247 protein-coding genes and 1 riboswitch (2 of these 248 cut by a window edge) are annotated in these 221,303 nt (G+C 64.9%); of the genes, 120 read left to right on the top strand and 127 right to left on the bottom strand.

Going from position 1 to position 221,303, the window contains the following annotated elements:
- Positions 1-135 carry the 3' portion of an SMI1/KNR4 family protein gene (locus ACFC0O_RS14670; RefSeq protein WP_375957801.1) on the top strand. Its footprint begins 1,473 nt before the window's first position, so 135 of the gene's 1,608 nt are visible here — the last part of the coding sequence; its start codon lies off the left edge, out of view; it ends in the stop codon at positions 133-135.
- 311 nt (positions 136-446) lie between these two features.
- On the opposite strand, the gene ACFC0O_RS14665 is transcribed toward ACFC0O_RS14670, so the two are convergent.
- The 3 genes from ACFC0O_RS14665 to ACFC0O_RS14655 form a co-directional block, all read right to left on the bottom strand.
- Positions 447-773, bottom strand: a complete 327-nt coding sequence (locus ACFC0O_RS14665) for a hypothetical protein (protein ID WP_375957798.1) — start codon at positions 771-773, stop codon at positions 447-449.
- Positions 774-979: 206 nt separating this feature from the next.
- Entirely contained in the window at positions 980-1,432 is a 453-nt protein-coding gene (locus tag ACFC0O_RS14660) for a DUF4279 domain-containing protein (RefSeq protein ID WP_375957795.1), read from the bottom strand.
- Between the two features lie 199 nt (positions 1,433-1,631).
- Positions 1,632-2,786, bottom strand: coding sequence for a DUF6924 domain-containing protein (locus ACFC0O_RS14655; protein ID WP_375957793.1), 1,155 nt, complete (start codon positions 2,784-2,786; stop codon positions 1,632-1,634).
- Between the two features lie 21 nt (positions 2,787-2,807).
- Here ACFC0O_RS14655 and ACFC0O_RS14650 point away from each other — a divergent pair, with 21 nt between their 5' ends.
- Genes ACFC0O_RS14650 through ACFC0O_RS14640 form a run of 3 tightly spaced genes read left to right on the top strand, consistent with a single transcriptional unit; the run spans position 2,808 to position 4,792 of the window.
- Positions 2,808-3,218: a hypothetical protein gene (locus ACFC0O_RS14650; protein WP_375957790.1), complete on the top strand. Its 411-nt coding sequence runs from the start codon at positions 2,808-2,810 to the stop codon at positions 3,216-3,218.
- 15 nt (positions 3,219-3,233) lie between these two features.
- Complete coding sequence (locus tag ACFC0O_RS14645; protein ID WP_375957786.1) at positions 3,234-3,602, top strand: YciI family protein; 369 nt, start codon at positions 3,234-3,236, stop codon at positions 3,600-3,602.
- Positions 3,599-4,792, top strand: a complete 1,194-nt coding sequence (locus ACFC0O_RS14640) for an RNA polymerase sigma factor (protein ID WP_375957783.1) — start codon at positions 3,599-3,601, stop codon at positions 4,790-4,792. Before ACFC0O_RS14645 ends, ACFC0O_RS14640 begins: the two co-directional genes overlap by 4 nt.
- Positions 4,793-5,031: 239 nt before the next feature.
- Here ACFC0O_RS14640 and ACFC0O_RS14635 read toward each other — a convergent pair whose 3' ends face one another.
- Positions 5,032-5,472 (bottom strand): MarR family winged helix-turn-helix transcriptional regulator, encoded by a 441-nt coding sequence (locus tag ACFC0O_RS14635; RefSeq protein WP_375957780.1) that lies wholly within the window; start codon positions 5,470-5,472, stop codon positions 5,032-5,034.
- A 157-nt stretch (positions 5,473-5,629) separates the two neighbouring features.
- Here ACFC0O_RS14635 and ACFC0O_RS14630 point away from each other — a divergent pair, with 157 nt between their 5' ends.
- Positions 5,630-6,112 carry a DUF6069 family protein gene (locus tag ACFC0O_RS14630; protein ID WP_375957777.1) on the top strand — a complete coding sequence of 161 codons (483 nt, stop codon included), beginning with the start codon at positions 5,630-5,632 and terminating at the stop codon, positions 6,110-6,112.
- Positions 6,113-6,120: 8 nt separating this feature from the next.
- Here ACFC0O_RS14630 and ACFC0O_RS14625 read toward each other — a convergent pair whose 3' ends face one another.
- Positions 6,121-7,011, bottom strand: coding sequence for an RNA polymerase sigma-70 factor (locus ACFC0O_RS14625; protein WP_375957775.1), 891 nt, complete (start codon positions 7,009-7,011; stop codon positions 6,121-6,123).
- 173 nt (positions 7,012-7,184) lie between these two features.
- Between ACFC0O_RS14625 and ACFC0O_RS14620 the strand changes: the two genes are divergently transcribed.
- The gene (locus ACFC0O_RS14620) at positions 7,185-7,676 is read left to right on the top strand and encodes a carboxymuconolactone decarboxylase family protein (protein ID WP_375957772.1); all 492 of its coding nucleotides are present in this window, start codon (positions 7,185-7,187) and stop codon (positions 7,674-7,676) included.
- Positions 7,677-7,711: 35 nt separating this feature from the next.
- Here the strand turns inward: ACFC0O_RS14620 and ACFC0O_RS14615 are convergent, their stop codons facing one another.
- Positions 7,712-7,948, bottom strand: a complete 237-nt coding sequence (locus ACFC0O_RS14615) for a hypothetical protein (RefSeq protein WP_375957769.1) — start codon at positions 7,946-7,948, stop codon at positions 7,712-7,714.
- Positions 7,949-8,216: 268 nt separating this feature from the next.
- On the opposite strand from ACFC0O_RS14615, the gene ACFC0O_RS14610 reads away from it, so the two are divergent.
- Complete coding sequence (locus ACFC0O_RS14610) at positions 8,217-10,556, top strand: arylsulfatase (RefSeq protein WP_375957766.1); 2,340 nt, start codon at positions 8,217-8,219, stop codon at positions 10,554-10,556.
- A 61-nt stretch (positions 10,557-10,617) separates the two neighbouring features.
- Here ACFC0O_RS14610 and ACFC0O_RS14605 read toward each other — a convergent pair whose 3' ends face one another.
- The gene (locus tag ACFC0O_RS14605) at positions 10,618-11,550 is read right to left on the bottom strand and encodes a GlxA family transcriptional regulator (RefSeq protein WP_375957763.1); all 933 of its coding nucleotides are present in this window, start codon (positions 11,548-11,550) and stop codon (positions 10,618-10,620) included.
- Positions 11,551-11,621: 71 nt separating this feature from the next.
- Here ACFC0O_RS14605 and ACFC0O_RS14600 point away from each other — a divergent pair, with 71 nt between their 5' ends.
- On the top strand, positions 11,622-11,957 hold the full coding sequence (locus tag ACFC0O_RS14600; protein ID WP_375957760.1) for a cupin domain-containing protein: 336 nt from the start codon (positions 11,622-11,624) through the stop codon (positions 11,955-11,957).
- 134 nt (positions 11,958-12,091) lie between these two features.
- On the opposite strand, the gene ACFC0O_RS14595 is transcribed toward ACFC0O_RS14600, so the two are convergent.
- From ACFC0O_RS14595 to ACFC0O_RS14575, 5 genes are read right to left on the bottom strand one after another with little or no spacing between them, the layout of a single operon-like run.
- Positions 12,092-12,976, bottom strand: a complete 885-nt coding sequence (locus ACFC0O_RS14595; RefSeq protein ID WP_375957757.1) for an LLM class flavin-dependent oxidoreductase — start codon at positions 12,974-12,976, stop codon at positions 12,092-12,094.
- A gap of 24 nt (positions 12,977-13,000) precedes the next feature.
- Positions 13,001-13,429: a hypothetical protein gene (locus ACFC0O_RS14590; protein ID WP_375957754.1), complete on the bottom strand. Its 429-nt coding sequence runs from the start codon at positions 13,427-13,429 to the stop codon at positions 13,001-13,003.
- 46 nt (positions 13,430-13,475) lie between these two features.
- Positions 13,476-13,949 (bottom strand): SRPBCC domain-containing protein, encoded by a 474-nt coding sequence (locus tag ACFC0O_RS14585; protein WP_375957751.1) that lies wholly within the window; start codon positions 13,947-13,949, stop codon positions 13,476-13,478.
- Entirely contained in the window at positions 13,934-14,515 is a 582-nt protein-coding gene (locus tag ACFC0O_RS14580; RefSeq protein WP_375957748.1) for an SRPBCC family protein, read from the bottom strand. The genes ACFC0O_RS14585 and ACFC0O_RS14580 overlap by 16 nt, the downstream gene beginning before the upstream one ends.
- Positions 14,516-14,569: 54 nt before the next feature.
- Positions 14,570-14,890 carry a hypothetical protein gene (locus ACFC0O_RS14575; protein ID WP_375957745.1) on the bottom strand — a complete coding sequence of 107 codons (321 nt, stop codon included), beginning with the start codon at positions 14,888-14,890 and terminating at the stop codon, positions 14,570-14,572.
- Positions 14,891-15,160: 270 nt separating this feature from the next.
- Between ACFC0O_RS14575 and ACFC0O_RS14570 the strand changes: the two genes are divergently transcribed.
- The 13 genes from ACFC0O_RS14570 (at position 15,161) to ACFC0O_RS14510 (ending at position 27,690) form a co-directional block, all read left to right on the top strand.
- Entirely contained in the window at positions 15,161-15,385 is a 225-nt protein-coding gene (locus tag ACFC0O_RS14570) for a hypothetical protein (protein WP_364648245.1), read from the top strand.
- Positions 15,386-15,574 carry a hypothetical protein gene (locus ACFC0O_RS14565; protein WP_375957742.1) on the top strand — a complete coding sequence of 63 codons (189 nt, stop codon included), beginning with the start codon at positions 15,386-15,388 and terminating at the stop codon, positions 15,572-15,574.
- A 273-nt stretch (positions 15,575-15,847) separates the two neighbouring features.
- Positions 15,848-16,666 carry an MlaE family ABC transporter permease gene (locus ACFC0O_RS14560; RefSeq protein ID WP_375960720.1) on the top strand — a complete coding sequence of 273 codons (819 nt, stop codon included), beginning with the start codon at positions 15,848-15,850 and terminating at the stop codon, positions 16,664-16,666.
- Between the two features lies 1 nt (position 16,667).
- Positions 16,668-17,531, top strand: a complete 864-nt coding sequence (locus ACFC0O_RS14555; RefSeq protein WP_375957739.1) for an ABC transporter permease — start codon at positions 16,668-16,670, stop codon at positions 17,529-17,531.
- 10 nt (positions 17,532-17,541) lie between these two features.
- Positions 17,542-18,939, top strand: coding sequence for an MCE family protein (locus ACFC0O_RS14550; protein ID WP_364648236.1), 1,398 nt, complete (start codon positions 17,542-17,544; stop codon positions 18,937-18,939).
- Positions 18,936-19,958, top strand: coding sequence for an MCE family protein (locus ACFC0O_RS14545; protein ID WP_375957736.1), 1,023 nt, complete (start codon positions 18,936-18,938; stop codon positions 19,956-19,958). Before ACFC0O_RS14550 ends, ACFC0O_RS14545 begins: the two co-directional genes overlap by 4 nt.
- Positions 19,955-20,974, top strand: a complete 1,020-nt coding sequence (locus ACFC0O_RS14540) for an MCE family protein (RefSeq protein ID WP_375957733.1) — start codon at positions 19,955-19,957, stop codon at positions 20,972-20,974. The genes ACFC0O_RS14545 and ACFC0O_RS14540 overlap by 4 nt, the downstream gene beginning before the upstream one ends.
- Positions 20,974-22,080: an MCE family protein gene (locus ACFC0O_RS14535; protein ID WP_375957730.1), complete on the top strand. Its 1,107-nt coding sequence runs from the start codon at positions 20,974-20,976 to the stop codon at positions 22,078-22,080. Before ACFC0O_RS14540 ends, ACFC0O_RS14535 begins: the two co-directional genes overlap by 1 nt.
- Positions 22,077-23,207 (top strand): MCE family protein, encoded by a 1,131-nt coding sequence (locus tag ACFC0O_RS14530; protein WP_375957727.1) that lies wholly within the window; start codon positions 22,077-22,079, stop codon positions 23,205-23,207. The genes ACFC0O_RS14535 and ACFC0O_RS14530 overlap by 4 nt, the downstream gene beginning before the upstream one ends.
- On the top strand, positions 23,204-24,382 hold the full coding sequence (locus ACFC0O_RS14525; RefSeq protein ID WP_375957724.1) for an MCE family protein: 1,179 nt from the start codon (positions 23,204-23,206) through the stop codon (positions 24,380-24,382). The genes ACFC0O_RS14530 and ACFC0O_RS14525 overlap by 4 nt, the downstream gene beginning before the upstream one ends.
- A 10-nt stretch (positions 24,383-24,392) precedes the next feature.
- Positions 24,393-25,085 carry a hypothetical protein gene (locus tag ACFC0O_RS14520; protein WP_375957721.1) on the top strand — a complete coding sequence of 231 codons (693 nt, stop codon included), beginning with the start codon at positions 24,393-24,395 and terminating at the stop codon, positions 25,083-25,085.
- Between the two features lie 14 nt (positions 25,086-25,099).
- A complete protein-coding gene (locus tag ACFC0O_RS14515) occupies positions 25,100-26,323 on the top strand; it encodes a TetR/AcrR family transcriptional regulator (RefSeq protein ID WP_375957718.1) in 1,224 nt (407 codons plus the stop codon).
- A 131-nt stretch (positions 26,324-26,454) separates the two neighbouring features.
- A complete protein-coding gene (locus ACFC0O_RS14510) occupies positions 26,455-27,690 on the top strand; it encodes a TetR/AcrR family transcriptional regulator (protein ID WP_375957716.1) in 1,236 nt (411 codons plus the stop codon).
- A 36-nt stretch (positions 27,691-27,726) separates the two neighbouring features.
- On the opposite strand, the gene ACFC0O_RS14505 is transcribed toward ACFC0O_RS14510, so the two are convergent.
- Positions 27,727-28,689 (bottom strand): LysR family transcriptional regulator, encoded by a 963-nt coding sequence (locus ACFC0O_RS14505; protein ID WP_375957713.1) that lies wholly within the window; start codon positions 28,687-28,689, stop codon positions 27,727-27,729.
- A gap of 206 nt (positions 28,690-28,895) precedes the next feature.
- Between ACFC0O_RS14505 and ACFC0O_RS14500 the strand changes: the two genes are divergently transcribed.
- From ACFC0O_RS14500 to ACFC0O_RS14490, 3 genes are read left to right on the top strand one after another with little or no spacing between them, the layout of a single operon-like run.
- Positions 28,896-29,579 carry a succinate dehydrogenase cytochrome b subunit gene (locus tag ACFC0O_RS14500; RefSeq protein ID WP_364648649.1) on the top strand — a complete coding sequence of 228 codons (684 nt, stop codon included), beginning with the start codon at positions 28,896-28,898 and terminating at the stop codon, positions 29,577-29,579.
- Between the two features lie 2 nt (positions 29,580-29,581).
- Complete coding sequence (locus ACFC0O_RS14495) at positions 29,582-31,516, top strand: fumarate reductase/succinate dehydrogenase flavoprotein subunit (RefSeq protein ID WP_375957711.1); 1,935 nt, start codon at positions 29,582-29,584, stop codon at positions 31,514-31,516.
- Between the two features lie 14 nt (positions 31,517-31,530).
- On the top strand, positions 31,531-32,274 hold the full coding sequence (locus tag ACFC0O_RS14490) for a succinate dehydrogenase/fumarate reductase iron-sulfur subunit (RefSeq protein WP_375957708.1): 744 nt from the start codon (positions 31,531-31,533) through the stop codon (positions 32,272-32,274).
- A gap of 30 nt (positions 32,275-32,304) precedes the next feature.
- Here the strand turns inward: ACFC0O_RS14490 and ACFC0O_RS14485 are convergent, their stop codons facing one another.
- Together ACFC0O_RS14485 and ACFC0O_RS14480 are read right to left on the bottom strand one after the other, a co-directional pair.
- Complete coding sequence (locus ACFC0O_RS14485) at positions 32,305-33,228, bottom strand: formylglycine-generating enzyme family protein (RefSeq protein ID WP_375957706.1); 924 nt, start codon at positions 33,226-33,228, stop codon at positions 32,305-32,307.
- A 157-nt stretch (positions 33,229-33,385) separates the two neighbouring features.
- Positions 33,386-34,474, bottom strand: a complete 1,089-nt coding sequence (locus ACFC0O_RS14480; RefSeq protein ID WP_375957703.1) for a hypothetical protein — start codon at positions 34,472-34,474, stop codon at positions 33,386-33,388.
- A gap of 108 nt (positions 34,475-34,582) precedes the next feature.
- Here ACFC0O_RS14480 and ACFC0O_RS14475 point away from each other — a divergent pair, with 108 nt between their 5' ends.
- Both ACFC0O_RS14475 and ACFC0O_RS14470 read left to right on the top strand, forming a co-directional pair.
- Positions 34,583-35,200 (top strand): TetR/AcrR family transcriptional regulator, encoded by a 618-nt coding sequence (locus ACFC0O_RS14475; RefSeq protein ID WP_375957700.1) that lies wholly within the window; start codon positions 34,583-34,585, stop codon positions 35,198-35,200.
- Positions 35,201-35,286: 86 nt separating this feature from the next.
- The gene (locus ACFC0O_RS14470) at positions 35,287-35,598 is read left to right on the top strand and encodes a hypothetical protein (RefSeq protein WP_364648190.1); all 312 of its coding nucleotides are present in this window, start codon (positions 35,287-35,289) and stop codon (positions 35,596-35,598) included.
- 41 nt (positions 35,599-35,639) lie between these two features.
- On the opposite strand, the gene ACFC0O_RS14465 is transcribed toward ACFC0O_RS14470, so the two are convergent.
- A complete protein-coding gene (locus tag ACFC0O_RS14465) occupies positions 35,640-36,593 on the bottom strand; it encodes an endonuclease/exonuclease/phosphatase family protein (RefSeq protein WP_375957698.1) in 954 nt (317 codons plus the stop codon).
- Positions 36,594-36,705: 112 nt separating this feature from the next.
- Between ACFC0O_RS14465 and ACFC0O_RS14460 the strand changes: the two genes are divergently transcribed.
- On the top strand, positions 36,706-37,188 hold the full coding sequence (locus ACFC0O_RS14460) for a hypothetical protein (protein WP_375957695.1): 483 nt from the start codon (positions 36,706-36,708) through the stop codon (positions 37,186-37,188).
- Between the two features lie 74 nt (positions 37,189-37,262).
- Entirely contained in the window at positions 37,263-39,548 is a 2,286-nt protein-coding gene (locus ACFC0O_RS14455) for an MMPL family transporter (RefSeq protein ID WP_375957692.1), read from the top strand.
- Here ACFC0O_RS14455 and ACFC0O_RS14450 read toward each other — a convergent pair.
- On the bottom strand, positions 39,485-40,018 hold the full coding sequence (locus tag ACFC0O_RS14450; protein WP_375957690.1) for a sporulation protein: 534 nt from the start codon (positions 40,016-40,018) through the stop codon (positions 39,485-39,487). The two genes, ACFC0O_RS14455 and ACFC0O_RS14450, sit on opposite strands and share 64 nt — an antisense overlap.
- Before the next feature lie 268 nt (positions 40,019-40,286).
- Between ACFC0O_RS14450 and ACFC0O_RS14445 the strand changes: the two genes are divergently transcribed.
- From ACFC0O_RS14445 to zomB, 3 genes are all read left to right on the top strand, one after another.
- A complete protein-coding gene (locus ACFC0O_RS14445; protein WP_375957687.1) occupies positions 40,287-41,432 on the top strand; it encodes a low temperature requirement protein A in 1,146 nt (381 codons plus the stop codon).
- Positions 41,433-41,549: 117 nt separating this feature from the next.
- Complete coding sequence (locus ACFC0O_RS14440; protein ID WP_375957684.1) at positions 41,550-41,774, top strand: hypothetical protein; 225 nt, start codon at positions 41,550-41,552, stop codon at positions 41,772-41,774.
- A gap of 139 nt (positions 41,775-41,913) precedes the next feature.
- Positions 41,914-43,812: a flagellar motor control protein ZomB gene (gene zomB / locus ACFC0O_RS14435; protein WP_375957681.1), complete on the top strand. Its 1,899-nt coding sequence runs from the start codon at positions 41,914-41,916 to the stop codon at positions 43,810-43,812.
- Between the two features lie 19 nt (positions 43,813-43,831).
- Here the strand turns inward: zomB and ACFC0O_RS14430 are convergent, their stop codons facing one another.
- On the bottom strand, positions 43,832-44,611 hold the full coding sequence (locus tag ACFC0O_RS14430) for a class I SAM-dependent methyltransferase (protein WP_375957678.1): 780 nt from the start codon (positions 44,609-44,611) through the stop codon (positions 43,832-43,834).
- A gap of 636 nt (positions 44,612-45,247) precedes the next feature.
- Here ACFC0O_RS14430 and ACFC0O_RS14425 point away from each other — a divergent pair.
- Positions 45,248-46,009 carry a hypothetical protein gene (locus ACFC0O_RS14425; protein ID WP_375957675.1) on the top strand — a complete coding sequence of 254 codons (762 nt, stop codon included), beginning with the start codon at positions 45,248-45,250 and terminating at the stop codon, positions 46,007-46,009.
- A 591-nt stretch (positions 46,010-46,600) separates the two neighbouring features.
- Here the strand turns inward: ACFC0O_RS14425 and ACFC0O_RS14420 are convergent.
- Positions 46,601-46,840, bottom strand: a complete 240-nt coding sequence (locus ACFC0O_RS14420) for a hypothetical protein (protein WP_375957672.1) — start codon at positions 46,838-46,840, stop codon at positions 46,601-46,603.
- 199 nt (positions 46,841-47,039) lie between these two features.
- Positions 47,040-47,786, bottom strand: coding sequence for a class I SAM-dependent methyltransferase (locus ACFC0O_RS14415; protein WP_375957670.1), 747 nt, complete (start codon positions 47,784-47,786; stop codon positions 47,040-47,042).
- Positions 47,787-47,866: 80 nt separating this feature from the next.
- Between ACFC0O_RS14415 and ACFC0O_RS14410 the strand changes: the two genes are divergently transcribed.
- Both ACFC0O_RS14410 and ACFC0O_RS14405 read left to right on the top strand, forming a co-directional pair.
- A complete protein-coding gene (locus tag ACFC0O_RS14410; RefSeq protein WP_375957667.1) occupies positions 47,867-48,322 on the top strand; it encodes a hypothetical protein in 456 nt (151 codons plus the stop codon).
- Entirely contained in the window at positions 48,310-48,609 is a 300-nt protein-coding gene (locus ACFC0O_RS14405) for a transcriptional regulator (RefSeq protein ID WP_375957664.1), read from the top strand. The genes ACFC0O_RS14410 and ACFC0O_RS14405 overlap by 13 nt, the downstream gene beginning before the upstream one ends.
- A gap of 4 nt (positions 48,610-48,613) precedes the next feature.
- Here the strand turns inward: ACFC0O_RS14405 and ACFC0O_RS14400 are convergent, their stop codons facing one another.
- Both ACFC0O_RS14400 and ACFC0O_RS14395 read right to left on the bottom strand, forming a co-directional pair.
- Positions 48,614-49,249, bottom strand: a complete 636-nt coding sequence (locus tag ACFC0O_RS14400; RefSeq protein ID WP_375957661.1) for a TetR/AcrR family transcriptional regulator — start codon at positions 49,247-49,249, stop codon at positions 48,614-48,616.
- Between the two features lie 83 nt (positions 49,250-49,332).
- The gene (locus tag ACFC0O_RS14395) at positions 49,333-50,490 is read right to left on the bottom strand and encodes a cytochrome P450 (protein WP_375957658.1); all 1,158 of its coding nucleotides are present in this window, start codon (positions 50,488-50,490) and stop codon (positions 49,333-49,335) included.
- 168 nt (positions 50,491-50,658) lie between these two features.
- Here ACFC0O_RS14395 and ACFC0O_RS14390 point away from each other — a divergent pair, with 168 nt between their 5' ends.
- A complete protein-coding gene (locus tag ACFC0O_RS14390; protein ID WP_375957656.1) occupies positions 50,659-51,441 on the top strand; it encodes a hypothetical protein in 783 nt (260 codons plus the stop codon).
- Between the two features lie 64 nt (positions 51,442-51,505).
- Positions 51,506-52,300 carry an ATP-grasp domain-containing protein gene (locus ACFC0O_RS14385; protein WP_375957653.1) on the top strand — a complete coding sequence of 265 codons (795 nt, stop codon included), beginning with the start codon at positions 51,506-51,508 and terminating at the stop codon, positions 52,298-52,300.
- A gap of 4 nt (positions 52,301-52,304) precedes the next feature.
- Here ACFC0O_RS14385 and ACFC0O_RS14380 read toward each other — a convergent pair whose 3' ends face one another.
- Positions 52,305-52,478, bottom strand: a complete 174-nt coding sequence (locus ACFC0O_RS14380; protein ID WP_375957650.1) for a hypothetical protein — start codon at positions 52,476-52,478, stop codon at positions 52,305-52,307.
- An 18-nt stretch (positions 52,479-52,496) separates the two neighbouring features.
- Here ACFC0O_RS14380 and ACFC0O_RS14375 point away from each other — a divergent pair, with 18 nt between their 5' ends.
- Together ACFC0O_RS14375 and ACFC0O_RS14370 are read left to right on the top strand one after the other, a co-directional pair.
- Positions 52,497-53,153, top strand: a complete 657-nt coding sequence (locus ACFC0O_RS14375) for a hypothetical protein (RefSeq protein ID WP_375957647.1) — start codon at positions 52,497-52,499, stop codon at positions 53,151-53,153.
- A 52-nt stretch (positions 53,154-53,205) separates the two neighbouring features.
- Positions 53,206-54,120 carry a D-alanyl-D-alanine carboxypeptidase family protein gene (locus ACFC0O_RS14370; RefSeq protein ID WP_375957645.1) on the top strand — a complete coding sequence of 305 codons (915 nt, stop codon included), beginning with the start codon at positions 53,206-53,208 and terminating at the stop codon, positions 54,118-54,120.
- Here the strand turns inward: ACFC0O_RS14370 and ACFC0O_RS14365 are convergent.
- From ACFC0O_RS14365 to ACFC0O_RS14340, 6 genes are all read right to left on the bottom strand, one after another.
- Positions 54,117-54,248, bottom strand: a complete 132-nt coding sequence (locus tag ACFC0O_RS14365) for a hypothetical protein (protein WP_375957642.1) — start codon at positions 54,246-54,248, stop codon at positions 54,117-54,119. The two genes, ACFC0O_RS14370 and ACFC0O_RS14365, sit on opposite strands and share 4 nt — an antisense overlap.
- A complete protein-coding gene (locus ACFC0O_RS14360) occupies positions 54,245-55,054 on the bottom strand; it encodes a TIGR03619 family F420-dependent LLM class oxidoreductase (protein ID WP_375957639.1) in 810 nt (269 codons plus the stop codon). Before ACFC0O_RS14360 ends, ACFC0O_RS14365 begins: the two co-directional genes overlap by 4 nt.
- Before the next feature lie 111 nt (positions 55,055-55,165).
- Complete coding sequence (locus ACFC0O_RS14355) at positions 55,166-55,705, bottom strand: TerD family protein (protein WP_375957636.1); 540 nt, start codon at positions 55,703-55,705, stop codon at positions 55,166-55,168.
- A gap of 69 nt (positions 55,706-55,774) precedes the next feature.
- Positions 55,775-56,989 carry an MFS transporter gene (locus ACFC0O_RS14350; RefSeq protein WP_375957634.1) on the bottom strand — a complete coding sequence of 405 codons (1,215 nt, stop codon included), beginning with the start codon at positions 56,987-56,989 and terminating at the stop codon, positions 55,775-55,777.
- 75 nt (positions 56,990-57,064) lie between these two features.
- The gene (locus ACFC0O_RS14345; protein WP_364651179.1) at positions 57,065-57,544 is read right to left on the bottom strand and encodes an Rrf2 family transcriptional regulator; all 480 of its coding nucleotides are present in this window, start codon (positions 57,542-57,544) and stop codon (positions 57,065-57,067) included.
- A gap of 148 nt (positions 57,545-57,692) precedes the next feature.
- Positions 57,693-58,046, bottom strand: coding sequence for a gamma-glutamylcyclotransferase family protein (locus ACFC0O_RS14340; RefSeq protein WP_375960718.1), 354 nt, complete (start codon positions 58,044-58,046; stop codon positions 57,693-57,695).
- A 366-nt stretch (positions 58,047-58,412) separates the two neighbouring features.
- On the opposite strand from ACFC0O_RS14340, the gene ACFC0O_RS14335 reads away from it, so the two are divergent.
- On the top strand, positions 58,413-59,600 hold the full coding sequence (locus ACFC0O_RS14335; RefSeq protein WP_375960716.1) for a nitric oxide synthase oxygenase: 1,188 nt from the start codon (positions 58,413-58,415) through the stop codon (positions 59,598-59,600).
- A gap of 24 nt (positions 59,601-59,624) precedes the next feature.
- Here the strand turns inward: ACFC0O_RS14335 and ACFC0O_RS14330 are convergent, their stop codons facing one another.
- Positions 59,625-60,257: a TetR/AcrR family transcriptional regulator gene (locus ACFC0O_RS14330; protein WP_375957631.1), complete on the bottom strand. Its 633-nt coding sequence runs from the start codon at positions 60,255-60,257 to the stop codon at positions 59,625-59,627.
- Between the two features lie 111 nt (positions 60,258-60,368).
- Here ACFC0O_RS14330 and ACFC0O_RS14325 point away from each other — a divergent pair, with 111 nt between their 5' ends.
- The gene (locus tag ACFC0O_RS14325) at positions 60,369-60,833 is read left to right on the top strand and encodes a nuclear transport factor 2 family protein (RefSeq protein ID WP_375957628.1); all 465 of its coding nucleotides are present in this window, start codon (positions 60,369-60,371) and stop codon (positions 60,831-60,833) included.
- Positions 60,834-60,912: 79 nt separating this feature from the next.
- Here ACFC0O_RS14325 and ACFC0O_RS14320 read toward each other — a convergent pair whose 3' ends face one another.
- Positions 60,913-61,377, bottom strand: a complete 465-nt coding sequence (locus ACFC0O_RS14320) for a DUF4189 domain-containing protein (protein WP_375960714.1) — start codon at positions 61,375-61,377, stop codon at positions 60,913-60,915.
- 184 nt (positions 61,378-61,561) lie between these two features.
- Between ACFC0O_RS14320 and ACFC0O_RS14315 the strand changes: the two genes are divergently transcribed.
- Entirely contained in the window at positions 61,562-62,587 is a 1,026-nt protein-coding gene (locus ACFC0O_RS14315; RefSeq protein ID WP_375957625.1) for a fused (3R)-hydroxyacyl-ACP dehydratase subunits HadA/HadB, read from the top strand.
- A gap of 28 nt (positions 62,588-62,615) precedes the next feature.
- Here the strand turns inward: ACFC0O_RS14315 and ACFC0O_RS14310 are convergent, their stop codons facing one another.
- The 5 genes from ACFC0O_RS14310 to ACFC0O_RS14290 form a co-directional block, all read right to left on the bottom strand.
- Positions 62,616-63,107 carry a hypothetical protein gene (locus tag ACFC0O_RS14310; protein WP_375957623.1) on the bottom strand — a complete coding sequence of 164 codons (492 nt, stop codon included), beginning with the start codon at positions 63,105-63,107 and terminating at the stop codon, positions 62,616-62,618.
- A 37-nt stretch (positions 63,108-63,144) separates the two neighbouring features.
- A complete protein-coding gene (locus ACFC0O_RS14305; RefSeq protein ID WP_375957621.1) occupies positions 63,145-63,330 on the bottom strand; it encodes a hypothetical protein in 186 nt (61 codons plus the stop codon).
- An 812-nt stretch (positions 63,331-64,142) separates the two neighbouring features.
- On the bottom strand, positions 64,143-64,706 hold the full coding sequence (locus ACFC0O_RS14300; RefSeq protein WP_375957618.1) for a GNAT family N-acetyltransferase: 564 nt from the start codon (positions 64,704-64,706) through the stop codon (positions 64,143-64,145).
- Between the two features lie 33 nt (positions 64,707-64,739).
- Positions 64,740-66,323 carry an L-lactate permease gene (locus ACFC0O_RS14295; RefSeq protein ID WP_375957616.1) on the bottom strand — a complete coding sequence of 528 codons (1,584 nt, stop codon included), beginning with the start codon at positions 66,321-66,323 and terminating at the stop codon, positions 64,740-64,742.
- A gap of 121 nt (positions 66,324-66,444) precedes the next feature.
- Entirely contained in the window at positions 66,445-67,257 is an 813-nt protein-coding gene (locus ACFC0O_RS14290; protein WP_375957613.1) for an AraC family ligand binding domain-containing protein, read from the bottom strand.
- A gap of 132 nt (positions 67,258-67,389) precedes the next feature.
- Here ACFC0O_RS14290 and ACFC0O_RS14285 point away from each other — a divergent pair, with 132 nt between their 5' ends.
- The gene (locus ACFC0O_RS14285; RefSeq protein ID WP_375957610.1) at positions 67,390-68,256 is read left to right on the top strand and encodes an alpha/beta hydrolase; all 867 of its coding nucleotides are present in this window, start codon (positions 67,390-67,392) and stop codon (positions 68,254-68,256) included.
- A gap of 69 nt (positions 68,257-68,325) precedes the next feature.
- On the opposite strand, the gene ACFC0O_RS14280 is transcribed toward ACFC0O_RS14285, so the two are convergent.
- On the bottom strand, positions 68,326-69,354 hold the full coding sequence (locus ACFC0O_RS14280; RefSeq protein WP_375957607.1) for a helix-turn-helix domain-containing protein: 1,029 nt from the start codon (positions 69,352-69,354) through the stop codon (positions 68,326-68,328).
- Between the two features lie 169 nt (positions 69,355-69,523).
- Here ACFC0O_RS14280 and ACFC0O_RS14275 point away from each other — a divergent pair, with 169 nt between their 5' ends.
- Together ACFC0O_RS14275 and ald are read left to right on the top strand one after the other, a co-directional pair.
- Entirely contained in the window at positions 69,524-70,573 is a 1,050-nt protein-coding gene (locus ACFC0O_RS14275) for a helix-turn-helix domain-containing protein (protein WP_375957604.1), read from the top strand.
- Positions 70,574-70,691: 118 nt separating this feature from the next.
- Complete coding sequence (ald, locus tag ACFC0O_RS14270; RefSeq protein ID WP_375957601.1) at positions 70,692-71,798, top strand: alanine dehydrogenase; 1,107 nt, start codon at positions 70,692-70,694, stop codon at positions 71,796-71,798.
- Between the two features lie 4 nt (positions 71,799-71,802).
- Here ald and ACFC0O_RS14265 read toward each other — a convergent pair whose 3' ends face one another.
- A complete protein-coding gene (locus ACFC0O_RS14265; protein ID WP_364651262.1) occupies positions 71,803-72,291 on the bottom strand; it encodes an Lrp/AsnC family transcriptional regulator in 489 nt (162 codons plus the stop codon).
- A gap of 83 nt (positions 72,292-72,374) precedes the next feature.
- Positions 72,375-73,208: an alpha/beta fold hydrolase gene (locus ACFC0O_RS14260; protein WP_375957598.1), complete on the bottom strand. Its 834-nt coding sequence runs from the start codon at positions 73,206-73,208 to the stop codon at positions 72,375-72,377.
- Between the two features lie 105 nt (positions 73,209-73,313).
- On the opposite strand from ACFC0O_RS14260, the gene ACFC0O_RS14255 reads away from it, so the two are divergent.
- On the top strand, positions 73,314-73,967 hold the full coding sequence (locus ACFC0O_RS14255; RefSeq protein WP_375957595.1) for a TetR/AcrR family transcriptional regulator: 654 nt from the start codon (positions 73,314-73,316) through the stop codon (positions 73,965-73,967).
- Positions 73,968-74,126: 159 nt separating this feature from the next.
- Positions 74,127-75,686, top strand: coding sequence for a flavin-containing monooxygenase (locus tag ACFC0O_RS14250; protein WP_375957592.1), 1,560 nt, complete (start codon positions 74,127-74,129; stop codon positions 75,684-75,686).
- A gap of 16 nt (positions 75,687-75,702) precedes the next feature.
- On the opposite strand, the gene ACFC0O_RS14245 is transcribed toward ACFC0O_RS14250, so the two are convergent.
- The 4 genes from ACFC0O_RS14245 to ACFC0O_RS14230 all read right to left on the bottom strand — a co-directional run bounded on the left by ACFC0O_RS14245 (position 75,703) and on the right by ACFC0O_RS14230 (position 77,673).
- The gene (locus tag ACFC0O_RS14245; protein WP_375957589.1) at positions 75,703-76,065 is read right to left on the bottom strand and encodes a VOC family protein; all 363 of its coding nucleotides are present in this window, start codon (positions 76,063-76,065) and stop codon (positions 75,703-75,705) included.
- A 98-nt stretch (positions 76,066-76,163) separates the two neighbouring features.
- The gene (locus tag ACFC0O_RS14240; protein ID WP_375957586.1) at positions 76,164-76,733 is read right to left on the bottom strand and encodes a hemerythrin domain-containing protein; all 570 of its coding nucleotides are present in this window, start codon (positions 76,731-76,733) and stop codon (positions 76,164-76,166) included.
- 60 nt (positions 76,734-76,793) lie between these two features.
- A complete protein-coding gene (locus ACFC0O_RS14235) occupies positions 76,794-76,931 on the bottom strand; it encodes a hypothetical protein (protein ID WP_375957583.1) in 138 nt (45 codons plus the stop codon).
- An 82-nt stretch (positions 76,932-77,013) separates the two neighbouring features.
- The gene (locus tag ACFC0O_RS14230; protein ID WP_375957581.1) at positions 77,014-77,673 is read right to left on the bottom strand and encodes a GNAT family N-acetyltransferase; all 660 of its coding nucleotides are present in this window, start codon (positions 77,671-77,673) and stop codon (positions 77,014-77,016) included.
- 116 nt (positions 77,674-77,789) lie between these two features.
- On the opposite strand from ACFC0O_RS14230, the gene ACFC0O_RS14225 reads away from it, so the two are divergent.
- A complete protein-coding gene (locus ACFC0O_RS14225) occupies positions 77,790-78,602 on the top strand; it encodes a MerR family transcriptional regulator (protein ID WP_375957578.1) in 813 nt (270 codons plus the stop codon).
- Between the two features lie 53 nt (positions 78,603-78,655).
- Here the strand turns inward: ACFC0O_RS14225 and ACFC0O_RS14220 are convergent, their stop codons facing one another.
- Positions 78,656-79,147: a hypothetical protein gene (locus tag ACFC0O_RS14220; RefSeq protein ID WP_375957575.1), complete on the bottom strand. Its 492-nt coding sequence runs from the start codon at positions 79,145-79,147 to the stop codon at positions 78,656-78,658.
- 136 nt (positions 79,148-79,283) lie between these two features.
- Positions 79,284-79,604 (bottom strand): DUF6191 domain-containing protein, encoded by a 321-nt coding sequence (locus ACFC0O_RS14215; protein ID WP_375957572.1) that lies wholly within the window; start codon positions 79,602-79,604, stop codon positions 79,284-79,286.
- Between the two features lie 823 nt (positions 79,605-80,427).
- Here ACFC0O_RS14215 and ACFC0O_RS14210 point away from each other — a divergent pair.
- Positions 80,428-81,036, top strand: coding sequence for a hypothetical protein (locus ACFC0O_RS14210; RefSeq protein WP_375957569.1), 609 nt, complete (start codon positions 80,428-80,430; stop codon positions 81,034-81,036).
- Here the strand turns inward: ACFC0O_RS14210 and ACFC0O_RS14205 are convergent.
- Positions 81,008-81,394 carry a hypothetical protein gene (locus tag ACFC0O_RS14205; protein WP_375957566.1) on the bottom strand — a complete coding sequence of 129 codons (387 nt, stop codon included), beginning with the start codon at positions 81,392-81,394 and terminating at the stop codon, positions 81,008-81,010. The genes ACFC0O_RS14210 and ACFC0O_RS14205 overlap by 29 nt on opposite strands.
- 200 nt (positions 81,395-81,594) lie before the next feature.
- Between ACFC0O_RS14205 and ACFC0O_RS14200 the strand changes: the two genes are divergently transcribed.
- A complete protein-coding gene (locus tag ACFC0O_RS14200) occupies positions 81,595-82,509 on the top strand; it encodes a BTAD domain-containing putative transcriptional regulator (protein ID WP_375957563.1) in 915 nt (304 codons plus the stop codon).
- A gap of 3 nt (positions 82,510-82,512) precedes the next feature.
- Positions 82,513-83,976: an MFS transporter gene (locus ACFC0O_RS14195; RefSeq protein WP_375957561.1), complete on the top strand. Its 1,464-nt coding sequence runs from the start codon at positions 82,513-82,515 to the stop codon at positions 83,974-83,976.
- A 98-nt stretch (positions 83,977-84,074) separates the two neighbouring features.
- Here the strand turns inward: ACFC0O_RS14195 and ACFC0O_RS14190 are convergent, their stop codons facing one another.
- From ACFC0O_RS14190 to ACFC0O_RS14175, 4 genes are all read right to left on the bottom strand, one after another.
- Positions 84,075-85,124 carry an AraC family transcriptional regulator ligand-binding domain-containing protein gene (locus tag ACFC0O_RS14190; protein ID WP_375957559.1) on the bottom strand — a complete coding sequence of 350 codons (1,050 nt, stop codon included), beginning with the start codon at positions 85,122-85,124 and terminating at the stop codon, positions 84,075-84,077.
- Between the two features lie 3 nt (positions 85,125-85,127).
- The gene (locus ACFC0O_RS14185; RefSeq protein WP_375957556.1) at positions 85,128-85,457 is read right to left on the bottom strand and encodes a hypothetical protein; all 330 of its coding nucleotides are present in this window, start codon (positions 85,455-85,457) and stop codon (positions 85,128-85,130) included.
- Positions 85,458-85,605: 148 nt separating this feature from the next.
- On the bottom strand, positions 85,606-87,048 hold the full coding sequence (locus tag ACFC0O_RS14180; protein ID WP_375957553.1) for an alpha/beta hydrolase family protein: 1,443 nt from the start codon (positions 87,046-87,048) through the stop codon (positions 85,606-85,608).
- Between the two features lie 22 nt (positions 87,049-87,070).
- The gene (locus ACFC0O_RS14175) at positions 87,071-87,628 is read right to left on the bottom strand and encodes an ArsR/SmtB family transcription factor (RefSeq protein ID WP_375957551.1); all 558 of its coding nucleotides are present in this window, start codon (positions 87,626-87,628) and stop codon (positions 87,071-87,073) included.
- A 287-nt stretch (positions 87,629-87,915) separates the two neighbouring features.
- Between ACFC0O_RS14175 and ACFC0O_RS14170 the strand changes: the two genes are divergently transcribed.
- Positions 87,916-89,118: a lipase family protein gene (locus ACFC0O_RS14170; protein ID WP_375957548.1), complete on the top strand. Its 1,203-nt coding sequence runs from the start codon at positions 87,916-87,918 to the stop codon at positions 89,116-89,118.
- Positions 89,119-89,145: 27 nt separating this feature from the next.
- Positions 89,146-90,123, top strand: coding sequence for an alpha/beta hydrolase (locus ACFC0O_RS14165; RefSeq protein ID WP_375957545.1), 978 nt, complete (start codon positions 89,146-89,148; stop codon positions 90,121-90,123).
- 72 nt (positions 90,124-90,195) lie between these two features.
- Here the strand turns inward: ACFC0O_RS14165 and ACFC0O_RS14160 are convergent, their stop codons facing one another.
- The 5 genes from ACFC0O_RS14160 to ACFC0O_RS14140 form a co-directional block, all read right to left on the bottom strand.
- Positions 90,196-90,867: a GPP34 family phosphoprotein gene (locus ACFC0O_RS14160; protein WP_375957542.1), complete on the bottom strand. Its 672-nt coding sequence runs from the start codon at positions 90,865-90,867 to the stop codon at positions 90,196-90,198.
- 186 nt (positions 90,868-91,053) lie between these two features.
- Positions 91,054-91,776, bottom strand: a complete 723-nt coding sequence (locus ACFC0O_RS14155; RefSeq protein WP_375960712.1) for a hypothetical protein — start codon at positions 91,774-91,776, stop codon at positions 91,054-91,056.
- Positions 91,777-91,926: 150 nt separating this feature from the next.
- Positions 91,927-92,211: a hypothetical protein gene (locus ACFC0O_RS14150; protein ID WP_375957539.1), complete on the bottom strand. Its 285-nt coding sequence runs from the start codon at positions 92,209-92,211 to the stop codon at positions 91,927-91,929.
- A 407-nt stretch (positions 92,212-92,618) separates the two neighbouring features.
- A complete protein-coding gene (locus ACFC0O_RS14145; protein WP_375957537.1) occupies positions 92,619-93,587 on the bottom strand; it encodes an alpha/beta hydrolase in 969 nt (322 codons plus the stop codon).
- 37 nt (positions 93,588-93,624) lie between these two features.
- Positions 93,625-93,942, bottom strand: coding sequence for a putative quinol monooxygenase (locus ACFC0O_RS14140; protein ID WP_375957534.1), 318 nt, complete (start codon positions 93,940-93,942; stop codon positions 93,625-93,627).
- Positions 93,943-94,115: 173 nt separating this feature from the next.
- On the opposite strand from ACFC0O_RS14140, the gene ACFC0O_RS14135 reads away from it, so the two are divergent.
- On the top strand, positions 94,116-95,006 hold the full coding sequence (locus tag ACFC0O_RS14135) for an AraC family transcriptional regulator N-terminal domain-containing protein (protein ID WP_375957532.1): 891 nt from the start codon (positions 94,116-94,118) through the stop codon (positions 95,004-95,006).
- Here ACFC0O_RS14135 and ACFC0O_RS14130 read toward each other — a convergent pair.
- From ACFC0O_RS14130 to ACFC0O_RS14120, 3 genes are all read right to left on the bottom strand, one after another.
- Positions 94,943-95,650 (bottom strand): class I SAM-dependent methyltransferase, encoded by a 708-nt coding sequence (locus ACFC0O_RS14130; RefSeq protein ID WP_375957530.1) that lies wholly within the window; start codon positions 95,648-95,650, stop codon positions 94,943-94,945. The genes ACFC0O_RS14135 and ACFC0O_RS14130 overlap by 64 nt on opposite strands.
- Before the next feature lie 152 nt (positions 95,651-95,802).
- A complete protein-coding gene (locus ACFC0O_RS14125) occupies positions 95,803-98,580 on the bottom strand; it encodes an AAA family ATPase (RefSeq protein WP_375957527.1) in 2,778 nt (925 codons plus the stop codon).
- Positions 98,577-99,803 carry a low temperature requirement protein A gene (locus ACFC0O_RS14120; RefSeq protein ID WP_375957524.1) on the bottom strand — a complete coding sequence of 409 codons (1,227 nt, stop codon included), beginning with the start codon at positions 99,801-99,803 and terminating at the stop codon, positions 98,577-98,579. The genes ACFC0O_RS14125 and ACFC0O_RS14120 overlap by 4 nt, the downstream gene beginning before the upstream one ends.
- Positions 99,804-99,990: 187 nt before the next feature.
- Between ACFC0O_RS14120 and ACFC0O_RS14115 the strand changes: the two genes are divergently transcribed.
- From ACFC0O_RS14115 to ACFC0O_RS14095, 5 genes are read left to right on the top strand one after another with little or no spacing between them, the layout of a single operon-like run.
- Entirely contained in the window at positions 99,991-100,533 is a 543-nt protein-coding gene (locus ACFC0O_RS14115) for a 2Fe-2S iron-sulfur cluster-binding protein (protein ID WP_375957521.1), read from the top strand.
- Positions 100,530-101,522 (top strand): FAD binding domain-containing protein, encoded by a 993-nt coding sequence (locus tag ACFC0O_RS14110; protein WP_375957518.1) that lies wholly within the window; start codon positions 100,530-100,532, stop codon positions 101,520-101,522. Before ACFC0O_RS14115 ends, ACFC0O_RS14110 begins: the two co-directional genes overlap by 4 nt.
- A 23-nt stretch (positions 101,523-101,545) precedes the next feature.
- Positions 101,546-103,660, top strand: a complete 2,115-nt coding sequence (locus ACFC0O_RS14105; RefSeq protein ID WP_375957515.1) for a xanthine dehydrogenase family protein molybdopterin-binding subunit — start codon at positions 101,546-101,548, stop codon at positions 103,658-103,660.
- Positions 103,657-104,664, top strand: a complete 1,008-nt coding sequence (locus ACFC0O_RS14100) for an XdhC family protein (protein WP_375957512.1) — start codon at positions 103,657-103,659, stop codon at positions 104,662-104,664. The genes ACFC0O_RS14105 and ACFC0O_RS14100 overlap by 4 nt, the downstream gene beginning before the upstream one ends.
- A gap of 10 nt (positions 104,665-104,674) precedes the next feature.
- Complete coding sequence (locus ACFC0O_RS14095) at positions 104,675-105,556, top strand: AraC family transcriptional regulator N-terminal domain-containing protein (protein ID WP_375957509.1); 882 nt, start codon at positions 104,675-104,677, stop codon at positions 105,554-105,556.
- A gap of 19 nt (positions 105,557-105,575) precedes the next feature.
- Here the strand turns inward: ACFC0O_RS14095 and ACFC0O_RS14090 are convergent, their stop codons facing one another.
- A complete protein-coding gene (locus tag ACFC0O_RS14090) occupies positions 105,576-106,544 on the bottom strand; it encodes a LysR family transcriptional regulator (protein ID WP_375957506.1) in 969 nt (322 codons plus the stop codon).
- Between the two features lie 126 nt (positions 106,545-106,670).
- Here ACFC0O_RS14090 and ACFC0O_RS14085 point away from each other — a divergent pair, with 126 nt between their 5' ends.
- Positions 106,671-107,936 carry an MFS transporter gene (locus ACFC0O_RS14085; RefSeq protein WP_375957503.1) on the top strand — a complete coding sequence of 422 codons (1,266 nt, stop codon included), beginning with the start codon at positions 106,671-106,673 and terminating at the stop codon, positions 107,934-107,936.
- Positions 107,937-108,008: 72 nt separating this feature from the next.
- Positions 108,009-109,271, top strand: coding sequence for an SGNH/GDSL hydrolase family protein (locus ACFC0O_RS14080; RefSeq protein ID WP_375957500.1), 1,263 nt, complete (start codon positions 108,009-108,011; stop codon positions 109,269-109,271).
- Between the two features lie 444 nt (positions 109,272-109,715).
- On the opposite strand, the gene ACFC0O_RS14075 is transcribed toward ACFC0O_RS14080, so the two are convergent.
- Positions 109,716-112,172: a (Fe-S)-binding protein gene (locus ACFC0O_RS14075; protein WP_375957497.1), complete on the bottom strand. Its 2,457-nt coding sequence runs from the start codon at positions 112,170-112,172 to the stop codon at positions 109,716-109,718.
- Between the two features lie 85 nt (positions 112,173-112,257).
- On the opposite strand from ACFC0O_RS14075, the gene ACFC0O_RS14070 reads away from it, so the two are divergent.
- The gene (locus tag ACFC0O_RS14070; RefSeq protein WP_375957495.1) at positions 112,258-113,064 is read left to right on the top strand and encodes an isochorismatase family protein; all 807 of its coding nucleotides are present in this window, start codon (positions 112,258-112,260) and stop codon (positions 113,062-113,064) included.
- A gap of 365 nt (positions 113,065-113,429) precedes the next feature.
- On the top strand, positions 113,430-113,582 hold the full coding sequence (locus ACFC0O_RS14065; protein WP_375957492.1) for a hypothetical protein: 153 nt from the start codon (positions 113,430-113,432) through the stop codon (positions 113,580-113,582).
- Positions 113,583-113,694: 112 nt separating this feature from the next.
- On the opposite strand, the gene ACFC0O_RS14060 is transcribed toward ACFC0O_RS14065, so the two are convergent.
- On the bottom strand, positions 113,695-114,516 hold the full coding sequence (locus ACFC0O_RS14060) for an amidohydrolase family protein (RefSeq protein ID WP_375957490.1): 822 nt from the start codon (positions 114,514-114,516) through the stop codon (positions 113,695-113,697).
- A 39-nt stretch (positions 114,517-114,555) separates the two neighbouring features.
- Between ACFC0O_RS14060 and ACFC0O_RS14055 the strand changes: the two genes are divergently transcribed.
- The gene (locus ACFC0O_RS14055; RefSeq protein ID WP_375957487.1) at positions 114,556-115,008 is read left to right on the top strand and encodes a MarR family winged helix-turn-helix transcriptional regulator; all 453 of its coding nucleotides are present in this window, start codon (positions 114,556-114,558) and stop codon (positions 115,006-115,008) included.
- Between the two features lie 9 nt (positions 115,009-115,017).
- Here the strand turns inward: ACFC0O_RS14055 and ACFC0O_RS14050 are convergent, their stop codons facing one another.
- Genes ACFC0O_RS14050 through ACFC0O_RS14040 form a run of 3 tightly spaced genes read right to left on the bottom strand, consistent with a single transcriptional unit; the run spans position 115,018 to position 117,563 of the window.
- Complete coding sequence (locus ACFC0O_RS14050) at positions 115,018-115,788, bottom strand: hypothetical protein (RefSeq protein WP_375957484.1); 771 nt, start codon at positions 115,786-115,788, stop codon at positions 115,018-115,020.
- A 31-nt stretch (positions 115,789-115,819) separates the two neighbouring features.
- Positions 115,820-116,650 carry an SAM-dependent methyltransferase gene (locus tag ACFC0O_RS14045; protein ID WP_364650956.1) on the bottom strand — a complete coding sequence of 277 codons (831 nt, stop codon included), beginning with the start codon at positions 116,648-116,650 and terminating at the stop codon, positions 115,820-115,822.
- 16 nt (positions 116,651-116,666) lie between these two features.
- Positions 116,667-117,563: a helix-turn-helix domain-containing protein gene (locus tag ACFC0O_RS14040; protein ID WP_375957481.1), complete on the bottom strand. Its 897-nt coding sequence runs from the start codon at positions 117,561-117,563 to the stop codon at positions 116,667-116,669.
- 147 nt (positions 117,564-117,710) lie between these two features.
- Here ACFC0O_RS14040 and ACFC0O_RS14035 point away from each other — a divergent pair, with 147 nt between their 5' ends.
- Entirely contained in the window at positions 117,711-117,926 is a 216-nt protein-coding gene (locus ACFC0O_RS14035; protein WP_375957479.1) for a hypothetical protein, read from the top strand.
- Positions 117,927-117,977: 51 nt separating this feature from the next.
- Here the strand turns inward: ACFC0O_RS14035 and ACFC0O_RS14030 are convergent, their stop codons facing one another.
- The gene (locus ACFC0O_RS14030; RefSeq protein ID WP_375957476.1) at positions 117,978-118,934 is read right to left on the bottom strand and encodes an oxygenase MpaB family protein; all 957 of its coding nucleotides are present in this window, start codon (positions 118,932-118,934) and stop codon (positions 117,978-117,980) included.
- 316 nt (positions 118,935-119,250) lie between these two features.
- Here ACFC0O_RS14030 and ACFC0O_RS14025 point away from each other — a divergent pair, with 316 nt between their 5' ends.
- Positions 119,251-120,984 carry a DUF885 domain-containing protein gene (locus tag ACFC0O_RS14025; protein ID WP_375957473.1) on the top strand — a complete coding sequence of 578 codons (1,734 nt, stop codon included), beginning with the start codon at positions 119,251-119,253 and terminating at the stop codon, positions 120,982-120,984.
- A gap of 51 nt (positions 120,985-121,035) precedes the next feature.
- Here the strand turns inward: ACFC0O_RS14025 and ACFC0O_RS14020 are convergent, their stop codons facing one another.
- The 3 genes from ACFC0O_RS14020 to ACFC0O_RS14010 all read right to left on the bottom strand — a co-directional run bounded on the left by ACFC0O_RS14020 (position 121,036) and on the right by ACFC0O_RS14010 (position 123,983).
- Entirely contained in the window at positions 121,036-121,557 is a 522-nt protein-coding gene (locus tag ACFC0O_RS14020; RefSeq protein WP_375957470.1) for a hypothetical protein, read from the bottom strand.
- Between the two features lie 17 nt (positions 121,558-121,574).
- Positions 121,575-122,399, bottom strand: coding sequence for a hypothetical protein (locus ACFC0O_RS14015; protein WP_375957467.1), 825 nt, complete (start codon positions 122,397-122,399; stop codon positions 121,575-121,577).
- A gap of 162 nt (positions 122,400-122,561) precedes the next feature.
- Entirely contained in the window at positions 122,562-123,983 is a 1,422-nt protein-coding gene (locus tag ACFC0O_RS14010) for a hypothetical protein (RefSeq protein ID WP_375957464.1), read from the bottom strand.
- 168 nt (positions 123,984-124,151) lie between these two features.
- On the opposite strand from ACFC0O_RS14010, the gene ACFC0O_RS14005 reads away from it, so the two are divergent.
- From ACFC0O_RS14005 to ACFC0O_RS13995, 3 genes are all read left to right on the top strand, one after another.
- Positions 124,152-125,042 carry a Scr1 family TA system antitoxin-like transcriptional regulator gene (locus tag ACFC0O_RS14005; RefSeq protein ID WP_375957461.1) on the top strand — a complete coding sequence of 297 codons (891 nt, stop codon included), beginning with the start codon at positions 124,152-124,154 and terminating at the stop codon, positions 125,040-125,042.
- Between the two features lie 24 nt (positions 125,043-125,066).
- Positions 125,067-125,891, top strand: coding sequence for an SAM-dependent methyltransferase (locus ACFC0O_RS14000; RefSeq protein WP_375957458.1), 825 nt, complete (start codon positions 125,067-125,069; stop codon positions 125,889-125,891).
- 64 nt (positions 125,892-125,955) lie between these two features.
- A complete protein-coding gene (locus ACFC0O_RS13995) occupies positions 125,956-126,348 on the top strand; it encodes a hypothetical protein (protein WP_375957455.1) in 393 nt (130 codons plus the stop codon).
- Positions 126,349-126,381: 33 nt separating this feature from the next.
- Here ACFC0O_RS13995 and ACFC0O_RS13990 read toward each other — a convergent pair whose 3' ends face one another.
- The 4 genes from ACFC0O_RS13990 to ACFC0O_RS13975 all read right to left on the bottom strand — a co-directional run bounded on the left by ACFC0O_RS13990 (position 126,382) and on the right by ACFC0O_RS13975 (position 130,056).
- Positions 126,382-126,669: a hypothetical protein gene (locus ACFC0O_RS13990; protein WP_375957452.1), complete on the bottom strand. Its 288-nt coding sequence runs from the start codon at positions 126,667-126,669 to the stop codon at positions 126,382-126,384.
- Positions 126,670-126,680: 11 nt separating this feature from the next.
- Entirely contained in the window at positions 126,681-127,784 is a 1,104-nt protein-coding gene (locus ACFC0O_RS13985; RefSeq protein ID WP_375957450.1) for a hypothetical protein, read from the bottom strand.
- A gap of 92 nt (positions 127,785-127,876) precedes the next feature.
- The gene (locus ACFC0O_RS13980) at positions 127,877-129,253 is read right to left on the bottom strand and encodes a hypothetical protein (protein ID WP_375957447.1); all 1,377 of its coding nucleotides are present in this window, start codon (positions 129,251-129,253) and stop codon (positions 127,877-127,879) included.
- A gap of 545 nt (positions 129,254-129,798) precedes the next feature.
- Positions 129,799-130,056, bottom strand: coding sequence for a hypothetical protein (locus ACFC0O_RS13975; RefSeq protein ID WP_375957444.1), 258 nt, complete (start codon positions 130,054-130,056; stop codon positions 129,799-129,801).
- Between the two features lie 139 nt (positions 130,057-130,195).
- Here ACFC0O_RS13975 and ACFC0O_RS13970 point away from each other — a divergent pair, with 139 nt between their 5' ends.
- Together ACFC0O_RS13970 and ACFC0O_RS13965 are read left to right on the top strand one after the other, a co-directional pair.
- Positions 130,196-132,007 carry an FHA domain-containing protein gene (locus ACFC0O_RS13970; RefSeq protein ID WP_375957441.1) on the top strand — a complete coding sequence of 604 codons (1,812 nt, stop codon included), beginning with the start codon at positions 130,196-130,198 and terminating at the stop codon, positions 132,005-132,007.
- On the top strand, positions 131,988-132,278 hold the full coding sequence (locus ACFC0O_RS13965; RefSeq protein WP_375957438.1) for a hypothetical protein: 291 nt from the start codon (positions 131,988-131,990) through the stop codon (positions 132,276-132,278). Before ACFC0O_RS13970 ends, ACFC0O_RS13965 begins: the two co-directional genes overlap by 20 nt.
- A gap of 180 nt (positions 132,279-132,458) precedes the next feature.
- On the opposite strand, the gene ACFC0O_RS13960 is transcribed toward ACFC0O_RS13965, so the two are convergent.
- Both ACFC0O_RS13960 and ACFC0O_RS13955 read right to left on the bottom strand, forming a co-directional pair.
- The gene (locus ACFC0O_RS13960; RefSeq protein ID WP_375957435.1) at positions 132,459-132,935 is read right to left on the bottom strand and encodes an ADP-ribosyltransferase; all 477 of its coding nucleotides are present in this window, start codon (positions 132,933-132,935) and stop codon (positions 132,459-132,461) included.
- A 28-nt stretch (positions 132,936-132,963) separates the two neighbouring features.
- Positions 132,964-134,055, bottom strand: a complete 1,092-nt coding sequence (locus ACFC0O_RS13955) for a hypothetical protein (protein ID WP_375960793.1) — start codon at positions 134,053-134,055, stop codon at positions 132,964-132,966.
- Here ACFC0O_RS13955 and ACFC0O_RS13950 point away from each other — a divergent pair.
- The 7 genes from ACFC0O_RS13950 to ACFC0O_RS13920 all read left to right on the top strand — a co-directional run bounded on the left by ACFC0O_RS13950 (position 133,946) and on the right by ACFC0O_RS13920 (position 140,101).
- Positions 133,946-134,290 (top strand): LysR family transcriptional regulator, encoded by a 345-nt coding sequence (locus tag ACFC0O_RS13950; RefSeq protein ID WP_375957432.1) that lies wholly within the window; start codon positions 133,946-133,948, stop codon positions 134,288-134,290. The genes ACFC0O_RS13955 and ACFC0O_RS13950 overlap by 110 nt on opposite strands.
- Complete coding sequence (locus ACFC0O_RS13945; protein ID WP_375957429.1) at positions 134,287-134,565, top strand: hypothetical protein; 279 nt, start codon at positions 134,287-134,289, stop codon at positions 134,563-134,565. The genes ACFC0O_RS13950 and ACFC0O_RS13945 overlap by 4 nt, the downstream gene beginning before the upstream one ends.
- Positions 134,566-134,701: 136 nt before the next feature.
- Positions 134,702-135,718 (top strand): AraC family transcriptional regulator ligand-binding domain-containing protein, encoded by a 1,017-nt coding sequence (locus ACFC0O_RS13940; protein WP_375957427.1) that lies wholly within the window; start codon positions 134,702-134,704, stop codon positions 135,716-135,718.
- 41 nt (positions 135,719-135,759) lie between these two features.
- The gene (locus ACFC0O_RS13935; protein ID WP_375957424.1) at positions 135,760-136,848 is read left to right on the top strand and encodes a helix-turn-helix domain-containing protein; all 1,089 of its coding nucleotides are present in this window, start codon (positions 135,760-135,762) and stop codon (positions 136,846-136,848) included.
- Between the two features lie 231 nt (positions 136,849-137,079).
- Complete coding sequence (locus ACFC0O_RS13930; protein WP_375957421.1) at positions 137,080-139,050, top strand: gamma-glutamyltransferase family protein; 1,971 nt, start codon at positions 137,080-137,082, stop codon at positions 139,048-139,050.
- A 47-nt stretch (positions 139,051-139,097) separates the two neighbouring features.
- A complete protein-coding gene (locus ACFC0O_RS13925) occupies positions 139,098-139,454 on the top strand; it encodes a hypothetical protein (protein WP_375957419.1) in 357 nt (118 codons plus the stop codon).
- 212 nt (positions 139,455-139,666) lie between these two features.
- A complete protein-coding gene (locus tag ACFC0O_RS13920; RefSeq protein WP_375957416.1) occupies positions 139,667-140,101 on the top strand; it encodes a hypothetical protein in 435 nt (144 codons plus the stop codon).
- Between the two features lie 54 nt (positions 140,102-140,155).
- On the opposite strand, the gene ACFC0O_RS13915 is transcribed toward ACFC0O_RS13920, so the two are convergent.
- Positions 140,156-140,704 (bottom strand): hypothetical protein, encoded by a 549-nt coding sequence (locus tag ACFC0O_RS13915; RefSeq protein WP_375957413.1) that lies wholly within the window; start codon positions 140,702-140,704, stop codon positions 140,156-140,158.
- A gap of 137 nt (positions 140,705-140,841) precedes the next feature.
- Positions 140,842-141,579, bottom strand: a complete 738-nt coding sequence (locus ACFC0O_RS13910; RefSeq protein ID WP_375957410.1) for a MerR family transcriptional regulator — start codon at positions 141,577-141,579, stop codon at positions 140,842-140,844.
- A gap of 201 nt (positions 141,580-141,780) precedes the next feature.
- Between ACFC0O_RS13910 and ACFC0O_RS13905 the strand changes: the two genes are divergently transcribed.
- Positions 141,781-142,134 (top strand): DUF1707 domain-containing protein, encoded by a 354-nt coding sequence (locus tag ACFC0O_RS13905; RefSeq protein WP_375957407.1) that lies wholly within the window; start codon positions 141,781-141,783, stop codon positions 142,132-142,134.
- A gap of 5 nt (positions 142,135-142,139) precedes the next feature.
- Here the strand turns inward: ACFC0O_RS13905 and ACFC0O_RS13900 are convergent, their stop codons facing one another.
- Both ACFC0O_RS13900 and ACFC0O_RS13895 read right to left on the bottom strand, forming a co-directional pair.
- A complete protein-coding gene (locus ACFC0O_RS13900; protein ID WP_375957405.1) occupies positions 142,140-144,527 on the bottom strand; it encodes a tetratricopeptide repeat protein in 2,388 nt (795 codons plus the stop codon).
- A 126-nt stretch (positions 144,528-144,653) separates the two neighbouring features.
- The gene (locus tag ACFC0O_RS13895; protein WP_364650872.1) at positions 144,654-146,183 is read right to left on the bottom strand and encodes an amino acid permease; all 1,530 of its coding nucleotides are present in this window, start codon (positions 146,181-146,183) and stop codon (positions 144,654-144,656) included.
- Positions 146,184-146,385: 202 nt separating this feature from the next.
- Between ACFC0O_RS13895 and ACFC0O_RS13890 the strand changes: the two genes are divergently transcribed.
- A complete protein-coding gene (locus ACFC0O_RS13890; protein ID WP_375957401.1) occupies positions 146,386-147,429 on the top strand; it encodes an SPFH domain-containing protein in 1,044 nt (347 codons plus the stop codon).
- A gap of 152 nt (positions 147,430-147,581) precedes the next feature.
- On the top strand, positions 147,582-148,259 hold the full coding sequence (locus ACFC0O_RS13885; protein WP_364650866.1) for an HNH endonuclease family protein: 678 nt from the start codon (positions 147,582-147,584) through the stop codon (positions 148,257-148,259).
- Between the two features lie 17 nt (positions 148,260-148,276).
- Here the strand turns inward: ACFC0O_RS13885 and thrS are convergent, their stop codons facing one another.
- The 6 genes from thrS to ACFC0O_RS13855 form a co-directional block, all read right to left on the bottom strand.
- Positions 148,277-149,494: a threonine--tRNA ligase gene (gene thrS, locus ACFC0O_RS13880; RefSeq protein WP_375957398.1), complete on the bottom strand. Its 1,218-nt coding sequence runs from the start codon at positions 149,492-149,494 to the stop codon at positions 148,277-148,279.
- A 176-nt stretch (positions 149,495-149,670) separates the two neighbouring features.
- Positions 149,671-150,339, bottom strand: a complete 669-nt coding sequence (locus ACFC0O_RS13875) for a hypothetical protein (RefSeq protein WP_375957395.1) — start codon at positions 150,337-150,339, stop codon at positions 149,671-149,673.
- A 433-nt stretch (positions 150,340-150,772) separates the two neighbouring features.
- The gene (locus ACFC0O_RS13870) at positions 150,773-151,060 is read right to left on the bottom strand and encodes a hypothetical protein (RefSeq protein ID WP_375957392.1); all 288 of its coding nucleotides are present in this window, start codon (positions 151,058-151,060) and stop codon (positions 150,773-150,775) included.
- Between the two features lie 53 nt (positions 151,061-151,113).
- A complete protein-coding gene (locus ACFC0O_RS13865) occupies positions 151,114-151,488 on the bottom strand; it encodes a hypothetical protein (RefSeq protein ID WP_375957390.1) in 375 nt (124 codons plus the stop codon).
- Between the two features lie 209 nt (positions 151,489-151,697).
- The gene (locus tag ACFC0O_RS13860) at positions 151,698-152,117 is read right to left on the bottom strand and encodes a Dabb family protein (protein WP_375957387.1); all 420 of its coding nucleotides are present in this window, start codon (positions 152,115-152,117) and stop codon (positions 151,698-151,700) included.
- Positions 152,118-152,248: 131 nt separating this feature from the next.
- Positions 152,249-152,971: an SDR family oxidoreductase gene (locus ACFC0O_RS13855; protein WP_375957384.1), complete on the bottom strand. Its 723-nt coding sequence runs from the start codon at positions 152,969-152,971 to the stop codon at positions 152,249-152,251.
- A gap of 102 nt (positions 152,972-153,073) precedes the next feature.
- Here ACFC0O_RS13855 and ACFC0O_RS13850 point away from each other — a divergent pair, with 102 nt between their 5' ends.
- Both ACFC0O_RS13850 and ACFC0O_RS13845 read left to right on the top strand, forming a co-directional pair.
- Positions 153,074-153,904 (top strand): helix-turn-helix transcriptional regulator, encoded by an 831-nt coding sequence (locus ACFC0O_RS13850; protein WP_375957381.1) that lies wholly within the window; start codon positions 153,074-153,076, stop codon positions 153,902-153,904.
- 107 nt (positions 153,905-154,011) lie between these two features.
- On the top strand, positions 154,012-154,623 hold the full coding sequence (locus ACFC0O_RS13845) for a hypothetical protein (protein ID WP_375957378.1): 612 nt from the start codon (positions 154,012-154,014) through the stop codon (positions 154,621-154,623).
- Between the two features lie 57 nt (positions 154,624-154,680).
- Here ACFC0O_RS13845 and ACFC0O_RS13840 read toward each other — a convergent pair whose 3' ends face one another.
- Positions 154,681-154,998 (bottom strand): DUF222 domain-containing protein, encoded by a 318-nt coding sequence (locus ACFC0O_RS13840; RefSeq protein WP_375957376.1) that lies wholly within the window; start codon positions 154,996-154,998, stop codon positions 154,681-154,683.
- Positions 154,999-155,260: 262 nt separating this feature from the next.
- Between ACFC0O_RS13840 and ACFC0O_RS13835 the strand changes: the two genes are divergently transcribed.
- A complete protein-coding gene (locus ACFC0O_RS13835; protein ID WP_375957373.1) occupies positions 155,261-156,028 on the top strand; it encodes a GNAT family N-acetyltransferase in 768 nt (255 codons plus the stop codon).
- A 66-nt stretch (positions 156,029-156,094) separates the two neighbouring features.
- Positions 156,095-156,958 carry a GNAT family N-acetyltransferase gene (locus ACFC0O_RS13830; RefSeq protein WP_375957371.1) on the top strand — a complete coding sequence of 288 codons (864 nt, stop codon included), beginning with the start codon at positions 156,095-156,097 and terminating at the stop codon, positions 156,956-156,958.
- On the opposite strand, the gene ACFC0O_RS13825 is transcribed toward ACFC0O_RS13830, so the two are convergent.
- On the bottom strand, positions 156,951-157,796 hold the full coding sequence (locus tag ACFC0O_RS13825; RefSeq protein WP_375957368.1) for a class I SAM-dependent methyltransferase: 846 nt from the start codon (positions 157,794-157,796) through the stop codon (positions 156,951-156,953). The two genes, ACFC0O_RS13830 and ACFC0O_RS13825, sit on opposite strands and share 8 nt — an antisense overlap.
- A gap of 188 nt (positions 157,797-157,984) precedes the next feature.
- On the opposite strand from ACFC0O_RS13825, the gene ACFC0O_RS13820 reads away from it, so the two are divergent.
- Positions 157,985-158,707 (top strand): 3-keto-5-aminohexanoate cleavage protein, encoded by a 723-nt coding sequence (locus tag ACFC0O_RS13820; RefSeq protein ID WP_375957366.1) that lies wholly within the window; start codon positions 157,985-157,987, stop codon positions 158,705-158,707.
- Positions 158,708-158,773: 66 nt separating this feature from the next.
- On the opposite strand, the gene ACFC0O_RS13815 is transcribed toward ACFC0O_RS13820, so the two are convergent.
- Complete coding sequence (locus ACFC0O_RS13815) at positions 158,774-159,529, bottom strand: SDR family oxidoreductase (protein ID WP_375957364.1); 756 nt, start codon at positions 159,527-159,529, stop codon at positions 158,774-158,776.
- A gap of 94 nt (positions 159,530-159,623) precedes the next feature.
- The gene (locus ACFC0O_RS13810) at positions 159,624-160,409 is read right to left on the bottom strand and encodes an SDR family NAD(P)-dependent oxidoreductase (protein WP_375957361.1); all 786 of its coding nucleotides are present in this window, start codon (positions 160,407-160,409) and stop codon (positions 159,624-159,626) included.
- A gap of 104 nt (positions 160,410-160,513) precedes the next feature.
- Between ACFC0O_RS13810 and ACFC0O_RS13805 the strand changes: the two genes are divergently transcribed.
- Complete coding sequence (locus tag ACFC0O_RS13805) at positions 160,514-161,008, top strand: MarR family winged helix-turn-helix transcriptional regulator (protein ID WP_375957358.1); 495 nt, start codon at positions 160,514-160,516, stop codon at positions 161,006-161,008.
- A 38-nt stretch (positions 161,009-161,046) separates the two neighbouring features.
- Here ACFC0O_RS13805 and ACFC0O_RS13800 read toward each other — a convergent pair whose 3' ends face one another.
- The 5 genes from ACFC0O_RS13800 to ACFC0O_RS13780 all read right to left on the bottom strand — a co-directional run bounded on the left by ACFC0O_RS13800 (position 161,047) and on the right by ACFC0O_RS13780 (position 164,055).
- A complete protein-coding gene (locus tag ACFC0O_RS13800; protein WP_375957355.1) occupies positions 161,047-161,502 on the bottom strand; it encodes a nuclear transport factor 2 family protein in 456 nt (151 codons plus the stop codon).
- A gap of 35 nt (positions 161,503-161,537) precedes the next feature.
- Positions 161,538-162,086, bottom strand: coding sequence for a hypothetical protein (locus tag ACFC0O_RS13795; protein ID WP_375957352.1), 549 nt, complete (start codon positions 162,084-162,086; stop codon positions 161,538-161,540).
- A 77-nt stretch (positions 162,087-162,163) separates the two neighbouring features.
- Positions 162,164-162,997: a hypothetical protein gene (locus ACFC0O_RS13790; protein ID WP_375957350.1), complete on the bottom strand. Its 834-nt coding sequence runs from the start codon at positions 162,995-162,997 to the stop codon at positions 162,164-162,166.
- Between the two features lie 276 nt (positions 162,998-163,273).
- A complete protein-coding gene (locus tag ACFC0O_RS13785) occupies positions 163,274-163,537 on the bottom strand; it encodes a hypothetical protein (RefSeq protein WP_375957347.1) in 264 nt (87 codons plus the stop codon).
- A gap of 101 nt (positions 163,538-163,638) precedes the next feature.
- Positions 163,639-164,055, bottom strand: a complete 417-nt coding sequence (locus ACFC0O_RS13780; protein WP_375957344.1) for a winged helix-turn-helix transcriptional regulator — start codon at positions 164,053-164,055, stop codon at positions 163,639-163,641.
- Positions 164,056-164,152: 97 nt separating this feature from the next.
- On the opposite strand from ACFC0O_RS13780, the gene ACFC0O_RS13775 reads away from it, so the two are divergent.
- The 7 genes from ACFC0O_RS13775 to ACFC0O_RS13745 all read left to right on the top strand — a co-directional run bounded on the left by ACFC0O_RS13775 (position 164,153) and on the right by ACFC0O_RS13745 (position 168,123).
- The gene (locus ACFC0O_RS13775; RefSeq protein WP_375957341.1) at positions 164,153-165,019 is read left to right on the top strand and encodes an alpha/beta fold hydrolase; all 867 of its coding nucleotides are present in this window, start codon (positions 164,153-164,155) and stop codon (positions 165,017-165,019) included.
- Positions 165,020-165,082: 63 nt separating this feature from the next.
- Positions 165,083-165,505: a MarR family winged helix-turn-helix transcriptional regulator gene (locus tag ACFC0O_RS13770; protein WP_375957338.1), complete on the top strand. Its 423-nt coding sequence runs from the start codon at positions 165,083-165,085 to the stop codon at positions 165,503-165,505.
- A 72-nt stretch (positions 165,506-165,577) separates the two neighbouring features.
- Entirely contained in the window at positions 165,578-166,111 is a 534-nt protein-coding gene (locus ACFC0O_RS13765; protein WP_375957335.1) for a DUF6790 family protein, read from the top strand.
- 16 nt (positions 166,112-166,127) lie between these two features.
- Positions 166,128-166,778, top strand: a complete 651-nt coding sequence (locus ACFC0O_RS13760; protein WP_375957333.1) for a TMEM175 family protein — start codon at positions 166,128-166,130, stop codon at positions 166,776-166,778.
- Positions 166,779-166,834: 56 nt separating this feature from the next.
- Positions 166,835-166,987: a hypothetical protein gene (locus tag ACFC0O_RS13755; protein ID WP_375957331.1), complete on the top strand. Its 153-nt coding sequence runs from the start codon at positions 166,835-166,837 to the stop codon at positions 166,985-166,987.
- A 19-nt stretch (positions 166,988-167,006) separates the two neighbouring features.
- Positions 167,007-167,162 carry a hypothetical protein gene (locus ACFC0O_RS13750; RefSeq protein ID WP_375957328.1) on the top strand — a complete coding sequence of 52 codons (156 nt, stop codon included), beginning with the start codon at positions 167,007-167,009 and terminating at the stop codon, positions 167,160-167,162.
- An 82-nt stretch (positions 167,163-167,244) separates the two neighbouring features.
- Entirely contained in the window at positions 167,245-168,123 is an 879-nt protein-coding gene (locus ACFC0O_RS13745) for a hypothetical protein (RefSeq protein ID WP_375957325.1), read from the top strand.
- A 31-nt stretch (positions 168,124-168,154) separates the two neighbouring features.
- Here ACFC0O_RS13745 and ACFC0O_RS13740 read toward each other — a convergent pair whose 3' ends face one another.
- The 3 genes from ACFC0O_RS13740 to ACFC0O_RS13730 form a co-directional block, all read right to left on the bottom strand.
- Positions 168,155-168,286: a hypothetical protein gene (locus ACFC0O_RS13740; protein WP_375957322.1), complete on the bottom strand. Its 132-nt coding sequence runs from the start codon at positions 168,284-168,286 to the stop codon at positions 168,155-168,157.
- Positions 168,287-169,383: 1,097 nt separating this feature from the next.
- Positions 169,384-169,839: a hypothetical protein gene (locus ACFC0O_RS13735; protein ID WP_375957319.1), complete on the bottom strand. Its 456-nt coding sequence runs from the start codon at positions 169,837-169,839 to the stop codon at positions 169,384-169,386.
- Positions 169,839-170,186, bottom strand: a complete 348-nt coding sequence (locus ACFC0O_RS13730) for a GntR family transcriptional regulator (protein ID WP_375957316.1) — start codon at positions 170,184-170,186, stop codon at positions 169,839-169,841. Before ACFC0O_RS13730 ends, ACFC0O_RS13735 begins: the two co-directional genes overlap by 1 nt.
- Positions 170,187-170,313: 127 nt before the next feature.
- On the opposite strand from ACFC0O_RS13730, the gene ACFC0O_RS13725 reads away from it, so the two are divergent.
- Entirely contained in the window at positions 170,314-170,826 is a 513-nt protein-coding gene (locus ACFC0O_RS13725) for a hypothetical protein (RefSeq protein WP_375957313.1), read from the top strand.
- On the opposite strand, the gene ACFC0O_RS13720 is transcribed toward ACFC0O_RS13725, so the two are convergent.
- Positions 170,823-171,422: a ferredoxin gene (locus ACFC0O_RS13720; RefSeq protein ID WP_375957310.1), complete on the bottom strand. Its 600-nt coding sequence runs from the start codon at positions 171,420-171,422 to the stop codon at positions 170,823-170,825. The genes ACFC0O_RS13725 and ACFC0O_RS13720 overlap by 4 nt on opposite strands.
- A 78-nt stretch (positions 171,423-171,500) precedes the next feature.
- Here ACFC0O_RS13720 and ACFC0O_RS13715 point away from each other — a divergent pair, with 78 nt between their 5' ends.
- The 3 genes from ACFC0O_RS13715 (at position 171,501) to ACFC0O_RS13705 (ending at position 173,262) form a co-directional block, all read left to right on the top strand.
- A complete protein-coding gene (locus tag ACFC0O_RS13715) occupies positions 171,501-172,052 on the top strand; it encodes a hypothetical protein (RefSeq protein ID WP_375957308.1) in 552 nt (183 codons plus the stop codon).
- A 437-nt stretch (positions 172,053-172,489) separates the two neighbouring features.
- A complete protein-coding gene (locus ACFC0O_RS13710) occupies positions 172,490-172,864 on the top strand; it encodes a cupin domain-containing protein (RefSeq protein ID WP_375957305.1) in 375 nt (124 codons plus the stop codon).
- A gap of 23 nt (positions 172,865-172,887) precedes the next feature.
- Positions 172,888-173,262 (top strand): hypothetical protein, encoded by a 375-nt coding sequence (locus ACFC0O_RS13705; RefSeq protein ID WP_375957303.1) that lies wholly within the window; start codon positions 172,888-172,890, stop codon positions 173,260-173,262.
- 193 nt (positions 173,263-173,455) lie between these two features.
- Here the strand turns inward: ACFC0O_RS13705 and ACFC0O_RS13700 are convergent, their stop codons facing one another.
- A complete protein-coding gene (locus tag ACFC0O_RS13700; protein ID WP_375957300.1) occupies positions 173,456-174,424 on the bottom strand; it encodes a hypothetical protein in 969 nt (322 codons plus the stop codon).
- A gap of 27 nt (positions 174,425-174,451) precedes the next feature.
- Positions 174,452-174,531, bottom strand: a riboswitch (ZMP/ZTP riboswitch).
- Positions 174,532-174,942: 411 nt separating this feature from the next.
- Here ACFC0O_RS13700 and ACFC0O_RS13695 point away from each other — a divergent pair.
- Positions 174,943-175,341 carry a hypothetical protein gene (locus tag ACFC0O_RS13695; RefSeq protein WP_375957297.1) on the top strand — a complete coding sequence of 133 codons (399 nt, stop codon included), beginning with the start codon at positions 174,943-174,945 and terminating at the stop codon, positions 175,339-175,341.
- A 372-nt stretch (positions 175,342-175,713) separates the two neighbouring features.
- On the opposite strand, the gene ACFC0O_RS13690 is transcribed toward ACFC0O_RS13695, so the two are convergent.
- Positions 175,714-175,845: a hypothetical protein gene (locus ACFC0O_RS13690; protein ID WP_375957294.1), complete on the bottom strand. Its 132-nt coding sequence runs from the start codon at positions 175,843-175,845 to the stop codon at positions 175,714-175,716.
- A gap of 228 nt (positions 175,846-176,073) precedes the next feature.
- Positions 176,074-176,262, bottom strand: a complete 189-nt coding sequence (locus ACFC0O_RS13685; protein ID WP_375957292.1) for a hypothetical protein — start codon at positions 176,260-176,262, stop codon at positions 176,074-176,076.
- 286 nt (positions 176,263-176,548) lie between these two features.
- On the opposite strand from ACFC0O_RS13685, the gene ACFC0O_RS13680 reads away from it, so the two are divergent.
- Positions 176,549-176,716 (top strand): hypothetical protein, encoded by a 168-nt coding sequence (locus tag ACFC0O_RS13680; RefSeq protein ID WP_375957290.1) that lies wholly within the window; start codon positions 176,549-176,551, stop codon positions 176,714-176,716.
- 301 nt (positions 176,717-177,017) lie between these two features.
- Here the strand turns inward: ACFC0O_RS13680 and ACFC0O_RS13675 are convergent, their stop codons facing one another.
- On the bottom strand, positions 177,018-177,434 hold the full coding sequence (locus ACFC0O_RS13675) for a hypothetical protein (protein ID WP_375957287.1): 417 nt from the start codon (positions 177,432-177,434) through the stop codon (positions 177,018-177,020).
- 531 nt (positions 177,435-177,965) lie between these two features.
- A complete protein-coding gene (locus ACFC0O_RS13670; protein ID WP_375957284.1) occupies positions 177,966-178,385 on the bottom strand; it encodes a DUF2789 family protein in 420 nt (139 codons plus the stop codon).
- A 155-nt stretch (positions 178,386-178,540) separates the two neighbouring features.
- On the opposite strand from ACFC0O_RS13670, the gene ACFC0O_RS13665 reads away from it, so the two are divergent.
- Both ACFC0O_RS13665 and ACFC0O_RS13660 read left to right on the top strand, forming a co-directional pair.
- Complete coding sequence (locus tag ACFC0O_RS13665; protein WP_375957281.1) at positions 178,541-179,473, top strand: hypothetical protein; 933 nt, start codon at positions 178,541-178,543, stop codon at positions 179,471-179,473.
- 142 nt (positions 179,474-179,615) lie between these two features.
- Positions 179,616-180,137, top strand: a complete 522-nt coding sequence (locus ACFC0O_RS13660) for a hypothetical protein (RefSeq protein WP_375957278.1) — start codon at positions 179,616-179,618, stop codon at positions 180,135-180,137.
- A 61-nt stretch (positions 180,138-180,198) separates the two neighbouring features.
- Here ACFC0O_RS13660 and ACFC0O_RS13655 read toward each other — a convergent pair whose 3' ends face one another.
- Together ACFC0O_RS13655 and ACFC0O_RS13650 are read right to left on the bottom strand one after the other, a co-directional pair.
- Positions 180,199-181,113, bottom strand: a complete 915-nt coding sequence (locus ACFC0O_RS13655; protein ID WP_375957276.1) for a tyrosine-type recombinase/integrase — start codon at positions 181,111-181,113, stop codon at positions 180,199-180,201.
- Between the two features lie 259 nt (positions 181,114-181,372).
- On the bottom strand, positions 181,373-182,170 hold the full coding sequence (locus ACFC0O_RS13650; RefSeq protein ID WP_375957273.1) for a CPBP family intramembrane glutamic endopeptidase: 798 nt from the start codon (positions 182,168-182,170) through the stop codon (positions 181,373-181,375).
- A gap of 196 nt (positions 182,171-182,366) precedes the next feature.
- On the opposite strand from ACFC0O_RS13650, the gene ACFC0O_RS13645 reads away from it, so the two are divergent.
- Entirely contained in the window at positions 182,367-183,032 is a 666-nt protein-coding gene (locus ACFC0O_RS13645) for a hypothetical protein (RefSeq protein WP_375957271.1), read from the top strand.
- Positions 183,029-184,234, top strand: a complete 1,206-nt coding sequence (locus ACFC0O_RS13640) for a PrsW family intramembrane metalloprotease (protein ID WP_375957269.1) — start codon at positions 183,029-183,031, stop codon at positions 184,232-184,234. The genes ACFC0O_RS13645 and ACFC0O_RS13640 overlap by 4 nt, the downstream gene beginning before the upstream one ends.
- A gap of 321 nt (positions 184,235-184,555) precedes the next feature.
- On the opposite strand, the gene ACFC0O_RS13635 is transcribed toward ACFC0O_RS13640, so the two are convergent.
- Positions 184,556-184,936: a hypothetical protein gene (locus ACFC0O_RS13635; protein WP_375957266.1), complete on the bottom strand. Its 381-nt coding sequence runs from the start codon at positions 184,934-184,936 to the stop codon at positions 184,556-184,558.
- Positions 184,937-186,018: 1,082 nt separating this feature from the next.
- Between ACFC0O_RS13635 and ACFC0O_RS13630 the strand changes: the two genes are divergently transcribed.
- A complete protein-coding gene (locus ACFC0O_RS13630; protein WP_375957264.1) occupies positions 186,019-187,308 on the top strand; it encodes an APC family permease in 1,290 nt (429 codons plus the stop codon).
- Positions 187,309-187,416: 108 nt separating this feature from the next.
- Here ACFC0O_RS13630 and ACFC0O_RS13625 read toward each other — a convergent pair whose 3' ends face one another.
- A complete protein-coding gene (locus tag ACFC0O_RS13625; protein WP_375957261.1) occupies positions 187,417-188,106 on the bottom strand; it encodes a TetR/AcrR family transcriptional regulator in 690 nt (229 codons plus the stop codon).
- A 94-nt stretch (positions 188,107-188,200) separates the two neighbouring features.
- Between ACFC0O_RS13625 and ACFC0O_RS13620 the strand changes: the two genes are divergently transcribed.
- Genes ACFC0O_RS13620 through ACFC0O_RS13610 form a run of 3 tightly spaced genes read left to right on the top strand, consistent with a single transcriptional unit; the run spans position 188,201 to position 190,815 of the window.
- Positions 188,201-189,385, top strand: coding sequence for a serine hydrolase domain-containing protein (locus ACFC0O_RS13620; protein WP_375957258.1), 1,185 nt, complete (start codon positions 188,201-188,203; stop codon positions 189,383-189,385).
- 6 nt (positions 189,386-189,391) lie between these two features.
- The gene (locus ACFC0O_RS13615) at positions 189,392-190,225 is read left to right on the top strand and encodes a PucR family transcriptional regulator (RefSeq protein WP_375957255.1); all 834 of its coding nucleotides are present in this window, start codon (positions 189,392-189,394) and stop codon (positions 190,223-190,225) included.
- Positions 190,222-190,815, top strand: coding sequence for a hypothetical protein (locus ACFC0O_RS13610; RefSeq protein ID WP_375957252.1), 594 nt, complete (start codon positions 190,222-190,224; stop codon positions 190,813-190,815). Before ACFC0O_RS13615 ends, ACFC0O_RS13610 begins: the two co-directional genes overlap by 4 nt.
- A 78-nt stretch (positions 190,816-190,893) precedes the next feature.
- Here the strand turns inward: ACFC0O_RS13610 and ACFC0O_RS13605 are convergent, their stop codons facing one another.
- From ACFC0O_RS13605 to ACFC0O_RS13585, 5 genes are all read right to left on the bottom strand, one after another.
- Positions 190,894-191,271 carry a pyridoxamine 5'-phosphate oxidase family protein gene (locus ACFC0O_RS13605; RefSeq protein ID WP_375957250.1) on the bottom strand — a complete coding sequence of 126 codons (378 nt, stop codon included), beginning with the start codon at positions 191,269-191,271 and terminating at the stop codon, positions 190,894-190,896.
- A 234-nt stretch (positions 191,272-191,505) separates the two neighbouring features.
- Positions 191,506-192,897: an FAD-dependent oxidoreductase gene (locus tag ACFC0O_RS13600; protein ID WP_375957248.1), complete on the bottom strand. Its 1,392-nt coding sequence runs from the start codon at positions 192,895-192,897 to the stop codon at positions 191,506-191,508.
- 13 nt (positions 192,898-192,910) lie between these two features.
- A complete protein-coding gene (locus tag ACFC0O_RS13595; protein WP_375957245.1) occupies positions 192,911-193,798 on the bottom strand; it encodes a diiron oxygenase in 888 nt (295 codons plus the stop codon).
- An 828-nt stretch (positions 193,799-194,626) separates the two neighbouring features.
- Positions 194,627-194,776, bottom strand: coding sequence for a hypothetical protein (locus ACFC0O_RS13590; RefSeq protein ID WP_375957241.1), 150 nt, complete (start codon positions 194,774-194,776; stop codon positions 194,627-194,629).
- Positions 194,777-194,935: 159 nt separating this feature from the next.
- Complete coding sequence (locus ACFC0O_RS13585; RefSeq protein ID WP_375957239.1) at positions 194,936-195,538, bottom strand: TetR/AcrR family transcriptional regulator; 603 nt, start codon at positions 195,536-195,538, stop codon at positions 194,936-194,938.
- A gap of 192 nt (positions 195,539-195,730) precedes the next feature.
- Here ACFC0O_RS13585 and ACFC0O_RS13580 point away from each other — a divergent pair, with 192 nt between their 5' ends.
- Entirely contained in the window at positions 195,731-197,146 is a 1,416-nt protein-coding gene (locus ACFC0O_RS13580) for an FAD-binding oxidoreductase (protein ID WP_375957236.1), read from the top strand.
- Positions 197,147-197,208: 62 nt separating this feature from the next.
- Here the strand turns inward: ACFC0O_RS13580 and ACFC0O_RS13575 are convergent, their stop codons facing one another.
- Positions 197,209-197,640, bottom strand: coding sequence for a winged helix-turn-helix transcriptional regulator (locus tag ACFC0O_RS13575; RefSeq protein WP_375957233.1), 432 nt, complete (start codon positions 197,638-197,640; stop codon positions 197,209-197,211).
- A 217-nt stretch (positions 197,641-197,857) separates the two neighbouring features.
- On the opposite strand from ACFC0O_RS13575, the gene ACFC0O_RS13570 reads away from it, so the two are divergent.
- Together ACFC0O_RS13570 and ACFC0O_RS13565 are read left to right on the top strand one after the other, a co-directional pair.
- Positions 197,858-198,484, top strand: a complete 627-nt coding sequence (locus ACFC0O_RS13570) for an FMN-dependent NADH-azoreductase (protein ID WP_375957230.1) — start codon at positions 197,858-197,860, stop codon at positions 198,482-198,484.
- Positions 198,485-199,068: 584 nt separating this feature from the next.
- Positions 199,069-199,563 (top strand): DUF6461 domain-containing protein, encoded by a 495-nt coding sequence (locus ACFC0O_RS13565; RefSeq protein ID WP_375957227.1) that lies wholly within the window; start codon positions 199,069-199,071, stop codon positions 199,561-199,563.
- 138 nt (positions 199,564-199,701) lie between these two features.
- Here the strand turns inward: ACFC0O_RS13565 and ACFC0O_RS13560 are convergent, their stop codons facing one another.
- From ACFC0O_RS13560 to ACFC0O_RS13530, 7 genes are all read right to left on the bottom strand, one after another.
- Positions 199,702-200,268 carry a hypothetical protein gene (locus ACFC0O_RS13560; RefSeq protein ID WP_375957224.1) on the bottom strand — a complete coding sequence of 189 codons (567 nt, stop codon included), beginning with the start codon at positions 200,266-200,268 and terminating at the stop codon, positions 199,702-199,704.
- Positions 200,269-200,307: 39 nt separating this feature from the next.
- Positions 200,308-200,895: a hypothetical protein gene (locus ACFC0O_RS13555; protein WP_375957222.1), complete on the bottom strand. Its 588-nt coding sequence runs from the start codon at positions 200,893-200,895 to the stop codon at positions 200,308-200,310.
- 173 nt (positions 200,896-201,068) lie between these two features.
- Complete coding sequence (locus ACFC0O_RS13550; RefSeq protein WP_375957219.1) at positions 201,069-201,350, bottom strand: hypothetical protein; 282 nt, start codon at positions 201,348-201,350, stop codon at positions 201,069-201,071.
- A 208-nt stretch (positions 201,351-201,558) separates the two neighbouring features.
- Complete coding sequence (locus ACFC0O_RS13545) at positions 201,559-202,533, bottom strand: hypothetical protein (protein ID WP_375957217.1); 975 nt, start codon at positions 202,531-202,533, stop codon at positions 201,559-201,561.
- A gap of 250 nt (positions 202,534-202,783) precedes the next feature.
- Positions 202,784-203,398: an NAD(P)-dependent oxidoreductase gene (locus tag ACFC0O_RS13540; RefSeq protein ID WP_375957215.1), complete on the bottom strand. Its 615-nt coding sequence runs from the start codon at positions 203,396-203,398 to the stop codon at positions 202,784-202,786.
- A gap of 123 nt (positions 203,399-203,521) precedes the next feature.
- Positions 203,522-203,932, bottom strand: coding sequence for a nuclear transport factor 2 family protein (locus ACFC0O_RS13535; protein ID WP_375957212.1), 411 nt, complete (start codon positions 203,930-203,932; stop codon positions 203,522-203,524).
- Positions 203,929-204,411: a nuclear transport factor 2 family protein gene (locus ACFC0O_RS13530; RefSeq protein WP_375957209.1), complete on the bottom strand. Its 483-nt coding sequence runs from the start codon at positions 204,409-204,411 to the stop codon at positions 203,929-203,931. Before ACFC0O_RS13530 ends, ACFC0O_RS13535 begins: the two co-directional genes overlap by 4 nt.
- An 84-nt stretch (positions 204,412-204,495) precedes the next feature.
- Here ACFC0O_RS13530 and ACFC0O_RS13525 point away from each other — a divergent pair, with 84 nt between their 5' ends.
- Positions 204,496-205,365, top strand: coding sequence for a helix-turn-helix domain-containing protein (locus ACFC0O_RS13525; RefSeq protein WP_375957206.1), 870 nt, complete (start codon positions 204,496-204,498; stop codon positions 205,363-205,365).
- Between the two features lie 333 nt (positions 205,366-205,698).
- Here the strand turns inward: ACFC0O_RS13525 and ACFC0O_RS13520 are convergent, their stop codons facing one another.
- The 4 genes from ACFC0O_RS13520 to ACFC0O_RS13505 all read right to left on the bottom strand — a co-directional run bounded on the left by ACFC0O_RS13520 (position 205,699) and on the right by ACFC0O_RS13505 (position 209,720).
- On the bottom strand, positions 205,699-206,211 hold the full coding sequence (locus tag ACFC0O_RS13520; protein ID WP_375957203.1) for a DUF2199 domain-containing protein: 513 nt from the start codon (positions 206,209-206,211) through the stop codon (positions 205,699-205,701).
- 1,299 nt (positions 206,212-207,510) lie between these two features.
- The gene (locus ACFC0O_RS13515; protein WP_375957201.1) at positions 207,511-207,702 is read right to left on the bottom strand and encodes a hypothetical protein; all 192 of its coding nucleotides are present in this window, start codon (positions 207,700-207,702) and stop codon (positions 207,511-207,513) included.
- Positions 207,703-208,271: 569 nt separating this feature from the next.
- Complete coding sequence (locus ACFC0O_RS13510; RefSeq protein WP_375957198.1) at positions 208,272-208,913, bottom strand: pentapeptide repeat-containing protein; 642 nt, start codon at positions 208,911-208,913, stop codon at positions 208,272-208,274.
- Positions 208,914-209,114: 201 nt separating this feature from the next.
- A complete protein-coding gene (locus ACFC0O_RS13505) occupies positions 209,115-209,720 on the bottom strand; it encodes a dihydrofolate reductase family protein (RefSeq protein ID WP_375957196.1) in 606 nt (201 codons plus the stop codon).
- Positions 209,721-209,848: 128 nt separating this feature from the next.
- Between ACFC0O_RS13505 and ACFC0O_RS13500 the strand changes: the two genes are divergently transcribed.
- Complete coding sequence (locus ACFC0O_RS13500; protein ID WP_375957193.1) at positions 209,849-210,175, top strand: hypothetical protein; 327 nt, start codon at positions 209,849-209,851, stop codon at positions 210,173-210,175.
- 299 nt (positions 210,176-210,474) lie between these two features.
- Here ACFC0O_RS13500 and ACFC0O_RS13495 read toward each other — a convergent pair whose 3' ends face one another.
- Together ACFC0O_RS13495 and ACFC0O_RS13490 are read right to left on the bottom strand one after the other, a co-directional pair.
- Complete coding sequence (locus ACFC0O_RS13495; protein ID WP_375957190.1) at positions 210,475-211,662, bottom strand: MFS transporter; 1,188 nt, start codon at positions 211,660-211,662, stop codon at positions 210,475-210,477.
- Between the two features lie 37 nt (positions 211,663-211,699).
- Positions 211,700-212,470: an SDR family oxidoreductase gene (locus ACFC0O_RS13490; RefSeq protein ID WP_375957187.1), complete on the bottom strand. Its 771-nt coding sequence runs from the start codon at positions 212,468-212,470 to the stop codon at positions 211,700-211,702.
- 129 nt (positions 212,471-212,599) lie between these two features.
- Here ACFC0O_RS13490 and ACFC0O_RS13485 point away from each other — a divergent pair, with 129 nt between their 5' ends.
- Entirely contained in the window at positions 212,600-213,514 is a 915-nt protein-coding gene (locus ACFC0O_RS13485) for a LysR substrate-binding domain-containing protein (protein ID WP_375957184.1), read from the top strand.
- Positions 213,515-213,521: 7 nt separating this feature from the next.
- Here ACFC0O_RS13485 and ACFC0O_RS13480 read toward each other — a convergent pair whose 3' ends face one another.
- Both ACFC0O_RS13480 and ACFC0O_RS13475 read right to left on the bottom strand, forming a co-directional pair.
- Positions 213,522-214,838: a lipase family protein gene (locus ACFC0O_RS13480; protein WP_375957181.1), complete on the bottom strand. Its 1,317-nt coding sequence runs from the start codon at positions 214,836-214,838 to the stop codon at positions 213,522-213,524.
- 110 nt (positions 214,839-214,948) lie between these two features.
- Positions 214,949-215,335 carry a cupin domain-containing protein gene (locus tag ACFC0O_RS13475; RefSeq protein ID WP_375957178.1) on the bottom strand — a complete coding sequence of 129 codons (387 nt, stop codon included), beginning with the start codon at positions 215,333-215,335 and terminating at the stop codon, positions 214,949-214,951.
- A 138-nt stretch (positions 215,336-215,473) separates the two neighbouring features.
- Here ACFC0O_RS13475 and ACFC0O_RS13470 point away from each other — a divergent pair, with 138 nt between their 5' ends.
- The 7 genes from ACFC0O_RS13470 to ACFC0O_RS13440 form a co-directional block, all read left to right on the top strand.
- Positions 215,474-216,124, top strand: a complete 651-nt coding sequence (locus ACFC0O_RS13470) for a TetR/AcrR family transcriptional regulator (RefSeq protein ID WP_375957175.1) — start codon at positions 215,474-215,476, stop codon at positions 216,122-216,124.
- A 281-nt stretch (positions 216,125-216,405) separates the two neighbouring features.
- Complete coding sequence (locus tag ACFC0O_RS13465) at positions 216,406-218,019, top strand: flavin-containing monooxygenase (RefSeq protein ID WP_375957173.1); 1,614 nt, start codon at positions 216,406-216,408, stop codon at positions 218,017-218,019.
- Positions 218,020-218,062: 43 nt separating this feature from the next.
- Positions 218,063-218,971, top strand: coding sequence for an SDR family NAD(P)-dependent oxidoreductase (locus ACFC0O_RS13460; protein ID WP_375957170.1), 909 nt, complete (start codon positions 218,063-218,065; stop codon positions 218,969-218,971).
- 25 nt (positions 218,972-218,996) lie between these two features.
- A complete protein-coding gene (locus tag ACFC0O_RS13455) occupies positions 218,997-219,788 on the top strand; it encodes a hypothetical protein (RefSeq protein WP_375957167.1) in 792 nt (263 codons plus the stop codon).
- 80 nt (positions 219,789-219,868) lie between these two features.
- Positions 219,869-220,549, top strand: coding sequence for a hypothetical protein (locus ACFC0O_RS13450; RefSeq protein ID WP_375957165.1), 681 nt, complete (start codon positions 219,869-219,871; stop codon positions 220,547-220,549).
- 175 nt (positions 220,550-220,724) lie between these two features.
- On the top strand, positions 220,725-221,081 hold the full coding sequence (locus tag ACFC0O_RS13445) for a DoxX family protein (RefSeq protein WP_375957163.1): 357 nt from the start codon (positions 220,725-220,727) through the stop codon (positions 221,079-221,081).
- A gap of 174 nt (positions 221,082-221,255) precedes the next feature.
- Positions 221,256-221,303, top strand: partial view of a hypothetical protein gene (locus ACFC0O_RS13440; protein WP_375957160.1) — the beginning only. It continues 342 nt past the right edge of the window; 48 of the gene's 390 nt are visible here — the first part of the coding sequence; its start codon is at positions 221,256-221,258; its stop codon lies off the right edge, out of view.

Here is a 221,303-nt window from a genome sequence, read left to right as displayed (position 1 = left end):
GACGCGGTGCCCGCCGCACTGGCTGCCGCGGAGCTGGCGGGCGACGCAGCCTTCGACGACGAAATCACTTGGGCCGCAAGCTTCGGCGTCGACCCGACCACCGCGTCGCTGCCGCTCGTGCGTGGCACACTCTGACGAGTTCTTCGACATCTCGTACCGGATGATCGGAGCCACACCCACGACCCCGAGAGCGGCGACGGAAGAAATCCACTAAAGAAGCCCGACCAAACAGCGGCTTGACCGCGGCAAGTCGACAAGTAGGGACCTACACGCTCAAGGCTCCCACACCGGGCTGCCTAAACCGACCAGCCCGGCACCCGAAAAATCAACAGGCTGAACGGCGCTCGGCCTTCGACTATGCGCGGTAATGCCGGTGAGCGGTTGTGACCGAGATCGTTTGGGCTCGCTGGTCGTTGGCAAACATGTAACCACCGTGGGCACGCTGATCAACTCAAGTCAGAGGCTGCCAGTGGGAGCACTACGTCGACCTCGTCGTCAGCCCTGAACGCCGCCTTGAAAGGCGTCCGGTCCGGCCGCACGCCCCGGATCCACCTGATGAGCCTGGGGTCGCCAGCCCGTGGTGGCGAGTTCAGGGCAACACCAATGTGAACGTCCCGTCCGTCCTCCTTGATGAGCAGCGTCTCTCCTTGCTTGACGTCCCTGATCGTCTTCCGGACTGTTGCGGGTGCGGGAACAGCGGCCCTGTCCGGCTGTTCAGGTGAGGCCTCGGCAGAGACCTTTGAGTTCGACTGTGGCCGTTGCAGATCGGTCATTGGAACACCCTGTCACATCCACCGTTCGGCATCCGCTAATGCCGCATCCCGGGCGGTGGTCGCCCGCCCAAACCGGTTGGTCGACAGCGCCTTCCGGCCCACCATTGAGTGTCCAAGTAGCCAAGGTGAGTGCCAGACGAGACTTGCTTTGCATGGGTACCCGTCGGATATCCACCATCGCCACCTGCGGCGGTCGAACGTCGATCTCAGCAATCCTCCGTCGCTGCGGGCGGATGCAGGTCAAGCACGATGTCGAGGCCCAATGCGGCCACATCGGCGACCAGATCGGCAGGCAGCACACAGCCGCCCTGGCCGTTGCCACTGCTGAAGCCGAGAAACAGGTCCATCTCGCAGTCGACGGACAAGCGAGCCAACTCCTCACGACACCCGCCCATGAGTCCGAGGAGCGCCCGGACATGGTCCGCGAGGTCGCTGTTGTTGGCCAGACCACTTTGCCGAATCCACACGCTGCGCTTCCGTCGAGCGTTGGCCGGATTTCGGGGACTCATCAGGCTGCCGCGCTCGAACTGGCGATCCGCGGTGATGCCCAAACGAGCTGAGATCTCGCTCGCGCTGACCGCCTCACTCCAGATACGGATCGATCCCATCGACCACTTCGCGTCCTCCGACAGCGGCGGTACCTTCACATTTGCTGACACGCGGTTACCATCGCAGACTGGCCTGCATCCCGCTAACCCGTTTCTTTACACCTCGCGGATGGATCCCATGAACCCCTGGTGAGCACCCGTCCGCCGAACGCACTCAATTGCCGCATACCGCGCTGACCGAACCGGTCATCGAGTGTCTCGAACATCAACGGGCCCTTGGTTTCTGCTAGTTGTCGGCCCTGGCCGAATGTCAGGCGAGTGGACCTGGCTCGGTCGCCTCGGGCACGCCAGGGCTTTCGATTGTCTCCTTGATCATCCCGCGGGCTGTGACCTTGTGGCCGCGGCGTGACGCCCATGCTCTGATCACGGCCGACTGCTCCTGGTTGAGCTGCCTCCGGCCACGCCGCATCTTCTCAGCGCGCATCCTGTGTGCGGTGAAAAGTCGTGACAGCTCATCGAACTGGGTGGGCGTCACGAAGACCAGGTAAAAGTCTTCGTCGGAACTCAGCGACGCCAGGACAGCTCCGAGGGCGAACGCATGCTCACCGATCTCTTCCAGAAACGCTGTGATGTATTCGGCTCGATCGTTGTCGGCATGCTCGGCGTCGAAGGCGGCCACCCAATCCCAAGACAGCGCCGCGGGATAGGACCGCAGCGAGGCCAGCTGCTCACGGACAGACCGGGGGTCGTCCGCGCAGGAGATGACCGCCATACTCGCGCCTTCGTCCGGGGATTCGGCGATGCGAATCGATTCGGCGAGCCCCGGTGTGAAATGTGCCAGTCGATCAGCCATGATGCAGCGCACGCTGAACTCGAAATCGGATTCCTTCGCATCCGCTTGCCCGCGATAGATGCCGTCCGCGTCCACGCGGTCCGCGAAGTCCCGCCAGTCCAGGTTCGCGTCATTGATGTTGGTGTCCACGCTCGACAGCTTTTCGGGCACGACCCGGAATGGCTGGTGGTCGCCTCGGTCGTAGTCCTGAGGTGGCAGGATCCAGACCGCCAGGAGGGGATGCTTGGGGTGAGTGAGGGTGGTCTCGTCGGCGAGGAAGGACGCGATCGCACCGCCCGGATGCTTCGCCTTCAGCGCTTCGGGGCTCAGTCCCTCGAACTCCGGGTCGTTCACCACAGTCGTATAGGCCTGGAATCCCTCTTTGCTGGGCGTCAGAACCTCTCGAACCAGAAAACCCCACGCGCGGTCGTCACCGAACCACGTGCGGACGAGGACCGATTTGTTTGGTAGCTCAGCCATGCCCGGACCATAACGGCGGGGACCGACACACTCCTGCGGCCGGTCGGATATACCGACAGGATCGTCACTGCCATCACACAGGCAGCAATTGTCACTGTGCGACCGAATGTCGAAAACCGTCCGCCGGCTCCGTGGTACCGGCGAAGGAACCATCAACCGAAAGGAACTCTCGCCATGAGCACCTCGATCTCCGACCTCGACCGTCTTGTCGGCACCTGGCGGGTGTCCGGCGGCGCCGACGGCACCACGACCTACGCGTGGCTCGACGGCCGCGCCTTCCTATCCCAGCGCGTGGACATGAAACACGACGGGCACCACGTCTCCGGACTCGAAGTCATCGGCCATGAACGACCGTTCGGCGGTGAGACGAGTGAGGCGGTCACCTCACGCTTCTACTCGAGCGACGGCGAAACGCTCGACTACGAGTACGAACTCGACGGCGACGTGCTGACGATCTGGGGTGGCCGCAAGGGCTCGCCGGCGTACTGCCGGACCACGTTCAGCGCCGACGGCAACACGCTGTCCGGCGCGTGGGTGTGGCCCGGTGGCGGTTACGAGGCCACGATGACACGCGTGAGTGAATAGCGAGAGGATGGAGCCGTGAAGTACATCCTGCTGGCCTACACCAACACCGCGGACTGGGCGTCGGTCGACTACTCGAGTCCCGAGTTCGCCGCGATGTGCAAGTTCTACGAGGAGCTCGGTGCCGAGCTGACCGAGTCCGGCGAGCTGGTCACGACAATGGGGCTCGCCGATCCGTCGTTGACCCGGACCGTGCGGAAGTCCGCTTCGGGTCCGGTCGCCAGCGACGGACCGTACGCCGAGGTGAAGGAGGTCCTTGCGAGCTTCTCGGTCATCGACGTCGACTCCCACGACCGCGCGATGGCAATCGCCGCACGTGTCGCCGACAACATCGGCGACACGATCGAGGTCCGGCCGCTACCCGACGGACCTCCGGCCGATCTGTGATCGCTCGTGAGATCGAGGACCTGCTGCGCGACCTGGCGCCGCAGGTCCTCGGTGCGCTCGTGCGGCGGTACGGGCACTTCGACCTTGCCGAGGACGCGGTACAGGAGGCATTGCTCACGGCGACGACACAGTGGCCGCCGTTGCCGGACGAACCACGCACCTGGCTGATCCGGGTGGCCTCGCGGAAATTGATCGACCTGCTGCGCAGCGAGCAGGCCCGCCGCGAGCGGGAGGAAGTGCCGGTTGCACCGTCCGGACCCGTTTCGGCACAGGATGATTCGTTGATCCTGCTGTTCATGTGCTGCCATCCCGCGTTGCCGCGCACCGGCCAGATCGCGCTCACCCTGCGCGCGGTCGGCGGCCTCACGACCGGCGAGATCGCTCGCGCGCTGTTCGCGCCCGAGGCGACGATGGGGCAGCGGATCAGCCGCGCCAAGAAGACGATCAAGCAGTCCGGCGTGCCGTTCGCGATGCCGGCCGAGCATGCCGAACGCCTCGACGCCGTGCTGCAGGTGCTGTACCTGATCTTCAACGAGGGCTACACGAGCACCTCGGGGCCGGTGCTCGCGCGGGTCGAATTGTCGACCGAGGCCGTCAGACTCGCCCGGATGCTGCACCGCAGCCTGCCCGGCGACGGCGAAGTTGCCGGCCTGCTCGCGCTGATGCTGCTGACCGACGCCCGCCGTGCCGCGCGGACCGGGCCGGGTGACGTGCTGATTCCGATGGCCGAGCAGGACCGGACGTTGTGGGACCGCGCGCAGATCGCCGAAGGAGCTGCGCTGGTAACTGCCGCGATGTCACGAAACAAGCCCGGTCCCTACCAGATTCAGGCAGCGATCGCGGCAGTCCACGACGAGGCGCCGACACCGGACGCGACCGACTGGGAGCAGATTCTCGCGCTCTACACCTTGCTCGACCAGATGTCGGACAATCCGATGGTGACGCTGAATCGTGTTGTCGCCCTGGCGATGGCACGTGGCGTGCCCACCGGGCTCACACTGCTCGAGCAACTGCGGACCGACCGGATCCTTGCCGAGCATCATCGTTTCGCCGCAGTCGAAGCGCATCTCGCGGAACTCGCAGGGGATCTGGAACTGGCTGCCGCGCAGTACCGTTCGGCAGCACACAGGACACTGAGCGAACCCGAGCGGCGCTATCTGCTCACGAAGGCAGCGCGGCTCGAATCATGACCGAATGGGTCTGTACATCGACCCGAGCAGTTCTCAGCCGCGGTCGAGAAGGCGGCGCAGACTCGAACGCCTTGATCGCCGTGCGGGGCGTCTCGGCGTCGTAGACCTCCTGCATCGCCGCGAGCGCGCCCGGATGCGCCGACTTCCATAGCGCTGCAAGCACTTGGTGACAGTGCTGCGATAGATGCCCGCCGTACTCGTCCGAGACGATGATCGCGGCTGATCGCCCCCAGCATATGTCAGGTGGTGTGAGCTTCGAGGGTCTCGGCGATCTCGGTGAGGATGTCGGTGGCCACGGTGGTGTGCTCGGTTGTCCACGCTTGGCGAAGATCGAGCGTGAGGTTGTCGAGTCGCCGCATGAAGTCCGCAGCGAGCGAACGTCCGCTGTCGGTGAGCTCGATCATGCTGACGCGGGCATCGTCGTCGCCGGGACGGCGCAGGAGCAGGCCGCGAGTGGCTGCGCGGTCGACGAGGCGGCTGACATTGGATCGGTCGCAATGCAGCAGCCCGGCGAGTTCCCCGATCGAGCGTGGAGTCAGTGCGTAGCAGAGGAGTTCGGCCTGTTGCGGGGTGAGTCCGGCCTCGCGGCTGGCGGTGCTGAAGCTGTTGTTGAGCGCGACTCGTAATCGGCCCAGTGCTTGCGGGACAGAGGGCACCGCGGGCGCTGGAAGGTCGCTCATGGCGTCATTCTATCCATATTGGGTGATGACATCACGCATTTACGTGATACCGTCACCTAATATTAGGTGACGGTATCACTCAATTGGGGCGCGACGACCTCGCCGATGACGACAGGCGCGAGCCGACCCCGTGTGCCGATCCGGGAGGAACAGAACGATGAGTCAAGCCCAGCACCCGACCGAGGCAACAAAGGCCGTTCAGTCGGAAAAGCGTCAATCACCTTGGAGAACAGGGGTATTCGCCTTCGCCACCGCGGCGATCACCGATCTCGTCATCTTCGGCATCGCCAAGCTCGCGGGAGCCGACATGGTTGTCACACCGCGCGGTGGTCGGACAATGACCGTCGGGATCGGCGTGATCGTCAGCGCCTTGTTCGTCGCCATCGCTATCGCAACTCTTGCACTGAGATTCCTTACCGCGCACGGAGAGTCGCGCCGACGAGCACTCGCCGCGGGAGGCCTGGCCGTCGGCCTCATCAGCATCGCCCTTGTGCTCACCGCCGGGGCGACGGTCGAGACCAAGATCGCATTGGCATCGATGCACACCGCGGCGGGCCTGATCTGGTTCATCGCGGTGTGGCGGCCGACGGCGCCGGGGCGGACCGCGCTCCCACGTCGCTCGAACCGGATCGGTTCGTAGACATCGCACTAGCGATGCAGGATGGTCTCCCGGGCCATGCGCGAGAGCTTTTCCGGGTTGCGTACGGAGTAGAGACCGGTGATGAGCCCGTTATCGACGTGCACCGCGATCACGGTGTCGATTTCACCGTCGAGCCGCAGGACCAGGGCCGGGAAGCCGTTGATGGCGGCGAGCTCGGCCGACATTTCGCGGCCGATTCGAGGGAGGGAGGCGGCCAGTAGCGCGGCGACCGCCTCGGCACCCGTAATCGGTTGCAGCGCCGCCTGTTTGATCCCACCGCCGTCCCCGAGGAAGACGACGTCCGGGGCGAGCCTGTCGAGAAGTCCTTGCACGTCGCCGGTTTCGATGGCGCGATGGAAAGCCTCGACCGCATCACGCGCGTCCGTCGGGGATACGCTGCCGCGCGGGCGACGGGCGGCGACGTGTCCCCTTGCGCGGTGGGCGATTTGACGAACGGCGGCCGGGGTTTTGCCCACGGCATCGGCGATTTCGTCATAGTCGAGATCGAAAACCTCACGCAACACGAAGACAGCTCGCTCGGTCGGGGCGAGGGTTTCCAGCACCAGCAACATGGCCATCGACACGCTGTCGGCGAGCTCCACGTCCTCGGCCACATCCGGTGCGGTGAGCAGCGGTTCGGGTAGCCAGGGACCAACGTACGACTCCTTGCGGCGGCCGAGGGTGCGCAGGCGCATGAGCGACTGGCGGGTGGTGATGCGGACCAGATAGGCGCGCCGGTCCTGCACGGTGGACAGGTCGACGCCGATCCATTTCATCCAGGTCTCCTGCAGCACATCCTCGGCGTCGGCGGCCGAGCCGAGCATCTCGTAGGCGATGGTGAACAGCAGATTCCGGTGCGCCACAAACGTTTCTGTGGCGGCGTTGCCAGGCTGGCTCATCAGTACTTCCCGTCCGTTCGATCTCGTCTCTCGCGCACATGAGATGCCGGCGCCGCCCGCTTTGTGACAGTCCTGCGCAGTGGGATGGGTCACAGCCCAGCCCTGTCACAGGGCTCGGACCGTCGGCATCTCATGGTCGTCAAGCACAACAACACGTTTCGAAGGACGATGTCATGGAACCCCGTTTCAACCTGTTCACCAACGATCTCGGCGCCAAGTTCGCGAAGCGTTTCGGCAATACCAGCATGGTGATCGTCCAGTCCGAGCTGCCCAAGGCCACACAGGATCTGGTGATGCTGCGCGTGAGCCAGATCAACGGCTGCGCGTACTGCACCGACGTGCACAGCAAGGATCTCGCACACGCCGGAGAACCCGCGGTGCGCGTCAATCTGCTCGCCACCTGGCGCGAGGCGACGGTCTACACCGACGCCGAGCGCGCCGCGCTCGCACTGGCCGAGGAGGGAACCCGCATCGCCGACGCCCACCCCGGCGTCTCCGACGAGACCTGGGCCCAAATCCGCAAGCACTACGACGACGACCAGACCGCGGCCTTGGTCGCCCTGGTCGCCCAGATCAACGCGGCCAACCGGCTCGGTGTCATCGTGCGCCAACAGGGCGGTTCCTACGAGCCCCCACTGCCTGAGCCAGCACCTGCAGCATGGTGACCGAGACCGGAGAGACGCCCCATCCCGTCGGCTCGTCAGTCGACGGGCCCTCGGGCCGACAGTACGATCCTGAGCACCTGCTCCACCGCTGACTCGAACAAAGCTCCCCGCAACTCGTTTCGTACAGCGAGGTTGCGGGTGGCAAGGTCGAGTACCTGATCGGGGGTCAGGCGCCGCACTACCAGGGCGGCAATGTCTTCCAGATCGAGATCGTCGTTCACGTTGTCCAGCCGAGTCAGGGCAAACGAGACGACGATCTCCTCGTCGGTCATAGTTCGCCTCCGTCGTTCGCCCGTACTGCCACGCCCTGGTATTCGGCACCAATCTTACGGTCGTGGTCGATCGATTCGCCCGCCCGATCGATGGTGCGACCGGGTTGGAACCGCACTCGAGGTAGGTCACGCCGTGCGGCGAGCCCAGATCGCGGGGATGGGACTCGCCGCGGGCGAATTGTCGGCTCCGGGGCACGCCTTGATTACCGTCAGTGAGATAGCCGGAAATTCACCCATAGCGGTCGCAGTCCGTTGTGTAAGGAGAGTCGTGGCACCGAAATTCGCAGGCAGGATCGCGCACGATATCCGGAATTCGACGCCGGACTGGGCACCGTACGTGGAGCCGGGCGCCCCGGAGGGTGCGCCGAACGTCCTCTACATCGTGTGGGACGACATGGGATATGGCTCATGGGATCTGTTCGGCGGGTTGGTCGAAATGCCGAACATGAAACGGCTGGCCGATACCGGGATCCGGTTCACCCAGTTCCACACCACCGCACTGTGTTCCCCGACCCGGGCCGCACTGCTGACGGGCCGGACACCGGGGTCCAACGGTATGACCGTGATCGGTGAGATGGCGGACGGATTCCCGAACGCCTCCTGCGTGATTCCCAAGGAGAACGGCTTCATCTCCGAAGTGCTGCGCGCGAACGGCTACAACACGATGGCCGTCGGCAAATGGCATCTATCTCCGGCGACGGAGATGTCGCTGGGCGCGTCCAAACGGACCTGGCCGCTCGGACGGGGATTCGACCGCTTCTACGGATTTCTCGGCGGTCTGACCGATCAGTGGTACCCGGATCTGTGGTACGACAATCACCAGATCGACGCCCCCGCAAAGCCTTCCGAGGGCTATCACCTGTCCAAGGACCTGACCGACCACGCGATCGAATTCATTTCCGATTCGCTCGCGACCGCGCCGAGCAAGCCGTGGCTGATGTACTTCTGCCCCGGCGCCTGCCACGCACCGCACCATGTGTTCAAGGAATGGTCGGACCGCTACCGCGGCACGTTCGATATGGGATATGAGCAATACCGGCGCATCGTGCTGGCCCAGCAGAAGCAACTGGGCCTGCTGCCCGAAGACGTCGAACTGCCCGACATCAACCCGCTCGGCGATGAGACCAGCGCCGACGGATCCCCGTGGCCCGAATCCGACATCGTCAAGGCGTGGGATGAGCTTTCCGACGCCGAACAGAAGCTGTTCGTCCGCCAGGCCGAGGTGTTCGCCGGTTACGCCTCCTACACCGACGATCAGGTCGGGCGATTGCTGGACTACCTCGAGCAGACCGGGCAGTTCGAGAACACCATCATCGTCGCGGTCTCCGACAACGGCAGCTCGGCCGAGGGCGGTCCTGAGGGTTCGGTCAACGAGAACCGCTGGTACAACGGCGTTCCCGAGAATGTCGAGGAGAACCTGAAGGTCGCCGACCAGCTCGGCACCGAATCCACCCATCCGCACTACTCCAACGGCTGGGCGATGGCGTTCAATACGCCGTTCAAGATGTACAAGACGAACGCGGCCTGGGAAGGCGGTACCGCCGACCCGATGGTCATCTCCTGGCCGCGCGGTCTCCGAGCCCGTGGCGAGGTCCGCCACCAGTATCTGCACGCCATGGACGTGGTGCCGACCCTGTACGACCTGATCGGCATCACTCCACCGGAGTCCGTCGACTCGGTACCGCAGAGCCCGATCGAAGGTGTCAGCATGGCGTCGGTGCTGCGCGACGATGCCGCACCGACGCCCAAGCACACCCAGTTCTTCTCCATGTTCGGAACCCGCGCGATCTGGCGGGATGGGTGGCAGGCCAATACGGTTCACGCGCCGGCGCCGAGTGGCTGGTCACACTTCGACCAGGACGAATGGCGTCTCTACCACCTCGACACCGATCGCAATCAGATGAAGGATCTCGCCGCCGAGAAGCCGGAACTGCTGGCGGAATTGAAACAGCTGTGGGAAGACGAAGCCGAGCTCTACAACGGCTACCCACTCGAGGACCGCACCGTCGCCGATTTCGCCGGCATGGAACAGCCCAGCGTGTCCAGCAAGACCGGCCGCATGGTGCTGTTCCCGGGTGGCTCGGAGGTTCCGGAGCGCTCCTTCCCGATCGTCGGCCGCTCATTCTCGATCACCGCGACGTTGAACGTCACCGCACCGAAGGCCGAGGGCGTGATCTTCGCCGGCGGGGGCCGGTTCGGCGGCCACGCTTTGTATTTGCTGGGCGGCACCCTGCACTACGTCTACAACTGGCTCGGCGAACTCGAACAGAAGATCGTCGCCTGCCGTCCGCTGACGATCGGAAAGACAGTGGTGGGCATGGACTTTCGCAAGGAAGGCACCGACGGGCCGTCACCGACCGGAACCGCGACCCTCTACCTCGAGGCCGACACCGTCGGCTCGGCGACGATCAAGGTCCAACCCGCCTACTTCTCGCTCTCGGGCGAAGGCTCCAACGTCGGTCGCGACCGTGGCCAGCCTGTCTCCTCGGACTACGACTCGCCTTTCACGCTCACCGGCGCCACCGTCGGTGACGTCGTCATCACCGCCGGAACCGACGTATCCCTCGACTACGAGCGCGAATTGAAAGCCAACTTCCAGCGCGACTGACGGCGGACGATCGGATCGGCATGCCGGGCAACGCCTTCCAAGCCGACCTCGGCGATCTGGTTCAGGGGCAACGGAATGCGCGGCGGTAGGCGCCCGGCGTCGTGCCCACCTGTGCGCGGAAGCGTCGTCGCAGGTTCACCGCTGAGCTCAGGCCCACTCGCGTCGCGATCGCCTCCACGGGGAGTTCGGTCTCCTCGAGCAGGGCGCGCGCGGCGGACACCCGCCGCGACAGCAGCCACTCGCCGGGACTGGTGCCCAGCTGATCCGCGAAGCGCCGGGCCAGTGTGCGTGGTGAGACACTGAGAAACGAGGCCATCTCACCGACCGACAACGGGTCGTGCAGACGCGCCCCCGCCCACTCGAGCAGATCGGCCAGTGAGTCCACGGGTGCGGGCGATACCTGGTGGGTCTCATCACCCTCGCGATGCGGCGGCATGACCATGTGCCGGGCGAGCAACGCCGCGTATGCCGCACCGTGGTCGCGACGCACCAGGTGCAGGCACAGATCGATGCCCGCACCCGCTCCCGCGCTCGTGGCGACGTCACCGTGGTCCACATAGAGCACCCCGGATTCCACACGCACATCGGGGAACTCGCGCGCGAGCTGCTCGACGCGTGCCCAATGCGTGGTCGCGGAGCGTCCGTCGAGCAGGCCGGTCCGGGCGAGGGCGAAGACGCCGGAGCAGATCGTCACCAGTCGCGCCCCACGTGCGTGCGCCCGCAGTAGTGCGTCGCGAACCGCCCCCGACAACGGCGCGTCCACCGGCGACCAGCCGGGGATGAGCACCGTATCCGCGGTCGCGAGCGCTGCCAGACCGTGTGCCACCGAGATCGCGTATCCCGCGGTCGTCGGCACCGGACCGGGCGTCTCGGCGCACACCTCGAATGCGTAGTGCTGCGGTACACCTGCCCGCTCGGTACCGAATACCTCGACCGCACAGCCGAGCTCGAAGGTCGACTGCACCGGCCGCACCAGAGCGACTACACGATGCATGGCAGAAAAGTACCCCACGGTGTCGCACGGGACTCTCGCCGCCTCCGCCACCACCGGGCACCGTGGAGCGCATGCACCCCGAAATCCTCGAGCAAGCCGGATACACCTCCGCGACCGTCACCGAATCCCCTGTCCGAGAACTCTTTCCCGGTATCCGGCTGCATTCGCTGTGGCGCGGGCCGTCCGGTGCGCACGCCCATGTGCTGGAGATGGATCCCGGCACCTCGTGGCCGGTCCGGGACGTCCACGAGCCGGGACCGGAGGAGGTCTACGTGGTCGCGGGCATCTTCGACGACGGCGCCCGCGAATACCCCGCGGGCACCTTCGTGCACGCACCGGCCGGTACCTGGCACGTCCCCGCGACCGCCACCGGCTGCACCCTGTTCCTGTTCTATCCCGAAGGCTAGCCACCGGTACCGACGCACTCGTACATCGACTGAGCTCGCCCTCCGCCGGACGGGCTCAGTCCGCGTGTTTCGCACTCATCAATGGCGCGGCTTTACCCGCACCTCCGCTCGATTGCGTTGCACTGCAGCGGTATTCAGAAAAGCGCTCGGGTGGCGGGGATAACGTCGCCGATCCAGCGCCGGAGTTGGGTGTCCTCGGCGGATTCGGGCCAGTAGACGAAGGTGTCGAAGCCGGTGTCGGTAGCCAGGTCCGCCAGGATGCGGGCCCAGCCCGCGGCGTCGGTGCGGATGGGGGCCTCACCGCGCAGGGTGACCGGACCGGGAGTGTCGGTGATCGTTCCGACGAGTTGGGCCATGCGGGTGATGTCAGCGGGGTTGCGGCCGGCATCGGTTGCCGCGGACGAGATGATGTCCTGTGTGGCTCGCCATTTCTCGTAGGGCAGGTAGTGCGGGATGGGGGCGGCCCAGCCGTCGGCGATGCGGCCGGTCAGGGCATTGGCCTTGGGACCGACGCTGCCGAACCAGATTCCGACAGGGTGGGCGGGCGCGGGGCCGGATTGGACGCCGTGCACACGGTAGAGGGTGCCGTCCACTTTCGCCTTGGCACCCGGCTGCCACATGGCGCGGATGATCTCCGTCGCTTCCTCGAGGGCTTGCAGCGCTTCGGGATTGGATCGGGTCGGACCGCCCATGGCGCTGATCGCGGGCCAGAACGCACCCGCGCCCAGGGCGAGTTCGAAGCGGCCGCCGCTGAGCAGATCCAGGGTCGCGGCCTGCTTGCCGAGCATCGCGGGGCCGCGCAACGGCAGGCTTGCCACGTCCGGAAAGACCCGCAGCCGTTCGGTTTCCGCGAGTATCGTCGCGATCACCGCGAATGTGTCGGCCAGTCCGCCGGAGTACGGGTGGTCCTGGATGCCGAGCAGATCGAGGCCTTCCCGATCAGCCACCTTGGCCATCGCGCGCAGTTGCGGCAGCTCGGTCACGGTGGGCGCCAACTGAATACCGAATCGTAGGTTCACTCGGCGATCATGCCAGCCGGTCCATTAGCTGACCGAGCCGAGCACGGACTTGCCCTCGCGTGCCGCGGCTACGAAGAACGGGCCGAGATCCAGAAACCGAGTCCAGCCTTCGGTCGTCAGGCCCGCGGTCACCTCCCGCACGTCGGCGGGGTTCAAGACGAACAGATGATCATCGGAGTCGAGCGCGCTGTCCGGACCGAATCCGACGGCCTTGGCCAGATAGCGGTACGCCACAAACCAATCGGCGATGCCCTCCTCCACCTCCGCACGGCCTTCGGCGATGTGAATGAGACTGCCCAGGTCCTCTTCGTGGCGGTCCGCGTCCGGGCGAAATCCGTCGATGTCCTCGTCGGAATCGGCGTCCTCGACCAGTAATTGCAGCACATCAGGGCTCTCGAGCGCCCGTCCCAGCACACTCGGATCCACCTTGACCAACGTCAACCACATCGACACGTGCCCATGATCGCAGAGGTCGACCGAGGTTTGCCACGGCCCGCGATCACGCTTCGTACGAACGACTTTCGCCGCATTGAACGCGCTCCGGCCCCACCAGTGCGGCCAATTGTTCGAGCGTGCGCACCAACTCCAACTGTCCGTGCCGTTCGAGCGTGCGCGAGAGTGCTGTCGTGATGTACGGGCTGGTGAAGACCCCGCCGATCGTCAACCGGGTGCCCGTGTCGCACGGCTGCAGCCAGTAGGTGAACTCGCTCCGGAACCCCGAGCTTCCGCTGCCCTGCAACACGATTCGATGTGGGGCGTCGAGCACCTCGACCGTCCACTCGAATTCATTGTCCATACCGAGAATGACGACCTTCGATCGCAGGGTGGACCCTTCACTCAGTCGCGCGGGCGGTTCGTGAATGAATTCGCGATGGATGCTGAACCAGTGACCCCAGCTCGCGGGCTCGATGATGGTGTCGAACAACGCCTGTGGGGTGGCGGGCACCACCCTGGTCACTACGAGGGATCCCATGGTGCGAGCGTGCTCCTTTGCCGGTATTGGTCATGGTCTGGACCAGGGTGTGCGGGCAGGCGACCGAGTTCGTCGGCCGCGGTACGCAGCACAATGTGGAACCCGGTGGCGATCACCAAACCCATTGCGGCAGTGAGTGGCCCGGAGCCCAGCGGACTCGCAACCTCGAATCGCGTATGCCACCGCACGCGAGTGCCCGCGGGCGTCTGGTCGAACGCCAGATAACCGTCCTCATGCCGCAGACGCGGGCGCGATCGAATGATCCGGTAGCGCAGCAGTGTCGGCCTGCGGTATTCGATGATCTGTTCGGTGAGCGTGAGCAGCCGGGTCCGCACCTCACGCACGGCACCGGCTCCGGCCGAATGCACATCTCCGGGCCGAATCAGGTTGACCCGCCGGACAATCGAGACCACCGAATAGTTGGTGATATCGGTGAGCCAATCGAACACCTCACCGATCGGCGCGGTGATCGTGCGTTCCAATTCCACGGTGTACATGGCGTTCACGCCGTCGATCCGCGCGGTCGCACCGCACTCATCGTCAATAGCCAGGTGGCTCTCGCGCACAGGCCGAGGAAGCCGAAAGTGCCGAGTAGTACCAGGAATTCGAACACGGTGAGCTCAATTCCCAGAACGCGACTGAGGGTTCGCACCGCGCGTCGCCGAGGGCCCGGCTCCGATGCTGTCCACTCGTTCATTCGACACTCCTTCGTGCCTTGTCGACGCCGAGCGCATATCCCGGTCCTCGCAGGCCATGTAGATCATCTGGGTGATCGCGCGTTTCTTGTGCGCCCACAGGCGATTCGGCGCGTGCTCCAGTAGCGCCGCGGCGATGGCAGGATGCAGTATCTGCAGGCCGACCGCTCGGGGCAGCAGCAGTAGGAAGCGTCGATCGCCCAGCTGCCGACGCAGTAGGTCACCGGCACGCCATTGTCCGCTCACATCCGCCCCTCCCAGTTGCTTCGATGTGAATGGAACATAACTTAGAGCCGTCGTAACCCGACGTCAACCGGCGACCTGCCTGGCAGGCTTGCTGGTAAAACTTCGCGCATGTTGTCTCGAAAGGTTCTTCCATCGGCGTGAATTGTGAGTAACATACGCTGCGCCAGCTCTTCGCAATGCCGCGTGGAGCGTGTGGGAGGCAACGACGCAGCCGGCCGAGAGGACCAGCGCGCACGTGCCGACGGGCAGGTATGCGAAAGGATTATCCGGATGCTCAAGCGGCTGGATCGGCTACTCAGTTATGAGATGAAGGTGTCGGAGTTTCTCGGCACGCTCATCATTCTCGGAATCCCCTACGGGCTGGTGGGTCTCATCTGGACCCTCACGCACACTTCACATCTCAAGCAGATGCACGGAATCGACGTGATCGTCTCATTCCTGGGTTCGATCGTGTGCTGGCCGGTGCTCACCTTCTCGAATGTGTGCATGACGTAGATGATGATTCTGGTCTGGCTCATCGACATCCTGGTGATCGGCGTCAAGATCCTCGGTGGGCACATGAAAGTCAATCCCGTACTCCGCTTCGGTCTCTGGCTCGCGGTGCTGAGCACCGTCGCCGCAGGCGTCGCGGTTCTCGGCTTCGGCCTGGTACTGCTCGAGCGGCAACTGTCGGACACGGCCTGATCCTCCGATTTCATCGGACGAATGAACAATTACTTGTGCTGACCTGCTCCCGTTGTCAGACGCGGGAGCAGTCAGCCAACATGACGAGAATGATCAGTTACATAATTCTTGTCCCACACCACTGTGGTGTGCAACACTTCACACGCTCCGCCCCAGCGCTGGGGAATCGATCCCATATTCCGGCGGCGGTGAGCGGCTAGAAAGGATCGGCGACCCGTGACTGCCACTTCGGAAAGAGCGCCGGCGCGCGAGCGCGCTCCGGAACCGGGCGAACTGGAGAAATTCAGTGCCAGCGCCACCGAGCTGTGGCGCCGCCACCCCCAGCAGTCGCTGGAGACCCTCGGCCGGCAGGTGAGCCTGGGCCGAGATGCGTTGGCGCAGTTGCTCATATCGATTTTCCGGCGGCGCTTCCCGTATCGCGAATTCATCAAGCAGTGCTCGTTCATGACGAGCGTTTCAGCGATTCCGACCGTGCTGGTCGCGGTGCCGATCGCGGTCGTGGTCTCAATTCAATTGGGCGCGTTGGTGAATCAGGTCGGCGCGACCACATTCATCGGCGCGGTCGCCGGGCTCGGCATCATCCGCCAGGGCGCGCCACTGGTCACCTCGCTCATGATGGCCGGTGCGGTCGGCTCGGCCATTGCCGCCGATCTGGGCTCGCGCACCATTCGCGAGGAGATCGACGCCATGATGGTCATGGGCGTGGACCCGGTGCGACGGCTCGTCGCGCCCCGCCTGGCCGCGGCGGTGCTGGTGAGCATGCTGCTGTGCGGATTCATCGTGTTCGTGGGATTCGCCACCGCGTACCTGTTCAACGTCTACGCCCAATCCGGTACGCCGGGCTCGTTCATCGCCTCGTTCGCATCCTTCGCCGTCGCCAATGATCTGGTGATCGCGCTGGTCAAAGCCGCCGTCTTCGGTCTGCTCACCTCGGTGATCGCCTGCGATATCGGCTTGCACGCCAAGGGCGGTCCCGGCGGTGTGGCCAACGCGGTCAACTCGGCCGTCGTCACCGCGGCGCTGATGACGTTCGCCACCAACGTGATTCTCACCCAGCTGTACAACACCCTCTTCCCGACGAAGGTGATCTGAGGTGGGCAGCAGCTACACTCCCCCGGCACTCAAACCGGTCCGTGTGCTCGGCAGTGCGGTCGCCGCGCCGGTGCAGGCCAATCAACGGCTGGGTCATCAGGCGTACACGTTCTTCCAGGCGTTCATCGCGGTTCCGTTCGTGCTCAAGCACTATCGCAAGGAAGTACTGCGCCTGACCGCCGATGTCGGCTGGGGCAACGGTTCGCTCGTGGTCGGCGGCGGCACCATCGGCGTGGTGATCATGCTGTGCGGATTCGCCGGTGTCACAGTCGGTATGGAGTCCTTCACCGCGTTGAACCTGCTCACCATGAGCCCGCTGACCGGCGCGATCTCCGGCTTCGCCACCACCCGCGAACTCGCGCCGGTCATCGCGACGCTGGCGGTCGCCATTCAGGCCGGATGCCGGTTCACCGCGCAACTCGGCGCCATGCGCATCTCCGAGGAGATCGACGCGCTGGAATCCATTGCCATCCGGCCACTTCCGTACCTGGTGACCACCCGGATGATCGCGGCGACGCTGACCATCATCCCGCTCTACAGCGTCGGTCTCGCGGTGGCGTATCTGGCCACCAAGCTGTCGGTACTGTTCCTCGGCGGCACCACGGCGGGCACCTACGACCACTACTTCTTCCAATTCCTGCTCGGCCCGGACGTGTTCTGGTCACTGTTCAAAGTCGTTGTCTTCGTGCTGATTTCGACCTTCATCCAGTGCTACTACGGCTACACCGCGACCGGCGGCCCCGAAGGCGTCGGGGTCGCGGCCGGGCGCGCGATCAAGATGGTCATCGTTGTCATGGTGTCGGTGAATCTGCTGCTGACACTTGCGATCTGGGGCATCGACCCCGGATTCCGGATCTCGGGGTAGGTGATTCGATATGCTGCTCGACCCCAGCGGTCGCGGTCCCACCGCCCGCCAACTCTCCCTCTACGGCCTGATCCTGCTCACCGCCATCGCGGTACTGCTCTACCTGCTCGCGCTGCGCTACAACGGCCGGTTCGAGGACAAGGTGCCCGTGGTGGCGACCTTGACCAGCACCGGCGACGGCCTGCCCGCCAATGCCGACGTCAAGTTCCGAGGCATGGTCGTGGGCCGGGTCGACACCGTCGACATCGTGTCCAAAGGTGCGAGTCAGCGCGCCTCGCTGTGGCTCAAACCCGGTATCGCCCAGACGATTCCGGCGACGGTGACCGCACGCGTGATCCCGAACAATATCTTCGGCGTCACCGCCATCGAGCTGGTCGACACCACACCCACCACGCAGACCCTGCGTGCGGGCGCGACGATCGCCGAGGACACCAGCGCGGCCACCGTGCAGCTCCAGAGCACCCTGAATGTGCTGCGCACCGTGCTGTCCAATATCCAGCCCGAGAAGCTGGGCCGGGTGCTCGCCACCCTGGCCGCGGCCCTGGATCCCAGCGCTCGTGTGCCCGGATCCACCATCGAGCGGCTCGACAATTGGATGACCCAGGTGCGCGGTCTCCCCGAAATGGGCGATCTGCTGGGCAATCTCGGTCGCGCCGCCACCGCGGTGAGCCAGTCCGCACCGCAATTGGTGCAGGTGCTCTCGCAATCGGTGACGACCGCCAAAACCCTCACCGAACAGCGCGCGTCGCTGGTCGCCCTGCTGACCAACGGTGGCACCGCCATCGATTCGGTGAACGAATTGTTCGCGGCCAGCCCGGATTCGGGCAAGGTCCTGGTATCGGGACTGAACGAGCTGTTCGGCAGCCTCGCCCAGGATCCGCAGGCCATCCCGTACGCGATCTCCAATCTCAATACCGCCCTGCAACGGCTACAGCCGACCTTCAGCTTCGGCCCGCACAAGCAGATGGTGTGGACGATGGATGTGAGCCTGACCCCATTCCAGCAGTACGTGGCCAAGGACTGCCCGCACTACGGGAACCTGTACGGCCCGCGCTGCGGAACCCCGACCGTCGCGGATTCTGCTCCGGCACAGGACTATCCGTCCCAGCTGTTGCCCCAGCATCTCAATTCGGCCGGACCCGCACCGCAACCTCAGACGCCGGGACAGATCAGTGTTCCCGGGCTGCCGCCGCTCCAGATTCCCGGCCTGCCACAGATTCCGGGTCTCACCGCACCGGCGTCGACGACCCCGTCCGGTGACGGCACCGTCGCTCCGGCCGCGCTGCGCGGCAAGGACGCGGTGGCAGCGGTGGTGGGCGGCGAACCGAATATGGCGCAGGTGCTGCTGCTCGGACCGGTGCTGGCCGGTGGGCACGTCGCGTACGCGAAAGGTGGTGACCAGCAGTGAAATCGGGTAGGGCAACGATCGGGTTCAGCCTGTTCGCGATTATCGCGGTGGTGCTGACCTACACCATCTGGTCGACGCTACAGCGCTCGGTCGCCGGTGGCACACACAGCTATTCGGCCGTGTTCTCCGATGTCCTGGGTCTGCGGATCGGCGATGACATCCGCATGGCCGGGGTGCGCGTGGGCCGGGTGGACAAGATCGATTTCACCGACGATTACCGGGCACGCGTCGACTTCCGCATCGAGGACGACCAGCACCCCACCGATACGACGAAAGCCCTTGTGCGCTATCAGAATCTCATCGGACAGCGGTACGTCGCGCTGATCGCGGGCAAGGACCCCGGATCGCCGATGCGCCCCGGTGACGCCATCCCCATCGAGCGGACCGAACCGTCCTTCGACGTCTCGGCCATGCTCTCGGGCTTCGAACCGCTGTTCAGCGTGCTGCAACCGGATCAGGTGAATTCGCTCTCGGACACCCTGATTCAGGCGCTGCAAGGCAACACCGTTTCGATGAGCGCGCTGATCACCCAGGCCGCACAGCTGGCGGGCACTTTCGGCCAGCGCGATCAGATCCTCGGCGATGTGCTGACCAACCTGAGCAGCGTGATCTCCGGATTGGCCAATCGCAGCAGCGAACTCGAAACGCTGATCACCCAGGCGCGCAGCCTGATGCAGGGTCTGTACGCCCAGGGTGAGGCGCTCAAGAGTTCGGTCGATCAGGTCGCCACCGCGACCGACTCGCTCGTCTCGCTCATCGGCGCGGTCAAACCCGGTTTGGCGCGCGCGCAGAACGACGCCTCCGCGGGCGTGGCACTGCTGCTGCTCAATGGCGCGTCGCTGGACAAGGCGGCGGTCGAGCTCCCGGCGATGCTGAACCGGGTGTCCACCTTCACCAGTTACGGCGCGTACGCCAACGCGTACATCTGCCGACTGGATGTCTCGCTGTGGGGCGTGCTCCTGCCCCCGGGCCTGTTCTCCCAGGTCGGCGGCCCCGCCCAGTCGGAGGTGTGCCGATGATTACCACCGCACGTGAACTGCTCTTCAGTGCGTGGCGCAATCGCTATCTGCGCGTGGGCGTACTGGCCTCGCTGACCGTGGTGCTGCTGCTGGTCGGCTCGACCGCGATCAAACAGGCGCGGCTGGGCGATAAGACCATCGAAGCCGAGTTCGCCCAGGCCGCCGGTCTCAAATCCGGTGCGACCGTGGATATCTCGGGAATCGATGTCGGGCAGGTGAGTTCGGTCCGCCTGGACAACGGCAAGGTGCTGGTGGAGATGAAGGTGCGCAACGATCTGCGCCTGGGCGCGGATGCCACGGCCGGTATCAAACTCTCCACCATCCTGGGGCGACTGCATGTCGAGCTGACACCCGGCGATGGAAAAGGGCTGCCGGGCAACCGCATTCACCTCGATCGCACCACCGTGCCGTACAACCTCGGCAAGGTGGTCCAGGATCCGCAGTACAAGAACCAGTTCGAGCGTATCGAGGGCATCGACCCCGCCAAACTGCGCCAGGCCCTGGATACGGTGAATCAGCAGATGGGTGACTCCCCGCAGCTGGCCGTGCAGGCGCTGGACAGTATCGGCGCACTGGCCAAGGTGATCAACGATCGCCGCGACGCGGTGGACAGCCTGCTCAAGGGTATGGACAAGGTCTCCCAGCTGGCCTCGGACAATCAGAACAGCGTGCTGCTACTGCTCACCCAGGGCCAGGCCATCGGCACCGCGGTACAGCAGCGCCAGGATCTGCTGCGCAAATTGCTCGACAATGTGGCCTCGCTGTCCAAGACCTTGCAGGACATGGGCCTCGAGAACAACAACCAGATCGGCCCGCTGATCCAGGACCTGAACACCATGTCCCAGGGTCTGCAGAAGAACAAGGACAATCTCGACCGGCTCTACGAGATCATGCCGGTCGCACTGCGGCAGTTCAACAATGCGCTCGGCAATGGCCCCTACGGCGAGGTGTACGCGCCGTGGCTGTTCCCGGACAACTGGTTGTGCTTCGCCCAGGCCATTCAGGGGTGTAGGTGATGAAGAGCCGAATTATCGCCAAGCTGGCCGCGCTGTGCTGCGCGGCCACCGTGGCGGCCGGATGTGGGCTGCTGCCGGACAGTTTGACCGCGATTCCCAATGAGTATCTGGGCAAGCGCATGCGCATCAGCGCCGACTTCGAAAGCGTCGCGGGCCTGTACGCGGGCAATGAGGTCGCGGTGCTGGGTGTTCCGATCGGGAGCGTCGAATCTGTCACCCCGCGTGGCAGTTACGTCGAGGTCGTGATGAATGTCGACTCGACGGTCAAGATTCCCGCCGATGCCTTTGCCGCACTGGTGAATCCGCAGCTGATCACCAATCGGCATGTGGAGCTCACCCCCGCCTACACCGGCGACGGACCTGTCATGGCGGCCGATGCGCATATTCCCTTGCCGCGCACCAGGGTTCCGGTCGAGCTCGATCGGATTCTGGAGAACTTCGACAAGCTCGGGGCCGCGCTCAAGGGCGATAACGAGACCGGGCCGATGGCCAGCCGGGTGCTGTTCCCGCTGCTGGACGGCAATGGCGACAAGTTGCGCGAGACATTGGATGCGCTGTCCTCGGCGTTCGAGGTGACCCTGGCCAATAAGGACCAGATCGCCAACACCATCGTCAAGCTCAACGACATCACCCAGATCATCGCGTCCAACGATGACACGGTCCGCAGTTTCAGCGGGACGCTCACCCAGCTGGTGGATCTGCTCGGGCAGCAGGCTCCCGGGTTGCAATCGGTGCTCACCCAGCTCAATGACTTCCTGAACAACACCGCTGCCCTGGTCGGGGACAACAAGGATCAACTATCGGGCGCGCTGACCCGATTCGTCGATATCGCCGGGCAGATGCGAGCCAATGCCCGCTCGCTGACCGAGATCGTCGATGTCGGCCCGCTCATGTTCCAGAACCTGTCCAATGCCACCAGCCGCGAACATCAGGCGCTGCGCCTGCACGGCCTGCTCGACAAGATCGTGCTCGACAGTGAGGCGCTGTCCACCTTCTGCGAGCGCATTCAGATGCGCATGGACGGCTGCCGCACCGGCAAGATCGCCGACTTCGGCCCCGACTTCGGGCTCACCGCCGCCCTGCTGGGCATCACGGAGATGAAATGAGCAGACCAACCAGATCCCTTGCGGCGGCGGCCATTACCGCCGCCACGCTGGCCGGGAGTACCGGCTGTGCGGTCACGGTGCAGAACATGCCGATGCCCAAACCCGGAATCGGCGCGCCCGGCTACACCATTCACGCGGCGTTCCGCGATGCGCTCAATCTGCCCGATCACGCGCACGTGAAGATCGGCGGCAGCGATATCGGCGTCGTCACCAATATCAAGACGACCAATTTCATCGCCGATGTGGAAATGCTTATCCGCCAGGACATTCAGCTGCCCAAGGGCACCACGGTCGAACTGCGCCAGGCCACTCCGCTGGGAGATGTGTTCGTCGCCATGACGCTGCCGTCCGCGCAGGACGCCGGGCCGCTGCTGCATTCGGGCGACACCATCGGCACCGACTCCACGGCCACGGGCGCGTCGGTGGAACAGCTGATGATGTCGGTGTCGATGCTGATCAACGGCGGCGGCATCAACCAGGCCGCCAAGATCACCACCGAGTTGAACTCCATGTTCGCCGGGCGCGGACCACAATTGGCGCACCTGCTCACCGAGATGACCGCGACCATCGAGGCGCTGAACAAGCGCACCGGGGATATCGACAATGTGCTGACCGGGCTGAATACGCTCGGCGGTGAACTCGCCAGCCGCAAGGCCGAACTCGGCCAGGCCGCCGACACCTTCCCCGGCCTGATCGGACTGTTCACCGAGAACAACCAGCGCATCGTGGACCTGCTGACCAAGGTGTCGACCACCATGGCCGCACTGCACGATTTCAGCGATACCACCGGCGGGGATTTCGTCAGTCTGTTCAACAGCATTCAGCAGTTGATGTCCGGATTCGCGCAATCGACCGATCTGACCGCGACGCTGGACGGGCTGCATCAGCTGTATCCCTCGTTCATGGCCAGTTTCAAAGGCCCGACACTGGCAATCGCGGCGACCGTGTCGTATCTGAGCATCGGCGCGCTCACCGATCCCAGTGGCAGCCGACTGCCCGAACTCAGTGACGTACCGGCGTTCATCGGAAGTTTCGTCCAGGTGCTGGAGAAGGTGTTCGGTCGTTTGACGAGTCCACCGCAGCCGGTGCCCGCGCCCGCCCCGGCCACCGAGGACGGTGGGCGATGAATACTCCCCTGTGGCAATGGGTGGTGCGCAGCCGGATCGCCATCGCCAATGTCGGATTGATCGTGGTGCTGGTGCTGGGCTGCGGGTATATCGGCTCGAATGTGCTGCGGTTCAATCCGATTCCGCACACCTACAAGGTGACGGTGCTGCTGTCCACCTCGGGCGGACTGCTCTCGGGCAATGACGTCACCTTCCGCGGACTGCGGGTGGGCCGGGTCGATGAGATCAAGGTAGCGGGCGACGGTGTGGCCGCGGTCGCCGAGATCGATGACTCGGCACACATCCCCTCGGACGGTGTCGTCGCGGTCGGCCGACTGTCCGCCGCCGGTGAGCAGTATCTGGACTTCCGCCCCGACTCCGATTCCGGCCCTTACCTTTCCAATGGCGCGGTGGTGGATCGCACCCGCACCAAGACACCGGTGCAGATTCAGTCGGTACTGGCCAACCTCAGCGATTTCATCGGCGGCATGAACGCCGACCGGTTGAATGTGATCGTCGACGAACTCGACAAGGCGCTCGCCGGTGGACCGGATCGGTTGCGCAATATGGTTTCCGGGATCAGCCGGGCCATGTCCGGGCTCAATGATCTGCTCCCGCAGACCAAACAGCTGCTGGAGAATCTCAGCGTCATCGGGGCGACGACCTCGCACGCACAACCCGACCTGGGCACCATCACCTCCGCGGGCACCGCGCTGTTCCAGCAGCTGACCGCGGCCGATGCCGAGGTCCGGCATCTACTGCAAACCGGACCGGATCAGCTGGCCACCATCGGCGGATTCGTCTCCGAGACAAAGGATCCCATCACCAACCTGGTCACCAACTTCGTGGCCATCACCAAGGCCGCGAAACTGCGGGCCCCCGCGATCGCGGCGCTGTTCCCGGCCATCCGCGCGGGTTCGGAAGCCCTGGGCATTCCGGCGCACGATGGCAGCTATCACACGCTGGTGGATCCGTGGCCGCGTCCTTGGTGCGAGTACGACACCATCCCGGTGGTGCCGACCAATGCCCAAACCGACACGCGTACAAGGCTTTACAACTACTGCCTTACCAACAATCCGGCGTTGCAGGTGCGCGGCTCGGCCAATGCGCCGCGTCCCGATGTCGCCGACAACGGCGCGAGCGCGCCACCCGGTGTGACCGGTAACGAACTGTCCCAACCCGTCACTGGTCGATAGGAGAAAACTTATGAGCGGCAAGGAAATCGAGGACGACAAGCCCGACGAGGTCGTTGCGCAGGCACCCGCGGAATCGGCCACATCGGAGGAGAGCGCGGTCGTGTCGGTCGCCAAGCCCGCCGATCCGGAGGAGCCCGCGAAAGAACCGGTGGGCGAGACGAAGTCGCGCCTGCGCGCACTGTCCCTGCCTGCGGTGGGTCCCCGGGGACGCATCGCGCTACGGGCCGCCGCGGTGGTGGCGCTGGCGGCGTCCATCGGGTCGAGCGTGTTCTTCTTCCAGCGCAGCCAGCACGACAGCGATCTGCTCGCCGCGCAGGCCGATGCTCGCGCGGCGGCGTGCAAGTACGCTCCGGTGCTGGTCACCTATGACGCCAAGAACCTGGACGCGTACTTCAACGCGGTGCTCGCCGGTGCCACCGGCGAGTGGAAGACCCAATTCGACAACACCAGCAAGGATCTGCGCGATGTGCTCACGCAGGGCCAGGTGGTCGCCAAGGCCAATGAGGTGCAGTGCGCCATCCGCACCGGGGATCAGAATTCCGCCGAGGCCATCGTGGTGATCGGGCAGACCATCACCAGCCTGGGCACCCAGGGCAAGCCCGCGCCGGGGCAGCTGTCGATGGTGATGCGTCTCGAGCATTCGGGTGATCGCTGGCTGGTCAACAAGCTGAACTCGCCGCTGGTTCAGCCGCCGCAGTCGTGATGTGAAGCCGGGCAATGACTTCCGAGGAGGTGCGGGTGCATCGTCACCGCCCCAAGGATCGGCGCGCCCAGATCGCGGCGACCTCGGCCGCCGCGTTCGCCGAGCTCGGCTACCACCAGGTGAGCATCACCGATATCGGTGCGCGCCTGGGCATTACGTCTGCGGCGCTGTACCGGCACTACCCGAGCAAGTACGCGATCTTCGCCGCGGAATTGTTCCGGTTGGCCGAGGTGACGGTGGCGGCGGTGACCCTGCCGCCGCAGGCGCAGCAGTGGACGCCCCAGCGGCGGCTCGGGCACGCGCTCGAGGCCATTGTCGCCGGAACCATTGCCAATCGGCCGACGGTGGCGTTGGCGCGCAGGGAAGCTCGCTACCTGGACCCGCCCGATCGCGCCACCCTCGACGACCGGTTCGCCACGGCGACGGCGATGCTGTCGGAACTGGTCGCGGGTGTGCGCCCGGAGCTGTCGGCGCGCGAATGCGGGGTGCGCGTCATCGCAATGTTCAGCGCGGTCAGCAGCATCGGCGACCATCGGGTAGGGCTGTCGGCGAAATCGATTTCCGCACTGCTGGATTCGCTGTGCTGGGCGATAGTCGAGACGGATCTGCCCGAGCCGGAATCGATCTCGGATCGCCCGGGCACCGAGGTCGCGTCCCCGCTCAAGCATGAGCTCATGCTGCGGCAGGCGATTCACCTGTTCTATGAGCGCGGCTACGCCAACGTGAGCGTGGAAGACATTGTGCTGGCGGCGGATCTGCAATCGGCGTCGGCGCTGTATCGCTATTTTCGCAGTAAGGGCGATCTACTCACCACCGCGTTCCACCGCGTCACCGATCGGATGGTGGCGATCATCGGCCCGACCATCGCCGAATCCTCCTGTCCCGCGGAGGCATTGTCGAAGATCGTCACCTACTACGCCTCGGAGGCGCTCACCGAACGTGAACTCGCCTACGTGTACTACGCCGAGTCCGGACACCTGCCGGTCGACGAACGCACCCCGGTGCGCACGGTGCGCCGTCTGATCGTGGACCAGTGGGCGGCGCTGCTGATTGCCGCGCGACCCGAACTCTCCCCCGCCGAAGCGCACATCCTGGTGCACGCCGCATTGGGATTGGTGGTCGACTTCGGGCGCGTCTACGGCGACGATGAGAAGCTGTGCCCGCAGCGCTGGGTCATCTGGCTCATGCAGATCGCGCTGTTCTGGGAGTCACCCGCGCGATGGCATAAGTTACCCTGACTTCCGTAACGGAGCTGACGAATATCGTCCGTCAAGTGCCATTTGCTACACATATGTGAGTTTTCATTCAAATCCAGCCTGTTCCCGATAGAACGCCGAACAGCGCTGTTCGCTGCCGTAACATCGCGTCCATGTCAGCCGGTGCCAACCGAAAAGATCATGGGGCCGCGGCCGCCTCCGGACAGCCGCGCCCGGTGCGCCGCCGGCCCAAGAACCGGCGCGCGATGATCGCCGCCACCTCCGCCGAGGCGTTCAGCATGCTCGGCTATCACGGGGTGAGCATGGAGGAGATCGCCTCCCAGCTCGATATCAGTTCCACCGCGCTGTACCGGCACTACCCGAGTAAATACGCGCTCTTCCGCGAGGAGATGCTGCGCCTGAGCTCGGTATGCCTGCAGGCCGTCGCGCTGCCCGCCGGCGATTCGGATCTGCCGCCCGACGATCGGGTGCGCGTGATGATCGATTCGCTCATCGCGGCCTCGATCGCCCATCGCCGCAGCGCGGCACTGCTGCGCTGGCAGGGGCGCTATCTCACCGCCGAGGACCGCCGCGAGCTCGGTGCGGAACTGGCTGCCGCCGATCGGGGTATGCGGGCGTTGCTGGCCGAACTCCGCCCGGAGCTGAGCGAGGACTCCAATGCCGTTCTTTCGCAGTCGCTTTACAGCATCATCACCAGCATCGGCGATCATCATGTGACGCTTCCGGTGAAAGCCCTGAACCGCCGATTACACGCGGCGTGCGTGGCTGTGTCACACGGTGATCTACCCGGACCCGTACCGGTGCCCGAGCCCGAACCGGCGCCGGACCCTAGCACGCTTTTCACTCCGGATCTGTTGCTGCGCAAGTCAATCGAGTTATTCCACGAACGCGGTTACCCGAATGTGAGCGTCGAGGATATCGCCGAGGCGTCGGGCCTGCCCGCCCCGTCGGCGGTGTACCGGTACTACCGTAGCAAGGGCGATATCCTGACCGCTGCCTTCCGCCGCGCGGCCAAACTGGTTTCCGACGCGGTCGGCCCCGCCGTCGCGGCTTCCACCTCCCCCGAACAGGCCCTGACCACCCTGATCGAGCAGTACGTGGCGGGCTCGTTCAAGGAACGGGAGCTGACCTTCGTCTATTACGCGGAGATCGGCAATGTCGAACCCACCGAGCGCACGCTGCTGCGAAATGTGCAGCGGCTCAACGTGGAAGAGTGGGCGCGGCTGCTGGTCGCCGCGCGTCCCGAGCTCACCGCCGCCGAGGCGCGGCTGCTGGTGCATTCCGCGCTGGCGCTTGTGGTCGATCTGGGCCGCCGGTTCGGGTCGGCGCATCCGGCGTGCGCGCAGGTGCACGTCGCCTATCTCATGCGCACGGTCCTGTTCGGCTAGCGCTCGCCTCGTACGAGCCGATTCCCTTCGCGCACTTCATAATCGACCGGCCGAGAGCAGCGATTCGACGCCGGTCGGCAGGGTGCCCTCAGCTGCCGCGTCGATGAGGAAGCCTTCCAGCGTCGCGCGGAACGCGGTCGCGGCGTGCGTGGGGACGACATCCTTGCGATGCGCGAGCGCGACCGTTCGGTGCAGGCTCTGCCCACTTGTATTGTCGTGCAACGACAATGGGGTCCCGCGCAGACCGGGCCGCCCCGCCAGCACGGTACTGGGCACAACCGCCACCCCGAGACCCACCTCGACAAACCGCAGGACCGCGTCCATCTCCCCGCCCTCGACCGCGAAACGCGGTTCGAATCCGGCTTGGCGGCATGCCGCGATGGTGGCCTCACGCAGGTCGTAGCCCTGGCGGAACATCACCAGTGGCCGGTCTTTCAGGTCCGTTATCCGCATGCGAGACCGAGCGGGCAGCGAATCATCGCCCGCCTGCGAGGCCACCACCAGGTTGTCCCGCAGGATCGGGCTGGTGACCAGCGGAGTGTCCTCGGCCAGTGGCAGGATCACCAAGGCGAGATCGAGGTCGCCCTTGGTCAGATCCCGTACCAGGTCGCGAGCTCCGCTCTCCTCCACAATGAGTCGAATACCGGGATAGGCGTCGTGGAAGCGGCGCAGAATATCGGCCAGCAGTCCCGAGCAGAGTGATGGCGTGGCTCCCAGCCGGACCCGCCCGCGCCGCAATCCCGCGAGCTCCTGCACCTCGAGTCGTGCGGTATCCACATCGGCCAGAATGCGATTCGCCAATGGCAGCAGCGCCTCACCGGCCGGGGTCAGCGTGATATTGCCTCTGGCACGGCTGAACAGCGGTGCGCCCAGCTCGAGTTCGAGCACCCGGATCTGCTTGGACAGCGACGGCTGCGCGACGCCCAGCACCTCGGCCGCCCGAGTGAAATGCCTGGTCTGCGCCACCGCCAGGAAATACGACAATTGCTGCAACTGCACACTCGATAGCCTAGGACTACCGACTTCGGGTTTTCGATTCCAAGAGATAAGGATCATGCGACGCGTGTGAAAGCCCTCACGCCAATTTCCGCTACAGCGCGTAGTAATTGGCGTCGCAGCTTGGTTCATAGACTGCGGCCATGGAGATCAGAGCGGCGCGGACTTGGACCGCCTGAACTGCCCGGACGTACTTTTCGCTGGTGGCTATGGCAATACCGGCGCTCTACCGCTCGACGGTGGGCAAGAAGGCCGTAATGGCGGTGACGGGCGGCATTCTCGTGCTGTTCCTGATCGCCCACATGGCGGGGAATCTCAAAGTCTTTCTGGGGGCATCGGATTTCAATCATTACGCGGAATGGCTGCGCACGGTGGGCGAGCCACTGCTGCCGCACCGGTGGCTGCTCTCGGCCATGGAGGTCATGCTCGCCGCGAGTGTGATCCTGCATATGTGGTCGGCGGTCAGCCTCGCACGCACCGCTCGGCAGGCGCGGCCGGTCAAGTACGCGGCCAAGAAGAAGTCACATGCCAGCGGATACGCGGTGCACACCATGCGGTACGGCGGGGTGATCATCGTGTTGTTCCTGATCTGGCATCTGCTGGATCTGACCGCGGGCGCGGTGAATCCCGAGGGTGCTGATGCGACACCGTTCGCCAAGGTCGTCGCGGATTTCGAGCCGTCTCGGTGGTACATCACGGCGTTCTATGTCTCGGCGGTGATCCTGGTCGGCCTGCATCTGCGGCACGGAATCCGCAGTGCGTTCCAGACATTGGGGCTGGCGAGCAGTCGCAGCTACGCCGCATACGACCGGTTGGCCGCAGCGCTGTCGCTACTGCTGGTCGCGGGGTTTCTGGCGGTTCCGATCGCCGTCACGTTCGGATGGGTGAGGTAATCATGAGCGAGTTCTACGACATCGGCCCGGCGATCACCGACGGCGCCGTCCCGGCCGGTCCGATCGAGAATCGTTGGACCACACGTAAATTCGAGGCCAAGCTGGTCAATCCCGCGAACAAGCGGAAGAAGACGGTGATCATCATCGGCACCGGTCTCGCCGGTGGTTCGGCCGGTGCCACGCTCGGCGAACAGGGCTACCGCGTCATTCAGTTCTGCTTCCAGGACTCCCCGCGGCGCGCGCATTCCATTGCGGCGCAAGGCGGTATCAACGCGGCGAAGAACTATCGCAATGACGGCGACAGCGTGCACCGCCTGTTCTACGACACGGTCAAGGGCGGGGATTACCGGTCCCGGGAAGCGAATGTGCACCGGCTCGCGGAGATCTCCACGCAGATCATCGATCAGTGTGTGGCACAGGGGGTTCCGTTTGCGCGAGAGTACGGCGGGCTGCTGGACAACCGATCCTTCGGCGGCACACAGGTTTCGCGCACGTTCTACGCGCGCGGGCAGACCGGACAGCAGTTGCTGCTGGGCGCGTATCAGGCGCTGCTGCGGCAGGTCGAGCTCGGCACGGTGGAATTGCATGCGCGGCACGAGATGCTGGATCTGATCATGGCCGACGGGGTGGCGCGCGGGGTGGTGGTGCGGGACCTGATCAGCGGAGAGATCAAGTCCTACACCGCCGATGCGGTCGTGCTGGCCTCGGGCGGCTACAGCAATGTGTATTTCCTGTCGACCAATGCGATGGGCTCGAATGTGACCGCGAGCTGGCGGGCGCATAAGCACGGGGCGTATTTCGCGAATCCCTGCTTCACCCAGATCCATCCGACCTGCATTCCGGTGTCGGGCGATCATCAATCCAAGCTGACCCTGATGTCGGAGTCGCTGCGCAACGACGGCCGGGTGTGGGTACCGGTGCGAGCCGGGGATCAACGCACACCCGGTGATATCCCCGAGGCTGAGCGTGATTACTACCTGGAGCGGATCTATCCGGCGTTCGGCAATCTGGTGCCACGCGATATCGCCTCGCGGGCGGCGAAGAACGTCTGTGATGAGGGGCGCGGGGTCGGGCCGGGCGGACTCGGGGTCTACCTCGACTTCGCCGATGCGATCGAGCGGCTCGGGCTGGAGGCGGTAAAAGCCAAGTACGGCAACCTCTTCACGATGTACGAGCGGATCACGGGTGAGAATCCGTATGAGATGCCCATGCGGATCTACCCGGCGGTGCATTACACGATGGGCGGGCTCTGGGTCGATTACGACCTGCGCTCGAATATCCCGGGACTGTTCGTGATCGGTGAGGCCAACTTCTCCGATCACGGGGCGAATCGGCTCGGCGCGTCCGCGCTCATGCAGGGGTTGGCCGATGGGTATTTCGTGCTGCCGACCGCGATCGGGGACTATCTCGCGCGCGGGCCCGTCGGGGAGGTCGACGAGGCGGCTATCAGCAAGGCCGAGAACAGGGTTCGCGCGATGGTCGACACGCTGCTCTCGATCAAGGGTGATCGCACGGTCGACTCCTTTCACCGCGAGCTCGGGCACATCATGTGGGAGCACTGCGGTATGGAGCGGACCGAGGAGGGTCTGCGCAAGGCGCTCGGACTCATTCCCGCGCTGCGGGCGGAGTTCTGGCAGCGGGTCAATGTCCCAGGTTCGGGCGATGACCTCAACCAATCACTCGAACGCGCGGGGCGAGTCGCCGACTTCCTGGAATTGGCCGAACTCATGGTGATCGACGCACTGCATCGCACCGAATCCGCGGGCGGGCACTTCCGCGCCGAATCCCAGACCGAGGACGGTGAAGCTCGCCGCGATGACGAGCGATTCTCCTATGTCGCGGCATGGGAATGGGGCGGCGACAACGCACCGCCGACCCTGCACCGCGAGGCACTCGAATTCGACTACGTGCACCCGACCACCCGCTCCTACAAGTAGACAGGACCAGCCACATGAAGCTGACATTGCGCATCTGGCGGCAACGCGGCCCCCGCGACAAGGGCCGCCTGGTCGACTACCCGGTCGAAATCTCCTCCGACGCTTCATTTCTGGAGACCTTGGACGTGCTCAACGAGCACCTCACCGCCGAGGGCGAGGAACCCATAGTCTTCGACCACGATTGCCGCGAAGGCATCTGCGGCATGTGCTCGCTCGTCATCGACGGCACCCCGCACGGCCCTGAAAAAGCAACCACCACATGCCAACTCCACATGCGTAAGTTCTCCGACGGCGAGACCATCACGGTGGAACCCTGGCGCGCCAAGGCTTTTCCGGTCGTCAAGGACCTGGTCGTGGACCGCTCGGCCTTCGACAAGATCATCGAAGCAGGCGGTTACATCACCGCCCCCACCGGCACCGCCCCCGAAGCCCACGCCGTACCGGTCCCGAAACCGGACGCCGACTATGCATTTCAGGCCGCGGAGTGCATCGGCTGCGGTGCGTGCGTGGCGGCCTGTCCCAACGGTTCGGGCATGTTGTTCACCGCGGCCAAGATCACTCACCTCGGTCTACTCCCCCAAGGCCAGCCCGAACGCTACTCCCGCGTGGTCGACATGCTCGAAACCCACGACGACCTGGGCTTCGGCGGCTGCACCAACACCGGCGAATGCACCCTCGCCTGCCCGAAGGAAATCCCCCAGGACGTCATCGGCCGCCTCAACAAGGATCTGCTCCGAGCAACCTTGAAGGGCCGCTGACACCACTGCCGCGCGGTGACTCGGCCCGAGCTATTGCCGCACCACACAACGGAATCCGAGGTGCCCGGTCGCGGTGTCCTCGGTTTGCCCCTGGCGGGCAGCGGGACGATAGCGCAGACAGTAATTGGGCGCGCACAGATAGGAGCCGCCCTTGACGACTCGACGCGGGAAGCGTTCACCGGGTTCGACGATCGCGGCCGGATGCCGTGGGGCGCAGCACGCGGAAGTGGGATTGTGCGCGGCGAACAGATCGGTCGTCCACTCCCAGACATTGCCGGTCATATCGAACAGGCGATAACCGTTGGGCGGGTATGTGCCGACAGCGGTGGTACCGGGTTGGTCGGACTGCCCCCGGCCGGGCAGGAACTGCCAGGGGAATTCGCCGATCCAGGTGTTCGCCATACGCCGGGATTTGGGCGCGAAGTCGTCTCCCCAACTGTAGACGGCGTTGTCGAGTCCACCGCGGGCGGCGAATTCCCATTCGGCTTCGGTGGGAAGCGCTTTCCCGGCCCATGCGGCATAGGCGGTCGCGTCCTCGAAACTGACCTGGGTGACCGGATGCCGCTCGCGGCCATCGAGTGTGCTGCCCGGACCTCGAGGATGTCGCCAATCGGCACCCGGCACATACGCCCACCACCGCCGCCAGTCGTTCAGATCGACCGGCCCGCTGGCGCGCTGGAAGACCAGCGCGCCCGGCACCAGTTCCGCCGGATCCGCACCGGCAAAGTCAGCGGGATCCAACGGACGTTCAGCCACCGTGCGATAGCCGGTGTCCTTGACGAAACGGCGGAACTCGGCATTGGTGACCGGGTGGGTATCGATCCAGAACGCATCAACGCGCTTTCGATGAACGGGCCGCTCCTCCGGAAAGAACTCGTCCGAGCCCATATCAAATTCGCCACCGGGCACCTCGACCATATTGCGGAGTACCTGACGGGCAACACTGTTCGTCATCGCATCCCTTCGGTGGCACAGGCACTCGCCCCTTCGATGGCACCAGAACAACCTACGTCGCCCTGACCACGCCTCGCGGACACCACCGCCGGGTGTCGCCCCCACACCCCGACTCAGTCCCCCGTTTTGTCATCGACTCCATTCAGCCATGCTGCCGTTAGATCGCAGCGGTCCTGGCTGGGCGGGGTGAGGCCGTACGCGGGAGGGGTTCGGTGGAGGGGGTGGGTTCCGGGTTTCTCGTGGTGACGCGAATTCCGGCCGTATTCAGTTGGGGGTGTAGGGAATTCAGGGTGAGGAGTTCTTCGGGGTTGAAGCAGCCGGGTGGGGAGGTTTGCAGGAGGGTGTTGCCGAAGATCAGGGCGGCTTGGGCGGCGTGTTGGTAGCCGCCTGCGCATTCGACTGTGCGGATGTCGAGGGGTGTGCCCTGTCGGCTGGTTGCGATCCAGTGCAGGATCGGTTCGGTGGTGGGGTGGGGCGGGATGGAGTGTCGTCCGAGGTGGAAGGGGGCTTCGGGGATGTCCGGGAGGAGGCCGAGGGGGTTGAGGGCGATTACCAGGCGATGTAGGTGGGGGCGGTCGAGGTAGGCGTAGGTGCGGATGGTGCGGCCGCCCGCGGTGTCCAGGAGCCAGGCTCGGTCTCGTTCGGCGAAGCCGAAGCATTTCTTTGTGCCTATCGGGTTCGGGAGGGTGACCGTGCGGGTGTCGTGGCGGGGGGAGCGTTTGTTGTAGACGCCGTGCTGGCCGATGGTGGTGAGGTTCTCGTGTACGAAGTGCACGGCTGCCCGGCCGGCCATACCGCTCGCCGGTAGGCACATCACGAAGTCGATGGTGTCCGACTCCGGGTGGCGCGCAAGCATATCGGCGATGACCAGGTTGGTCACCCCCGGCGCCAATCCTGCGTTGAGGAGCACCGTGCCGCGAGAAGTGCTCTGGGCGGCCCGAATTCGGAGTCTGCGGGCCGAGTTCACCGGGACCGTGGCCATATTGAGAATGCGGTGACCGTGTTCGAGGGCCCATTGTTCGGCGCGCAGGTCCTCGTCGGCGACCGTATTGACGGTGAGGTCGGCGCGCGCGAGGGCCGGGCCGATGGTTTCGGGTCGGGACACGTCGACGGAGACCGAATCCGGGTCGCCTCGGTATCTGCGCGTCCCACGCAGCACGTGCCATCCGGCGCGGGCGTATGCGGCGGTGACGGTGGAGCCCAGGACTCCGTCAGCGCCGATCACCAGCACAGTTCGACTGTTCATCGCGTTTCCCCTATCCCTCGGGTCCGGAGGGCTCCGGACCGTCTCCACGCCGGTGACCGACTGTAAGTCGCAGACCGACTCCGAGTCTGTTCAGTATGATTACCAACCGTGAGTGAGGTCAAGGGCGGCAGCCGCCGCGATATGTACGCCGCGCTGACCAGGACCGCGATCCTCGACGCGGCCCGCAAGCTCTTCGTGGAGCGCGGATTCGACACGACCTCGGTCGATGACATCGCGCGCGAATCCCAGCTGAGCAAGGGCGCGGTCTATCACCACTTCCAGGACAAACAACAGGTCTTCGCCGAGGTGTATCTCGAGGCCGAGCGGATCGTCATGCTCGAGGTCGCCAAGGCCGCCGCCGCGCCCGACCTCTCCCCCTGGGATCGAGCCGAGGCCGCCGCGCAGCAGGCGATCTCCTGCTATGCCGCCGATCCGGACACCCGCGCACTGTTGCGGCAGGCCACCAGCGTGCTCGGCTCCGAGCGCACCCGCGAGCTGGACGCCACCGTCGCCATGCCGTTGATCGAGGGCATGCTGGCCGAACTCTCCCGGGTCGGCGAATTGCGTCCGGTGAATACCGATGTCGCCGCGCAGCTGGTCTTCCGGCTATTGGCCGAGGCGTCGATGACGGTGGCCCTGGCCGAACATCCCGAACAGCTCACCGAGGACGTCGAACTCGTCACGTTCACCATGCTCAGGGGATTGCGCGCACAACCGAAGTCCTAGTTTGTGATTCGGACATTTCCATTGATACCGTTCGGCCGATCGGCGACACTATTGCCGAATCAGGCTGGAACGGAAGGACATACGCTTTGAACAGGGTCATCACCCTCGCCCTGGCCGGTATCGCGCTCACCGGTTTCGCCGCCGGCGCCGCGCAGGCCCGCACCATCGACGGCGGGACCTTCCCGACCCGCGCGGCCTGCGAGTACGCCGGCAAGACGCAGGTGCGCGGCGAGGTTCTCGGCTTCCGGTGCAGCGCCACGTCACCGAATTCGTCGACCGGGGATTACTACTACGCGCTCTACCTGGAAACCCGAGATGCCAACCGCCCCTGCCAGACCGGCGGCACCGGTTCGGCGGCGGCCTCGTCCGAAGCGTTCTGCCTGTTCCAGCGCCGCTGAGCTGACATCCCGAAAACCTCACTTCCGCAACGGAAGTGAGGTTACGGGTGGTCGAGGCGAATCCGCGCGACCAGTGAACGATGGTCCGCGCCCGGCAGATTCACCGTCTCGACGGCGACCGCGCTCCCCCGCGCGATGAGAATATGGTCGATCCCGACCAGCGCCGGGAATCGTTTATCGGTGGGATAGGTGACCAGGTGTCCCGCGCCCGCCTGTTCTGTGGCATCGCTGAAACGCTCCGACAGCAGCGCGCGGAACTGCGCGTGATCGTAGGTCGCGTTGAAGTCACCGGCCGCGATCACCGGCCGATCCGCAGGCGCCTGCGCGAGAATCGCACGCAGCCTGGACAATTCGTCCGCCCACACCCGAGTCCCGTAGACCGGCGGCACCGGATGGAACGCGTAGATCGACACCGGCCCCGCGCCAGGGATAGTCGCGGTCGCCGAGAGCTGATTCAGCACGAACCCGTCGTACTCGACGGTGTCCGACAGTGGATATCGACTCCAGATACCGGTCCCGGTCGCGGTCCTACCGGGCGAGATGTACCGGTACGGCAATACCTCGTCGAGCCCGGCCCGACCCAGTCCCGCCACCGCGGCCGGTGTGAGCTCATTGACGGTGAGCACAGCGACGTTTCGCGACCGAACCCGCTCGACGACCGCAGCTGGATCGGCGCCGTCGAATAGCAGGTTCGATTGCATCACCATCACCTCGGGCCCATTCGCCCCGCCTGAATTCCCGAGGTACAGCGGGGCCTGCGTCCACACCGCACCGGCCACGACGACACCTGCCAGGCCCGCGCCGATCCAGCGTCGCGTGGCCGCGAATGCCACGGTTCCCACCAGCGCGGCACCCATCAGATACGGCGCACCCGACGCCGCCAAAACCAGGACCTCTGCCTCTGACCGGCTGAAATGCAGCCCGATTCCGGCAACTCCCGTCAGCGTCGCGGCCCATCCGACTACGCCCGCGCTGATCCCCACCCACTTCGACACCACCGCACCAGACAATCACACGCGGACGTGACCGACTATTGACATGTGAGCGACTCGAAGTATGGTTCAGACTCAGAGTATGTGAATTATTCGATCGCGCTGAGGAAAACCCATGCGACCTGCGTCCACCGCTCTTCCACTCCTGGCCTGCGCCACCGTGCTTCTCACCGGTTGCGGGGGTCAGGACAACACACCGGCGAAGGCAACCGTTACCACCGCCGTCGACTGCACCCAGCACGGCAAATACCCCCGGTCCCCCACCGTCGACCTGCTCAATGGCCTGTTGACCAAGGGCCTGGACCCGAACATCCCCACTGCCGACAAGGTCGACCTGATTCAAGGCGCGGCCGGAGATCCCGGACTCTTCAACCGCATGCTGCCAGCACTACAGCAGGCGAACTTCTCGGTCGTCATCGACAACGTCACCGACTACTGCAACGGCACCGCCAATGCCGATGCCACGCTGAGCTTTTCGGGCCAGACCAGCCCCGCCCAGGTGCCGATCGTCGCCGAAGACGGTCGCTGGAAACTCGAACGCACCTGGGCGTGCGGCCTGGCGGCCAGCCTGCAGCAGACCTCGCCAATCTGCACCTGATCTGCCCGGCGGCGGATTCCGCTGCCCCGCAACGATATACAACAGCTGACCTCACGGGGAAGAGGGCACGACACATGTTCCTGACACGATTGGCCGATATCGCACGGCGATCACCACGCCGCATCGTCGCCGCGGCAGTGCTGTTCCTGGTACTCGCCGGTGTGTACGCCGCACCCGCCACCTGGAAACTGGCGGCCGGAGGCTTCTTCAATGAACCAGGGGCCGAATCAACCAGGGCCGAGCAGGTTTTGGAGGGGATCTTCTCGGCCGGCGGCGAACCGATCGTTCTGGCGGTGAGCAGCGACGCGGGTGCGGACAGCCCCGCGGCAGCCGCTCGCGGCAACGCGATTCTCACCGCATTGCGAGCCTCATCCTATGTCCGGCAACCGATTTCGTATTGGACGACACCCACTCAACTGAGCGGATCATTGCTGAGCCAAGACCACCGCACGGCCCTGGTCGCCGCTCAAATCATCGGCGATGACGTGGACGCACCCGTGCGCGCCCGCGAGTTGGTCGAACCCCTGCTCGGTACCCGAGACGGCGTGACCGTCACCGCGGGTGGGCAGGCCATGGTTTTCAGCCAAATGCAGAAGCAGACCCACAGTGACCTGCTGCTGCTCGAAACCATCGCGATACCGCTGACTTTCCTTGCCCTGGTGTGGATTTTCGGCAGCGCGGTGGCGTCTGTCATCCCGTTGCTGGTGGCGTTCTTCGCCATCGCCGGAACTACCGCGACGCTGTGGGCGCTGCACTGGTTCACCGGCGTCTCGAGTTTCGCCATCAACGTCGCCACCGCATGCGGGCTCGCGATGGCGGTGGATTACACGCTGCTCATGGTCAGCCGATATCGCGAGGAGATCGGAACCGGCAGATCACCGCACCGGGCATTGTCGATCACCATGCAGACCGCCGGACGCACCGTGACCTTCTCGGCGCTGATCATGGGGTCGGTGTTCCTGGTGTTGACGGTGTTCCCGCAATACATGTTGCGGTCCATGGGGTTCGGCGGCGCGATCGCGATCGGATTCGCGCTGATCGGCGCGCTGCTGATCGCACCCGCGCTACTCGTGCTGCTGGGCTCCCGGCTGGACGCCTTCGACCTGCGCACGCCGGTGCGCCGATGGTTGCGCAGGCCGCCAACCAGATTCGTGCCTCCGGAGCAGCGGTTCTGGTATCGCGCAGCACATTTCGCAACGCGGCGGCCGATCGCGGTGGTTCTCGTCATCGGTGGTGTGCTGACGGTGATGGCCGCACCGCTGGCGGGCATCACACTGGGATTCCCTGATGACCGCGCGCTGCAACCCTCGACGTCCGTGCGGCAGACCGGCGATATGTTGCGCGCGGACTTCCCGCAGCAGAATCTCGCCGGACAGGTCGTCATTGTGATCCCCGACGGCATCACCGCACCGGGCGATGTCACGCGATATGCCGCCGCACTATCCGATGTCGACGGCGTGATCACGGTCGCGAGCCCCAACGGTATTTACGCCCAGGGGCGTTCGATCGGACCCGCGACGCTCGGCGCCGCGCTCAAAGGTCATGCGGCTTATCTGACCGTCTCCACCAACCGAGACCCGTTCAGCGACAGCGGAAAACGCCAACTCGCCGAATTGAAGCGGGTCACCCCGCCCGCGCCGACTCTGTTCACCGGACTCGCTCAGCGCGATATCGACAACACGCGCGGGGTCACCAGCAAGATCCCCGTGGTGTTGCTCCTGGTCGCGGTGATCACCCTGATCCTGATGTTCGCCATGACCGGCAGTGTCGTCCTGCCGATCAAAGCCTTTCTGCTGAACCTGCTTTCGCTCGGCGCGGGACTCGGCGCGCTGGTGTGGATCTTCCAGGACGGGCACCTGGGCGCATTGGGCACGACCGCCACCGGCGCGGTCAACCCGATCAACCCGCCGTTCCTGGCCTGCGTCGCCTACGCATTGGCCGTGGACTACGAACTGTTCGTACTCGCCCGCATCAGAGAGGAATGGCTCGCCTCGCCACGCACCGCCGCCGATAACGAACGCTCGGTGGCGCTCGGCATGGCTCATACCGGCCGACTGGTCACGGCGGCGGCGACAATCATGATCATCGTCTTCGCCGCCATGTGCGCGGGCCAGGTCTCGTTCATGCGCGCGTTGGGTTTCGGCCTGGCCATCGGGGTTCTCGTCGACGCCTTCCTGATTCGTACCCTCCTGGTCCCGGCCTTCATGACCCTGCTCGGCCGCGCCAATTGGTGGGCGCCGCGTCCCCTGGCCCGCTGGCAACGTCGATTCGGTCTCGGTGAATCGACCGCGACGGCTCAGTCGGCGGCCAATTCGGCTGCCACGACGGCGGCGACCTCGTCCTCATCCGCCTCGGTGTGATCGAGGTAGAAACCACCGCTTCGCTTGCCGCCGTCCGTGCGGGCCTGCCACGTCACCTCGACTCCGTCCTCGCCGGTGAGGAAGCTGATCTCCACTGCGGTCAGCGCGGGCAACCGCGCTGACTCGGCGAACTCGATCACCTGGTGAAATGGCAGGTCCTGCTGCATACCCCGCAGCCAGCCCGGCTCGATCCGCGTAGCTCTGACGTCGAAACCCAAGCCGGACAACGATGCCAGGACCGCCGCTTGAGCCGGTACCGGATCGACCCGGACCGCCCGCTGGGCGCCGCGGGAGTGCCCGTCGATCTCGATACCCGCATCGACCAGCGCCCCGGCATTGCCGGGGCCGACGGACAGCGGGGCCTCGAACGGCACCGCCAGCGCGAACTCCCACTCGCGCGCCGTATTCGGCACCAAGTATTGGAAGGCAAGGACCAGTTCGTCAGCGGGTTGGTCGCCGGTCCCCTGCATCAGCAATCGTGCGACCCATCGTTCCGCCTCGTATGGTGGCGGGCTATCCGGCCACCGGACCATTCCGGCAAGAGCCTCCCCAGGCCGGATTGTCGAGCCGCGCAACACAATCTCGGGAGTTGTACCGGCCATCGGCGAACTTTCGGACATACCGGACAGTCTCGCAAACCCTCGGCTCCCGATGGTCACGCCGGTGGCGCGGGAATTTCGTCGGCATTACCTGGTTACAGTGGGACGCTTTCGATCGACCGCTAGACAAGGATTTACGTTGACCGAACCTCTGCACGAGGCGCATGACCGGGCCAGTTGGGCTGAATTGTTCTTCGATCTGGTGCTGGTATTCGCGGTGACCCAGGCGGCGCATCTGCCCGTCGGACATCCGAATTGGGGCGCGGTGGGGCAGGCGGTATTGCTGCTGGCCGTGATGTGGTGGTCATGGGTGGGCGTCACGCTCGCGGTGCACGGGGTGGAGGACACCGATCGGCAGCGGTTCTTCCTGTTCGTGGCCGGACTGTGCATGTTCGTCATGGCGATCACCGCGCCGCACGCGTTCACCGGGCGCGCCACACCGCTGATCTTCGCGGGCGCACATCTGGTGCTGCGACTGCTGCTGTGGAACGCGATGCGCCGTAAGAAGGCGTTCGAGACCTGGCTGAACCCGTACTCGGTGACGCTGGTCAGCTCGGTATTGCTGGTCATCGCGGCATTCGTGCCGAGCGGCGGTGCGCGCGACGGAATCTGGATCGCCGCGGTGCTGCTGGCCTTCGCCAGTCCGGCCGTGCGGTCGCGAACGCTGCAGGGGATGCAGTTCGGCGCGACCCATCTGCCCGAGCGGTTCGCGCTGTTCGTGATCATCGCGCTCGGCGAATCGGTTGCCTCGGTGGGCAATGGGGCAGCGGAGTCGCATCTGGGAGTGTCCGCCTGGATCGCCATCGCGCTGACCTTCGCGCTCGGCTGCGGACTCTGGTGGCTGTACTTCGCGTACGGATTCGCCGCCATCGAACACTCGCTGCGCACCAACGCGATTCGCGCGACCGTGGTTCGCGATGTGCTCAGCTACGGGCACATGCTGCTGGTGGTCGGCCTGGTGCTGGTCTCGGTGGGTGCGCGTGCGGTGGTCGAACATCCCACCGAGATCGCGCACGGAGTCAACGGGCACCTGCTCGCGCTCGGGGCCGCGCTATTCGTGCTCGGCTTCTGCTTCACCCGCTGGCGGATGTTCGGCGCTCCGACGGTCGGGCGGACGGTCACCGCGCTGGGATTGTTCGTCGTCGCCGCGGTGGGGGCGCTGTTGCCCGGCATCGTGACGCTGATCATCGTCACCGCCGCGATCGCCGCATTGAACGGTTATGAGCACTGGGTGGTATCGACGAATCGCCCCCTGGCGCTGGTTCGCCTGCCTGCGCGCTCCTGATCCGAGAACCCGACTGTGCCACAAGCTATTACGTGTCACAAAGCCGGGCTCTGCATGTGCAGGTGTACTTGCAGCAGGCTAGGCTCGGCAGGGGAATCGGCAGGGTTCCCTTTGGGGGTGGTGATGGAAATCGGCTATGCCACTGCGGGATTCGGCGGCGAATCCCGCCGGATCGGGATCGCTGACGTCATCCGGTCATACGGGATCGACAGCGTGCGGGGGCGGATCGCTGAGCTGCGTAGTGCTGGAATGAACTACGCCGCAACGGCTATCGAGCGTGAGCTCGAAGCCGGTCAATGGGCCGGAACCGCAATACCTGTACGGGTGTGCCAGATGAAGTGAAAGCCCCACTTTTGGTGGCTGGGGGATTGCCGAACCGAGCGATATGGTTCGGCCGTACCAGTCGAGGGGATTTCATGAGCTACTTGTTCGGGCCGCGAGGTGCGGATTCCGCCGTCACCGTGACGTTCGGCTCGCGCGGGTGACACTGACCGCATCGGCCGCGACGACGAGCGCGGCCGCTGACGAAATCGAGCAGGAGCGGGAACCCACGCCGATCACCCGACGGCTCGCTCACACGGTTCTCGTAAGCGGAATTCTGCTCACCTCAGGGGCTTTCGCCTTCGGGGCCTGGGATCGCCGCTGGATCGCCGACGACGGATTGACCGTGCTGCGTACGGTGCGAAATCTGCTGGCGGGCAACGGGCCCGTCTTCAACGCGGGCGAGCGCGTCGAGGTCAACACCAGTACGGCATGGACCTATCTCATCTGGTTCTTCAGCTGGCTGACCGAAGCGCGGCTCGAGTACGTGGTGCTCGGCATCGCACTGACGCTCTCGGTCACCGCCGTCGTCTTCGCCATGGCGGGGACGGCACAACTGTGGGGTACTGGCGGCCAATTGCTGCTTCCGGCAGGAGCTCTCGTCTATATCGCGTTACCACCGGCGCGGGACTACGCCACCTCGGGACTCGAATCCAGCCTCGTCATCTGCTGGCTCGCGGTGCTGTGGTGGTGGATGATCCGCTGGAGTCGCGCCCAGACCATTGGCCGTGCCGACGTATTCGGACTGTGTTTCTTCGCGGGGCTGGCGCCGCTGATCCGGCCGGAGATGGCCATGATCGGAATTCCCGCGCTGCTCATGATCGTATGTGCGCTGATGCCAGGTATCAGCTTGCGCCCGTGGATATTCCGGCTGTCATGTGTCGTGTTCGCAGGTCTGGTCCCGGTCAGCTATCAGATCTGGCGAATGGGCTATTACGGTCTGCCTTACCCGAACACCGCCGTCGCCAAGGACGCCAGCGGCGCGAAATGGCGGCAGGGACTGACTTATCTGTGGAATCTGATCGGGCCGTATTGGCTGTGGGTCCCCCTGGTCATACTGGCCCTTTCGGCTCTTGCGACGGTGCGGTCGCGTGGGTTGGGTCATAGGGTTTGGTTGATCAACGGCTCGAAATCCACTCCGCGCCAGCGTATTCGCCTATTGAGGATGTGGCTGCGAACTCCGTCGGCAGTCGTGGTCTTGATGCTCGGCGCCGCCGCATTGCTGACGGTCTACCAAACTCGGGTGGGCGGCGACTTCATGCACGGTCGCATGCTGCTGCCGCCGTTGTTCTGCGTACTGCTGCCCGTCATGGTCATGCCAGTGAACATTGCTGCCGCGCAGATGAATCCACGTGCGACAGTCCTTCGTCTCGCATCCATTGCCGCGGTCGCGGGCTGGGCTCTGCACGCCGCCAACGTCATTGCCATCACCACTCCCAACGGGATCACCCCCACCGGAATCGCCGACGAACGGCACTACTACATCCAAAGCACCGGTCACGCCCACCCGATCCGCGCCGAGGACTACCTGGACTACCCTCGGCTCCGGCCCATGATCGTCGACCTCGCGGCCAATCCCGCCGGTGGCTTGCTCATCAACACACCGTCATTCACCACCTGGTACGTCGTCCCGCCCCACTCCCCCAACGTGGCGTCTTCGCACACCGTTTTCTACGTCAACCTCGGCATGATCAGCATGAACATGCCCCTGGCTGTCCGAGTCCTGGATCCCGTCGGCCTGGCGTATCCCTTGGCGGCGCACACCTTCCGCTTCCCCAATGCCCGCATCGGGCACGACAAGAACCTCGACTCCGACTGGGCCGTAGTCGATTCCGATATGGCCACCCGCCACCCCCGCCTACCCCTGTACCTCGACGAAGGCTGGGTGGCCCGCATCGGCACGGCACTGACCTGCCCGCAGACCCGGGACCTCCTGGACTCCGCGCGGGCACCCTTGACCTCAGACCGCTTCCTGCGCAACATCACACACTCACTGGGTTACGCCAGATACCGCATCGATCGTGTTCCCGAACAGGAACTGGATCGCTGCCAGTGGTGAGATCGCTTGACCGCGGGGGTCATAGACGACGGGTGCGCAGCACACCGGTCATCAATGGAAGGGTGAACTCACCGGCGGCTGTCGCGGGATCGCTCGTCAGGAAAGCCCGAGCGCGCCCGAGCAGGGCTTCCCGCTCCTGATCCGGCATGACCAATACCCCCGCACGAGTGCCGAGGGTCGCGACAAGCGATTCGGCGGTACGCAGCTGCCCATGCGCGAATTCGGCTTGCTCGGCTGATCCGAACCGGCCGAGCCCACCGGCACCGGGAAGATGCAGAGCCGCCGTGGCTCCACGCCAGCTACTCACCGTATCCCGCACCCCGATCGCCGCACTTCCGGCGACCCGCGCCAACCCGGCGACCCACTCAACGCTGTCATCCATGACATTCCACAACCCGGCCAAGACACCGCCGGGTGCCAGCACCCTGGCTATCTCCACCCCCGCGACATCCATCTCGAACCAGTGCAGCGCATTACCGGCCAGCACGGCATCAACCGAACCATCCGGTAGCGGAATCCCCTCGGCACTCCCCTGCAACGCCCGAATCCCCGGCAACTCCCGCCGCAATTCACTCAACATCGCCGAATAAGGCTCAACCGCAACAACATCGACGCCCATGGCAATCAATGTCCCAGCCAGCTTCCCCGTCCCCGCCCCGAGATCGAGCACTCGCGGACCGGGCGCACCCGCCAGCGCCCAGCTCACCGCAGCGGGCGCATAGTCCGGCCGATGCGCGGCATAGTCAGCCGCAGCAGTACCGAACGATGAAGCCAGAACGTCCCGCCCACCCTGTTCCATGCGCCCACCCTACCCACGCCCGGAACCGCGCCACGCCGCGAATACCGTTCCTTCAGAACATAACTCAGTTGAACTGGGCATCCGAATGCCGAGCCACATGAACCTCACCGACGGTATCGTCCACGACCGGCATATCCCCGTGTGCACTCCAGTACCGCACGGGCGTCGTGGCGGATTGCCTGGTCGGGGTGTCGTACAGCGGTGATGCCCGCATAGAGGCGGACCGGACCGTCGTGGCGCAGCCACCAGACCAGACCGCCTGTCGTGCTCACAACGCCAGCTGCGGTAAGGATGTGCTCGATCATGTTCAGCTTGTATGCGTACGAATCCAGTGTCCACCGATTCCGGCTGGAATCGGACGTGCTGTGTTGTTGATGGATTCGGGGTGGGGTGTTCCCCGCGGACTACGCATATAACGAAGGTGTCCGGTTGCCATCGGATATCCCATGAGCGAGCGGGCCGGTCATCCCGCAACAGTGAAGGAGCGCCCGAGTGACTGTCGAAGGCAGAGACTCCGAAGACGTGTTCCCCGAAGGAGACCCTCAATTCGAAACGTATGCCACCCGCGTTGATAGGACAGCGTCTCCGAATCGCAGGTATCTCGTGACTGGGCGCGGAAGGAGCGACGCAACGACATTGCAGCTGGAAGGCATCAGTGACGCCGAGCTCGACATGCTCACCACTGTTGTTTTCGAGCGCGCGTGCGGCGTCAACCGATTGGCCGGGGACGCTGCGCTCTTCGCCACTCTGAAGGAGTCCGGATTCGCCGGGCCAGCCTGGGGGAAGTTCAGGCATGCACTCATCGAGTACGCCATCGGGGTCCTCGATGCTTGGATGCGTTCGGGGCATTTGCCCGAGATGTTCCGGCTCAACGAGGTCTGGTCGGTTCCTTCCCAGCGAGAGTCGGAGCGAATCGTCTACGACGCGGAATTCCGCACCTCGCTCTTGGACACCGCGGTCATGGACGCGCTCTACAGCTTTCGACGCCGCGCGCTCGACGGTACCGGGTGGCGCGCCGACGGCGGAGCCACCCTCACCACGTACTTCATCGTCGCCTGCCTGCACGCGGTATCGAACGAGTTGGCCAAACACCGGCGTATGGAGGAACGAAAGCACAAAGCTCATAAGGCCGCTCTGCGCCAGGAGTCCGATCGGCCCCGCCAGGACCACCATGTCGCCGATCCGAGCCAAGAAGCGATCGATAACGTGATCCTGCAGCAGTACCTCTCCGAGTTGTCACCGAGGGACCGAAACATCGTGTGGGGCAAAGCAAACGGGTACTCGAACCGTGAAATCGCCGAAATTTACGGCGAGAGATCGGTTCGCGCCGTGGAGCACCGTTGGTCGACCTTGACCAAAAGTGTGGACTGGATCGGCCGACTTGCTGGGAAGGAGTGAAATGACCAACCACAATCTCGAGCCGAACACTACAGATCAGCAGGTGAACGGAATTCCCACTGACGACATCGATACGCTGATCTCACGGTCCTCGCTCGGAAGCGCGGGCGCACGCGCGGTTCGTGCACACGTAACGCCCGGGCGAATCGATACCTTGATCTCGAGGCGACTCACCAGGCAGATGTACTCCGAGACGTCGACCATCGACCGCCGTGGCCCCGGAAACGACGAACACCCAAGCGATCGCGAGCCCACAGCGTGGATCTCCACCGAGAACGGCGGCTCTCGGTAGCGCGCGTTGACTGCGAAGTGTTCCAACCTATGGCCGCGTCCTGCCGTGCGGCTCCGGCAAGCTTGGCACGAAAGGCGCCGAGCTCGGCAACGGGCGGCGTTGTCGGTGATCCAGTCCATCGTTCGCACCGAATCGATCAGCCGGGTGATGGGCAGGATGCGGCGAACCCCAGGCCGATCACCACAATCCCACTGAGCACCAACAGAATTCCGATCCACCGAACACGCATCCACCGACCGAGCGGATACAACGGCGCCCAAAATTGCGACATCGAGCGCGGTAGGGCCGCTTGTGACCGCTCAGTCGCGCGCGACGGTTCGACCTGACAGATCCAGCTGGAACGGCGCGCCATCCACATCGGGCTCCCACCCCCGCGCCAACGCCTCCCTGATGGTGTCGGCTACCTCCCCGGGCAGCACCGGCCGGATCTCCTCGGTGATCCAGGCGACGCTCGGATGCAAGCGATCGGTGGTGACCAGCAACGTCGAACCACCCCGCTCCGGCCGATCAACCGCGTAAATACACGGCGTCCACCCCATCGCCTGGCTATAGGTCGCCCGACCCCGCAACCTCCACCGATACCCGATCCCATCAACAGTAATCGGTCGTGATCCCTTGCGGCTCAACGTCATTCCGCCACCTCCAACTCCATACCCGAACTTCGTCGTGCCTGTCAGGTATACGGGGGCTCGGCAAGGGATTCCAGCGAATATCCGCTCCGGGCAACACCGGAGTGCGTCAGGAGGATGTTTTACGCAGGCGGGCAATGCGATACACCGGGTCGGGGCGAGGCTCGTCCTGATCAGGCAGTGCGACGATCCTGGACTGGAGATCGGCTGCGGCGTCGTCGTCCAGTCGCTGGAACCAGGCGATGTGCGGCAACGCACCGAGCAGTTGGCGGGGCGAGCGCCCTTGGCCGTGTCCGGTGTATGTGGCTTGCCCAGCCGGCTCGAGACCGTGACGATGGCCGATTTCGGTTAATCGCGTTGGGGCATCCGATGTTTCGGTCACGAGCATGCGGTGGACGGGTTCGATGATCGTGGCCAGATCGCTCGGGGTGCCGTAGACGGCGAATTCCTTGTCGGCCGTGGCCATCACCACCCCGCCCGGTCGCAGAATGCGGGCGGCTTCGGCGATCGATTGTTCGGCGATTTCGGGTCCGACCAGGTGCAGCAGCCACATGAACAGGACCGCGTCGACGGTCGCGTCGGAGATGGGGAGGCTCGTCGCATCGGCGCGCACGACAGCGCCGTCCAGTCGCGGGCGTGCGTATTCGAGCATGCCTGCCGAGAGGTCGACGCCCAGGACGATGCGGTCGGGGGCGCGCAGTCGGGTGCTGACGATTCCGGTTCCGCATGCCACGTCCACCACCGTGCGGGCATCGGCGGGCAGTAGCGTGCGCACGGCTTCGGCGGCGGCCGCCGCGCGCTCGTCGCCGCCTCGAGTTCGGTCGTAGGTCGCGGCCTCGATGTCGTAGTCGAGCATATTCGGTACCGTACCCGCGAAATCCGTTCGAGTTGGGAAACTGGTTGGCGAATGGAAACCAGTTGATATACGGTCTGTTCATGCACGACATGCACACGCCGGAGCAGGCGCTGGAAATCGCCGCGGCGGCCACCCGTCAGGCCCACGATGCCGCCGAGCTACCCACCTGGGGGCCCGTTGCCGCCGGGCTGTTCGCCGGATTCGGCGTCGCACTCTTCGGCATGGCCGAGGCCCAGACCGACTTCACCAGCGCGCTCAACCTCATCGGATTGATCGGCGGAGCCCTCTCGCTGGCAGCGTTTTTCGGGGTTTCACGCTGGCTGGCCAGGGTCCGGCGCGAGCGGGGTCTGGTCCCGGCGCCGGTCTCGATGTGGAAGCTGATCCTGGTCGTGGTGGTGCTGGCGCCGATGGTGCCTATGCTTGGTCTCGCGTTTCCGGCGTTGTACGGATGGCTGTGCGGTTTGGCCGGAGTGATTGCGGGTGGATGGATTTGGATGACACAGGCACGGCCTCGGACCATGCCGTGGATCAACTGAACGAACTGTTCGCCTCCCTGCCGCGGCTCAAGCTCGTGGCATTCCTCGACGGGTGCACCGAGGCCGAATTCCTGGTCATCACCGAGCTGTGCGAGCTGAACAAGTCGACACTGTCCAAGGCGATGACATTGCTCGAGTCTGCCGGATATATCAAGGTCACCAAGGGTTACGACGGTCGCAAGCCGAAGACCTGGCTGGCCCTTACCCACAAGGGCCGCACCGCATATCACGCACATCTCGCGGCCCTGACCCGGTTGACGCAGATGGCAGGCGAAGCCCAGCCCTGACGGCCTACCGCCGATGCCAACGCCAGGCGAACTCAGCCGGTTCAGGTGGAGGTCCGGGGAGTTCACCATCCACGGTCAACCCCGTCACCAGCAGGGTCAGCAGGCGGCGGCGCAAATGCGCGGTGCGCTCCGGATCCGGGGCCGAGATGGCCGCGCACGATTCGAGAATGATGCCCAGATCCGCTGCGGTGACACCGGGGCGCAGGCGTCCAGTGGATTGCGCGCGACGAATGATCGCGTCGGCGGGCCGCGCGACAGCGGGCAGCATCGAATCATCCGGGGTGAACGTGCCCGCAAGATGCACCGTCAACGAGTGCACGTCGGCGTCGACGACCCGCTCCAGAAAGTCGACCAGCCCCTGCCAGCCATCCGTATTCCGCAGCGCCGCATCGGCTTCCAGCGCATATCTACGCAGCCCATCGGAGCAGAGCGTGCGCAACAGGACCTCCTTGCTCGGGTAGCGCCGATACAGCGCGCCGATTCCCACCCCTGCCCGCTCGGCGACTGCGGCGATCGGGGCATGGGCGTCGGCCAGGAATACCGCTCGTGCGGCGCTCAGAATCAGTTCATCGTTGCGGGCGGCCTGCGCTCTCCGGCCGATCAGGGGCCGCTGAGCTCGGGTATCGGACGTTTTCGGCATGCCTACAGGCTAGCATTGAAACGGAACGCTCCGTTCTGATTGCCGCCTAGATCGAACATGACATCCACCAGGTCTTCACGAAATCAGCTGAGACCGGTGAGTCGGGCGACGGCGACGCGGTCGAGCAGACCGGCGTCGCGGTGCCATTCCCGGATGGTGGCTGGGGTGAGGGTTCGGGCTAGTTCCCTGAGTGCGGTGCGCATTTCGAGGCGGGCGAGGCTGTCGCCGAGGCACCAGTGCATGCCGAGTCCGAAGGCGATGTGGGCGTGGGGGCGACCGGGCTGGAAGGTGTCGGCGTCGGGGCCGAAGACTGCCGGGTCGCGGTTGGCGGCGGATAGGGCGAGTTGGATTGGTTGGGCGGCTTGGAGGTTCACGCCGTTGGTGAGGGTGATGTCGCGGGTGGCGAACATCGGTACCAGGGTGAAGGGGGTTGCGTAGCGCAGGGTTTCGTGAGCCACCGCATCCAGCCATTGTTCGTCGGCGGTGGCTGCGGCGGGGAGTAAGTCGAGTTCGATGCCGAGGCCGATGAGCAGGCAGATGGCGGTCGCGGTGGTGCTCAGTCCGGCTGCCCAGCAGCCCCAGACCAGGGCGTCGCGCTCGTCCACGTCGATGGTGCCCGCGGCGTGGGCGGCCGAAAGATCCGCCAGCAGACCGTCTTCGGGCTGGTTGTCGAACAGTCCTTGGAAGAACGAGCGCAGGGCGGGCGACTCCGGTTCGAGGGCCTCGAATCCCGGGCGTTTCTCGTAGGCTTCGACCTCCTCCCGGACGATGGTGGCCACATCCAGCGGCAGCCCCAGCAGTGACGAGACCGCCCGCGAGGACAGAGTGCTCGCGAACTCCACCAAATCGAAGTCACCCGAGGAGTTTTCGACTCCTTCACGCACTCCCCTCGCGGCCAAATCACGAACCGTCGGTTCCAGCTCGGCGATCGAGTGCTTACCGAAATGCTTGGCGAGGAGCTCGTGCAGCACCGCGTGTCTGCCCGGCGACCCGTCCGCTCGCGTCTCACCCCGCGTCCACGGAAACAACATGTTCAGATGCGGCCGCTCCGGCATCGGCACCCCCATCCCCCCGACAAACTCCAGCAGATAGCTGAAATCCGTTGTGAACGCGCCCTTCTTCTCCAACCGGAAGATCTCGACGACGTCCGCCATCCGGGTGAAATGCAGCATCCCCTGCTCCTCGAACGGCTCAGCCGCGGTGTAGAAGCGTGGATCACGGGGCAGGTCGGACGGCTTCACAGGCATCTCTTTCCCATACGGCCAGGCGGTTGCTGCGGCCCGGTACTCATGGTCCCGCTCGAGGCGCGGGAGATGGCGTAAATCGGCGCATTCGGCCGGGGCGAAGGGCGTTATGGTGCATTCGAGTGATCGATCGATGTGGTCACCACGAGCTATTCGGGGGGCGTCATGGACGGACAGATGGAACGTCAGCGACTATTCGAGCAAGTCATGCGCCCGGCACGGGCCGCGCGACCGACCGCGTTGGACGGGGATCCGCGCCGGAGATTCCAGGTAGCCGAACTCGCGACCTGCTCCCGCTGCAAGGGGCGAGGCACTGTCGGCGGCTACACCTCGGCCGAGGATGACTGGGAGGAAGACGCCTTCACCTGCGGTGAGTGCGGCACGGTTGGCCAAATCCTGCTGGATTCTCCGATCGTCGACTCGCCACCGGCGGCTGCGGTCATCGCATTGACGCTCGACGTCGAAGGCGTGATGCGGGCGGAAGCCGCCGCACGCACGGCGATCGAACGCCTCGCAGTATGGGGTGTGCCGAAAACGGACCGGATTGTGTGGCGGATCGGTGGCCCGGTGAACCGTCCGAACCGTGACACCAACCCGCATCCGCGGGCCGAGGTGCTGGTAAAACTCCTTCGAGACCAGTGGACTTTCAGCGAGTGGTGGGCGCTGTTCGGAGCGCTGGGTCCGGGTCTGCTGTGCACCGACCCGCGCTCCCTCTTCCTGGAGCGCGCCGCCTGGCATCTGACATTGAGCCGGGCGTGGTGCCTACTGGCGGAGCGGGAATTTGTCGTTCCGTCATCGATCGACTGTCCCCAGGCGGTCGGGCACCTTCTGGCGGACCTTCCGAATCCCTTCGCCGCTCTGCTGGAAGTCTGGTCCACCGGATACGCATTCGCCGATATTCACGACGATACGATCCACCTCATCGCGGCGGAAGGCCCTCCGCGATAGGCGATTCGGGTTGCCCGTCGCAGGACCCAGGCGAGCCCCGCAACGCTGGCTACACTCGCAGGCGATGTCTACCTTGATCTTGTCTCCGCGTTATTCCGACGATTCGCGCGTTATGCGGGCGGCAGCTATTCGGGCCGGATGGAATGTGTTGCGGCTGGGCGGCTGGCGCGTTCCCGAAGGCCAAACAGACAGTGTGGGAGCGCTTTACGGGGAGCCGTTGTTCGCCGAGGTGATCGCGGCTCAGCTGGGGATCGCACTACTCGATGCGCCGAAGGAATGGCTGCCTGATCTGCCGATGTCATTGCGGCAGCGGGATATTCGGGTGTCGACACTCGGGGAGGCGCGGCGATCGGCTGACCCGATATTCGTCAAACCGGCGGACGGGCGTAAGGGGTTCGCGGGGGCGGTGTATCGCGACGGTCAGGGGTTGCCTTCGGCACAGGCCTGCCCGAATGAGACACCGGTATTGATTGCTGAACCTGTGCGGTGGGAGGCGGAGTTTCGGTGCTTCGTCAAAGACGGTGCGGTACTTACCATGTCGCCTTACCTGCGTGATGGCGAACTCGCGCGCGCCGACGACGGGGGCTGGCCGATGACCTCGACCGAAGCCGATGCGGTGCGTGCCTGCGCGGAGCGGTTGTTCGCGGAGGTTCCGACTCCACCCGCGATTGTCGTCGACATCGGTCTCATCGAGGGCCGAGGCTGGGCTGTCGTGGAGGCCAACAGCGCGTTCGGTGCCGGGGTGTACGGGTGCGACCCCGAACTGGTGCTCGAGGTGCTTGCCCGCGGATGCATTCCGCGGACCGAACTGTCCGGCAACGATATTCGCTGGGCCGCGCCCAGCGCCGACCTCATCTGACCGGTCAGCCCTGATTGTCACCGGCCGACTCGGGCTGCTCGCTGAGCCGAGCGTGCAGACGATCCCGGACCTGGTCCGGGGTATAGGCGCGTCGTTTTCGTTCGGACCGGACGATGATGACTCCGGTCGTCGCGACACCCGCCGCACCTGCCAATCCGAGTACCTTCCACCAGCGCATCCGCCTAGGCTAGTCGCTGTGTCACGCGAAGCGCTGTCGAGTGTCGGTTTGGATGAAGCGGTCGAGCTCACCCGGACGGGTGATTTGTGGTTGTTCCGTGGGCATTCCGGGGCGGATCGGGCGATCCGCGGCCTGACCAACAGCCCGGTCAATCATGTCGGGATGGCGGTGGTGGTCGATGATCTACCCGCGCTGATCTGGCATGCCGAGTTGGGCCGGGCGCTACCGGATATCTGGTCCGGAAACCACCATCGCGGTGCGCAATTGCACGATCTGCGGGCGGCGGTGATGCGGTGGTCGAACGAATACGAGCAGCAGGCGTGGATTCGCCAACTGGATCGGCCGGTCACCCGCGAGATGGAGGACGCCGCGCTGCGCACGGTGGCGCGGCTGGACGGGATGCCATTCCCGTCGACCAGCGCGCTGGCCGGACGCTGGTTCCGGGGACGGGTGCCGTGGCCGAAACGGGCCGATGCGCGCCCTTCCGACGCCGGTCTGGAGAACGCCTACTGCGCTGAGATCGTCGCCATGACATATCAGGCCATGGGCTTGCTGCCGGAGAAACGCCCCAACTGGTATGACCCGGGCCGGTTTTGGAGTGGCGACAACCTGCGTTTGGAGGGCGGATATCAGCTCGGCGGCGAAATCGGGGTGAAGGTGCCCGCGGCTCGCTGATCGGGCCGATCAATCCCGGCTCCGAGGCCGTGCCGGAGGCAGAATATCGCCCATGCGAACATTTGCCCCCTTGTTGCGGGCTGTCGTCGTCGGGGCGCTGGTGGTGGTGGCCGGTCAAGGGGTCGCAGCCGCGCCCGCCGCGAGCGCTCCGCACACCCAGTTGCCTTGGCCGACATCCGAACCCGACGGCGTGCAGGCACCCGGAGCCGCGCTCGCGGATGGCATCACCGGCACGATGCTGTGGTCGCGGGAGGCGAACACCCCGGCGCCGATCGCCAGCATCGCCAAGGTGATGACGGCCTTGATCGCGATCAATAGCGGCGATCTCGAGCGTGCCATCACCGTTCCGGCGGAAAGCATCTCGTACTGCATCAGTTACGACGGCAGCACCGCGGGCCTGGCCGCCGGTGAGGTGCTGACCACCCGGCAACTGCTGTACGCGCTGATGTTGCCATCGGGTTGCGACGCGGCCTACACCCTCGCCGAGGCATACGGCCCAGGCCAGGACGCGTTCGTCGGCCGGATGAACGATACCGCGCGCCAAATGGGCTTGGCGGCAACGAATTTCACCGATCCCAGCGGTCTTCCCAACCCCACCGACGGCTCCACCTACTCCACGCCCGCAAATCTGGTGAGCCTCGCCCTGCGGGCGATGATGTCGCCGGTGTTCCGCGAGGTCGTCGGCACGCAGAACTATCACGTGCCTGCTGGCCCAGCCAATCGCGATCACCTCTGGGAGACCACGAATCTGCTGCTGCGCGCATACCCGGGCACCTTGGGCATCAAGACCGGGTCCACCGACGCAGCCGGGGCGTGCCTGCTCTTCGAGACCGTCCGTGCGGGAATCCCGCTGATCGGGGTCGTGCTGCACAGCTCCCCGGGTAGCGGGCGCGCGGCGAAGGAGGACGCCGAGCGCATGCTGAATTGGGCGTACAACCCGATTCTGAGCGCGCTCCCCATCGGCTAGTGGGGGCGCTCCGCACCGAACTCCCCGATGGTGCGGACGCGCTGACCTGCGGCAGCGCCGAGCTGATTCACCAGTTCCGCTCGACCGGTGGGTACGAAGGCGACGTCGTAATCGTCGCCGTCGGTCACAAGTGTCGTAAAGCGGCGGCGAGGGTGTGCATGCGTTCGCCGAATCCATCGACCGGGCCGAAGTGCAGTGCCAGGTCGTCGGCACCGGCTTTGTTCCACTCTTGGATCCGGTCGATCAGGTCGTCGACCGGGTGGGCGTTGTCGTCCCAGGAGTCGCGGGCTCCCGCTGATACTGCGTCGCCGCCCAATTCCCGCAGGCGGTTTCGGCGGGCGATGAATTCCGCGGGAGTGAGGCCGACGGACTGCCACATATCGCCGAGGAGGGCGGCTCGGCGTAGGGCCGCGTCGGAGTTTCCGCCGATTAGGACGGGCACTGGGGTTTCGGGTACGGGTTGGAAGACTGCGCGGGCGTCGAAGGTGTGGGGTCCGTCGGCGTATGAGCCGGTGTGCAGCTGGCGGATCAGGTGTAGCGCTGCGGTGGTTGCGGCACCTCGGGTTGCGAAATCCGCTCCTACGGCATCGAATTCGTAGGATTCCCAGCCGGTGCCGACGCCGAGGATAAATCGGCCGCCGCTCACGTGGGCGAGAGTCGCGGCTTGTTTGGCCAGAAGTATGGGTTCGCGCAGGGGCAGGATGAGCACCGATGTACCGAGGACGACTCGGTTGGTGGCCGCGGCCAGGTAGGCGAGGGTTGTCAGCGGTTCGTAGACCCCGCCGTACACCGGGCCGTAGTCGCCCGGAGGCAGGAGATGGTCGGGAAGCCAGATGCCCGCGAACCCCAATTCCTCAGCCTGCCGGGCGAGTTCCACGAGCCTGGACATGGGCATCGTGGCTGATTCGTCGGGAAGTACGACGTGCAGGCGCATGGAAGATTCCTCGGGGTGGGCAGCGGTTTCCATACGGCACAACCTGGCGATTGTGCCGAAAAGTCCGAGGAATCGAAATCTATTCCGCCGTGGGGGCTTTCGAGATTTCCGCTAGAGGTGGCCGAGGATTTCGGCGGTTGCCTCCACCGGGTGTTTGGCGGCGATGCCGCGGTTGATCTCGCGGAATTCCCAGGCACCGGTGGGGCGGAATAGGCCGCCCATGATGAAACCGGTGCCGGGGACGGTGGCGATGTCGTAGCGGGCGAGTTCGGTGGCGGTGGCGCTATTCACCATGCGGCAGAAAGCGTTTTCGACTCGGGCGAGGGGCTGGCCGGTGTAGCAGGTGACCACGAAGATGATGGCGGTGACGGCGGGAGGGACGCGGGTCAGGTCGACGGTGATGATTTCGTCGTCGCCGGGGCCTTCGCCGGTGAGGTTGTCGCCGTGCAGTCGGACCGAGGTGTCGGCGGAGAGCATCTGCTCGTGGTAGACGACATCGACGAGATCGGTGTCGCTGTAGATCATCGCCGCGACATTCAGATCGATTTCGGAGGTCTTGCCCCAGAGTTTGCGGCGGGCCGGATCCCAGCCCAAACCAAATCGGAGATAGGCGATTTCGGTGCCGTGCTCATCACGAAGCGGTTGTGTCACCATTGCAAAGATGCCGTAGGACGGCCGCGTGCGCAATCCGAAAAGTCGCGGGAACACCGGTGGCACTGATCAATTCGAGGTGTTCACCTTTCGGCTGCCGGTTAGCAATAGATAACCGAGTGCTGCAATCGACAGTGCCGCAGCGGTTGCCGCCATCGTCGCCGTTCCGGCGGGGGTGGTCAGGCCACCGAGCAGGGTGCCCGCGCCGATGCCGAGGTAGATGGCGGAGGCGTTCAGGGCGATTACCAAGGGCGCTTCCTGAGGTGCGGCGGTGATGAGTCTGTGTTGCTGGGGTGGGGTTTGGCACCAGCTGGCCGCACCCCAGGCGATCATCAACCCGCCCATGAGGATTGGCGCGTGGGTGTGCGTGGCTGCCAGGGCCGACCAGATCACCATCGCCGCCGCCATGGTGAAGTAACCGACGACGAGCACTCGGGTGGTGGACCAGCGGTCCGTGGCGTAGCCGCCGCCGAGATTGCCTGCGATGGCACCGATTCCGTAGAGCGCGAGCATCCACGCGGTGGCCGAACCGGTGATGCCGACGGCGCTCAGGGCGGGTACGGCGTAGGCGTAGAGGATGTAGGCCGCCGCCATACCGAGCAGGGTCAGCGGGAGTACCGCGAGCACCGCGGGCTCGCGCAGCACCGCCAGGCGACTGCGCAACGGCACCCGGGGGCTACCGGGCAGGTCCGGCATGACGGCCGCAACACCTGCGGCGACCAGCAGACACACCAGCGCGACCAAGCCCAGCGCCCAGCGCCAGCCCATCCAGGCGCCGATCAGGGTGCCCAGCGGTACACCGAGTGCGGTCGCAATGGTCAGCCCGCCCACCACGACCGCCAGGGCGCGAGCACGCAGATGCGGGGCGACCAGAGAGGCCGCCGCGGCACCGGCATTGGGCGTGAACGCCGCCGCACCGGCTGCGGCCAGCACCCTGGTCACCAAGAGCACCGCGAAGGTCGGGGACAACGCCGATCCGAGATTGGCCAGCGCGAGCACCAGCAGCGCGGCCACCAATAGCGGCCGCCGCCCGATTCGTGAGGTCAGCGTCGCCACGATCGGTGACAGCAGCGCGTAGGCGGCGGCGAATACCGTCACCGATTGTCCTGCCGTCGCGGTCGACACATGCAGCGACGTCGCGGTATCGGGCAGGAAGCCCGCCAGGACGAAGGCGTCCGTACCAACCGCGAAGGTGCCCAGGGCCAGGATCAGGGTCGCACTCAGGCCATGCTGCGGAGCGGACTCCGCGGTCGTATTCCGGCGCTTAATCGGGATATTCAACATCCCGGTTCTCCTCTCGAAAAAACCCGGCCGCAGCCGGGCTGGGTACTAAAAACCCGGCCGCAGCCGGGCTGGGTACTAGCTGCCGAGACGTTCGTAGAACGCCAGCGCTCGGCGGCGAGCCGGTGCCGGGGTCTCGGCGATCACGTCCGCCAGGGTGGTCGCGGCCAGCTCACGCCGCCATGCCAACTCGGCGCGGCGCATGGCGGTGGAGATGCCGCAGGGTCGTTTGAACTCCGCCGGATTCGCCTCGGCCCCCGCACCGCGCTGCCGAATCTCGGTGCACCGGAACGCATCCTCGCGTCCGTCCATAGCCGCCACCACGTCCATCAGTGTGATGCGATCGGGTGTGCGGGCCAGCTGATAACCCCCTTGCGCGCCCGGAATGGATTCGAGGATTCCCGCGCGAACGAGCGTCTGCAACCGCTTCTTCAAGTACTCCGGAGGCAGTTCGAATTGCGCGGCCAGACGAGCGGTGGGCGCGGGCCATTGATCCTCGAGCCAGTGCAGCAGTACGCAGCAGTGCAGCCCCCACTCGACGCCCTCGCTCATCTTCATAACCGGGACATTACATATCCCGGTTGGTCAACTCAAGGCGTGTTCCACTGACCGATGCGAGGAACCCGCGGCTTCGAGGACCGCCGCGTCCGTTCCGCAGGCCGACCGGTTGGTACTTCCTAATAATGAAATCCGCTGTGGCCCTGAGCTATCGGGCCGAGTCCGTCGCGGCGAGCACGTACACCCACGCCTTGGCACCGGAGCGCAGGGGCACGAGCACACGCTTGTAATCGGAGACCTCGTAGGCATCCGCCGCCGCGAGGTCGGCGGCCGAGATCGTGAATACCGTGCCGGGCACGCCGGGGGACTCGGCATTGGGCATCAGCATCGGGTGCACGGCACTGCCACTGGTGGCGATCACCTGCGGATCGGTGATGGTGACCTCGCCCAGTTCGTACCCGATGATCTCGTCGGGACGCCCGGGCAGTTCGCGGCCGAAGACCGTGCGCTGCACTTCGGGCTGCCGCAGTGTGCCGTACGAGAACAGCAGAATCTCGCTCATGAATGCCATGGATACACGGCGGAATCCGATCTTGTCGAGCGACTCCGGCGTGATGCCCGGCACCCGGGAAACCGACTGGAATTCCGTCGCTGGCACGACTGGTCATGACAGATCGCTTGTGTCGCTGGAGATTTGCCGACCGTAGTTCCAGTTCTTATCGGTGATTTCGGGCAAATCTCAGGCACAACCGTGCGATATTGGTCTGCGGGAGGGGGAAGGTGAAGCAGGCGGTCATGCATGCGGGCCGCCACCGGCACAACCCACGGAGGCACCGGTTCGATGACGACCCATACCGTGGCCGCGCAGTCCGATCTCGTAGCTGCGGCCGAACTTGTTTGCCCGTACCGCAACACACCGGCGCACACGATGCTGGCGCGCCGGGTGACACCGATCGAGGACCGCGTTCAGGAGTGCGCGCGCTTCTTCGCCGAGCCCGAACTAGTGCATCTGGAACCCGGGCGGGGGGCCGATGCGACCCGCCGGTTGCGCGCCGCCGGGACCTATTGGCACACCCTCGACGAATTGCGCATCGGCACCAAACTCGCCTGGCGCAACCATGATCGATGCGTGGGCCGAAGACATTGGCGCGCGCTCGATGTCCGCGATGCGCGCACCGCGACCAATCCGGCCGAACTCGCCGCCGAATGCTGGGAGCATCTGCGCCAGGCCACCAACCGGGGTGCGGTCCGCTCGATCATCACCATCGGACCGCCCGTCGATGCCGACGGCAGCGGCTTCCGCATCATCAATTCGCAGCTCATCCGGTACGCCGGATATCGCACCCCGCAGGGCATCGTCGGCGATCCGGCCAATCTCGACCTGACCGACCTCGCATACGAGCACGGCTGGCGCGGCGAGGGCGGCCGATTCGATGTGCTGCCCTTGCTGATTCAGTCGCCCGATGAGAGCGTCCAGATCTTCGATGTGCCCGCCGATCTCGTTCTCGAAGTGCCGCTGCACCATCCGGAGCTGGCCTGGTTCGCCGATCTCGATCTGAAATGGCATGCGGTACCGGCTGTTTCGAACATGGATCTCGAAATCGGTGGTCTCACTTACGCTTGCGCGCCGTTCAACGGTTGGTACGTCTCCTCGGAGATCGGCCGCAACCTCGGCGATACCAACCGCTACAACGTGCTGCCCGATATCGCCGATCGGATGGGCCTGGACCGCAGCAATGAGCGCACCCTCTGGCGCGACCAAGCCCTCATCGAACTCAGCCGCGCAATCCTGTTCAGCTACAAGCGATCCCGCGTCCACCTCGTCGACCACCACACCGTGGCCCGCCAGTTCCTCGACCACGTCGACCGCGAACAGGCCGCCGGCCGCGCCTGCCCCACCGACTGGACCTGGATCAATCCCCCGCTCTCGGCCAGCCTCACCCCCACCTTCCACCGCTACTACGACCCGCCCAACCCCGACCTCCGCCCCGCCTTCGTCCGCCGCGATACGCCGCCTCCCCCGCCCGACAATCATCCGGAGCCTTCGGACGCCACCAACCGACGCGCACTGTGGCGCAACGCGGTTCGCAAGCTGGGGCTGTCGAACAAGGTGTAGTGGTAGGTATTCGAGCCCCGGCGGTCAGCCGAAATCGATTGGCGTATCCGCCATTCGAGACGGTCCGGCCCGTAGATTCTCGATGGCGGTATCGAAGGCCGCGGCCAGGTAGGTGGTCGATCCGGTGGCGAGTAGCAATGCGTTCGCGCCGTGTATGCCCGCCACCAGTGCCGCGGCGCTGCGGCGGGCATCGAGATCGGCTCGGACCGAGCCATTGGCTTGCAGACTTTCGATGCCGGACTCGACGACCCGCTGTAGCTGCTCGGTGAATTCGGCGATGACTGCGCGGGCGCCCGAACCGGCGCGGCCGAGATCGATCAGCAGTAGTCCCGAGGGGCAGTCGTTGCGGTCCAGATCGTATTCGCCAAGGAGCTGGTCGCGCCATTGCGACCAGCCCTCCCAGGTGCTCAGACTCGGGATGCGGGCACGCATTCGATCGATGGCGCTGTCGGCCTCGCGCTGAGCCAGGGATTGCAGCAGCTCGTCCTTGCCACCCGGAAAGTAGTGGAAGAGCTGGCTTTTGCTGGTGCCCGTCGCGGCGCAGATGTCATCCAAGGTCGTTGCCGCGAGGCCGCGGCTCACGATCAGCGCACCATAGGCGGACAGGATGCGCGCCTTGGTCGACTGCCCCTTGGCAGTGAGCGGTCGCGGAGTCATCCCTCCGTTCTACACAGAATGGACTTGCTGGTCCATTTTGTTCGGGCCACTATCGCCGATGACATCCGCGACGGCTGCGGCCCGGGCGGCACTTCGACGGCGAGGACTCTTATGACCACCGTGCACACCCTCGATATCGAGACTCGATTCGCGCTGCGAGACCTGGTGGATCGCTATGCCAGAGCCATCGACTCACGCCTGTCACCAGAGCTCGAGGTCTTGTTCGACGCGGACGCGGTGATCCTGCTGCCGGAGCTGATCGCGCGCCGCACCGGTAATCGAGAACTGCGCGATTTCGCCACGATCGTGCCGAATCTGACTTCGATGTTCGAGGCCACGCGGCATCTGATGTTCCAGCAGACCCTCACCGTCGTCGACGGTCAGGTGCACGGAGAGGTGTACAGCGAAGCCCATCACCTGTATCGAACTCCCGCTGGGCCGCGCGATGCGGTGATGCACTCGCGCTACCTCGACGTCTATGTCGAACAGGAAGGGAGTTGGCGGTTCGCCCAGCGCGAGCAAGTGCTCGACTGGATCGACGACCGTTCCATCTCGGAGAGTTCTCCAGTGGGGTGAGCGGGGTTCGCCACGCCCCCAACCGAATTGACAGAAGGGGGCGCGGTCACCGATGGATTCGCCGGCGAATTAACGCCGCTTATCGAGCGTTGGCGGTGCAGAACAGTACGCTGACCGCCGTTGCCGACAGGTCAGCCGAGCCGACATTTGCCAGCATCGCGCGTGGATAGTGGCGCGCGAGGCTGTCGTAGGCGGCACGCAACGCACTCGCGCGGTCGCGGCCCGAACCGCTGCCCGCCGCGTATTGAGCCGTGCCATCGTAGACGGCCGGATCATTGCGATATACGAGCGCACCGCACCCATTCGACCAGGCTTCGACGATGAAGCAGCCGGGGCGGCCGCCTTCACTGCAATTGGCCAGCGCCAGATCCATCGCCTGCTCGCGACTGCTCGCATTGACACTGGAACCGTAGCTCCAGTTCTCGACGCTGAATGCGATCGCACCATGCAGCCCAGCCGCATTCGCGGTACCCGCACCGATCACTGTCCCACCCGCAAGACCCACCGCTGCCACCGCGACAACTGCCTTGCCTATGAACTTCATCAAGCACTTTCCTTCGTGAACACGTCTTCCCGACCCGGACGAATCATGGCTGATCCCTACCGAATTCACCCAATCAGCCAGGTGCGGCGTATAACGCACCGCTGCCGCCGGAAGAGTTCACCCGCTCGGGAATTCGAATGTGTAGGTTCGGAGCCGAGTCGGTTGAATGATGAAGGGTTGATTGATGGACACGGCGTTCGATGTCGCTGAACTGGTTGGTTATCGGTATCGCGTGGATGACTACTACGAGGTCGGGCGGGAGAAGATTCGCGAGTACGCCCGGGCCGTACAGGATTTCCATCCGGCGCATTGGACCGAGCCGGCCGCCGGCGAACTCGGGTACGACGGTCTGATCGCGCCTACGACGTTCGCGTCGATCGTGGCCATGCGGGCCAATCGGGTACTGCTCGAAAGCGTGATGACCGGGTACGACACGTTCGTCCATACCGATCAGGTTTTCGAGATGTATAAGCCGGTGCTGGCCGGGGATCGGTTGACCAGCGATGTCGAGTTGTCCTCGGTGCGCACGGTGGCGGGTAAGGATCTGCTGACCATCACCAATACCTTCACCGATCAGTCCGGCGAGGTCGTCCATGTCATGCATACGACCGTCGTCGGTATTACCGGCGACGAGGTCGGGGCCGATATCGGCGATGCGGTCGACGGGGTGATCATGAGTGGTCTGGACGGGTCGTCGCCCGTGTCCGCGGTGCCGCACACGGTGATGGATCAGCCGGTACAGGCGAGTGCTCGGTATTCGCAGCAATCACGAACGCGGTTGCCGCACACCGCACTCCGGTTCGAGGATATCGCCGTAGGCGATGAGCTACCGGCGCGGACGGTCAAACTGACCCGAGGCGATCTGGTGAACTACGCAGGCGTCGCCGGTGATGTGAATCCGATCCACTGGCATGAGGAAGTCGCTTCCCTGGCCGGGCTCCCCGATGTGATCGCGCACGGCATGCTGACCATGGGCTTGGGGGCGGGGTTCATCACCGATTGGCTGGGCGATCCGGGCGCCATCGTCCGATTCGGAGCCCGCCTGTCGAACTACACGGTCATCGAATCCGGCTCGGCTGGTGACGTCGAGTTCAGCGGCAAGGTCAAGTCGATCGACCCCGAAACCCGCACCGCCACAGTCGTTCTCATCGCGAAGTCGGCCGGGCGCAAGATCTTCGGCCTGGCCACCGTGGACGTCCGCCTCAAGTAGCCGATTGCCAATTCGTCTCAGGGACAACTCATCTGGGCTCGGCGGTGGTCACCGATAGACGAGCCCAGGTCTCGCGGATTGCGACCGCGATGAGCACACCGAAGACCGAGATCGCCAGACTCGGCTGAAATCCCCAGCGGCCGTCGGGAAGTGTGCATGCGACAAGGAGCAGACATAGGAACGGCACCGCGATCGTCACGATGCCACGCCCCCACCGGCCGATCGCGGCGGCTTCGACCACAGCCGCCGCGACCACCACGATGAATGCGACCATCCCGAACGTCGAAATGCTGCCGATCGACCCGAACCAGCCGGCGGGCTGGTAATCGGCATATCGGCGGATTCCGTCGCCGGTGCCGTAGGTCAGGGTGCCCGCGGATCGGTTGCCTATGAACGCGAAATCCAGCTGCCGTGCCTGGCCGTCCGGCAACCACCACACCCCGCCGACCAGGCATGAGACCACGATGAAACTCCACCACCCGGCGCGTCCGACCAGCCGGGAACCGTGCAGCAAACGCATTCGGTTCACGATATTCGCCGAGCCTGAGCGATCCCGGTCAGGAGCAGCGGGCGGGGAAGATCGGCACCGCGGTGCGCGGTGGCACGATCGCGAACGAGGGGAACACCAGTCCGCTGGGGCAGGTGTAGTCGCCGGTCGCGAGCGCTGGGGCGTCACTCTCGTTGTAACACATATTGCCTGAACACCAGGCTCCGCCCGGATCAGCTACCGCTGTTCCGGCCACTCCCGCGAACATAGCCGCGGTAATCGAACCCGCAGCGAGAAAATGCTGTACACAGACCATGACTGCCCTCTTCCTCACTCGAAGTTCACGAACGAGTTGGTGGTTATCCGGATGGTCCGGTTGGCAAATTATCGGCTATCCGTCTGCCGCCGCACGCGCGAAGTGACGTACATCAAATTCGGTCCGGAATGTGCCGCACTCGGGCTGCGTGAATGAATCTCCCGCGCCGCGGAAGCCTCCGGCCCAGCCGGGCCGAGGATCGAATCGCGGTGCCGGAGTGGGATTCCTCCGGCACCGCGTCGAAGCATCGCCGCTGTTCACACGGGGCAGCGCGTCCAGCGAACGACCCTCGGGTCCGACCCCTGCCGTTTGCGGGTCAGCAGGGCATTGGCGTCGAACAATGACTAACTTACAGCCATATAAGACGCTGTCAAATCCTCGATTTCCGCGAGAATCGTCAGACACTTAGCACCGTTTGCGGGAGAGCACGGACATGCACTCCCCCGCCGACGGCCGGGCAACCTCATACTCGGTCACTTCCATGGCTGGCAGAAGGACCATTCAGGAGCCGCAGGGCAGGCGGCCCCGGGCATCCGAAGCGGATGCGGCCAAATAGCCATACGACCACATCCGGTGAGCGCGAGACCATGGCCCACCCTCGAATCCCCGAGTGCGACAGTAGTTGTCATCGCTGGCACAAGCCATACACAACACTCGTGACGGCACGATAAGTCGGTCGCCGTGCACTCCACGTCACCGATCCCTATGCGATAGCTCGCATCTCAGGCAGGAGTTCGGGATCGACGCGCCGCTCAGGCTTTGAACGAATGCAGGCTTGCGAGGAGCAGGGTCTGGTCGGTGTCGAACCATTCGAAGGTACTGACGGTTTCGAATCGCAAGCGGGCCGCGAGATCGAGTGAGCGCTTGTTTGCCGTTCGGGTCACTATCAGGACCGGCTGGTCGGGGAGTTCGGCGGCGGTCGCTTGCAAGGCGGCGGTCGCGGCTTCGAATGCCAGTCCGGCGCCCCAGGTTTCGCGGCGCATCAGGTAGCCGAGTTCGAGTTCGCCGCCGCCGTCCACGACATGGCCGGGCCAGTCGGCGGGGCGTCGTTTGATTTCGAAGGTGCCGAGCATGGTGTCGGTGATCTTGTCGGCGACGATGAAATGGCCTGGAGTGGCGGTCGTGTTGGCTGGGCCTCCGATTCTGTCGAGACGCTGCTCGGCATCCTCGCGGGTGCGTGGAGCAGCGATATGGGTCCAGACTTGTGGGTCGGTTTGCAGCTCGATGAGGCCGTCTCGATCGGTGGCGCGCGCCTTGCGTAGCAGCACCCTGTCCGCTGCGATCTCGACAGCGGACAGCACGGGCAACAGGCTCACAGGAGACTCCATTTGCTCGAAAGTATCGAAAGCTCAGGCTATGGACACCACGACAACCGCCGTCAAAGCAAGCAGTAGGTAGATCATGGCGGCTACTCGTAATCCGAAGCGCAGCAATTGGTTTTCGGTAATGCCCGCGGTGGTGGCGCGGTCGCCGGCTACCGCCAGGATGAGCATGATCATCGGAAGGGAGGTGAAGACGGCGTGGCCGGCGGCGCTGTTCTGGAGGGCGGCGAACCAGGTGGTGAGGCCGGTGGGGGCGAGTTGCTGTTGGAGGGACATCATCAGGACGTTGCCGCCCACGTTCGAGCCGGTGACGAAGCCGCTGAGCATACCGAGGGCGGGGGCAGCCAGGGCGACAACGAGTTCGGGAGCGGTGGCTACCGCCGCGCCGAGGTGGGCGATCATGCCGCTGTCGGCCATGAGGCGGCCGAGGATGACGAAACCTGTCAGGGCGAGCAGGGGGCGAGTCACGCGGGTGAGGGCGGCGCGGGCGTCGGGCAGGTGCGGGCGGCCTCGGTCCAGGAGCAGGGCGGCGGCCAGCAGTGGCAGGCCCGGGGAGGACAGCAGGGCGAAGCTCGCGCCTCCGGCGTGCAGGGCCAGGGTCGGGACACCTGCCGCGGTCGCCATGCGCAGAATTGCGATGCCGCCCAAGACAATTCCGTAGGCACGCAGAACGGCGCCGGGTGGAAGCAATCGTCCCGCGGGTACGGAGCCTGCGGTAACCACAGCGGTGCCGCCGGACGCGCCGTTTGCCGCAAGCAGGCTGTTCGCTTCGGACGCAGTGATTTCGGCAACCGCGGGACCCTCACCGCGCGTGCTGCTTTGCGATCGGATCGTCTGCGATTCGATGCGATGCCGTCGAATCGCGCTCAGGGTGAGGCCGACCGTGGTGGCGAACAGTCCGGCCAGGACACCGGCAGGCGGGACGACGCCCAGGCGGTTGATGATCAGCAGTCCGATGGAGAGTAGCGAACCGGCTCCGGCGGCGAGAACCGCTGTGCGGATGCGGTTTTCGGGCTGCGATAGCAACGCCGCCCAGACCGTCACCAATGGGAAGATCATGGCGCTGGTGATCGCGGTGGCGGTACCGAGGGTGGCTACCGGTATTTGCGTGAGCGCGGCTCCGATGACCGTGGCCAAACCCAGTGTGCCCCAAGGGATGATATTCATGCCGAGCATGGCTTGGCGCAGTGCGGTCGCGGGTGGAGCGAGGGCCAGGAGCACCGGAACGGTGACCAGGAGCGAGACTCCGAATCCGGTGAGCGCCTCCACTGTTGGGGCGATTCCGGCGACCACCAATGCGATTTTCGCTGGCCCCGAGAGCGGTAACCCGCGGACCCATTCCTGTAGGGAATGGTGCACGCTTTGGCGGGTGAGTACCTGGCTGAGGTAGACACCGGGCAGCATGACAGCGGCCGCGTTGAGTACCAGCAGTCCGGCTCCCCCGGCGCCCCCGCGCATGGCGTCACCGGAGAGAGTGAACTCCGGCCGCCACCAAATCAACAGTGCCGCAACGACCGCGCCGGTCGCGGCCGCCCAGTGCGCCGGGCGGCGCAGTCCCATGATCATGCCCAGCACCACGACCAGCGGCGATACCGCTAATGCCCACATCATTGCCTCCCAAGGCGGTTCGTCGCTTCCTACTGCGACACAGCCTGGCTGCCGGGGTGGGGCGAGGTATTGAACAAAAATCTCAGCACGGCGATGAGCGGACATCGTCTGGCGGATTCGAAGGTCAGGGTCTGATCGCGCCGGGCGTCACGCCGAAGTAGCGCTTGCAGATTCGCGTCAGGTGCGCCTGGTCGGCGAAACCGGTCTCGGCCGCCACCGCCGCCGGTTGCCCACCGGTCAGCAGCAATCGGCGAGCGTGGTTGGCGCGCAACCGCAATAGGTAGGCGTGTGGCGGTAGACCATATGCCTGCCGGAACGCCGGGATCAGCGTGGCGCGCGAAATCCCGGACACGGCGGTGAGTTCGGCGACGGTGACGGCTTCGCGCCATCGATCGTGCAGGAGTTGGCGTGCGGCCTCGACTCCGTGGCGGGGCAGTGGAATTCCCGCACGCTCGCGACCGCCCCGCGCGTGCCGCCCCAGCACCGCGCCGAGCCCGGTGAGCAGCAACGATTCCGCGCTCAGCGGATCGGTCGCCTGCTCCTGAGCCTGATGCACGATCCGCAGTCGCGCGAACAATTCGCCATCGCGCACCGCTGTTTCGGGAAACCACACCTCACGGGTCCCCAGCTGCGCGCCCGCCAGCTCCTCGACCAGAGCGGTGTCGAAATAGAACATCCGATAGCGCCATCCGGATTCGGCGGCGGCGAAACCGGTGTGCACCTGGCCGGGATTGATGATCACCAGCTGACCGGCCGGAATCACCACCTTGCCGCCCGCCATGTGCAGGCCTTCCGCACCCTGTTCGATCATCCCGACCGAGAGCTGATCATGGCTGTGCTTGTCGAATTCGAACGTTTCGAAGCGGGCGGCCAGCAGATCCACCTGGGGGCTGGCGTCGGCGGTCCAGAGTCGAGCGTGCTCACCTGCCGATCCCACTCGCGCAGGCTAGCAAATCCGCGGCGGCGTGAGCGGCGGCAATGATTCCGGATGGTGTGGTTGGCGTTCCACGTCCCCCTATTGACGCGGGATGACCGTTTGGGGTGACCGAACCCGCCATAGGCTTTCGGCGTGAGAACCGAACACTTCACCTTCAGCAACGACGGCGATCAGCTGGTAGGCGTCCTGCACCTGCCCGAGGGCGAGCCGCTCGCCGCGATCGTCACCAGCGGCCCGCTGACCTCGGTCAAGGAGCAGGCCGCCGGTGCGTATGCCCGGGCGATGGCCGAACGCGGTTTCGCCGCACTGGCTTTCGATCACCGAACCTTCGGTGAGAGCGAAGGCCAGCCACGGCAGTTCGAGAATCCGATCGGCAAGGCCCAGGATATTCAGCAGGCGGTGACCGCGCTGCTCGCCGATGAGCGGACCAGCGGGCTGCCGGTGGTCGCGGTCGGGGTGTGCGCGGGAGCGGGATACATGGCGCGTGCGGTCGCGGACGATGCGCGGATCCAGGCGTTCGCGGGCGTGGCCGGGTACTACTCCGATACCGCCGACGCCCCGCCGAGTCAGGAGGCCATCGCTCGCGGGCGGGCCGCGGAGCAGGTGTGGCGGGAAACCGGTGTCGCGGAGACGATTCCGGCGGTCGCGCCCGATGGCGGCGACGTGGGTATGCCGTTGCGCGAGGCGTACGAGTACTACGGCACCTCCCGGGGCGCGGTGCCGAACTACACCAACGGGTACGCGGTGCAATCCTTCGCCTACTCGGATTTCGACACCATCGAGGCCGCTGCCCGGCTCGCGGTGCCGTTCACGATGGTGCATTCGGAGAACGCGCTGGTGCCGCCGTTCGCCCGCAAGTTCTACGCGACGGTGTCGAGCCCCAAGTCCGAACTGTGGCTCGACTCGGTCGGTCAGATCGACTTCTACGACGATCCGCGGCTGATCGATGCCGCCGCCGACGCCGCCGCGGCACACTTCCGTGCCGTGCTGACTCGCTGAACCTCCGGATAGTCCGCCTCGTGTCATAGCGGGGCGGCAACGCCCGGTTGGTCGTTCGGTTCACCGCTGTCAGAGGGGTCCGCGGTGGGCCTGAACCGGCTGGCCGGTGCGGAAATCGGCCGGGCTCTGCCCGGTCCACTGCACGAAGGCGCGTCGCAGCGCGCGGGCATCGGAGAAACCGACCCGCGCGGCGACCGCCTGCACGGTGAGGTCGGTTTCGCGCAGCAGGTCCATGGCCCGCTGCCGTCGCACCCGGTCGACTTCGTCGCGCCAGCCGGTGCCCAGTTCGGTCAGCCGCCGCTGCAAGGTGCGCGGGCTGGTGAGCATTCGAGCCGATACCGTGCCCAGGCTCAGATCACCGGACGCGATCGCATCGGCGACGGCGGTGTGAAACCGATCCAGCCAAGAGGGCAGCGGTCGCGCTCCGGCGAGCGTCAGCCGCGCGTAATCACAGAGCAGATCACCCAGGTGCGGATCGCGCCCGGTGGGCAGATCCGCGATGTCGAGAAAACTGATCTCCGAATGCGAGGCGCCGAAATCGATTCGGCTGGTACCGAATTCGTCGATCAGATGCGCGTGCCGCCCGCTGGCGCGATGGGTGAACGCGACCCGAATCGGAATGATGTGCGCCCCGGTGGCCTCGCGCACCCGGCGCAGCACCAGCGCGAGCACGAATTCCTCGACCGGCACGAATACCGGATCGGCCTCCACGGCCACCCCGACTCGAACGGTGAGCATGCCACCGTCCTCGAGCACCTGCCAGTCGACCGACGGATCAGTCACCGCCGACCGCAATTCCATTACCGTGCGCAGACTTTCAGCCAGCGTCGCCCGGCTGGAAAACAGATAATCCCAAACCCCCAGCGTCCCGCGCCCAGCCGCAGCGCTGGCGCACAGTCCCGCCCCCGGCCCGCCGGCGAACCCGATCATCTCCCACATCCGCCACGCCGATTCGATAGGCACCCGTATCCGATCGTCCCCCAACGCGACCGGATCCATCTCCACCGCGCCGGACAGATGAGTCGGGGACACACCGACGGTCAATGCGGTCTGCTGGAGCACGAGCGCGGTGCGAGTGGGGATGGTGCCTTCGATCACCGGCGGAGCATATCGGCAATTCAAGACCGAACGGTTTGCTAGGCATATCCTCCGCGCCCACGGGCACCACCGCCGACCCTACCGCCCGTTTTCGCTCCGTGGAGGATCCCGGATTCGGCCTGGGCGAAACCACCAGGTGGAAGCAAGTGGTTGGGGATAGGGTGCTTCGATGATCGAGAACACCATCTCCTCGCGGCTGGCGTCGCTGGTGTGGGAGACGGCGTTGCGGGCTGGGGTGTGCCGGGCGCAGTTGGCGGGTGGGTTGGGGGTAGACGCCGCGGTGCTGGGGGATGACTTGGTGCGGGTGCCTACCGAGTCCGCTTGGCGGATGTGGGAATTGCTTTATGCGGCCGTGGGGCATCGGTCGGGGTTGCGGGTGGCGGCGACCGCGACGCGAGGGCGGCTCACGGTGTGGGACTACTTGTTCACCAGTGGCGCTACGCTCGCGGAGAGTTTGCGGACGGTGACGGGAATGCGTGCGGTGGTGGCTGATCCGCGCGGTGGGGCCGAGGTGATCGTCAGTGGTGGACTGTTGACGGTGCGGGATTTGTCGGCGGTTGAGCCCGGGCCGATTCTGGGGATGGTCGACGAGTTCACGCTGTCGGTGATGTTGCAGCGGGCGCGTGAGGCCACCGGGCAACATCTGGTGCCCATTCGGGTGAGCTTTCGGCATCCGGCGCCTCGTGAGCATCGGCATCTGAAGGATGTATTCGGCACCGGCCGTATCGAATTCGACGCACCGTACGCCGAGATGACATTTCTCGACGTGGCAGAGTTGCCAACCGGTAGCGATCCGGAGCTCGGGCGAATTCATCGACGGCATGCCGAACTGCTGCTGGTCGAGGCGAAACTGCCGCCGCATCAGGGTGATCGGGTGCGGATGGCTTTGCACGAAGCGGTTCGGGGTGGTGAATACCGGCTCGAGCTGGTTGCGCAGCGGTTGTCGATCAGCCCGCGCACGCTGCAGCGGCGACTGCGCGAACAGGGCACCAGTTGGCGTGATGAGGTTGACGCGATCCGTCACGAGCAGGCTGCTGAACTGTTGCGGGAGACCGATCTTCCGATTCGGTCGATTGCGACCCGGCTGGGGTACACCGACCCGCGCGCCCTGCAGCGCGCGTTTCAGCGGCAGACCGGTCGCTCACCCGGCGAGTTCCGGCGGGCGGGCGAAGATCCTTCAGCTGAGCGGGTGACTGGCGCCACAATTCAGCGACTTTGAATGATGGATGCTGCGTCTGCAGAATTATATTCAGAGATATAGCGATGGATTCGAATCATATTCATACTCTCCGTGAGCGGTCATTCGGCCGCAGTCGCTGACGTTCAGGGAGTACTGAATGAGGATCGGAATCCCCCGCGAAGTGAAGAATCACGAGTACCGGGTCGCGTCGACGCCCGCGGGCGTGCGGGAGTTGGTGCATCGCGGACATGAGGTCTACATAGAGAGCGATGCCGGAATCGGATCCTCGTTCGACAATGCGGCCTACCTCGATGCCGGGGCGCGGGTGCTGGAGTCCGCCGATGAGGTGTGGGGTGCGGCGGATCTGGTCCTGAAGGTGAAAGAGCCGGTGGCCGAAGAGTATTCGCGATTGCGGGCCGGGCAGGTGCTGTTCACCTACCTACACCTGGCCGCATCGCGCGATTGCACCGATGCGCTGCTGGCCTCCGGAATCACCTCCATCGCCTACGAAACCGTCACCGCCGCGGACGGATCGCTGCCGCTGCTGGCTCCGATGAGCGAGGTGGCCGGGCGGTTGGCGACCCAGTCCGGTGCGTACCACCTGATGCGCAGTGGCGGTGGGCGCGGCGTGCTGCTCGGGGGCGTGCCGGGCGTGCGGCCCGCGAATGTGGTGGTCATCGGCGCGGGTGTGGCCGGGCGCAATGCGATTGCCATCGCGCACGGGATGCGTGCCGATGTCACCGTGCTGGATCTGAATGTCGCACGGCTGCGCGAGATCGACGATCTGTATCACGGGCAGGTGCGCACCGTGGTGTCCAATCGCACCGAGATCGACAACCTGGTGCTTGAAGCGGATCTGGTCATCGGCGCGGTTCTGGTGCCGGGCGCGAAGGCCCCGACGCTGGTGTCCAATGCCCTTGTCTCGCACATGAAGCCGGGTTCAGTGCTGGTCGATATCGCGATCGATCAGGGTGGCTGCTTCGCGGACTCGCGACCCACCACCCATGACGAGCCCACCTATCGCGTGCACGACTCGATCTTCTACTGCGTGGCGAATATGCCGGGCGCGGTGCCGCACACCTCGACGGTCGCGCTGACCAACGCGACCCTGCCGTACGTGGTGGCGCTCGCCGATAAGGGCTGGCGGGGTGCGACCGCCGCGGATCCCGGACTGGCCGCCGGGCTGAGCACCCACGCCGGTGCGCTGCTCTCGGAATCGGTTGCCGCCGCGCATGATTACGCCGTCGAGCGGGTGGCGGTCTAGCAGCTCAGGATGATTCGCGTCCTGCGGTCTGGATGTGTTCGAAGATCAGGATCGTCTCGGTCGAGGCGACCGCGGGATGGGCGCTGAGATTGTCGAGCACGAACCGCCGCAGGGCGTCGGAGTTCGCCGTCGCCACGTGAATCAGATAGTCGTCGGCTCCGGCGATGAAATAGACGTTCTCGACCTCGGGCACCGCGGCCATCTGCTCACCGAAGGCGGCGAGCTGGCCGCGAGCGTCCGAATGCACCCGGACCGCGATCATCGCCTGCAGATCGCGGCCCAGGGCCGCCGGATCGATATCGGCATGGAATCCGCGAATCACTCCGCGCTCGACGAGGTTTCGCACCCGCCCCAGGCAGGTGGAGGGTGCGATTCCCGCGGCCGCGGCCAGCGCGCTATTGGTCATACGGCCATCGCGCGCGAGCTCGTCCAGCAGCACCAGGTCGACGGCATCGAGCGCCGGTGCGGTTCGCATCGGGTCCACGGCTGTCATCGGCACCAAAGGATCGTTTCGCACCTCCGCACAGTATCGAAGATCGTTCGGCAGTGAGCCGTGATGTCATCGAAAGATTCGGACTAGCTCTCGCGCAACACCGCGCGCAGCCGGGTCGCGAACGAGTCGGGATCCCCGACGAATCCGGTGTGGTCACCGGGGAACAGTGTGGGTTCGCTACCCAGCGCCGTGGTGAGCGCCCGCGACGAACGATCGCAGAGCTGCCCGGACGAATCCTCGCCGATACCGATCACGATGCGTGCGCTCGCGTCGCGGAGGGCGGCGATATCGGGCGAGAAGTGCGTGGTCGCACGTAGCTCACGGGTGAACCAGCGGTGCTCGTCGGCGAGCTGGCGCGGATCGCGCTCCCCGCCGAACATCATCTCCAGCAGGCCCGGGGGCAACTGAATATTGGCCTGGCTCATGAACTTTCCCCAGGCGCCCAGCGTGTCGCCGCTCAGATGGGTGGCGATGATCTCCTCGGTACCGGCATGCAGTTCCACCCGATCGTCGAGTAGTTCGATCAACGGCGGCTCATGAGCGATGACGGTGTGCACCTGTTCGGGATGCGCCTCGGCGAGCGCCAGCACCGTGACCGCGCCACCGCTGGAACCGAATACCGTGGCCGGCCCGCCGTCGATATGTGCGAGCAGCCGCGACAGGTCCCCCGCGCGCAGCTGCGGGGTGGACTCCTGCTCGGGATCATGGACCGGGCTGCGGTTGATTCCGCGCGGATCGGTGGTGAGCACGGTGTGGTCGACCGCCAGCAGCTCGGCCAGCGGCGCGAACGCCGACGCGTCCATCGGCGCTCCGACCAGAGCGATCAGGGGGCCGGTGCCGCGCAGTTCATAGTGCAGGCGCGCATCGTCGACCTCGAGGGTGTGGGCGGGGGTGGATACAGCGGATTCGGAAATCATTGGGCACTCCTGTGCGTCAAGCCATGCTGTCCGACTAACTTAACTGAACAGTACAGGACAGTTGATCCGTACTCAAGCGTTCAGTTAGTAGGTACTATGGGACCTGTGACGACCGATCAGGAACGAGTCCCCGCTGCGGCTCCCACCGGCAAGCGCGCCGAACGCAGCCGCCAGGCGATTGTGTCCGCCGCGCGGGAAGCGTTCGTGCGCAACGGATTCGACATCGGCATGGATGCGATCGCGGCCTCGGCCGGGGTTTCCAAGGTGACCGTCTACAACCATTTCAAGAGCAAACAGGACCTGTTCAGCGAGGTCATCGGCGAGGCGATGGACGAAGCCCACGCCACTCTGGCCGATGTCCGCGCCGACCTCGCCGACGCCGAGGACACCCGCGAGGCCCTGATCCGTATCGCCTGGGCCCTGATCAACACCGCGAACGATCCCTCACGGCTCGGTCTGCGCAATGTGGTCACCGCAGAACTACATCGCTTCCCCGAACTGGGCGACGCCTGGCAGCAGCGCGGCCCGGCGCGATCCGCGGCCAACCTCGCCGCCGCCCTCCAAGACCTATGCGACCGAGGCCAATTGGAGATCCCCGATCCCGAGGTAGCGGTCATCCAATTCTTCGGACTGACCGTCTACCCCCACCTGATCATGGGTTCCTTCGGCAGCTCCATCGACTCCGACCTCACCGATCGTCTCATTCGCGACGGCGTCGACATGTTCCTCAGCCACTACCACCCGCAGCATCGGGCGTAACCGCGGAACCGTTCGTCGCGCACACTCTTGCGAATCTGTCTGGGACAGCTTATTTTGATGACATTGCTGTCCGGTAATTGAGTGCTGCTCACTGTCGCATTCGTGCCCGGACATCCATGACCGAGCCGCTGCTGAACCTGATCACCTAGTGAGACACCCATGGGCACGAAGAGCACACCATCCTTCGACGTACTCGTCATCGGCGCGGGATTCGGCGGGATCGGGACCGGCGCGGCCCTGCGCCGCGCGGGCATCGAGAACTTCCTGATCATCGACAAGTGGCACAGCGTCGGCGGCACCTGGAATGCCAATACCTATCCGGGCGTCGCCGTCGACGTCCCCTCGCCGATCTACAACTTCTCCTTCCAGCAGCGCTCACGCTGGTCGCGATTCTTCGCGCCCGGCAACGAGATTCAGCGCTATGCCGAGGAGGTCGTGGATCAGCAGGGTTTGCGTGGCAAGCTGCGCCTGGGCTGCGGAGCGAGCGAGGCCCGCTTCGACGAGGCCGCGGATATGTGGCGGGTGCGTACCACCGACGGTGACGAGATCACCGCGCGCTTTCTGGTGAGCGCGGTCGGCGCGCTGGAACAGCCCAAGCCACCGGCGATTCCGGGCATCGACAGCTACTCCGGACGTCTCATGCACACTGCGCGCTGGGATCACTCCTATGACTACAGCGGTAAGCGGGTCGCCGTCATCGGCACCGGAGCCACTGCGCTACAAGTGATTCCGCAGCTGGCAGCCAAGGTCGAACAGCTGACGGTATTCCAGCGCACCGCGATATGGGTCGCGCCCAAACCCGATTTCCCGATGGGCACGGTCAGCAATCGCGCACTGGACTTTCCGCCCGCGCAGCAGGCGGTGCGGTTCATCGGCAATGTCGCGGTGAACGCGTTCCTGGGCATCGGATTCGCACTGTCGGACTATCCGCGACTGACTTCCGCGGTGCTCGGGACCGGCGAGGCGGCATTGAAAGCCTATCTGTACACCCAGATTCGCGATCCACAGTTGCGCCAGGCGCTGACCCCGACCTACCGGCTCGGCTGCAAACGGCCTTCGATCTCGAATACCTATTTCCGGACCTACACCCAGCCGCACGTGGACCTGATCACCAATCCGATCGAGAAGTTCACTGCCGACGGCATCGCCACCGAAGACGGCACGCTGCGCGAGTTCGACATGGTCGTGACGGCCACCGGTTTCCAGGTCATGGACAAGGGCGCGACCCCGCCGTATCCCGTATACGGTTGCGGTGGAATCGAATTGGGCGAGTTCTGGGACCAGAACAAATACCAGGCCTACGAGGGCGTCTCGGTGCCCTCGTTCCCCAATATGTTCCACATCTTCGGCCCCTACGGTTACGCTCCCGGCTCGGTCATCCCGCTCATCGAGGCGACCGCCGCACACAGCGCCCGGGCGATCAAGGAAACGTTGCGCCGCAACGCCACTCGCGTCGAAATCCGGCAGCAACCGCACGATGAGTACTTCGCGCGCATGTACGCGCGCAACAAGAACACCTACCTGTTCAAGCAAGGGTGCGCCGAATCACGCACCTACTACATCAACTACCAGGGCGATGGCCCGGCTTTCCGAGCCACCACCCAGGCCGGAATGTATTGGAGTAACCGGCATTTCCCGCTGGACCACTACCGATACACCACTCGGCCGACCGTGCCGGCCGCCGCCAGTTCCGCCCGAGAGCTGGCCACCCATCCCTGACCTCAGCTATCGCTCGTCATCGTGCCCAGACCAGGCAGAAAGGATGCCCCGCCGGGTCACGAAAGACCCTGAAGTTGTGCTCCCCCTCGGCCTCGGTCACCCGAGTGGCGCCCAGCGCCAACACATCTCGCTGGGCGGTCTCGATCTCGTCCACCTCGATGTCGAGATGGAACTGCTGGGAACCGCGCGGATCCGGGAATCGCGGTGGCTCGTGTTCGGGTGCGAGCTGAAACGCGAGTCGACGCCCCCTGCCGTCGGTCAATACCGTCCAGGTGTCATCGGCGGTCTCGACGGTGCCGCCGAGTACGCGCTGATAGAAACTCGCCAAGGCGGCGGGATCCCTACTGTCGAGCACTACCGAGCGAAGATTTCCGATCATGAAGCCCGGGTTGCCGATTTGCCGCCGCATAAACCGGGTTCCGCGCGCGGCGCCGGACGGTGGCCCGGCTTCCCGGGCCGACCGCTGGTTCGTGGAGGTCAGTTCCGCTTCATGCTGCCGACACTCAACGATCCACTCGCCTGAACCCGCTGTCCCTGCTCCACCTCGCGGACGTACTCGGCGGGGTCCTTGTCCACGGGCTCGACACCGGCGAAGTTCCGCGCCTCGAACGCAGCGAACGACACCGCAAGCTGGTGCCGTGTCTGCAACCCGGCCAGGCGACGGAAGTCGGTGAGCCCTTCGCGCTCCTCCTCGGCCATGTGATCGCTATTGGCCAGGTTTGCCGCCGCGACGGCCGCGTACCAGGCGTCGGTGCCGACCGGATGCGATGCCACATCGGCGATCGCGTCCCGAATCTCATTGTGGTCGTGGATCGCGTCGAGCGTCTCGTCCTCGACCCCGCCCTTACGGTGTGCGGCGACGCCGACCCGCAGCAATGCCGGATAGAAGATCTCCTCCTCGGCAAGGGCGTGTAATTCGAGAAATGTCGCCAGCCTGCCCCATATCGCCGACAGCACACCGGTGTCCGTGCGATCGATCTGCTCCAGGATCGCGAACAGTCGCCGCTGCTCACGATGGTCATCGAGGATCAGCTCGGTGATGTCCATAGTTCCTCCCTGACAAGGCACCCCGGGCCAGGATGCCTTACGAGCGGTCGAAGTCGACCCTCAATGGGGAGTGTCGCCCTCATAGTCCATATTCGCGGCTTGATCCTCGGTGGTGGCCTCCGGATCATCCCTCGCTACCGCTCGCTCATCCTGCTGCTCGGAGTCGTGCTCCCGCTCGTTCGTCGATTCCTTGGGCATGTCGAACCTCCTCGAGTAGCGCGATGGATTGTGTGCACCTGCGCCATACCCGGGCGCTCGCCGAGCAAACTCGGCCGAGCGATCACGCACCGCGTGCCGGTATCCCGAACAGTGGCAGGCACTGCGCCAGTCCCGTGACCTCGACCGGCACGGTGCGGCCGGCTTCCCAGCGGGCACGTGTCAGTCGTAATCGGTTGAGTACCAGGGGTTTGCCGCGCACCGCGTGCACCTCGACGCCGTCCGGCTCGTAGCCGAGTTTGCGTGAGACTCCGCTCGAACCGTGGTTGTTCTCGTAGGCGCCCGACAATGCGGTATCGGCCCCGAGTTCACCGAAAGCCAGCGCCAGGACTGCGGCGCGCATCTCTGTGCCGATTCCTCGACCATGGTGGATTCTGCCGAGCCAGGATCCGGTGCTGACCTCGGCGCAGATGGCGAAGTCCTTCGCACCGACCGACTGTGAGCCGACCACCTCACCATCGCGGAGCACGACGAGGTTGAGTTCCCATTCGTCTACGCGCCAGTCGGCCCAGCAGCGCCAATGCCACTGCATCACGCTCCGGGCCACCCCATCGGGCTCGGCATCGGTCCACGCGATTCGGAACGGTTGCACCGCGGGGTCGTGGACGCCCGCGGCCGCCAAGGTGGCGAGTGCACCCAGGTCATCCAGGTCGGGGAGTCGCAATTCCAGGTTCGGCGTGCGAATTCGCAATCCGGCCAGAGGCCAATGGGAGATCCGGCTCATGGCGGTCATCATCGCGTCGGGGTGGTGTTGGCGACCACTGGATTTCGGTTCGCTCAACCGTCGCTCGATAGAGTCTTGACCCTCACACGGTGTCAGGTGGTCAGGTAGGAGGGGTCATGTTCAGCATTGGAGACTTCGCCCGGCACGGCCGCATTTCGGTCCGGATGCTGCGCCACTATGACGCGATCGGCCTGTTGCGGCCCGACCGGGTCGACCTGGTCAACGGCTACCGGTATTACAACGCCGCACAGCTGGCTCGCCTCAATCGCATTGTCGCGCTCAAGGATCTCGGATTCACGCTCGCTCAGGTGCAGGAAATCCTGGACGAGAAGGTGACGACGGGGGAACTGCGCGCGATGCTGCGATTGCGGCAGGCCGAGTTGGGAGCGGCCATGCAGGCGGCTGCGGACCGGCTGGTTCAGGTCGAGGCGAGGCTCCGTTCGATCGAAAGTGAGGGGCGCATGCCTGCCGACGATGTCGTAATCAAGAAATTGCCCAGTGTGCGGGTTGCCGAATTGACCGGTGTGGCAACCGGTTTCGATAACATCAGTCCTGTCATCGGACCGCTGTACAGCGAGTTGACCAAACGCCTGGAGGCGGCGGGGATCGCCCTCTCCGGCCCCGGTATCGCGTATTACGAGGACGCTCCCGACGGTGGGATTCTGGTGCACGCGGGCGTCGAGGTCAGCGCGCCGGTCGGGGAGGATGACGGATTGCGGATCGTGGATCTGCCGCCGATCGAAAGTGCGGCGACCATCGTGCATCGCGGTTCGATGGCGACCGTGCTGCCGACCGTGCAGACACTGGGCCGCTGGATCGATGCGAATGGCTACCGCTCGACCGGCTATCCGAGGGAGATCAACCTGGAATGCCCTGCCGATCAAGATGGTTGGGTGACCGAACTCCAGGAGCCGATCGCCAAACGCTGACGATCGGAGTGGGCCCCGACCGCGAAATAGTCAGGGCCCACTTGGTTTTCGGATCAGCCGAACAGTTTGCTCAAGAGCGGACCGATGATCGGGATGCCCGCGCTCCCGCTCGCACTGCCGGTGCTCGCAGGCGGCGCATTCGTCACCACGACAGCGAGAGTCGCGGTCGGCGGTCGGGAGCCCGGCCAGCCGGCGCCGCTCGCGCAGCCGTATGCCTGGACCACGTGCGTGCCCGTGGTGGTGGGCGTCCACTGCACGGTGGCAAGCAGATTGGCGTCCGGGGCGATAGCGCGTCCGCCGAGCAGGTCACCGTCATAGGGATCCGAGTCGATCGCGACCCCCACCGTGCTCTGCACCTGGCAGTGCACCGTGATCGTGTAGGCGGTCCCCACATAGTGATCGGTGCCCGAAATCGTGATCGAAGTCGGCGTGGGCGGTGTGGTGTCGGCGACCGATTGCCCCGCACCCATCGCCACCGAGGCGACAGCCGCCGCGGTCAGTATGCCCGCCCCAAACCAACGGCCTTGTGCTGCTGTTGTTTTCATACGTCTCCCATGTGTCAAGTGCCCTTGCGGGCAGGCAGACGTTAGCACTGCAAAGAGTCCTTGCGGACGGGTTTTGAAAATCAATATTTCCGCAATTCGGCACCCCGCTCAGCGGGACCAACGTGCCGCTGAGCATTCAGCCCTTGGGCGGATCCGACTGGCGCGGCTCAGGATTGGCGCTCGGCAATCGGACGATGCCGTTTGCCAGGTCCACGCCGAGCGGGTCCCCGGACGTCTCGAGTTGTTCGCCGCGCATCTCACGACTGCGAAGTTCCTCTTGCGTGTGCTGACTCGACGGGGCCACCAATGCCTGCAATTCCCCGAACAGCCCCGCCCCACCGCCACCTGTCGACTCGCTGCGCGAGGAGATCCAGCCCCGACGCTCCGCGAAGACGAGGGCCCGATCCAAGACAATCGCGAACACGACGATGCCGACAATCACCCACACGACGGTCATACAAACCCCTTCCGTCCGCGGTTTCGACGGTACGCCTCGTCATTGTTGAGTACCGGGCGGCCTGCGCGGAGTGGGGTGGTGGCCTGGCCAACGAGCCATCGAGGAACGGGCACGGCGACCGCGATATCGACAACAGCTATGAGATAGCTATCTCATTTGATGCCCTTTCACTGGATATCAACCGAACGAGGTTACAGAATTTAGCAACCAACCAGCGAATGAACATCATGCCGGTAGCCACCAGGAGGAACGGTGCAGACAACCAGTTCCACCGCATCGATGGCGGATGGGTTGCGCGGCCCACTTCGCGCGCTTCGCCGCTGGTGGGCGTCAGCGCCGATGCTGGGCGGAGTGTCCATGGTGGTCATTTTGGCTGCCTTCGGCCGGCCCAGCCCGGTGTGGGCAGTGGTGTATTTCGTCATCGGGTTCGCCGGCGGAGCGTACTTTCGCAGGATCGATACATCCCGCCGATTCGGTGCCCGCGAACTCCAAGTCGAGTTCTACACCGCACAGGACGAGCGTCGACTCCCCGATCGAATCCATCCACCGTGGTGGCACGAGCACATCATCGCCGAGCGGAACCGACTGCGGAACCAACAGCTCCAAGGATGGGTGGTCGCCCTGTTCGGACTGTGGGCGGCGGCGATGTTGGTCGCCCAGGCATCGATAGCGGGATTTCGGCTCGTGCCGACCGGGATTCTGGTCCTGTACCTGTTGGTATGCGCCGGTTATGTCGCCTGGTACCGGCTCATGCGTCCGAGCCTGCTCGCGGACCTCGATGAACTGGCCCGTCAAGGTCGGTCACGCGGGTATCGAGACCCGAGTGACCACCTTCCGTTCGGCGATGACGGTCGGCATCGGAGCCTTGGTGATTCGGCTCCGAAATAGCGCACGCACACCAGACGATTCGCGGCCAAGGACCGACCGCGATCCCATTCATCTTGTGCGCGAACGCATCCGGAGCGTGCTGCGCTGGGCATGGATGGGGCTACTCGGCTTGTACGCGGCGTTCCTTCTATACGCCGGTGTCACTGGCATGCGCAGTCCCGGCGACGAGCTTCACGATCGACTCCTGTGGGCGGCGCTATGCCTCTCCACCGCAGCGGGATTCATCGCCTCGGCACTGTGGATTCACCGACGCGGTACGCACAGGGCAAGGCCGTGGCGCGAGGGTCTGCGCAACGCTCTGAGCTGGGTGTTGACCGGTCTACTCGCGAACCTCTCCTTCGCCTTCCTGCTGACCGTGATCATCCCTCACCGCGATGCCCCCAACCAGGCGTGGTACCTGCTCTTCGCACTCGATGCGATCTACCTCAACCTGGCCTTCGCTATTGCGGCAGGCGCAGTGTGGGTTCGGCGTAAGACCCGAACGGGTTCGACCATCGACTCGGAGCGTCGCAGCACTAACCGCCCTGTGTCAGAGCGAGTTTGACCGTAACAGGCTGCCGCTCGGACACCACCGTGCCGGGGGCCGGGGTCTGATCGACGACGAAATATGTTGGGGTGTCGCCGCTGTCGAACAGGACATTGTGTCCGTCGGGTGCGGTGGCGGTTGTCACGTGGAAGCATGCGCCGTCGCCCTGGATCGCCGCATCGAACCGTTGCCCGCGCCAGTCGGGCAGGGCGAGGGGCCACGGTTTGGCGTGGCATTGGTCGGCGACCGATGCGGCCGTGGTCGCTGTGGAGCTGGCGGGCGCGTGGGATTCGCTGTTTGTCGAACCCCCGCAGGCGGTTACGCCGATCATGAGTCCCGCGCACACCGATACGGCACCAACGAACCTTGCGGACACCAAGTCTCCCTTATTGATTGAGCATCGAACGCAGCGCAATCCTCGCATGCGTGGTGTCCGAGGAGCGGGGTGGGTTGATGGACCGCGGGATTGGGAAGTTGGCACGTCGGGCGTCGCGCCTGGCACATTGCGTCCTCCTCGGTCCAACGGATCCGCGGCGAGACTTCCCATACGTGGGCGGTTTCCACATTCGGTTCGTGGTGAGTGAGGTACGTGTGGTGCAGATAGCGCTGCTGGGTGAGGCGCAGGTTTCGGTCACGGAAGGCCCGGCGCGGCGGGTCGGCGGTCCGCGAGTGCGAATGCTGTTGGCATTGCTCGCGCTGGAGCCAGGCCGCCCGGTGCGGTGTGAGTCGTTGATCGACACGATCTGGGGTGACGATCCGCCCGCCGATCCTGCGAATGCGTTGCAAACACTGGTGAAACGGCTGCGCGCGGTGTTGCCGCACGGTGTCGCGGTGGAGTTCGTGGCAGTCGCGTATCGGTTGGCGATCGATGCGGATGACATCGATATTCACCGGTTCGTCCGGCTGGCGGGCGAAGGGCACGAATTGCTCGCCGCCGGTGCGGCGAGTCCGGCAGCCCGCACGCTCGATGCCGCGCTAGGGCTGTGGCGGGGAGCGGCGTTCGCGGACCTGACCGATGTTCCCGAGCTCTGCTGGCATGCGGACCGATGGAACGAGCTGCGTCTCGACGCGATCGAGACGCGCGCGGACGCCTATCTGTCCCTGGGACGGGGACCTGAGCTCGCCGCATCACTCGAGCGTGAGCTACGCCTGCAGCCATTGCGGGAGTCCTTGGCCGCGAGAGCCATTCGGGTGCTCGCGGCCGGGGGTCGGCAGGGTCGCGCCCGGGTGGTGTTCGAATCCACCCGGCACCTACTGCGTGCGGAGCTGGGTGTCTCGCCCTCGCCGGAGCTGGCCCGTGCCCGTGACGAACTCGACTGGCTCCCTGAGTATTCGGATTCGCGTTTGGCGGTCCGGCGCACAGGTTCGATCGAGCGGGTCCGTGACCTGCCAGGGATCGCGGCACTACCGGATTCGGCGCTGCCAGCGCAGTGCCAGGGCCTGGGAGGACAGTGCCCGCGGTGGTCCTTCAGACCTTTCGAAAGCGAGTGAGTAATGAGTATCAATCAGTCTCCGCAGCGTGCGGGTCGCCGCGAATGGACGGCGCTCGCCGTGCTGGTCCTGCCTTTGCTGCTGGTGTCGATGGATGTGTCGGTGCTGTATTTCGCGGTGCCGTTCATCGCCGGTGATCTGAATCCTTCGGCGACACAGCAACTCTGGATATTCGACAGCTACGGTTTCGTGCTGGCCGGGTTGCTGCTGACGATGGGTGCGATCGGTGATCGCCTCGGGCGGCGGCGACTGTTGCTCATCGGAGCGACGGGATTCAGCCTCGCCTCGTTCGCCGCCGCGTACGCGCCGAATGCGGAGGCGCTCATCCTCGCTCGTGGAATTCTGGGCGTCGCGGGTGCGACGCTCATGCCGTCCACACTCGCGTTGATCCGCAATATCTTCGTGCACGACGGTGACCGCACCCGAGCCATGGCCGTGTGGGCGGGTGTGATGAGCAGTGGCGTGGCGATCGGGCCGATTCTCAGTGGCGCTCTGCTGCAGTACTTCTGGTGGGGATCGGTGTTCCTGATCAATATCCCGGCAATGGTGCTGCTGGTCGGGCTGGCTCCAGTGCTGCTGCCGGAATTCCGTGGCGCGGTGAGCAATCGGTTCGACGGCGTCAGCGCGCTGCTGTCACTGGCCGCGGTGCTGCCCGCCGTCTACGGCCTCAAGGAATGGGCGGCAAACGGATTCACGCTGGTCCGCCTGGTGTGTCTGCTGGCCGGAATCGGTTTCGGCGTGCTGTTCGTCCGACGGCAGCGCACCGTTCCCGATACGGTCCTGGACGCGAGCCTGTTCGCTCAGCGCACCTTCACGGTATCGGTGGCCGCGCAGCTGCTCGCCATGTTCGCGCTGGTGGGCAACGCGGTGTTCGTGACCCAGTATCTGCAATCGGTCCTCGGCATGAGCCCTTTCATCGCGGCACTGTGGAGTCTCGCGCCCGCGTTGCTCGTCGGTGGTGCGGCTCCGGCGGCTGCCACGCTGGCTCCGAAATTGGGTTCCGCGGCCGTCGTGTGCACTGGATTCGCCATCGCCGCAGCGGGATTCGGCGTACTGGCGACGATCGGCGTGCACGGACTGGTTACCGCTCTGATCGGCTCGGGGCTACTGGGCGCGGGCCTGGTGATCGTGATGACCCTGGTGACCGATCTGGCCATCGGCGCGGTGTCCGCCGAGCGCGCGGGTGCGGCGGCGGCGGTGCTCGAGACCGGCGGCGAATTGGGCGGCGCGCTGGGTATCGCGATTTTGGGCAGCATCGGCGCTGCCGCTATCAGCGCCGCGTCGACACCGCTCTCCCCTCGGATCTGCCTGTGCAAGCCGCCCACACCGTCCACGAAACCCTCGGCGGCGCAGTGGGAGTCGCCGCTCGCCTGCCCGGCACGGTCGGCGACTCGCTACTCGCGGCCGCGCGTGCGGCGTTCACCGACGGTCTGGACATCACGGCGACCGTCGGCGCGGTGGTCATGATCGCCGCCGCTGTCGGCTGCGGCCTACTACTGCGATCCGGGACCGAATCCGCGACCGGTTCCGACGACCTCCGGCACGAGCGGGCGTCGAAATGAGCATCATTGCCGGTCCGTACGTGCGACTTGCGCCCTATCCCATCGCCTCGCCGCGCGGCGGACGGAGCGGTGATCCTCGTAGCCGAGCAGGACAGCCTGCTTCGAACGCGTGATGGACGCACCGGCGATGACGCTCTCGAAGCGGTGCCGCCGGACGCGATCCAGTTCGGCACGCCAGGTGGTGTCGTGTTCGGCCAGCCGTCGTTGCAGGGACCGCCGGCTCAGGAACATACGGCGGGCGACGCGGTCGAGAGTCGCCGAATTATCGTCCAGTGCAATCGATATCACCTCGGCCAGATGTTCGAGCCAGGTGGTGGCCCGCGGTGGTGCAGCGGGCATCGAGGCGGCTACGCGGTGGAGAATCGCGGCCAGGTGCGGATCCGCGGTTCGCAGCGGCAGGTCCAAATCCGATTTGCGCAGGGTGAGACTGTCCGCGGGAGCGTTGAATTCGATGTCGTGGGTGCCGAGGGTCTCGACCATGCTCGCGTATCGCCGCGGCGCGGACTGGCGGAACGCGATCCGGACCGGACGCACCGCCACCCCGGTGGCAAGCCTGCTTCGTGCCAGCAGAGCCGCGTGTCCCCACTGCATCGCCAGATCCTTGCCGCGGCCTTCCCCGTTGATCATCGTGATCTCGAAACTGATCTCGGTATCGGTCTCGGGTCCGGGATCGAAATGGAAATTCGTGCTGATGGCGCCGATGAACGGACCGACCGTCGCCATTCCGGCGCCCAGTGTCGGCGCTGTGGAGAAGAGGTAATCGTGCAGGCCCGCCTCGCCCATCACGTACCGATCGGCGATCAGCATGGCCGAATCCTCGCGACCGAGGGCGTGTTCCACCACTTCCCAGGTGCGCAGGTATACGCCACTCGGGGTGCGGACGGTTTGATCGGTGGTTTGCCAACCCGCCAGCCCACAGTCACGGGTGAGCCGATCGGGATCCAGGCCGGACTCGAGCGCATGGCGCAGCACGGTCTGCGGAAGCAGCACCGTGTCGGTGGTTTCGGCAGGCCCTTCGAAAGGGGCTGCCTCACCGGCCGACACGGCCGCCACCAGTCAGATGGTCCAGGCCATCGGATAGTTGATGATCGGGCGTTCGAAGATACCGCCGATCGCTTCCATCTCGCCGCGGGCGATAACGGCCATTTCTTTCAGATCGTCCATCTGCTTCGCATGCTCCTCGGAGTCCCAGATGCTGATCTGCACCATGGAGCCGTCCGGCGACACTCCGGTGTACCAGTGCAGCAGTCCCGGCAACCGCGTGATCGCGGGCACCAGATACTCCGCCTGCTTCGTGATGAGCGCTTCGAACTTCTCGAAATTGCCGGGATCGAAACTGGCGCGACCCACGCGGACAACCGCGTTCGCCGGCAGGGATTCGGTCATCGTGCTGCCTTTCATTCGGTAATCGGATTCCAACCGCGCAACGATCCCCGACGCCACTGGCATCTCGCTGGCATCTCGCGAACACCAAGTCTCCCCAGCTGATTGAGTAGTGAATTCGACAATGACAGGAGCGGCGACCACGCCGGCGTCACACCGAGAACAGGCCCCACGTGATTGCCCAGGTGAGCCACAGACATCCAACGAGAAGTGGGATGGCCGATGAGATTCGCTGCGGGGTGGCCGCTTTGGTGCGGACCGCTGCCAAAGCGCGGCCCGCGAATAGTGCGGCGGTGAGCAGGGTCAGCAGTTGCAGGATGACCCACGCCAGTGGACGGGACGCGATGATCGGACCGGTTGTGCGCGCGTTGAAGGACAGGATCGCGAGTACGTAGGCGGTGGTCGCGAGCACCGAGAGGAGTCCGCTGGCGGCTGCTGCGCGGGTCAGGCGGCGGGTTGTTCGGCCGGGGTGGGCATCTCGATGGGTGAATGACCGCAGCAGGTAGGTGGTGAAAGCCAGGACCAGTGCCGCGATCAGGACCAGTTGTGTTCGCGCGGAGGTTGTCCAGCCGTGGCCGGGATCGCTGCTGGTGACAGGTTGGGACGGTGGGGTGGCCGCGGACGACGGCGGTGGGGTGTCGCCCGTTGCCCGGTGAATCCAGGTGGTCATGGTGTCGAGGTAGCCGGGTGCGAATGCTCCGCGGGGCGCTCCAGGGCCCGGTGCGGTGCCGAGTCGGTCGAATCCGTCGGTGGTCGCGCGGCCGTTGTGTGCGGTATCGGGGAGGAAGCCGATGATGACCGAGGGTGCGGCGGTGAGTGTGTTCCGCAGTACCGCAGCGCTTTCGGCGGGAGGCACCTGCACGTCGTATTGGCCCCAGAGGGCGAGGACGGGAATGTGCAGGGCGGCGAGGGCGGGTAGTGGGTTGAAGTTCGCTTCGGGGAATGCGCCGGTGTCGCCGAGTAGGCGGGCGGCGGGACCTGCGATGGTGTCGCTCAGTGATCCGCCCGCGCCGCGATGGCGCAATGTCATTGCCAGACTCCAGGTTTGCGTACGCAGCGGGCTGAAGCCGGATGCACCGAGGGTGAGCAGGAAAGCGATATCGTCGGAACGTGAGGCCGCGAGTGGGGCGACCCAGGCGCCTTCGCTGAATCCCCAGACTCCGACTTGATCGGCTCGGACACCTGTTGTGCGGCTCAGGGTTTGGACTGCGGCCAGGGTGTCGTCTGCCAGTAGCGAGAAGTCTCGGTGGGCGAATGAGTAGCCGTCCGTGCGTTTGTCGTAGACGAGTGCGGTGAGTCCCGCCGCGGCGAAAGCGCGCGCTTCGTACTGGACTTGGGTGCGGGGTACCGGGCCCGCGCCGCCCACCAGCACGATCCCCGGCATCTGCGCGTGTGGCTCAGCCGGGCCGATCACGGTGCCGTGCAGGGCCAAGCCGTTGCCACCCGTGAACGTCACGTCGGTGCAGGTGAAGCCGTCGCAGTCGAATGGTGTTGTGGCGGTGGCCGGTCCGGCCGGGGCGATGGACAAGACCGCCATGAGTAGCGCGAGCACACATGCGACGGCGAATAGGCGGCTGACAGGGAGGTGGTTCATGGCTAGCCCCTTGGAGCGGTCTTCAGATCTCCGGAAAGCCGAACATGCGCAGCAGCACGGCTTTTCGGTCGGGATCGGAGTCGTCGGCCAGGCCGTAGCGCTGGACGAGTTGGATGTATTCCTCGAAGAACTCGCGCAGCTGTGCCGGATCGACGCGAATCGTGGCCCGCGAGAACAGGAATGCGTCGGCCCACTCCCCCAGCTCGGGCGCCGCGCGCTCGTACGCTTCGTAGAGTTCGACCAGTTCGGCCAGGTTGTGCCGGGTCATTTCCGCAGTGGCCGTGCGCATTTCGTCGGTCTGTTCACTGTAGGCGGGGAAGCGGCGGTCACCCGGTACCGCGCGCCACCAGCGCTCCTTGCCGCTGGCGAGTTCGGGGACCTCCTCGACGAAGCCGTGTTTGGCCAGCTGGCGCAGGTGATAGCTGGTGAGGCCGGTGCTCTCGCCCAATGCCTGGGCCAATGAGGTGGCATTCACCGGGCCTTTGCGCAGCTGTTCTTCGATCCGGCGGCGCAGCGGATGGGCGAGCAGACGCAGAACGGCGATATCGGTGATGGTCCGAACGGGTGGTCGATCTGCCATGGCTCCGACCATAATTCATGCAAAGGTAGTTTGCAAAGCTTCTTTGCAACTGTCTCGATAGCCGTCTGACGACCGACTCGTGCGAGCCGCACGGCAGGACCACCCGCCGTGACCGAGAATGGCTAGCAAGTAGCAAACGTGCCTGAACCTCAGAGGAATAGGGATAACCGCCTTAGAACTTCACCTTCGAACCGGTTGGTGTGGTGCAGATCACACATTTGAGCCAACCTTTAGCTACCACCTGGACGAAGTCTTACTCGGGGGATGGACCAACCGAAGGGACACCGATGCTCACCTCGGCTCTACCCAGGGCGCTGATCCGGGCGCTGGTCGCCATGGCGGCAGCGACGACGGCGCTCGCCATCGCCACCCCGGCCGCACACGCGGGCGCGCTCTACCCGATAGCCGAGCCCGACGGGTTCTATTACGGTCCCGCCAATCTCGGTGACTTCGCACCCGGAGACATTCTGGGTTCCCGGCCGGTGGCCGCACACCCGTGGCCCGGGGCCACGGTGTGGCAGTTGTCTTTTCGCTCGACCAATTCCCAGGGCGCACCCATCCCCGCCGTCACGACCCTGATCATCCCGGCCGGGGGCGGCGCGAACCGTCCGCTGCTGTCGTATCAGCCGTTCGTCAATTCCCTGGGCCTGCAATGCGCTCCGTCGCACGCCTTGTTCGACGGCGGGCTCAAGGAGGCGGGCGCGCTCAATATGCTGCTGGCGCGCGGCTGGGCGCTGGCGGTGCCCGATCACCTCGGGCCGACCAGTGCCTACGGTGCGGCTCGCCTCGGCGGACAGATCACGCTCGACGGCATCCGCGCGGTCAAGCGCTTCGCGCCCGCCGGACTCGTGGGGTCCCCGGTCGGCATGGCGGGTTACTCCGGTGGCGCGATGTCCACCGGTTTCGCCGCCGCGCTGGCACCCGAGTACGCGCCCGAGTTGCCGATTGTCGGTGCCGCACAGGGCGGTTTGCCGGTCAACCCCGGCAAGATGGCCATCGCGGTGGGCGATACTCCGCATCCGTTGTTCGGGCTCGGTTTCGCGGTGGCGATGGGCGTCGAACGCGAATATCCGTCCGCGCTGCCACTGGATCGGGCGCTGACCCCGGCCGGATTCGCGCTGCGTGATCGCATCGCCAACGCCTGCACCGATGACATCATCTCCGCGGGCGCGGGTCATTCGATCGGCGAAATGTTCAACCGCGGCATGGAAAACGATCCGACCATGATCGCGGCCATGCACGACAATGCGCTCGAGGTCGCCCCGGAGGTGCCGCGCGCGCCGATCTATCAGTGGCACGGCGGCAGCGATCAGGTGCCGCTCGATCAAGCGCTGGCCACGGCCGGACGCTATTGCGCAGCGGGCACTCCCGTGCAGTTCGACATCATCGGCGGCGATCACGCCACCGCGATGCTGCCGGGCGCGATGCGGGCCATGAACTATCTGTCGGACCGTTTCGCGGGCATTCCGGCACCTTCCAACTGTCACTGACACCCTCGTATTCAGAAGGGACACATAATGACTCGCCGCCTGCTGCGGGGTCTCACGACGATATGCCTGCTGCTGGCGGCGCTGCTGCCCGCTGCGGCGCACGCCGATCCGGGCGGTGGCCCGGCGCTATTGGGCGTACGGCCGCTCGGCGGCAATCAGTTCGAGGCCAGCGTGTATTCGGCGGCGATGGATCGGGTTGTCCCGGTGTGGATTTCCCACCCGGGGCATTCCGCGCCCGCACTGTATCTGCTCAATGCGATCGACGGCGGCGAGGCGGGTGGGCCCTGGACCCAGCGCACCGACGCGGCGGCGTTCTTCGCCGATAAACCGGTGACCGTGATCCAGCCGATCGGCGGTCGGGCCTCGCTCTACACCGACTGGGCCGCCGACGATCCGGTGCTCGGACGCAATAAATGGTCGAGCTTCCTGCTCGATGAACTGCCCGCCGTGCTGTCCGATCGATTCGCGCTGAACGGCGCCAATGCCATTGCGGGAACCTCGATGTCGGCGGGATCGGCCTTGGCTCTGGCCGCCGCCGCACCCGGGCGGTTCGCGGCGGTCGGCTCATACAGCGGCTGCCCGCGCACCGACGATCCGGTCTCGCGGGCAATGGTGCGGGCGCAGCTCCGGCTGTTCGGCGCGAACCCGGACAATATGTGGTCTCCGGGTGATCCCGCCTGGGCGGCCAACGACGCGGTGCTCAATGCCGAGCGGTTACGCGGTGTGGCGCTGTACATTTCGGCGGGCAACGGGGCGCCCGGCATCCACGACACCCTCGGCGATCCGTCGATCGGCGGCGATGTCCCGCGCTTGACCGACCGGCTGGCGATCGGCGGAACCATGGAAACCGTGGTGCACGACTGCACCAGGTCTCTGACTGATCGCCTTGCGGCGCTGGGTATCCCGGCCACCACCGTGTTCCGCAACGGCACGCACGCCTGGCCGTACTGGCAGGACGATCTGCACGACTCGTGGCCGGTGTTCGCCGCCGCCCTGGGTGTGTGAGAGCGAGTCCATCTCAGCGGACGCTCGGTGCCGGAAGCCAGTTCCGCACCGAGCGCCCGCATGACTATCCGATCAGACAGCGCCGGTGAACAGGCCCGCCTGAGTGGTGTGCACGGCGCGTTCGATCACCTGCACCACCGGCGCGCACACGCCCTCGCGCTGCTGCGCGCGGGCCCGCCGCTCCACCACATCCGGTGCCCAACCGGCACATTGGGCTCCGGTGGCGCGCACCGACGACAGCAACGCGAGCAATCCCGCGGTCCTCGAGTCCGCGGGATGGCAGTCCAGCAGTACCCGCTGCAATTGCGAGCGGAGTCGCCGTTTGCCCGCCACGTCGACGGTGGGCCAGCTATCGACCCCGAACACACCCAGTACGCGCGTGCGCTCACATCGCACCCGCCCGCGCGCGATCAGCCGGACCAGCAGATCCTCACGCAAGCCACGCCCGAGCCCATCGAGCAGTCGCGCCGGAGTCTGCGGCTTACCCGCGATCGCCGCCCGCGCGGCGAGCAGAATTCCATCGGTGTCCGCGAGCGGCGTATCGAGGTTCGCGATCGCGCGCGGTGCGCGGCGGTTCTCGACGATCCGTACCGCCGGCACCGGCCGGTTCGGTGCGACACTGGTCAATTCGAGCAGCACCGCACCGGCCAGCACTCTGTCCATGACCGGACGGGCGAGCATCGGCTCTCCGGTGCGGTCATCATGCAATAGCCACAGCAGGTCCTCGGCGATCAACGGTGTCATGACGGCAACCCTGCCGCAGCCTCGCTGTGGACACGCTGAGAGACACGGCTGGCCTGCCCGGAGTGTTATCGAATGGCACGAAGACGTCGGGACATCACTCGTCACAGCACTGCCCGCCCGCGCATTTCTCACCGACCGAGAGCGTGTAGCGCCACGCAGACCACGTCGTCCCGATTCCATCGACATTCAGATCTCGTTGCGCCGCAAGCGCTCTCGGCGGGCCGCCACCGCGATTCCGGCCACCATCGGGATCGTCACCGCGAGCGATATCCAGCCCGTCCCCAATCCCAGCCCGTCCGAATGCGATGACGCCAACCAGTCGGTAATGGACGCACCCAGCGGGCGGGTCACCACGTAGGCCGACCAGAACGCCGCGACCGCGCCCATCCCGAACCAGCGATGCGCGATGGCGGGCACGGCGATCGCGACACCGAACAACACCGCCGAGGCCAGGTAACCCAGATGCAGGGTCGCAGCGGTCAGATCCCCGGCCACGGTGCCCAGCGCGAAGGTCGTCATGACCGTCGCCCAATAGAACGCCTCCCGGCGCCGCGTCGTAATGCTGTGCACGGAAAGTGTTCTCTCACTGCGGTACCAGGCCGCCAGAATGCTCGCGACGGCGATCGAGAACGCAATCGTGGACGCGGGCAGCGGAATACCCGCCACGAAATCGACGATATCGGCGACCATGGTGCCCACGATGCTCACCATCACCACCGCGGTCCAATAGATCCACACCTGATACCTCGACGCACGGAATTGCAGCCACAGACTCACGCTCAACAGGAGCACTCCGCCACCGACCGCCACCTCCGGCGGAAAGGTGTTCACCAGGAAATCGGAGAACGTCTCCCCCATTCCGGTGGACAGGATCTTGATCAGCCAGAACAGCACGCTGATCTCGGGCACTTTGCTCAACAACTGACGCGCGGGCGAAACAGGCGCCGTCACAGGGTTTGTCACGCGCACAGACTCGCAGCAGCCCGTTGAGAAACCGCTGTGAACGCCGAGTTGCGGGCCATCGCGGTCTGTGCAGTACCGAGCCCGCATTCGAGGGATTCACGGAAACACCGCGTCGAGGGCGACGTCGATGGTCTGACTGTGGCAGTTGATACCCCGGTCCGGCGTCGCCGCTGACGGGCGCAGCGCCGGCGCGAGACAGTGCCAGGTATCGAGCACGATGAAGTCCTGATCGGCCTCGGTAGCCGATTGGTACGCGGCGTCGAGCACCTCACGTGCCTGCCCGCAACTGATCGCACCGTGCAGTACCGAAACCTGGTAGCCGATGGCATACTGCGTACCCAGGGGCTGACCGGGTAGGTGCTCGCATGGAACGCGCCGCAACTGCCACCGGCCTGCACCACAACCGGGTCGGGGGTCGGTTCCGGCGCATCGGCCCACGGATTGTGCGAAGGATGGAAGAAGGAGGCGTACAGCAGCCAGAGCCAGAACAGTCCAAATGCGAAGGAGCCCAGCAAACCCACCACCGCCAGCACAGCAAGATATTTCAGCAGGCGCGCCGCTCGATGTCCGGCGCGACCACGCCCCTCCGCGCGGAGTGGCTCGGGCGCTCCCCCGGCCGGATCCCCGTCCCCGTCAGTACTTCGCCCCATCGCCCCGCCCGCCGACCGATGCCGAAATCCGGCATGCCAGTTTCGGATCCAGACTAGTTGGACCAGAACTGTTATGGCGGAACGCATTCGACACAAGCTCGGGCGCGGCGCGCGGGTGTGGGGTCGGCGAGGAACGGCTTACGGCTGCGCCATAGGCGAATTCAGGATTCTGACAAGCCAATCGGTACGGGCTCGACGGGCGGCGACGGCTAGTTCGGCGTGCGGGAACAGGGAGTCGAAGCCGTGGCAGCCGCCCGCCCATACGTGGAGTTCGGCCTGGCCGCCGGCGGCCCAGATACGACTGGCGTAGTCGACGTCCTCATCGCGGAAGACTTCGGCCGAACCGGCGTCGATATAGGTGGGCGGCAGTCCGGACAGATCCTCCGCATGACTGGGCGAGATGTAGGCGGGGATCCGGTCGGCGGGAAGGTCGGCCAGGACGGCGTTCCAGGCGAAGGCGTTGGTTTCACGGGTCCAGACCGCGGGCTCGCCGGAGTATTGACGGCTCGACGTGCTGGTGTTGTCGTGGTCGAGCATCGGACAGCTCAGAATCTGGGCGAGGATGGCCGGTCCGCCCAGATCGCGGGCCATGAGGGTGACCCCGGCGGCGAGGCCGCCGCCCGCGCTGGTGCCCGCCACGATAATGCGGCCGGGGGAGATGCCGAGTTCCTCGCTGTGCGCGGCGATCCAGCACAGTCCCCGGTAGCAATCCTCGACGGGGATGGTGCCCGCGTGTTCGGGGGCCAGCCGGTAGTCGACGGTGACCACGATGGCGCCGGTGGCATCGAGCCAGTCCAGCGGGATGTCCAGCTGGGAGTACCTGTCGCCCATGATCATTCCGCCGCCGTGCATCCAGTAGACGCACGGCGAGGCAGCCTCGGCGGCGGCCGGAGTCAGGATGGTGAGTGCGATATCGGATCCGTCGGCGGCGGGTGCGATCGCCTCACGCCGCTCGACCGACCGGGTGCTCAGCAGCTCTTCGATCGACGTCGACGGATACCGGCGCAGTTGGGTGAGGATCTCGGGCGTGATCTCGGGAACCAGCGGCATCGCGGTGAGCAGAGCGGCCAGTTCCGGGTCGAGGGCGGGGCGGGCAAGAGGTGACATGAGTTTTTCCTTTGCGGTGTTCGAGTGAAATCGGTTGTCAGAGAATTGCTTTGCCGCCGACCGGGACGTAATCGGTGTAGGGCCCCTCATTCGCGACGAGCTCTTTGACCTGCGCGACGATCGCCTGGGCGGCCGCGCCGGCGAAGATCCGGTGGTGGTCCTGTTCGCTGGTCCAGCCCTCGGTGACGTGGATCGTGTTCGGATCGGTGGCCGATCGGCAGACGAGGTAGACCAGGCAGTACTCGCTCGCGCCCGGATTACCGTCGGCCAGTCCGGACAGCAGCAGTTCGACGAGTTCGTCGGCCTTGCCGGGCCGGGCGGTCAGGGTCGCGTTGAATCCGTAGTTGACGGTCATGTCGAAGTCCTTCATGTGTAGTGTGATGCTCCCGGACGATGGAATCGTCCGGTGCTCGTGCTGATTCAATTTCACCGTTTGAACTGCTGCTCGAGTACAAGAGAACTCTCGATCACTTGCCCGATCCTCTCGTTCGGCGGAGTTTTGACGAAGCGGTGTGCTGCAATCGGCAGATGAGTTTCGACGAGCTCGACGCGCTGCTGGCGCGCCATGTTCGCGCCGATCAGACGACCGCGATCGATGGATTGCATATCGCCTCGATCACCCGTTCCGGCCCACCCGCGCTGGAGATGTCCGGAACGGTGCTGGCGGTGCTCGTGCGCGGCTGCAAACGTCTCGCGGTCGGCGATCGCGTCCACGAATACCGCCCGGGCGGATATCTGGTCGCATCGATCGATCTACCGGTGACCGGTCATTTCGTCGACGCCCGATCCGACAGTCCCGCACTGGGTTTCGCTCTGGAACTGGATGCGGCGTCCATCGCCGAACTGCTGCTCGACGCCGCTCCCGCCGACTTGACGCGGAGCCGATCGGCACCCGCCCCGGGCATCGCGGTCGGCACGCTCGGCCCCGAATTGCTCGATGCCTCGGTTCGCCTGCTCCGACTCCTGGACCACCCCCGCGACCGCACGGCGCTCGCCCCACTGATCAAGCGAGAGATGTTGTGGCGCTTGATCACCGGTGACCAGGGCCCGGTGGTCCGCCAGCTCGGACTCGCCGATAGCGGCCTGCACCATATCGCCCGGGCCGTGCGCTGGATCCGTGACAACTACAGCGAACCGTTCCAGGTCGCGGATCTGGCCCACCGGTCCGGGATGAGCCCGTCGGCGTTCTACCGAAACTTCCAGGCGGTCACGACCCAGAGTCCCATTCAGTTCCAGAAGCGCATCCGGCTCGAACAGGCCCGCCTGCTGCTCACCGCGCAACCGAACGATGTCACCGCCATCGCCCACCGCGTCGGCTACGACAGCCCTTCGCAATTCAGCCGCGAATACCGCCGTCACTTCGGCCGACCGCCCAGTGTGGATGTGCGAGGTGCCCGAGACGTGGCGACCGTCGCGTGACGGTCACCGATGCCTGACGCCTCACGCACCTGCGCGGTGGTGCGATCGGTCACCGGGCGCGGTCTGCGGCAGTAGTAGACGAAGGCCGGTGGCATATTCGCCCAAACGGTGCGACAGGCCAGTACCTCCTCGAAATAATCGGCTAGCCGACGCCGTAGCCGACGGGCCAGCGGCATCCAGCGGGTGGAGGTGTAGGCGAAGGTGCAGAACACTCCGTCCGGCGTCAGGCCGTCGACGATGGCGGCGAGCAGATCGTCCTGCTGTCCGGGCGCGAACGCGGCCCAGGGCAGGCCGCTGACGATAACGTCCGCCTGATCGAACCCGTTGACGGTCAATATATTTCGCAGTTCGCACGCATCGGCCGTCGCTATCCGCACCTGCGGGAAGTCAGCGGCGAGCGCCGCCGCGAAACGGTCGTTGATCTCGACGGCGAGGTGATGGCCGCGCCCGGCCAGCCGCTGCTGGATCGCCACCGTGAAAGCTCCGGTACCGGGACCCAATTCGAGCACGACGGGGTCGCCGTCCCTGGGAATGGGGATGGCAATTGCCTCGGCCAGCGATGGACCGCTGGGCGTGACCGCCGCGACTGTCCTTGGGGCGCGCAGAAATTCGGATAGGAAACCGGATCGGTGGATTGGTGTCATCGCGGATACTCCCGGACTCGGTGGATGTGATGGATCCACTGTCCGGTGCGCCGGGGTGCCGCCACATCTGTCATTCGACTCTCGTCATGGGCGATGATTACGACCGATGACTTAGTCCGCCAACAACTCCCGGCCGATTCGCGGCACCCGGGTCAGCCGGGTCGATCGTCCGCACTCTCGTCGGCACGCGATAGCGCGTCCGCCAGTCCGGCGCGTGAGCTCACTCCGAGTTTGGGATAGATTCGATACAGGTGAGCACCGACGGTTCGATGTGACAGGTACAGCTGTTCGCCGATCTGCTTATTGGACAGTCCGCGCGCGGCCAGCCGGGCGATCACGGTCTCCTGCGCGGTCAACGACTCGGGCGCGATGCTCGGCCCGGTCCGCTCGCCTTGGCGATATCCGCTGGCGCGCAATTCATTTCGCGCACGTTCCAGCCAGGGTGCGGCGTTCATGGCGGCGAACCCGTCGCGCGCGGCGATCAGATGCGGGCGCGCGCTCGTCGCCGCTGCGGTCCGGCGCAGCTTCTCCCCTAGCACCAACCGGATTCGTGAGGCCTCGAATTGCCACCGGTCGACCTCGGGGTCGTCGAGTATCGCCTCGAGCCGGGTCAGGGCGGCCGGGTCGTCGCTGATGAGAACCTCGGCACCGGCAACGAGCAGCGCCATCCGCGGCGACAGCGCGGCCACCTCGGCCGCACGCATCGCCTGCACGTGGGCGCGTGCCTCCGGGACACGGCCGGTGCGCACGGCGGCCTCGACCACATCGAACATGACCCAGGTGCAATGCGGCACATGGGAAGCGAGCACACCCGGCGGACTCATCGCGGTCGCGTGCTGGTATCCGGCCTCGAAATCACCGCGGCCCAGCGCGGCAAGCACCAGCGGATGGCGAGCGAACAGGATCGCCGCGGTGACTCCGCGTGGGCGGGCCCAATAGGTGATTTCCTCGGCCAGGGCATCGGCTTCGGCGAAGCGGCCCCGGCCCGCGGCCATCAGCGCGCGGTGGTATCGGAAATACCAGGCGAAGAACGGGAAACCGCCGCTGTCGCAGACCCTTTGGCCCTCGTTCGCGAGATGCTCGGCCTCATCCCATCGACCGGTCAGATAGTCGTCCAGACACAAATGCATCAGTGCGCCGATATGCCGGCGGGGTGGACCGCCATTGCGGCCCTGGTGGACGATGCGCCATGACGGCTGGCGTGAATCAGCGAGCCGATCCAGGTATACCGATGCCGTGCCTATCCGCATGATCCTGGTGGGATCGGTTTCCTCGGGCAGTCTCGCCAGTACCGCGTCCGCCAACTCCGGCACGGACCCACCGGTTCGCACAGGATCGGGAAAGGTCTTGCTGAGCAGGGCCAGGATCGGCGGTGGTTCCGGGACGAGGCGCGCCAGCGCGCGGAAGTACGGCTCCCAATAGTGTGGTGCCGAGCCATACCAGCACAGCAGTAGCAGGGTATGCATGGCCTCGATCAACGCCGGATCGTCGGCCCGGTAGTGGTGGTCACCGGTTTCGATCGCGCCCACCAGCAATCGGTGTGCCGTGGTGACATCGCCATCGCCGTTGAGCATGAGGAAGGCCGCGGCATTCGCCGCGTGTAGCGAACCCGTGGAATCCGGGGTGGCCTGATGGGCGTCGGTCAGCAGTCCATGGGCGGTGTCGCCGGCGCCACCCGCCTCCGCCCCGATATAGGCGGCTTCGGCTAGTCGACGACCCCGATCGGCGTTCGCGGGACTCAATTCGGCCGCTCGGATCAGTGACACCACGGCCGCGAACGCATCCCCGCGCAACATGGTTCGATGTGCGGCCGCCTCGAGCAATCCGGCGACGGTCTCGTCCGGACCATCGGCGGCGTGTGCGAGATGCCAGGCACGACGCTCCTGGTCCTCGGAACTGGCCTGCGCGAGCTGAATATGCGCGCCCCGGCGCTCCTCATGGGTCGACATCGCGACAATGGCCGACCGAATCAGCGGGTGCCGGAACAGCATTCGCGCGCCGACGGCATCGACGCGTACCAGCTGTGCGCGCTCCGCGGCGGCCAGGCCGATCAGGCCCTCGCCGGTATCGAGGATCGTGCGCAGCACCCGCAGCTCACCCGCCCCTTCGAACGCCGCGAGCAGCAGCAACCGGCGGGTCTGCTCGGGCAGCGCGGACAGACGGGCGGCGAACATTGCCTGTAATCGCTCATTGAGCGGTATCAGCTCATCCTGGGACACGCTGACATGGACGGACTCGGTGAGCGTGCACGGAAGTTCGAGCAGAGCGAGCGGATTGCCTCGCGCAAGGTCGAGCAACCGACGTCGGTGCGGTGGGCGCAGGCACGGGTATGTCGTATCGAGCAACGCCTCGGCGGCCGGGTCGGGCAGAGCTTCGATCGACAACTCGGGCATATCCCCGCGCTGTGGAAACCCCTCCGCGCCCGAGCGTACCGAAACCAGCAGTCCGACACCGGTTCCCGTGATCCGGCGGGCGATGAATCCCAGCACTACCGCGCTGGCGCGGTCGATCCACTGAATATCGTCCACCAGCAACACCACCGGTCGCTCGGCGGCGACGGCGTCCAGCAACAGCAGTGCCGCGGTGCACACCGGTAGTACGTCCGGTGCGGGTCCCGCTCCGAAACCCAGTGCGACAGACAGCGCCTCGGCCGCGCCGGGGGCCAGTAGCGGCAGGCGCGCACGCAATGGCATCAGCAGTTGATTGAGCGCGGCATAGCTGACATCGGCCTCGAACTCCGATCCGGAGGCGCGCAGGACCGTCATTCCCTCGGCGGCGGCGCATCGTGCGGCCGTTGCCAGCAGGACGGATTTGCCGACACCCGGTTCGCCCCTGAGCATTACGGCTGCACCGCCGTCGCGCAGACCTTCCAGAAAGCCGGTCAGGGCGGCCAGCTCGGCCTCGCGCCCGAAAAGTACGACCGCGCTCATGCGACGAGAGTCGTGGGCCGCAGACCGGCCTCAGGCACGGATATCGGCGATAGACGATCGAGTACCAGGACGCCGAAAAGCAGTGCTGCTGTGACACCGAGCGCCGCGAGCGGTGGAATTCGACTCAGTACGGCAGTGGCCGCGACCATGATCAGCGCGGCGAGCAGTCGCGGACCCATCACCACACCCACGACACGGCGCGCGAACAGCGCGGTTCCGGTCAGGTAGAGCGCGGCCCCACCGGCAAGCGCCGCCGCCCCGAACAACCCGAACGCCCCGGTGCCGGAGATATGGGCCATAGCCGTCTCGATTCCCAAGGCCGACACCACGATTCCCGCGACGATCGGTAGATGTAGATAGGTGTAGCCATGGTGGGCCGCGCGTGATCGGTCTCGATCATCGAGGCCGCACAGCGCGCGCTCGGCGGCGGACGCGAGCTCGGTGAAATAGGCCCGCCACAGCGCGATGGCGATCGCCATCGCCAACAGCACCCCGGTCAGCAGTGGAATATCGATCGGCCCGGCTCCCACCCCGATCGCCACGGTGGATTCGCCCAATGCCAGGATCACCACGAGCCGGTGCCGTTCGACGAAATGCGTCGCCGAACTGATCCGGCTGCGCACACCCCACGTGGTGAGGTTCGCGATCACCGGTTCGACGGTCACCGCCGCCAGTACACACCACACCTGCCACGGAGATCCGAGGACCACACCGGCCACCAGCAGTGCGGACGAGGGGATGATCGACAGGCATACGGTCTGCACGACCTCGCGCCGGGCCGCGGGGCCGCCCACGGAGGTGAGCAGGTAGACGGTCAGGTGCGTGAGCCGGGCCACCAGGTAGGCCGCCACGAAGATCAGCGGCCCGGATAGTCCGCCCGCCCGATCCGCGTAGGCTTCCGGCACCACGACCGCGACGACGAACACCGCCGTCACACCCGTGAACATGGCGCCGCGGACGAATCCCTCGTCGGCGTGCAATTGGTTGGCCAGCCAGCTGTACGCGGTCCAGGACCACCACAGCAGGGCCAGCACGGTCAGTCCCCGCAGGACGCCCATCGCGGAGTGCGAATCCGCCATCAAACGGCTGACCTGTGTGAACCCGAAAACGTATGCGAGATCGAAGAAGAGCTCGACGCTGGTGACCCGATCGCCCTCCACACTTGCCACCGCGGTGGGACGGCCATCCCGGGTCGGGTGCTGCTTCCCGATTCGTCGGCTCACCGCAGGCTCCTCGCTGTGTATCCCGATTGTTGCCGTCATTCATCCGTGCGCGTTCGGAGAAGTCAACGAGGTCGGCAGGATCGTGCAAGTGACCGCGACTTCTGTGTTACCGCAACCGATTCCGAGACTGGTTACATGGAAAGGGTGTTGGACATCGGGTCCATCGCGACGGCGGGAGGGTCAGGCCATGGTCGACGATATGCGCAGCGAGATAACGCTTTTCGTCAACGGGAAGACGCAATCGCTGGAGGTCGACAATCGCCGCACGCTCCTGGACGCGGTCCGTGAGGACCTGGGCTGCACCGGCCCGAAGAAGGGGTGCGACCACGGCCAGTGCGGGGCCTGCACCGTATTGCTGAACGGTCGCCGGATCGTGTCCTGCCTGACCCTGGCGGTCGCGGCACAGGGTGCGGAGATCACCACGATCGAAGGTATCGCCGATGGTGACGCCCTGGCGCCATTGCAGGAGGCCTTCGTTCGCCTCGACGGCTTTCAATGCGGCTTCTGCACTCCGGGACAGATCTGTTCGGCGCTCGCGATGCTGTCCGAGCATGCCCAGGGTTGGCCCAGTGCGGTGACGGCCGACGTCTCGCCGGACGCACCGCTGCCCGAACTCGACGCCGCCGAGGTCCGAGAACGATTGAGCGGCAACCTGTGCCGGTGTGGCGCGTATCCGTCGATCGTGCGGGCCACGCTGGAAATGGCCGCGCGGAAAGGGATTTCATCGTGAAGGAGTTCGCGTATCAGCGTGCGACCGAGATCGGCGAGGCGCTGCACCTGGCAGTGGCGGGTGGCGACACCCGTTACCTGGGAGGGGGAACCAATCTGGTGGACTTGATGAAGCATGGCGTGGAAGCCCCGGAACGACTCATCGATATTCGGTTCCTGCCACTCGGCGGAATCTCCGAGATCTCCGGTGGCGGAATGTTGCTGGGCGCGACGGCCACCAATAGCGATATCGCCGCGCACCCCAATATCCGCCGCCGGTATCCCGCAGTATCGCAGGCGATTCTGGCGGGCGCGTCCGGGCAGTTGCGAAACATGGCGACAGCGGCGGGAAACCTATTGCAGCGCACACGATGTGGGTACTTCGCCGATCCGAGCGCGCCATGCAACCGGCGCGCGCCCGGGAGCGGATGCGGCGCCACGAGCGGGGAGCATCACAACCACGCGATCCTGGACTGGACGCCCAGTTGCGTCGCGACCCATCCCTCCGATATGGCCGTCGCGCTTGCCGCCTTCGACGCCGAGGTGCGGTACCAGACCACGGAAGGTACCGGGGTAATGCCACTTTCGCGGTTCTACCGGCCGGTCGGCGATTCCCCGCACCTGGAAACCACCCTGCCCGAACACGCCCTGATCACCGGAATCGCGCTGCCACCTGTCCCCGAATCGATGCGGTCGCGCTATCGCAAGGTCCGCGAGCGCGCCTCCTACGCCTTCGCCACCGTGTCCATCGCGGCGGCACTGGAGGTACGGGACGGGCACATTCTCGAGGTCCGTATCGCGCTGGGCGGAGTCGCTTCCCGGCCCTGGCGGGCGCGGATCGCGGAGGACATGGTGCGCGGCGCCACCCCCGGCGCGGAACTGTTCCGGGCCGCCGCCGACGCCGAGTTGGCGACGGCGCGGCCGCTGCGTGACAACGCCTACAAGGTGGCCCTGGCGCGCAATCTCATCGCGACCGTGCTGACCGAACTGGCTGCCTCCGCACGGCTTTGACTCCCTCCAGCAGAAGGATCGCCATGATTACACCGCCACCGACGCCAGAGGCCGGTCACTCCGGCGCGATCGGCGTCGCTCGCGCCCGCCTCGAGGGACCCGGCAAGGTGACCGGAGCGGTCAAGTACGCCGCCGATGAACCCGTCAAGGATCTGGCGTTCGGATACCTTGTGACAGCGCCGATCACCCGCGGCCGCATTCGTGCGATCGACGCCGCGCCGGTGCGGAGTATGCCCGGGGTGCTGGCGGTCATCGACCATACGAACGCCACGCGCTTGAACCCCGAAGCGGGCTCCTACTTCGGGCCGGACGGGAATCTGCAATTGCTGCAGTCCACCGAAATCCCCTATGCGGGTTGGCCGGTCGCGGTGGTCGTGGCCGAGACCTGGGAACAGGCGCGGCATGCGGCGACGCTGCTGCGCGTCGACTACGAGGAGTTCCCCCACGACACCGCCTTCCGCACCGATCACCCCGCCGCCCGCCCGGCACTGGACCTCTTCGGTCCCGAAGCCGCGCTCGGTGACCTCGCGGCCGAGTTCGAGGCCGCCGCGATCATTGTCGACGAGCGCTATCGCACACCCGAAGAGTATTGCAGCGCAATGGAACCGCACTCGGCCACCGCGTGGTGGGACGGCTCTGATCTGCACGCGGTCGATACCAATCAGGGGCCGTGGATCGTCGCGGGGGCGCTGTCGGCGCTGTTCGACGTCGGCCCGGGGCGCGTCCATATCCGCGCCGAGCACGTCGGCGGCGGATTCGGTTCCAAGGGATTGTGCGGTCCGCAACTGATCCTGGCTGTCCTGGCCACGACCGTGACCGGCAGGCCCGTCCGAATCACGTTGACCCGCAACGATGTCTTTCTCATCACCACGATGCGCCCGCCCACCGACCAGCGTGTGCGGATAGGCGTGGACGCGGACGGCCGCTTTCGCGCCCTGCAGCACGAGGCCGCATTCGCGGTATCACCGCTCGTCGAATATATCGAGGGCTGCACCGAACTCACCAAAACCCTGTATGCCGCCCCGGCCATTCACACCGGGCTGACCGTCATACCCGTCGATACGGTGCCGCCGTACTCGATGCGGGCCCCCGGTGCGGCCCCCGGTTCCTTCGCTCTCGAATCCGCGGTCGACGAGGTCGCCGAGCGGCTGGGTATCGATCCGGTCGAGCTTCGATTGCGCAATGAGCCCGCCGTCGGCCCGGTGTCCGGGCTGGCGTTCAGCAGCCGCGAGTGGGGTGCGTGCCTTCGGGAGGGAGCGCGCCGTTTCGGCTGGGATGGGCGTGATCATCGGCCGCGGCGCAGATCCGAGGGCGCACTGCTGATCGGAACCGGGGTGGCCACAACCAGTTTCAGCGTCGGGGCATTTCCGTCCTCGGCATCGATCACCGCTGAATCCGATGGCACCTTCACGGTGGCGATCGGTGCGGCCGATATCGGCACCGGTGCGCGTACCGCACTGACCGCCGTCGCCGCCGATGCGCTCGGGATCGGGATCGGCCGGATCCGGCCGTTGCGAATCGCCGACAGTGATCTCGGCGCGGCCTGGAGTGCGGGCGGCTCCCGGGGCACGACCTCGTGGACCTGGGCGATCAGCGAGGCCGCGACACGATTGCGGGCGCTGCTGCGCACCACTCTCCCCGCGACGGTAGCGGTCGATACCGCTTCTCTGCTCGGCGATCTGGCCACACGCGAACGCCACGCCTACAGCGCGGTATTCGCCGAAGTGGCGGTCGATATCGCCAGCGGGGAGGTGCGAGTGCGGCGACTGCTGGGGATGTTCGCCATCGGGCAGGTGATCAATCCGCTGCTGGCGCGCAGTCAGGTGATCGGCGGGATGATCGGCGGGCTGTCGATGGCTCTGCACGAGGAGGGCGTTCGCGATCGGGTCACCGGCCGACTGGTCAATGCCGATTTCGCCGGCTACCACATTGCCGCGCACGCCGACGTCCCCGATATCGAGGCCGACTTCGTCGCGGACTATGAACCCGGAATCCCCCTGGGCGTCAAGGGGGCCGGGGAGATCGGCAATGTGGGCACCGCCGCCGCGATCGCCAATGCGGTATGGCATGCCACCGGTGTACGCCAGCGCACGCTACCGCTGCGAATCGACCGACTACTCGAAACCCCGGCTCGATGACCGCGGGCGACCGCCACCCGTGCATGCTGCGTGAAGTCTGGCCGTTCGTCGACGCGCACCACCGTGACGGCAGACCTGTCGTACTGGCCCGGCTCGTCGATCGGGACGGTCCGGGGGCCCGGCCGCTCGGCGCGGCGATGGCCGTGGCCGCCGACGGCACCTGGTGCGGCTCGATATCGGGCGGTTGTGTCGAGGGGAGCGTGCTCGGCGCGGCCCGCGAGGTGCTCACCGATGGCGTCGGGCGCATGCTGTCGATGTCTCCGGGCGATGAACTGGCACCGTGGGAGGCGGGTCCGGCCTGCGGCGGCGAGCTTCGGATACTTCTCACCCCCGCACCGCCCGACCCGGTGCACACCGCGATTACCAGCGCTCTCGAGCACGATGCCGATCTCACGATTCGAATCGAGCTACGGCCGCCGTACAGCTGGAGTGCCGCAACCGATTCCGGCGGGCCGATCGGGTCGGGTCCGGCGTATACCGAGTTGCTGACCCGGCGCCGTCGGCTCGTGCTGGCCGGGGCCACCGATCTCGCCGCGAGCGTGACCGTATTCGCCGAATCCGTTCATTACTCGGTGGTGATCGTGGATCCGCGACCGGCGCACCTGGAGTCCGGTGCGTTCTCCCGCTCGGCGAGACTGATTCGCGGATGGCCGGGTGAGTGGCTGACCGCGAACCCGCTGCGCGGCTACGATGCGCTCATCGCGGTGAGCCACGACCCGCGCATCGATGACGGTGCACTACGTGCGGCGCTCGCGGGAAAGGCGGGATTCGTGGCCGCGCTCGGCAGCCGGGCAACCCATGCCCAGCGCATCCGGCGGCTCTCCGGAACCGTTGGGCTGGAACGACTCACCGGGCCGGTGGGCCTGGATCTGGGAGGGATCACTCTTGCTGAAACAGCCCTTTCCATCGTCGGAGAGTTGGTCGCCGCCGGAAACGGGCGTACAGGCGGCCCATTACGCCGCGGCACCCACCCCATCCACTCCCGCCGGATCGCCTCGGCTTGACCGGGCACTGATGCTCGACGAACTGTGCGAGCTGATGGATCGCCATGCCCGTCCGGACCTGACCACCACCATCGACGAGGTCAAGATCTTCAAAGCCGTGGCGCCCCAGCCACCCCGGCCGGTGACCTACGGCCGGGTCTTCGCGCTGGTCGGGCAGGGCACCAAGCGATTCGCACTCGGCGAGCGCATGTACGAACACCGGGCCGGGCAGTATCTCGTTGCCTCACTGGATCTTCCGGTGGTCGCGCATTTCATCGAGGCCGCACCCGGTCGTCCCGGGCTCGGGGTGGGCCTGACGCTCGACCCCGCCGAGATCGTGCGAACGCTGCTGCACGCTCCGGCCGGTCTGCCCGATATGGGCGCGCTCACACCACCGGGTTTGGCGGTGAGCGAGGCCGAGGTCGAATTGATCGACGCGGTGCTGCGCCTGTTGCGATTGCTGGACCGGCCCGCCGATATCGCCGTTCTCGCACCGCTGATCAAACGGGAGATCCTGTGGCGGCTCATCACGGGCGAACAGGGGGCGATGATCCGCCAATTCGGCACGCCGGAAAGCAATCTCAACCATATCGCCGCCGCGATCCACTGGATCAGGAGGCACTATCAGGTGCCATTCCGGGTGGAGGATCTCGCGAATCGCGCGGCGATGAGCGTGTCCGCGTTCCATCGCAGCTTCCAGACCGTCACCGCGATGAGTCCGGTCCAGTTCCAGAAACGCATTCGCCTGAACGAGGCTCGCCTGCTGTTGATCGCCGATCCCAGCGATGTCACGGGTGTGGGGCGCACGGTCGGCTATACCAGCCCTTCGCAGTTCAGCCGTGAGTACCGGCGCCAATTCGGCGCACCGCCGAGTGTGGACGCGCGGGCCTTCCAGAGCGGGGTATCGACCTGACTCGACCGCTGGCGTTCGCTCAGGGGAGGTGGTTGCGCTCGCGTGTACGTACCGAAATAGGTTGTGCCCATTGAGGTATCCAGGTTTCAGCGCCCGGCCTGGGCCGAGATCTGGAATCGAGGAAATCGCGCAGGGCGGCAAGGGCCGGATGGCGGTTGTCGGCGCGCCAGATGATCGACAGGGGGTAGATCAGGGCGGGGTTGCGTACCGGGATGCGGCGCAGGTCGTAGCTGTCGGGCCAGAGGAATCGGGTGCCTTCGCCGATCAGGGTCGCCAGATCGGTTGATTCGGAGATCTCCTCCAGGAGGGCTTCTTTCGCGAAGACCGGGCCGAGGCGGTCGATGGTGAGATCGAAGGTGGTGGTGAGTTCGGTGAAGTACTCGGCTACTTCACCGTGGGCGGGGAGGCCGGGCATCCAGATTCGGTGGCCGGATAGTTGGTGCGGGGTGAGGGTGCGGGCGTTGGCGAGGGGGTGGCGGGGGCCGACGAGGAGTTGGTGGGGTTCGTCGATTATTCGGGCGGTGCGGATCGATTCGGGGAGGCGGTAGTGGGTGGGGACGGCATGGAAGGTCGCGTCGATCGTGCCGGTGTCGACGGCAGCGACCGCCCCGTCCAGGTCGGCGTCGAGGGTGATGATGTCCAGGTCGATGCCGGGGTTTGCGCGGTGGAAGTCGTGCAGGAGTGTGGAGGTGATGATGCGGCGGGCGACGATGTCGATGCGCAGCGCCCGGCGGCCGGGGCGCACCGCTGCGTCGGCGCGATCGGCTACGCGGACGAGTTCGCGAGCATGCGGCAGGAAGGCTTGGCCGTCGATGGTCAGTTGCGCGCCTCGGGGAGTGCGGGCGAACAGTCGCACGTCGAGGTATTTCTCCAGTGCCGCAATGCGTTTGGAGACAGCCTGCTGGGTGATCGACAGGGCGTCGGCGGCTTCGGAGAATTGGCCCGTCTCCGCGGCGGTGACGAAGGTGCGCACGGCGTTGAGATCCACGTAGCCAACCTAGTTGAACAACCATTGGTTGTGGCTCGCCGATCAGGTTGTTGTTTGATCGGCGCTCTTCGGCCCTGGTTTGATCTCAGCGATCAACAGTGAGTTGTTCGGTGAGAGGTGGATTTCGTGGCTGCCAGACGATCTTTGGGCCGCCGGTTCCGATGGCTGTGGACGTCCTATGCGATCAGCGCGTATGGCTCGGGGTTGGGGTTCGGGGCGCTACCGCTCATCGCGGTGCTGGTATTGGATGCCAGTCCGATCGAGGTGTCGATACTGGCGGCGATGGGGCCGGCGGTGGGTGCGCTGATCGCGCTGCCGCTCGGGCCTTGGGTGGAGTTTCGGCGTAAGCGGCCGGTGATGGTCGCGATGGATGTGATTCGGTGCGCGGCCATGGTGTCGATTCCGATCGCGTACGCGGTGGGGTGGCTCGGATTCGTTCAGCTGCTTGTTGTTTCGGCCGTGGTGGCCGCCGCCAAGATCGCGTTCAACGCGGCGAGCGGGGCCTATCTCAAATCCATTGTCCGGCAGGAGAATCTGCTCGTCGCCAACGCACGGTTCGAATCGACGAACTGGAGTTCCATTGCCGTCGGCCCGCCACTGGGTGGCGCGGCGATCGGGATGTTCGGGCCGGTGGTCACGGTGGTGGCAGATGCGCTGAGTTACCTGCTTTCCGCGTTGGCGCTCAGCGCGATTCGCGATCGGGACGACGAGCCGCCACATGTCGGCGCACCCGGGATGCGGGGTGGTCAACTGTTCGACGGTTGGCGGCACCTGTTCACGCACCCCGGCCTGCGTGCGCTCTATCTCAATCAGCTGATCGTCAGCGGATTGATCATGGCTACCGAACCGCTGTTGGCTGTCCTGCTACTGCGCGAGCTCGGATTCGCGCCCTGGCAGTACGGGCTCGCTTTCGCCGCGCCCTGCCTGGGTGGGCTGATCGGCTCGCGGCTGGCGACTCGCGTGGTGGCGCGATATGGGCGAGACCGGATCCTGCGGGTGGTCGGCACTCTGCGCGCGGTCTGGCTGGTCGGCCTGGTCTTCGTTCAGCCCGGGCTCGTCGGTCTGGTGATCGTGATCGGCGTTGAGCTCGCGATCATCATCGGCATGAGCCTGTACAACCCGGTGCTGGCCACCTATCGACTCGAGCACACCCCTGAAGAGCTTGTCGCACGAACGCTTTCAGCCTGGTCCATCGGCACGGGCGCAGCCATTGCCCTGCTGAGCACACTCGGTGGAGCGATAGCGGCCCTCACCAGTGCGCGCACGGCGATTGCGGTTGCGGGGGTCCTGATCCTCGCCAGCCCGCTACTGCTCCCCCAGCGCGACGGCTCCCAGCCCACGCAATCCACGGGTTCGGAATTGATCACCCAAACGGGAATGAAGTCCCGTTAGTGCCGGTTACCCCTTCCATCTCCACTTAACGGAACTTCAGAACTGTTAAGGAATCGCCGGAAGGACAGATCGATGAATAACACCTGGTGGGCACGCTTGGCCGCTGGAGCTGCTGCCGTGGTTGTCGCGGGCGGAATCGGGCTGACGGCCATTCGCGCCGATGGTGAACCCGCCCTCGCGTGGGATGCCACGTGGTCGGCGGCTCCGCAGCTGCCGAGCATTGGATTCGAACCGAATTGGGCCGAGCAGGGTTTCGACAATCAGACCGTGCGGCAGGTCGTGCGGATTACCGACGGTGGATCGGCCGCTCGGATCACGCTGTCCAACCAATACGGTGATCACGCGCTGCGTATCGGACGCGCCACCGTCGCCCGTACGGCGCAGGGAGCCGCGGTCGATTCGAATTCACTGCGGGAGCTGACATTCCACGGCGATAAGGCGATCGACCTTTCAGCCGGTGGCACTTTGACCAGCGATGCCGCCGATCTGCCTCTCGCACCGTTCGATTCGGTCACGGTGACCCTGTATCTGTCCGGTCCGACCGGTCCGGCCACTTTCCACTCGCAGGCGTACGCCAGCAGCTATCGCGCCGACGGTGAACATGCCGCCGATGCGGCGGCGGACTCCTTCACCGCGGTCACCCACTCCTGGTACTACCTCACCGATATCCAGGTCAGCGGTGCATCCGACGCCGAAACTCGCTCCACTGTCGTGACTTTCGGGGATTCGATCACCGACGGATTCGGATCGGTCAACGACACCAATACCCGGTATCCGGATCACCTCGCACAGCGGCTCGCTGCCGCCGGGATACCTCGCACCGTGCTCAACGAGGGGATCGGAGGCAATCTGGTCCTGCATGATTCAGCCTGGTTCGGGGAGAGCGGTGTCGCACGGTTCGAACGCGATGTGTTGTCCAAGCCGGACGTGAAGAGCGTGATCGTGCTGGGCGGACTCAACGACATCGGATTCTCCGAGGTGGATCTGCCCACCTACAAGCCCAATCCGCAAGTGTCGGTGCAGCAGTTGATCGATGGGCACCGCAGGCTGATCGCCGCGGCGCATGACGCCGGGGTGCGGATCATCGGCGCGACTCTGCTTCCGATGAAGGGAGCGGAGTACTACACGGCGACTTCCGCGGCGAAGATTCGCGAGTTCAACGAGTGGATGCGCACCAGCGGTGAGTACGACGCCGTGGCCGACTTCAATGCCGCGGTCGCCGACCCGTTCGATAGCGAAAAGCTCAATCCCGCTTTCGATTCCGGTGACCACAAGCATCCCAACGGTGCGGGATACCAGGCGATGGCCGCAGCGGTCGACCTCAACGCGCTCTGATCACCTCGATCGTCTTCATCGCCAGTCCCGTGTACCCGCGGGACTGGCGATGGTGGTGCGCGCTGGGCAATTTCGGCGGCAGATCGAAATGTTGACGGCCTCGCGAAACTCCGGTAGCAATACGCCGACCGAAGCGACCAGCATGGGAATGAACGTGTCCAGTCCGACCCGACGATCACTGACGATCGCCCACACGATCGGCATCTGTGTGGGCTTGGCGCTCCTGCTGGCCGGGGTCATTCGTCTGGCGCTGGTGCCCGTTCAATGTTCGGGGCACACCATGGGATCGACCGAGGTGTGCACCCGAACCGAGAAGGGGCATGCCGTGACGCGGGATTTCGAACAGCAACGGTCTCTTCGCCATTCGACCGATGGGTTCCTCATCGTCGCCGGTTCGGCTGTCGCGGGAGGCTCGGTCCTGCTATTGCGGCGATCTCGGCGACGTTAGCCTCGCTTGCCTGGTGCCTTGATCGAGCCTTTCATCGCCAGACCTGCGACCGGGGCCGACTTGGCGGTAGGGATTGTCGCGGCACCGGGGGCCTTCGCTCCCGGTTTCTTGGCGAGGCCCTTCATTGCCAGACCCTTCGCAGGGGGCGCGAGGGGATGCGCGGCAGGGCTGTTATCGGTGTCGAGATCCGCTGTCGGACTCTGGATTCGGGCAGGAGAATCCGCGGTGACCATGGTGGGATCGGTGTGCGGAATCTCCGAGGTCCGATCAACCCGCAGGTTCTGCGACAGGGTGGCGGGATCGATACGGGTGATGGCGTCGAGCATGAGCTGGGCGACATCGACGACCTCGACTTTCTGCGCGGTGTCGAGTCCGTCCTGGCGGGCGGTGACGCCGTCCGAGAGCATGACGCGGCAGAACGGGCAGCCGGTGGCGATCTTGCCCGGGGTCGGTGTGCCTGAGAGGGTGGCGAGGGCTTCGTCGGCGCGGTCGATATTGATGCGTTTGCCGAGTTGTTCTTCCATCCACATGCGCGCGCCACCGGCGCCACAGCACATGGAACGTTCAGCGTGGCGGGGCATTTCGATCAGGGTCGACCCCGAGGCGGCGAGAAGTTCGCGGGGAGCGTTGTAGATCTTGTTGTGGCGGCCCAGGTAGCAGGGGTCGTGATAGGTGATGTCCTGGGCGACCGGGGAGACCGGGATCAATTTGCGTTGCCGGACAAGACGATTCAGCAATTGCGTGTGGTGCACCACCTCGTAGGTGCCACCGACCTGCGGGTACTCATTGTTCAACGCGTTGAAGCAGTGCGCACAGGTGACCACGATCTTCTTCTTGGACGCCTCCACACCCTCGAACACCGAATCCAGCACCGCGATGTTCTGCATCGCCAGCTGCTGGAACAGGAACTCGTTACCCGCACGCCGCGCCGAGTCACCGGTGCAGGTCTCCTCCTGACCCAGCACCATGAACTTCACACCCGCGGTCGCCAGCAACTCGGCCACGGCCTTGGTGGTCTTCTTCGCACGATCCTCGTACGCACCGGCACAACCGACCCAGAACAGGTACTCGTACCCGTCGAAGCTATCGGCGTCCTTACCGAAAACCGGGACCTCGAAATCGATTTCGCTGATCCAGTTCAGCCGATCCTTGGCGTTCTGACCCCACGGATTGCCCTTGTTCTCCAGGTTCTTGAACAGACCCGCGAGCTCGGACGGGAACTCCGACTCGATCAGCACCTGGTAACGGCGCATATCGATGATGTGATCGACATGCTCGATATCGACCGGGCACTGCTCCACGCACGCACCACAGGTGGTGCAGGACCACAGCACCTCGGGATCGATAATGCCGCCGGAGTCGCGGCCCTGATACTCCCCCACGAGCGGCCGTTCGGCTTCCGCGCGTTCGGATTCCGAGAGCTTGGCCGTATCACCGCCGAGCAGGTACGGCGCTTTCGCATAGGTGTGATCGCGCAGTGAGGTGATGAGCAGTTTGGGCGACAACGGTTTTCCGGTATTCCAGGCCGGACACTGACTCTGGCACCGACCGCATTCGGTGCAGGTGGTGAAGTCCAGCAACGCTTTCCAGCTGAAGTCCTCGACCTTGCCCGCACCGAACGCGTCCACGTCCGGGTCTGCGCTCTCCATATCGAGCACTTTGCCGCCGGACATCATCGGCTTGGCCGCCCCCAGCGCGACGCCACCGTCGGGTTCACGCTTGAAGTAGATGTTCACGAACGCCGACAGCCGATGCCAGGCAACGCCCCAGGTCAGATACCTGCCGACGAGATACAGAAACGCGGCTCCCGCAAGCATTTTGACGAAAGCGAAGCACGAGATGAGCACCGGGCTGGAGGGCAGCAACTTGGCCACCTGCATCGTCACCGGATCGGTCGCGATATGCCCACCGCCATAGGTGGCAATCCGGCCCGCCTTGACCAGCACATCTCCGAAACCGTGTGTGGCCACGATCGTTTCGATGATGTACGCCGCCCGGAAGTTGGATCCGCCGAACCGCGACAGCCGATCGGCGCGACGCGGATGATTCAACTGCCGGATGATGATCAACGCCCCGATACCGAGCAGGGTGCCGATACTCAAAATCTCCTCGAGCAGGTGATACCCGACCGTATGGCCCACGATCGGCCACCCGAACTCGGGATCGAAAGTCTGCCCGTACGACTCGAAATAGAACACCATCCCGAGCAGGAACCCGACCATCACCAGCCAATGCGCCCACCCCACAGTGCGGAACTTGTTCATCCGCGTATGCGCCGCCACCTCGACGACAACGGCCTTCAGCCGAGGCACCACCGGCCGCCACCGCGACCGATCCGCCTGCCCAGCCCGCAGCACCCGCACCATCCGCGCCAACCCGACGCCGAGCACGCCCCAGCAGTACAGCGTGATGAGCGCTCCGATGATCCCCAACGTGATGGTCGCGGTACTCACACCGACCCCCCGGTCTCGAGAAAGCCCCTGAACAGCAACAACACTCAAGTTACTGTCCGGTAACTTAGATCCAATTTCAGCCATCATGACACCGGCAGGCCATTTCGGCAAGATCACCCGCGCTCCGAACACTCTGCGACAGAGGCCATATCGCCACCACGCGGTGAGATACTCAGCGACTGTGGACAACACCACTCCCGAGGCACGGATACACAACTGGCACATCGCATCACGCGAGTACGAGCGCCAGGAATCCCACCGCGGCCGCCGCTTCGCCCACCCCGACATCGACCCTCGCACCACCGCCCTGGTCGTCATCGACATGGTGCCGTTCCACGTCGCCGACAATCCCTACTGCCGAGGGATAGTGCCCAATATCAACAGCTTGGCTGCATCACTGCGCGCGGCGGGCGGAACCGTGGCCTGGGTAATACCCGGCACCACCGCCCCAACCCCCGCGATGATCGACTTCTTCGGCCCCCGACTGGCCGAGACCTACAGCAAGACAGGCGGTTCCGGCCCTGCCCACACCCGCATCTGGCCGGACCTACACACCGAACCTCGGGACCTTTTCGCCGAAAAGTCCGCTTTCAGCGCCTTCTTCCCAGGCCGCAGCCCCTTGCCCCACCTACTCGAACAGCGCCACATCGACACGGTCCTCATCACGGGCACCGTCACCAACGTCTGCTGCGAATCCTCCGCCCGCGACGGCTCCACCCTCGGCTTCCGAGTAATCATGATCGCCGACGCAAACGCCGCCCGCCGCGACGCCGAACACAACGCCACTCTCCACACGATCTACAGATCCTTCGGCGACGTCCGCCCCACCGCAGACGTCCTCACCATGATCAGCGCGGCGAATCCTCCACACCCTCAACAACACTCACGATGACGTCGCCAGCCTCGAAATCCGACTTCCGCAGCCCGGGAACCACGAGCCCGAGCTGAACAGCACCCTCCGGACCCACCCTGTTCGAGCCATCGATAGCGACGCAGGTCGCCGTCGGCCCCAACCTTCCGTCCGCCCGCACCACCATGACCCGACCACCAACGGTTAGAACACCGCACTCGACGTACCCGACAACTGCGGTCCCGCGCCCCGTCAGCGTGTACGCGGCCTCGACCCGAAACCGGAACCGCTCACCCTCTAGCGTCACCGATACTCCTCGATTGGTTGCGTGACAGCGAAATTTAGCGCGAACAGCGCGTACCGTAGAGCCGCAATCGACCGTTCCTTCCAGCGAATCGAGCGCAGGTGTGACGAACGAAATTACTCGGGAGCGGGATCGGCTGGCCTGGGAGAAGCGTATCGCCCGCGACCGTAAAAACATCCGCGCGGTCAAATGGGCGGAACGGCAGGCGGATCGCCTGGTCGCGCGCCTCGCGCAGCGCCAACATACGTCAGGGTGAGTGCGCGACTGGCCACACAAGTGCGCCAGAGAATTGCTGCTGGCTGTAGCGTCGATGTCGGGATCAGTGGTGCCGACATGGAGCGGTTGCGGTAGACGACGCCGATCCCGTGTCAGAGGTTGAAGATTCGCGCCGCGTTGCCGCCGAGGAACAGGTCTCTGGCTTTGGCGTCGAGGCCTAGTTTGTCGATGTGTTGCAGGCAGCGTTCGGCGGACAGCATCGGCCAGTTGGTGCCGAATAGGACGCGGGTGCGGCCGGGGCCTCGCATGTAGTCGATCAGTGTGGCGGGGAGGCGGTGGACGGCGTAGGCCGAGGTGTCGACGTGGAAGTTGGGGTATTTGGTGGCCAGGGAGATGACCTCGTCGATCCAGGGGTAGCCGACGTGGCCGCCTACGACCACGAGGTCGGGGAATTCGAGCAGGACATTGTCGAGGTATGGGATGGGGCGGCCGGGTTCGGAGGGGCACAGTGGGCCGGTGTGGCCGATTTGGGTGCAGAAGGGGATGCCGAGTTCTACGCAGGTGGCGTAGAGCGGGTAGTAGCGGCGGTCGTCCGGGGGCAGGTTCCACAGCCAGGGCACCACTCGGAGTGCGACCAGGCCGAGATCGGTTACCGCGCGGCGCAATTCGCGGACGGCATCGACCGGGTAGCGCAGGTCCACCGCGGCCACACCGGTGAAGCGGTCCGGGTGCGCATGCACGGCGGCGGCGACTTCGTCATTGTCGATCAGCATGCCCTGCGGGCTCGACCACGCGCACAGTAGTGCGCGTTCGACGCCGGCGGCGTCCATTGCCGCCAGCGTCGCATCGGTCATGGACGCGGCGGCGAGGGCACCGCCGTCCTGACGGGTCCAGCGCAGCAGGGTGGCGAGCCAGGGCTGGCTCAGGAATAACTCGTTCGGTTGCTGTGACCAGGCGTCGATGATTCGTGTCATACCGGACAAACATACTTCACTAGTGTAGTGTCGTCAATCATGGACTCCCCCAGACAGTTTCACTCGGGCAATCGGCGCGTGTATTTCAACCTGCAAAGGGTCGCGCAGCGGTTGAAAGTGGCCGCCGATGAACAGTTCCGGGTGGCCGGGGGGATCACCACATCGCAGGCGGCGGCACTGGCGATCGTGGTGCGCAATCCCGGCTGCGCGCAGCGGCTGCTCGCCGATGAGCTGGGTCAGCGCGAATCGGCGATCACCACGATGGCGGCCCGGCTCGAGACCGCCGGATTGGTGGAACGCCGCCCCAGCGCCGCGGATTCACGCGCGTGGGAGCTGTGGCCGACGACGGCGGGACGCGAGGCAATGACCGGTCTCCATCAGGCACTCGCGGTGATCAACGAATTGCTCGAAGAGGCCGTCGGCCCGGATAACGTCGACGACTTCGCCGATGCCCTGGATCGGCTGGGAAGCGCACTGGATTCGGGTGCCTGACAGTCGATTTCAGTTCGAATCGTAGTAGGACGGATCGATGAGATCGCGGGTCCGCGCGATAACTCGATCGCGGAACAGTCGCACCACCGGCCAGGGGCGGAACGCGAGAGTCATTGTCTGAACGCGAAGTTCGTGATCAACCCGAATCAGGCTGGCGGCCTCGACCGGGATACCCGAGATCTCGCAGGTCCACAGGCTCAACAGATTCGGCTTCGCCATCATTCGCAGGCCGGTGTCGCGCTCACCGTAGACGGCCGCCGCGTGCGAGACGATGGTCCGCACATCATCGATCCCCGCGACCGGGCGCAGCGAGACCGGGCTGCGGAAGACGATATCCGCGGTCGCGTCGAATGGCAGGCGAGGATCGACCCGCTCACCCGAATCCAGCGGTAGGACAGTCCGATCGATGCCCGCGGGCAGATCCCATGACTGCGCGGGCATTAGATCACCACTGAGCATCCGCACCCGATCGCCCCATTCCGTGGTACCCGGATACGAGCTGAGCAATACCTGGATCTCGACACCCGCGCGCGTACCCTGTCCGACGGTCATACCGTGGATCTCTTGGCCCTCGAATCCCGCTGTCCAGCAACGAGCTTTGAGACGTTCGGTATCGAGCGCCAACGTTTGGTCCAGTGAGGACAGCGGGGCCGAAAGTATGTCGCCGAGTTTGGCCACGAGCGCCGGGTCGGCGATCCCACCCGAGGCGAAGGGATGCTTCAACACCACTTCGCCACCGGGTCGAATATTCCACTCCCGCAACAAATCTTCGATGAACATTCCGGAGAACCTGGTCGGTGTCATCGTCTCGCTAGGGCTTGCGGCCGATACCCGCCCAGTACCAAGCGCTTTCGGCTTCGCCGACGGCCACCGGCCGGTCGGTGAGATCGGGCCGCCACGACGCGACCGGGACCAGGCCCGGATCCACGAGCGTGGTGCCCGCGAACAGATCGCTGGTGTCGGACTTGCTGCGCGGATGGAACTCGATACCCGAGGCCACCGCCGCACCCACCACGCCGGCCATCGCCTCGGGCGCGAAATCCGCTGTGGGGTGGGTGATTACGAGGTAGCTACCGGACGGCACCGCGGCCAGCAGCTCGGCGACGATGTCCTGCGGACGGTCCTTGTCCCCGAAGTACATCATGATGGCGACGAGCATGATCGCGACCGGCTCGGACAGATCCAGCGTGCCGGTCAGATCCGGATGCTCCAGGATCGAGCGCGGATCATGCAGATCGGCGTGGATGAAGCGGGTGCGCCCCTGCGGGGTGCTGTCCATCAGCGCGCGAGCGTGCGCCAGCACGATCGGATCCTTGTCGACGTAGACCACCCGCGCGTTCGAATCGAGCTGCTGGGCGACCTCGTGGGTGTTTCCGGCCGTGGGGATTCCGGTGCCGATATCGAGGAACTGGGTGATCCCGGCGTCGGAGACCAGATGCCGGACCGCGCGGGACAGGAAGGCGCGATTGGCGCGCGCCATGGTCTTGATGGTCGGGACGTGCTCGGCGATGGCGTCACCGAGCGCGCGGTCCGCCGGGTAGTTCTCCTTGCCGCCCAGCCAATAGTCGTAGACGCGGGCCTCATGGGCGATGGTGGTGTCGATCTCGGTGGGTAGCTGGGTGTCGAAAGCGTCGTCGGGCATGGGAGCTGTATTCCGATCAGTGTCGCGGGCGGGTGGTACGGAAGGTGTCGAGCAAGTGGGCGGTGCGATCGGGCGGTAGCGCGCAGACGCACAGGCGGGCCCAGGTCGCGTTGAATCGGTCCACATCGCCGGGCCGGTCCAGGAACTGCGGGCCGGACGGGTGCGGGAAGTGCGCGAGATCGCTCAGTTCGGGCGCGGCGAACCGCAGCATGGTGAACGCGGTGCCGCTGATCGCGGGCCCGCCGATGTGATCGGGCAGCACCTGCACGGTGATGTTCGGGCGGGCAACCAGTTCGGCCAGATGGTCCACCTGGCCCTGCCAGATGGCGGCTCCGCCGAGCGGGCGGCGCAGCGCGGCCTCTTCGATGACGAACCATGCCTTGGGCGCGTCCGCGCGGGTGAGCAGGCGCTGGCGGCGGGTCAGCAGCTCGATGCGGTTCTGGATGGCGGCGGCGGGCTGTTGATCGGCGATGGCGAAAATGGTGTGCGCATACGACGGTGTCCACACCAGATCCGGCAGCAGACTCGGTGCGTAGCAGCGGATCAGCGCCGCGGAATCCTCGAGCGCGAGGTAGGTGTCCGGTCGCGCGGTGGCCAGATCCGCACCGGCCTGCCAGCGGCCGGTGGCATTGGCGCGCTCGGCCAGTCGCCGGAATTCCGAACGCGTGGCGGCATCGCGCACACCGTAGGCGGTCAGCAGATCCTCGATGTCCTTGGCGCGGAAGATCACCCGTCCGGCTTCGAGTCGGCTGATCTTGGAATGCGAGGCGCGAATCGCCCGCCCGGCGGTCTCGCCGCTGATCCCGGCCGTTTCCCGGAGCTTTCGCAGGCGAACTCCGAGCACCCTGCGCAGCAGTGCGGGGTCCTCCCCCGGGTCGTCATCAGCGCAGGTTTGCCTAGAGTCCTCGATCACTGCCACTCCTGTCGGCGTCGGTGTCGCGAACACGAGTGTGCCACAACCTATTCCATCACGAGTTCGAAAAACTGTGCACGTGCCGATGCACGTGCAGCGAGGTATGATGCGTGCGGGATCTGCCGGGATCCCTTTTTGGGGGCTCACATGGAAACGAGTTACACCACCGCCGGACTCGGCTCCGGCGCCTTTCACAGGCTCGACATCGCCGATGTCGTTCGCTCGTATGGAATCGATTCGGTCCAGCATCGGATCAAGCAACTGCACGTCAACGGAATGCATTACGCGGCAACGGCTATCGAACGCGAACTCGCGGCCGCGCAGCTGACCGAACCGGCCGAGATCTATCCGCGCTCGGCATGAACCTGCGCCCTGTCGTACTCGATCGAGTGCGACAGGGCGCCCCGAGCGCCGCTAGATCAGCGCGGCCTGTTTACGCATGCGGCGCTGCACATCTCGCATCATCGACTTGGTGCCCGCGAAGCGCAGGAACTTGGGCACGAACCGATTCACGAATCCGACGAAGACGAACAGGTGCTCGAAGCGCCGCTGATCGGTCGCGGTCCATTCCACCCCCATCGCCTCGCGGAAGAACGGCGCGAGATATCCGGCGGTGAGGAATCGCAGCAGACCCCCGAACATCAGCCGCAGATACCAGTGGATCATCCGCAGGTGCAGCAGATCGTCGATGTACGCGCGCACTTCGGGATCGACCGCGATGCTCTGGCACGCCTCATTCCAGAACACGTCGAAATCGGCGCGGGTCTTGGGCCACATATCCTCGGTGACCTGCAATGTGGTGCCCAGCGTCGAGGACGTCGAATAGAACGCCTCGGCCTGCTCCGGACTCATCTTGCCGTGCAGCAGTTGGTACGAATCCTCGAATCCGACATAGATGCTCGCCGCGACCCAGCGCTGCAGATTCCGATCGAAGGCGTTGTACTTGACCTTCGCACCGGGCTCGGACTTGACCTGCCGATGCGCGACATTGACCGCCTCGCGGAATATCGCCTTCTCCTCGGGCGAGCCCAGAATCGCGACCGCCAGGTAGGAGGCGGTGGTACGCAAGCGTTTCCACGGATGCGCCATCAGCGAACCGGATTCGACCTTGCTCTCCAGCACCCCGCGGCCGACCCCCGGATGCGCCAACTGCATGGCGACATTGGCCGCCGCGCCGGAGAACTGCCAGAAGTCCAGCGCGTCCTGCAATTGCGGCGGCCGCTTGGTCTCGGAGCGATGAATCGACGGAATCGGAATCCGCGTCTGCGCATTGGTCAACGGCTTACCGCCCGCGGCGACGGGGCCATCCGGAACAACCGCGAAGCGGCTCTTCGGAACATCCTCGTACTGCGGTTCCGGGTCAGCGGTCATGATGGTTCCCTTGGTCGTACGGGCAAATCGGCACAGCCGCGGAGCAACTCCCACTCCGATCAGAATGGATATTAACTTAATTGTCCTGGGCGATAGGCGTCAATGATCGGAAGTCCATTGGTCTTCCGGAGAGAACCTGATTCGACCTGCCAGTTCGCTGAAGATTGATCAGTAACATGCTCGCCTCAGCCCAGCAGGCTATGCCGATCGGGGCGTGGCATGCGGGTCTGCGACACTGATCGAAGGACTACACCGCAAACCGCTCGACTTCTCGTAGGCAATCGACCGCGATCGCTGACCATGGAGGCAAGCCGCGATGTCCACATCACACGACCCGATCACCGATGCCGGCACGCCCCGCGCTATCGCCGATACCTACATTCATGAGTTGGCCGCCCTGGACGCTTTTCTGGGGGTGCGCACCGGGCTGGACACCCCTGATGGCGCACTGCCGGATCTGTCGCCGGATGGCCTGACCGCCGTCGCGGAGTTGGCCCGCCGCACACTGACCCAGCTGGACGCCACCGAGAAGGGCAACCGGGTCACCGATGCGGGCGAACAGCGCTGCGCGACGCTGTTGCGCGAACGCCTGACCATCGAACTGGATTTGCGCGCGGCCGGTGAAGACCGGCGTACCGTGCTGCCGTTCAACGCCCTCACCCTGACCGCGCCGTCGGCATCGCCGGTGATGGGCCTGCGCGACATCTTCACCCTGATGCCCACCGAAACCCCCGAGCAATGGCAGGTCATCGGGCGGCGAATGGCGAATATCCCCGCAGCGCTGGAGCAGTACCGCGCGACTCTGACCGATGCGATTCGCCGCGATCTGCTGTGCGGACCGAAGCAGGTGTCCGAGGTGCTCGGGGCGCTGAAACAATTGATATCCGGGAACAGTGCCGGCGGCTGGTTCGGCGACTTCGCTTCCGCCGCACCGGAATCGGTGCGCCCGCAAGTGGCTGCAGCGGCCACTGCGGCAGGCTCGGCAATGGCGGGGATGAAGGACTGGCTGGAACAGGTTTACGCGCCCGCGGTGATCGAGCAACCGGACACCGTGGGGCAGCAACGCTATGCGCGCTGGGTCCGGTACTGGTGCGGGGCGGACCTCGATCTCGACGAGGCCTACCACTGGGCCTGGCGGCAGTTCGCCGATGTCGAGGCGCAGATGCGGCAGGTCGCACAGACCGTGCGGCCCGGCGCGGCACCGCTCGAGACCATGGCGTGGCTGGATGAGCACGGCGAGGCGTACGAGGGCACCGATGCCATTCGCGCGTATCTGCAACGACAGATCGACGGGGCGATCAGCGATATGCAAGGCAAATACTTCGACCTCGCCGAACCGCTGCTGAAGGTCGAGGCGATGATCGCTCCGGCCGGAGCGTCCGCCGCAGCGCCGTACTACAGCCCGCCCGCGGTCGATTTCTCCCGCCCCGGCCGGACCTGGCTGCCGACCGGAGGCAAGACCCGGTTCCCGATCTGGCGGCTGGTCGACCTGTGGTATCACGAGAGCGTTCCGGGGCATCACGTTCAGCTGGGCCAATGGACGTATCTGGCAAAGGAACTCACCGTCTACCAGAGCACCATGGGCTTCGTCGCCGCCAATGCCGAAGGCTGGGCGATGTACGCCGAACATTTCATGGACGAACTCGGGTACTACGACAAGGATCCGGCGATCCGGCTGGGCTACCTCAACGCGCAGATGCAGCGCATCCAGCGCGTCATCATCGATATCGGTATGCACGCCGGGTTGAGCTTTCCGGCATCGGCACCGATGCTGGCCGGAGAGCCGGTGAGCCCCGAGAACGCCCGGGCCTTCTTCGGCGCCTATTGCGGGCTGCCCGGCGACCAGCTCGACGCCGAGATCATCCGGTACCTGAGTTTGCCCGGGCAGGCCATCACTTACAAACTAGGGCAACGGGTTTGGCTCGCGGGCCGAGATGCCGCCCGCAAGGCGCACGGGGAGTCCTTCGACCTCAAAGCCTGGCATATGGCGGCGGTCTCGCAAGGTTCGCTGGGACTCGACGAGCTGGCCGTTGAGCTGGCAGCACTCTGAATACCGCTGGGACACAGCGGTATCGACCATGATCGTTGAGTGCCTGCGACCTCAGGTAGGTCGAATTCCGCTCCAGCCCAGTGGAAGTGCGACGCGCAGGGTGCGGATCTCCTCAACCAGATCGGCATAGCCCTCCTGGATCTGGGCGAAGCGCAGAGCCGCGTCGTGCTGCTGTTGAGCGCTGGAGCTGTGGCGCAGGGTCCATTGCATTTGGGCATAGGTGGCGGCGACGTGGCTGATGACCTCGCCGAGCGAATGTGTGTGGCGGCGGCCGGTACTGGGGCGTGGGAGGTGGAAGGCGGACCAGTCGTCTATCAGGCCGATGAGGATATTGATCCGGCCTCGGGTGACAGTGGCGTCGAAACCGGTGGGGCGGCGGGTGGGCGACACCGATGCGGTCAGCAGGGTGGCATGCAGGTCGGCCAGTTCGCGGGACCAGCCGATCAGGGGCGAACCCCCTTGGAGGGTTCCGGCCACGGCGAGCAGCAGGTGGCGCGCTTCGAGCAAACCCTCGGTGGGGCGGGCGCGTTCGCTATCGGATCGGGTGTCGTGGGAAGGGGCTGCGCGCATCATCGATCTGGTTCTCGGTCTCATGTCATGACGTCCGGGGCGGAGGTTTCCAGGGGCAGGGTGCAGCGGGTGAAGGTGCGGCCGCCGTCGATGAATCGATGGGTGGACTCGCACAGGGTGGTCAGGCGGGTGGCGACCTCGTCGTCGCGCGAATGAGGTTCTTCGAGTTCGATGACCAGTCGGCCGCTGGGCGTGCCGAGCAGGCGGATCACCGCGGATTCGGCTTCGGGCGTGGCCGGGCGGATGGCGTCGTTGATCAGGGCCGCGTAGATCATGTCGACCGATTGGATGGCCGCGATGCGGCCGAGGCGGAAAAGCTCGGTGGCCGCATCGAGTTGGGCCACGGCGGGAATGGCGCCGATCCGGGATTCGACGAGAATGTGCACCTGGGCATCGGGCCGGGCGAGCGGCTCGGTCGGGTGGGGTGCGTCGAGATAGTGGATGGCGGTGCCCGCGCGGGCGAACTGCGCCAGCAGTGCCCGGCCGGATGGACCGAGCGTCATCAGGTGGTCCCGGCTGGGCACGATCAGGTGCGTCTGCAGCGAATCGTCGAGAGCATCGAGGATGTGCCATAGCGTGTCGGCGCGGGGCCAGGGATTGAAAAGCCGTGCGAGATCGACGTTCCACGATTGCGCGACGTGTTCGAGCTGACGCAGCAGGGGTGCCGCGGGATTGCCGCGATCGATCTCGCTGAGCATCTCGCGTAGTAGTACTTCCGCGGCGATGGGCTCGAAAATCACTGTGCCGTCACTGAACCCGGCGTCGGCGGCATACTCGCGGATCGCGTGCGCCACCGCACCAGGGGCATCCGCCAGCAACTCGAGGCGGGCGTATCCGAACCACATATATCGAGTCAAGCGGGAAATTGATTCTGCGGCAATGACATTCGGTAGGTCAGTTGCGGACGAGGACCTGTCGCGGGCAGGACATCGTCCTCACAACCATGACATTTCGAAATGTCATGTACGCGTCACTATGTCATCCCGGACATGCTGAATGATGTCCTCCTACGCGGTAGCCAGACGGTGCTCCACCGGCGAATACGGCTGGTGCGAGGGCATTTCGATCGTTTGCCGGATCTCCTGACAGACATCACGCACATCCGAGCGAGGTGAGGACAGGGTGGCCGCACGCAGCATCCAGCCCAGCCGGTCGGCGACCCGGCCGCTGTCGACCTGACCGGTCAAACTCAGTGAGGCACCGGCGAATTCCACCGCCTCATCGATCTGACGCAGCCGGAAAGCGCCGGTGGCGAGGGTGATGTTGTCGAACAGCAGGCTGCGCGCGGGCCGACCCGGTGCGTACGCGGCCAGCGAGGCACGGGCGCTGTCAACGGCTTTGAGCGTGTACTGCTCGGCCTCGTTGCCGTCGGCTGTCAGCGCGTACTCGTTGTAGATCACCGACTGCATTCCCGTGAACTCACCCGGGCTGAAGAAGACCCGGGTCCACGGGTCGATGAGATCGCCGACGCGGGCGATCTCCTCCTCGGCGCGGGCCAGCGCCAGGCGCATGCGACCGGCGTCGTTCATCATCGCGTGTGCCCACGCCTCATTGGCGTACAGGCGGGCTGATTCCCCGCCGTTGGCGGCATCCTGCGCGGGGAGCTGGCCGAGCTGGAACATGCGCAGCGCGGTGCGCGGATCGCGTTCGATCAGGCTGATTCGGCCCAGTACGTACAGGATTGACGCGACCAGACTGTCCGCGCCCGCACGCCGCGCGAAAACCATTGCCATGGTCGCGAATTGGCGAGCGCGATGTTGGTCGCCGATATCGTGGCTGGCCCAGCCCGCCAGGCGGGCGAGGTCAGCCGACGCGATCAGCATGGCGTGCTCGCGGGCCTGGCCGCGGCAGCGGGATAGCAGAGTCGTCGACCATTTGAGCAGGCTCGCGGCCGCGGACACAATGGCGGAACCGCCATGGCGCTGGTCGATTTCGCGCAATCTGGCGGTGGTGACGCGCACAAAGTCCAGGTCCGGTTCGGTACCGCCGAACACCGCCTCGGGCCCGCCCAGGGACGGCAGCCACGGCAGCAGAATGTCCGGTGAGCCGACGACCGCGGTCGCGAGAGCTTCCAGGAAGGTCGAATTCTCCGTGCGGCCGGTGCCGGAATCCTCCGAACATGACATCACGGGCTCGGACCTGACATTCGAATCCGTTGCGGTGGGCGCGAAGTCGGGTTCGGGTGCGCCGACGGCGGCCAGCAGGTCTCGATATGTTTTGTTCGGTCTGCGAACCTCGCCGAGCTCCCAGCGCGCGATATGGCGCTCCGAACAGGCGGCGTTGATACCCAACCGGCGCGCGTGCTCGTTGACCAGTTCGGCGAAATCCCCACGGCTGAGCCCCAATTGGGCGCGTCGAAAGCTACGTAGGCGTCGTCCCCAGGTGGTCGTTGCTCCCGCGTGCGGGTCTCTGGGGTCCGTGGCGTCCATGAGTGGCCCCGTCCTTCACCGGCTCACTACCCGCGGCAGGCCGGTCACGGTTCGGTTTCCCGTTCGGGCTTGTTCGCGGAATTATCGTGTCCGATAATCTATCCTGATAATCAGGATTGCGAAACTTGAAGCGGCCCAAGGCGACACAGCCCGATACGGTGGGGAGCCATGCCAAGAACCGCGCGAAAAGTACTATTGGGACGGGAAATCGACGCGATGCTGCGGCGCGCGCGGACAACCCAGGCCGAGGCGGGCAAACTCATCGGAGTCAGCCAATCCCGGATTGCGGCGGCCATCGCGGGCACCGGCAATCTGACGGCCGAGGACCTCGGTGAGCTCGCTCGCAGACTCGGCGTCACCGATGAGGGCTATCTGCGAATCCTGTTGGACCTGCGCGAAGACAGCCATCGCCGCGGGTTCTGGAACTCCGGATACCGGCGGGCCTATATCGAGGAACTGCGACTGCTGGTCGATCTGGAGAATGTGGCCGACCGGTTGCGCGAGACCGGTGCGGAGATCGTGCCCGGTCTGCTCCAGCATCCCAGCTACATCCGCGCGTTACATGAACCGCTGCAACCGGATCCGGACGATCCGGATGCGGTGACGGTCGAGGATTACGTGCGAGCGCGGTCCGCTCGGCAGCAGATCCTGTTCAAAAAAGGTGCGCCCGAGTTCCACGCCATCCTGTCCGAATCCTGTCTGCGCCGAACCTACGGCGGGGACAGCGTGATGCTCGATCAGCTCGGACACCTCATCGAACTCACCCAGCGGCCCAATATCCAGATCCAGATCATGCCCTTCACACACCAGGCCCCCGGCGCGGGAATGGAGGACCGCTACATCCTGGTCCGCGTGCCCTCCCCCGGTGCGGCGGGCGATCTGGAGATGGTGGTCGTGGAGGCGCAGGGCGAAATCCGTTATATCGACGACAAACCCGCGGTCGGCATCCGCGACCGCATCTTCAATCGACTGGCCATGACCGCCCTGTCCCCCGCCGACTCCCGACAGTTCATGGAACACCTCGTGCGCGGACTGCGCAGCCGCCCCACCGTCCGATGACACCCCAATTGCATAGGAAACACGATGTCCAGCAGTGACTTCGAGCCCCGCCCCATCGACACCCACAAGCCGAGTCCGGCGCGGATCTACCATCACATGATCACCGGTGAGGTGATCTTCGAATCCGATCTGCCGTTCATTCACCGGCTGTACGAGGAGATTCCGTTCTATCCCCTGTGGGCGCAACACAATCGGCGCTTCCTGGGCCGTGCGGTGCGGCATATGGTCGACTCCGGAATCCGCCAATTCCTCGATATCGGTTCGGGTTTGCCGACCGGCGGCAACACTCACGAGGTAGCCCGGAGCCTGGCCCCCGGCACCCGCGTGGTGTACGTCGACAATGACGAGGAAGCCATCAACCGCGCCCGCGACCTGCTGCGTCAGCAGGATGTGCTGGAGACCACGGCGATGGTCGACGCCGATCTGCGCGAACCCGCGCGCATCCTCGATCACCCCGACACCAAGCGCCTGATCGACTTCTCCGAACCGGTTGGGCTGCTGCTGATCTCGGTGCTGCCCTGGATTCCCGACGCGGCCGATCCGGCGTCACTGCTGGGGCAGTTCCGCGCCGCCGTGGTGCCCGGCAGCCAACTCGCCATGACCCACGTCTCCCTCGAGGACGCGGGCACCGAAATAAAGCAGCAGGTAGCAGCGGGCGCGGCGGTCTTCGGTGACGCCAGCACCCCCGTCACCCTGCGCACCCGGCACCAATTCGAAACCTTCTTCACCGGTTGGAAATTGGCGGATCCGGGCATCACCTACGCCACGGACTGGCATCCCGAAGAACCGGTGGACACCACCGATTATGCCCGTCCATGCAACTTCGCTGCTATCGGAACCCTCCCCTAGCGCGAATAGATAGGTGTGCTGTGCGGCCGCCGATGTCGCCGGCGCACGTTCGAAAGGATCCACCATGCTGTCGACACCGACCGTCGGACAATTCCGCAAGGCCAGCTCCAGCTCCCCGCAACAAGCCTGCGTCATGGTCTACCGCGACGACCAGCGCACCCTGATCTGGGACGACAAACTCGCCGCCACCGTCGACACCCCGCACGTCCCGCCGGGTCAGTGCCTGAGCTTCGACCACGAGCAATTCGAAGTGATCCAGGAAGCGATCCGAGCCGGGGAACCGGTGAGCCGCTTCCTGGTGATCAACCGAAGATTCGACGGGCTCTACGAATTCAGCGCGGACGCGGAGTGCAGCGCGTCCGCAGGAGACGCCAGGCTGTACTTCGACCACCGCGAGTTCATGGCATTCGTGGACGCGGTGGAACAGCACGAGTTCGCACAGTCGGTATTCGTGTAAGCGGTCCGATGTCCGGCGAGGTCCGGCGAGACCTCATGCATTCGCCACCGGCGGGATCTCGGTGAGCGTTGCCACCGGACCCCTGCCGGCACCGGCGACCGACTCGTACACCGTCGTGACGCTCCACGACTGTCCGGCGAACTCGATCCGGTCGCCCTCGTGCACGGTGAGGTGGCGCTCGCCGTCGCGATCCTTGAGGAACAACCGTGCCGCGCGCGCTCCGTCCGCGTCGGCGAGATGCTTTCCGCCGATGATGTTCCCGAAGCCCCAGTCCGAGGGGATGGCGAGATGGACTGTAATAGAACTGCTTTCGAAACTCATCTACTCGGCACCTACTTCAGCGTGACGTATTGGGGTTCGTAGAACTTCAAAAGTTCTCTGGCACTCATGGGTTCGGGATGGTCGTACCCCCAAGGATTCCGCAGTTCGATCTCGTCGCCGATGACCCGGTCGACCTCATATGCATGATTGGCATATATACCATCGGGGTATGTCGCACCCTCGATAGTGTCTCGACTGGACACCACGATCGGCTTGTTGTTGTCGAGCTGGCTCTTGAGCTGTGCGAGCAACTCTCGATGGCTCGGTGACAGTTGCTTTACGACAGCCTCCTCACCGGTGAGTCTCGCGAGCACGTTCGCCTGATCGTCGGAATACGTCCCCACACCGAGACGGTTATAACCTTCCGGCGGCGTGCGCGGGGACGACAGCCGTAGTCCCTCGAGCCGACGCCCCGTGTCAACGCTTGGCTTAAGACTCCGCCAGTTGAGTTTCCACGCCGACCTCGTCGCTGAATCCCAGACGCGGTCCTCACCCGCAAAGGCCTTCTCCAACAGTGAAGGCCAGGAACAAGAATCAGATCGAACTCCGATCGGCGGACCAGGCGGACTGTCTCGAGCATGCGGCAGGTCGTTGCTGACTCGGAACGTCATGGTTTCCCCGGTAGGCCGCGCAGAAAGCTGGTAGCCGGCGGGATCGACATTGTGGAGCGTGATGTCGCAGGTTCCATCGCCGCGATCACGAATCGCCCGCTGAATGGCTTCCGGGCGTCGTTTGGCTACAGCGCCAATAAGCGCGATCACGCTGCAATCGCCGATTTCTCCCTGGCGTATCTGTTCACGAACAACCGGACCGGCGAAGACCGGCAGCTGGCTCGGTCGGTACTCGATTTCTTTTGTGTTGGAGTATCTCCGGGTGAACGGCGGGCGGTGTATCTCGATGACCCTCTCAACCGATCCGGTGGCCTGACCCGCGGAGCTGCCGGCCCCGAGCATCCGGCCCCCGGCGCGGTCCGCGTCTTCCGTTCTCCGTACCGCGCGCCGTACCGCATTGGAGATCTTGCGGGTACGGGCAGCCGCTTGCTCGTAGCCGAGAGTTACTTCGACCCGGATCGTCGAACGGACCCGGCTCATCAACTCGACGAGTTTGCCTGGCACGTTCTCCTCGAGCTGTCACAATGCCTATCGACTGATTCGGTCAGTCTGACCGAGGCAGAACGAAATCGGTGCACCGCTATTCCCAACGATGGTCAGCGATGGGAGACTCCCCCGCTATCGACCCCCTCGCGGACGCGGCCGAGTTCGCGAATGACGCAGGCGAAGACAGGGCGTCTGGTCTGCCCGACAGCCTGGAGGCGTTCGTCCGCGGCCACGCCGCTCTCGAGGTATGTGCGATCGGTGGCAGCGCGCGCCGCCAGTGATATTCGAGCTGTCCCCGAGATCGCGTCCCATTCCAGACGGGTGAGGGCACCGGTGGCGAGCGCCCGGATACCAATCTCGCCCAGCGCCATGCCCGGATTGCGGGGCAGCACCTCATCAATGGCGGCGACGAGTTCGAGCAGCACCTCATCCGGGATGCCGGGAGTGTCGAATCCGAAGGCTCGGACACCATATTTCTCGGCGAGTTCGCGTGTCAGCCGCACCGCGAGTGATTCATCGGTTCCCGGCGCGGTGGTCTTGCGGTCGCGCTTCTTATCCTTCCCGGACGCACTCGGCCTGACTGGCTGGCGCGGGGGTGAACCAGGCGCGCCGGTGCGGGAGGCCGGGGCGCTCACGCGAGGTGGCCCCGCGGCGTTCGACGGCGCCGGCCGAGCGGCCGACGATGTCCCGGTCGATGGCTGATTCGCAGACATTCCGGTGCGGGACCACGGTGTGCTCGCGGGCTGCGTTGCCGGGCTCGGTGGCGTGATGGTTCCGGCGCCCGGATTCGGCACGGGCCCAACGGGTTCGGAAGATGCCGGCCCATCGGGTTGCCCATTCGCGCCCGGCACGCCCGAATCTCCGGTCCGGGACGGATCTGTGGGCGCGGCGGAATTGGTGTCCGGGGTGGCATCGGTGTCCGGAGTCGCCCCAGAAGGGTCCGGTGTCGCCGGACGCCGAGTTGCCGACGTAACTACATCCGGACCCGCGTCACCGCCCGAGGAGGCACCCGGTACCGATGCCGCCGAACCCGGTATCGGACCGGCCGATTCAGGTATGTTCCCGGCCGGTGGAGTCCGAGTTGCGGTGCGCACGGTGGGGGTGACTGAATCGGTGGTTCCGGCCGGACCGTTGTTTGCCGCTGATATCGGCTGAACTCCGGGCTCGGTCATGTTGGCGGCATTGGCGATTCGCCGTGCGCCCCGCGCGTCGGCCGCTTCGAAGCCGTTCGCGAGCCGATGCAGATCCCCGCCGCCCTGACGCAGCATGCGAACCAATGCGTCGAGGTCGGCCATGGTCCGCTGATAATCGGGCAGATAGGAACCTGCGAAGGCTCGTCCGGCCTCATCGGTTCCCCAGGGCTCACCCTCGGCGGCCAACGAGGTGCGCAGCGTCTGCACTGTGGTCGCGACGTCCTCGGCTGTGCGATCGACCTCGGGCACCCGCGCACGCATTTCATCCAGGTCGGCGGAGAACTTTCCACTCACGCCATTCTCCCTGTGCCGATCGGAGTGTCACGTGGTGCGGACCGCCACGGACTCACGTGAATACGCATCCTCGCACGCGTTCCCACACAGCCGCGCGAGATCTATTCCCACAACTGGGAATAGGGGTTCGAAGGACCGTAATTAGATGACGCCTAGGCATGGTGAGCTGCCAGGAGGACTACGATGGATGCGATTGGCCTACTGGCCGAAGTGCCATCGGCATTGCGCACCCTGGTTCTGGGGCACTGGCCCGAAACACAGCCGGAGCCATTGCGCCGCATCGGTCACGCGCTTTTCAAGGCGAGTTCGGAATTGATCGGCAGCGCCGATCATCATGCGGCGCAGGCGACCAGAGTCCTGAGCACCGTGGAAGGTGCGACCACCGTCGGGTTAGCCGAACGGTATCGCGTCACCGAACAAGCCATGCGCGATAAGGCCGCGGTCTGCGAGGCCCTGGGACAACAGTGCTATGACACAGCCGATTCCACTGTGCGACTGCAGCATCTGCTCGTTGTCAGTGGAATCGTGCTGGGCGCGCAACTCACCTACGACATGCTGTTGTTCTTCCAGGGCGGCGGTATGAAGGCCATGGCGGACCGACTGGCCACCGAGCAGGCCATGCGGGCCGCAGTCGGCAGATTCACCACCGAGGTAGTCACCCAGGCCAGCGCCGGAGCAATGCGGCGGGCCGCGTTGCACGGTGCGTTGCACGCGGCGAAGATCGGCGGATTGACCGGCGCGATAACGAGTGTGGGCGCACAGGCTTGGGATAACGCGTCCGGCGTCGCGCATGGCTTCGACACGATGTCATTCATCGAACTAACCGCAGGCGGACTCTTGGGCGGCGTAGCGGGCGCCGCGGTCGGACGTCGCCTCGCACCGTCGGTAATGCAGCGGCTCGGCGTCCGGGCCACCTCGGGATTGGGCCGCCTCGCCGCACATATGGGCGGCACCATCCTGATCGGTGGAGCGGCCGGTGCGGCGGGCGGGGTGCTCGGCGCGGTACCCGCGGTGATCATCCGCCACAACGAGATTCACAGTCTGGGCGATCTTTTCACAGTGGCGCGCCAGGCCGCGATCACTGGATTCGCCGGCGGATTCCTCGGTGGGGCAACCAATTCGCTGCGATCGGGCGTGCATTCGGAGGCAGGAGGAGGCGGTATTCGACCGCCCGCCACCGTGAAGATCGATCCCGATACGCCCGCCGCCCTGCACTTCGTGCGGGGCCACCAGCAGAATCCGATCTTCCTCGACCCCGGGCACTCGCGATCATTGGACACCGGCTTCCTGAACGGCCATACCCTGGTCAACGGGGTGAACAACCATGAAATCCGCATCGGGCGCGATCAAGATGGCCGGGTCTGGGTTCACGATCTGCAAACGGAGGGGTCGATGCGGACCAAGGTCGACGGCGAAGCCCTGTCGTTCGACGAGAAACGGTATCTGACTTCGGACCACACTCTCGAGTTCGGTGATGTGTCCACACAACTCAAGCTGGGACCGGAGGCGCCGATCGAAATGCGGCTTTTCGACGATCCGAAGATCCCGCCGGTGATGCTGGCGCCGGGCGAGCGGATCGTGCTCGGCAAGGGTCCCGAATCACCGCTGTCGGAACACTTCAACGATATTTCGGTATCCGCGAAGCACGCGAGTATCTACCGGGACTTGCGGGGTCATGTATGGATCAGCGATGAGCACTCCCGAACCGGAACCTTTGTCGAGAATCGACGGGTCGATCCGGATAGACCGGTCCGCATATATCCGGGCGAGCGATTTCGGCTCGGCGAATGGGCCGGCTCCACGCAATACACCCGCGAGGGGTTTCACCATCCGTTCCCGAGACCGACCTCGGTACACCTCAACGGCCCTGACGGCGGTGGGTTCTCAGTCGATCTGAGGCGCGGGGGCGAACCTGTGTTGCTGGGCCGGAATGATCCACGCCTGCCCACCGACCTCCCGGGCAGACAACAGCTTTCGCCGGAACACGTGAGCATCGGCGTCCATCCATCGGGCAAGGTATGGATACGGGATGAGGGATCGGACCACGGCACTTCCGTGGGTGGCGTTCCGATCCAGCCCGGAGAACAGGTGACGGTGCGACCGGGAGATCCGGTGTCGCTCGCCGGTGGCGCCTTCGAGTTCGTTGTCAACTTCCCCCCGGCTGACGGCGGCCCGTTCCTGCACCGGCTCGACTCGGCGGACGAGACCAAGAGCGCGCTCGGCGCGCTGACGCAGATACCCCATCCGATGTTCGAGCGGGTGGTTGCTCACCTGAACGAACAGCCCGACGGCGGGTTTGTCATGGGCCAAATGCCGATCTCGAAGATGCCGGGACTCGAGACCACGGTCGCGAATAACCCGGAAGGCCCCAATCCACTGGTCACGTGGGAAAACCTGGGGGGCCTCTACTCGCCTGATAGTCGCCGCATCTACGTCGATACGCGACCCCATCCGGCGAGCGATCGCGCCTGGATACCATTGCACGAAGTCGGTCACGCCGTCGATCACGCGTACGCAACGAGTGACGGCGGTCGGCTCCGCCTCGAGCCGGATTGGGCCGGCATACACAACGACATGCTCATTTCGATCAGCAAGCACGCGGACTGGTGGAAGTACCGCAACGATTCGGGGGAGAATTTCGCCGAAGCGTTCGCGGCCTGGACAGCCGGACCCGAGCATTTGACCAGAATTGCCTGCGGCAACGAACGAATCGCCGCGCGAGTGAAGGAGTACTTTGACCGGCTACTCGAATAACGGACTCTTCCTCGCCGACGACGGTGAGACCATCCTGCGGCGCGTCGGCGGCACCGGGCCCGACGGCATGATGTTCGACGGTTACGAAGAACTCCATCCCGGCGACCCGGAGTACGACGCTCTGCTCCCCATCGTCCGGCAGCAGCGAACTGCCCAGTACCAACCGTCCGAACGACAGGTCGATCCCGACACGCTGGCTATGTTGCTGCGCGCAACAGGTTTGAACGCGGAGGATTTCAAGCAAGGTAGACAGACCCCGAAACAGGAGTGACACCCATTCCCATCGTTGGGGATGCGGGAGACTCGGGAAGCGCCCTGCGTGGCACGGACGGTGAGCAAGGTACGGTCCCATGAATCACTGTGGGTGAGCCGAATTCGACCGCCTGCTTCGCGAAACAGGCTCAAGCGAAACGGATTTCGACCGCGGGTGAGTGCGGCCGCGCATTGCGCCTCACGGGGCGCCGGGTGGGAGCACCGTTGCCCGGAAGAGGTAGTCGACGCCTTCATAGTGTGCGCCTGTGGGGTTCGGTATCACCTCGTCGATTCGGTATTCCAGGTCGCGGGGCAGGATCAGCTCGCGCTGGTATATGTTGCGGCTCTCCTGGCCCATCCACAGTCCGTGTGATCCCGCGGGCACGTCCAGTTCGAGGCGGTAGCCGCGGGCATGGTAATCCGGCGGGGCCGCGCCCCGGCTTGTCGAGCTGTAGCCGTGTTCCTTTTGGATGACGCCACGCAGCAGTGCGGGGTCGCGGGCGCGCACGGCGGCGCGCTCGACACCATCAGCATCGGCGCATACGGCGCGCATATGGGAGGTGACCTGTCGACTTACCCTGGTCGGGGACTCGACTGCTAGCTCGGTTTCCTGAATGAGCTTGCGTACCAAGCCAATTGCCGCATTTGACAGATTCGCGGAGAACTCTGCGGCCATCGAGGCCCAGCCGATCACGGGCGCCGGTTCAATAACCCTTCGGCGAACGACCGGGATCGGCCTGCTGCACGTTCGCAGCCAGGTTCGAACCATCTCGCGAAACGTGGTACCGGGCCATGACGTAGTTCATACTGGCGGCGATATTGGCCTGCGGGTCGGTGATATTCGAGGATGTGCCGGCGACGTGGTACGCGGAGAATGTGCCGGGAATGGTCTGGGTGAGGCCTTGCGACGGAGTACCGGCGCGGGCGTTCGAATCGCTCAGGTTGATCGAGCCGATATCGCCGCCGGACTCACGCTCGATCAGTACGCGGTAGCCGCGGGTCCAGTTCGCGCGGGCGACCGGATCGGTGATACCCAGAGCATCGAGCGCCTTGCCGATGTAGGCGTCGATCTCGGTTGAGCTGAGGCGACGGTGCGGAGTGGAACCACCGGTAGAATTGACCGGCGAAGTGTATTGGCTGTTATAGCCACCGCTGCCATTGGTGGGCACGTAACTGTTTCTCCCGCCGCCCGATCCACTGCCCCCGGAACTGCTCGGAATGAAGCCCGGGAAGCTCGAACCACCTGAACCGCCACCCGACGAACCCCCATCGCCGCCCTGATAGTTCTGCGGCACGGTGGCACCGTGGGCGTTGTTCAGATCCCAGGCCTGCACCACGGCGTCCTCGGCTTTGCCCACGGCATTGTCGATCTGATCGATGGCACCCAATTGTTGTTGTACGCTCGGCTTTTCGGGCACGTTGCCGATAATGCCGTTGATCCGGTCGCGCAACGCCTTGACTTCATCGCGCGTGGTCTGGGTGATTCCGGCGGACTTCTGCGCGATATCGGCGATGTGGGTGTCGAGCGTGTCCAGATCAGACTTGTACTGTGCGAGTTGGGAATCGGTCGCGTGGTACTGCGTCGCGGCGGCACCGGTGCCCGCGGATTTGCCGGTAGCGTCGTTCAAGGCTTTCGCGGTGAGCTGCTGGGCGGTGCCTTTACCGAGAGTGTCGAGCAGCAGTTGCATGACCTGCTCGGTGGTGCCGATGAAGTCGTTCAACATCGGCGCCTGCGAGACGCGGTTGAGCTTCACATCGGCGCCGGCGGTCGGTAAGTCCAACGAGGCAACCATCATTCACCTTCCTCCGCCGCTTGCTCACCGCATCCTATCCAGTCGTGTTCTCGGCTCCTTCCCAGTTCCGGGAAGCGCGCGGGCACATAGCGCCCGGAGCCACCAACGGACCGTTGCCGAGGAGCTGCACTTCGGCAAAGCCGCTCAGCGACTGTATCTTTCGACCGAGCGAGTCAGTCAGTCCATCAAGAATCAGGAGCGTCGGATAGGCGGGATGCTGATCGAGAGGACGCGGTGAGCCCGTTCTATACCCCGCGCGGGCGGCCCATCGACCGGGTCACCCCGATCTCGACCCTCGAGGACATTCTCACCACCGCCAGCACCTCGGGCACCTTCACCAGCGGTATGAGCCATATCGCCCGTTACTACAATCGGCCCGGCGTCGCCTATGTACCCATTGCCGATTCACATCGAGTACGGTGGGCGCCGGTGTGGCGCAGCGACTTCGAGACCGCACCGATCCGGGCATTCGCTGATGTCGTCCGTGAATTGGGCACGCTGGATCAGGTCTGAGACACGCAATCGTGCGTTCGCAGGATTCGTTGATTAGCAATAGTGATCGTTCGTGTAGAGATTCGATGTTGTTCCCGAGCGCGATGGAAAGCAGGCTGATCGGAACTACCTTTCGCGCGCAACCACGGGAGCACTCTTGTCCGAGATCGAAGGCACCGTTTCATCGCATCTGACGCGATGGGTGCTGGAGGCGGCGTTGCAGATCGGCGTATCCGATGGGGATATCGCCACGATCAGCGGGCTCGGGCAGGAACTACTCGGCGATGACTTCCTCCGCATCCCCTCGACGGCGCTGCTGCGCCTGTGGGAATTGATAAGTGCGACAGGCGGAATCGGGGCCGGTGTGCGAGTGGCCGAGGTGGCGCGACCGGGACGGCTGCACATTTGGGACTACCTCATCAGCGGGGCGTCGAGTCTGGCCGACGGCTTTGCCGATGCCGCGCGATTCGCCTCGGTCATGGCGGACCCCGACACCGCGCTCGTGGTCACCATGCTCGACGGGCAGTTCATCGCCGAATTCCGTGGCAGGCCATACGATGAGGCCATCGCCCCGGTGGTGAACGAATTCTCGATGGCCGTGCTGGTACATCGGGCACGTGCGTTCGCCGGTAGCGCCGCCGCGCCGATTCGCCTCGATTTCGCGCATCCCGCGCCACCCGATCCGAGCTATCTCATCGAGACATTCGGCACCGGCAATATTCATTTCGATCAGCCTCGCACCGCGGTGACGCTGCCTGATGCCGAACGCGCGCGCGACGGCCGCCCCTACGATCCCGAACTGCGCCATATTCTGCTGCGCTACGCCCAGCTCATTATCGACACCGCTCGGCCCGCGCCGACCTGGGAAGACACCCTGCGCGCGGAGATCACCGCCGCGCTGGCCGAAAAACAAAGCGCGGAAATAGAAGTCGTCGCCCAGCGGCTGGCGCTGAGCCCACGTACCCTGCAACGACGGCTCGCCGATCACGGCACCTCGTGGCGGCGGGAATTGGAGACCGTGCGATGTCAGCAGGCCACGCTGCTGCTGCGAGACACCCGGTTGCCGATGCAGTCGATCGCCGGTCGGGTCGGCTACCGCAACCCGCGCGCGCTGCGCCGGGCGTTCCACCGCTGGACCGGGCAAACCCCGGACGCGTTCCGACGCGCCCACTGAATCGGGCCGACCCCGCTCGACGAGCACACCGGAAGGACGCCATGGACCACGCGAATCGGATGCCTCATCTGACACCGCACAGCGGGTCCGAGCCAATCCCCCAGCAGCCCAGCGCACTTGCCGATACGGTGTCCGCGCGCCTGACCACGCTGGTCCTCGATGTGGCCGCGCATGTGGGCGTGTCACCGCACGAGACCGCGTTCATCAGCGACCTGGCCGCGGGGCAGGACAATCTCGATCGCGTTCCGACGAGCGCACAGCATCGACTGTGGGAAATCGTGCACGCCAGCGGCGGGCCCGGCGTCGGACTGCAGGCCGCGCGCCTGGCCGAGGTCGGCCGACTGCACGTCTGGGACTACATGCTCACCAGTGCGCCCACGCTGGCCGAGGGATTCGTCGATGCGGCGCAATACCTTTCGACCGTCGCCGATCCGGCGCTGGTACTCACCGTGATCTCGGACGGACCGCGCCTGACCGTCGGATATTACGGAGCCAGGTACTCCGAGGCGGTGGACTGGCAGATCAGCGAGTTCGCACTGGCACTGTTGCTGCGCCGGGCGCGCGAGGCGCGCGGGGCCGCCGCCACACCGGTACGGGTCGGCTTCGCGCATCGCGCGCCCGCACGGCACGCGTATCTCGTCGACGAATTCGGTACCGGCAACATCCATTTCGATCAGGACGCCGATACGCTCACTTTCCTGGATCCCGATCGGGCCGGTTCGGGCATCGCGGGCGATCCCGAACTCAGCCGCATCATGCGGGTGTACGCACGCTCGATCATGGCGAGTGCGCGGCCCGCGCGCAGTTGGCTGGAGAACTTCCGCGATGTGCTGCTCATGGTGCTCAGCACCGGACCCGCCACCGGAACGATTCTCGATGATGTGGCACAGCGACTTTCGGTGAGCCCCCGCACGCTGCAACGCCGGCTCGCCGAACACGGCACCAGCGGACGCGCCGAAATCGAGTCGGTCCGCCATGATCGAGCGGTGCGGCTGCTGCTCGATACCGAACTGCCGGTCGGCTCGATCGCCGGACAACTCGGCTACAGCGATCATCGCGCCATGGGCCGGGCGTTCCGGCGCTGGACCGGACAGACGCCGGACGCCTATCGCAGGTGTGCTCGAAACTAGCCGTGGCACAGACACCGCACCACGCGTCGGTCGCGGTGCGGTGCCGGCCCGCCCACGAACGCGGCGAGTTCGAGTCATACCAGGAGTATCGCATCGATACGACGAGACGGACTTCCCGCCGGTGGCAAGTACTTGTTCAGCGGATTCCCATGTGTGAGAAAGCATTTCAGCGCTCGAAGTGCATGCCACGCCCTCTTCCCAGCGGTGGCCACACCGATAGGGTCCGAAGACATGAGGCGCACACGAACGCGAGCCTGGGGCGCCACCTGTGTCGCCCCACTGCTGCTGATCGGATTGCTCACCGCCTGCTCGTCCGATAACGACCAGCGTCCGGCATCCTGCACCACCGTCCCCAACGGGACTCCGCATACGGCCGCCACCGCGGCCGGTTCGGCCACCACCGATCTATCCCTGCACCCCGAGGTCGCGACCGGCTACCGCACGGGAATGACGCCGGTGCGCACCGGCACCTTCGCGGTCGCCACCGCCAATCCCGTTGCCACCGAAGCGGCATGCGCGGTGCTGCGCGACGGCGGCACCGCCGCGGACGCGTTGGTCGTCGCGCAAACCGTGCTCGGTCTGGTGGAGCCGCAGGCCACCGGCATCGGTGGCGGGGCGTTCCTGCTCTACTACGACGCCGCCACCAAGAGCGTGGACGCCTATGACGGCCGCGAGACCGCGCCCGCCGCCGCGACACCGGACTATCTGCGGTGGGTCAGCGACACCGATCGGACTGCGCCGCAGCCGAATACGCGCGCCAGTGGCCGATCGATCGGGACGCCGGGGGTGCTGCGGCTGCTCGAACTCGCCCAGCGCGAGCATGGTCGGCAGCCGTGGCGCGAATTGATGACCCCCGCTGTCGATCTCGCCGATCGAGGGTTCAAGATCAGCCCTCGAATGGCCGCCCAGATCACCGAATCGACCGCAGATCTCGCCAGGGATCCCGGATCCCGCGCCTACTTCCTCGAGCCGGATGGCAGCCCCAAGCGCGCGGGCACCACGTTGACCAATCCAGCTATGGCCAAAACTCTTTCGGCGATCGCGTCGGAGGGAGTGAACGCCTTCTATACGGGGGCCATCGCCGCCGATATCGCGGCCACGATCGCCGATGCCACAGGCGGGCGCACCCCCGGGCTGACCACGACCGCGGACTTGGCCGCGTATCAGGCCAAGAAGCGCACCGCGCTGTGCGCGCCGTATCGCACCCATGAAGTCTGCGGGATGCCCGCGCCATCCTCGGGCGGTACCGCGGTGGCGCAGGTGCTCGGCATGCTCGCCACTAGCGACATGGCCGCGATGAAACCCGAACACACCGGCGGAGATTCCGAAGCCGACCGCGATGGCGGCAAGCCCACCGCCACCGCCGTACACGTGATATCCGAGGCAGAGCGACTCGCCTACGCCGACCGCGACAAATACCTCGCCGATCCGGATTTCGTTGCCCCGCCCGGTAATTCACCCCGAACGCTGATCGACCCGGCCTATCTGACGCGGCGCGCGGCGCTGATCGATCCCGCTCACAGTATGGGCACCGCCCAGCCCGGGGACTTCGGCCCGGTCCCGGTCGGCAACGGCACCCAGCAGATCGAGCACGGCACCAGCCATATCAGCATCGTCGACAGCTACGGCAATGCCGCGAGCATGACCACGACGGTCGAATCCGCCTTCGGCGCATTCCATCTCGTCGACGGGTTCGTATTGAACAACCAACTCACCGACTTCGCCGCCGAACCGCTGGACGCCGCCGGTGTACCCGTGGCCAATCGGCTCGAAGCGGGTAAGCGGCCGCGCAGCTCGATGGCTCCGACGCTGGTCTTCGAGCGCGCCGCGGACGGTTCGCGCGGTCCGCTCAGCCATGTCGCGGGTTCGCCGGGCGGTGCGGTGATCATCCAGTTCGTGGTGAAAACACTTGTGGCCATGCTTGATTGGGGCCTGGATCCGCAGCAGGCGGTCTCGATGATCGATTTCGGCGCGGCCAACACCGGCACCACCAATGTCGGCGGGGAGCATCCCGCTGTCGATGCCACTTCGAACGGCGACCATGACGCGCTCGTGCGGCGATTGCGCGAGCTCGGCCATCAGGTCTCGATCGCACCGCAATCGAGCGGCGCGTCCGCGCTGGCCCGGGACGGGCGCGGCTGGATCGGCGGTGCCGACCCCCGTCGCGAGGGCGCGGTACTGGGCGACGAACCACCTCGATAAGTAGCCGGGCCGCACCGCGGTACCGGTCCAACAAGAAGGGAAACCCCATGTCAGACACGAAAATACCGGCTTTGCGCCGAACGGCCGCGCGGGCGTGCGTGATTACCGCGCTGGCGGTGCTGCCGCTGGCCGCAGTGGATATCGCGGCCTCCGCCGAGCCCATCGATCCGGGCACTTCGATCGCGGTGGAGCGCCCGCATCACCGCAATGACGGCTGGCCGCGCAACGACGGCTACCCGCGCAATAACAACTGGGAGCGCGATATGTCCGATTGGACCGGCCGCCTGCCCGGCGCGCCGTTCCCGGGCATGTTCCCGCCCTCCTGGGACGGCCCGCGCGACTACCGTCACGGTCGCCCGTTCCTGCCGCCGCGCGTATGCAGTGGCTCGTTCGGAAGCTGCTGAGCCACAACTCGAGTAGCGCGGCGGGCTGATCAGCCCGCATATCGCTGCACCGCACCCGTGAACGCCGGGTCTGCCGCACCAGCGGCGGACCCGGCGTTCGGCGTTTCCGGACTCGATTTCGCGCTTCTCATTCAGGGGAACACTGGCCAAGTCACTTAGTGGAACACTAGTTGATGTAACGCTATCTAACGGCACATTAGAAGGAACCAGTGATGAGCGTCCCCACCATCCGCAAGATCGTCGCCTCCTCCCTGCTCGCCGCCTCGGTGGCCGTGGTCCCGGTCATGACCGCGGCCTCCGCGACCGCCGCACCGGCGAACCTGCTGGTCCACGCGGGCGGCAGCCATGACAGCGACCACTCCGGCGGCGGCAAGAACGGCGGCGGCAAGGAGACCGGCGGCCGCTACGGCCGTGGCCCCCAGGCCAACGCGGGTGCCGACAATCGCAGCCTCGACGGCCGGAATCTCGGCACCGGCAACACTCAGGGTCGCCGCATCGACGAGCAGGACAACGGCGGCGACACCACCGACAACCGCCGCGGCAGCGACCGTGACCAGGCCCCCGGCGCCGGCGATGCGCCCTGGGACAACGGCCACAGCGACGACGCGCAGTCGAACACCCGCGTGCCTGTTGTCCGCGGCAAGTGAGCACACGAAAAAGCCCTTACCGGAATCGATTCCGGTAAGGGCTTTTTCGTGTGCTCAGCTGAGTACGCCGTCGTAACACATGCTCGAGGAACGCCAGGTCGCCGCGGGGCGGACGACCGGGGAGTCGAAGACCCAGTCCGAGATCGGGCCGACCGCCTTCCACATGATGGTGCCGCCGACCACGAACAGTTCGTAGACGTCGTCGGTGCCCGGGATGAGCTGGTTGCCGACGCAGTAGTCGTTGTAGGCACTGCCGGGCTGGCGGGCGCCGGGGCTGAACTGGCCCACCGGATTTCCGGTTCCCGGGCTGAAGACGGTATCGCCGCGATGCCCGCCGCTCGGACCGCGGAACCACCGCGCCGCACCGAAAGCGTCTGCGCCGCAGGTGAATGCGTTGCCGCCCGCATAGAGCGTGCCGCCCTGCATATAGCCCGCCCCGTCCCACAGGCAGGGCACTCGCGAAGCCTGCGCCTGCGCGGGGGTGGTGGCCATTCCGAAGGTGAGCGCGCCGAAGGCGGCCAGGGCGGCGGACAGCACGCGGGCGCGCCGTCCGATCCGGGGATTGTGAGAAGTGGTCCGAGGGCGCGTAGTGCTCGTGAACATCGAGGTCTCCATTACCGTCTGCCGCTCCGCGCCGAGATTTACCCGTGCTGCGGCACTGTCGCTGACATCGATAATGTACCGATGGCTAACGGCACATTAGGCCCGCGTTGTAGCCAGACGTGGGAAGCAGACGACTGTCAGGAATCGGGGTTCAGCACCGCGCTGATCTCGACATCCTGGGCGAGTTGACGATCGATGAGACGGTTCAGCAGACCCGCCGCGGTATGGCCGGGGACCACCCGCAACGTATCGACGCGGGCACTGAAATCGGCGATATCCGCCGCGGTCCTGTCCGAATTCGAGAATGCCCCCCAGGCGTGTTCGCGCACCAGATCCACCACGCGGCGCGCGATTCGATCGCAATCGGCCTTGAGCCGCTCGACTTCGCCGAGCCCGGCCGCGATCGGCACCCCGGCGAGCTCGAGCTGGTCCAGCAGACTCGCGAGATCGGCATCGGCGATCCGATAGGTGGTGGCGTCCACCGGTTCGAACACCCCGGCGGTCACCACCCGGGCGAACCCGTTCGGCACCTCGGCGAAACGCTGCTGCAGATCGGTGGCGGAGACCACGGCCTGATCGTCCCCGAGCTCGCGGGGCAGCTGATCGGACTCGGGCACGCCGAGCAGATCACCCAGATCATCGCCGCGGTCGAAGGCCGCCAGCAATTCCTTGATTCCATTGAGTTTGATGCCACGATCAAGCAAACGGCTGATGGTGCGGACTCGATTGAGATGTTCCGCCCCGTAATAGCCCGTTCTCCCGCGCACCTCCGGCGGCGGGAGAACCCCCCTCTCGTGATACACGCGGACGCTGCGCACGGTGCTGTCGGCAGCACGCGCGAGCTCGTCGATCGTGTATTCGGGCCCTCCTGTCATATCTAAAGGAAACCACATCGAGGCGGTGCGGGTCCTATGCCTGGTGTCGCGCCGATCGGTGCGCCGTTCGGCGGCGGGTTACCCCCGTTGCCCGCGTCGGCGGGGCGATTCGACCCCCGACCCCGATCGACCATGGAATCTCTTCCCGCCGTTGGCAATTGGTCTGCCGATGCGGGGGCCAACCGGCTCTATCCTGACTCGATGAACGAATCGTCGCACACCCGGGTGAGCGAGGACGAACGCGAGCGCGCCCTGGGGGAACTGTCCCGGCACTTCAGCGGCGGCCGCCTGACCGCACCCGAGTTCGAGGAACGCAGCACCGCGGTATGGGCTGCGGACACCCGGCGGGAACTGGCCCGGACCTTCGCCGATCTGCCCGCGGCCCCCGCCCTGGTGCCCGGATCGGAGATCGGCCCGATCCCCGGGATGGTGGTGCGGGCCGGCGCGGTCGCGATCGCGGCGATCGTATGCTGGCTGGTGCTGGGAAATGTGCTGTGGCTATTGCTGTTCGGCGTGATCCCGGCGCTACTGCTGCTCGCCAGGCGCCGGCGATGACACCGCTACCAGCGAGTGTGCGGCCGAATATGGTTGGCCAGATCCACCAGTCGATAGCGATGGAAGCGATCGGCGACCGTGCGCGCCAGATCACGCAGGCTCGACTCCAGACCCATTCGCAAGCCTTCCTCGGTCATCGGGAATCCGAGAATCATGACCGCCGGGCGTTCCGGACGGCCGCCGCCGCGTAGGCATTCCAGCGCCGCGCCGATCACGATCACCCGCAGCTGTGCGGTGCGCGGCTCGTCGGCCAACTCCTCGAGCCGGGCTGCGGCGGTGTCGAGATCGGTATCGGTGATCTCGGCGACCGGCCGCGAAACCAGCAGCAGGCAGCCGGTCAGCCTGGTCACGGTGAAATGCCGCGAGGACTCCGGCACCTGGTCCAGGATTTCGACCGCACCCAGTGTCGTTCCGTCCGCCACGAGTCGCCGGGCCAATCCGACCGCCGCGCTGATCACGCCGTGATTGACCTGCCACACCGTGCGGTAGTACTCCAGCGCCGCGGTCCGCCATCGCTGTGGATCGGCAAGGGCGGACTCGGTTTCCACGGCCAGTTCCGCGCTGGCGGCCAGCGCCAGCAGCGGTGCGATCTCGCCCGGCAGCAGCGCCGCGACGGTCTCGAAATGCCGGTACGCGCGATCGGGGTGCCGGTCCAGCAGCGCCGCCACCCCGACGAACCATTCGATGCGCCAGTCCTGGGCGTACCGGGGCAGCAGTTCGGCGAGCAGCTCACAGGCGGGCAGCGTGTGGCCGAGGTCGAGATGGGCCCGTACGGCGGTCAGAGCGCCCTCGAGCTCGTAGGAATCGGGTGCGGCGATAACACCCGCCAGAATGCGACTGTGCATGCGGTGCAGGGCATCCAGGGCGTGCCGGGGTTCGCTGTGCAGCAGTCCGGACAGCAGGTTCGCCGACGGGTCCTCGCTGTCGATGAGCGGCACCGGTAGCGCCGCGGCGATATCGCCCGGATCGACCCGGGAGGTCTCGATATCGCCGTTCACCATGCCGTCGGTGCGGGCAATGAGCGTCTGGACGCCGAAATCGGCTCGCATGGAACCGAATTCGATCGAACGCTGCGGATGCTCGGTGCCTGTGTCGGCGGCCAGCACCATGCGCAGCACCCCCGCGAGCTGGCAATACATGGCATAGGCGGAGGTGAAGCGGCGATTCGGGTCCTTGGCGGCGGCGCGGCAGAGCAGGCGATACAGCGCCGGATAGCGGCGCAGCACTTCACGATCCTTCGGATCGGGGATGCCGGGCAGATGGTTGCCCTTCTCATCGCGACCCAGGTCCAGCACCAGCGCGGCCAGGGTGCGACCGACCGAGTAGATGTCCGAGGCGATGGTGGGGCCGGTCTCGGTGATCTCGGGCGCTTGATATCCGGGAGTGCCGTAGAGGCTGCCGAAGGAGTCCATGGCGGCCACCGCGCCGAGGTCGATGAGCTTGACCTCATCCTCGGTGACCATGATGTTGTCGGGTTTGAGGTCGTTGTAGGCCAGGCCGAACGAGTGCAGATAGTCCAGTGCGGGAAGCACTTCCATCACGTACGCGATGGCCTCGGCGGCGGGCAGGCGCTCACCACGGTGTTCGAGCAGTGATTTGAGCGAGCGGCCGCTGACGTACTCCATCACGATATAGCCGTCGGGCATATCGCCGCCGGTGCTGTGCTTGACGAAGTTGTAGATCTTGACGATGCCGGGATGCGCTACCTCGGAGAGGAATTGGCGTTCGGCAAGGGCCACCACGTGGGCTTCGAAATCGAGCGGATTCTGTAATCCCTTGAGCACCACCGGGCGATCGCTCACATTGCGGTCCACCGCCAGATAGATCCAGCCCAATCCGCCGTGCGCGAGGCAACCCTGCACCTCGTATTGGTCGGCGATCAGATCACCGGGTGCGAGCGGGGGACGAAAATTGAAGGGCGAGTGGCAATTCGCGCACGCTCCGCTCACCTGGGCGGGGTGGTCACGGCTGCGGCGACCGACCGGGCGATCGCATTTCCAGCAGAACCGTTTGGGTTCGGGCACTTCCGGGTTCTCCAGCACCACCTGTTTCGGGTCGATGGGTTCGACCCTGGGCAGCTCCACCAGGCCACCGCCGAGGCGGCGCACACTGGGACGGGATCGGGCGCTGCGGCCCGAGGACAGGGCGGCGTCGAATTCACTCTCGGACAGATCGACGGTCGCTGCCGTCGCGTCCGTAAACCGCTGGGAGACTTCTCTTTTCATACTGGGCGGCGTAATCGGTCGCTCAGGCGCATGCGCGATATCGGCCTTGCCGGGCCGCCGGGTCGCCCAGGGGTGAGCCATCCGCGCGGGCATCTCCGTGCCGCGAATACGCCGGTCGGCCCAGGGATTGGGGCGGCGGCGGTCGGATGTGCTGGGTTGGTCCGGCATGGATACCTCTCGCCCACCGTGGAATCGAGGTCCCATTCTGGGGGCACGACGCATACCGCGCGCACGCCGTATTCCCCACCGTGGGAAGGGAGTTCTCCACGATGGGGTACGGGGCACCGGTTTTCGCTACTGTTCATCCTTCCTTTCGGCTGCCACCAGCTCGGCGGGCGCGTCCTGCGGGCGCGGGCGGCGCTCCGCGATGACCGGATACTGGCCGGTGAAGCCCTGGCGAGCGGCGGCCACCGACTGCACCCGCTTGCGCACCAGGAACCAGCCGCCGACCAGGATCGGAGCCATCACCAGGACGGTGCCGAGCACCGCGCCGCGCTGCACCTCGTCGTCACCGAAGGCCATCAGCAGCACGACCGCGGCCAGGAAGACCAGCGTCGCGTAGCTGGTGTAGGGCGCACCCATCAATCGGAACGAGGGGCGTTCGGCCTGTCCGGCCCGCCACTGCTTGTACAGCGCCAGCTGGCACAGGATGATCGCGGTCCACGAGGCGATGGTGCCCAGCGCCGACATGTTCAGCACGATCTCGAAGGCCTTGTCCGGCACCAGCGCGTTGAGTACGACACCGATCAGGGCGATAGCGCCGGTGGCCAGAATGCCGACGTACGGCACACCCGTGCGGGACATGCGGGCCGCGACCGCGGGGGCGCTGCCGTTCATCGACATCGAGCGCAGAATGCGACCGGTCGAGTACAGCCCGGCGTTCAGACTGGAGAACGCCGCGGTCAGCACCACCAGGTTCATGATCGAACCCGCCGCCGGCACACCGAGTTTGGCGAAGAAGGTGACGAACGGGCTCACCCCGGCGTGGTACGCGGTGTATGGCAGCAGCAGGCCCAGCAGAATCAGCGAACCGACGTAGAACAGGGCGATGCGGGCGATCACCGAGTTGATGGCCCGGGGCATGATCTTCTCCGGGTTCTCCGCCTCACCCGCTGCCGTGCCGACCAATTCCACTGCGGCGTAGGCGAATACGACACCGGTGGTGACCAGCACCAGCGGCGCGAGGCCGACCGGGAACAGGCCGCCGTGATCGGCGATGACACTGAAACCCGTTGTCTGGCCGTCGACCTTGAAGCGGCCGCCCAGGAAGATCGTGCCGATGATCAGGAACCCGACCAGTGCGATGACCTTGATCAATGCCGCCCAGAACTCGAGCTCACCGAACCATTTCACCGAGATGAGGTTGATGCTCACCACGATCGCCAGTGCGATGAGCGCGATGGTCCACTGCGGGATCACCTGCATCGCGCCCCAGTAGTGGATGTAGGTCGCGACCGCGGTGATGTCGACGATGCCGGTCATACACCAGTGGAAGAAGTACATCCAGCCGACCGCGAAAGCCAGCTTCTCCCCGTAGAACTCGCGGGCGTAGGAGACGAACGAGCCCGAGGACGGGCGGTGCAGCACCAGCTCGCCCAGTGCGCGCAATACGAAGAATACGAAGATGCCGCAGATGCCGTAGAGCAGGAACAACCCGGGGCCGGCGCTGGAGAGGCGGCCACCCGCGCCCAGGAACAGACCGGTGCCGATGGCTCCGCCGATCGCGATCATCTGCAATTGACGCGGACGGAGCGACTTGTGATAGCCCGCGTCCTCGTCGGCCAAGGCGTCCGTGGGCGCATCGGGCGGGTGAACGGTAGTCATGTGGGACCTTTCAGGTGATCCGGGTCATATCGATGTTGAATGTACCGTTAAGCAACGGCACATTCAATACGTAGAAGTAGTTGACATCACATGGAAACACGCACGTAAACAGCCCAATCCTGGGAAGCCGCACTTGTTGACAGGTGCTATGTGCCGTTATATATCGATACATTCAGCAAGTCGCATGGCCTGGGAGGTCCGTATGGCATGGTTCGAGCGCGAATTCATAGCGGTCCCCGAGGCCCGCAAGAACCAGCTCGTCTACAAGTGGCCGGATCTGAACATCCGGCGCTACAGCCGCGCCATAGTCAACGCCGATGAGACCGCGCTGTTCGTGCGGTCCGGCAAGGTCATCGCGGCCCTGGGCCCCGGCAGGCACCGGATCGACGCGGACGAGCTCCCGGTGCTGGGCGCGCTTGTCGACACCCTTACCGGCGGCAACCTCTACCGCGCCGAACTGTATTTCGTTTCCGGCCGCGAACTACCCGGCAACAAGTTCGGCGGCCGCCTCACCGATATCGTCGACCCGATCAGCGAACAGGTCGTCACCCTGCGCTCCTTCGGCGAATTCGCGCTGTCGGTGCGCGATCCGGCCGAGCTGATCACCGGGCTCACCGGCACCGCCGATCCGACCGATCCGGACGCGGTGTCGCGGTGGTGCGCCAACCTCCTGCTCAAGTGCATGAAAATTGCTGTCGCGCAGGGTGTCTCGAAGGGTGAGTGGCCGGTGCTCGGCCTGTCCGGCCAACTCGCGCAGATCGAATCCACGGTCCTACGCGAAACCAACACCCTGCTCTACGAATACGGCCTGCGCGTCCCCCGCATGGGCAACTTCGACATCACCATGGCCGCCGAGGACGCCGAACGCCTCAAACGACTGGCCAAGGACCGCACCTACATCCACCTGACCGGCGACTTCAACCGCTACGCCGCAGGCGAAATGGCCATCGGCGCGGGTCAGGGCATGGCCCGCGGCGGCAACAGTGATATCGGATTCCTCGGCGCCGCACTGGGTCTGAACACCCTGCAACAGTCCCCCACCCCCTGGACCCCGGCCCCCGCGATCACCGAATCCCGTATCTGCCCCACCTGTCACAGCTCTCGCCATCTGGGCGCCCGCTTCTGCGGCGACTGCGGCACCGAACTCACCACCCCCGTCCAGCACTGCCGAAACTGCACCGCGGAGCTGCGCGCCACCGCGAAGTTCTGCGTCAACTGCGGCACGCCCAGACCCTCCCCGAACTGAGCCCGCGCCGGGCACCGCCGGGTTCGGGCTTCCACACAGCGAACTCCTTTGAGGTACTGCATAATTGGCAGCTGCCAGCCGGGTCATCGGCTGGCAGTCCTGTTTTGAACGCTTTATCCGGCAGTGGTTTTCACTGCTTCGAGGAATTCCAGATGAGAATCACCAGGGTAGCCGCGAGTGTGCTCGCGGCCCTGTTCCTGCTGTGCGCGTGCAAGTCCACTACGCCTCCGATGGGGCCCAATACCGCTGGGGGACAGGACGGGACGCTATCGGCGGCCGATGCGATCAAGGCGTTGGCGAAGCTCCCGATCAAGGACAGCGCGGCTATGACCGGGTATTCGCGTGATGAGTTCGGCCAGGCGTGGACCGATGACAATGACGCGCCCGGCGGGCACAACAACTGCAATACCCGTGATGACATCCTGCGGCGGGATCTCACCAAGGTGAAACCCGCCACCGGATGCCAGGTGGAGACCGGGACGCTGAAGGATCCGTACACCGGCAAGAGCATCAACTTCGATCGCGGACCGAAAAGCACCGCGGTGCAGATCGATCACATGGTCGCGCTCGCCGATGCGTGGCAGTCCGGGGCGCAGAAGCTCAGCGCGGACAAGCGGCGCGATCTGGCCAACGATCCTCGCAATCTGATGGCCGTCGACGGGCCCACCAATGAGGCCAAGGGCGACCGGGACGCCGCCACCTGGCTACCGCCTCAAACGTCCTTCCGCTGCACCTATGTCGAGCATCAGGTGCAGGTGAAGACGCTCTATGGACTGTGGGTGACCCAAGCCGAGCACGATGCCATCGAGGGTGTTCTGAAGAGTTGCTGACCGTTCGGCAGTAGGTATCAGTCGGTCCACAGACCGGCGTCGTGGGTCTGAATCAGTGCCCGGATTCGGGCGATGACGTCAGCGACCGGTTGAGCGGGCAGACGGCGTCCGTCGCGCAGGCGGATCGCCACCTGCCCGTTATCGGCTTCGGCCGGGCCGAGGATGAATTGGTATGGGGCCAGGCGAGTTTGGCGTACCCGCGCGGACAGGCTGCCCGCGTCGGCGCTCACCACCTGTACGCGTAGATCCGCGTTCAGGCACTCATCGCGGAGACGGGCGGCCGCAGGCTCCTGAGCTTCGGACACCGGCAGCACCACGACTTGCACGGGGGCCAGCCAGGCCGGGAAGGCTCCGCCGTGCTGCTCGATCAGGTGCGCGACCGCGCGTTCGACGCTGCCGATAATGCTGCGGTGCACCATGACCGGGCGATGCTTGGCTCCGTCGGCGCCGATGTAGTGCAGGTCGAATTGCTCGGGTTGGTGGAAATCAACCTGCACGGTGGACAGGGTTGATTCGCGCCCGGCATGATCGCTGACTTGAATGTCGATCTTCGGGCCGTAGAACGCCGCTTCGCCCTCGGCGGCTTCGTAGGGCACACCGGAACGATCGAGCACTTCACTCAGGATTCTGCTCGCGCGCTGCCACATCTGCGGGGCCGCAACGTATTTCCCGCCCGCTCCGGGGAGTGAGAGGCGGTAGCTGGCACCGGTGATTCCCAGGGCCCGATAGGCGGAGCCGATGAGCGCCAGTGCGGCGGACGCCTCGTCGGCGACCTGGTCCAGGGTGCAGAAGATGTGCGCGTCATTGAGCTGGATGCAGCGCACCCGGGTCAAACCGCCCAGCACACCGGATAATTCGGAGCGATACATCGCGCCGAGCTCGGCCATGCGCAGCGGCAATTCGCGATAGCTGTGCGATTGGGAGCGATACATCACCGCGTGATGCGGACACAGGCTGGGCCGCAACACCATCTGCTCACCGCCGATGGTCATCGGCGGATACATGTCATCGTCGTAATGTGCCCAGTGGCCGGAGATTTCGTACAGCTCCCGCTTGCCGAGCACCGGTGAGTACACATGCTGATATCCCTCTCGCCGTTCGACGGTGCGGATGTACTCCTCGAGACTGTGCCGCACGATCGCACCATCGGGCAGCCAGTACGGGAGTCCGGCCCCGATCAGTGGGTCGGTGTCGAACAGGCCGAGTTCCCGGCCGAGTTTGCGATGGTCGTACACGTGGATCTTCCTTCCAGTCGAAGGCGGATGACCACATGCGAAAGCCCCGGGCATCCGCCCGGGGCTTTGATCAGAACAGCATCAGCGCGCCGGGATGTACTCCGGCGTCGTGGTGACATGAGCGCGCTGCATGCCGGGCACGGTACCCCGCACCTCTTGCTCGGCACAACGGATTATCAGCACCGGTGATGTGCCTCCCGGCCCCAAGCCGCCTTCCTGGCGTCCATCTCGTCGGCATGGACGTAGTCGCGGAACAGCTGATTCGCCCGGTAGCCAACACTTTCCGCAGCGCGCCCGAGTTCGCCGAGATCCTGCCAGCGGTGTGCACGATCCAGCAGCTCGGCCGCCAGCAATGCCAGCACGGGAATCGGACCTGCCGTGGCCGTAGTGATCAGTGCGTCCGCGCCCTTGGTTCCCGCCCACACCCGGCGCAACTCATCGGCATCGCAGCGCTGCACGAATTCCAGCACGCTGCCCGGCTTGTTCTCGGCACAGTCCATGATCAGCCGGATCGCGACCGACCGCTGGCGGTGCGCGAGATAGTCGGTGACCGTAAGTGCGGGAGGAATGGTGTCCGCGACCGGTACAGGTCGGCGGTCACCACGATTCACGCCGCTGCCGAGGTCCTTGCCGCTGTAGTCGAGCATCTTCTGCAACTCGGATCCCGACAGCGTGAACACCCAGTCGGGCAAGCGCGGGCAGACCCGCTTGGGCGGCCTCTTCTCCTCGACCATGTCGGACGCCGACGCCTGTTCGGACTCATCGATGGGCGTCCCCGCGCCGCCGCCGGAACCACGCCGCAGCAACTGTCGTAATCGCGCTGTGCGAGAAGTGTTGTCGGACATAACGAACCCCCTTGGACCAAATCCCGGCGCATGCACGCCGTGAACTCTCCACGCTAGCGCCGGAATTGGTTCCCGCCCACAAGTCGTGACACCACCGGTACCAACCGCACTTCTCGACCGATGCGGCTCAGCCGACCGCGGCTTTGCACCGCTCGCAAGCATGGACGCTGTCGGGGTGCCACAGGTGGCGCATCACGCATACCTGTTCCCTGGGCAGACCACACAGGGTCGTGTCACCACGGATTCCGTGCTCGGGACCTGAGAGTTCCAGTGCCCCAGTGACATCCATGACGAGACGCGAAGGCGGTACCTCACCTTCAGCCTCTCGTGTATGGATCAGTTCAACGGCGGCCGCGAATCGAGCTTCCACTCCATCATCATGACCACCGAGCTTCCGATGTCGGACACCGCCTGGTTCAGCCTGCGGCAACCGCTAGTGGTAGCCGCAGATGAATGGGCTGCTCGAGCCGAGAAGGTCGCAGGCCACCAAGGGAAGTAGCTTGAAGAACACCTGGCTGGAGCCCTGGCTCACCGAGAACCCCACGTCGCCGTGGGCGAGGGCGTCGAAGGATCCATCGCCGGAGACAACGGCCGGTGCCGCGGGTTCGTCGGCGGCGGGTTGCAGGGTCAACGGGGCTGCCGCTGCGGTGCCTGTCGTGGCGACGGCGATCAGACATCCGACGGACGCGACGAGAATGCGCTGGCGTGCAGTGGCTTTCATTGGTGCTCCTCACAGGTCGTGATGTCGCTGCCACCCTACGCACATCCGAAGCATCAGGATTTCAAATTCCTGCCCCTATTTCCGTGGTCGGCACACCGGCGAGACGGACCGACACACTGCCAGTTTCGTCGCGGAGGCGCGTTCCTCAGGTTTATCGCCGGGTGCCAGATACCGGGCCACACCGGCACTCCGAGGGCGCGAATGTTCACCGAGAGGTTCTCATCCACCACGACGTCCGGGATGATGCGAAGCACACGTGGTAGGGCGACGCCTTCGGGGTACAAATCCGCCACCATGTCCAGACAGTTCTGCTCGTCGTAACCGGTGACACCCACCCACGGCCCGGGCCACCAGTTGGCCGCCTCGTCGCTTCGATCGAATTCGATCCAGAATCGCCGTAGCAAGGGCATGTTCGCCCCCTTCGTCATTGCCGAACGTTCATCGCTTGCACGCTATCAACGCTCGTTCGACGGCCACCACTCGATAAACGGAGTGCGCGCGAGCCGGAACCGCGCGCAGGTTCAATCCATGTCGAACCCGGCCGGGTCGGCCCGCAAAGCCGACCCGGCCACACCTCCCACAACTTGGCGCAAAGGAATAACCCTCTGTCGCAATCGGTCTCACCGAAAACGCCGCGCTAGCTCCGGCCATGTCGGCCCGGTGCCGCGCTGCCGTGGTACTCGCCGAGGTCGGATACCAGCTGGGTGACTTCGGGGTAGTTGTCGTAGCGACGCTGGTGTAGGGCGGCGATTTTCGCGGCGAGTTCAGGGTCGGGATCGTCGGCGATGTCGAAGGATACGAATTTGTCGACGAGGGGGAGGCCGATGCGGTCGGTGTGCAGGTGCGACGGGTGGATGAGGTATTCCCAGTAGCCGTCGAGGTCGTCGATGATGTACACCGCGCCGTAGTCGTATTCGCCGCCGTGGTCGGGGCCGACGACGAAATGCCGGACCGAGGGGATCTGGCGGCCCTGATTGCGCAGGCTTTCCAGGGCTTCTTCGAGTTTGTCGGCGGGGACTCCGGGCTTAACGGTGAAGCGATTGCCGTGGTAGATCATCGTTTTCAACCTTCTGATCGGTTTTCTGCTTGCGAGCCAGTTGAGTGAGTGACTGCTCGATCACTACGTGAGTGACTGTACACTCACCCTGCCGAGCTGTCACCCCCTCCGCGTGGATTTTCAGTGGCTCGTCACCGCTGCCGGGTCGGCCGCAGAATGATCTCGTTCACGTCGACGTCGGCGGGCTGGTCGATGGCATACGCGACGGCCGCGGCTATCGCGTCCGGGGTGATGGCGTGTGCTCGGTACGCGCGCATCGCCTGTGCCGCACCGGGTTCGGTGATGGAGTCCGCCAATTCGGAGGTGACCACCCCGGGTGAGATGGTCGTGACCCGCACCGAGGGATCGCACTCCTGCCGCAGTCCTTCGGTGATCGCCCAGGCGGCGTACTTGGTGCCGCTGTACACCGCGCCGGTCGGAACAACCTCGTGCGCACCGACACTCGCGATCGTGACGAAGTGCCCCGATCCCTGCGCGGTGAAATACGGTAGGGCCGAAGCGATTCCGTGCAGCAAGCCACGAATGTTCACATCGATCATCCGGTTCCATTCCTCGACCAGCAGCGAGTCCAGCCGGGACAGCGGCATCACCCCCGCGTTGTTCACCAGCACATCGACCCGCCCGGTCCGCTCGTGGGCGGCCGCGACGAATGCGGCGACGTCCGCCGGATCGGTGACATCGAGGCGCATCGGGTGCAGGTCGCCATCGGTGCGTTCGGACAGTGCGTGCAGCCGGTCGAGACGCCGGGCGCCCGCGACGACATGATGTCCCGCATCGGCCAGCCGGGCGGCGATGGCTTCGCCGATTCCACTGCTGGCACCGGTGACCAGCACTGTCTTCTGTTCAGTAGTCATGCCGACAACAGTTCCCCCGCTGGAGCGGCAGTGGCAGGACGGCGTTCTCCTGGGAGTAGCGCACCCAGGTTCACCATGTGGGCACGACCTACCATGGCCGTTATGGCACCCACCGAGCTCGGCGACTATCTGCGCGCCCGTCGTGCGCAACTTCGCCCCGAGCAGGTTGGCCTCCCGTCGCTCGGGCCGCGTCGGGTGCCCGGTTTGCGGCGTGAGGAAATCGCACTGCTGGTCGGCGTCAGCGTCGACTACTACGTCCGGCTCGAACAGGGTCGTGAACGCGGCCCGTCGGCGCAGGTGGTCGACGCCCTGTCCTCCGCTTTGCGGCTAGACACCGACGGCCGCCAGCACCTGTTCCGCCTGGCCGGTCTCGCCCCGCGCACCCGCACCTCCGCCGCACCCGACCGCGTCGACCCGAGCCTGCGGCAACTCATGACGGCCTGGCCCGACAATCCGGCCATCGTCTACAACCGCGCCTGTGATGTCCTGGCCTCCAACGCGATCGCCGACGCGCTCTTCCACGACTGGACCCACTCACGCAACCTCATGCACATCGTCTTCACCGATCCCATTGCGCGACAGTTCTATACGGACTGGCACGATGTGGCTCGCAATGCGGTGGCCGGTTTCCGTTTCGGCCACGGCGAAGCCCCCGACGACCCGCGAATCCAGCAGGTGCTCAACGAATTACGCTCCCACAGCCCGGAATTCACGAGCCTGTGGACCACGCACGACGCTCGCGGAAAGTCCATGCAGAGCAAGAACTTCCACCACCGCGACGTCGGCCCCCTCACCTTGACAATGCAAACCTTCGACGTCCGTTCCGCCCCCGGCCAAACCCTCGTCGTCTATCACGCCGCCCCCGACTCCCCCAGCAGTCACGCCCTCACCCTGCTGGGCTCCCTGGCCGCCAGCATTCGCGAAAATCCCTAGCTGGACAGGGCTGCGGGGCTCGGTGCTGCTGAGCACGAACGCGAGCCCGCACAGGATCCTCACAATTCCGGCGCAGAGCCTGCACATCGCCGATATAGGTTGCTGTGATGTTCGTCAAGAATCAGCAATCTTCCGCTATTCCATTGTATGCCTTGGTTTTAGCCGTGATTGCGCTCGGTGTAATGCTGCATCGCGGGTGGATAGTCACGAAGTTATGGATCTTCGCCTTTCCATTGTTGCTGGCGATATTCGCGACAGTCTTGACCTTCTTCGTGCTGGCGCTGTATCTAGCCGCGCGCAGTGGGCGACGGGGGCCGCTGGCGGCAACCGCGGTACTGACGTTGATCGGGCTCGGCGGGCCGGTCTATCTGTACTTCCATACGGAAGCCAATGCGTGGACCCGGTTTTGGCTCGAGAGACCGGCCTTCAGTGCTATCGCGGCGATGGAGCTGCCGCAGGATCGGAAGATTGAATACTACGGTGTCGAACTGCCCGAGCACCTGTGTTTCGTGTCGGCGAACTGCAGGGTGGCGGTGATCGGCACCAGCGGTGGACATCCAGTTCGATTCGTCCCCGACTACATCGGGATCCCCGACGACGCATTCGGATACGGGCATTTCGTCGGAACACCCGAGCCCGGACCGTATGACGGGTTCGGCGAACCCATCTGCCCCACAATGGAATTGGGGGGCGGTTGGTGGTGGCTCGACTTCTGCTAGCACGCTTCGAACGATGACCACCACAACGGTCGTCCCCGAGCAAGACCGGGCACGGGCTCAGCTTGCTGCCGCCAGGACCTTCCACACTTTCCTGGAACGGGAGCGGGCCTGCGGCGCGGCGCATTCGATTCGGCGGCGGGCTTCGTTGGCACTGATTCGAAGCAGATCGGTCAATAGGTCCACGGTGTCCCGGTAGCCGGTGTCGGCGGCGAGGCCGCGACGCTCGGCTTCGGCGACGGCGGCGCGCATGGCGGCGTCGAGGCGCTTTCGGCGGCGTTCGGTTTCGACGAGGGTGCGCAGCAGGTCGACATCGGTCAGTCCCGGCCATCCCGGTGCCGGCGCATCCGGCGCCAGCGCGATCGAATGTGTGTTCACGCGGCCAGACTACCCCATGATCGAACATTTGTTCGATCAATCGAGGTGTCGAATACCGCGGCACTCGGTGCGCCGCCGTCTCAGCACATTCGCGCTGTTCAGTCGGTTATTCGGAGGCGAGCGGCAGGTGTTCTGCGATCCAATGGACCCGGGGCGCCATTCCCGCGGCAGTGTACTTTCCCGGTTCGCGGGCAGGGGCACCGGCGTGATCGGCGTGAGGTTGGATGGATGTCGCGATAGATCCGAAATGGGAGGAATCTCGATGAGTTCGAGCGAGCCGGTTCTCGATGACCGCGGAGTTCCGTGCGCGTTCTTCGAACGGGACCAACGCGGGGGCAAGCCGTGGGCCGATGAATTGGATTGCGCGCCAGGGTATTCGCCCGAGAACGCGGCCGCGATAGTGGTGCGGGCGCTCACAGGTTGGGGCGGTGCCGCCGCGGGCGAGTTCGGGTCCGCACTCGTGGAGGCGGGGGCGCGTCACCTGCGCACCCTCCACACCTACAGCCTGACACTGCCTCCACCCGAACCCGAACCGCCGCTGCCGTCCGGGCTCAAAACCATTCCCGCCACTCAGGTTCAGCCCGCCGCTTTGCACGAGGCGCTGATCGCCGCGTACCCGCCGGACCATCCCGACCACGATGACAATGTGCTGCAGGCCCTCGATGGACTCTATGACGGCACGCTCATAGGTCCGCTGCTGTCGTGCAGCATCGTGGCTTGGGATGGCCATCGGGCCCTCGCCGCGGTCCTGGTCCAGGATTACGATGGTGAGCCCCCGCTCGCGGGACCGTGGATTTCGGAGGTCTTCCGCCAGCCCGGGCCCGCCTACGCCGGGCTGGGTACGCTCCTGCTGCGCTGCGCGATATCCCGCGCGAGCTCCGCGGGCTTGGGGACGCTGGGCCTGGCTGTCACCGAAACCAATCCCGCTCAGGCTGTTTACGAGCGGCTCGGTTTCACTCGGACCGCCACCTGGACGAATCTGGAATTCCCTGGCAGCGCTGACAATTCGGGCCCGCCCGCCGGGGAATGACCGAATTCCACACGAGGTATCGGCCCGAACCGGGCGCGAATGCACCGGCATCGGTACGGTCGATCAATGACGCGCTACATCGTCGAAGTGACCAGCGACCCAAAGCAATTCAAGGAGACCGCGTTCGAATTCCTGATGCGCGATCCGGTACGGCACACCTTGATCCTGTCGATTGTGCAGGATCGGGCCGCCGGTCTCGTCGTTGATCCGGCACCGTCATTCTTCGCGGTGGTGCGCGCGGACGCACAGATCGTCGGCGCGATGATGCGCACACCGGGCCGGCGCATAGTGTTGGGCCAAATGCCTTTCGCCGCAATCGAGTTGGCAGCAGCGACGCTGGCTCCCCTGACACCGGACGCACCGGGTGTATACGGTGATCCCGAAGCGGCCGCCGAATTCGCACGTGCCTGGGCCGCACTGCGGGGCAACGACTTTCGGGCGACCGTCGGATTCCACCTCTACCTGCTCGGCACTCTCCAGCCCGCGTACGCACCCGGGCAGCCACGGCAGGGCACCGCGGACGATCTCGACCTGTGCCTGCGCTGGACCCAGGAATTCGCCACGGAGACAGCCGAACCGCCGATGGCCGCCACCGACGTGGCCGCGCGCATACGCGCCGGACGCTGGTGGCTTTGGGAAGACAACGACAACCCCGTATGCCTGGCCGGACATTCGGCGACACTCTTCGGCATCACCCGCATCGGACCGGTCTACACACCCCCGTCCGCCCGCCGCCATGGCTACGCGAGTGCGTTGACCTCACACCTGTCCGACCGAATCCGCACCGAAGGATCGCGCCCCTGCCTGACCGCCGACATGGCCAACCCGACCTCGAACAAGATCTACCGGGCACTGGGTTACGAGCTCGTCGGCGACTACCTCAACTACGACTTCACGCAGCGGGATGAGGTTCCGCGCGCGCTCAGATGACCCGCGCGGTCACCAGCGTCTCGAATGTGTACGGCCGCAGGCCATCGGCGCGGCCGGCGAAGTACCGCTGCTGCAGGTCCGCGCGTGTGGGATGGTCCACGACCTTCAGCCCGCACCCGCCGACCACCCGCTCGATCTCCGATACCGGCCACCCCGGCTGCAGAGGCTCGCCGACAGCAGCCGCGATAGGTGTGTAGATGCGGGCGAATTCGGTCCCCACGTCGTCGAGCGCGGCGTCGTCGGCCCGGTAGGAGAGCACCACCTCGGACCCGGGCGCAGCCGCCGCGATCGTGCGCAGCCCCGACTCGATCGCCTGCGCCGTCAGATAGGGGGCGACACCCGTCCAGCAGAACATCGCCGGCTGCGCCCAGTCGAACCCGGCCGGGCCGAGCGCATCCTCAACCGGTCCGGCCTCGAAATCCACCGGCACGAATACCTGCCGGTCGGTCAGCGGCAGGCCGAGCTCCCGGACACGCTCTAGCTTCCAAGCCTGGGAGGCAGGATGATCGACCTCGAACACCGTCAGCGAGCCGAGCAGATCCGGCCGCCGCCACGCGAACGAGTCGAGTCCCGCGCCGAGAATCACGTACTGCGTGAAGTCCCCGGTGGCCAGCCGGTCCTCGGCGTACCGGCTGCGGGTGCAGACAGCCGCGCGGGATTCGCGAAGGACCGTGACGGGGAACATCGGATCGAACCGGTCTCGCAACCGCTGCCATACCGGGCCGACGAGCGCCAGGGCCAGCGCATCGTCCAATACCCACGGTGGCGCGTTCTCCAGGCGAAACAATCCACGCGATATGGCCGCGAACATCGCCGTCCTGCTCGGCGCGCTTTCCATAGGTTCCCCCTCGCCTGCGAGCATCGGCATGCCAACCGCGCTCGTCCACTTCACAGGATGCGCCTGAAATGCCCTGACGGCCATAGCTGGTGATCTTCCACTACGGCGAGGATCGAGTTGCGTTGCCGGACAACCGATCAGGCTCACCGCGCCCACCGCTAACGCAGTCATCTGAGAGACTCGGTCGCGTGCTGCAGGTATGCCTGAACGGTGCCCGAACCCGCAACGACTTCGCCTCGCTTCCAGTGACCCCCGACGAACTGGCGGCAGCGGCCCGGGACGCCGTGCGCGCCGGAGCAGCGGACATTCATCTACATCCCAAGGACTCGGCGGGCCACGACACCGTGGAGCCCGATCATGTCGCTGCTGCGGTGTCGGCGGTGCGTGCGGCGGTGCCGGGAGTGCGTGTTGGCGTGACAACGGGTGCGTGGACCACCCGGCACGCGGACCAGCGTCTTGCCGCAGTGCGCGATTGGACCGTGCTGCCCGATCACGCCTCGGTGAACTGGCACGAGGACGGAGCGGTCGCGATCGCGGAAACGCTGCTGGCCAAGGGAATCGGGGTCGAGGCCGGGATCTGGTCCGGAACCGATTGCGCCCCAGGGTTCCTCGCCTGGGCCCGGGCACATCGGGTTCTGCGGGTGCTGGCCGAAGTCACCGACACCGACCCCGACACCGCTCCACAGACAGCCGCCGATCTCCTGGGCACATTGACCACGCTCACCGAGGTGCCGATCCTGCTCCACGGCGAAGACAACGCCGCCTGGACCGTCCTGGCCATGGCGGCCGCCCGGGGCCTGGATACCCGGATCGGTCTCGAGGACGTGCTCCACCTACCCGACCACTCCCCCGCCGAGAGCAATGCCGACTTGATCCGGGCGGCTCATCACATCATCGGTCCGTCGCGGTAATAGGCGGTCCTGTCATTGCGCGACAACCGAATTCATCGCGCCATCGGACGGACTCGACGGATCGGGTCAGGATTCCGGGACGGTGAATGCCTCGGTGATGCCGCCGTCGAGCGGGATGGCGGCGCCGGTGATGAAACCGGCGTCGTCACTGGCCAAGAACGCGATGGTGCCCGCGGCCTCGTCCAAAGTGCCGAAGCGCCCCATCGGCCAGTGCACCAGTCGCTTCTCCAGCACACTCGGATTGCGTTGCAGGATCTCGCGCTGCGCGGGCGTCTCGATCGGCCCGAACAACACCGCATTGACCCGCACCCCGCTGCGGGCCAGATGAACCCCGAGGTCCCTGCTCAATTGCACGACCCCCGCCTTGGCCGCCGCGTATGCCATCGGCGCCGTCGCCGAACCGACAGCCGCCAGGAACGAGGCGGAATTGATCACCGAACCACCGGAGGGCTCGGTGTTCCGCAGGTGCGGGATCCCGTGCTTGCAGGACAAGAAGATGCTGGTCAGATTCGCGTCCTGCGCGTCACGCCAGGTTTGCAGGCTCATCTCCAGGACGGACCGATCACCGCTATCCATCAGACCCATGTTGTTGTAGATCACGTCCAGGCGACCGTGGTCGCGAACCACGTCCCGGTACATCGCCGCGACCTCGGATTCGTCGGTGAGGTCGGCCCGCACTGCCTGCTCGCCGACCGAGTGCGCGATTTTGTCCACACCGATGACCACCGCGCCTTCGCTCGCGAACCGGTCGGCGACGGCTCGGCCGATCAGACTGGCGGCTCCGTTGACCACGCACACCTTGCCGGCAAACCTCTCGGCCACTACGACCTCCACATCAACACGGCAGAACGCCCTTGCTCACTATCGGTACCAGAAAGGTGGGTTCCCATGCTGGATCCGCCGTGCGCGGCGACCTTCAGATAATGGTCGGGAGAACGCCGCCGTCCGCGCGGATCGCCGCACCATTGGTCGCCGATGAGAGTGGGCTCGCGAGGAACGTCACCACGTTCGCGATCTCGCCGGGCTCGATGAAACGCTGGATGAGCGAATTGTCGCGCACGAGAGAAGATTTCAAATCCTGCGGCGAGAGTCCCTGCGCGGTCGCGATCCGCTCGACCACACTCGCCACGCCATCGGAGTAGGTCGGGCCGCCGAGCACGGTGTTCACGGTGACCCCGGTGCCTTTGGTGAGCTTGGCGAGTCCGTTGCTCAGCGCCAGTGCGGCGGCCTTGGTCGCTCCGTAGTGCACCATATCGCCGGGGACGTCGACCGCCGATTCGGTTCCGATGAAGATGATCCGCCCCCAGCCACGCGCGAGCATGCCGTCGAGGACCCCGCGTGAAAGACGTACCGCGCTCATCACATTGATATCGAAGTACCGCAGCCACTCCTCATCGGGCACCTCGGTGAACGGTGTGACGTCGAACAATCCCACATTGTTGACCAGCACGTCCACGGGTCCGAGCTCCGCGACGAGGGCCCGAACCTGCTCCGGCACAGCGAAGTCCGCGGCGATCCCGGAGACCTGAGCGCCGGGTGTGGATGCTCGAAGACGTTCGACCGCCTCGATGACCCGGTGCTCGTGTCGGCCATTGAGCACCACCGAAGCGCCCTCGGCCGCGCACGCCGCGGCTACCGAATAGCCGATCCCCTGTGTGGAACCACTGATGAAGACTCTCTTACCTGCGAGTTGCAGATCCATGGCCGTATCCCTTCCGGTCGCGACGACCGCGATTCACTTGCCTGAGCAAGTAAAGTCTACGCACTATTACTTTCCTGGGAAAGTTAGGGGGTAGGATCGTGCATGTGGTAGACACCGGAGGCTCGGACGCCTTCACCCCGGACGAGCTCGAGACGTGGTCCGCAGTGGCGACATTGCTCGAGTGGCTTCCCGTGGCGCTCGACACTCAGCTACAGCGAGACTCGGACATGAGCCACTTCGAGTTCGGGATCCTGTTCGCCCTTTCCCGAGCTGCGGACCAGACATTGCGCATGAGCACGCTAGCCGGATTCGCCAACAGCACACTCTCGCGCCTTTCGCGCGCAGTCGCCCGGCTGGAACGCCGGGAATGGGTGCGGCGCGCCCCCGATCCGCACGACGGTCGCATTACGATCGCGATCCTCACCAGCGCCGGGCGGGACGCGGCGCGCACGGCGGCACCCGGGCACGTCGCACTTGTTCGGAAACTCGTATTCGACTCGCTGACGCGTGCGCAGGCCGAGCAACTAGGCCGCTCCAGCCTGCGGATCGCCCAAGCGATCCGCGCGGATGAGCCATGGCGGCCGGAAAGCGAACGCTGAGTCGCCGTGGCAATCGGATGGGTAACAACAGCTTTCGGTCAGTGGTCCGCGAGCTCGGTGCCATCGCCGAAAGCCTGGGCGACGGCGAGGCTGTCCTCGTAGACGTGGTGGCGTGTGACGAGACCATTTTCGACGGTCAGGTGCAGAGCGAATCGGGAACGGTAGGCGCGGCCGGTGTTGCGGGCTGTTTGGCGAATCTCGCCCAGTACCACCGCATCCGGGCCGTCGATCAGAATGCGCTCGACCACGGTTGCGACGTGTTCCGGCACGTGGTGACGGGCTATTTCGGCGTAGTGCTCGGCGGCGTCGGCCCGCGTCGCGCGGGGACGGATCCACGGGGTCGCGGGGCGATTGTGCTCGCGCTCAGGCCAATTCAGTTTCCAGTCGCTGACTTCGGCGTACAGGGCGGCCGTCGCCTCCGGATCGCCCGCACCGATTCGGCGGAGCAACTCTTCGACGACCGGGCGGGTGGCGCTTGTTGCGACATCGTTCATGCCACCATCCTGTTCGACGAGGCGCGCACCGTCGATTACGTGCGAGGTAATGCGGCGTGAGCGACCCCGGATTGTTTGATCCACACCAGGATCAGGGCGGCTAGGCCCACCAACCAGATCAGGACGGTGAGCGCGTTCTCGGGCGGGGTGCAGGCTGAGCCGATCAGCGTGACCAGCAGGCTGAGCGTGTTCAGACCGAACAGGACACTGCAGACCGGGCGCGCCCAGCCTTTTCCGGCACGGATCACCAATGCCATCCAGATCCACAGCCCGACGGAGATCAGCGAAATCGCGGTGCTGAACACGTACGCGATGATGACAACCGTATCGAGCTGGCTGTCGGTGAAATGTCCTTTGGTATCGGCCGCGATCGCCGTCCGGTGCGCATGCGAGAGCTGCGTGAAGCTGTACAGCACATCGATCACCGTGAGAAACGCACCGGCGAGCATCGAATAGAAGGCGTAGGTAACGGTTTTCGGAGGAGTCGCCTTGTCCGTGGCGTACCCGCCGGGGTACGGCTGTCCCACGCCGAACGGCTCGTATTCGTATTGCCCCGGGTAGGACGGATGCTGATCGCTGGTCATCAGAGCTCTTTCTCACGCACCCGGATCAATCCGGGCAGTTCATCTCGACACGTATGAGACCTCCCGCCGGTCCGGGTCTATGTCTCCAAATTCAGGATCGCGATGTGGTCGGATTGCGCGATGGCAAGTCGCGTGCCGTCGGGATGTACGGCTACCACCGGGGTGGGGACCTGTCCGACTCCGTAACTGCGGTCCTTGGCTCCGGCGTCCACGTCGGGCCATTCGAGAAGTGTTCGCCCCGAGGCCGGGTCGATCAGTCGAGGGTGACCGAACAGCGACACGATGCGCTCCTCACACGCGATCATCGTGCCGACCGGGTGGGTCAGGCGGGCGCGATGAAGCCAGCGGGATGAGCCGACGGACCAGACACCGAGTTCGCCGGGCGCGAGCGTGCCGGGGTCCTCCTCGTCCTCGGATGGGTCTTCGTTCGAGGCCGCGATCACCACGCGGTCGCTGTCAAGCCAGCACGCCGATTCGATCTCGGCGTCGGATATATCGGCCCGCAGAATGCCGGGTCCGTCCAGCACTGCCGGATCCTGCACCGCCGCAACCAGATCGAAGATCATCGCGATCCCGAACGGGTGCCACACCCAGCCCGCGGCAAGCAGATGCCGGCCATCGGGACTGATCGAGAGGCGCGAGTGGAACACATCGCGCGGTGTCCGCGGCCCTTTGGTGATGCACTCACCTGTCACGGCATCATCGATTTGCAGCACGTTGTATTCGCGGGGGCAATGCACGACGATCTCGCGCCCACCGGGCAGTGCGCCCAGGGCGATCGGATAGTCGAAATCCGCTGCGTGGTAGTAACTTCGGTCGAGCTCACGAAGCAGCTCTCCCGCACGCAATAGCAGCGCTTTCGTGCCGCGTTCGGCGTACAGGACTTCGAAACGGCCCGACCGGGAAACCACCGCGTGGTCGAATGGGCCGCCGAATATGCGGAAGATCTGTGGCGAGTCGGCGGTACCGTCCGAATTCCACCGCGTCGGGCCGTGCGAGAAGTCGACCAGGTCGTCGCCATCCCAGCACAGCGCCGATACCCGCCGCGACGTGGCAATACGTTGTGCCTGAATGAATCTCCCCCGGTGTACAGACCGTCACGCTACCGGCAACACCTCGAGTTGTCTCACCAAAACTGCTGCGGGACTACTACGTCGATGTCGCCGACCGCCGGGCGGAACGGATTATCAGCGCGCGGAACCGCTTTCGAGGAATTCACGGATGAAGCAGAGTGGGCATATGGGGTCGAAGGGCGCGGTGATCTGGGTTGCGGCGGTGGTCGACGGCGTCGCGGGGAGTCCGGTCGGCGCGGCCGCGGCAAACGCGGGCTGCAGGGCGAGCGTGAGGGCAATCGCGCCGCCGCCAATGACATTCAGCATGGGTCGGTACATACGTTCCTCCAGCTTGATGCGATGAGCTGTGAGGGTAGCAAGGCTCGCCGCTGCGAACATGCCCCCAAACTTCGCCTCTCGCTATTGCCTCAGGTCAACCGGCGACTGCTGGGTCAGCATTGAAAGCTGTTGGTGGCCCAGATAATTCGACCCGATACGGGCTAGTTGGCGGCGGTTGGGTCGGCTTGCGCGTCAGTGACGGTGTTCGCATAGTCGATCTCGGCCATATGATCCTCGGCCCAGGTGCGCAACGCCGCCAACGGGATCTCCAGTGACAAACCCAGTTCGGTGAGCCGATAGTGCACGCGCGGTGGCACCGTCGGCTCCACTCGCCGGATGACCAGACCGTCCCGCACCAGGCTGTGCAGGGTCACCGACAGCATCTTCTGGGATACACCGGGCATGCGCCGCCGCAGTTCGGCGAACCGCACCTCATGCGGAGTGGCCTCCGCCAGCACCTTGACCGCCATCGACGTCCATTTCGTACCGATCCGGTCCAGCAGTTGACGGGTCGGGCATTGGGCATCGAACAGATCACCGCGATCCGGAGTCTTCGCGTGCGCTGATCGAGTGGTCACCTGGACCTCACCACCTGTCGTCGAAGTGCCTTCTTGGCAGCGCAACTGACGTTACCTACCGTTTCCTGGTAACCAATGGTAACCATATGGAGGTCTCATGGCCCACACGTCACCGCCGCACACCGCCGCCGTCGATCTGCGTCGGATCCGGACCAATGGCATCGACGCCAATGTCGCGGTTGCCGGGTCGGGCCCCGCAATCGTTCTGCTGCACGGCTTTCCGCACACCTGGCGACTATGGAGCGAGCTCATCGGACCGTTGTCCGCGCACTACCGGGTCATCGCCCCGGACCTGCGCGGGTTCGGCGCCACCACCCGCGCCCCGGACGGCTATGACGCCGGAACGCTGGCCGCCGATATCGCCGGAATCCTCGACGCACTCGGCGAATCCACCGCCGACGTGGTCGCGATCGATGCCGGCACCCCGGTCGCGGTCCTGCTCGCCCTGCGCCACCCCGACCGGGTACGACGACTGGTGGTCATGGAGGCGCTGCTGGGCACGCTCCCCGGCGCCGAGGACTTCCTCGCCGCCGGTCCGCCGTGGTGGTTCGGATTCCACGCCGTCCCCGGTCTCGCCGAGACGGTCCTGCTCGGTCATGAGGCGCGATACATCGAATGGTTTCTCACCACCGGCACCCGCGGCCGGGGCGTGCGGGCCGATATCCGCGACGCGTTCATCGACGCCTACACCGGAGCCGACGCCCTACGCTGCGCCTTCTCCTACTACCGCGCCCTGCCGACCAGCGCCCACCAACTCGAACGCGCCGCGGCGACCACCCGGCTCACCACACCCACCCTGGCGATCGGCGCCCACCCCGTCGGCAACGCATTGGAACGCCAACTCCGACCCATCACCGATGACCTTGCAGGACACCTCATCCCGGAGTGCGGTCACATCATCCCGCTCGATCGCCCGCACGAGCTGCTCGAGCTCATGATGCCCTTCCTCGTTGATCACGGCTGAGCGTTATCGCCGACCCGGGTTTCGATGAATGTTAACCATGCAAGACTCTGATACGTTCGATTCGTGGACGATGGACTCGGGGACCTGCTGCATCGCGTGGTGTATCTGCTCGGCGAGGCCGCGCGGCGGCACGGAGGCGATGCCGGGGGGTTGACGTACAGCCAGATTCGATTGCTGGGAATGCTCGAGGAGATCGAGCCGGTGACTCAGCATCAGCTGGCACAGGCGCTGGGGGTGTCGGATCCGGCGGTCAGCCGGGCGTTGCGGCCGTTGGAGACGGCGGGGTTCGTGGCGGTGGAGACCGATCCGGAGCATGCGCGGCGGCGGCTGGTCAGTACCACCGAAGCCGGGCGCGATGCGTTTCACGGCAGCGACAGGCCATTGCAGAACGAGTTGCGCGACGCGCTGCTGGAAGCGGGTTTCCCGTACGAGCAGTACCTGCGCGACACTGCCGCCCTGGCAAAGCTTTTGGAGCCGCGTCGATAGCAGGCTGCCACCGTCCTCGATGAATGAACATTAGTCTTGCATGGTTAATATTAACCATGCAAGACTCAAGGTATGAACGCGATGTCGTACCTTGCCCAGTCGGCTTTCCCCTTGGTCTGGATAGTGATCGCAGTTATCGGCGCACTGGTCCGCACACGACACAGCCCCTCCCCCGCCGCCACCCTCGAAACGTGGCAGCGGTGGTGGGCCGTCGCCGCCCTCGGCTGCGGCAGCCTATGGATGACGATCGCGTTCCTGACCGACCCGGACGTAATGGCCACCGCGATCGGCTTCGACCGGACCCCGTTCCAATTCGAGATCGCCTTCGCCAACCTCGGGCTCGCTGTCATGGGTTTCCGGGCCGTCTCGGCGGGCGCTCGTGAGCGCATCACCATCGGCCTCGGCGCCGGGATGTTCCTGTGGGGTGCGGCGATCGGCCATGTCTTCCAATGGTTCGCGCACGGTGATCATGCTCCCGGCAATACCGGCGGAGTTCTGGTGTGCGACATAGCCTTTCCCGCTGTCATGATCATCCTCGCGCTCCGATCGCAACGGCTCGCCCTTACCGAACAGCCCGCGCCCGCCGCTCGAGCAGCCCGCGCATAACCCCAGGAGAGTTTCGATGTCGCTTCACCACGACGCGAGCGGCCACAGCACCGGCTGGTCACCGCACCGCATCGGCGCGTTCGCCGACGCCGTTCTCGCGATCGCGATCACGCTGCTGGTCGTCGAGATCAAGCGGCCGCAGGACCAGGACCTGGTCGACGCCGGCGCCCTGGCGTCATTCCTGTGGCACGAGCGCGCCTCCTTCGTGGCGTTCGCGCTCGCGTTCTTCCTGCTGTGGTCGGTGTGGCGCCGCCATCACACGCTGATCTACGAGGTGACGCTGCTGGATCGGCTCACCCTCGCCTGGCATGCGCCGCTCTTGTTCTTCGTCGCGATCCTGCCCTATTCGACAGCGGTTTTCGGACACGCGACGGACAACAGTCTTGCCGTATGCCTGTTCGCGGTGACCGCGGCGCTGCTGTTCGGCAGCGAAGGTGTGGTGCGGGAGCTGGCCGCGCGGCGGTCCGTGCTGGCGGAGAATGTCGCCGCGGCGGATATCCGTTCCAGCGCCGACGCCTCGTTGGCGGTCGCCGCGGTCTTCGTCGTCACGGCGGCGTTCGCGTGGCTCACTCCGTATGTGTGGTACGCCTGGCTTCTCGCACCATTGTCGGCCACGTTCGGTGGACCGCTGATCGACCGATTGCGTAGGAACGTCTCGACTGACTGAGATCTGTTGCAGCGCACAGGCACTCAAATGCTCACCATTCGACAGAAGGAGCACATATGCCCGCCACCGCAGCTAAATCCGCGCTGATCATCGGTGCGTCCCGGGGCCTGGGATACGCGCTCGCCGCGGAGTTCCTGAACCGAGGGTGGCAGGTGACCGGCACCGTGCGAGGCCGATACGAGCGGTTTCGCCGCGCGCCATGCCGATGACCCCCGCACCTTGCTGTTGATGGCGCCCGGGTGGGTGCGGACCGAATTGGGTGGGCCCAACGCACGTTTGAGCATCGACGAGGCCATCCCCGGGGTCGCGAGCACCATCGAGTCCGTCGCAGGCAAGGGCGGGCTGCACTACCTGGATCGCGAAGGGCACACCGTGCGTTGGTAATTCCCTGCTTGCTGGACATATGCGATCGCACCAGGTCCGACTGCGGCCCGGCCGGGTGAGGGGCGAACCGGGTGCCGGTCATGTGGCCGTCGGCACGGTCCAGCGCGTTCGCGCCCTGCTGGTACGTTCGAAAAGGATTGTGCCGAACGGGGAGACGATGAGCGGCAAACCCATGTCAACGCTGTACGACTATCAACTGGCCATGCTGCACACGATGGTTACGGCGGCCCCGGCTCCCGTCGCAGAGCTGCTCGATCGGATCGGTGCCACGCACGCCGACGCCGCAGCCGCAGGGGAATGGTGGCGATCGCCGGAGATCTCGAGCGATTTCGGAACGCTCGCTGGGTACGTAACAGCTTGGGGTGCACCGGATTCCGAGGAGTCACACCCGGATGGAGCACACCTCGCGCACTACGCGCGATGGGATCTATCGTTCTGGCCCGGCCTCCAGATCGAACTCTCGGAGTTTCCGCAGGGGCCTCGGCACGTCTTCCGTCGGCTGATCCGCAAGCACGGGATTCCGCAGCCGAGGCTGGAATCGGTCGCCGACCTGACGCCATGGTCGTGCACACAGGAGGAGTTCGAGGCCTCCGATCTGGGGCCGTTCGACGACTTCGATGGATTCGGCGACATCCGGGTCATTTTGGACTTCGATGCCGTTGACGCCGAGTCCGGCCACAAACGCCGCTACAGTGCACGTTTCGAACGTGGACTGCTGCAGTCGGTCAAGCCGGTGCTCGTGCGGCTTCGCAAACAAGAGCAGGTGGTCGCTCCCGACAACACACCGATCGACGACCTCATCCTTTCCGGCCGCACCTATTTCGCGGTCAAGAAGATCATGGCGGAGGTCGAGGTCAGCGGCTCGGACGCGATCACCGAATCCCTACGGCGTCGCGAACGTCTTGTGCGAGATCGACCGAACGACTTCGTGGCTCACGATGGCTCGGACCGGTTAGCGTGAGCGACAGGTAATTCGACCTTGCCCGACATGATCATTCGGCGGTGGCGGCTTCGATGCTGAAGGCTCGAACCGCTCTGTCGTACTGGTCGCGGTCGAACAGGAACGGGCCGAATGCGCGGTAGTCACGGTCGGTGTCGTACGGCGGGCCGAAAGAGTTCCACACGACGAGATTGTTGGTGGGGGTGATACGGGTCAGCAGTCCGCCACAGCCCAGTTGCCCACAACTGCATACGAGTACGGGCGTCGTTCGGTCGGCGGGAATAGCGGAGGATCCGTGGAAGCGGGCCATACCCGACTCGGATCGCAGGGAACGAAGGCCCAGACCGATATATCGACCTCCGGTGAGCCGTATACCGGTACTGATCTTGAAGGTGTCGATGAGATCGGTCAGAGGGATGGTGTCGAGGTAGGGAATGACCCGGAAGGCACCATCAGGTCCGGGGGTATAGTCGAATCTGATCTCACTAAGAGCAGGTATGTGTTTGCGCTGCAAGCGCTTTCGATACCGGTCTGGCGACCTGAGCGCACCCGCACGCCGGAGCAGATCCGAGGCCGGGGGCGTTCCGGGGGTCACCGGCTCAGGCGCACGGCGCCTTTCCCACGCGAAATGGTCACGGCCTCAAGGTAGTCGGCAATCGCATACCCCGCAAAGCATATATTCGGCCCACCAGTGATGCCGCGCTGTGTGATTCAGTCAGCGTGCCGGGAGGAGTATCGAATGCTCAGATGCTGGATCTACTCGGTGTACTCATGCGTCTCGAATGAGCTCGCCGTAATGGGCGCTATGGTGTTCCGATGATCTACCACCGAAAGGGCAATGCCGCGTAGGCGGCCCTCAGCGATACGGGCCGAGCAGCCACTCCGCCCACGTCGTCCCCTCCTCACCATTGATCGGGTCTCCGGATCTTGCGCCGCCGATATCCGTCGACTGGACCGAATCCGTTTCCACCCGAACGCGACCGCGCTCGCATACCGCTCATGGCGTGCCCTGGCAGGCCGCTCAGCTCGCTATATCCACGCAGAACTGGTTGACCATGGCTGCGACCTCCGCGAGTGTCATCCCGAATCCATCAAGAATCGCGACCATCTCGAACAAGTCGTGCACGCTCTGCCCACGCACAGTGCCCGTGAATTACGTCGGCTCGTAACCGCTCTGGATGCTCGAATCGTGGCTGGTATCACGGGGTTTCGATCCGATACCGACTGGAGATGGTGGCGTGCACCGTTGTGAAGCGACGAGAGGTCTGCAACCGGACGGGCTTACGGTGCGATGCCCATTGCCCACAGTGCGGCTGCGGGATCTCTCATCGAGACCGTAACCCGCCGACCGCTGTTCGTACGGATACGTAGTCCAGGGCCGGTGTTCAGGGCCAGCATCCAGCCGCGGCGCGGTCGCCAACCAACCCCGGCACTGGACCACGGCCCGCTCGGCAAATCGATGATCTCGGCGTGAGCGATGTCAGCGCGGGCGATGGTCACCCGGGGGAAACCGAAAGGGCCCAGGCTCACCGCCAGACCGACGGGACCTGCGGTGACACGCTGAGTCGAGGTGACCGCTGTGATCAGGAGGGATATGAGCCAGACTGCGGTAACCAGAATGTTGTTCAATCCGGGGTCCTTGACCGAAATGATCGTCCAGAGAACCACAATCGGGATGCCGATAACCAGCATTACCCAGTTGGTCGCACGGCACGTATAGACCGCCGCGGTAGGCATCACATCAACTCCTCGATCATGCCGAGCACTTCGGCCTTGTTGTACCCATGCCTGCGCGCGACATCGATCAGCCCCCGCACGGCCTGCTCCATCGGAGCCGTCGACGGCGCGGACGCGGTGACCCGCACGCCGCGTCCGCGCCGGAAGTCCACCACGCCCTCTTCCCGCAGTCGCCGGTACGCGGCCAGCACGGTATTGCGATCGACGGACAGTGCCTCCGCCAATTCCGTTGCGGGTGGCAACTGTTCGTTGACCACCAACTCACCAGTGGTCACCGCACGCCGTACGCATGCGGCGATCTGCTCGTGCAACGAGACTCGGGAAGCCTGATCGATGTACCACAGCATGATACTAATAAGACTAGCACCATCTGCCGAAATGAGTACCCCGAAAGTTGGGCCGACTCACGTCTCGCACGGGGAGATTCGCGCGGTGTGACCGCCAGATCGGACGCACTCCAGTTACGCTGGCGCGGTGGAGATTCGACCTTTCGACCGCATCGATCTCACTAAAGTGTTGCCAGCCCTTTCCATAGATGAGGCGGCCCGAATCCGTCGCGCGGCCGCGCGCATCGACCTCTCCGCGCCGGCACCCGGACGTTCTGGTTGGACGTGGTTTCCGGATCGTGTCACCTACACCGAGAGCGGAGAGCGATGGGTTGTTTTCGGTATCGCGTTCTCATACGCTTCCGGTCCTCAGCGCGACGGGGTGGAGTTCGACCTGTCCGTCATTCGGGAGCAGCCACCGTCGTTGGCAGTGGAAATATCGACCGACATCGACTGCTGGTGCGAGACTGACCACCGCTACCACACGATCCGTTCGCAGTCATGGCTCGTTGGAACACCGGAATCGTTCATTCAGGCATTCGAATCCGCGACCGCCACACTCGCGCAATGGATTACCGGCAGTCACACCGCTGCCGACTACCGCGTCACGACCGGGCTTCCGAGCCCGTCGGTGACGCTGGGATCTGGTTCGCAGAACTAAGGCGATGCCTCGGCCACGAGGAGTGGCGATGTCGGGAGGGACCCTGTTACAGGGGTCGGCAGCGGATCGTCGGCGGTCGGGTATCGATCGTTCTCCAACCTGAACACATACTCCCGCAGGTCGGTTTCGAGGTTGGTCGCCAGGTAGGTTAGGAAGTCGCGAACACCCTCTGCCGCTTCGACTCTCTGGGCGATATCGCCAGCTTTGGTGTACTCCGCGAGCAACTGCCGAAGGTGCTCGGTGACCTTATCGCGGCCACTCCACCACGCCCGAACAGCCGCGGGAGTCCAGCGCGAGTCTCCATCGGAGGCATAGCCGTCGAACGGGTCGTCCGCTGCTGCCGCCAGCAGGCCCTCGACCTCAGCCGGCGACTTCGGCTGGCGATAGACGAACTCGTTGTAGTACCCACCCCCGTAGAGCACATTGCGCGGCGCGTGAATCCTTCCGGTCCAACAGGTATCGGTCTGCCCGGTGTAGAAGGGGCCTGGCACGTTCATCCAGTGCCGGTCCGCCCACCTGTCACCGTGGTAGAGCGAATCGTTGAGGTCGCGCCGGACCGACGTCATCGGATCCCAGCGTCGGGGTAGATCGCTCATGACACACCATCATTCCCCATCCTCGGCTCGCGGCGGTGAGTGTCAGTCGTCGGACCTCCCCCGCAGTTACCGATACAGTTGGGTGAGGCGAAAGATGGGGCTGGCGTGGCGATTTGCTTCGAACTGGTAGTGAACTTCGGCGACAATATCGACGCGGCACGTGCGGCAGTGTTGTCCTGCTCCCGAACCTCGGGGAGGGGTCCCCTCGGAGTGGGGGATCACCAGATCCCTTTGCATGCGCCGTTGCTGCGTACCGACGGGCCCTTCATCGAGTTGTCGATTCTGCCGGTGGCAGTCGGGTTCGGTGTCGCGTTGGATGGCACAGTTCCCCGATTCGCTCTTACCGCAGCGGAACTGACCGCGCTCGGTAACCACCTATACGAACTGCTGGCCGCATTCGACGGATACGTCGCCGCGACGGTCGGCTGGGACCCGGAGTGGATGATCGACCCCGCCGAACTCAAAAGAGAGTGGTTCGACGAGCCGGGCGAGGCATCACCACACGGCCTTGTCCTCTCCGAGGCCACACACGCTGAGCTCGGTTTGGGAGATGGCTCCATCGTCTTCCAGCCTGGATACCGATGGATACCGTATCGCGGTGAATCACCCAGCACCCTGACAGCCGACTGACGAATCGGCCTGTACTGGCAAGCGCGGTCATCGGCAATGTACTGGGTGAGCGGCCGAGCCATTTAGTGCGTGCAAATCTCTCAATGCCTTGGCGTGGCAGCGGTTTTCATCAATAGCATGTGCTCGTGAAATTTGGGGTCTGAGCCAAGCGGCTTTCGATGACGAACCGATCCCTGCCACGGGTACGCGCTGTTGTGGATGCTGTTCGCACCGCACCGAGGAAACTTGCGGGGAGGGATGGTGGGCCGACAGGAGTGGTTCCCGATAGTTTGCGGGAATTTCGTCGGTCGCGCTGAACCATTGGGTCCGATCGCACTTGTGTCGGCTCTCAATAAGTCGTGCTTATGAGCCGATACGCACAACGCCGTTGTTCCGAGAAGGAGCTCACGCGACGGTAATAGGGCTGGTTCCGTTGTTCATCACCTGGAGAGAACCCTTTGAGCACAACAACACTCGCCGACGCCCCCGAGTTCCGAAACGGCGACTCACTCTGCCGCTCGCTGGCCACCCCCTCGCTGGGGACCGTCGACCTCGCTGTCTGGCGCGTCGACATGCCACCGGGGTCGACCGGCAAGGAGCACACCCTGGACAGGGAAGAAGTGTTCGTCGTCGAAACCGGCAGGCTCGCAGTCACTCTGAACGGTCGCGGCTTGCTGGTGGACGCCGGCAGCGCCGTCATCGTGCCGCCCCACACCCCGTTCAGCGCGTCCAACGGCTCGGACACCGAGCCCGCCACCGTGATCGGCTGCGCGCCCGCGGGTATCACCGCAACCCTGGACGCGCTCACCGTCACCCCGCCCTGGACCGCCTGAACCCTGTAGCAAAGGACATCCCCATGACCGTCGTAAACCTCGACCAGGCCTCCGTTTTCACCAGCGACGGGTTCACCTTCCGCCCCCTGGCCGTCCCCTCCCGCGGATCCACCGATCTGGCGATCTGGCGGGTGGACGCCGCCCCCGCGGCAATCAGCGTCGAGCACAGCATGTCCCGCGAGGAAGTGTTCATCTCGCACACCATCGGCCTGCACGTCACCATGTCCGGTGAAGAACACCACCTGGCCCCCGGCGATGCCCTGTCCGTCCCGCCCAACACCAAGCTCGTCATCACCAATCCCTCACCCGACACCATCGCCACCTTCACCGCCGTCACCTCGGTCGGCATGCTCGGCACCATCGGCGACAACACCTTCGCCCCACCCTGGGCACAATAAGGCCGCTATCGATCCCGAAGCGGTTCACAGGAAGTCAGCCAACACGTCCTGCCCGGACCGCTGGATTTCGCTACGCCCGGATGCCAAATCCGTGGCCAAATCCAGCGGATCCGGGGCCAGCGTGCGGCAGTTCCCAGCCACGCGCCATGCGGCAGGAGCGGATGTTGGGGCCGGTTGGGCCAGTTGCTGCGGTCTAGTGGTGAAAGAGTCGAACTCCGGTGCGGGCGAGGGTAATGCGGTGTTCGCGACACGCCTCGGCGACCGCGTCTGAGCGGAGGGAGCCGCCCGGTTCGACGATCAACTCAACTCCGTGTTCGGCGGCGGCGTCGACGTTGTCGCGGAATGGAAGATACCCGTCGGAGATGAGAGTGATGCCCGAGAGCTTGGCGGAGTGTCGCCGCGTCCACCAGGTGCGTGCCTTGCTTCCGGCGAGAATCGTGCAGTCGATGCGTGATTGCTGTCCCGCACCGACGCCGATAGTCATTCCGTCCCGGACGTAGACAACGGTGTTGGACTGGGTATAGCGGGCGGTGATCATGCCCAGCAGCGCATCGGTCACCGCGTTGTCGCTCAGCGTGTGACCGTCGGCCACCCGCAGCAGGTCCGCAGTGATCGGCACACTGTCGCGGTCCTGTTCGAGAGTGACACCGAAGACCGTCCGGGACTCCGATTCCGGTGGCCGGAAAGTCGGATCGATCTCGAAGACGAGGAAACGGCCGCCTTTCTTACGGGCAAGTGCCGCAACAGTTCCGGGAGCATAGCCCGGGGCGATGATGCCATCGGAGACGATCCCGGACAGCATGTCGACGAGCTCGTGATCGACCGGCTCGGATACCGCGATCATGTCGCCGTACGACGAGCGAGGATCCGCGTCGCGGGCTCGCGCATAAGCCGCCGTGACCGCACCGTCGCCCAATCTCCAACTCGCTCGCATGGTTTCGTCGACCGGCCCGGCGAGCGCCGCGCCTGCCGGGGAAACGTGTTTGAACGACGTAGCCGACACGTGGCCCGTGGCGCGACTCGCTTCGGCGACAAGCTGCCAGGCATTGAGCGCGTCGAGATAATTGATCATCGATGCGAAGCCGTGCACGACTCGAAGATGATCACCATCGGTCGAAACCCGTGCGGTTTGATGCGGATTCATGCCGTAACGCAAGTCCATTGTGCTCCCCGTCTCTGGTCTCGAGATGGGGAGCACCCAGGCGTACGACGCTCCGATACTGCGCTTCCTCGTGGTCGGCCCACGCAACGCCAGTCGCGATCGATCACACGCTAACCCACGCTCGACCGAACGGCCAACCAGACCGAAACGCGCTGCATTCGGCAGTTGCGGACACCGGAACGGCCCGAGTCGCCTCGGGCCGTTGATCTTTCGAGGGTCCGCTGCGGTCCGCGCGCCACGCGGCAATAGAGTGCGTTTTCGCCCACGGCCCATCACCTCGGGTTTGACGGAATCGTTCATCGCCCCGCGAGAACGGATAGACACTGCGCGAAGTGGCCGTCGAGCACGGCAACAGCGCGCTGCGTCCCCCGCGGGATTCCGGGCCGAGTCCTGCATGGATGTTTCGGCTCCGAGGATTGTCGCAGTTGGGCAGACCGCGCGCCGATGTGGCGTCACACTGAGGCGGGGCGGGTGGCTGCATCCGCTGAATATCCACTCCCACAGAAGGACTGGCAGCAATGGAACCCGACGGCGCCTCCGCTATCCCTGAACTGAGCATCATCCCGGACACGGAGGTCAAGCCAGAAGAGTTGGCCGCCCTGACGCTTCGATACAACGGAGATGTACCCGAAATTGTGGTGCAGAACAGCGAGCAGGCTCACGTCTTCCCGCGGACCCTGCCCATCCGGGACGGGTCAGGCAACCTGATCGCGCTCTACGCGGCGTATGCCATTCCCACAGCGTCCACTCGCGCTCTGCCTGTGTACAGCGGCAACTACAACGGCCTGACTATTGACGAACACCTCAAGCTCGACCTCACCAAACTGGATGAGATGTACGCGCGCCGCCAGGACAGTACGGGCCAGACCGACGACGACGTTGCGCAATATTCGGAGGACTGGCCTACGGGCATGTAACACGACCCCACCGAAAATCCCCACGGCTACCGAGCGCCAGGAGGGACACGGACTCGCGCACTCCCTGGTGCGCAATACGACCCACGAGTGAGGTACTCCTGCGCCGACGAGCCCACGTTCATCGGCGTTGCGTGAGTTCGTCCGACGTCGGATCGGCACGGCTGATTGATCTTCCGCCGCATCGCGCTGGCTCGTTCGGTCAGCGCGGTATGCGGCCAGGGCGTTCGGCGGCGGTGATGTGGCACCCCGTTCGAGGCCGTCGCCGACATCAGCGGGCCGCGGACTGTGACCAGCTGAAGGCCCCGCTCAGTTCGGACTGGGCGGGGCCTTTTCGCGGTCGGCTGTAGGGTCTGCCGCCCGGTGCGAGCAGATCTATTCGCTCGCGAAGTCCGCGTCGGTGCCGATTTCGATCATGGACTCGTGCTCCGTGTCGGTCTCGGTGGCCTCGGCGGCGTCCGCGGCGAACTCTGCTTCCTGGTCCGGCGTGGCGTTGTCGTTGCTCATGGTCGACTCCCTCTGTGGTTCGGACTAGGGCCAGGACACTTCTCGGTCCCGGCCGACTGATGATTACCGTATCCGGACCGGTTGCGGGTCTCGTTCCCGAAGTTGCACAGCGGAATTCATCACCGCGCAAGATCGCCCCTCCGGTCGTCGTCACCGGCATCATCGCTGCCGCCTGCGCTGGCCGGTGAAGTCAGCGCGGTATGCGGCAAAGTAGTGCGATCGCTGCGGTCAGACGAAAGGCACGATGTTCCAGCGATGCCGGTGTCGTCGCGCCGGTCGCCTCAGTGCGCGCTCGAATTCGTGGGCTACCTCAGGCAATCCCGCGTCTCGCAATTGGTTGGGTAGTTCGCCATCGGTCAGGGCACCGTCGGCCAAAAGTGCTTCTAGTGCGGCCAGCTTCACGGTGTCGATCGCCATTCAGCCATCCTGCCTGATGAAACCATGCTGCTGTGCAGTCGCATCGGCAGCGGCGGACGTTCCGCTGGCCTGAGATCGGTTCAGCTCGCTGACCCTCGGCGGCCGGTTCGCACAGCGCGGTATGTGGGATCTGATGCGCGGCCGAACGCTGAGAGACTTTCAGCCCGCTGATCTTTCGGTGCATCGGCCTAGCGGTTCCACCTGTGCGGTAGGCAAGTAGCAATAGAGTGAGTTCTACGGCTGGCCGTGGACAGCGGTTGCCGAAGTCCCCGGGAAGGGGATCATCGTGACCAACTTGTCGAGAATCGTAGAGCCCGCACTGCTGGAACTCGCAAGCCTGAAGGCCGCCATGACCGAAACCGAGCGGGTGAGGCTGGCTTCGAGGCTGAGCGCGATCGAGCAGGTCTTGCTCGGGCTTGCTGCTGTCCTTCCGTCCGACCCTCGGATGAACTGACGATGGCTTAGTCGGTCGAGGCTTCGACTGCTTTATCTCGCACGGCATAGCGCTGGCCGGTTTGGTCAGCGCGATATGCGGCAGAATAGTGCGTTCGATGTCGGTCGAACCGGGGCATTTCGACTACCGATGTGCGGGCGCGGTTGTGAAATTTACAACGGCGCAGAAGTCGGAAGTCGCAGCGATCCGCTGCCTCGGATCGACATGGCCAGTGGAGCTTCCGCTGTGCGACCCCGATCAGCGCGCCACACGGCAATGGCGTGTGTTGTTGGGAGGCCGCAATTGAGTCTCGATCGCGGGATCAGTCGACGTGAACGCGAACCGATGCTATGACCGCATTGTGGAAGCCGAACTGGGTGACGACAATCGTCCGATCCCCTGTCACCTTCGGAATCCATGTCAAGACCAAGGTAGGGGTACCGATCCAAACCCCGAGATCAATCGCATTGGCAGTGCCGGTTTCCCTGTCCTGGATGGCAATATTTCCGTAAGAACTCGTGCGCATAATTCCAAGCTTGTAGCGGTTGCCTACCTGAAAATCCGTACCGAAGATCGTCATCAAACCATTGGCGGATGTGACATCTGCGGAAGCGGGCGGGGCCGCCACCCCCATCGCGCACAAACCAGCCATAACCACACCCGCAACAGACGTTGATCTCACGCTCTCCCCATTCCGCGTGGCACGGCAGGAGATCCCTTCCGCACCAACCAATTTCACCACCGGACACTACCGCAACGAGATCTGTACGTCGGTAGGCGAACTATTCGGCCGACCTGGCCAGGAGCCACCCAGGCTGGCAGGCACGGCCGGAGGCCGACACTCTCGCTCTCATTGGCATGTGCGCGCATTGGGAAGCTGCTGTCGGCCAACCGGTTTGAACGGCCGACCAACGCGCGGGTCGCGGCATGACCGGGCACTTCCAGGAGCCGGATCAACGGAGGTCCTCGGCTGATCAGATCGCGGTCCAGAAAGCGACGGTAGTACGTCTCATCGTTTCGGAGCAGATCCCATTGGGCCGCAACCGAGTTGCCGCCGTCTGAAGAATCGGTAGGTGAGTGCGCGCTGTCCGAATCCACGAGCGTGATTGTGCCCGTTTGGTACTGGTCGGTGCAGAGTGCGCGGGATGCGGCAGTTGCGGACGTTCCCCCGAACCCAGATCGGCTGGCCCGGTTGATCTTCGACTCACCCGCACTGGCCTGCCGGGGTCAGCGGGCTGGCCGAAACTGCTTTTGGGACATCGCACCGGTATCACAACGACTCGTGTAAACGCCTGTTCAGCACATCGATCCACTCTGCCCCTGGGAAATCGAATTCGATCATGTCCTTCATACAAAGCACCTGCTCGGGCGACCAGAACTCTGCGTCCAGGACCTCAGTGCCGGCATCGAGTTGATGCGTCTTGATGAATTCCTCCACGGACTCATCGTCCGTCGCCAGTTCTAGCTGCTCGAACAGGGCATTCAGGGTGTACGGGTCCGGATTCAAATCGGCCGTTGCTCGGTTCCGTGTGCAAGCAGGATTGGGGCTAGCGTACGACTGCCCGATCATCGGCGGATCAGCGCGTTCCAGCGAGCTGTGCTCGGCCTGTTGATCTTTCAGCCCGGTCGGATGGAAAGTGCTGCACGGCAGGGCAGTTCGATCGTGGTCTCGATTCGGTACCACGGACACAGATATCCTCGGCACGCAATCCTTCCTGGATGCCGCCCCGACCGGCCGGGACCGCAGGATTACCACCGGCTGCCCGAATCGGTTGCAGCACACGTGGTGGCCTTTGTCGGTACTGCCGGATATCTTTCGGGCACCAGGTCAGATGGGGGACAAGGATGAACGACGATTTCTGGGCTGCGGTGCAGAGTGGCATGCCGGAAATACTGTGGGCCGAGCATGACGAGAACTACAACCTGATCCAGCGGTGGTCATGGGTACGGTTCCGAGATACTGGCACCGGCAGTGAGATTCTGTTCTTCGAGAACTGCAAGGTACTCGAGGTCGCGGTGCGCACGCCGACCGATCCCGTAGCCGCGCAACAACTGCTGGCGGTGTTGTCGTCGAACCCGATCTGGACCTCACACGGACAACGGCACACGGCGTCCTGGCGATTGCTGACCGAGGACGAGGACTCCAGACACGACAGCTACTACGCCGAGGCCGCAGCGGCGGTTGCCAACGTGATGCGTGAAGGTCTGCGCATGGACCTCACCCGAATGCGATACGCAGTGGGCGACCGAAGTGGACCTCTGGGCATCCGGTGGACATGGAGCGGGTTTCTGACCGCCGACCGCCCCACCGATCGGCATGCACCCGAACAATGCTCCGACTGGGGCGATTTCGTCGAGCGCCTGGACTGGCTACTGCTGACTCAGCCGTGGAACGACGTATCTCGATTGGAAACTCCCACCATCGAGTTCCACAACGGCATGGAGATCATTTCGATCGGTGACAGCCTGGCGATAACCACGATCGTTGAGGGAATCGAAGAACAGCAGATCGAGGACCTGGACCATCGATTGTGCAGTCTCGGTTGGCGATCCGACACCAGGGAAGCCGGCTTCGGGATCTGGCAATACGGTCCATTCCCGATGCACGCCCTATCCTCGGACCGACAACTGAGGAACCTCGCCGAAGTGCTCGTCACGACGCTCAGGGACGTATATGGCGTAGCGCGTCCGCAAGACCTCATGCTTGCGACCAACACCAACTACATGGGCAAAGAACTCGGAATACAAAGCACACGCAATTGGACATACATCGGATAGGAAACCAGAGTCCAGCCCTGGTCTCAGGTCCCGGGACCTGAGACCAGGGCTCCGAGAATCATCCGAAACTCGGTAAAAGAGTGCTTCGGGAAGTACTGACAGCCGACTGGTTTGGACGGCCAACCAACACGCGGGTCGCGGCATGAGCGGATACATGGATGGCATACCCGTGGTGCGTCTTCCATGCTGGCAGTATCGGGTCATGGTGCCGGAGAGGCTTTTCGACGTTCGGGGTGGCTACACCGAGCTCTCGGAAGAACATGCGGGCAAGATGACGGCCACGGTGGCGGGAGCCCTGTGGTTGATCGACGACGTCCAAACAGCGCGTGGGATTGTGGAATTGGTGGATCTGCTGACCCGGCTCACCCGCGGGGTTCACGTCGACGCCGCGGAGATGTACGAGCAATCCGGCAATGGATGGTTCGCTGTGATCGCCGAGACGGACGTGACACTGACGGGTCGGTACTACGGCGACCGTCCACCGTTCGTGCTCTCTCATGAGGACGCGTTGGCGATACTCGGCCAGTACTGGGATTGCTGTCGGCTTTCGGGTGGGCGTGCGAGGTTGCGTCAGGAAGTCGAGCGGTTCACAAATGTTCGTGGACGTGCGCCAGAGATTCCGTTCGCCCTCGAGCAACCCCGCGTCCGCAAACACAGGCGATAGCTGTGACCTGTCGACGATCGGTCGTACACACGCAACTCGGCATGTGCGGATGGTTGAGATGTCATGTGGCAGAGGCCATGTAGGCCGCCAAGATGTAGTTCGGATGCCGGTCGAGGTTGGTGCGGGCGCGGTCATAGCGCATGGTCGTGCGCGGATCGGCGTGGCGGGCGGCGATTTGGACATCGCGCAGGTCTACTCCAGCGTCGAGCATCGTGGTGACGAAGGTGTGTCGCAGCATGTGCGGGTGCAACTTCGGCAGCCGCACCACTGCATGCTCGGACAGCCGGCGCAGACGCCTTGTGGCGCAATGCCGGTCCATCCGCCGACCACGCAAGTTCAACAGAATCGGGCCACGGACTCGGTTCTCGATGGCGCGGTCGATCGATCGCCCGACCGCGGGCGGCAGGGGTACGAGTGCGATTTTCGTGCCCTTACCGACGGTGCGCAGTACGCGGTGACCGTGTTCCTCTCCAAGGTCGTCGATATCGCAGCGGCATGCCTCGCTGATCCGCAGCCCGAGCAGGCCCAGCATGGCCACCAACGCGAAATCGGGCGGGTTGTCCGAGTCTCGGGATGCACACAGCAGCGCTTCGAATTGCAGGTGTGAAAGGCCCAGTGTCGGTGACTCGTTCGACACTCGCGGCCTTCGCACGTAGTCCGCGGGCGAGCGGTCCAGAACACCGTCGATGACGCAGGTGCGGTAGAAGCCCGCGACGACTGCCAGGCGGCGGGCGACTGTGGCGGGTTTGAAGCGGCGGACTTCCTGCATCCACCGCATGTACCGCTCGACCTCGGTTCGCGCGACCGCGAGCGGGGTGACTTGGTGCTCGGTGCACCAGTAGAAGTACAGGCGCAGATCGGATTTGGTGTGGATCCGCGAGACCGCGGAGAACCGGGCGAGGTAAGCCAACGCGGCCAGCCGGAGTACGAGGTCGTCACCGGCGAAGGTGACATCGAGGTCAGGTGAGGGAGCCATTCCTCACGATGCGACTGCACCGGCGAACCGCCCGAACAGACGCGCGGGTCGCGGCATGAGCGGACACTCGGACGGCCCGAGTTCACTTCGGGCCGTTGATCTTTCGAAGGGTCTTGGTGGCTGGTTCAGATCGCGCGTCAGCAGAGTTTGTTTCCTCGGCGGGCTGACCGCTGGCGATGACGGTCCTGGCTGGGTGTGAACGCTTCGATGATGGTCGGGGATGGTCGTTTTCGTCCGGGCCGTTGCCTGTTGTGCTGTGTCAGGCCGCCGGTGTGAGTGCCGGTTCGATTTTGCGTCGTTTGACCAGCAGGATGATCGCCAGCAGCGGGTAGACCAGGATCGGCAGCAGGGTGCCGGGGTAGAGGGTCTGGTCGACGAGGATGGCTGTTCCGGTGAGCAGGCTGAAGTCGAACAGGCCGTGGATGATCGAGTTGGCGATGTTGCCGCCGGTGACGCGCCGGGTCAGGTAGAAGAAGTAGCCGGCCGCGCTGACGACGATGGCCTGGAAGATCGCCGAGGCGCCGTGGGTGATGCCGTTGGCCAGGTGTACCGCGCCGAAGATCAGGCTCGACCAGAGTGCGACCTTGCCCTCGGTGAGGCCGTGGTCGCGCAGGATGACGACGCCGATGCCGCGGAACATGCCTTCCTCGCCCCAGCCGACGAACTGGGTGGCGATCAGCAGCACGACGACGAACAGCCAGCCTTTTTGTGAGAGCGCGTGATAGGCGATGCCGCCGGCGATAGCGACCAGGAACACGATCGGCACGATCCGCACCCACGACCGCACCGGCCGGTCCTCGCGCAGGACCGGGCGCAGCCAGCCCAGGTAGGCGATCACACCGTAGGTGAAGATCAGCGCCGCGCCGAGCGGGATGATCATGCCGTAGAACACCGCGCGGGTGGAACGGAAGTCGTCCTCACCGCTGAGGTGTTTCATCCATATCCCGCCGCCCTGAATGATCGCGAGGTAGACGACGACGATGGCCGCGTAGAGCGGGTACGACAGGCGGCGGCGACCGGTGGGAGCGGTCGACGCCTCGGTATGCAGCGTGCTCATGGGATGAAAATAGCGGATTCACGCCGATTGACCTGCCCATTCTAATGAAGCTCACAATTTGCCCACGAGGGGCACCCTGTCGGGGCGGCCGACCACGGAGTGAAGATTATGTCGCATTGGTCCGCTTTTTTGGCGGTGTGTCAGGTGCGGTGGCGAACAGCGGGCTATCGTATGCGCGTCAAGATAGGAGGGTGGCGTGGGTACGCACACACAGGAGACCGAAACATGGTTCTCCGCAGAGTATTTCGACCCGGGTGACCGGTGGGTCCCGGCGGATCGCCGCTGGCTGGGTATGGACCGACGCACGTTGCTGCCGGCGCTGGTGGTGCTGGCGTTGGCGTTCCTGCAGGCGATCGTGATCCCCAATATCAACGATGCGCTGGCCGAGAAGGACGTCACCGTCGCCGGTGATGTGATCGCGGTGCGGGGTGGGGTCACTTTCACCGCCGCTGCGGGGTGGTCGCTGGTCAGCGGCGAGCGTCGCAGCGACGAACCCACCGGCGAGGGTTACCCGGCCTCGGCGGTCCTCGCGCGCGGAGGGGCTCAGTTCGTGGTGCGCACAGGCGATTTCAGCGGCGACCCGGGCGCATTGCTGGCCCAGATCGAGCGCACCGACGCCGCATTGCAGGGCGCGTTCACCGCGACCGGCGACCCCGTCGCGATCACCGCTCGCACCGGCGAGCCCGGCCTCATCACCAAATACGCCGCACCCGGAGCCGATGGCGTGCTCGCGGCATTCGTGTTCGGCAAGACCGGTGTCGAGGTGATCGCGATCGGACCCGCGCAGCCCGGCCGCGACCTGCTCACCGATGTCGGGCAGATGATCGCCGGAATCGGCCACACCGGGCAGGAGACGAAATGACCACCACCTCGGCCCCGACGCCCGCGCAGACCCGCGCCCGTTTCACCGCTATCGAAGAATCCGGGTGGGGGCGCTCGTTCACCTTCTACCAGCCCCGCAACCTCGCATTCTGGGTGTATCTCCTGCTCACGGTGTCCGGCGCCATGCTGTTCGCCACCCGCATCCAGGCCACCTACCCCGCCTACGGCCGCGCCATCCTGGTCACCGCCGTCGTGTTCACCGTGTATGGCGCGATCTTCTGGTGGTTCACCCAGCACATCGACCGCTACGCCCGCCAGCCGATGAAGCTGCTGGTCGTGGCCTTCTGCTGGGGCGGATTCGCGGCCACCTGGTCGATGGCCTCCTACGCCAACGACGCCCTGATCAGCATCTACGGCAAACTGTTCGGCCACGCCTGGGCACAGGACTGGGGCGCGGGCCTGGCCGCGCCGTTCACCGAGGAAACCGCCAAAGGCTTCGGACTGCTGCTGCTGATCGCACTCGCACCACGGTTGGTGCGTACCGCGTTCGACGGGTTCATCCTCGGCGCTTTCCTGGGCCTGGGATTCGAGATCATCGAGGACATCGCCTACGGAATGAACGCCGGTGCCGCGCAATTCGGCGCCAACCAGGTCCAAGCGTCACTGTCGACGGTGTTCATGCGCGTGGCCACCGGCACCACCGGCCACGTCCTCTACACCGCCGTATTCTGCGCCGGTCTGGTGTACTTGCTCGGCCGCCCCGCCGAACCACGTCGCATCGGCCGCGGCCTGCTGCTGATGCTGACCGCTATGGTGCTGCACGGCTTCTGGGACTCGATGGCCAACTTCGCCTCCAGCAACGCGGGCGGACTGGGACTCATCGTCGTGGTCACGATCATCGCCCTCTCGATAGCGGTGCGGGTCTTCACCCTCACCGTGGCGCGCGAACGCCGCTTCCTCGACGACATCCTCGCCCCCGAAGTCGCCGCCGGATTCCTCACCACCGCCGAAGCCGACGCCGCCTGCGGAAACGCCAAGGCCCGCCGCGCCTTCCGCCGATCCGGCGACCGAGCGGCACGCAAACGCCACACCTATGTCCTCGACGCGGTCTTCGACCTCGCCGATGCCCTGGCCACCGACCACGGCGACGAGACACCCCGAGTCGAATTCGCCCGCGCCGAAGTCGCCCGCCTACGCGATGGCCGCGACCCCTCCGACGCACTGCTGCCCGTCAAACTCTGACCACAGTCAGACACCGACAACCAGCACCCGCAGGAGACCAACCCTTCGGAAACGAAACAACCTCGAACTCCTCGCAGCCGGTGACCCGCAACACATCTCGGGTCACCGGCTGCAGGCACACAAGCCGTGCAAACACCCGACATTCGGTATTTTCGTGCACTGCTGAAGGCCGAGCGGCGTTCAGCCCGTTGATCTTCCGGTGCCACGCGCTGGCCGGTTGAGTCAGCGCGGGAAGCGGCATGAGCGGACGCCGACCTGATAAGTGGATCCACATGGCTACCGACCGGCGCGTTTTCGTACCGGTCGGCACCAGGCATCTGGTCAGCTCACGAACTCGATCCAGAATGCGAATGTGCAGGTCTCGCTGTCAAAGTTGTCCCAGTTGAACGAAAGCACATCTGGGACGTTGACCATGCTCCCGACGTCATCGGTCGAGACAGCTACCTCTGTGGAGGGGAAGTCGTCCCCAGTTGGGTCGGTCTCTTGGCTGCGGTCGTCCTCGGAAAGGAGCGCGGATCGGAACTGTACGGTGCCCGCCTCCCGCGGGATGAACGTCAAGATCACCGAATCGTTGTCCCACTCCTTTGTGAGGACGCACGTACCTCGCAGGATTTCGCGGCCCGCCCTGTCGTCTTCGGTCAACCCCTCGACCTGAGCATTCTCGCCCCGTTCGTTGATCAGCCTGATGTTCGCGATCTGCACCGATACTCCCCTCAAGTCGTGACCCGCGCCTCGTTCAACGCTCCGGCCAGAGGGTAGCGCAGGGCCGGTTGTTGAAGTGCGGCAACGAAATATGGTCAACGAGCGCCGCATGTATTCGGCAGCGGCGGACGTTCCGCTGGCCTGACATCGGTTCAGCCCGTTGATCTTTCGGTGCATCGGCCTAGCGGTTCCGCCTGTGCGGTAGGCAAGTAGCAATAGAGTGGGCTCTACGGCTGGCCGTGGACAGCGGCTGCCGAAGTCCCCGGGAAGGGGATCATCGTGACCAACTTGTCGAGAATCGTAGAGCCCGCACTGCTGGAACTCTCAAGTCTGAAGGCGGCTATGACCGAAACCGAGCGGGCGAGGCTGGCTTCGCGGTTGAGCGCGATCGAGCAGGTCTTGCGCGGGCTCGCTGCTGTCCTTCCGTCCGACCCTCGGATGAACTAACGATGGCTTAGTCGGTCGAGGCTTCGATCGGTTGATCTCGAACGGCATAGCACCGGCAGATTTGGTCAGCCCGGGATGCGGCATTACAGCTCACTGGCGTGGACCATAGTTAGACACTCTCGCGCGGTGCTACCTGCCTGGACGTACTGAGCTCCTTGGCCAGCGACGAGCTCTTCGCCGAGCACAACCAAGTCATCTTCTCGGAGCCTGTTGGGGTTGCCCTTCGTGCCCGTGGGGAAGGTCCCGTGTTCGGAGCGAGTTTGGGTGAATTACCAGAACTCTGCTGTGCTGATTGGGCTGTGTCCAATCAACAGATGTTTACTTGCGTGTAATGCGCGGATTCAGTTGATGGAAACCGGAGATGGCAGCTGGTTCGCGCGTTAGATTCGTTTCTAGGACAACGGATTTCGTTGCGATGGAAGATTGCGGCAACAGCGTGGTCAGGCTTTTATGAAGGCCGCCCGAGCCGAGAGGGCTCGAGTCGCGTTTCCATTCGTCCGGCGTGGCCGGGCCCCGCTCTCAGGATCGTTTCAATGGTTGACTCTCGTATACCTCCCCCCTCCAAACCGTCCGCGGTAGTCGTGCCGCTCGGTACCGCCAGGCTGGAACGTAGTATCGGCGTTCTAGGCGGAACCATGCTCACGCTGTCGTGTCTGACGCCCGCCTCGTCGCTCTTCGTTCTCGTGCCGGGTCTGCTGGCCACTCAGGGCACGGGTGCGGTGATGACGCTGCTGACCGCGGTGGTGCTGTGTGTCGCGGTGGCGTTCTGCTATTCCGAATTGGGTACGCTCGCACCCAGTTCGGGCGGGGAGTATGCGATGGTCGGCACGGTGGCCGGACGGCTGACCGGATGGTTGGTCTTTGTGGTTTCCCTGCTGGTTGTGCTGGTGGTGCCGCCCGTGATGGCCTTGGGAACCGCCGAGTATCTCGCGCCGGTGTGGACTGTCGATTCGAAGTTCCTCGGTGCGTTGGTCATGGTTCTGTCGGTCTGTATGGGGCTGTTGCACCTGCGGACCAATGCCTGGGTGACTGGCGCGTTCATGGTTCTCGAAATCGGTGCCGCCGCTGTTGTCGCCATTCTCGGTTTCACTCATCGACACCAGCAACCGGGAGTGCTGTTCCATCCACAAGTGGTGCATGACAACATGATTCAACCGTTCACTGTCGGGTTGTTGATCTCCGGTCTCGCCATGGCGTTGTTTGTCCTGCAGGGTTTCTCCTCAGCGGTTTACCTCGCCGAGGAAATGCGCGACCCGCGGCGGACGGTGGCGCGTACGGTCTTGTGGACCTTGGCTGTTGGGGCGCTCGTGCTGATTGTGCCGACCGTCGCGATCACGCTGGGTGCTCCTGATCTGAGTTCTCTGGCCGATGGTGACCTGATGGGCATGATCGCCGAGTGGAGCTCGTCGCCGTTCGCGACAGTGATCGGTGCCTGCGTCGCATTGGCCATCGTGAATGCCTCGATCGTCATGGTCATCCAGAACTCGCGAATCCTGTTCGCCTCGGCCCGGGACCGCGCGTGGCCGGTGCCGGTCAACCGTGCGTTCGGTCGGATCAATGCTCGCGGCGCTCCCTGGGTGGCGACGCTGGTCGTCGGCATTCCGGGCGCTGCGTTGTGCTTTGCCGACCTCACGCTCCTCAATCAGGTCACGAGCGTGGTCATCGCGTCGCTGTACTTGATTGTTGCCGTCGGGGCGCTCGGCGGCCGCCGGGCCCGGCACCGGGATGTCCTCGCCTGGCGGATGCCGCTGTGGCCGGCAGTGCCCTGTCTGGTCATCATCGCACTCGTGTACGTGCTGACGCAGCAACCAGTTGTGGCCCTGCTGGTACCGGCTGGAGTTCTGTGCGCCGCAACCCTGTACTGGGCACTCTATCTGCGCCCTCGTCCCCTCGATCGCTGGGTCATCACCATCCCCGACGAATAATCGGCCTTGCCATTTCGGCCTCATCCAGGACGTCTCGGAGAGATCCGGCGTCCTGGAGTGGTCGTGGCGCGGTTTGCTGGGGATGAAGCGCGCAGCGAGTGCCGGAGTCTAGGAGGCGCGCTGGACGCGCAGTTCGATGGCATCGAGCAGCATTTCGAGGGCGAACTCGAATTGGTCTTCCTGCTCCACGTCCGCCAGATGCGATGACACCGCCGCGATGCTGGGGTAGCGATCAGCGGGCAACGCGGCATATTCGCGGCTCCAGGCGGTGCGATCACCTTCGAGGTCGTCCCCGGGGACGGTGAGCAGCACCGCCTCGAAGGCGGAGTAGGCCAAGGCGACCTCGACCAGAGCGCGATAGGTGGACGCGGCAGCGCGCCCATGGAGTCCTGCCTGCAGCAACGCGCCGATCACGATTTCCGCGCCAGCGAATTCCGCGTCGCGCCGAGAGGTGCGCCCTGCCACGACCACGGCCACCTGCGGGTGGTGATGGCAGGCGAGTCGTACGCGCCCGGCCAGATCACGCAGGGTCTGGCGCCAGTCCGACGATGGCGCGAGCCCGTCCAGGGCCGTGGCGATCAGCTTGTTGGCCAGCGCCAACAGCAGTTCGTCCTTGTTGCGGAAGTGCCGCAGGATCGCGGTGTGGTCGACCCCCAGTTCGGTTCCGAGCTGGCGGAATGTCAGTGCGTCAGCTCCGTCGCGCTCCATCACCGTCATCGCGGCGTCCACGATCAGTTCCGGGGTCAGATACCCCAGTGAGCGACGGCGGCGTGGCGCGGCGGAAGCGGAGGGTTTCACCCGCTCAGAATACTCACAGCAATTAAGAACCACCGTTGACACCACTGTTGTTTAGTGATTCGATCTCGGCACCTGTTGAAGAACGGAAGTACCGATGCTCAAACGAACCCTCTCCGCCGCAGCCTGTTTGGCCGCCGTGGTCATCGTCGCCGTCAGTGGTTCAGCTGCCGCCGACACGGGCGCGCTGCCATTGCCGCTGTTGCCGCATGTGCCCTTCTACCCGACGACGACGATCTCCCCGTCGTCCAACCCGGTCGCGTTGACCGGGTCCGGAAAGCCGATCACCGCGACCTACACCTACAACGGCAAGCAGCGCACTCTCGCGGACTACCTCGATCGCAGTTCCGCACGGAGTTACGTTGTGGTGCAAAACGATTCGATCGTGGACGAGCGGTATTTCTTCGGGTACTCGGCCACCAGCCGCTTCAATTCGTGGTCTGTCGGCAAGTCCATCACCGCCACCGCGGTCGGTATCGCGATCTCCGAAGGCAAGATCGCCTCGGTGCAGGATCCGGTCACCAAATACGTCACCGAGCTGAAGGGCACCGGCTACGACGGCGTGAGCATCCGCGACATCCTGCACATGTCTTCGGGTCACCAGTACGACGAAACCGAGTACACCAACCCGACCAAGGGCTCGACCGCGACCACGATCCGGATGGTCGTGGGAACCTCGCTGATCGACCAGGCCAAGGAAGCCAAGAAGGACTTCCAGCCCGGCTCGCGGTGGAATTACGACTCGATGAACACATTCGTGCTGGGCTGGTTGGTCTCCAAGGCCACCGGCCAGTCGCTCGCAACGTATGTGCAGGACAAGATTTGGCAGCCTGCCGGGATGCAGACCTCCGCGCTGGTGGGCAAGGACTACAAGGGCAGCACGATCGCCTACTGCTGCTATCACGCGACCGCTCGTGATTTCGCCCGTTTCGGTCTGCTGTATTTGCACAACGGCAAAGTCGGTGACCGTCAGGTGGTTCCGCAGCAGTGGGTCCAGGACTCCACCCACAGCAGCGAAGCGTACTTGCAGCCGCACCAGCTCATGCCCAGCAAGCCCAGCTCGTCGGAAAACACCTACGGCTACGGCTACCAGTGGTGGCTCGGCGACGGTGATCGTGGCGACTTCCTCGCGATCGGCATCTTGGGCCAGTACATCTACGTCTCGCCCAAGGACAATGTCGTGATCGTCAAGACGAGCGAGGACCTCAACTCCGAGGAAAACATGGGCGAGGCCATCTACGCATTCCGGGCCACGGTAGACGCCCTGCCAACCCATCACTGACATCACATGCCCAACAAGCCGCCTGAAATCGCTTGCGCCTCTTGCCCCGGAGGCGCAAGCCTCAGCATGTCTCAAATCGCGCGGACGCTGTTGAGCGGAGGGGTGTGCGCTCAATCCAGAGCGCTCGGGATTCCGACCGAATCGGTCTACTTCGTGTTGGCCCTCGCACTGAACGACCGCACCTCGATGCCGCGACGCGCCCGCTCTGCGGTGGACCCGACCGACCGGATCGCGCGGTTGCAGACAAGCCTGGACGCTCATTTCGAGCATCCAGTGCCGACGATTATCGGCGCCCGTGGTGGCACCGTGCTGATCCCAGCACAGGCCGACACCGACCAGCGCATCACCACACTCGCTCCAGCACTGGGCTTCTCGATGACCGACACACTCATCACCATCACCGCCATCGAGGCCTCGAGCGAGGATCTACCCCATGCCGCGGGTTTCGCGCACGAACTGCTCGAACTGGCCTTACGGCTGGGCAAACCGCCCCGACTGTATCGATTCGGTGATCTGGCACTCGAATACCAACTCACCCGACCCGGCCCGGCCCGGCGGCATCTGGCGAACATGCTCGAGCCCCTGCACCCCTTCCCGGATCTGATCCAGACACTGCGTGTCCACCTGGGCAACGGTCTCAATCGCCGAGACACCGCACGCAGCTTGCACATCCACGCCAACACCATCGACTACCGGATGAAACGGATATGCCAGCTCACCGGGCTAGACGAAATCGGTACCCCGGATATCTGGCGGTTGTACACCGCCTACGTCGCTCACCTCTACGAGCACCGTGACGACTCCACACCGGCAGCTCGATCGACCGTGTCGGGCGCATGATCACGGTGCCGGACCCAGACACATGCGCACGACGGCATCCGGAGACGAGATCAGGACATCCGATCATGACGACAGCCTCCTGCGAAGACGAACCGAGCATCGAACGGCCCGATGTGCACTCGGCGACAACGCCCGCGGCCGAACTCGCTGCCGCCCACGTGACGCGATCGATCCAAACTCACAGGGACCGAATCGAATCCGATGTGCTCGCGAAGCACCCGCGCGCCACGCAACGTTTTCCCCAATCGCCGATCCGACACCGTTCTGTGCGAGAATTGCTGCCCGAAAGTGGACGGCGGACCGTGACGAAAGCGGTGTCGGCGGCCTTTCAACTCGCGATGGCGGCCGGGCTGCACAGCCAGTTGGGCACGATCGCGATGAGTTCCAGATTCCCAGACGCGGTAGCGTGCGGTGCCACGATCAACCTCTTGGTACTGGTGGCGGCCGCCGTGGCGATGGCGGTCAGCGCTGTGCGAGGACACCAGGGTCACCGTCCGGCCGCGCGCAGCGCCTGGGATCTGTCGTTGCTGCTGCAGACCGCCGGAGCCGTCTCGTTGTGGGTCACGCTGGTGTGCGCCGGCACAACCTGAGACCTGCGAGCGGATGATGTGCGACCGGCTGCGCCAAAACGAGAGCCTGAAAAACCGCCCCGGGAGCGCCTCATCGCGTCATCGGCGAGAGCGAAGGTACTCGATACCGGTGATGATTTCGGGATGGATCCTGAGGATCTGGGTGCGCGGGTCGGGTAGATCCGTGCGCAGTAATCGCTGGTAGCGGGCGCGTTCTTCTGGATCGGTGACTTTCTCGGCGACACCGGTGATGATTACGCACCAGCCGGTGTGCGTGTGATGGTCGATGGTGTCGGCCTGATAGGCCACCATGTGGTGGTCGACCGCGACCGAAGTACTGGGATCGGCGCGAATCACAACCATGGTGCCATCGATGACGTGAGTGACCGGTCGAATCATCGGACGTGCAGAGCGCGTGAATACCACTCTGCCGAAACGGATCTCAGTGAGCAGCAGCAACGCCTTGGCGCTCGACAATTCCCTCAATGTGAGACCGGGGTGTGTCGTCGATCCGTCCTTGTCCGGTGCAATCGCGCCCACGACGGTGGCGGCCCTGCGGCGGCGCACCAGGTCGCGGTGACGATGGGCAGACCCCGGCGGCCGCAGCGGCCGCCACGGTCGTACGCCGCGGCCAGAAGGGCGGCAAAACGTATTGTGCACCTCGAGTTCCCCGCTTCCCGAATGTCTGGCTGTGGAGGCCACATGATGTCGTCATTCGCGAGCGATGCTGTGCCCCAAAAGATTTGCTCTGTCACGGATGATCTGATCGACTGTTTGTGCCGCGCATCGGCGGTTATCTCCCACCCCTCCGGTAGCGCCGCGCTTGGCCCACCCGACCGCGTACAACCCCTCGATCGGAGCCCCGGTATCGGGCGCGACGACCCGGCCTCGCTCATCGGCGAGAGCGCCGTTGGGATGCACCATGATTCCGGGCAGTGGTGCGCTGGTGAACCCCGCTGCGATGACTATCGAGTCAACGACATACGTCCCCGCCGCAGTCGCAACACGTGCACGGCCACCGGCAGGACAGATTTCGGTGACTTCGTTGCCGAAGCTCATATGTACCGACAGCTGCGCGGTCCCGGGCGCCACGGCGCTGTGGGCCCGCTCGGTCAGCAGTCGCTGTAAGGGATCGGCGTGCTTGTGCACGATATCGATGCCAGCGGTGTCGATGGTGAGCGCGATGTCCGATTCGGTCAGCTCGTAGAGAGCGGAGAAGGTGAATGAGGGGTGCAGCACCGACGATCTCGTGAACACGATCAGCCGACGAACCGACAGCCCGCCCGTGGTAGTCACCCGGTTTCTCGCGATGGCCAGGGCCACGTCGATCGCGACGTTGCCACCGCCCGCGATCGCGACCGTCGGGCCAGCGAGGATCCGCGCGGTGCCGCCGCCGACAGATGACGCGTTCACCTGCTCCAGCAGAGGCAGCGCGTGATGGATGACGGGCGGGGCGGACGTGGCAAGCTGTCGTGGGACCGCGGCGCCGGTGGCCAGCACCACCGCATCGAACCGTCGTCGAAGATCCGCGATCGACACCTCGGCACCGACACGGATGCCCAGGCGGGTGCGCACCCGCGGATCGGCGAACGGGACGTCGAACATGCGACTCATCGAACGGATACCCACGTTGTCCGGCGATACCGCTGTCCGGAGCAGACCGCCGACCTCGCGCTCCTGCTCGAAGACCGTGATCTGGACCGTGCTCGACCGTCGCAGCAACTCGCGCACCGTGTACATCGCTGCGCTGCCCGCACCGATCATCGCCACGCGAAACGGGGCGTCCGACCTCGGCAACGCATGGGGGATGTCGGGACGCCCCGGCTGGTCGAAAAAGCTTGGGGCAGAGAGTGCTTGGAAGTATTCGCTGCTGCGCTGCGAATACTCGTGCTCGGCGTCGGTCAAGGCGGTCGCGGGTTTGATCGCTCCGGCCGGGCACGCATCCGCGCACGCGGAGCAGTCGATACAAGAGTCGGGATCGATGTAGAGGTGCTCGACGGTCGCGAACTCCGGTTGCGACGGGGTGGGACGGATACAGTTCTGGGGGCACACCTGCACACAGGTGGCGTCCTTGCAGCAGTGCCCCAGGATCACGAAAGTCATTGGCCCACACCGTTCACAGCAGGTTCGACATGCGATAGATCGCACGCGCGGGTGTATTCAGCAGCTGTTCTCCGGCCAGGAACTCGGTGAATGGTTCGGCAGCGCGCCGGAACATCATCCGATGGTGTTCGTTGTGGTCGATCGCGTGTTTGGCCGCCTGCCACGGCATGCCGGCACCTTCGTACACGCGCTGATTGATCAGCCCTTTGGCGATGATGTGCGCACCGATCGCGATCGCGATCGCACTGATATACCGGCGCACACGAGAGACCGCGGCCAGGTGGTCTCGAATCTTTTGCCGCGCGAAGCTCATGTGCCGCGATTCCTCGACCACGTGGACGTAGGAGCTGCGGCGCACCGCCAGCGCGACTCTCTCGTCCGCGGCCCAATCGCGCTGCATCACGTCGAAGATTTCCTCACCGGCAAGCACGATGGCGTAAGCCACCTCGCCCCAGGCGAACGTACGGAACAACCAACCCGCCGCTTTCATGGAGCGATCCAACCTGCAATGTCGTTGCCCGAGTTGCTCAATGGCCTGCGCGAACATCAACGAATGCAGGTTCTCGTCCGCGCATTCGTTGAACAGGAACTTCACCTCCGATCGGGTCGGATCGGCACTGTGGTTGCGTCGCAGCAGCACGATCTGCAGCGCGACTTCGAGCCAGATCGCGACACCGAGAAAGTGCGCGACCTCGCGCTTGGTGAGTTCCTGGCGGTCCTGCTCGCTCAGGTCCGCCCATATGCTCGTCTCGAACAGCGGTGACCACTCCGGAGTCATCCCGTAGCTGCATCCCTCGAGTGCGTCGTCGGCGGCGCCGATCTCCCGCAGATCGAACGACAGGCGCTGAGCAGAAGTCAGAAGGGCGTCGAAAAACGGAGCCGAGTGGTCGGGCATAGTCATGTCTTCTCCAATAACGAGGCCGACAACCGTCGAGTGGGGTGTTGGTTTGTCGGCTCGCATGTCGATCAAAGGTGGAACAGGGAAAATCGGGGCGCACGCGGCTAGGGGCCGCGAAGGCCCTATCGGTGGGGTGGGTCGGGTTCGCGCTGACTGGATATGGCGAGAAGTGGGCAAGCTTGCCGATCACATCCGGCTGTGGCGAGCGGAGACGTCGCGTCGTTCGAGCATCCGATCTCCGTTCGTCGTGTGCAGGAATGCAACCACCCAAAACCAGTGGTGTCAACAGTGTTGTTACCGGCGGTCCGATACGCCTGCTCGATATCGGACGGTATAGAAACCACGGGAGAATTCTTGCCCCCGTGCGGATTTCGGTCGCACGTATGCTTCGTTGTCACGTCACCGACATGACCGTCCAGCACGTCGCCGCAGGTAGTAGCCGCGGAAGGTGGGGCGTGATCCGCCGCGACAGAACTCGACATCACCCAGCCCAGAGATGCCGGCAGCAGTATCAAGACCTGTCGCTCACAACACGCCGAAATGAAAGGTTGACATGATGAAGCCCAAAGTAACTACACTGCAACGGTTTACATGATCGCGACTACGCAAAGTTCGGCAAAGCGGAATCCTTCACCAACGTTGAAATCTGCCAGCGCGTTGAGCTTTCGACATCCGACGAGTCGGGATGACCTGGCGGGGATCGAACACCGTCCGTCGTGCGCTCTCCACGAAAAATTCCGCCGTGCCGGACGGCCTCTCGGTGTTGGTTGCCTCGTCGCGTAAATGAACTGCCACGCACCGAAATCGGCGTGTGTGCGGGTGGTTGAGATGTCATGTGGCAGAGGCCATGTAGGCGGCCAGGATGTAGTTCGGGTGCCGGTCGAGGTTGGTGCGGGCGCGGGCGTAGCGCATCGTGGTGCGTGGATCGGCGTGCCGGGCGGCGATTTGGACATCGCGCAGGTCCACGCCTTCGTCGAGCAAGGATCCTGATGTCCTGTCGTTGGCTCGTCTCCTACCGTCTGCGCACCGGCGCTGTACTGCGCTGTAATCGGCAGAAGAGTGCGTTCGGCCGGTTCGCCCAACTCCTCCTATCTGAGTTAGGCACTGGGGAGTGTCAGTGTCGGTCGAGCGCCAGCTTTTTCACGACGGTGCGACAAAAGTGGCGACGAACATGGCGGTGAGCTGTTCGGTCAGTCGTTTGCTCGACCAGCGTCGTTGGTGAGCGAGGCGGTCGAGCAGGTCGAGCGACATGAGCGACCAGAGCAGGTCGGTCGCGGTGTCGACGGATAGGTGCGGGGCGAGCATCCCCTCCCGTGCCAGCCGTTCGACGACGCGGCGGCTGCCTTTGAGCCAGTTCCCCTGGGTGATTCGCCACAAGTCTGCCGCATCCGAGTCGGCGTGCTGGGCTTGTTCCACGGCGCGCAGCACCGCGAGGATTCGCAGGTGTGATCGCACCAGGTGGGCGACCCATTCATGGAGACCCGACACGGCGTCAGGAGTGTCCCACACCGCTTGAAGCGATTGCGCGAGGTTCTCGGTTTCGCCGAGGCTGCGGTAGAGCGCCGTGACGAGTTCGGTCCGTGATGCGAAATGCAGGTAGACGGCCCGGCGGGTGACGCCTGCGCGCTCGGCGACGGCCGCCATGGTCAAGGCGGGCATGCCGTCGTTCTCGATGATGTCGCGGGTCGCGGCCAACAGAGCGTCGACCGTGCGGCGGCCTCTGGCGTTCTGCGGGTCGGTCAAGTCTGTCTCCCGATGGTCGTGCGATGCGGTGTGAGCGCGTGCAGGATCTGCACATCGTGTGTAGTTTAGTTTCTACACAGAGTGTGTAGTTCGGGGAGGTGTCATGTTCGCTGTAATTTCGCCGATTGCCCGCGGTCGGACTCGGGCCTTGACGGAGACCGCCGTCAGGGAACACGGTGGGGCGGTGGGGAATTGAGCAGGGGGATCAGTCGCCGAACGTTCATCGGCGCGGCGGGAGCGGGCGTCGTCGGCGCGGCCGCCTGGGCGATCGGCGATCTCGCCACGACACGCACGTCGACAGCGGCCGGCGATAATCTGCGCGCGATCGTGCGGGGCCCGGTGTCGCTGCCGGGAGATCCGGGGTTCGAAGCGGCGAGCCAACCATGGAGTACCGCTGTCACGCAACGAGTGCGGGCTCTGGTGGAGCTCGCCGACGCAGACGATGCCGCCGCGCTGGTGCGGTACGCCCGCAGCGCCGGACTGTCGCTGACCGTCCAGCCCAACGGGCACGGTGCCAGCGACGATCTCAACGGCGTAATCCTGGTGCGCACAAGCAAACTCGACGCGGTGCGGGTGGACACCGCCGCGCGCACCGCACGGGTCGGCGCGGGCGTCTCATGGGGTCGAGTGCTCGCCGAGGCGGGACCGCATGGATTGACCGGGCTAGCGGGCAGTTCGGCGGCGGTCAACGTTACGGGGTTCTCCCTCGGCGGCGGATTGAGTTGGTTCGGGCGCAAATTCGGGTGGGCCGCCGACAGCGTCACCGCTTTCGACATCGTCGACGCCGACGGTCGCCCCGGCCGGGTCACCGCGACCTCCGACTCGGATCTGTTCTGGGCCATGCGCGGCGGTGGTGGCGACTTCGCCCTCGTCACCGCGGTCGAGTTCGATCTGCACCCGGCCCCAACGGTTTTCGGCGGCAGAATGTTGTGGCCCGGGACCGTCGCGCCCGCGGTCATGACGGCGTTCCGGGAGGTGACCGCGCAGGCACCCGACGAATTATCGGTGTGGTTCCAGCTGATTCAGCTCCCTGGCTCGTCCACCACGCTCACCACCGTTCTCGTCACCTATCTGGGCGACGAGGCAGGCGGGCGGGCGTTGCTTTCTCGGTTCGACGCGATTCCGGGCAGGCTTCAAGACACCCGCCGCATGACGCCGATCGCCGAGCTCGGCGAGATCGCTTCCGAGCCAATCGATCCCAGTCCCGAAATATTGGCTTCGGAGTTGCTGACCGGCATCGACGATCACACCGCCGAACTGCTGCTGGAACCGATCACACCGCTGCTCGGGATGGAGATCCGGCACCTCGGCGGCGCGTTCGCCAAACCATCCGACAGCGCGGCCGGACAGATGACGGCGCCCTACTGCCTCATCGCGATCGGGATCGTCCCCACGCCGGAATCCAGGGCGGCGTTCGAGTCCCGGCGGCAGCAGTACCGCGACGCTCTGCGCCCGGTCCTGGCCGACCGCGCCCCATTCACGTTTCTCACGCCGGGCGACAGCACGGCACGCGCTTTCCCGCCCGACACGTTGACACGCTTGCACGCAACCAAACGCAGTCACGACCCCCATGCGGTTATCCGCGCCAATCACCCAGTTCTGGGCTGACTGCCATGCAGCAGGTCAACCATTTCGAACTCGCGTGCACGGCGTCCCCGCATCGATGTCGGCTACGACCTCGACCGCACCCGTGAGCGCGGGGCGCCGGCACGGGCGCGGTTGACTTGGATCTCGTCGTGGTGGTCGGCGGCCCAGCCGATGAGCTGCATGACGATCTCGTGCAACCCCACCCCGAGCGGGGCGAGGGCATATTCCACCCGAGGTGGAACTTCGGCGTAGGCGGCCCGCGTGATCAGGCCGTCCTGCTGCAGTTGTTGCAGGGTGTGGGTGAGCATCCGCTGGGAGATGCCGGGGATCTGACGCTGCAGGTCGGTGTAGCGCAAGGGGCCGTCCTGCAGCACCGCGACGATCAGCATGCTCCATTTGTCGCCGACCCTGTCGAGCACCTGCCGGATGAAGGCCATGTGGTCGGCGGGGATCCCCGCGCACGGCCCGCTCGCGGCCGCCATCTCGATCTCGGTGTTGTCCTGCATGGCACCCATCTCTCTCCGTCACGCACACCGAGGTGCCTTTTGTACCGCCTCCAATACTGGCGCATTATGGCGCTACGAACAAATCGTATGAATTGCAGTTAGAGCGATGAAATTGGAGATCTGGGGCGGAAGTCACCCGCCCCGTTACGGGCTCGGCGCGGTCATGGCTTCCCAACTCCCTCTCGCATCCCGATCCTCGCAGTCCGTTCCCCGGAAAGGCACACTCATGACACACCTGCTGCACATCGACTCGTCCTCGCTCGGTGCGGGATCCGTCTCCCGCGAGGTTGCGCAGTCCTTTCTCGACCAGTGGCAGGGCACCATCGTCCATCGCGACCTCGCCGCCACCCCTGTGCCACACCTGAGCGCCGCGGGCATCACCGCGCGCCTCACCGACCCCGCCCACTACTCCCCCGAGCAGGCCGCGGCCGCCGCGATACAGGACGAGTTGATCGAAGAATTCCTCAACGCAAGCGCGTACCTGTTCACCGTGCCGATGTACAACCTCACGATGCCGTCGGCATTCAAGGCATGGCTGGATCAGATCATCGTCGTCGACCGCACCTTCAACCCCACCGGCGCCTCACCCGTCGCGGGCCGGTCGGCCGTGCTGATCTCCGCGCGTGGCGGCGGTTACGGCCCCGGTACCCCGAACGAAGGGCTCGACTTCGTAGTGCCCACGCTCGAGGCGGTGCTCGGGCGGCTCCTGGGACTGGAGGTGATCACGGTAATCCCCGAGCTCACCATGGCTCCCCACACCCCGTCATTGACCCCGCTGCTCGCTCTGCACGAGGCTTCCATGGCCGACGCCCACGAACGAGCACGTGGCCTCGCCGTAGCCGTCGCCGCATAACGCCCTAGCCGAAACAGTCTCGACGACAGACCCGCTCGCACTCGGGCGACGGCGATCCGCAGCCGTACGGCGCTCTGCCCGTTGATCTTCCGACGCTCCGCGCTGACGGGTTGGGTCAGCGCGGTCAGCGGCAGATTAGTACGTTCGACTGGAAGCCTGCCTGCTACCAGATGATCACGCCCCCACTTACGCCCAATGCTCGGCCAGCTGCGATCTCGATATTCGCCAGGCGGTCCAAGATTCCGAGCGCATGGTGCGCGAAGAATGTTTCCTCGGGATCGTGTGGAACGACCCGCACCAGCCACTCGCGAACCATTCGACACTCCCGCAGAAGCGCTGCGATCTCGTCGGGCATGACGACCAAAGCCGCACGCGGCCTGGAGACATCGGTAAGGACGGGAGGGAACCGGGCGTCCAGCGAACGCATGGTAGTTCAGTGCGTCCGCTGTTCGCCGCAGCAGCGTCTCGAACCGATCGATCAGCGACTACTTCAGGGTGTGGTGGTGCGTCCGTCTTGCGGTGTCGGACGTTCCCGATACGGTTCTGCTCGCTGTTGATCGCGTTGGGCGTGAGTGAGGTTCGGCATGGGCTGGAAAGTCAATGGATTGATCGTCGAAGGGACTGTGGATGCGGCTCGTCTTCCAGGTCGCCCACATGAGACAGGTGAGACCGTCGCTATAGATGGTGTGTACGAGCGTCACTGCGACTATGGCATTGCCGTGGTCGGCGGATGGACCTTCATCGCAGATCCCGAATTCCTGGTGAGCTTCAACGATGAAGCAGCGCAGGCGCTTTCAGTCGGTGGTCGAGCATTGGCGTGGGTGACCAACAGCGTCGCGTCGCTGCACGGGTTCGCTTGGTACGTCGATGGCGTGGCAATACGTCGAATAATGTACGCGGAAGGAGCAATCGCCGACGAGAGCGGGGAACCTCTTCCCGCGGAAGCCTTGGTGCCAGAACCCGGAGATGAGGACTACGTCTTCGAGATGATGGCGCGGCTGACGGGGCAAGGGTGGGGTGAGGGAGCCGACGCCGACTACCGCGTCTGGAGCTGTTCCGAGCAACGGGCATCCCACTGAGGCGGTGTCCAGGGAGCGAGGCGCGCTCATCGACACGCGCGTTGGGAAGCTGCTGTCGGTCAACGCTTTTGGACAGTAGATCAACGCGTCGGTCGCGACAGTTCCGTGCGTTCGGGGGTGAACCGAGCACCGTTCCGGTTAGGAACGACCGGCCTCGTTCAGCAGTTCTATGGCGTGCTTGATCTCCGGCATATCGGGAACCCTTGCTACATAACCACACTGGCGAATGTGCTGTAGAAAGCTCGTCTGCACGGGCACACCGTACTCGAGAAGGTAGTAGCCGATCGCTTGGGGCCACATCCATGTTCCATCGGTTCGAAAATGCATCGGAACAGCTCTGCCCCGGTTCGGATCCATGAGATCGATAGATTTTCTACGCGTCATCATGACCATTCCGCCGCCATCGAAGAACTGTTGAATCCTTTGTCGCTCTTGCGGATCCGGCACGCTCGTCCACTCAGTGGAGATAATAGGCTTGCCGAGCGGATCGATTCCGTCGAAGGTGCCAGCGAAGTTCATGGCGTCAATCCTGTCGTTCTTCTTGGTTTGCCGGTCGCAGCCGCGCTGGCGGAGGTCGACGTCCGGCAATCGCGCTACGATCGATCGCTTCCCACGCAGATCACTGGAGTCGAGCTGATCTGTGCCCGTTGAACTTCCGGCAGGCCACATGGCCGCTTGGAACAAGGCGCCATGCGGCGCGCTCATCTGGGATCGGTTGGCATGCGTCCTGGTGCGCCGGTGCAGCTATGTCGAGGCATTTGTCGCGTGGAATCGCGTTGGCACCGTGGATGATCGGAACAGATGGATCACACCCGTGTATACGTCGCAGTCGGCGATCTCGTCTTCTCGTCGACTGAATCGAACGAATGCCGAATCCACTGCAATGTCGACGACACCGCGGGGATCGATCGGGAATCGGTAGTCCTCCTCTCGGTCCGACCACTGGTGGAGATTCGCCTTGGGAAAGAGATAGAGCCCGGGCGGCTCGCGCCGATGGAGATGCTCCCTCAGGAAGTTGATCTCGGCACGAAGGGACTGCGGCGAAGGCAGTGTATCCATTCCCTCCAGAGGGAGAGCCAAACCGGCCACAACACCCGTCCGCTTCGACCAGTCCACACCGTCGCAGAGCGCGCGAAATGCGCTCGCGCTGTCCGCGAGCAACCGCGACGAGTCCGTCATGTGCTCAGTACTGAACCCGAATTCATCGATGTGCCGGGAAAACAGAGTGTGTTCTGCTTCGGCAGCAACCTGTGAAGCCCACCGTCTGATCGCATCTGGACCACGGTCCATTGAAAGAATCCGCCCGTCCTGCCCTGTCGCCGCGTGGATCATGCCATCGGCTGCGCGGACCCGCTACTCATTTTCGATCTGTCCAACCGCCCGCTGGGAAGCTGCTGTCGGCCAACCGGTTTGGACCGCCGACAGATGCGCGGGTCGCGGCAATTGAGTACGTTCCCTGATCGCCGCGGCCTCACCCTGCGGGATCGACGCGCTTCGATCTCGAATTACTGCCAGTCGAGGTCTATAGGTCGTTGGTGGCCGCAGTCGAGTTCGACACCGTTCCGGTCACGCACAGTGCTCTCAACCAACACCGCAACCGTGATGCCGTTATCGAGCCATGAGATCTCGAACGGCGGGGCACCGTTGTCCTGTTCAGAATCCCCGCCTTCGTCGAATTCGACGATGAAGACATCCCCTGGGCGCATCCAGTAGTCCCGTCCCCACGGTTCCAGCCAGACCGTAATTGTCTTCTCGACGAAGGGATTGGACAGCATGAGCTTGGGCATTGCCGCAGACTATGCCACCCACGCGAAAACAGGATGAGTACGCACACTGTCAGCCGTGAAATGCACTGCCCGTTGATCTTCCGACGCACCACGCTGGCCGGTTAGGTCAGCGCGCCATGCGGCAGTTGAGTACGTTCGTCTAGCGCGGTAGGCGACACCACAGTGGCTGCTGTGCTGCGGCGGTATCGAGCGCGGCAAGGGATTGGCGCTAGTGATCATGTGCGACGGGGATGTCCATGCGCCACAAGGGCAGCGTGCCGTTGCCGAATTTCCAGGTCGTCGCGGTGAGGTCTGTGGGAGATTCAATTCCGTACCGGCGCAGCATCGTTGCGATCCGTCGGGAGATCCTGACGCAGACCGTGTGTGCGTTCGATAGTGGGGTCTGCCACCAGTAGCCGCCGTCGTCATGTTCGGCGAGGGTCCAGCCTTCGGCGGTCATGTCACGCGCCTCGCTGTCGACGAAGGCGTGGGGAGGCGTGATCACCTCCAAAGTGCGGAAGTCCGCCTCGCTGATTTGCATGCTGAAACCAGCGGGTCCCGTGAACTCGACTACTGTGTCCCCACCAAGGCCGTGACGAATCATTCCCGCGAGATCTTCGGCGAATCGGTCCCAGTCGCTCATCGTTGTGCGTGCACCGACCATGTTGCGATCGTTCACCGGCCTGGCCTGCGTGGACCAGGTTCCGAGCCGGAGTACCCGGAGCCATCTGTCGGTCCGGTCATCGCGCAGGGTGACGAAGTCCGCCGCGGGTACCACGACCAGGCAGTAGGCATCGGACTCCGTAACTATCGAGACCAGCACGTATCCCTGTTCGTGGAGACATTCACCAGTTAGTTCGAGGAAGCGTTCGAGCTTCTCCTCGGACGGCCAATCCTCGCATTCTGCAAGGAAATTGGGGTGCCAATCCCAGGCCGCCTCGGTGGGGTACGAAGTCAGGTATTCCAGTCCGTCTCGGACCGACTGGATGTCCTCTTTCCAGTCGAACTGGGCAGCCATTCGGTGGTCACGAAGGGCGTAGATCAGCTCCAGTTCAGGGCCTTCGGCGGCGGTCCGGACCGCGGCGGACACTTCAGGAATGTTCGGAGCCACCAGTGCCGCGACGGCGAGCATGTCCTCCTGCACAGATTCGGTCGACTCCTCGTGGCGAGTCTGGCCACCGTTCACCGAACCCTGCTCGTTCACCTGGCATCCTTCGCTCGAAACGTGATCCTTCGCGTCGAGTTGTACTCGATGGCAACGACATTCAACCGTATCGGCCTGATATCCCCTAGCTCGGTGCACTCAACTCGGCAGTTCAGTGCGGTCGGCCCGGCCGAGATCGCCTCGGCGCGTTGATCTTCGGCGGTATCGGATGTGACACGGACCGAGGGTCTTCGACTCGCGCGCGCGGTGTGTGAGCGATCTGCAGGCGAGCCGCTCATGGGCCTTCGGGTCAGCGCGCGAGTGGAACAGCGATCCGGCCGGGGAATCGCGGGTTCTCCGCTTCGTCTAGCATCGCGGCGGCAACGGTGTCCCGGCTCACCATGAGTCGGAAGATGCTCTTGGGGGAGGCATCGAGCCCGACGGTGCGCCGGTCCGGGCTGATCGGTTTGTTCGACAGGGGTCCGGCGTGGAAAACCGTCCCGCCGGCTTCGGTGACCACTGCGTCGGACTGGACCTTGTCGGCGACCTCGGCACCGAGTCCCTTGAGGACCAGCCGGTTGAGCGCGCTTGCCACCGCGGCCGAGGGGCCGGTGCCATAAGCGCCCAGCCAAATGACGCGGGCCCCCGACGCCACTGCCGACCGGGCGCCTGCGGTCAGCACGCCCGGCTTCGCCCCCTTGGGCACACCCAGTCCGGACAGCACCAGTTCACTGCCTTCGAACGCGGAGTCGATCTCGGCAGTGTGGAACACGTCCGCGACGATCTTGGTCAGCCCCGGGACGTCCGGAACGGTGATCCGGTCCGGATTGCGGGCGATGGCCCTCACGGTGTGGCCACGTGCGAGTGCCTGCCGGGTGAGGGAGAGTCCGGTGGGGCCGGACGCGGCCAGAACGGTGAGCTGCATGAAATTCGACTCCTTGGGGTTAATGCGCAGGATGTTTGCAGTTCGCGCGGTGGGCTCGTCACACCGCCGAATTCCGCACCGGGCCGTGACGATCGCTCAGCGGGAGTTCTACCGAGCCGCATTTCAGCCGAGGATGTTCAGCTGTATCGATGTATCCGGGGTATCGACCGGATCGAGGTAGAAGCGGACCGCTGCGGCGCGGCCACCCTCGACCCGGATGATGACCGTGCCGCAGATGGTCTCGACGACCCCGTCGGCCCGCGTTCCGATCATCTCCCACTCCGTCCACACCCGGTCACCGTCCACCACGGAGTCGATGACCCGGGCGTCCAGGCCGTTCGAATACCGGGCGAAGATCATCGTGTAGTTCGCGCGAACCTGGTCGGCACCGCGGAAGGAGCGATCGGGGTGCACCGGCACCACGCAGTCGAAGTCATCGGTGTAATTGACCACCAGCTTTTCGACGTCACGATCGGACATCGCGGCGGCCATGCGAAACGGAACCGCGCGCACTTCGTCGGTCGATGCGCTCATTTCACGCCCGCCTTGTCCGCGGATCCCGCGGCGATCGTGTAGAGCTCGGGATTGCCCGCGAAAGGGGCTTTCCGCACGACGCGGATGCGCCTGATTCGCCATTCATTGTCGATCCGCTGCAGGTCGATGTGCCAGAAAGCACGCACCACGAGCCAGTCGACCTCGTCGGCAGGAACATGGTGGTGGGCCACCACGAAACTCCGGTAGGTAGCGTGGTCGTCTTCGAGTTCGACGATGACGTTGGAGGTCGAATGGTGGGTACTCTGAAACCCTTCCCGTACCGCCCGGCATGCGGCCACGAACTCATCGGCACTCAATTCTCGCGGCGGCGCGCCCAAATGCTCGGAAACGTCCATCGTGACGGTGTCGGCCACGATCGCACGCAGACCGTCCCAGTCTTCGAGATCCTGTGACCAAGCGAAACGAGCCACGGTCTCGGTGACAGCGACCCGGTCGGCGAATTGGTTGACATCAATCATGGTGGTCACTCTTCCGGCTTTCGGCCGCCGTAGCGGGGGCCAAGATGTCCCCCTCCGGGCCGATGCCGCTGATATTCTTCGGCCATGTCGGACGCGCACACTTTGGGAACGGTGTTGCGGGAGCGACGTGAACGCACCCGACCCGAACAGGTGGGCGTCGCCAGTCATGGCCGCAGGCGCACGGGCGGCCTGCGCCGTGAAGAGCTCGCCGAATTGGCCGGCGTGTCAACGGATTACCTCAAACGGATGGAACAGGGTCGTCGACATCCTTCGCCTGGCGTGTTGAACGCTTTGGCCCGGGCACTCCGCGTGAGCAGGGCGGAGTACGAGTACCTGTGCGCACTGGCCGGTTACGCGCCGGTGGACGGACGGGTACCACGGCAGCTCAGTGATGGCGCACGCCGACTCGTGGATCGGATAGAGAGCACGCCGGTGTGCGTACTCGACGCCACGTGGACGGTCGTCGGCTGGAACCAAGCGTGGGAAACGCTGGCCTGCGGGGTGCCCTCACTCCACCCGCGCGAGGGCAACATCGCCTGGCGGGTGTTCGCTGGCCAGGGCGGCCGAGTGGCGCGGTCGCCGCAGGACGATGCACGCTTCCAGCGCCTGCTTGTCGCCGAGCTGCGTGCGGCCTCGACCCGCTACCCTGCGGACGAAGACCTGGCGTCTTTGATCGCCGACCTCCAGCGCGCCAGCGCCGTGTTCGCCGAGCTCTGGGCCAGCACGCCCACAACCGGGCAGTACGACAGCCGGATGCTGCTGCAGGATGGGGATCTGGGGCAGATCGCACTGGACTGCGACACCGTCCACATTCCCGATGGCGACCTGAGGGCGGTGGTGTTCACGGCAGACCCGGGCTTGGCTGACGCCACTCCACTGACCGAATCTGTGCTGGATGCGCGCAGTGCACACTCCAGCCGACAGCAATCCGATGGCCATCGGCTCGGCACGTGAGGTTCTGGCCGAATATGTCTGGCGAGGCAGCTGTATTTCGTTGTGTTGGAGTAGGTTTCGCTGAGGGTCGAGTCGGCGGGCGTAGGTTTGTGTCGTCGGAGCCACGCTTCGTACGGCGCGTGGACCTGGCCTACCCAGCCTGCTCGACCCGGGATATCGTTCGCATCCTCGACCACCGATAGACGAGCAACAGCTATACGAGCTGGAACGGCGTCTTTCGGGCGATCACGCCTAGCCATGCCCGGAGCACCGCCATGGCCGGTTCAGCCAACACGATATGCGGCAAGAGCGTGCAGTCTGCCGAGGTTGCTTCGAGCCGCGATCAGGCTCAGCTCATGGGCCAGGATGCAGAATTTGTTCGGCGATCCATTGAACTCGGGCTGCGGTTATTCCGGTTCGCTGTTCGACCGCCAGCGGATGATCGGTGGGTTCCAGTTCCACGAGTGGCCGGTTGCCGATGGGCTGGGTATGCAGCTTGGTCTTCAGGTTCAAGGTGGTCGGTTCGTACAGTGGCAGCGCCGTGGACAACCATCCGAAGTACGGCGGCTCCTGGACTCTCTCGGGCTTGTCCCACAGCGCCGACATCGTCTCGAAGCTGGATTCGCTGACCGATACCCAGACACCCCAGTCGAATTCGGTGTCCCGGTCGATGATCGGAATGACCAGCCGTGCCCGCACGAAGAAGTGCGATCCCGCGATCACGCATTGTTCTTCTCCGAGCGCGCTGCCGGGCCGATCCGCGACTTCGGTGTTCCAGTACGCAGGGGCCGGCATGCCGTAGCTGAGTGGGGGACCGTCGTGCGGTTCGGCACAGTGGGAACAGGTGTAGGTGGAGCCGACTATCACGCCGGAAGCGTACCGACGCAATTCGAGTGCGCTGCCGTCGGCATGATATTACGTTGGGAAGCTGCTGTCGGCCAACCGGTTTGGACGGTCGACCAACGCCTGGGTCGCAGCAAGGACTGGGTGGGGGATTGTGGCACCTGGACCTGCACGATCTATTTCAACAAGGCAATGACCGAGTTCCTCTCCGGCGCACGCGTAACCGCTGCATCCGGCGTAATCTGCGCGGCCATCGGAACATACACTATTGGTATCGGCGGTGTTATATGCGGCACAATGGCCGCATCCGTAGTAGTAATGGCTCAGTGGGCAAAAGCTCACGGTAACTGCCTGAAGATCAAATACACGCGCATTCCACCGGCCGCCTCATGGTGGCCCGACACCTACAGTGGAGGCAACTGTCAATGAAAGTCTTGGAGTTGTATAAGGCTGGTCGCGTAGCCTCATATAGAACGGTGTGGCGAACAACGGCCACTATTGTTTCGTTAGTCTTTCTGATTGCTGTGGTGTCAGCGCTCACGTGGCACACGCGGGGATCGATGACAGGCTTCCTGACTCAGACCTTACCAGCCGCCATCTGCATCTACATTTTGTGGATCCTCATAACTATTCGCTGGGCGAGAGCCGATCAGGTGGAGAAGAAGGATTAGGTCATACCCGACCACGATGGGTTCTGCTGAACTGTGCGGGCTGAATGCCTTGACGGTGAAGAGTGAGAACATGGTGGTGACAGAGCCGCTGCCGAATGGAAATTTTCTCGTCCGAGATCCCCTTCCAGGGGTTACCTACGAAGTTGGGCCGGATTGGATCAAGCAATATGTCACAGGAGGAGTATTTCGGTGAGTACAGCCATTCTCAGGCAAGTGACGTATATTTCGGACGATGAATACCTCCTCGTCTTCGATCAAGACGGGTCCGAATTAGAGGTCGTGTGCAATATTGATACCCACGGAGGCATACCTTCGGCGGCTTTTGACCCCGCCGATCTGGTGACTTTCGGGCATCTGAGCGACACGCGACCGATTGTAGCCGTCGTTCTAGCTCTGAAGTGTGCGCGAGATAGCTCTACTGATTCCGATAGGTAACTCGATCAGTAACACCCGTATATCTGCTTCTCGGGCTTGATCGTGGTGGTTCACGGAAACGAATTCCGGACCCCTTCGGTGTCACTGTGGTGTGGATCATCCAGGGCGATTCGGGCTTGTCTGTTCGGGCTCCTCGTCGCGGCCACCGGGACCGCTGGTGATCGAAAACCCTACGGTCCACGTCTCTTCTGGATGTCGGCCCCCGCGCGCGGCGGCACTATGTGTCCAGCCGATTTTCGTCACCATCCAACAGGGTGCCGCGTTCGCGCTGGGAGTGGCAGGCGCAGTGGGCATCGGAGCATTCCGTTGGACGCCTTTTCCCGACGATGGCCGTCCCGCGACCTGTCACGGTGAAGGCCACCTCAACAAGAAATCGAAACTGCTCGCCATCAGGTATTTCGTTCGCCATGACACGATCATGACCGTGTTCGATATGCCTGTCTTCAGGACACCCTGTAGTCGTCTTGAACCGCGCGCCACGCGGCAAATCAGTGCGTTCAGCTGGCTGAGGTAAGGGCCGATCCAACGGTGCGGTGCGGGTCCGTCCTCCAGCTCATTCGTGTCCAAACAGGGTAGATTGCCCCAAATTAGCCGAAGTGAGGAGGTTCGAGTGCCATCGAATTCACCAGTTCAAACCGATGAACGGGCTAGGTCGTTTCGATTCGCCGCCAAGCTAATTGCCGCCGCCATTGTCGCGCACGGCGTACTGACATGGCAGCCCTGGGCGACCCCGACGGCTAAGCCCGTGGACTGGACCGATCGCGGAACCTCCTACACACGACACTGCGTGTTGTACAAGGACTCCCTCGACTGCCCCTAGCGAGTGAGCTGAGAGCGGAACGGTATAGAGGGCGAGGCGCACGAAACTCGGCATGATGGTGCGTTGGGAAGCTGCTGTCGGGCAACCGGTTTGGACGGTCGACCAACGCCCGGGTCGCGGGATTAGTGTGTGGAATTCGGCGCAGCACTGAACGGATCTCAAGTGCCTGGTTGGAGACTGGATACCGTGATGTCGGCGCCGAACTGGGCAAACCAGGTCTGCAATTCGGCACCGCTGCGAAGGTCTGGGGCGTCCGATCCGACGTCCGCAGGGCCGTACACGCTGCCATGGGCGCCGTCGATCCGGCACCCGGCAAGGCGTGCATTGGTGAGGCTGGTGCCGTCGAATGCGCAACCCCGCAGGTCGGCTCTCCGCAGATCGGCCTGGAACAGTCCGGTGTCGTGCAGTGCGGCGTCGCGCAGATCCGCGGACCGGAAATCTGTTCCGGCGAAATCGGCGCTCTGCAGCCGCGCACCTCGAAGGGTCGCGCCCGCAGCGTTGCAATCTCGCGCCTGCACAGTGCGCAGTTCGGCTGAGCTCAAATCGGAATCGCGTAGATCAGCGAGCGACATCCACGCCCCGTACAGATCGGTGCCGACGAGCCGCACACCTCGCAAGATGGCCTCGCTCAATTGAGCGTGCTGCAGGTCCATCCCGGACAAGTCCGCACCTGCGAAGTCCAGGCTCGCGCCGTTTAGGAGCGCGGCCACCGTCCGAGGCGCGTCCAGTTTCTCGGGAAGATTGCGGACGTAGACCTCGAGCGCGGTACGGGCGGCCAGGTCGTCCGGCCACTGCTGCACCCTTCGTCCTGGCGGCAGAGTCACAGAGCCAATAGGACCATCGACGAGGTCACTGTCGCAGGAATCGTGGTGCGTGTCGGATGTCTGACCGACCCGACCAACGAATAGCCGTGCAGCCCTCAGTTCGACATGAACGGACGTCGGACCGGTCCGAGTTGCGTTGGGCTACTTGATCTTCCGCCGAGTCGGCCTGCGGGTGCGTCAGGCCGGGGTGCCGAGCGGGGGGTGCTCGAGCACCGTGGGCAGGTACTCGACCAACTGGATGCGGCCGTCGAAGGTGCGGTGTTCGATCATCTCGAGGGCGACGTCCGGATAGCCGTCGTAGATGCGTTCGGCACCCGTGGCGCCGGTGATCACCGGGAACATGACGACGCGGAATCGGTCGACGAGTCCGGCTCGGAGCAGGGAGCGGCACAGGCTGAGGCTGCCGATCGTGGTCAGGAGTCCTGAGCCGGTCGATTTCATGGCGCGGACCGCTTCGACGGCGTCTCCGCGCACCAGCGTGGAGTTGGCCCATGTCAGCGGGTCTTCGAGTGAGGAGGAGAACACCACCTTGGATGCTTTCGTGAGTTCGTCGACGGAAGCCTCTTCTTCGGGCCTGAAGTCGTCCTGGCCCGCAGGCACCTGGCCGGCGGCGAAGCCCGACATCAGTCGGTAGGTGTTCGCTCCCATCAGGTGGGTGGCCTCGGGTTGCTCGCCGAGCCATGCGAGGTACTCCGGACCTTCGAGACCCCAGAACCCGGGCCAACCCTCACCCGACGCGTAGCCGTCGAGAGAGGTGATGAAGTCGACGAGAAGCTCCGACATGGTGATGTCCTTTCCTCGGGTGACACAAGCTTTGACCGACCGGGGGCCGCAAACTCATCGGCCACGCCGTGAAACGACCTAATCGGTAGCCGATCACAGCGGCGGACGTCGGCGGTAGGGTTCGGCGGATGACGGCGGAGCAGTTCCCGCGCCTGGCGGAGGTATTACCGGATCTTGTGACCGACATCGTCGATCTACTGGAACCCGAGGATGACAATCTCGTTCGGACAGTCCGGAACTTGAGGTTCTATGGTCGGTGCACCTGCACGCCCACCTGTCCGATGCTGTTGACCGCGCCGCTCGGCTCGCCGAATGGCGGGGTGCTGGTATTGGAATCCGACGGCGAATCCGTCATGTTTCTGCATATCCATCCTGCGGGACCATCCGATCCATCCCATCAGGTGATCGGAATCGAGGTGCTCGACGGACGCGAGCTGGTGCTGCCACCCGCATGACCAATCGAAGTCCGGAAGTCATTCTCTCGGAAAAGGCTCGACCCCGCAGCAGAACGAAACGATCCCCTGACCGGACTGCCTGGTCAGGGGATCGTGAGCCATCGGGGACTCGAATCCTTAACTCGCTGAAAAGGATTCGGCGTCCTCTTGGTTTGCTTCGAGTCAGGCGCGGCGTGGCGAGGGCGGACGTTGCGGGGCGGTGCAGGGTGTAGTTCGCCAGCTGGGGCGGCGTTGGACCGGCTGCGGAGTCGGCGTGGTGGGACGCGTATCGGCGGACACGGGCTTGCTCCTTCGGATGCTCAGTTGGCAGTAGGGCGGGTGGCCAGGACTGCCGCGGTGGCCAGCAGGCTCAGCGCTGCGGCGAACCAGAGAACGGTGGTGAGGGGGAAGCTGTTGGTGAGGAGGCCACCGAAGAGAGCACCCAAAGCGATGGCGAGGTTGAAGACGGCTGTGTTGAGGGCGGTAGCGGGTTCGGCGGAGTCCGGAGCCGCGCGCAGGATCCAGGTCTGGACACCGACGGGGATACCGCCGAAGGACAAGCCCCACAGGATCATCAAGAGAGTGCCCGCGACGGGGCCGGTACCCACCAGAGCGATCAGAACCAGGACCGAAGCGAGGGCGACGCTGATCGCGATGATGGTGGCGCGGACGTTGCGCCCGGTGGCCGCGCCGGTGGCGAAGTTGCCGATGATGCCCGCTATGCCGAACGCCAGCAGCACCGGGCCGAGCAGAGCCTTGTCGATTCCCATGTGCTGCTCGACGATCGGGGCAGCGAAGGTGAAGGCAGCGAAGTGACCGCTCACCAGCAGGAACGTGATGAGGACGCCGGTGCGGACCACGCGGTTGCGGAATTGATCGGCGAGGGTGCGCAGATGGATGGCGGTGTCGGCGGGCAGCGGCGGCAGGAGCCAGAGCAGAGCGGCGACCACCAGCAGGCCGAGACCGCCGAGCAGGCCGAAAGCGATACGCCAGTCGGTGAGTTCGCCGATCAGAGTGCCCGCGGGGATGCCCAGGACATTGGCCGCGGTGGCGCCGCCGAAGGCGACCGCGGTGGCCTTGGGAACGTATTGGCCAGGCACCATGCGGACGGCGATTCCGGCTGCCAGCGACCAGAATCCGCCGATGGCAATGCCGATCAGCAGCCGGGAGATCAGCAGGACAGCGAAGTTCGGGGCGAAAGCCGACAGCAGGTTCGCGCCGACCATGAGGGAGATGAGGCCGATCAGGACGTGTCGGCGGTCGAGACGTCCGATGGCGACCGGCAGGATCGGCGCGGTAGCGGAGGCGACCAGGCCGGGCACCGTAACCATAAGGCCCGCAGTGCCTTCGGAGATATCGAGGGCGCTGCTGACCGAGGTGAGCAGCCCGACGGGGAGTTGTTCGGAGGTGACGACGGCGAAGGTGCCCACGGCTACGGCTCCGACACCGAGCCAGCGGGTGAGCGATACCCGCTCGTCGGTGCCCGAGGGGGCAGTGGTGGTGCTCATGGTTGTGCTCCTTGATGGTGAGATATTGCTTTCGCGCTCAGGCGATTCCGCCGTCGACGCGAATGACCTGCCCCGAGATCCAGGTGGCGGCCTCGCTCGTCAGCCATGAGACGACCGAGGCGACATCCTCCGGTTGGCCGAGACGACTGCGTGCCGAGGATGGGAACGGGACGTCCGCCGCGGAGTAGATGGAGTCCGAAACAGGCCCGGGGGCAACGGAATTGACGGTGATATCGCGGCCCGAGAGTTCTCTCGCGGTCGCCGACACGAGGTGCTCCACCGCGGACTTGGCCGCCGCCGACATTCCCGACGCGTGCGTGCCGGTGTCGACGAGCGCACCGGTGATGACGACATAGCGGCCGTTGTCCGCGAGATGCCGCGTCGCGGCCCGCAAGGTATTGAAGGCGCTGCGCGTGTTGTGGTCGATCAGCAGATCGAAATCCGCGTCGGTGTGCTCGGCCAGTGGCTTGTGCACGACCGCCCCGACCGCGTGCACCACGATGTCGAGTCGGCCGTGGCGGGCGGCCACACCGTGGAAAAGACGTGTGACATCACAGGATTGGATGGCGTCGGACCGGATCGCCTCCGCCCGCACCCCATAGCCTTCCAGCGTGGACAGGGTCCGTGCGGCGGCGTGCTCGCCGTGGGCGTAGCTGATCACGGTGGTAGCGCCACGAGCGGCGAGCACCTCGGCGCAGGCGGCCCCCTGATCGTGGCTGCCACCCACCACCAGCGCTACCTGGCCGATGAGATCCTTTGTGCCGGTGTGCCTTTGCTGCCGCACGAGGGCTGTCGTGATGGGTCGCACCGGAGTTCCTTTCGTAGCGGTCGGTGTGTTGCCACAAGCCTGCTGGGTCCGCGAGGAAAGCGGAAACAAAAGAACTCGGTGCCCGCCACCGAGGAAGCCGGTAGCCGAGCGAACGATAGGGTGGCTGCTGTGATCGACCTGGATATCCGTCAGCTGCAGTCGTTTCTGGCCGTTGCGGCCGAACTCAATATCACGCGTGCGTCCGCGCGCCTGCACCTGAGCCAGCAGACCGTCTCCACCCAGATTCAGCAGCTCGAACGGGCGATCGGCGTGACATTGCTGGTCCGAACCTCGCGGGGAGTGCTGCTCACGCCCGCCGGTGAGGAGCTCGCGCGCGGCGGCAATGCCGTCGTAGCCGACCTGGGTGATCTCACCGACCGAGTCCGCGCCGCCGACCGCGGCCGCCTCGGCCGACTGCGCCTGGCCTGCTGCCCCTATGCCACAGCGCTTTTCGCCACCGAGGTCGCCGATGCCATGGAGGCCGCGGTTCCCGGACTCGAGGTCGAATTGACCACCGTGCACACCCCACCGGAGGAACGCGCGCTGCTGCTGTCCGGGGAAGTCGACGCCGCATTCATGTGGCTTCCACTGGGCGACGATCGATTCCAGCACGCGACGGTCCGTAGCGACCCGCGCATGGTCGCCGTGTCACCGAAACACCCACTGGCCCAGCAGGAATCGGTGACACTCGCCGAACTGGCCGACGAGCCGGTGCTGCGCCCGGATATCTACCTGTCCGAACAGAACCTCTGCCACTGGCTCGCCGACCCGCGCCCGGACGGCACACCTGCCTTGCGCGGCTCGGTGGTCGACAAGGTCGAGGACGCCCTGATGATGGTCGCGCGCGGCAAGGGCGTCTGGCTCGCTCCCGAACCGTTGACCCGCTGGATCCCCGGCACCGCCGTGGTGTGGCGCCCGGTGGTCGACGCACCCGCGTCCGACCTCGCCATCGTCTGGACCGACAGCGCCCCACAGCATCTCATCGCCCGCATGATCGCCGAGGTCCGCACCATCATCGGAAGCACCGAAGCCGCCCTCGTCTGATCTCGGATCAGCGGCCGAGCGCCATCGACGGCACCGTGCGCGTCGAGCAGCCCTCCGGTGCGGCTTGGCCCGCCAGACGTTCATCGATCCAACTCAGGGCCGCGGGCAACGCGCTGATCGCGAGACTGGCGTGTTCGCTCACTTGGTCCCGCGTGTAGGTCACCGGTGCTCCCGATGCGCACCACTGCGCCACCGTCTGGTCGACCGGTGCGATGGAGACGATCTCGTCGTGCACGGCGTGAAACAGGAAGAGCGGCAAGGTCGGTGCGATGATGCCGTCGATCTCCTCGAACGACGGTTGTAGCTGGTCCAGCAGTTGCGCAAAGGGGATCGTCAGGTAGTCGTTCATGTTCAGGAACGGGTACTTTTCCACAGCGGGCACCGCGCATTCGCCGCCACCCGTCGCCATCAGCGCTTTCCCGGCAGGGGTCAGATGCGTGTCGAACGCCGCCGCGATCCGCGGATCGGCGCGCATCATGCCCGGCAGCATCGCCGGCAGAAAACCGGCGAATGGGCCGCCGTCGAGCGACCGCAGATACGCACTCATGGGCTGGAGCGGACCACCTGCTCCACCGCCCCGAGCAACACCCACCAGCCGTATTTCAGGGGCGTAGGTCGGTTGCACCTGCGGGAGCCACGCGCTGCCGGCCGAGCCGCCGGAGTAGCCGAACGCGGCAACCGGAGTATCTGTGCCCGCCAGGCCCAGCGGTGCGAACGCCTCGGCCGCGCGCACTCCGTCGAGCACGGTATAGGCCGGCTGGTTCGGGGTGAGCAACGCCCCGTTCTCCCCCTCCCAGTCGGGCACGGAAATCGCATGACCCGACGACAAGATCTGGTCGATCGAAATGAAATCCAGTGAGGCGTCGTACTTGTGGTCCATCGGGACCGCTCCCTGACGAAGCGCGAACGAGGGTGCGCACTGCGGAGATGAGGCATCTTCGGCAGCCTGATAGCTGATCAAGCCTTTGACTTGCCCGGTTCGCGGCCGCAGCACCGTTGTCACGGTCGTGATGGGCTGACCGGCGGTATCGGTCGTTCGATACAGCAACTGCCAGGCATCGGCGTCCTGCGCCTGCGGACCCATCGAGGCCATCTCGACGGGCCGCGAATTCAGCACGGTGCCCGGCGCTTTCGAGTCCCAGCCCGACGGCGGGGTGTAGAACGGGTCGTTCTGCGGAATCGGGATCTGCTCCGCGCTACCGACCGCCATGGACGTGCCGGTAAAGCACAACACAGCCGAAACCGCGATCAGAACCGGGCGCAGCCGAGCGCGTGCGACCACCGAACACGCTGCGCCGCAAGTTGATACGACACTGTCCAACATCTGAATTCCCTCCCTGGCGGGGACCGACTCCCGGCGAATCCCCTCGAGGGCAGTCAGATTACATTTCCCGACCGAGTTGGATACCCGAACCGGCGAATAGCCCGACACAACTATTGGGTGCAGCGCTCCAATTGTGTTCCGCGGCGCGGTCCTATCGACATGAGGTCGCTGGGTTCGTCCAGTTCGATGCGATGCCATCGGCCGCGCGGGACGACGACGGCACTCCCCGCCCGCAGTTGGACGAAATCCTCGGTCGCGCTGCCGGTTTCAGCGCGCAGATACACTCGAGCGCTGCCCGCGAGCACACTCACGAGCTCCTCTCCCGAGGGGTGCATCTCCCATGTATCGCTGTGCACATCCGCGTCGGTCTCGACGTGGAAGGTCGCTACGGTCCAGCCGTCGATATCACCGCGCATCCGGCGCTCCTCAGCGAACACCTGCCCGTCGGGGAGTATGCGAACTCCACGGGCGAACAGGTCGATGGTGTCGAATGACATGGGTATTCCTTTCATTCCGGCGCGACAGGAGTCGGCAGCTCGGTAGGTGGGGCGACAGATCCCGACGGGTTTGTGTACGCGTATACAAACTAGCGCGATGGTGCCCTCGTGTCGAGATGCTCATGACAAGATGGGCCGGTGACCACCACTCCCACCGGCCGTCCACCACGCCTGTCCCGCGCTCGGATCGTGACCGCGGCGCGTGAGTTGGTCGCCACGAGTGGCACCGAGGCGCTGACCATGCGCCGCCTGGCCACAGAACTCAATGCCACCCCCATGGCGCTCTACCGCCACGTGCGCGATCGCGAGGAACTGCTCCTGCTCCTGCTCGACGACATCGCCGCCGATATGCTGCGCCCCGACCTGCCCGCCGACCCCCGCGAACGCGTGGTTGTCGCCGCGCGCGCCATGCACGACACCCTCGCTCAGGTCCCATGGATCATCGAGGTCCTCACGGCCGACGAATTCTTCGCCCCCTCGGCACTCTGGTACACCGAATCCATCATCGATGCCGCCATCACCTCTGGTCTGACCCCCGAAGACGCGGTGCACGCCTACCGCTCCATCTGGTACTACACGGCCGGTGAGCTCATCGTCCGCACCGCCTCTTCCCGCCGCACGACAGCGGACGGAAATGCCTTTCGCGACAAGGTCTTCGCCGACCTGGACCCCGAATCCCTGCCGCGCCTAGCAGAACTCGGCAACCGATACGTGAGTCTTGCCGCCACCGACACCTACGAGCGTGGCCTGCGCGCCCTCGTCGCAGGACTGCTCGGCCCACACAGCTGAGACCTGCCCAGACCCTGTCTCAGGGAGTAGCCGGTCGCCCATCACGGCGGCGCGGGTAGTCGTAGCTGCCAGTTTGACATTCGAATAGTTTCGCTATTCCGATTGATTGGTCAGCTAGATTGCCTTAATATCTGAAATCTGCAACTATCTGAGACAGTGAGACCGGTGTACCGGTCACCGCGCCGCGCCCGAGGAATCGGCGCAGCAGCACGTCCGATCGTCGACCATCCGGCGATCATCGAGTGAGGAGTCCTTCCTTGAACACGAACACTGAAAACCCCATGGCTGCACGGGTTCAGCCTCAGTTCGAGGTCGTGGTGGTCGGTGCGGGCGTCAGCGGCATCGGCGCGGGCTGCCAACTACGGCGTGCCGGGATCGACGACTTCGTAATCCTTGATCGCAGAAGCGATTTCAGTGGTACGTGGATCGCGAACACCTATCCCGGCGTCGCGCTGGACGTGCCTTCGACCTCCTACGAGTTCACCTTCGCGCCGAACAGCTGGTCCCGAATGTTCGCCACCGGCGCCGAGGTGCGCGAATACTGCCACCGGGTCGCGCGCGAACACGGGCTCTACGAGCGGTCCCGGTTCGGCGTCTCGGTCGAACGTGAAGTGTGGGACGACGAAACCGGCTGCTGGACACTGCATTTGGATGACGGTTCGACATTGACCGCGCGCTACGTGCTGAACGCGACCGGATATTTCCTCGAGCCGCGATCGAACTCGGGCATCCCCGATATCGAAACCTTCACCGGGAAGGTGATGCTCTCGGCCGGTTGGGACCATGACTACGACTATCGCGGCAAACGGGTGGCGGTGATCGGCACCGGGGCCAGCTCGATGCAGATCGTGCCGTCGATCGTCTCCGAGGTGGCCCAGCTCGATGTGTACCAGCGCACCGCCACCTGGTGCGGTCCCAAACCGGACTTCGCCTTCGGCCGACTGGGCCGCGCGCTGCTGCGCTCGCGACGCTTCCACACCATGGCGTATATGGCCAATTGGTATCTGTACCAGGCCGTGATCGTCGCGGCCGAACATCTCCCGACCCGCGTCACGCTCGCCGCGCTCGAGAGGTTCGAGAACGCGCTGCGCGCGGCCTACCGGGCGTACCTGCGAATCCAGGTCAAGGATCCGCACGTCCGCGCGGCCCTGATTCCCCGGCACGGACTGATGGCCAATATGCCGACCTTCGGCCGCGGTTTCCTGCAATCGTTCAACAGGGACAACGCGAATCTGCTCACCACACCGATCGAGCGATTCACCGAACGCGGCATCCGCACCACCGACGGCGTGAACCACCCCTACGACATGATCGTGCTGGCGACCGGCTTCACCGTCGCCTCCGAACCGGAATCGTTCCCCGTCGGCGCGGTCAGCGGACGCGACGGGGTGGACCTGGGGGAGTTCTACCGCGCCCACGGCATGCAGGCCTATGCCGGTGTCGCCATCCCCGGATTGCCGAACCGATGGTCCATCTACGGACCCTACGGCTGGAACGGTGTGACCTTCGTGAGCATGAGCGAGACCGCCGGGCTGCATGTGGCGCGGGTCCTGACCGAAGCACGCAAACAGGGTGCCGAGGTCGTGGAGGTGACCCGGGCCGCGCACGACGCCTGGCATCAGATGATGATCACCAGCCCGTTCACCCGGGTCGCGCAGGAGTACGTGGTCGAACGCCAGGTCAAGGGACACAACGTGCGCAGCTACTTCTCCAACGCGCGCGGCGAGGTTCCGATCGTGCGCCCGTCGCGGGGATTCCGGAACTCGCTGTGGAACCACAGCGAACGATTCGATCCGCAGCAGGACTACACCTTCCGCGCGCTGTCCTTGCCTCGCACGAACGGCCATGGGCAGTCACCGAATTCGATATCGGCCCGGGTGGCCGTGGCGGACTGATTGCCGGACAAGGCAATTGATCGACAACCGATTGGACTCAATGATGAGACTTCCATTTACCGGACCGGTAGCGAACAAGCGCGGCCGGGTGGTGTTGGTGACCGGCGCGGGTAGCGGCATCGGCCGCGCGATCGCACTGCGCCAGGCCGCTGCGGGCGACATTGTGATCGCCACCGATATCGACCTGCCCGCGGCCAAGGAGACGACCACTCTCGCCGAAGGTGACTGTCACGCATACGAACTAGATGTGCGTGACCCCGCTCGGTGGGAGACGCTCACCGACGAGATCATCGCCCGATTCGGTGTCCCCGACATCCTGGTGAACAACGCGGGCATCGCGGTCGGCGGCGCGTTCATGGATCAGACGCCGCAGGATTGGGACCGCGTCATGTCCATCAACGTCTACGGCGTCATTCACGGCAGCAAGATCGTGGGATCGAGGATGCTGGCCAGCGGGCGACCCGGCCATATCGTCGTCATCGTCTCGGGGGCCGCGTGGACTCCCAACCGCGTCGCGGTCTCGTACTCCACCTCCAAAGCCGCCGCGCTGATGATCACCGAGTCGTTGCGAACCGAGCTGGGCCCCAAGAACATCGGTGTCAGCGCCATCTGTCCCGGCGCCACCCGGACCCAGTTGGCCACCCACGCGACCCTGGTCACCTCCGACGCGGACACCACCGAATCGGTGCGCGCGGATTTCCAGTCGATCCAGGATCGCTTCGGATTGGCCTCGCCGGATCTGGTGGCGCGCGCGGTGCAACTGGCGATCCGCTTCGATCTCGCCATCGTGCCGGTCAACTTCGACGCCACCGCGGCGTGGGTGCTGCACCGGATCTCACCCGGTCTGCTGCGGCGAATCTGTGCCATTCCCACGATGCAGCTCGCCGAAGGTACGGCCCGAAAGGCGGTCAAGTATCTGCCTTCGTCCCCGGCCAACCGTCAGAGCCGATAGCCCGCCACGGATCAAGGAAACTTCGATGTCTCACACCGCCGTCATCCCGCCTCGCTCATCGTCCTCGTGGTTCGCCGCTGTGCTCCACCGACTCGCATCGTGGCTGGCCAAACCCTCTGCCGCACGGCTCGTTTACGCGCTGATCGCCATTACGCTGGTCATCGGCGGCATCGCCGCCGCACTGATCATCGCCTACGTCTTTCCCGAAAGCTGGGACGTACAGGGCACTGTCGAGCTGTATCGCAAATATCAGCTCGTGGGCAAGATCGGGATGATCGTCATCGGCACCGCCGCCATCCTGTTCCTGGCCATGGTCGGCGCGACCGCCTCGTACTTCTGGAGTATCGACACCAGCAAGAACCACGTTCTGTCGTGGATCGCGATCGTGAGCGACATCGCTTTCGTCACAGCGATTCTCATGTATGTCAGCTTCGCGGCCGCGCCGATTGTGCTCTACGGGCACATCTCTGATGACCTGCTGCACGTCTTGCATGTGCAGGCGTTCGCGGCGGGCGGGATGCTGGGTCCGCTGTGGATTCCCAACATCATCGCCGTCGCGGTTATCGGCCGTCGCGCGGGTGTGTTCCCCACGTGGCTGAGCTGGCTCGCGGTGCTGGGAGTGCTGACGCAATTCCCGGCCATCCTCGGCGTGACCACGCTGTACGGACCGTTCAACGCCGCCAACGGCTTCATCTCGTTCTACATTCCGGGAATCGGTCCGGTGACGTGGGCGACCTACATGATCGCCTGGTGCACAGTGCAATGGGCGAAGGACCATGCGGCTGACATCAGCCGAGTCGGGGCTGCCGAGCGGTAACTCCGCTCGTTGTTCACCCCTGCCATCATGCGAATGGCTGGACCGGGCCTCGCGGCCCGGTCCCGACGACAAGGACTGCCATGGCCAGCCCATTCCGCGACCCCGGCATCACCGACGGCGAGAGATCGCACTATCGGATTCGGCTCACCGAAAGTGCTGCGGGACATCCGATCACCTGCGTCGTCGACCACGACGATGACTGCTACATCTCCTCGCTCGAGGTCGGTTCCGACGACGCTTACAGTGCCAAGGTCGAACAACGTATCCGCCGATCCGAAGGCTTCATCGAGGCCGAAAGCTACCAGGCCGCCTCCTACTACCAAGGCCGCACGGTCTCGCGAGAAGAAGGCTATTTCCTTGACACACAACACATTCAGTTCGGCGGCACACTCGCCCCGTTCCCACGCGGTGTCATGCCACTGCTGGGCGGATTGACCCTGCTGCGCGGACTCGATTTCCGGCGCGGCGCGAAATCCAAACACGATCTGTGGCTTGCCTTCTCGATCTCCTGGCCGCTCGAGGTGAAGGTCGACAAGCGCATGACCATCACGGTGCCCGCGGGCTCGATGGACGTTTGGCAGGTGAACCTGCGACCCAGCTTCAGCCATATCAATACCCTGCTGGACAAAGTGGTCTCGGGCTTCCTCCCACCGTTCACCTGCCATTTCGAAGCAGCCGCAACGCACCGCCTGGTGCAATTCACCTTCCCGAGCGGCCCCCTGCCCTGGCAGCCGCGCGCGATCATCGAACTCGTGGCTTGAGCATTGTGCGATGCGGAAGTGCACGCCGGCGCAGGTGCGGTACAACCGATGAGACGGGTGACCGCGATGTTGTACTGTCACGGCAGGTGCCCGTTAGAGGATCTCGACCGTTTACGGGACACGAATCGATACCGACAGCGGCGCTGAATTATCAGCTGAGATGTTCGGAGAGAACGTGTTTATCGCCTTCGTTACGGTCACCATTCTCGGTGTGCTTTTCAACGGTGCCGCCGCCGTCACGTATCTGATCGGCCACGACTACCCCAAAACCCAAGCGGATATGAAGGGGATCCCCCGGAAGTACGTGCCCGTGCTCGGCACCTTGCTGGCCGCGGGCGCGGTGGGCCTGTTGGCAGGGCTCGCCGTGCCGATCCTCGGAACGCTGGCGGCGATCGGCTTGGTGCTGTACTTCATCGGTGCTATCGCCGCGCATCTGCGAGTGGGCTCTCGCAACATCGTCGGCGGAATCGTGTTCCTGGCCACCGCAATCGCTGTGCTCGTATTGGGCGTGAGCTACCACGGGGCGTGGTGAGGCGATTCGGGGCGAGCACTCCACTGCCGATTCATCAAGGGACACAATCGGTTGGGGACGCAAATGTTCACTGAAGTATCACCTGCGCGCCGCTCGGCGGCGGCAAGCACGAACCGGTTGCCGCGCATTGTGTATGGTCCGGTCGGTTAGCGCCGAGGACAAGGGGGATCGGCAATGACATCCGTTCAGCCGAAACGGTATTCACAGATCAAGCTGGCTGTC

This window comes from Nocardia sp. NPDC056100, assembly GCF_042266325.1.
Taxonomy (GTDB): Bacteria; Actinomycetota; Actinomycetes; order Mycobacteriales; family Mycobacteriaceae; genus Nocardia.
Note: the sequence above shows the minus strand (reverse complement) of the source record. Positions and strands in the feature narration are given on the sequence as shown.

What these genes read in the sequence shown, in the direction of transcription:
- ACFC0O_RS14665 (WP_375957798.1), bottom strand. Translation starts at nt 773, where the DNA reads ATGACCGATCTGCAACGGCCACAGTCGAACTCAAAGGTCTCTGCCGAG.
- ACFC0O_RS14655 (WP_375957793.1), bottom strand. Translation starts at nt 2,786, where the DNA reads ATGGTTCCTTCGCCGGTACCACGGAGCCGGCGGACGGTTTTCGACATT.
- ACFC0O_RS14650 (WP_375957790.1), top strand. Translation starts at nt 2,808, where the DNA reads ATGAGCACCTCGATCTCCGACCTCGACCGTCTTGTCGGCACCTGGCGG.
- ACFC0O_RS14635 (WP_375957780.1), bottom strand. Translation starts at nt 5,472, where the DNA reads ATGAGCGACCTTCCAGCGCCCGCGGTGCCCTCTGTCCCGCAAGCACTG.
- ACFC0O_RS14630 (WP_375957777.1), top strand. Translation starts at nt 5,630, where the DNA reads ATGAGTCAAGCCCAGCACCCGACCGAGGCAACAAAGGCCGTTCAGTCG.
- ACFC0O_RS14625 (WP_375957775.1), bottom strand. Translation starts at nt 7,011, where the DNA reads ATGAGCCAGCCTGGCAACGCCGCCACAGAAACGTTTGTGGCGCACCGG.
- ACFC0O_RS14620 (WP_375957772.1), top strand. Translation starts at nt 7,185, where the DNA reads ATGGAACCCCGTTTCAACCTGTTCACCAACGATCTCGGCGCCAAGTTC.
- ACFC0O_RS14615 (WP_375957769.1), bottom strand. Translation starts at nt 7,948, where the DNA reads ATGACCGACGAGGAGATCGTCGTCTCGTTTGCCCTGACTCGGCTGGAC.
- ACFC0O_RS14605 (WP_375957763.1), bottom strand. Translation starts at nt 11,550, where the DNA reads ATGCATCGTGTAGTCGCTCTGGTGCGGCCGGTGCAGTCGACCTTCGAG.
- ACFC0O_RS14600 (WP_375957760.1), top strand. Translation starts at nt 11,622, where the DNA reads ATGCACCCCGAAATCCTCGAGCAAGCCGGATACACCTCCGCGACCGTC.
- ACFC0O_RS14585 (WP_375957751.1), bottom strand. Translation starts at nt 13,949, where the DNA reads ATGGGATCCCTCGTAGTGACCAGGGTGGTGCCCGCCACCCCACAGGCG.
- ACFC0O_RS14570 (WP_364648245.1), top strand. Translation starts at nt 15,161, where the DNA reads ATGCTCAAGCGGCTGGATCGGCTACTCAGTTATGAGATGAAGGTGTCG.
- ACFC0O_RS14565 (WP_375957742.1), top strand. Translation starts at nt 15,386, where the DNA reads ATGATGATTCTGGTCTGGCTCATCGACATCCTGGTGATCGGCGTCAAG.
- ACFC0O_RS14550 (WP_364648236.1), top strand. Translation starts at nt 17,542, where the DNA reads ATGCTGCTCGACCCCAGCGGTCGCGGTCCCACCGCCCGCCAACTCTCC.
- ACFC0O_RS14540 (WP_375957733.1), top strand. Translation starts at nt 19,955, where the DNA reads ATGATTACCACCGCACGTGAACTGCTCTTCAGTGCGTGGCGCAATCGC.
- ACFC0O_RS14535 (WP_375957730.1), top strand. Translation starts at nt 20,974, where the DNA reads ATGAAGAGCCGAATTATCGCCAAGCTGGCCGCGCTGTGCTGCGCGGCC.
- ACFC0O_RS14530 (WP_375957727.1), top strand. Translation starts at nt 22,077, where the DNA reads ATGAGCAGACCAACCAGATCCCTTGCGGCGGCGGCCATTACCGCCGCC.
- ACFC0O_RS14525 (WP_375957724.1), top strand. Translation starts at nt 23,204, where the DNA reads ATGAATACTCCCCTGTGGCAATGGGTGGTGCGCAGCCGGATCGCCATC.
- ACFC0O_RS14520 (WP_375957721.1), top strand. Translation starts at nt 24,393, where the DNA reads ATGAGCGGCAAGGAAATCGAGGACGACAAGCCCGACGAGGTCGTTGCG.
- ACFC0O_RS14515 (WP_375957718.1), top strand. Translation starts at nt 25,100, where the DNA reads ATGACTTCCGAGGAGGTGCGGGTGCATCGTCACCGCCCCAAGGATCGG.
- ACFC0O_RS14510 (WP_375957716.1), top strand. Translation starts at nt 26,455, where the DNA reads ATGTCAGCCGGTGCCAACCGAAAAGATCATGGGGCCGCGGCCGCCTCC.
- ACFC0O_RS14500 (WP_364648649.1), top strand. Translation starts at nt 28,896, where the DNA reads ATGGCAATACCGGCGCTCTACCGCTCGACGGTGGGCAAGAAGGCCGTA.
- ACFC0O_RS14495 (WP_375957711.1), top strand. Translation starts at nt 29,582, where the DNA reads ATGAGCGAGTTCTACGACATCGGCCCGGCGATCACCGACGGCGCCGTC.
- ACFC0O_RS14490 (WP_375957708.1), top strand. Translation starts at nt 31,531, where the DNA reads ATGAAGCTGACATTGCGCATCTGGCGGCAACGCGGCCCCCGCGACAAG.
- ACFC0O_RS14485 (WP_375957706.1), bottom strand. Translation starts at nt 33,228, where the DNA reads ATGACGAACAGTGTTGCCCGTCAGGTACTCCGCAATATGGTCGAGGTG.
- ACFC0O_RS14480 (WP_375957703.1), bottom strand. Translation starts at nt 34,474, where the DNA reads ATGAACAGTCGAACTGTGCTGGTGATCGGCGCTGACGGAGTCCTGGGC.
- ACFC0O_RS14460 (WP_375957695.1), top strand. Translation starts at nt 36,706, where the DNA reads ATGCGACCTGCGTCCACCGCTCTTCCACTCCTGGCCTGCGCCACCGTG.
- ACFC0O_RS14455 (WP_375957692.1), top strand. Translation starts at nt 37,263, where the DNA reads ATGTTCCTGACACGATTGGCCGATATCGCACGGCGATCACCACGCCGC.
- ACFC0O_RS14450 (WP_375957690.1), bottom strand. Translation starts at nt 40,018, where the DNA reads ATGCAGGGGACCGGCGACCAACCCGCTGACGAACTGGTCCTTGCCTTC.
- ACFC0O_RS14430 (WP_375957678.1), bottom strand. Translation starts at nt 44,611, where the DNA reads ATGGAACAGGGTGGGCGGGACGTTCTGGCTTCATCGTTCGGTACTGCT.
- ACFC0O_RS14420 (WP_375957672.1), bottom strand. Translation starts at nt 46,840, where the DNA reads ATGGGGTGGACGCCGTGTATTTACGCGGTTGATCGGCCGGAGCGGGGT.
- ACFC0O_RS14415 (WP_375957670.1), bottom strand. Translation starts at nt 47,786, where the DNA reads ATGCTCGACTACGACATCGAGGCCGCGACCTACGACCGAACTCGAGGC.
- ACFC0O_RS14410 (WP_375957667.1), top strand. Translation starts at nt 47,867, where the DNA reads ATGCACGACATGCACACGCCGGAGCAGGCGCTGGAAATCGCCGCGGCG.
- ACFC0O_RS14400 (WP_375957661.1), bottom strand. Translation starts at nt 49,249, where the DNA reads ATGCCGAAAACGTCCGATACCCGAGCTCAGCGGCCCCTGATCGGCCGG.
- ACFC0O_RS14390 (WP_375957656.1), top strand. Translation starts at nt 50,659, where the DNA reads ATGGACGGACAGATGGAACGTCAGCGACTATTCGAGCAAGTCATGCGC.
- ACFC0O_RS14385 (WP_375957653.1), top strand. Translation starts at nt 51,506, where the DNA reads ATGTCTACCTTGATCTTGTCTCCGCGTTATTCCGACGATTCGCGCGTT.
- ACFC0O_RS14380 (WP_375957650.1), bottom strand. Translation starts at nt 52,478, where the DNA reads ATGCGCTGGTGGAAGGTACTCGGATTGGCAGGTGCGGCGGGTGTCGCG.
- ACFC0O_RS14370 (WP_375957645.1), top strand. Translation starts at nt 53,206, where the DNA reads ATGCGAACATTTGCCCCCTTGTTGCGGGCTGTCGTCGTCGGGGCGCTG.
- ACFC0O_RS14360 (WP_375957639.1), bottom strand. Translation starts at nt 55,054, where the DNA reads ATGCGCCTGCACGTCGTACTTCCCGACGAATCAGCCACGATGCCCATG.
- ACFC0O_RS14350 (WP_375957634.1), bottom strand. Translation starts at nt 56,989, where the DNA reads ATGTTGAATATCCCGATTAAGCGCCGGAATACGACCGCGGAGTCCGCT.
- ACFC0O_RS14345 (WP_364651179.1), bottom strand. Translation starts at nt 57,544, where the DNA reads ATGAAGATGAGCGAGGGCGTCGAGTGGGGGCTGCACTGCTGCGTACTG.
- ACFC0O_RS14340 (WP_375960718.1), bottom strand. Translation starts at nt 58,046, where the DNA reads ATGAGCGAGATTCTGCTGTTCTCGTACGGCACACTGCGGCAGCCCGAA.
- ACFC0O_RS14335 (WP_375960716.1), top strand. Translation starts at nt 58,413, where the DNA reads ATGCTGGCGCGCCGGGTGACACCGATCGAGGACCGCGTTCAGGAGTGC.
- ACFC0O_RS14330 (WP_375957631.1), bottom strand. Translation starts at nt 60,257, where the DNA reads ATGACTCCGCGACCGCTCACTGCCAAGGGGCAGTCGACCAAGGCGCGC.
- ACFC0O_RS14325 (WP_375957628.1), top strand. Translation starts at nt 60,369, where the DNA reads ATGACCACCGTGCACACCCTCGATATCGAGACTCGATTCGCGCTGCGA.
- ACFC0O_RS14320 (WP_375960714.1), bottom strand. Translation starts at nt 61,377, where the DNA reads ATGAAGTTCATAGGCAAGGCAGTTGTCGCGGTGGCAGCGGTGGGTCTT.
- ACFC0O_RS14315 (WP_375957625.1), top strand. Translation starts at nt 61,562, where the DNA reads ATGGACACGGCGTTCGATGTCGCTGAACTGGTTGGTTATCGGTATCGC.
- ACFC0O_RS14310 (WP_375957623.1), bottom strand. Translation starts at nt 63,107, where the DNA reads ATGCGTTTGCTGCACGGTTCCCGGCTGGTCGGACGCGCCGGGTGGTGG.
- ACFC0O_RS14295 (WP_375957616.1), bottom strand. Translation starts at nt 66,323, where the DNA reads ATGATGTGGGCATTAGCGGTATCGCCGCTGGTCGTGGTGCTGGGCATG.
- ACFC0O_RS14275 (WP_375957604.1), top strand. Translation starts at nt 69,524, where the DNA reads ATGATCGAGAACACCATCTCCTCGCGGCTGGCGTCGCTGGTGTGGGAG.
- ald (WP_375957601.1), top strand. Translation starts at nt 70,692, where the DNA reads ATGAGGATCGGAATCCCCCGCGAAGTGAAGAATCACGAGTACCGGGTC.
- ACFC0O_RS14265 (WP_364651262.1), bottom strand. Translation starts at nt 72,291, where the DNA reads ATGACAGCCGTGGACCCGATGCGAACCGCACCGGCGCTCGATGCCGTC.
- ACFC0O_RS14260 (WP_375957598.1), bottom strand. Translation starts at nt 73,208, where the DNA reads ATGATTTCCGAATCCGCTGTATCCACCCCCGCCCACACCCTCGAGGTC.
- ACFC0O_RS14250 (WP_375957592.1), top strand. Translation starts at nt 74,127, where the DNA reads ATGGGCACGAAGAGCACACCATCCTTCGACGTACTCGTCATCGGCGCG.
- ACFC0O_RS14245 (WP_375957589.1), bottom strand. Translation starts at nt 76,065, where the DNA reads ATGATCGGAAATCTTCGCTCGGTAGTGCTCGACAGTAGGGATCCCGCC.
- ACFC0O_RS14240 (WP_375957586.1), bottom strand. Translation starts at nt 76,733, where the DNA reads ATGGACATCACCGAGCTGATCCTCGATGACCATCGTGAGCAGCGGCGA.
- ACFC0O_RS14235 (WP_375957583.1), bottom strand. Translation starts at nt 76,931, where the DNA reads ATGCCCAAGGAATCGACGAACGAGCGGGAGCACGACTCCGAGCAGCAG.
- ACFC0O_RS14230 (WP_375957581.1), bottom strand. Translation starts at nt 77,673, where the DNA reads ATGAGCCGGATCTCCCATTGGCCTCTGGCCGGATTGCGAATTCGCACG.
- ACFC0O_RS14225 (WP_375957578.1), top strand. Translation starts at nt 77,790, where the DNA reads ATGTTCAGCATTGGAGACTTCGCCCGGCACGGCCGCATTTCGGTCCGG.
- ACFC0O_RS14220 (WP_375957575.1), bottom strand. Translation starts at nt 79,147, where the DNA reads ATGAAAACAACAGCAGCACAAGGCCGTTGGTTTGGGGCGGGCATACTG.
- ACFC0O_RS14215 (WP_375957572.1), bottom strand. Translation starts at nt 79,604, where the DNA reads ATGACCGTCGTGTGGGTGATTGTCGGCATCGTCGTGTTCGCGATTGTC.
- ACFC0O_RS14195 (WP_375957561.1), top strand. Translation starts at nt 82,513, where the DNA reads ATGAGTATCAATCAGTCTCCGCAGCGTGCGGGTCGCCGCGAATGGACG.
- ACFC0O_RS14185 (WP_375957556.1), bottom strand. Translation starts at nt 85,457, where the DNA reads ATGACCGAATCCCTGCCGGCGAACGCGGTTGTCCGCGTGGGTCGCGCC.
- ACFC0O_RS14180 (WP_375957553.1), bottom strand. Translation starts at nt 87,048, where the DNA reads ATGAACCACCTCCCTGTCAGCCGCCTATTCGCCGTCGCATGTGTGCTC.
- ACFC0O_RS14175 (WP_375957551.1), bottom strand. Translation starts at nt 87,628, where the DNA reads ATGGCAGATCGACCACCCGTTCGGACCATCACCGATATCGCCGTTCTG.
- ACFC0O_RS14170 (WP_375957548.1), top strand. Translation starts at nt 87,916, where the DNA reads ATGCTCACCTCGGCTCTACCCAGGGCGCTGATCCGGGCGCTGGTCGCC.
- ACFC0O_RS14165 (WP_375957545.1), top strand. Translation starts at nt 89,146, where the DNA reads ATGACTCGCCGCCTGCTGCGGGGTCTCACGACGATATGCCTGCTGCTG.
- ACFC0O_RS14160 (WP_375957542.1), bottom strand. Translation starts at nt 90,867, where the DNA reads ATGACACCGTTGATCGCCGAGGACCTGCTGTGGCTATTGCATGATGAC.
- ACFC0O_RS14145 (WP_375957537.1), bottom strand. Translation starts at nt 93,587, where the DNA reads ATGTCACCTCTTGCCCGCCCCGCCCTCGACCCGGAACTGGCCGCTCTG.
- ACFC0O_RS14140 (WP_375957534.1), bottom strand. Translation starts at nt 93,942, where the DNA reads ATGACCGTCAACTACGGATTCAACGCGACCCTGACCGCCCGGCCCGGC.
- ACFC0O_RS14135 (WP_375957532.1), top strand. Translation starts at nt 94,116, where the DNA reads ATGAGTTTCGACGAGCTCGACGCGCTGCTGGCGCGCCATGTTCGCGCC.
- ACFC0O_RS14130 (WP_375957530.1), bottom strand. Translation starts at nt 95,650, where the DNA reads ATGACACCAATCCACCGATCCGGTTTCCTATCCGAATTTCTGCGCGCC.
- ACFC0O_RS14125 (WP_375957527.1), bottom strand. Translation starts at nt 98,580, where the DNA reads ATGAGCGCGGTCGTACTTTTCGGGCGCGAGGCCGAGCTGGCCGCCCTG.
- ACFC0O_RS14115 (WP_375957521.1), top strand. Translation starts at nt 99,991, where the DNA reads ATGGTCGACGATATGCGCAGCGAGATAACGCTTTTCGTCAACGGGAAG.
- ACFC0O_RS14105 (WP_375957515.1), top strand. Translation starts at nt 101,546, where the DNA reads ATGATTACACCGCCACCGACGCCAGAGGCCGGTCACTCCGGCGCGATC.
- ACFC0O_RS14100 (WP_375957512.1), top strand. Translation starts at nt 103,657, where the DNA reads ATGACCGCGGGCGACCGCCACCCGTGCATGCTGCGTGAAGTCTGGCCG.
- ACFC0O_RS14095 (WP_375957509.1), top strand. Translation starts at nt 104,675, where the DNA reads ATGCTCGACGAACTGTGCGAGCTGATGGATCGCCATGCCCGTCCGGAC.
- ACFC0O_RS14080 (WP_375957500.1), top strand. Translation starts at nt 108,009, where the DNA reads ATGAATAACACCTGGTGGGCACGCTTGGCCGCTGGAGCTGCTGCCGTG.
- ACFC0O_RS14070 (WP_375957495.1), top strand. Translation starts at nt 112,258, where the DNA reads ATGACACCGGCAGGCCATTTCGGCAAGATCACCCGCGCTCCGAACACT.
- ACFC0O_RS14060 (WP_375957490.1), bottom strand. Translation starts at nt 114,516, where the DNA reads ATGACACGAATCATCGACGCCTGGTCACAGCAACCGAACGAGTTATTC.
- ACFC0O_RS14055 (WP_375957487.1), top strand. Translation starts at nt 114,556, where the DNA reads ATGGACTCCCCCAGACAGTTTCACTCGGGCAATCGGCGCGTGTATTTC.
- ACFC0O_RS14050 (WP_375957484.1), bottom strand. Translation starts at nt 115,788, where the DNA reads ATGTTCATCGAAGATTTGTTGCGGGAGTGGAATATTCGACCCGGTGGC.
- ACFC0O_RS14045 (WP_364650956.1), bottom strand. Translation starts at nt 116,650, where the DNA reads ATGCCCGACGACGCTTTCGACACCCAGCTACCCACCGAGATCGACACC.
- ACFC0O_RS14035 (WP_375957479.1), top strand. Translation starts at nt 117,711, where the DNA reads ATGGAAACGAGTTACACCACCGCCGGACTCGGCTCCGGCGCCTTTCAC.
- ACFC0O_RS14030 (WP_375957476.1), bottom strand. Translation starts at nt 118,934, where the DNA reads ATGACCGCTGACCCGGAACCGCAGTACGAGGATGTTCCGAAGAGCCGC.
- ACFC0O_RS14025 (WP_375957473.1), top strand. Translation starts at nt 119,251, where the DNA reads ATGTCCACATCACACGACCCGATCACCGATGCCGGCACGCCCCGCGCT.
- ACFC0O_RS14020 (WP_375957470.1), bottom strand. Translation starts at nt 121,557, where the DNA reads ATGATGCGCGCAGCCCCTTCCCACGACACCCGATCCGATAGCGAACGC.
- ACFC0O_RS14015 (WP_375957467.1), bottom strand. Translation starts at nt 122,399, where the DNA reads ATGTGGTTCGGATACGCCCGCCTCGAGTTGCTGGCGGATGCCCCTGGT.
- ACFC0O_RS14010 (WP_375957464.1), bottom strand. Translation starts at nt 123,983, where the DNA reads ATGGACGCCACGGACCCCAGAGACCCGCACGCGGGAGCAACGACCACC.
- ACFC0O_RS14005 (WP_375957461.1), top strand. Translation starts at nt 124,152, where the DNA reads ATGCCAAGAACCGCGCGAAAAGTACTATTGGGACGGGAAATCGACGCG.
- ACFC0O_RS14000 (WP_375957458.1), top strand. Translation starts at nt 125,067, where the DNA reads ATGTCCAGCAGTGACTTCGAGCCCCGCCCCATCGACACCCACAAGCCG.
- ACFC0O_RS13995 (WP_375957455.1), top strand. Translation starts at nt 125,956, where the DNA reads ATGCTGTCGACACCGACCGTCGGACAATTCCGCAAGGCCAGCTCCAGC.
- ACFC0O_RS13990 (WP_375957452.1), bottom strand. Translation starts at nt 126,669, where the DNA reads ATGAGTTTCGAAAGCAGTTCTATTACAGTCCATCTCGCCATCCCCTCG.
- ACFC0O_RS13970 (WP_375957441.1), top strand. Translation starts at nt 130,196, where the DNA reads ATGGGCGGCACCATCCTGATCGGTGGAGCGGCCGGTGCGGCGGGCGGG.
- ACFC0O_RS13960 (WP_375957435.1), bottom strand. Translation starts at nt 132,935, where the DNA reads ATGGCCGCAGAGTTCTCCGCGAATCTGTCAAATGCGGCAATTGGCTTG.
- ACFC0O_RS13950 (WP_375957432.1), top strand. Translation starts at nt 133,946, where the DNA reads ATGACCTGCTCGGTGGTGCCGATGAAGTCGTTCAACATCGGCGCCTGC.
- ACFC0O_RS13955 (WP_375960793.1), bottom strand. Translation starts at nt 134,055, where the DNA reads ATGATGGTTGCCTCGTTGGACTTACCGACCGCCGGCGCCGATGTGAAG.
- ACFC0O_RS13935 (WP_375957424.1), top strand. Translation starts at nt 135,760, where the DNA reads ATGGACCACGCGAATCGGATGCCTCATCTGACACCGCACAGCGGGTCC.
- ACFC0O_RS13930 (WP_375957421.1), top strand. Translation starts at nt 137,080, where the DNA reads ATGAGGCGCACACGAACGCGAGCCTGGGGCGCCACCTGTGTCGCCCCA.
- ACFC0O_RS13925 (WP_375957419.1), top strand. Translation starts at nt 139,098, where the DNA reads ATGTCAGACACGAAAATACCGGCTTTGCGCCGAACGGCCGCGCGGGCG.
- ACFC0O_RS13920 (WP_375957416.1), top strand. Translation starts at nt 139,667, where the DNA reads ATGAGCGTCCCCACCATCCGCAAGATCGTCGCCTCCTCCCTGCTCGCC.
- ACFC0O_RS13915 (WP_375957413.1), bottom strand. Translation starts at nt 140,704, where the DNA reads ATGTTCACGAGCACTACGCGCCCTCGGACCACTTCTCACAATCCCCGG.
- ACFC0O_RS13910 (WP_375957410.1), bottom strand. Translation starts at nt 141,579, where the DNA reads ATGACAGGAGGGCCCGAATACACGATCGACGAGCTCGCGCGTGCTGCC.
- ACFC0O_RS13905 (WP_375957407.1), top strand. Translation starts at nt 141,781, where the DNA reads ATGAACGAATCGTCGCACACCCGGGTGAGCGAGGACGAACGCGAGCGC.
- ACFC0O_RS13900 (WP_375957405.1), bottom strand. Translation starts at nt 144,527, where the DNA reads ATGCCGGACCAACCCAGCACATCCGACCGCCGCCGCCCCAATCCCTGG.
- ACFC0O_RS13895 (WP_364650872.1), bottom strand. Translation starts at nt 146,183, where the DNA reads ATGACTACCGTTCACCCGCCCGATGCGCCCACGGACGCCTTGGCCGAC.
- ACFC0O_RS13890 (WP_375957401.1), top strand. Translation starts at nt 146,386, where the DNA reads ATGGCATGGTTCGAGCGCGAATTCATAGCGGTCCCCGAGGCCCGCAAG.
- ACFC0O_RS13885 (WP_364650866.1), top strand. Translation starts at nt 147,582, where the DNA reads ATGAGAATCACCAGGGTAGCCGCGAGTGTGCTCGCGGCCCTGTTCCTG.
- ACFC0O_RS13875 (WP_375957395.1), bottom strand. Translation starts at nt 150,339, where the DNA reads ATGTCCGACAACACTTCTCGCACAGCGCGATTACGACAGTTGCTGCGG.
- ACFC0O_RS13870 (WP_375957392.1), bottom strand. Translation starts at nt 151,060, where the DNA reads ATGAAAGCCACTGCACGCCAGCGCATTCTCGTCGCGTCCGTCGGATGT.
- ACFC0O_RS13865 (WP_375957390.1), bottom strand. Translation starts at nt 151,488, where the DNA reads ATGACGAAGGGGGCGAACATGCCCTTGCTACGGCGATTCTGGATCGAA.
- ACFC0O_RS13860 (WP_375957387.1), bottom strand. Translation starts at nt 152,117, where the DNA reads ATGATCTACCACGGCAATCGCTTCACCGTTAAGCCCGGAGTCCCCGCC.
- ACFC0O_RS13855 (WP_375957384.1), bottom strand. Translation starts at nt 152,971, where the DNA reads ATGACTACTGAACAGAAGACAGTGCTGGTCACCGGTGCCAGCAGTGGA.
- ACFC0O_RS13850 (WP_375957381.1), top strand. Translation starts at nt 153,074, where the DNA reads ATGGCACCCACCGAGCTCGGCGACTATCTGCGCGCCCGTCGTGCGCAA.
- ACFC0O_RS13845 (WP_375957378.1), top strand. Translation starts at nt 154,012, where the DNA reads ATGTTCGTCAAGAATCAGCAATCTTCCGCTATTCCATTGTATGCCTTG.
- ACFC0O_RS13835 (WP_375957373.1), top strand. Translation starts at nt 155,261, where the DNA reads ATGAGTTCGAGCGAGCCGGTTCTCGATGACCGCGGAGTTCCGTGCGCG.
- ACFC0O_RS13830 (WP_375957371.1), top strand. Translation starts at nt 156,095, where the DNA reads ATGACGCGCTACATCGTCGAAGTGACCAGCGACCCAAAGCAATTCAAG.
- ACFC0O_RS13825 (WP_375957368.1), bottom strand. Translation starts at nt 157,796, where the DNA reads ATGGAAAGCGCGCCGAGCAGGACGGCGATGTTCGCGGCCATATCGCGT.
- ACFC0O_RS13810 (WP_375957361.1), bottom strand. Translation starts at nt 160,409, where the DNA reads ATGGATCTGCAACTCGCAGGTAAGAGAGTCTTCATCAGTGGTTCCACA.
- ACFC0O_RS13800 (WP_375957355.1), bottom strand. Translation starts at nt 161,502, where the DNA reads ATGAACGATGTCGCAACAAGCGCCACCCGCCCGGTCGTCGAAGAGTTG.
- ACFC0O_RS13795 (WP_375957352.1), bottom strand. Translation starts at nt 162,086, where the DNA reads ATGACCAGCGATCAGCATCCGTCCTACCCGGGGCAATACGAATACGAG.
- ACFC0O_RS13785 (WP_375957347.1), bottom strand. Translation starts at nt 163,537, where the DNA reads ATGTTCGCAGCGGCGAGCCTTGCTACCCTCACAGCTCATCGCATCAAG.
- ACFC0O_RS13775 (WP_375957341.1), top strand. Translation starts at nt 164,153, where the DNA reads ATGGCCCACACGTCACCGCCGCACACCGCCGCCGTCGATCTGCGTCGG.
- ACFC0O_RS13765 (WP_375957335.1), top strand. Translation starts at nt 165,578, where the DNA reads ATGAACGCGATGTCGTACCTTGCCCAGTCGGCTTTCCCCTTGGTCTGG.
- ACFC0O_RS13760 (WP_375957333.1), top strand. Translation starts at nt 166,128, where the DNA reads ATGTCGCTTCACCACGACGCGAGCGGCCACAGCACCGGCTGGTCACCG.
- ACFC0O_RS13755 (WP_375957331.1), top strand. Translation starts at nt 166,835, where the DNA reads ATGCCCGCCACCGCAGCTAAATCCGCGCTGATCATCGGTGCGTCCCGG.
- ACFC0O_RS13750 (WP_375957328.1), top strand. Translation starts at nt 167,007, where the DNA reads ATGGCGCCCGGGTGGGTGCGGACCGAATTGGGTGGGCCCAACGCACGT.
- ACFC0O_RS13735 (WP_375957319.1), bottom strand. Translation starts at nt 169,839, where the DNA reads ATGCCTACCGCGGCGGTCTATACGTGCCGTGCGACCAACTGGGTAATG.
- ACFC0O_RS13730 (WP_375957316.1), bottom strand. Translation starts at nt 170,186, where the DNA reads ATGCTGTGGTACATCGATCAGGCTTCCCGAGTCTCGTTGCACGAGCAG.
- ACFC0O_RS13720 (WP_375957310.1), bottom strand. Translation starts at nt 171,422, where the DNA reads ATGAGCGATCTACCCCGACGCTGGGATCCGATGACGTCGGTCCGGCGC.
- ACFC0O_RS13705 (WP_375957303.1), top strand. Translation starts at nt 172,888, where the DNA reads ATGACCGTCGTAAACCTCGACCAGGCCTCCGTTTTCACCAGCGACGGG.
- ACFC0O_RS13700 (WP_375957300.1), bottom strand. Translation starts at nt 174,424, where the DNA reads ATGGACTTGCGTTACGGCATGAATCCGCATCAAACCGCACGGGTTTCG.
- ACFC0O_RS13695 (WP_375957297.1), top strand. Translation starts at nt 174,943, where the DNA reads ATGGAACCCGACGGCGCCTCCGCTATCCCTGAACTGAGCATCATCCCG.
- ACFC0O_RS13690 (WP_375957294.1), bottom strand. Translation starts at nt 175,845, where the DNA reads ATGAGCAACGACAACGCCACGCCGGACCAGGAAGCAGAGTTCGCCGCG.
- ACFC0O_RS13685 (WP_375957292.1), bottom strand. Translation starts at nt 176,262, where the DNA reads ATGGCGATCGACACCGTGAAGCTGGCCGCACTAGAAGCACTTTTGGCC.
- ACFC0O_RS13665 (WP_375957281.1), top strand. Translation starts at nt 178,541, where the DNA reads ATGAACGACGATTTCTGGGCTGCGGTGCAGAGTGGCATGCCGGAAATA.
- ACFC0O_RS13660 (WP_375957278.1), top strand. Translation starts at nt 179,616, where the DNA reads ATGAGCGGATACATGGATGGCATACCCGTGGTGCGTCTTCCATGCTGG.
- ACFC0O_RS13655 (WP_375957276.1), bottom strand. Translation starts at nt 181,113, where the DNA reads ATGGCTCCCTCACCTGACCTCGATGTCACCTTCGCCGGTGACGACCTC.
- ACFC0O_RS13650 (WP_375957273.1), bottom strand. Translation starts at nt 182,170, where the DNA reads ATGAGCACGCTGCATACCGAGGCGTCGACCGCTCCCACCGGTCGCCGC.
- ACFC0O_RS13640 (WP_375957269.1), top strand. Translation starts at nt 183,029, where the DNA reads ATGACCACCACCTCGGCCCCGACGCCCGCGCAGACCCGCGCCCGTTTC.
- ACFC0O_RS13630 (WP_375957264.1), top strand. Translation starts at nt 186,019, where the DNA reads ATGCTCACGCTGTCGTGTCTGACGCCCGCCTCGTCGCTCTTCGTTCTC.
- ACFC0O_RS13620 (WP_375957258.1), top strand. Translation starts at nt 188,201, where the DNA reads ATGCTCAAACGAACCCTCTCCGCCGCAGCCTGTTTGGCCGCCGTGGTC.
- ACFC0O_RS13615 (WP_375957255.1), top strand. Translation starts at nt 189,392, where the DNA reads ATGCCCAACAAGCCGCCTGAAATCGCTTGCGCCTCTTGCCCCGGAGGC.
- ACFC0O_RS13610 (WP_375957252.1), top strand. Translation starts at nt 190,222, where the DNA reads ATGATCACGGTGCCGGACCCAGACACATGCGCACGACGGCATCCGGAG.
- ACFC0O_RS13600 (WP_375957248.1), bottom strand. Translation starts at nt 192,897, where the DNA reads ATGACTTTCGTGATCCTGGGGCACTGCTGCAAGGACGCCACCTGTGTG.
- ACFC0O_RS13595 (WP_375957245.1), bottom strand. Translation starts at nt 193,798, where the DNA reads ATGACTATGCCCGACCACTCGGCTCCGTTTTTCGACGCCCTTCTGACT.
- ACFC0O_RS13575 (WP_375957233.1), bottom strand. Translation starts at nt 197,640, where the DNA reads ATGGGTGCCATGCAGGACAACACCGAGATCGAGATGGCGGCCGCGAGC.
- ACFC0O_RS13570 (WP_375957230.1), top strand. Translation starts at nt 197,858, where the DNA reads ATGACACACCTGCTGCACATCGACTCGTCCTCGCTCGGTGCGGGATCC.
- ACFC0O_RS13565 (WP_375957227.1), top strand. Translation starts at nt 199,069, where the DNA reads ATGGGCTGGAAAGTCAATGGATTGATCGTCGAAGGGACTGTGGATGCG.
- ACFC0O_RS13560 (WP_375957224.1), bottom strand. Translation starts at nt 200,268, where the DNA reads ATGAGCGCGCCGCATGGCGCCTTGTTCCAAGCGGCCATGTGGCCTGCC.
- ACFC0O_RS13555 (WP_375957222.1), bottom strand. Translation starts at nt 200,895, where the DNA reads ATGATCCACGCGGCGACAGGGCAGGACGGGCGGATTCTTTCAATGGAC.
- ACFC0O_RS13550 (WP_375957219.1), bottom strand. Translation starts at nt 201,350, where the DNA reads ATGCCCAAGCTCATGCTGTCCAATCCCTTCGTCGAGAAGACAATTACG.
- ACFC0O_RS13540 (WP_375957215.1), bottom strand. Translation starts at nt 203,398, where the DNA reads ATGCAGCTCACCGTTCTGGCCGCGTCCGGCCCCACCGGACTCTCCCTC.
- ACFC0O_RS13535 (WP_375957212.1), bottom strand. Translation starts at nt 203,932, where the DNA reads ATGAGCGCATCGACCGACGAAGTGCGCGCGGTTCCGTTTCGCATGGCC.
- ACFC0O_RS13530 (WP_375957209.1), bottom strand. Translation starts at nt 204,411, where the DNA reads ATGATTGATGTCAACCAATTCGCCGACCGGGTCGCTGTCACCGAGACC.
- ACFC0O_RS13525 (WP_375957206.1), top strand. Translation starts at nt 204,496, where the DNA reads ATGTCGGACGCGCACACTTTGGGAACGGTGTTGCGGGAGCGACGTGAA.
- ACFC0O_RS13515 (WP_375957201.1), bottom strand. Translation starts at nt 207,702, where the DNA reads ATGGCGAACGAAATACCTGATGGCGAGCAGTTTCGATTTCTTGTTGAG.
- ACFC0O_RS13505 (WP_375957196.1), bottom strand. Translation starts at nt 209,720, where the DNA reads ATGTCGGAGCTTCTCGTCGACTTCATCACCTCTCTCGACGGCTACGCG.
- ACFC0O_RS13500 (WP_375957193.1), top strand. Translation starts at nt 209,849, where the DNA reads ATGACGGCGGAGCAGTTCCCGCGCCTGGCGGAGGTATTACCGGATCTT.
- ACFC0O_RS13495 (WP_375957190.1), bottom strand. Translation starts at nt 211,662, where the DNA reads ATGAGCACCACCACTGCCCCCTCGGGCACCGACGAGCGGGTATCGCTC.
- ACFC0O_RS13480 (WP_375957181.1), bottom strand. Translation starts at nt 214,838, where the DNA reads ATGTTGGACAGTGTCGTATCAACTTGCGGCGCAGCGTGTTCGGTGGTC.
- ACFC0O_RS13475 (WP_375957178.1), bottom strand. Translation starts at nt 215,335, where the DNA reads ATGTCATTCGACACCATCGACCTGTTCGCCCGTGGAGTTCGCATACTC.
- ACFC0O_RS13465 (WP_375957173.1), top strand. Translation starts at nt 216,406, where the DNA reads ATGGCTGCACGGGTTCAGCCTCAGTTCGAGGTCGTGGTGGTCGGTGCG.
- ACFC0O_RS13460 (WP_375957170.1), top strand. Translation starts at nt 218,063, where the DNA reads ATGAGACTTCCATTTACCGGACCGGTAGCGAACAAGCGCGGCCGGGTG.
- ACFC0O_RS13455 (WP_375957167.1), top strand. Translation starts at nt 218,997, where the DNA reads ATGTCTCACACCGCCGTCATCCCGCCTCGCTCATCGTCCTCGTGGTTC.
- ACFC0O_RS13450 (WP_375957165.1), top strand. Translation starts at nt 219,869, where the DNA reads ATGGCCAGCCCATTCCGCGACCCCGGCATCACCGACGGCGAGAGATCG.